General features: G+C 58.7%; 203 protein-coding genes, 3 tRNA genes and 2 pseudogenes (2 of these 208 running past the window's edge). 112 read left to right on the forward strand and 96 right to left on the reverse strand.

Features of this window, described 5'->3' with window-relative positions; translation table 11 throughout:
* Window positions 1-1,834, forward strand: the 3' portion of a protein-coding gene (locus tag MMW58_RS04750) for a LuxR C-terminal-related transcriptional regulator (protein ID WP_241722814.1). It extends 908 nt beyond the left edge of the window; 1,834 of the gene's 2,742 nt are visible here — the last part of the coding sequence; the start codon falls outside the window, past its left edge; the stop codon is at window positions 1,832-1,834.
* Window positions 1,835-1,891: 57 nt separating this feature from the next.
* Here the strand turns inward: MMW58_RS04750 and MMW58_RS04755 are convergent, their stop codons facing one another.
* Genes MMW58_RS04755 through MMW58_RS04770 form a run of 4 tightly spaced genes read right to left on the reverse strand, consistent with a single transcriptional unit; the run spans window position 1,892 to window position 6,612 of the window.
* Complete coding sequence (locus MMW58_RS04755) at window positions 1,892-3,358, reverse strand: MdtP family multidrug efflux transporter outer membrane subunit (RefSeq protein WP_241722815.1); 1,467 nt, start codon at window positions 3,356-3,358, stop codon at window positions 1,892-1,894.
* Entirely contained in the window at window positions 3,355-5,295 is a 1,941-nt protein-coding gene (locus tag MMW58_RS04760; protein WP_241722816.1) for an FUSC family protein, read from the reverse strand. Before MMW58_RS04760 ends, MMW58_RS04755 begins: the two co-directional genes overlap by 4 nt.
* A 9-nt stretch (window positions 5,296-5,304) precedes the next feature.
* Entirely contained in the window at window positions 5,305-6,333 is a 1,029-nt protein-coding gene (mdtN, locus tag MMW58_RS04765) for a multidrug transporter subunit MdtN (protein ID WP_115191934.1), read from the reverse strand.
* Between the two features lie 6 nt (window positions 6,334-6,339).
* On the reverse strand, window positions 6,340-6,612 hold the full coding sequence (locus MMW58_RS04770) for a YtcA family lipoprotein (protein WP_133600515.1): 273 nt from the start codon (window positions 6,610-6,612) through the stop codon (window positions 6,340-6,342).
* A gap of 272 nt (window positions 6,613-6,884) precedes the next feature.
* On the opposite strand from MMW58_RS04770, the gene yjdI reads away from it, so the two are divergent.
* Window positions 6,885-7,115, forward strand: a complete 231-nt coding sequence (gene yjdI / locus MMW58_RS04775; protein ID WP_041147123.1) for a 4Fe-4S mono-cluster protein YjdI — start codon at window positions 6,885-6,887, stop codon at window positions 7,113-7,115.
* Between the two features lie 11 nt (window positions 7,116-7,126).
* Entirely contained in the window at window positions 7,127-7,399 is a 273-nt protein-coding gene (locus tag MMW58_RS04780) for a GNAT family N-acetyltransferase (protein ID WP_041147122.1), read from the forward strand.
* A 197-nt stretch (window positions 7,400-7,596) separates the two neighbouring features.
* Here MMW58_RS04780 and MMW58_RS04785 read toward each other — a convergent pair whose 3' ends face one another.
* Window positions 7,597-8,835 carry an MFS transporter gene (locus MMW58_RS04785; protein WP_159236255.1) on the reverse strand — a complete coding sequence of 413 codons (1,239 nt, stop codon included), beginning with the start codon at window positions 8,833-8,835 and terminating at the stop codon, window positions 7,597-7,599.
* A gap of 187 nt (window positions 8,836-9,022) precedes the next feature.
* The gene (locus MMW58_RS04790) at window positions 9,023-9,964 is read right to left on the reverse strand and encodes a LysR family transcriptional regulator (RefSeq protein WP_241723687.1); all 942 of its coding nucleotides are present in this window, start codon (window positions 9,962-9,964) and stop codon (window positions 9,023-9,025) included.
* 160 nt (window positions 9,965-10,124) lie between these two features.
* On the opposite strand from MMW58_RS04790, the gene MMW58_RS04795 reads away from it, so the two are divergent.
* Window positions 10,125-11,150, forward strand: coding sequence for an alcohol dehydrogenase catalytic domain-containing protein (locus tag MMW58_RS04795; RefSeq protein ID WP_241722817.1), 1,026 nt, complete (start codon window positions 10,125-10,127; stop codon window positions 11,148-11,150).
* Between the two features lie 227 nt (window positions 11,151-11,377).
* Window positions 11,378-11,815 carry an L-alanine exporter AlaE gene (gene alaE, locus MMW58_RS04800; protein ID WP_241722818.1) on the forward strand — a complete coding sequence of 146 codons (438 nt, stop codon included), beginning with the start codon at window positions 11,378-11,380 and terminating at the stop codon, window positions 11,813-11,815.
* A 24-nt stretch (window positions 11,816-11,839) separates the two neighbouring features.
* Here the strand turns inward: alaE and MMW58_RS04805 are convergent, their stop codons facing one another.
* Complete coding sequence (locus MMW58_RS04805) at window positions 11,840-12,649, reverse strand: SDR family NAD(P)-dependent oxidoreductase (protein ID WP_241722819.1); 810 nt, start codon at window positions 12,647-12,649, stop codon at window positions 11,840-11,842.
* A gap of 31 nt (window positions 12,650-12,680) precedes the next feature.
* On the opposite strand from MMW58_RS04805, the gene MMW58_RS04810 reads away from it, so the two are divergent.
* The 7 genes from MMW58_RS04810 (at window position 12,681) to MMW58_RS04840 (ending at window position 18,182) form a co-directional block, all read left to right on the forward strand.
* Window positions 12,681-13,085 carry a winged helix-turn-helix transcriptional regulator gene (locus MMW58_RS04810; RefSeq protein WP_241722820.1) on the forward strand — a complete coding sequence of 135 codons (405 nt, stop codon included), beginning with the start codon at window positions 12,681-12,683 and terminating at the stop codon, window positions 13,083-13,085.
* 613 nt (window positions 13,086-13,698) lie between these two features.
* Complete coding sequence (locus MMW58_RS04815) at window positions 13,699-14,517, forward strand: transporter substrate-binding domain-containing protein (protein ID WP_241722821.1); 819 nt, start codon at window positions 13,699-13,701, stop codon at window positions 14,515-14,517.
* 28 nt (window positions 14,518-14,545) lie between these two features.
* Window positions 14,546-15,241, forward strand: coding sequence for an amino acid ABC transporter permease (locus tag MMW58_RS04820; RefSeq protein ID WP_241722822.1), 696 nt, complete (start codon window positions 14,546-14,548; stop codon window positions 15,239-15,241).
* A 3-nt stretch (window positions 15,242-15,244) separates the two neighbouring features.
* The gene (locus tag MMW58_RS04825) at window positions 15,245-15,898 is read left to right on the forward strand and encodes an amino acid ABC transporter permease (protein WP_241722823.1); all 654 of its coding nucleotides are present in this window, start codon (window positions 15,245-15,247) and stop codon (window positions 15,896-15,898) included.
* Window positions 15,899-15,921: 23 nt separating this feature from the next.
* Window positions 15,922-16,653: an amino acid ABC transporter ATP-binding protein gene (locus MMW58_RS04830; protein ID WP_241722824.1), complete on the forward strand. Its 732-nt coding sequence runs from the start codon at window positions 15,922-15,924 to the stop codon at window positions 16,651-16,653.
* Between the two features lie 80 nt (window positions 16,654-16,733).
* Window positions 16,734-17,777, forward strand: coding sequence for a pyridoxal-phosphate dependent enzyme (locus tag MMW58_RS04835; protein WP_241722825.1), 1,044 nt, complete (start codon window positions 16,734-16,736; stop codon window positions 17,775-17,777).
* A gap of 57 nt (window positions 17,778-17,834) precedes the next feature.
* Entirely contained in the window at window positions 17,835-18,182 is a 348-nt protein-coding gene (locus tag MMW58_RS04840) for a RidA family protein (protein ID WP_241722826.1), read from the forward strand.
* 301 nt (window positions 18,183-18,483) lie between these two features.
* Here MMW58_RS04840 and MMW58_RS04845 read toward each other — a convergent pair whose 3' ends face one another.
* The 4 genes from MMW58_RS04845 to MMW58_RS04860 form a co-directional block, all read right to left on the reverse strand.
* Window positions 18,484-19,254, reverse strand: a complete 771-nt coding sequence (locus tag MMW58_RS04845) for an IclR family transcriptional regulator (protein ID WP_241722827.1) — start codon at window positions 19,252-19,254, stop codon at window positions 18,484-18,486.
* A gap of 540 nt (window positions 19,255-19,794) precedes the next feature.
* On the reverse strand, window positions 19,795-20,721 hold the full coding sequence (locus MMW58_RS04850) for an SDR family NAD(P)-dependent oxidoreductase (RefSeq protein WP_241722828.1): 927 nt from the start codon (window positions 20,719-20,721) through the stop codon (window positions 19,795-19,797).
* A 48-nt stretch (window positions 20,722-20,769) separates the two neighbouring features.
* A complete protein-coding gene (locus tag MMW58_RS04855; RefSeq protein ID WP_241722829.1) occupies window positions 20,770-21,690 on the reverse strand; it encodes an NADP-dependent oxidoreductase in 921 nt (306 codons plus the stop codon).
* 23 nt (window positions 21,691-21,713) lie between these two features.
* Complete coding sequence (locus MMW58_RS04860) at window positions 21,714-22,160, reverse strand: ester cyclase (RefSeq protein ID WP_241722830.1); 447 nt, start codon at window positions 22,158-22,160, stop codon at window positions 21,714-21,716.
* Between the two features lie 112 nt (window positions 22,161-22,272).
* On the opposite strand from MMW58_RS04860, the gene MMW58_RS04865 reads away from it, so the two are divergent.
* A complete protein-coding gene (locus tag MMW58_RS04865) occupies window positions 22,273-23,184 on the forward strand; it encodes a LysR family transcriptional regulator (protein WP_076945877.1) in 912 nt (303 codons plus the stop codon).
* A gap of 316 nt (window positions 23,185-23,500) precedes the next feature.
* Here MMW58_RS04865 and MMW58_RS04870 read toward each other — a convergent pair whose 3' ends face one another.
* Window positions 23,501-24,385: a LysR family transcriptional regulator gene (locus MMW58_RS04870; protein WP_076945878.1), complete on the reverse strand. Its 885-nt coding sequence runs from the start codon at window positions 24,383-24,385 to the stop codon at window positions 23,501-23,503.
* Between the two features lie 159 nt (window positions 24,386-24,544).
* Here MMW58_RS04870 and attM point away from each other — a divergent pair, with 159 nt between their 5' ends.
* The gene (gene attM / locus MMW58_RS04875; RefSeq protein ID WP_166646216.1) at window positions 24,545-25,339 is read left to right on the forward strand and encodes an AttM family quorum-quenching N-acyl homoserine lactonase; all 795 of its coding nucleotides are present in this window, start codon (window positions 24,545-24,547) and stop codon (window positions 25,337-25,339) included.
* A 310-nt stretch (window positions 25,340-25,649) separates the two neighbouring features.
* On the opposite strand, the gene MMW58_RS04880 is transcribed toward attM, so the two are convergent.
* The 5 genes from MMW58_RS04880 to MMW58_RS04900 form a co-directional block, all read right to left on the reverse strand.
* Window positions 25,650-26,054: a nuclear transport factor 2 family protein gene (locus MMW58_RS04880; protein ID WP_241722831.1), complete on the reverse strand. Its 405-nt coding sequence runs from the start codon at window positions 26,052-26,054 to the stop codon at window positions 25,650-25,652.
* Window positions 26,055-26,211: 157 nt separating this feature from the next.
* Complete coding sequence (locus tag MMW58_RS04885) at window positions 26,212-26,757, reverse strand: GNAT family N-acetyltransferase (protein ID WP_133600504.1); 546 nt, start codon at window positions 26,755-26,757, stop codon at window positions 26,212-26,214.
* Window positions 26,758-26,954: 197 nt separating this feature from the next.
* Window positions 26,955-28,688, reverse strand: a complete 1,734-nt coding sequence (locus tag MMW58_RS04890; protein ID WP_133600503.1) for an ABC transporter ATP-binding protein — start codon at window positions 28,686-28,688, stop codon at window positions 26,955-26,957.
* Between the two features lie 254 nt (window positions 28,689-28,942).
* Entirely contained in the window at window positions 28,943-29,290 is a 348-nt protein-coding gene (bamE, locus tag MMW58_RS04895) for an outer membrane protein assembly factor BamE domain-containing protein (protein WP_241722832.1), read from the reverse strand.
* Between the two features lie 16 nt (window positions 29,291-29,306).
* Entirely contained in the window at window positions 29,307-29,828 is a 522-nt protein-coding gene (locus MMW58_RS04900; protein WP_241722833.1) for a hypothetical protein, read from the reverse strand.
* Window positions 29,829-30,537: 709 nt separating this feature from the next.
* On the opposite strand from MMW58_RS04900, the gene MMW58_RS04905 reads away from it, so the two are divergent.
* Window positions 30,538-31,098 (forward strand): hypothetical protein, encoded by a 561-nt coding sequence (locus tag MMW58_RS04905; protein WP_241722834.1) that lies wholly within the window; start codon window positions 30,538-30,540, stop codon window positions 31,096-31,098.
* A 619-nt stretch (window positions 31,099-31,717) separates the two neighbouring features.
* Window positions 31,718-32,179 (forward strand): SymE family type I addiction module toxin, encoded by a 462-nt coding sequence (locus tag MMW58_RS04910; RefSeq protein WP_241722835.1) that lies wholly within the window; start codon window positions 31,718-31,720, stop codon window positions 32,177-32,179.
* A gap of 291 nt (window positions 32,180-32,470) precedes the next feature.
* On the opposite strand, the gene MMW58_RS04915 is transcribed toward MMW58_RS04910, so the two are convergent.
* From MMW58_RS04915 to fimE, 12 genes are all read right to left on the reverse strand, one after another.
* Window positions 32,471-40,816, reverse strand: a complete 8,346-nt coding sequence (locus MMW58_RS04915; RefSeq protein WP_241722836.1) for a hemagglutinin repeat-containing protein — start codon at window positions 40,814-40,816, stop codon at window positions 32,471-32,473.
* Window positions 40,809-41,357 carry a toxin-activating lysine-acyltransferase gene (locus MMW58_RS04920; RefSeq protein ID WP_159236242.1) on the reverse strand — a complete coding sequence of 183 codons (549 nt, stop codon included), beginning with the start codon at window positions 41,355-41,357 and terminating at the stop codon, window positions 40,809-40,811. The genes MMW58_RS04915 and MMW58_RS04920 overlap by 8 nt, the downstream gene beginning before the upstream one ends.
* Complete coding sequence (locus MMW58_RS04925) at window positions 41,357-43,036, reverse strand: ShlB/FhaC/HecB family hemolysin secretion/activation protein (protein ID WP_241722837.1); 1,680 nt, start codon at window positions 43,034-43,036, stop codon at window positions 41,357-41,359. Before MMW58_RS04925 ends, MMW58_RS04920 begins: the two co-directional genes overlap by 1 nt.
* Before the next feature lie 177 nt (window positions 43,037-43,213).
* Entirely contained in the window at window positions 43,214-44,698 is a 1,485-nt protein-coding gene (locus tag MMW58_RS04930; RefSeq protein WP_371822973.1) for an EAL domain-containing protein, read from the reverse strand.
* On the reverse strand, window positions 44,685-45,590 hold the full coding sequence (locus MMW58_RS04935) for a fimbrial protein (RefSeq protein ID WP_159236240.1): 906 nt from the start codon (window positions 45,588-45,590) through the stop codon (window positions 44,685-44,687). Before MMW58_RS04935 ends, MMW58_RS04930 begins: the two co-directional genes overlap by 14 nt.
* Window positions 45,591-45,607: 17 nt before the next feature.
* Complete coding sequence (fimG, locus tag MMW58_RS04940) at window positions 45,608-46,111, reverse strand: type 1 fimbrial minor subunit FimG (RefSeq protein ID WP_241722838.1); 504 nt, start codon at window positions 46,109-46,111, stop codon at window positions 45,608-45,610.
* Window positions 46,112-46,123: 12 nt separating this feature from the next.
* Entirely contained in the window at window positions 46,124-46,651 is a 528-nt protein-coding gene (gene fimF, locus MMW58_RS04945; RefSeq protein ID WP_241723689.1) for a type 1 fimbrial adaptor subunit FimF, read from the reverse strand.
* Window positions 46,652-46,664: 13 nt separating this feature from the next.
* Window positions 46,665-49,301 (reverse strand): fimbrial biogenesis usher protein, encoded by a 2,637-nt coding sequence (locus tag MMW58_RS04950; RefSeq protein ID WP_241722839.1) that lies wholly within the window; start codon window positions 49,299-49,301, stop codon window positions 46,665-46,667.
* Between the two features lie 74 nt (window positions 49,302-49,375).
* Window positions 49,376-50,101, reverse strand: coding sequence for a fimbria/pilus periplasmic chaperone (locus MMW58_RS04955; RefSeq protein WP_072051852.1), 726 nt, complete (start codon window positions 50,099-50,101; stop codon window positions 49,376-49,378).
* 35 nt (window positions 50,102-50,136) lie between these two features.
* Complete coding sequence (gene fimI, locus MMW58_RS04960; protein WP_045857310.1) at window positions 50,137-50,676, reverse strand: type 1 fimbrial minor subunit FimI; 540 nt, start codon at window positions 50,674-50,676, stop codon at window positions 50,137-50,139.
* 70 nt (window positions 50,677-50,746) lie between these two features.
* The gene (gene fimA, locus MMW58_RS04965; protein ID WP_045857312.1) at window positions 50,747-51,295 is read right to left on the reverse strand and encodes a type 1 fimbrial major subunit FimA; all 549 of its coding nucleotides are present in this window, start codon (window positions 51,293-51,295) and stop codon (window positions 50,747-50,749) included.
* Window positions 51,296-51,792: 497 nt separating this feature from the next.
* Entirely contained in the window at window positions 51,793-52,389 is a 597-nt protein-coding gene (gene fimE, locus MMW58_RS04970; protein ID WP_133600493.1) for a type 1 fimbria switch DNA invertase FimE, read from the reverse strand.
* A gap of 179 nt (window positions 52,390-52,568) precedes the next feature.
* Between fimE and MMW58_RS04975 the strand changes: the two genes are divergently transcribed.
* Window positions 52,569-52,754 (forward strand): hypothetical protein, encoded by a 186-nt coding sequence (locus MMW58_RS04975; protein ID WP_241722840.1) that lies wholly within the window; start codon window positions 52,569-52,571, stop codon window positions 52,752-52,754.
* Between the two features lie 284 nt (window positions 52,755-53,038).
* Here the strand turns inward: MMW58_RS04975 and MMW58_RS04980 are convergent, their stop codons facing one another.
* Both MMW58_RS04980 and MMW58_RS04985 read right to left on the reverse strand, forming a co-directional pair.
* On the reverse strand, window positions 53,039-53,644 hold the full coding sequence (locus MMW58_RS04980; protein WP_133600491.1) for a tyrosine-type DNA invertase: 606 nt from the start codon (window positions 53,642-53,644) through the stop codon (window positions 53,039-53,041).
* A 937-nt stretch (window positions 53,645-54,581) separates the two neighbouring features.
* Window positions 54,582-55,193 carry a LysE family translocator gene (locus tag MMW58_RS04985; protein ID WP_133600490.1) on the reverse strand — a complete coding sequence of 204 codons (612 nt, stop codon included), beginning with the start codon at window positions 55,191-55,193 and terminating at the stop codon, window positions 54,582-54,584.
* 151 nt (window positions 55,194-55,344) lie between these two features.
* Here MMW58_RS04985 and MMW58_RS04990 point away from each other — a divergent pair, with 151 nt between their 5' ends.
* Entirely contained in the window at window positions 55,345-55,818 is a 474-nt protein-coding gene (locus MMW58_RS04990) for an Lrp/AsnC family transcriptional regulator (RefSeq protein ID WP_166646211.1), read from the forward strand.
* Between the two features lie 90 nt (window positions 55,819-55,908).
* Here MMW58_RS04990 and MMW58_RS04995 read toward each other — a convergent pair whose 3' ends face one another.
* The 12 genes from MMW58_RS04995 to MMW58_RS05050 form a co-directional block, all read right to left on the reverse strand.
* Window positions 55,909-56,154 (reverse strand): hypothetical protein, encoded by a 246-nt coding sequence (locus tag MMW58_RS04995; RefSeq protein WP_076945902.1) that lies wholly within the window; start codon window positions 56,152-56,154, stop codon window positions 55,909-55,911.
* Between the two features lie 199 nt (window positions 56,155-56,353).
* Window positions 56,354-57,619 (reverse strand): MFS transporter, encoded by a 1,266-nt coding sequence (locus tag MMW58_RS05000; protein WP_123708712.1) that lies wholly within the window; start codon window positions 57,617-57,619, stop codon window positions 56,354-56,356.
* Between the two features lie 123 nt (window positions 57,620-57,742).
* Entirely contained in the window at window positions 57,743-58,249 is a 507-nt protein-coding gene (locus MMW58_RS05005) for a flavin reductase (RefSeq protein WP_159236232.1), read from the reverse strand.
* Between the two features lie 11 nt (window positions 58,250-58,260).
* Complete coding sequence (locus MMW58_RS05010; RefSeq protein WP_241722841.1) at window positions 58,261-59,229, reverse strand: PDR/VanB family oxidoreductase; 969 nt, start codon at window positions 59,227-59,229, stop codon at window positions 58,261-58,263.
* A gap of 24 nt (window positions 59,230-59,253) precedes the next feature.
* Window positions 59,254-59,994 carry an SDR family NAD(P)-dependent oxidoreductase gene (locus MMW58_RS05015; RefSeq protein WP_241722842.1) on the reverse strand — a complete coding sequence of 247 codons (741 nt, stop codon included), beginning with the start codon at window positions 59,992-59,994 and terminating at the stop codon, window positions 59,254-59,256.
* Window positions 59,995-60,001: 7 nt separating this feature from the next.
* A complete protein-coding gene (locus tag MMW58_RS05020) occupies window positions 60,002-60,481 on the reverse strand; it encodes an aromatic-ring-hydroxylating dioxygenase subunit beta (RefSeq protein ID WP_041147086.1) in 480 nt (159 codons plus the stop codon).
* A complete protein-coding gene (locus tag MMW58_RS05025) occupies window positions 60,478-61,785 on the reverse strand; it encodes an aromatic ring-hydroxylating oxygenase subunit alpha (RefSeq protein ID WP_371823007.1) in 1,308 nt (435 codons plus the stop codon). The genes MMW58_RS05020 and MMW58_RS05025 overlap by 4 nt, the downstream gene beginning before the upstream one ends.
* A gap of 23 nt (window positions 61,786-61,808) precedes the next feature.
* Window positions 61,809-62,336, reverse strand: coding sequence for a nuclear transport factor 2 family protein (locus MMW58_RS05030; protein WP_159236230.1), 528 nt, complete (start codon window positions 62,334-62,336; stop codon window positions 61,809-61,811).
* A 3-nt stretch (window positions 62,337-62,339) separates the two neighbouring features.
* On the reverse strand, window positions 62,340-62,684 hold the full coding sequence (locus tag MMW58_RS05035; RefSeq protein WP_241722844.1) for an IacB protein: 345 nt from the start codon (window positions 62,682-62,684) through the stop codon (window positions 62,340-62,342).
* Window positions 62,685-62,703: 19 nt separating this feature from the next.
* Entirely contained in the window at window positions 62,704-63,870 is a 1,167-nt protein-coding gene (locus MMW58_RS05040) for an acyl-CoA dehydrogenase family protein (protein ID WP_115191962.1), read from the reverse strand.
* A gap of 131 nt (window positions 63,871-64,001) precedes the next feature.
* Window positions 64,002-65,147: an amidase gene (locus MMW58_RS05045; RefSeq protein ID WP_133600483.1), complete on the reverse strand. Its 1,146-nt coding sequence runs from the start codon at window positions 65,145-65,147 to the stop codon at window positions 64,002-64,004.
* A gap of 359 nt (window positions 65,148-65,506) precedes the next feature.
* Complete coding sequence (locus tag MMW58_RS05050) at window positions 65,507-65,977, reverse strand: MarR family winged helix-turn-helix transcriptional regulator (protein WP_045857930.1); 471 nt, start codon at window positions 65,975-65,977, stop codon at window positions 65,507-65,509.
* Between the two features lie 156 nt (window positions 65,978-66,133).
* On the opposite strand from MMW58_RS05050, the gene MMW58_RS05055 reads away from it, so the two are divergent.
* On the forward strand, window positions 66,134-67,090 hold the full coding sequence (locus MMW58_RS05055) for a nickel/cobalt transporter (RefSeq protein WP_241723690.1): 957 nt from the start codon (window positions 66,134-66,136) through the stop codon (window positions 67,088-67,090).
* On the opposite strand, the gene MMW58_RS05060 is transcribed toward MMW58_RS05055, so the two are convergent.
* On the reverse strand, window positions 67,087-67,593 hold the full coding sequence (locus tag MMW58_RS05060; RefSeq protein WP_115191966.1) for a MarR family winged helix-turn-helix transcriptional regulator: 507 nt from the start codon (window positions 67,591-67,593) through the stop codon (window positions 67,087-67,089). The two genes, MMW58_RS05055 and MMW58_RS05060, sit on opposite strands and share 4 nt — an antisense overlap.
* An 81-nt stretch (window positions 67,594-67,674) precedes the next feature.
* Between MMW58_RS05060 and MMW58_RS05065 the strand changes: the two genes are divergently transcribed.
* Window positions 67,675-68,547, forward strand: coding sequence for an EamA family transporter (locus tag MMW58_RS05065; RefSeq protein ID WP_241722845.1), 873 nt, complete (start codon window positions 67,675-67,677; stop codon window positions 68,545-68,547).
* Window positions 68,548-68,642: 95 nt separating this feature from the next.
* Here the strand turns inward: MMW58_RS05065 and MMW58_RS05070 are convergent, their stop codons facing one another.
* On the reverse strand, window positions 68,643-68,855 hold the full coding sequence (locus MMW58_RS05070) for a YdgH/BhsA/McbA-like domain containing protein (protein ID WP_015585822.1): 213 nt from the start codon (window positions 68,853-68,855) through the stop codon (window positions 68,643-68,645).
* 385 nt (window positions 68,856-69,240) lie between these two features.
* Here MMW58_RS05070 and MMW58_RS05075 point away from each other — a divergent pair, with 385 nt between their 5' ends.
* The 8 genes from MMW58_RS05075 to MMW58_RS05110 all read left to right on the forward strand — a co-directional run bounded on the left by MMW58_RS05075 (window position 69,241) and on the right by MMW58_RS05110 (window position 76,710).
* On the forward strand, window positions 69,241-69,567 hold the full coding sequence (locus tag MMW58_RS05075; RefSeq protein ID WP_133600480.1) for an antibiotic biosynthesis monooxygenase family protein: 327 nt from the start codon (window positions 69,241-69,243) through the stop codon (window positions 69,565-69,567).
* Window positions 69,560-69,949 carry an amino acid-binding protein gene (locus tag MMW58_RS05080; protein ID WP_241722846.1) on the forward strand — a complete coding sequence of 130 codons (390 nt, stop codon included), beginning with the start codon at window positions 69,560-69,562 and terminating at the stop codon, window positions 69,947-69,949. Before MMW58_RS05075 ends, MMW58_RS05080 begins: the two co-directional genes overlap by 8 nt.
* A gap of 6 nt (window positions 69,950-69,955) precedes the next feature.
* A complete protein-coding gene (locus tag MMW58_RS05085) occupies window positions 69,956-70,657 on the forward strand; it encodes an ArsR/SmtB family transcription factor (RefSeq protein WP_241722847.1) in 702 nt (233 codons plus the stop codon).
* Window positions 70,658-71,156: 499 nt separating this feature from the next.
* Window positions 71,157-71,765, forward strand: coding sequence for a fimbrial protein (locus MMW58_RS05090; protein WP_076945914.1), 609 nt, complete (start codon window positions 71,157-71,159; stop codon window positions 71,763-71,765).
* Window positions 71,766-71,859: 94 nt separating this feature from the next.
* Window positions 71,860-72,561 (forward strand): fimbrial biogenesis chaperone, encoded by a 702-nt coding sequence (locus MMW58_RS05095; protein WP_041147074.1) that lies wholly within the window; start codon window positions 71,860-71,862, stop codon window positions 72,559-72,561.
* An 11-nt stretch (window positions 72,562-72,572) separates the two neighbouring features.
* Window positions 72,573-75,059 carry a fimbria/pilus outer membrane usher protein gene (locus tag MMW58_RS05100; protein WP_159236224.1) on the forward strand — a complete coding sequence of 829 codons (2,487 nt, stop codon included), beginning with the start codon at window positions 72,573-72,575 and terminating at the stop codon, window positions 75,057-75,059.
* On the forward strand, window positions 75,050-76,045 hold the full coding sequence (locus MMW58_RS05105; protein ID WP_133600477.1) for a fimbrial protein: 996 nt from the start codon (window positions 75,050-75,052) through the stop codon (window positions 76,043-76,045). The genes MMW58_RS05100 and MMW58_RS05105 overlap by 10 nt, the downstream gene beginning before the upstream one ends.
* A gap of 68 nt (window positions 76,046-76,113) precedes the next feature.
* Window positions 76,114-76,710, forward strand: a complete 597-nt coding sequence (locus MMW58_RS05110) for a fimbrial protein (RefSeq protein WP_227544463.1) — start codon at window positions 76,114-76,116, stop codon at window positions 76,708-76,710.
* A gap of 89 nt (window positions 76,711-76,799) precedes the next feature.
* On the opposite strand, the gene mrkJ is transcribed toward MMW58_RS05110, so the two are convergent.
* From mrkJ to MMW58_RS05140, 6 genes are all read right to left on the reverse strand, one after another.
* Window positions 76,800-77,516, reverse strand: a complete 717-nt coding sequence (gene mrkJ / locus MMW58_RS05115) for a cyclic-di-GMP phosphodiesterase MrkJ (protein ID WP_133600476.1) — start codon at window positions 77,514-77,516, stop codon at window positions 76,800-76,802.
* A gap of 158 nt (window positions 77,517-77,674) precedes the next feature.
* Window positions 77,675-78,259 (reverse strand): LuxR C-terminal-related transcriptional regulator, encoded by a 585-nt coding sequence (locus MMW58_RS05120; protein ID WP_241722848.1) that lies wholly within the window; start codon window positions 78,257-78,259, stop codon window positions 77,675-77,677.
* A 4-nt stretch (window positions 78,260-78,263) separates the two neighbouring features.
* The gene (locus tag MMW58_RS05125) at window positions 78,264-78,968 is read right to left on the reverse strand and encodes a flagellar brake protein (protein WP_133600474.1); all 705 of its coding nucleotides are present in this window, start codon (window positions 78,966-78,968) and stop codon (window positions 78,264-78,266) included.
* Between the two features lie 407 nt (window positions 78,969-79,375).
* Complete coding sequence (locus MMW58_RS05130; protein WP_159236220.1) at window positions 79,376-80,242, reverse strand: aldo/keto reductase family oxidoreductase; 867 nt, start codon at window positions 80,240-80,242, stop codon at window positions 79,376-79,378.
* A gap of 117 nt (window positions 80,243-80,359) precedes the next feature.
* Window positions 80,360-81,589 (reverse strand): amino acid permease, encoded by a 1,230-nt coding sequence (locus MMW58_RS05135; RefSeq protein ID WP_241722849.1) that lies wholly within the window; start codon window positions 81,587-81,589, stop codon window positions 80,360-80,362.
* Between the two features lie 135 nt (window positions 81,590-81,724).
* Window positions 81,725-82,186: a multidrug/biocide efflux PACE transporter gene (locus MMW58_RS05140; protein WP_133600471.1), complete on the reverse strand. Its 462-nt coding sequence runs from the start codon at window positions 82,184-82,186 to the stop codon at window positions 81,725-81,727.
* A gap of 140 nt (window positions 82,187-82,326) precedes the next feature.
* On the opposite strand from MMW58_RS05140, the gene MMW58_RS05145 reads away from it, so the two are divergent.
* From MMW58_RS05145 to MMW58_RS05155, 3 genes are all read left to right on the forward strand, one after another.
* Window positions 82,327-83,196: a LysR family transcriptional regulator gene (locus tag MMW58_RS05145; protein WP_133600470.1), complete on the forward strand. Its 870-nt coding sequence runs from the start codon at window positions 82,327-82,329 to the stop codon at window positions 83,194-83,196.
* 116 nt (window positions 83,197-83,312) lie between these two features.
* Window positions 83,313-84,491: an acetyl-CoA C-acetyltransferase gene (locus MMW58_RS05150; RefSeq protein WP_133600469.1), complete on the forward strand. Its 1,179-nt coding sequence runs from the start codon at window positions 83,313-83,315 to the stop codon at window positions 84,489-84,491.
* Window positions 84,492-84,746: 255 nt separating this feature from the next.
* On the forward strand, window positions 84,747-85,442 hold the full coding sequence (locus MMW58_RS05155; protein ID WP_123708688.1) for an oligogalacturonate-specific porin KdgM family protein: 696 nt from the start codon (window positions 84,747-84,749) through the stop codon (window positions 85,440-85,442).
* A 213-nt stretch (window positions 85,443-85,655) separates the two neighbouring features.
* On the opposite strand, the gene MMW58_RS05160 is transcribed toward MMW58_RS05155, so the two are convergent.
* A complete protein-coding gene (locus MMW58_RS05160; protein ID WP_241722850.1) occupies window positions 85,656-86,831 on the reverse strand; it encodes an oligogalacturonate lyase family protein in 1,176 nt (391 codons plus the stop codon).
* 546 nt (window positions 86,832-87,377) lie between these two features.
* Here MMW58_RS05160 and kduD point away from each other — a divergent pair.
* Window positions 87,378-88,139 (forward strand): 2-dehydro-3-deoxy-D-gluconate 5-dehydrogenase KduD, encoded by a 762-nt coding sequence (gene kduD / locus MMW58_RS05165; RefSeq protein WP_045857388.1) that lies wholly within the window; start codon window positions 87,378-87,380, stop codon window positions 88,137-88,139.
* Window positions 88,140-88,446: 307 nt separating this feature from the next.
* Entirely contained in the window at window positions 88,447-89,865 is a 1,419-nt protein-coding gene (gene araE / locus MMW58_RS05170; RefSeq protein ID WP_045857390.1) for an arabinose-proton symporter AraE, read from the forward strand.
* Here araE and MMW58_RS05175 read toward each other — a convergent pair whose 3' ends face one another.
* Window positions 89,866-90,861 carry a LacI family DNA-binding transcriptional regulator gene (locus MMW58_RS05175; protein WP_159236216.1) on the reverse strand — a complete coding sequence of 332 codons (996 nt, stop codon included), beginning with the start codon at window positions 90,859-90,861 and terminating at the stop codon, window positions 89,866-89,868.
* Between the two features lie 245 nt (window positions 90,862-91,106).
* Here MMW58_RS05175 and MMW58_RS05180 point away from each other — a divergent pair, with 245 nt between their 5' ends.
* The 3 genes from MMW58_RS05180 to MMW58_RS05190 all read left to right on the forward strand — a co-directional run bounded on the left by MMW58_RS05180 (window position 91,107) and on the right by MMW58_RS05190 (window position 95,395).
* Window positions 91,107-92,348, forward strand: a complete 1,242-nt coding sequence (locus MMW58_RS05180) for an MFS transporter (RefSeq protein WP_045857395.1) — start codon at window positions 91,107-91,109, stop codon at window positions 92,346-92,348.
* 18 nt (window positions 92,349-92,366) lie between these two features.
* Window positions 92,367-93,800 carry a glycoside hydrolase family 32 protein gene (locus tag MMW58_RS05185; protein ID WP_241722851.1) on the forward strand — a complete coding sequence of 478 codons (1,434 nt, stop codon included), beginning with the start codon at window positions 92,367-92,369 and terminating at the stop codon, window positions 93,798-93,800.
* Between the two features lie 251 nt (window positions 93,801-94,051).
* Window positions 94,052-95,395, forward strand: coding sequence for a carbohydrate porin (locus tag MMW58_RS05190; protein WP_241722852.1), 1,344 nt, complete (start codon window positions 94,052-94,054; stop codon window positions 95,393-95,395).
* Between the two features lie 112 nt (window positions 95,396-95,507).
* On the opposite strand, the gene MMW58_RS05195 is transcribed toward MMW58_RS05190, so the two are convergent.
* The 5 genes from MMW58_RS05195 to MMW58_RS05215 form a co-directional block, all read right to left on the reverse strand.
* Window positions 95,508-96,794, reverse strand: a complete 1,287-nt coding sequence (locus MMW58_RS05195; protein WP_041147054.1) for an ABC transporter substrate-binding protein — start codon at window positions 96,792-96,794, stop codon at window positions 95,508-95,510.
* Between the two features lie 16 nt (window positions 96,795-96,810).
* Entirely contained in the window at window positions 96,811-97,938 is a 1,128-nt protein-coding gene (locus tag MMW58_RS05200; RefSeq protein WP_241722853.1) for an ABC transporter ATP-binding protein, read from the reverse strand.
* 12 nt (window positions 97,939-97,950) lie between these two features.
* Window positions 97,951-98,853 (reverse strand): carbohydrate ABC transporter permease, encoded by a 903-nt coding sequence (locus MMW58_RS05205; RefSeq protein WP_045857405.1) that lies wholly within the window; start codon window positions 98,851-98,853, stop codon window positions 97,951-97,953.
* Window positions 98,846-99,736 (reverse strand): carbohydrate ABC transporter permease, encoded by an 891-nt coding sequence (locus MMW58_RS05210; RefSeq protein WP_041147051.1) that lies wholly within the window; start codon window positions 99,734-99,736, stop codon window positions 98,846-98,848. The genes MMW58_RS05205 and MMW58_RS05210 overlap by 8 nt, the downstream gene beginning before the upstream one ends.
* A gap of 532 nt (window positions 99,737-100,268) precedes the next feature.
* Window positions 100,269-100,595 carry a cupin domain-containing protein gene (locus MMW58_RS05215; RefSeq protein ID WP_133600461.1) on the reverse strand — a complete coding sequence of 109 codons (327 nt, stop codon included), beginning with the start codon at window positions 100,593-100,595 and terminating at the stop codon, window positions 100,269-100,271.
* Window positions 100,596-100,742: 147 nt separating this feature from the next.
* Between MMW58_RS05215 and MMW58_RS05220 the strand changes: the two are divergent.
* Window positions 100,743-100,838 (forward strand): annotated as a pseudogene (locus tag MMW58_RS05220) (aspartate/glutamate racemase); the annotation flags it as partial.
* Here MMW58_RS05220 and MMW58_RS05225 read toward each other — a convergent pair.
* On the reverse strand, window positions 100,825-101,751 hold the full coding sequence (locus tag MMW58_RS05225; protein WP_133600579.1) for a LysR family transcriptional regulator: 927 nt from the start codon (window positions 101,749-101,751) through the stop codon (window positions 100,825-100,827). The pseudogene MMW58_RS05220 and the gene MMW58_RS05225 overlap by 14 nt on opposite strands.
* A gap of 134 nt (window positions 101,752-101,885) precedes the next feature.
* Between MMW58_RS05225 and lysA the strand changes: the two genes are divergently transcribed.
* Window positions 101,886-103,148: a diaminopimelate decarboxylase gene (gene lysA / locus MMW58_RS05230; RefSeq protein ID WP_241722854.1), complete on the forward strand. Its 1,263-nt coding sequence runs from the start codon at window positions 101,886-101,888 to the stop codon at window positions 103,146-103,148.
* A gap of 1 nt (window position 103,149) precedes the next feature.
* Here lysA and MMW58_RS05235 read toward each other — a convergent pair whose 3' ends face one another.
* Window positions 103,150-104,148, reverse strand: coding sequence for a LacI family DNA-binding transcriptional regulator (locus tag MMW58_RS05235; protein WP_166646214.1), 999 nt, complete (start codon window positions 104,146-104,148; stop codon window positions 103,150-103,152).
* A 312-nt stretch (window positions 104,149-104,460) separates the two neighbouring features.
* Between MMW58_RS05235 and MMW58_RS05240 the strand changes: the two genes are divergently transcribed.
* The 4 genes from MMW58_RS05240 (at window position 104,461) to MMW58_RS05255 (ending at window position 108,550) form a co-directional block, all read left to right on the forward strand.
* Entirely contained in the window at window positions 104,461-105,798 is a 1,338-nt protein-coding gene (locus tag MMW58_RS05240) for a PTS sugar transporter subunit IIC (protein WP_133600458.1), read from the forward strand.
* A gap of 7 nt (window positions 105,799-105,805) precedes the next feature.
* Complete coding sequence (locus MMW58_RS05245; protein WP_241723691.1) at window positions 105,806-107,233, forward strand: glycoside hydrolase family 1 protein; 1,428 nt, start codon at window positions 105,806-105,808, stop codon at window positions 107,231-107,233.
* A 67-nt stretch (window positions 107,234-107,300) separates the two neighbouring features.
* Window positions 107,301-108,074, forward strand: coding sequence for a GntR family transcriptional regulator (locus MMW58_RS05250; protein WP_041147044.1), 774 nt, complete (start codon window positions 107,301-107,303; stop codon window positions 108,072-108,074).
* The gene (locus tag MMW58_RS05255; protein WP_241722855.1) at window positions 108,071-108,550 is read left to right on the forward strand and encodes a GNAT family N-acetyltransferase; all 480 of its coding nucleotides are present in this window, start codon (window positions 108,071-108,073) and stop codon (window positions 108,548-108,550) included. The genes MMW58_RS05250 and MMW58_RS05255 overlap by 4 nt, the downstream gene beginning before the upstream one ends.
* Here MMW58_RS05255 and galR read toward each other — a convergent pair.
* Window positions 108,511-109,527, reverse strand: coding sequence for an HTH-type transcriptional regulator GalR (galR, locus tag MMW58_RS05260; RefSeq protein WP_041147042.1), 1,017 nt, complete (start codon window positions 109,525-109,527; stop codon window positions 108,511-108,513). The two genes, MMW58_RS05255 and galR, sit on opposite strands and share 40 nt — an antisense overlap.
* Window positions 109,528-110,297: 770 nt before the next feature.
* On the opposite strand from galR, the gene aas reads away from it, so the two are divergent.
* Window positions 110,298-112,457 (forward strand): bifunctional acyl-ACP--phospholipid O-acyltransferase/long-chain-fatty-acid--ACP ligase, encoded by a 2,160-nt coding sequence (gene aas / locus MMW58_RS05265; protein ID WP_133600454.1) that lies wholly within the window; start codon window positions 110,298-110,300, stop codon window positions 112,455-112,457.
* The gene (gene lplT / locus MMW58_RS05270) at window positions 112,450-113,643 is read left to right on the forward strand and encodes a lysophospholipid transporter LplT (protein ID WP_241722856.1); all 1,194 of its coding nucleotides are present in this window, start codon (window positions 112,450-112,452) and stop codon (window positions 113,641-113,643) included. Before aas ends, lplT begins: the two co-directional genes overlap by 8 nt.
* Before the next feature lie 58 nt (window positions 113,644-113,701).
* On the opposite strand, the gene MMW58_RS05275 is transcribed toward lplT, so the two are convergent.
* The 5 genes and pseudogenes from MMW58_RS05275 to MMW58_RS30275 all read right to left on the reverse strand — a co-directional run.
* The gene (locus MMW58_RS05275; protein ID WP_045857422.1) at window positions 113,702-114,742 is read right to left on the reverse strand and encodes an NADP(H)-dependent aldo-keto reductase; all 1,041 of its coding nucleotides are present in this window, start codon (window positions 114,740-114,742) and stop codon (window positions 113,702-113,704) included.
* A gap of 233 nt (window positions 114,743-114,975) precedes the next feature.
* Complete coding sequence (locus MMW58_RS05280) at window positions 114,976-115,194, reverse strand: YgdI/YgdR family lipoprotein (RefSeq protein WP_004867116.1); 219 nt, start codon at window positions 115,192-115,194, stop codon at window positions 114,976-114,978.
* A 125-nt stretch (window positions 115,195-115,319) separates the two neighbouring features.
* Window positions 115,320-116,033, reverse strand: a complete 714-nt coding sequence (locus tag MMW58_RS05285; protein ID WP_041147038.1) for a TerC family protein — start codon at window positions 116,031-116,033, stop codon at window positions 115,320-115,322.
* 63 nt (window positions 116,034-116,096) lie between these two features.
* Complete coding sequence (gene mutH / locus MMW58_RS05290; RefSeq protein WP_045857426.1) at window positions 116,097-116,792, reverse strand: DNA mismatch repair endonuclease MutH; 696 nt, start codon at window positions 116,790-116,792, stop codon at window positions 116,097-116,099.
* An 88-nt stretch (window positions 116,793-116,880) separates the two neighbouring features.
* Window positions 116,881-117,021: pseudogene (locus MMW58_RS30275) on the reverse strand (hypothetical protein); the annotation flags it as partial.
* 453 nt (window positions 117,022-117,474) lie between these two features.
* Here MMW58_RS30275 and rppH point away from each other — a divergent pair.
* The 12 genes from rppH (at window position 117,475) to recD (ending at window position 136,000) form a co-directional block, all read left to right on the forward strand.
* Complete coding sequence (gene rppH / locus MMW58_RS05300; protein ID WP_041147036.1) at window positions 117,475-118,005, forward strand: RNA pyrophosphohydrolase; 531 nt, start codon at window positions 117,475-117,477, stop codon at window positions 118,003-118,005.
* 12 nt (window positions 118,006-118,017) lie between these two features.
* Window positions 118,018-120,264: a phosphoenolpyruvate--protein phosphotransferase gene (ptsP, locus tag MMW58_RS05305; protein ID WP_045857431.1), complete on the forward strand. Its 2,247-nt coding sequence runs from the start codon at window positions 118,018-118,020 to the stop codon at window positions 120,262-120,264.
* Window positions 120,265-120,504: 240 nt separating this feature from the next.
* Window positions 120,505-121,380: a prolipoprotein diacylglyceryl transferase gene (gene lgt / locus MMW58_RS05310; RefSeq protein ID WP_076945951.1), complete on the forward strand. Its 876-nt coding sequence runs from the start codon at window positions 120,505-120,507 to the stop codon at window positions 121,378-121,380.
* 6 nt (window positions 121,381-121,386) lie between these two features.
* Window positions 121,387-122,181 (forward strand): thymidylate synthase, encoded by a 795-nt coding sequence (gene thyA, locus MMW58_RS05315; protein ID WP_095098874.1) that lies wholly within the window; start codon window positions 121,387-121,389, stop codon window positions 122,179-122,181.
* Between the two features lie 311 nt (window positions 122,182-122,492).
* On the forward strand, window positions 122,493-122,960 hold the full coding sequence (locus MMW58_RS05320) for a prepilin peptidase-dependent protein (protein ID WP_241722857.1): 468 nt from the start codon (window positions 122,493-122,495) through the stop codon (window positions 122,958-122,960).
* On the forward strand, window positions 122,951-123,514 hold the full coding sequence (locus MMW58_RS05325) for a prepilin peptidase-dependent protein (protein WP_241722858.1): 564 nt from the start codon (window positions 122,951-122,953) through the stop codon (window positions 123,512-123,514). Before MMW58_RS05320 ends, MMW58_RS05325 begins: the two co-directional genes overlap by 10 nt.
* Window positions 123,511-123,918 (forward strand): DUF2509 family protein, encoded by a 408-nt coding sequence (locus MMW58_RS05330; protein ID WP_133600448.1) that lies wholly within the window; start codon window positions 123,511-123,513, stop codon window positions 123,916-123,918. Before MMW58_RS05325 ends, MMW58_RS05330 begins: the two co-directional genes overlap by 4 nt.
* The gene (locus MMW58_RS05335) at window positions 123,903-124,226 is read left to right on the forward strand and encodes a prepilin-type N-terminal cleavage/methylation domain-containing protein (RefSeq protein WP_133600447.1); all 324 of its coding nucleotides are present in this window, start codon (window positions 123,903-123,905) and stop codon (window positions 124,224-124,226) included. Before MMW58_RS05330 ends, MMW58_RS05335 begins: the two co-directional genes overlap by 16 nt.
* A gap of 12 nt (window positions 124,227-124,238) precedes the next feature.
* Window positions 124,239-127,610, forward strand: coding sequence for an exodeoxyribonuclease V subunit gamma (gene recC / locus MMW58_RS05340; RefSeq protein WP_241722859.1), 3,372 nt, complete (start codon window positions 124,239-124,241; stop codon window positions 127,608-127,610).
* Between the two features lie 127 nt (window positions 127,611-127,737).
* The gene (ptrA, locus tag MMW58_RS05345) at window positions 127,738-130,623 is read left to right on the forward strand and encodes a pitrilysin (protein WP_133600445.1); all 2,886 of its coding nucleotides are present in this window, start codon (window positions 127,738-127,740) and stop codon (window positions 130,621-130,623) included.
* Entirely contained in the window at window positions 130,620-134,165 is a 3,546-nt protein-coding gene (gene recB, locus MMW58_RS05350; protein WP_241722860.1) for an exodeoxyribonuclease V subunit beta, read from the forward strand. The genes ptrA and recB overlap by 4 nt, the downstream gene beginning before the upstream one ends.
* Complete coding sequence (gene recD / locus MMW58_RS05355; protein WP_241722861.1) at window positions 134,162-136,000, forward strand: exodeoxyribonuclease V subunit alpha; 1,839 nt, start codon at window positions 134,162-134,164, stop codon at window positions 135,998-136,000. Before recB ends, recD begins: the two co-directional genes overlap by 4 nt.
* A 69-nt stretch (window positions 136,001-136,069) precedes the next feature.
* On the opposite strand, the gene argA is transcribed toward recD, so the two are convergent.
* Window positions 136,070-137,401 carry an amino-acid N-acetyltransferase gene (argA, locus tag MMW58_RS05360; protein WP_041147023.1) on the reverse strand — a complete coding sequence of 444 codons (1,332 nt, stop codon included), beginning with the start codon at window positions 137,399-137,401 and terminating at the stop codon, window positions 136,070-136,072.
* A 229-nt stretch (window positions 137,402-137,630) separates the two neighbouring features.
* Here argA and amiC point away from each other — a divergent pair, with 229 nt between their 5' ends.
* The 6 genes from amiC to cobS all read left to right on the forward strand — a co-directional run bounded on the left by amiC (window position 137,631) and on the right by cobS (window position 144,134).
* A complete protein-coding gene (gene amiC / locus MMW58_RS05365) occupies window positions 137,631-138,884 on the forward strand; it encodes an N-acetylmuramoyl-L-alanine amidase AmiC (RefSeq protein WP_241722862.1) in 1,254 nt (417 codons plus the stop codon).
* Between the two features lie 15 nt (window positions 138,885-138,899).
* Window positions 138,900-139,985, forward strand: a complete 1,086-nt coding sequence (gene cobD, locus MMW58_RS05370) for a threonine-phosphate decarboxylase CobD (protein WP_159236203.1) — start codon at window positions 138,900-138,902, stop codon at window positions 139,983-139,985.
* Window positions 139,986-140,318: 333 nt separating this feature from the next.
* Complete coding sequence (gene cbiB / locus MMW58_RS05375) at window positions 140,319-141,278, forward strand: adenosylcobinamide-phosphate synthase CbiB (protein ID WP_133600440.1); 960 nt, start codon at window positions 140,319-140,321, stop codon at window positions 141,276-141,278.
* A gap of 53 nt (window positions 141,279-141,331) precedes the next feature.
* Entirely contained in the window at window positions 141,332-142,855 is a 1,524-nt protein-coding gene (locus MMW58_RS05380) for a cobyric acid synthase (RefSeq protein WP_159236201.1), read from the forward strand.
* Window positions 142,849-143,394 carry a bifunctional adenosylcobinamide kinase/adenosylcobinamide-phosphate guanylyltransferase gene (gene cobU, locus MMW58_RS05385; RefSeq protein WP_133600438.1) on the forward strand — a complete coding sequence of 182 codons (546 nt, stop codon included), beginning with the start codon at window positions 142,849-142,851 and terminating at the stop codon, window positions 143,392-143,394. Before MMW58_RS05380 ends, cobU begins: the two co-directional genes overlap by 7 nt.
* Window positions 143,391-144,134, forward strand: coding sequence for an adenosylcobinamide-GDP ribazoletransferase (cobS, locus tag MMW58_RS05390; protein ID WP_241722863.1), 744 nt, complete (start codon window positions 143,391-143,393; stop codon window positions 144,132-144,134). The genes cobU and cobS overlap by 4 nt, the downstream gene beginning before the upstream one ends.
* A 165-nt stretch (window positions 144,135-144,299) precedes the next feature.
* On the opposite strand, the gene MMW58_RS05395 is transcribed toward cobS, so the two are convergent.
* From MMW58_RS05395 to MMW58_RS05405, 3 genes are all read right to left on the reverse strand, one after another.
* A tRNA-Met gene (locus MMW58_RS05395) sits at window positions 144,300-144,376 on the reverse strand.
* 45 nt (window positions 144,377-144,421) lie between these two features.
* Window positions 144,422-144,498 (reverse strand) — tRNA-Met (locus MMW58_RS05400).
* Window positions 144,499-144,546: 48 nt separating this feature from the next.
* A tRNA-Met gene (locus MMW58_RS05405) sits at window positions 144,547-144,623 on the reverse strand.
* Window positions 144,624-144,837: 214 nt separating this feature from the next.
* On the opposite strand from MMW58_RS05405, the gene mltA reads away from it, so the two are divergent.
* Window positions 144,838-145,935: a murein transglycosylase A gene (mltA, locus tag MMW58_RS05410; protein WP_041147016.1), complete on the forward strand. Its 1,098-nt coding sequence runs from the start codon at window positions 144,838-144,840 to the stop codon at window positions 145,933-145,935.
* A gap of 68 nt (window positions 145,936-146,003) precedes the next feature.
* Window positions 146,004-146,810, forward strand: a complete 807-nt coding sequence (gene tcdA / locus MMW58_RS05415) for a tRNA cyclic N6-threonylcarbamoyladenosine(37) synthase TcdA (protein ID WP_133600437.1) — start codon at window positions 146,004-146,006, stop codon at window positions 146,808-146,810.
* 19 nt (window positions 146,811-146,829) lie between these two features.
* On the opposite strand, the gene csdE is transcribed toward tcdA, so the two are convergent.
* Together csdE and csdA are read right to left on the reverse strand one after the other, a co-directional pair.
* Complete coding sequence (gene csdE, locus MMW58_RS05420; RefSeq protein WP_241722864.1) at window positions 146,830-147,270, reverse strand: cysteine desulfurase sulfur acceptor subunit CsdE; 441 nt, start codon at window positions 147,268-147,270, stop codon at window positions 146,830-146,832.
* Window positions 147,270-148,475, reverse strand: coding sequence for a cysteine desulfurase CsdA (gene csdA / locus MMW58_RS05425; RefSeq protein WP_133600435.1), 1,206 nt, complete (start codon window positions 148,473-148,475; stop codon window positions 147,270-147,272). The genes csdE and csdA overlap by 1 nt, the downstream gene beginning before the upstream one ends.
* 434 nt (window positions 148,476-148,909) lie before the next feature.
* On the opposite strand from csdA, the gene gcvA reads away from it, so the two are divergent.
* From gcvA to rlmM, 3 genes are read left to right on the forward strand one after another with little or no spacing between them, the layout of a single operon-like run.
* Complete coding sequence (gcvA, locus tag MMW58_RS05430) at window positions 148,910-149,827, forward strand: glycine cleavage system transcriptional regulator GcvA (protein ID WP_041147012.1); 918 nt, start codon at window positions 148,910-148,912, stop codon at window positions 149,825-149,827.
* Between the two features lie 19 nt (window positions 149,828-149,846).
* Window positions 149,847-150,242, forward strand: a complete 396-nt coding sequence (locus MMW58_RS05435) for a DUF423 domain-containing protein (RefSeq protein WP_041147011.1) — start codon at window positions 149,847-149,849, stop codon at window positions 150,240-150,242.
* A complete protein-coding gene (gene rlmM / locus MMW58_RS05440) occupies window positions 150,235-151,335 on the forward strand; it encodes a 23S rRNA (cytidine(2498)-2'-O)-methyltransferase RlmM (RefSeq protein ID WP_159236196.1) in 1,101 nt (366 codons plus the stop codon). Before MMW58_RS05435 ends, rlmM begins: the two co-directional genes overlap by 8 nt.
* Window positions 151,336-151,398: 63 nt before the next feature.
* Here rlmM and fucR read toward each other — a convergent pair whose 3' ends face one another.
* From fucR to fucP, 5 genes are read right to left on the reverse strand one after another with little or no spacing between them, the layout of a single operon-like run.
* The gene (gene fucR, locus MMW58_RS05445; protein WP_041147009.1) at window positions 151,399-152,115 is read right to left on the reverse strand and encodes an L-fucose operon activator; all 717 of its coding nucleotides are present in this window, start codon (window positions 152,113-152,115) and stop codon (window positions 151,399-151,401) included.
* 58 nt (window positions 152,116-152,173) lie between these two features.
* Complete coding sequence (fucU, locus tag MMW58_RS05450) at window positions 152,174-152,596, reverse strand: L-fucose mutarotase (protein WP_095098716.1); 423 nt, start codon at window positions 152,594-152,596, stop codon at window positions 152,174-152,176.
* A gap of 1 nt (window position 152,597) precedes the next feature.
* A complete protein-coding gene (fucK, locus tag MMW58_RS05455) occupies window positions 152,598-154,016 on the reverse strand; it encodes an L-fuculokinase (RefSeq protein ID WP_241723692.1) in 1,419 nt (472 codons plus the stop codon).
* Window positions 154,017-154,068: 52 nt separating this feature from the next.
* Window positions 154,069-155,844, reverse strand: a complete 1,776-nt coding sequence (gene fucI / locus MMW58_RS05460) for an L-fucose isomerase (protein WP_133600433.1) — start codon at window positions 155,842-155,844, stop codon at window positions 154,069-154,071.
* A 30-nt stretch (window positions 155,845-155,874) separates the two neighbouring features.
* Window positions 155,875-157,185: an L-fucose:H+ symporter permease gene (gene fucP / locus MMW58_RS05465; protein WP_133600432.1), complete on the reverse strand. Its 1,311-nt coding sequence runs from the start codon at window positions 157,183-157,185 to the stop codon at window positions 155,875-155,877.
* 566 nt (window positions 157,186-157,751) lie between these two features.
* Between fucP and fucA the strand changes: the two genes are divergently transcribed.
* Together fucA and fucO are read left to right on the forward strand one after the other, a co-directional pair.
* Window positions 157,752-158,399, forward strand: a complete 648-nt coding sequence (fucA, locus tag MMW58_RS05470) for an L-fuculose-phosphate aldolase (RefSeq protein WP_041147004.1) — start codon at window positions 157,752-157,754, stop codon at window positions 158,397-158,399.
* A gap of 27 nt (window positions 158,400-158,426) precedes the next feature.
* Entirely contained in the window at window positions 158,427-159,575 is a 1,149-nt protein-coding gene (gene fucO / locus MMW58_RS05475; RefSeq protein WP_241722865.1) for a lactaldehyde reductase, read from the forward strand.
* Window positions 159,576-159,674: 99 nt separating this feature from the next.
* Here the strand turns inward: fucO and xni are convergent, their stop codons facing one another.
* Window positions 159,675-160,430, reverse strand: coding sequence for a flap endonuclease Xni (gene xni / locus MMW58_RS05480; protein WP_241722866.1), 756 nt, complete (start codon window positions 160,428-160,430; stop codon window positions 159,675-159,677).
* Between the two features lie 156 nt (window positions 160,431-160,586).
* On the reverse strand, window positions 160,587-162,530 hold the full coding sequence (locus tag MMW58_RS05485; RefSeq protein ID WP_241722867.1) for a sigma-54-dependent Fis family transcriptional regulator: 1,944 nt from the start codon (window positions 162,528-162,530) through the stop codon (window positions 160,587-160,589).
* Window positions 162,531-162,801: 271 nt separating this feature from the next.
* On the opposite strand from MMW58_RS05485, the gene ssuD reads away from it, so the two are divergent.
* The 8 genes from ssuD to MMW58_RS05525 all read left to right on the forward strand — a co-directional run bounded on the left by ssuD (window position 162,802) and on the right by MMW58_RS05525 (window position 172,273).
* A complete protein-coding gene (gene ssuD / locus MMW58_RS05490) occupies window positions 162,802-163,974 on the forward strand; it encodes an FMNH2-dependent alkanesulfonate monooxygenase (RefSeq protein ID WP_241722868.1) in 1,173 nt (390 codons plus the stop codon).
* A 44-nt stretch (window positions 163,975-164,018) separates the two neighbouring features.
* Entirely contained in the window at window positions 164,019-165,413 is a 1,395-nt protein-coding gene (locus MMW58_RS05495) for an FAD/NAD(P)-binding protein (protein ID WP_241722869.1), read from the forward strand.
* A 40-nt stretch (window positions 165,414-165,453) separates the two neighbouring features.
* Window positions 165,454-166,860: an LLM class flavin-dependent oxidoreductase gene (locus MMW58_RS05500; RefSeq protein WP_241722870.1), complete on the forward strand. Its 1,407-nt coding sequence runs from the start codon at window positions 165,454-165,456 to the stop codon at window positions 166,858-166,860.
* Entirely contained in the window at window positions 166,857-167,876 is a 1,020-nt protein-coding gene (locus tag MMW58_RS05505; RefSeq protein ID WP_095098684.1) for a methionine ABC transporter ATP-binding protein, read from the forward strand. The genes MMW58_RS05500 and MMW58_RS05505 overlap by 4 nt, the downstream gene beginning before the upstream one ends.
* The gene (locus MMW58_RS05510) at window positions 167,873-168,571 is read left to right on the forward strand and encodes a methionine ABC transporter permease (RefSeq protein ID WP_241722871.1); all 699 of its coding nucleotides are present in this window, start codon (window positions 167,873-167,875) and stop codon (window positions 168,569-168,571) included. Before MMW58_RS05505 ends, MMW58_RS05510 begins: the two co-directional genes overlap by 4 nt.
* On the forward strand, window positions 168,568-169,446 hold the full coding sequence (locus MMW58_RS05515) for a MetQ/NlpA family ABC transporter substrate-binding protein (protein ID WP_241722872.1): 879 nt from the start codon (window positions 168,568-168,570) through the stop codon (window positions 169,444-169,446). The genes MMW58_RS05510 and MMW58_RS05515 overlap by 4 nt, the downstream gene beginning before the upstream one ends.
* 171 nt (window positions 169,447-169,617) lie before the next feature.
* Entirely contained in the window at window positions 169,618-171,039 is a 1,422-nt protein-coding gene (locus tag MMW58_RS05520) for an MFS transporter (protein ID WP_133600422.1), read from the forward strand.
* Window positions 171,040-171,049: 10 nt separating this feature from the next.
* Window positions 171,050-172,273 carry an acyl-CoA dehydrogenase family protein gene (locus tag MMW58_RS05525; protein ID WP_159236299.1) on the forward strand — a complete coding sequence of 408 codons (1,224 nt, stop codon included), beginning with the start codon at window positions 171,050-171,052 and terminating at the stop codon, window positions 172,271-172,273.
* A gap of 37 nt (window positions 172,274-172,310) precedes the next feature.
* On the opposite strand, the gene MMW58_RS05530 is transcribed toward MMW58_RS05525, so the two are convergent.
* From MMW58_RS05530 to queF, 5 genes are all read right to left on the reverse strand, one after another.
* Window positions 172,311-173,249 (reverse strand): sulfonate ABC transporter substrate-binding protein, encoded by a 939-nt coding sequence (locus MMW58_RS05530; protein WP_241722873.1) that lies wholly within the window; start codon window positions 173,247-173,249, stop codon window positions 172,311-172,313.
* Window positions 173,250-173,404: 155 nt separating this feature from the next.
* Window positions 173,405-174,772 (reverse strand): L-serine ammonia-lyase, encoded by a 1,368-nt coding sequence (locus MMW58_RS05535; RefSeq protein ID WP_241722874.1) that lies wholly within the window; start codon window positions 174,770-174,772, stop codon window positions 173,405-173,407.
* Between the two features lie 57 nt (window positions 174,773-174,829).
* Window positions 174,830-176,119, reverse strand: a complete 1,290-nt coding sequence (locus MMW58_RS05540) for an HAAAP family serine/threonine permease (protein ID WP_133600420.1) — start codon at window positions 176,117-176,119, stop codon at window positions 174,830-174,832.
* A gap of 616 nt (window positions 176,120-176,735) precedes the next feature.
* Window positions 176,736-178,103 (reverse strand): nucleotide 5'-monophosphate nucleosidase PpnN, encoded by a 1,368-nt coding sequence (ppnN, locus tag MMW58_RS05545; RefSeq protein ID WP_133600419.1) that lies wholly within the window; start codon window positions 178,101-178,103, stop codon window positions 176,736-176,738.
* A gap of 114 nt (window positions 178,104-178,217) precedes the next feature.
* Entirely contained in the window at window positions 178,218-179,063 is an 846-nt protein-coding gene (gene queF, locus MMW58_RS05550) for an NADPH-dependent 7-cyano-7-deazaguanine reductase QueF (protein WP_159236185.1), read from the reverse strand.
* Window positions 179,064-179,131: 68 nt separating this feature from the next.
* On the opposite strand from queF, the gene syd reads away from it, so the two are divergent.
* From syd to MMW58_RS05590, 8 genes are all read left to right on the forward strand, one after another.
* A complete protein-coding gene (syd, locus tag MMW58_RS05555; protein WP_133600417.1) occupies window positions 179,132-179,677 on the forward strand; it encodes a SecY-interacting protein in 546 nt (181 codons plus the stop codon).
* Window positions 179,678-180,308: 631 nt separating this feature from the next.
* The gene (locus tag MMW58_RS05560) at window positions 180,309-180,638 is read left to right on the forward strand and encodes a YqcC family protein (RefSeq protein ID WP_133600416.1); all 330 of its coding nucleotides are present in this window, start codon (window positions 180,309-180,311) and stop codon (window positions 180,636-180,638) included.
* Window positions 180,638-181,432, forward strand: a complete 795-nt coding sequence (gene truC, locus MMW58_RS05565; protein ID WP_045857518.1) for a tRNA pseudouridine(65) synthase TruC — start codon at window positions 180,638-180,640, stop codon at window positions 181,430-181,432. Before MMW58_RS05560 ends, truC begins: the two co-directional genes overlap by 1 nt.
* A 2-nt stretch (window positions 181,433-181,434) precedes the next feature.
* Entirely contained in the window at window positions 181,435-181,878 is a 444-nt protein-coding gene (locus MMW58_RS05570; protein WP_159236182.1) for a flavodoxin, read from the forward strand.
* Window positions 181,879-182,352: 474 nt separating this feature from the next.
* Window positions 182,353-183,705, forward strand: a complete 1,353-nt coding sequence (gene gudP / locus MMW58_RS05575; RefSeq protein WP_241722875.1) for a galactarate/glucarate/glycerate transporter GudP — start codon at window positions 182,353-182,355, stop codon at window positions 183,703-183,705.
* 2 nt (window positions 183,706-183,707) lie between these two features.
* Window positions 183,708-185,048, forward strand: coding sequence for a glucarate dehydratase family protein (locus MMW58_RS05580; protein WP_241722876.1), 1,341 nt, complete (start codon window positions 183,708-183,710; stop codon window positions 185,046-185,048).
* 18 nt (window positions 185,049-185,066) lie between these two features.
* Window positions 185,067-186,407 (forward strand): glucarate dehydratase, encoded by a 1,341-nt coding sequence (gudD, locus tag MMW58_RS05585; RefSeq protein ID WP_133600412.1) that lies wholly within the window; start codon window positions 185,067-185,069, stop codon window positions 186,405-186,407.
* A 70-nt stretch (window positions 186,408-186,477) separates the two neighbouring features.
* On the forward strand, window positions 186,478-187,617 hold the full coding sequence (locus MMW58_RS05590) for a glycerate kinase (RefSeq protein ID WP_241722877.1): 1,140 nt from the start codon (window positions 186,478-186,480) through the stop codon (window positions 187,615-187,617).
* A gap of 50 nt (window positions 187,618-187,667) precedes the next feature.
* Here the strand turns inward: MMW58_RS05590 and barA are convergent, their stop codons facing one another.
* A complete protein-coding gene (gene barA, locus MMW58_RS05595; RefSeq protein ID WP_241722878.1) occupies window positions 187,668-190,421 on the reverse strand; it encodes a two-component sensor histidine kinase BarA in 2,754 nt (917 codons plus the stop codon).
* 57 nt (window positions 190,422-190,478) lie between these two features.
* On the opposite strand from barA, the gene rlmD reads away from it, so the two are divergent.
* The 5 genes from rlmD to eno all read left to right on the forward strand — a co-directional run bounded on the left by rlmD (window position 190,479) and on the right by eno (window position 198,363).
* Window positions 190,479-191,819: a 23S rRNA (uracil(1939)-C(5))-methyltransferase RlmD gene (gene rlmD / locus MMW58_RS05600; protein ID WP_241722879.1), complete on the forward strand. Its 1,341-nt coding sequence runs from the start codon at window positions 190,479-190,481 to the stop codon at window positions 191,817-191,819.
* Between the two features lie 130 nt (window positions 191,820-191,949).
* On the forward strand, window positions 191,950-194,187 hold the full coding sequence (gene relA, locus MMW58_RS05605; RefSeq protein WP_133600408.1) for a GTP diphosphokinase: 2,238 nt from the start codon (window positions 191,950-191,952) through the stop codon (window positions 194,185-194,187).
* Between the two features lie 143 nt (window positions 194,188-194,330).
* A complete protein-coding gene (mazG, locus tag MMW58_RS05610) occupies window positions 194,331-195,122 on the forward strand; it encodes a nucleoside triphosphate pyrophosphohydrolase (RefSeq protein WP_045857532.1) in 792 nt (263 codons plus the stop codon).
* A gap of 224 nt (window positions 195,123-195,346) precedes the next feature.
* Window positions 195,347-196,984, forward strand: coding sequence for a glutamine hydrolyzing CTP synthase (pyrG, locus tag MMW58_RS05615; protein ID WP_041146974.1), 1,638 nt, complete (start codon window positions 195,347-195,349; stop codon window positions 196,982-196,984).
* Between the two features lie 80 nt (window positions 196,985-197,064).
* The gene (gene eno / locus MMW58_RS05620; protein WP_041146973.1) at window positions 197,065-198,363 is read left to right on the forward strand and encodes a phosphopyruvate hydratase; all 1,299 of its coding nucleotides are present in this window, start codon (window positions 197,065-197,067) and stop codon (window positions 198,361-198,363) included.
* 67 nt (window positions 198,364-198,430) lie between these two features.
* Here the strand turns inward: eno and MMW58_RS05625 are convergent, their stop codons facing one another.
* Window positions 198,431-199,540, reverse strand: coding sequence for an SDR family oxidoreductase (locus tag MMW58_RS05625; RefSeq protein ID WP_241722880.1), 1,110 nt, complete (start codon window positions 199,538-199,540; stop codon window positions 198,431-198,433).
* A gap of 481 nt (window positions 199,541-200,021) precedes the next feature.
* Here MMW58_RS05625 and queE point away from each other — a divergent pair, with 481 nt between their 5' ends.
* Window positions 200,022-200,693, forward strand: a complete 672-nt coding sequence (gene queE, locus MMW58_RS05630) for a 7-carboxy-7-deazaguanine synthase QueE (RefSeq protein WP_041147731.1) — start codon at window positions 200,022-200,024, stop codon at window positions 200,691-200,693.
* Between the two features lie 38 nt (window positions 200,694-200,731).
* Here queE and MMW58_RS05635 read toward each other — a convergent pair whose 3' ends face one another.
* Window positions 200,732-202,210, reverse strand: a complete 1,479-nt coding sequence (locus MMW58_RS05635) for an FGGY-family carbohydrate kinase (protein WP_241722881.1) — start codon at window positions 202,208-202,210, stop codon at window positions 200,732-200,734.
* 25 nt (window positions 202,211-202,235) lie between these two features.
* A complete protein-coding gene (locus MMW58_RS05640) occupies window positions 202,236-203,534 on the reverse strand; it encodes an MFS transporter (protein ID WP_241722882.1) in 1,299 nt (432 codons plus the stop codon).
* 318 nt (window positions 203,535-203,852) lie between these two features.
* Between MMW58_RS05640 and MMW58_RS05645 the strand changes: the two genes are divergently transcribed.
* From MMW58_RS05645 to MMW58_RS05665, 5 genes are all read left to right on the forward strand, one after another.
* The gene (locus MMW58_RS05645; RefSeq protein WP_241722883.1) at window positions 203,853-204,638 is read left to right on the forward strand and encodes an SDR family oxidoreductase; all 786 of its coding nucleotides are present in this window, start codon (window positions 203,853-203,855) and stop codon (window positions 204,636-204,638) included.
* A 193-nt stretch (window positions 204,639-204,831) separates the two neighbouring features.
* A complete protein-coding gene (locus tag MMW58_RS05650) occupies window positions 204,832-206,286 on the forward strand; it encodes an FAD-binding oxidoreductase (RefSeq protein ID WP_133600403.1) in 1,455 nt (484 codons plus the stop codon).
* 111 nt (window positions 206,287-206,397) lie between these two features.
* Window positions 206,398-207,810, forward strand: a complete 1,413-nt coding sequence (locus tag MMW58_RS05655; RefSeq protein ID WP_241722884.1) for an MFS transporter — start codon at window positions 206,398-206,400, stop codon at window positions 207,808-207,810.
* Window positions 207,788-208,570, forward strand: coding sequence for an adenine nucleotide alpha hydrolase family protein (locus tag MMW58_RS05660; protein ID WP_241722885.1), 783 nt, complete (start codon window positions 207,788-207,790; stop codon window positions 208,568-208,570). Before MMW58_RS05655 ends, MMW58_RS05660 begins: the two co-directional genes overlap by 23 nt.
* On the forward strand, window positions 208,567-209,421 hold the full coding sequence (locus MMW58_RS05665; protein WP_241722886.1) for an electron transfer flavoprotein subunit alpha/FixB family protein: 855 nt from the start codon (window positions 208,567-208,569) through the stop codon (window positions 209,419-209,421). Before MMW58_RS05660 ends, MMW58_RS05665 begins: the two co-directional genes overlap by 4 nt.
* On the opposite strand, the gene MMW58_RS05670 is transcribed toward MMW58_RS05665, so the two are convergent.
* The 4 genes from MMW58_RS05670 to queD all read right to left on the reverse strand — a co-directional run bounded on the left by MMW58_RS05670 (window position 209,418) and on the right by queD (window position 212,045).
* On the reverse strand, window positions 209,418-209,993 hold the full coding sequence (locus tag MMW58_RS05670; RefSeq protein ID WP_041146964.1) for a glycerol-3-phosphate responsive antiterminator: 576 nt from the start codon (window positions 209,991-209,993) through the stop codon (window positions 209,418-209,420). The genes MMW58_RS05665 and MMW58_RS05670 overlap by 4 nt on opposite strands.
* An 86-nt stretch (window positions 209,994-210,079) precedes the next feature.
* Entirely contained in the window at window positions 210,080-210,340 is a 261-nt protein-coding gene (locus MMW58_RS05675) for a ferredoxin family protein (RefSeq protein WP_133600399.1), read from the reverse strand.
* The gene (locus MMW58_RS05680; protein ID WP_241722887.1) at window positions 210,331-211,602 is read right to left on the reverse strand and encodes an FAD-dependent oxidoreductase; all 1,272 of its coding nucleotides are present in this window, start codon (window positions 211,600-211,602) and stop codon (window positions 210,331-210,333) included. The genes MMW58_RS05675 and MMW58_RS05680 overlap by 10 nt, the downstream gene beginning before the upstream one ends.
* An 80-nt stretch (window positions 211,603-211,682) precedes the next feature.
* Entirely contained in the window at window positions 211,683-212,045 is a 363-nt protein-coding gene (queD, locus tag MMW58_RS05685; RefSeq protein WP_133600397.1) for a 6-carboxytetrahydropterin synthase QueD, read from the reverse strand.
* Window positions 212,046-212,364: 319 nt separating this feature from the next.
* Between queD and cysJ the strand changes: the two genes are divergently transcribed.
* The 3 genes from cysJ (at window position 212,365) to cysH (ending at window position 216,689) form a co-directional block, all read left to right on the forward strand.
* On the forward strand, window positions 212,365-214,164 hold the full coding sequence (cysJ, locus tag MMW58_RS05690) for an NADPH-dependent assimilatory sulfite reductase flavoprotein subunit (protein WP_241722888.1): 1,800 nt from the start codon (window positions 212,365-212,367) through the stop codon (window positions 214,162-214,164).
* Window positions 214,164-215,876: an assimilatory sulfite reductase (NADPH) hemoprotein subunit gene (cysI, locus tag MMW58_RS05695; protein WP_241722889.1), complete on the forward strand. Its 1,713-nt coding sequence runs from the start codon at window positions 214,164-214,166 to the stop codon at window positions 215,874-215,876. The genes cysJ and cysI overlap by 1 nt, the downstream gene beginning before the upstream one ends.
* A 78-nt stretch (window positions 215,877-215,954) precedes the next feature.
* The gene (gene cysH, locus MMW58_RS05700) at window positions 215,955-216,689 is read left to right on the forward strand and encodes a phosphoadenosine phosphosulfate reductase (protein WP_095098579.1); all 735 of its coding nucleotides are present in this window, start codon (window positions 215,955-215,957) and stop codon (window positions 216,687-216,689) included.
* Between the two features lie 114 nt (window positions 216,690-216,803).
* On the opposite strand, the gene MMW58_RS05705 is transcribed toward cysH, so the two are convergent.
* Complete coding sequence (locus MMW58_RS05705) at window positions 216,804-217,847, reverse strand: aminopeptidase (RefSeq protein WP_241722890.1); 1,044 nt, start codon at window positions 217,845-217,847, stop codon at window positions 216,804-216,806.
* A gap of 247 nt (window positions 217,848-218,094) precedes the next feature.
* Here MMW58_RS05705 and cysG point away from each other — a divergent pair, with 247 nt between their 5' ends.
* From cysG to MMW58_RS05760, 11 genes are all read left to right on the forward strand, one after another.
* The gene (cysG, locus tag MMW58_RS05710) at window positions 218,095-219,501 is read left to right on the forward strand and encodes a siroheme synthase CysG (RefSeq protein ID WP_241723693.1); all 1,407 of its coding nucleotides are present in this window, start codon (window positions 218,095-218,097) and stop codon (window positions 219,499-219,501) included.
* Between the two features lie 32 nt (window positions 219,502-219,533).
* Window positions 219,534-220,442: a sulfate adenylyltransferase subunit CysD gene (gene cysD / locus MMW58_RS05715; RefSeq protein ID WP_041146949.1), complete on the forward strand. Its 909-nt coding sequence runs from the start codon at window positions 219,534-219,536 to the stop codon at window positions 220,440-220,442.
* Window positions 220,443-220,451: 9 nt separating this feature from the next.
* Window positions 220,452-221,879, forward strand: coding sequence for a sulfate adenylyltransferase subunit CysN (gene cysN / locus MMW58_RS05720; protein ID WP_159236160.1), 1,428 nt, complete (start codon window positions 220,452-220,454; stop codon window positions 221,877-221,879).
* Complete coding sequence (cysC, locus tag MMW58_RS05725; RefSeq protein WP_133600386.1) at window positions 221,879-222,484, forward strand: adenylyl-sulfate kinase; 606 nt, start codon at window positions 221,879-221,881, stop codon at window positions 222,482-222,484. The genes cysN and cysC overlap by 1 nt, the downstream gene beginning before the upstream one ends.
* A 48-nt stretch (window positions 222,485-222,532) precedes the next feature.
* Entirely contained in the window at window positions 222,533-222,859 is a 327-nt protein-coding gene (locus MMW58_RS05730; protein WP_041146946.1) for a DUF3561 family protein, read from the forward strand.
* Window positions 222,860-222,999: 140 nt separating this feature from the next.
* A complete protein-coding gene (gene ftsB, locus MMW58_RS05735) occupies window positions 223,000-223,311 on the forward strand; it encodes a cell division protein FtsB (protein WP_045857570.1) in 312 nt (103 codons plus the stop codon).
* Between the two features lie 19 nt (window positions 223,312-223,330).
* Window positions 223,331-224,041: a 2-C-methyl-D-erythritol 4-phosphate cytidylyltransferase gene (ispD, locus tag MMW58_RS05740; protein ID WP_115192025.1), complete on the forward strand. Its 711-nt coding sequence runs from the start codon at window positions 223,331-223,333 to the stop codon at window positions 224,039-224,041.
* On the forward strand, window positions 224,041-224,520 hold the full coding sequence (ispF, locus tag MMW58_RS05745; RefSeq protein WP_041146943.1) for a 2-C-methyl-D-erythritol 2,4-cyclodiphosphate synthase: 480 nt from the start codon (window positions 224,041-224,043) through the stop codon (window positions 224,518-224,520). The genes ispD and ispF overlap by 1 nt, the downstream gene beginning before the upstream one ends.
* Window positions 224,517-225,566, forward strand: coding sequence for a tRNA pseudouridine(13) synthase TruD (gene truD / locus MMW58_RS05750; protein WP_133600385.1), 1,050 nt, complete (start codon window positions 224,517-224,519; stop codon window positions 225,564-225,566). Before ispF ends, truD begins: the two co-directional genes overlap by 4 nt.
* Window positions 225,547-226,308, forward strand: coding sequence for a 5'/3'-nucleotidase SurE (gene surE / locus MMW58_RS05755; protein WP_041146941.1), 762 nt, complete (start codon window positions 225,547-225,549; stop codon window positions 226,306-226,308). Before truD ends, surE begins: the two co-directional genes overlap by 20 nt.
* The gene (locus MMW58_RS05760; protein WP_041146940.1) at window positions 226,302-226,928 is read left to right on the forward strand and encodes a protein-L-isoaspartate(D-aspartate) O-methyltransferase; all 627 of its coding nucleotides are present in this window, start codon (window positions 226,302-226,304) and stop codon (window positions 226,926-226,928) included. The genes surE and MMW58_RS05760 overlap by 7 nt, the downstream gene beginning before the upstream one ends.
* 102 nt (window positions 226,929-227,030) lie before the next feature.
* Here MMW58_RS05760 and MMW58_RS05765 read toward each other — a convergent pair whose 3' ends face one another.
* Window positions 227,031-227,162 carry a peptidase gene (locus tag MMW58_RS05765; protein WP_241723694.1) on the reverse strand — a complete coding sequence of 44 codons (132 nt, stop codon included), beginning with the start codon at window positions 227,160-227,162 and terminating at the stop codon, window positions 227,031-227,033.
* On the opposite strand from MMW58_RS05765, the gene nlpD reads away from it, so the two are divergent.
* Window positions 227,104-228,180 carry a murein hydrolase activator NlpD gene (gene nlpD, locus MMW58_RS05770; protein ID WP_241723695.1) on the forward strand — a complete coding sequence of 359 codons (1,077 nt, stop codon included), beginning with the start codon at window positions 227,104-227,106 and terminating at the stop codon, window positions 228,178-228,180. The two genes, MMW58_RS05765 and nlpD, sit on opposite strands and share 59 nt — an antisense overlap.
* Window positions 228,181-228,332: 152 nt before the next feature.
* Complete coding sequence (gene rpoS, locus MMW58_RS05775) at window positions 228,333-229,325, forward strand: RNA polymerase sigma factor RpoS (protein ID WP_004866938.1); 993 nt, start codon at window positions 228,333-228,335, stop codon at window positions 229,323-229,325.
* Window positions 229,326-229,390: 65 nt separating this feature from the next.
* On the opposite strand, the gene MMW58_RS05780 is transcribed toward rpoS, so the two are convergent.
* Window positions 229,391-229,768, reverse strand: a complete 378-nt coding sequence (locus MMW58_RS05780) for a DUF4440 domain-containing protein (RefSeq protein WP_133600381.1) — start codon at window positions 229,766-229,768, stop codon at window positions 229,391-229,393.
* On the reverse strand, window positions 229,765-230,686 hold the 3' portion of the coding sequence (locus tag MMW58_RS05785; protein WP_241722891.1) for an MFS transporter. It continues 293 nt past the right edge of the window; the window shows 922 of its 1,215 coding nt (coding positions 294-1,215); its start codon lies off the right edge, out of view; it ends in the stop codon at window positions 229,765-229,767. Before MMW58_RS05785 ends, MMW58_RS05780 begins: the two co-directional genes overlap by 4 nt.

Genomic DNA, 230,686 nt, shown 5'->3' on the forward strand with positions numbered 1-230,686 from the left:
GCTTAACCGCCTGCATCCGGCGCTGTGCGACGCCGTCACCGGCAAAGCTAACGGCGAGGCGATGCTGGCATGGATTGCGCAGCGCAACCTGTTTCTTTCCGCCCTCGACGAGGGCGGGCTGTGGTTTCGCTACCATCCGCTGATGCGCGACGCGCTGCTCTCTCGCCTGCAGCACGGCGGCGAGGGGGATATTCGCCGGCTGCACGAGCGCGCCGGCGCCTGGTTTGCCGGGCAGCAGCTGTGGGCGGAGGCGATCCGCCACGCCCTCGCCGCTGGTAAGGGCGGCGCCGGGCACGCGGAGGCCGGGGCGCAGTCGCTGGCGGAAGAGGGGGACATCGACACGATGGTGCGCTGGATCCGCTACCTGCCGGCGGATCCCGACCCTTCGCGGATCGATCTGCAGATTAACCTCGCCTGGGCGCTGGCGCACCGCTTTCGCTTTCAGGATGCCCGCCAGTTGCTGGACGCGCTCGAAACCCTGGCTGCGGCCAGCGGCGAAGCATTAGCCCACAGCTCGTGGGTCAAGCTGCGGGTGGTGCGGGCGATTTGCGAAGCCTTTGCCGAGAATATCCCGCAGAGCATTGCCATCGTCGAGCCGCTGCTGCGGGAGGTGCCCTGCGGCGACGTATGGGTCGATGGCCTGGTGTGCAACATTCTCAGCTACTGTCATCTCGCCAGCTCCCGGCCGCAGCAGGCCCTCGACGTGCAGCAGCGGGTATCGGGTACGCGCGAGGCCAGCCGCAACCTGTTCGTCGGCGTATACCGGGCCTTCGTCATGGCCCAGGGCTACCTGCGCCAGGGCAACCTGGCGGAGGCCGGGCGTCAGGCCAGCCGGGCGCTGGAGGCTGCGGAACGGCAGACCGGCGCCCGCTCCAGCAGCGGCGCGACGCTGGCACCGATCCTCGCCGAAATAGCCTGGGAGCAGGGGGAAACGCAGCGCATTGACGCGCTGCTGACGCTGCGTCTGGAGACCATCGATGATTTTTGCCCGCCGGACGGCTTTAGCCGCTGCTACATCGTGCTGGCGAGGCGGGCGCGCCTCGAGGCCCGCCCGGAGGACGCGGAGTCCCTGCTGCTGCACGCCGAAGGCCTGGCGGTCCAGCGCGGCTGGCTGCGGGCGCAGGCGCCGCTGCTGGCCGAGCGCCTCAGCCAACTGCTGCAGGACGGCGACACCTCCGCCGCCGAAGCGCTGCTCTCCCGGCTGCAGGCGCTAGCCAGCGACGCGGACAAAAGCGACGTGGCGCACGCCTCCCTGGCCCTAAGCCACAGCCGGGTGCTGATGGCGAAAGGGGAGGCGACGGCGGCGGCGCAGCGGCTCGATACGCTGGCGGCCGAGCAGGAGCGCTGCGGGGAGTGGCTGTTCGCCGTGCGCCTGCGGCTGCTGCAGGCCCGGGCCCTGTGGCAGGCGAATGCCCTGGAGCAGGCCGTGGCGGTCGGCGTTCCGGCGCTGCGGCGGGCAATACGCCAGAAGCTGCTGCGCAGCCTGCTGGACGGCGGCCCGGATCTGGCGTCGTTGCTGCAGCTGATCGCTAAACGCGGCGCGGCGGGGGCGGAGTTCAGCGCCGACCTGACGCAGCTGCTGGCGCAGTTTGCCGCCGCCGGGATCCCGCTCAGCGCCGGACGCGCCGCGCCGCCGGACGTACGCCTAACCGAGCGGGAGCGGCAAACCCTGCGCCTGATTGCCGAGGGCTACTCGAATAAGGGGATGGCGCGGGAGCTGGGGATTTCGGCGGAGACCGTCAAATGGCACCTCAAGCAGCTGTACGAAAAGCTGCAGGTCAGCGGCCGCATCCAGGCGCTCAACCAGGCGCGCGAGTGGCGGCTGCTAAGCTAGGCGCGCCGTCACTTCTGCGGGGCCGGGTTCGCCGCCCCGCCTTTATTGCTTCTGGTATTACTTCTCGCCAACTTCAGCCAGCGGGCTGCGATAGTCGCCGCCCAGCGCCTTGATCAGCGTAACGTCGGTGCTCAGGCGCTGGGCCTGGATATCCAGCAGCATCAGCCGCTGGGCGATGGCCGGCCGACGCGCTTCCTGGGCGGCGTAGTAGCTGATCAGCCCGCGCTGATAGTGCGCGCTGGCGCTGTGGGTAGTGGCCATGGCGGCGGTCACCTTCAGCTGCTGGAGCGCCACCTGCTGGTTGAGATCGTTGAGCTGGCTGGAGCTTATCGCCACGTCGCGAACGGCGTCGAGCACGGCCTGGTTGTACTGCTTGATCAGGATATTGCTGGCGGTGCGCACCGAGCGCAAGTTGGCGTTCAGGCGGCCGCCGTCGAAGATCGGCAGGTAGAGGCCGGGCAGCAGGTTAATCTGCTGGAACGATGATTTAAACAGATCCCCGACGCTCAGCGCGTTATATCCCCAGAAGGCCTTGATATCGAAGTGCGGGTAGAACGCCGCCTTCGCCGCATCGACCTGGCTTAGCGAGGCGGTGACGTAGCCGCGCAGCGCCTGCAGGTCCGGGCGGCGGGCCAGCAGCTCGAAGGAGAGCGAATCGGGAAGCGTCTCCTGCAGCGTCGGCAGCGGCACCGGGTGGATCTCCGGCATGCTGCGGGCGTCGGCGCCGATCAGCGCGCGCAGGGTTTCGCGATACTGGGTCAGGGTGCCTTTAGCGGTAATCGTCTGCTGCTGCGCCGCCAGCAGCTCGGCCTGGGCGTTGGCGATATCGACGCTATCCTCCACGCCCCGACGGGTGCGGTGCTCGTGCGCCTGCACCGACAGGCGGGCAATCTCTTCCAGCTGGTCGAGCAGCGCAATTTTCTGGAAGGTGGCCTGCATCGCGAAGTACAGCTGCGCCACGCTGCTGGCAAGATCCAGCTCGATACCGGCGGTTTCCGCCTGGCGCGCGTTCTTCTCGCCGATGGCCGCCGCGACGTGGGCGCGGTCGGCGCCCCAGAGATCGATATTCAGCGTGGCACCGACGCCTACCGTATTCAGGGTGTACCAGGGACCGTTTTTATCGACCGGCAGAGAGTAGGAGTAGGGCCAGGTGAACTGCTTATTGGTCACCCGCAGGCGGTTTTGCGCCGCTACCGCGGTGGCCTGCACGCCCATTGCCGACTGCGCCAGCTCTACCGTTGACTGCGATTGCGAAATGCGCAGCCGGGCGGCCTGCATGGTCGGGGAGTTTTGCAGGGCGCGGTTCACCAGCATGTTGAGCTGGGCGTCGTCATAGCCTTCCCACCATCTGGCCGTCGGCCAGCCGCTGTTCGCCAGATGAATCACCTGCGCGAGCTCCGCCTGCTGCGGGTTGACGATCCTGACTTGAGAAGGATCGTCCTGAATCAGCGCGCACCCGGCGAGCAGGAGGAAAGCGAGGGGTGAGTAGCGCAGGTAGCGTGCTGCGGTGTCCATTTTTCTCATGACTTATCTGCCTGTCGCGGAAGATCTGAAGGTGCGGACGACCACGTCGGTAACGTCGTCAGTAGCGTCGCCAGCGGCGGACCAAAGGGGTTGTTCGGATCCGGATGCAGCCCGCGGGGCGTCTCCGGCGCGGCCTGCTGGCGCTCGATATCCTCGGCGTAGGCCTGAAGCTGCGCGGCGCTGCGCGGGAGAAAATCATCCCCCGGCGCGGCGTACAGCCGGTAGCCTTCGCTTAAGCGCACGATCTCCTGGGCCTGGAGCCAGGTCGCTTTGACCGGCCAGGTTTTGGCCTCCGGATGCGGGTGGGCCCAGGCGTTGAGCGGCTCGGCCGCCACCCGATGCATCAGGGTTTCGGCGCCGTTCAGGGAGTGGAACAGGGGCACCAGCTTGACCTCATCATCCCCGGCGCGCAGGTAGCCGGCGATCTGCCGGTAGAGCCGCGCGAGGCGAGATTTTAGCTGCACGGCTTCGCTATCCGGCCACAGGTAGAGGTGGACGATCGAAGAGACCAGCACCCCGAGCAGGATGCCGATAACCCGATCGCGCAGCTCGGTGAGATTGGCCAGCGGCCCAAACCAGTTGAGGAAGGCCAGCGAAAAGGTAAAGCCAATCTGGATCCCGGCGTAGGCGATGCGCTCCGAGCCGGCGGCAATCCACGCCGACAGCGCCATCACCGGGAGAGTCATCCCCAGCAGCCCGACGATGGATTCGGTATGCGGCTGAACGTAGACGATCATCAGCAGCGCCAGCAGGGTGGCGAGCAGGGCGCCGCCGATGCGCAGCCAGGTCTTCTGCAGGGTCGCCCCTAGCCCCGGCTGGGCGACAATCACGCAGCTCAGCATAATAGTATGAATGCCCTGCCAGTCGGCGGCGGTATAGAAAACGTAGCACAGCAGGGTCGCCAGCAGCGTTTTGAGGGCGAAGTGCAGGTAGGCCGGATTGCTCCAGGCATCGGGCAGCAGCAGCGGGGCCTTTTCCTCTTCCCCGGCCGGCAGCGCAACCGCTTCGCCGCGGGCCAGCTTGTCCAGGGTGGCGGCCATCTCCTGGAGGATCACGCCGTTGGCGCTATCCCGGGCGACGATCTCCGGCCGCGCGGGCAGGGTGTCGGCGCGCAGGTTATCCGCCAATGCCGAGAGCGTGGCGGAGAGCTGCTGGCGCTCCGCGGGATGGTCATCTCCCGGCTGAAGTAGTGCGGCAAGGTGATAGCAATGAAGCGCGGCGGCCATCAGCGATTGCCACCCCTGCGGGTCGGCGGCAATTTCCGGACTGGAGCGGGTGGCCTGCTTACAGAGCGAGTTTAGCTGGGCAAAGTTTTCGGCGATCTCTTTAAACGTCGGCTGGTTTTTCAGCGGCCCCGGCTGAACGAGGAGCTGCGCAACCTGGCGCAGCAGGACGACGATCCGCGCCTTGAGCTGGTAGCCGGGAAACGCCTGCTGAAAACAGGCGTTCACCAGCAGGGTGACCACGATGGCGGTGTTAATGACCACCCACAGCCACAGCAGCAGGCGCACCAGGATCTCGCTCTGGCTGGTCATCGACGGGAAGGTTTGCGCGTAGATCACCACCAGCGCCACCACGAAGAAGGCCAGCCCCAGCTTGCCCAGCACCCGCATCAGGTAGATCGCGCCGAAAAACAGCAGCACTGAGGCCACCAGGCGGATCAGCGGATAATCATAGGTCCATTTGATGATCAGCAGCACGCAGCCCAGCGCCACGCTGACGGTGATAAAAAACACCACGCTCACCAGCTTGATCATCAGCACGTTGGGCTGGCTGACGTAAAACACCACGATCAGCGCGACGGCCAGAAAGGGGATCTGCAGCGTCATAAACAGGACGATCAGCACCGCGCAGCTCAGCGTCAGGCGCAGGGTATAGTTGGCCCGGCCCGGCACATCGCGGAGTTCCCGGTTCAGGAACGACCAGAAGTTCTGCATGCCGTCCCCTTACTGCGGCTGCAGCACGGCGCTGGCGGAGGCGCCCATGCGGAACAGTTCAGGGTCGGGATCTTTGACGGCGATCTTCACCGGGAAGCGCTGGGAAACGTGGACCCAGTTGATGCTCTTCTGGATGATCGGCAGGCCTTCAATCACGCTCCCGCCTTCGGGCAGCACCCCGGAGCCCACGGAATCCACCACCCCGGAGAAGGTTCTGTCGTGGTTGGTCATCACGGTAACCCGCGCCGGAACCCCCGGACGGACGTTTTTAAGATCGGTTTCGCGGAAGTTGGCGATCACGTACCAGCGGTCGTCATCCATTAGGGTAAACACCGGCTTGAGCGCCGAGGCGTACTGGCCGACGGTGGTTTTCAGCGCCACCACCACGCCGTTGAAGGGGGCGTGGACTTCGGTGAATTCAAGATGCAGCTCCGCCAGCGCAATCTGCGCCAGGATCCCCGCCCGCTGGGCAACCATCGCGTCTACGCCGGAGACGGCGGCGGAGGCCTGCTTCGCCTGCAGCAGCGTCGCCTGCAGCTCGGCGCGGGCGGCCTTTTCCGCGGTTCTTGCCTGGTCGAGATCTTCCTGCGAGGCAAAGCCCTGCGGCACCAGCGGCTCGAGGCGGGTGCGGGAAGAGGTGGTCTGCTTAACCAGCGCCCTGGCGCGTTCGACGGCGGCGGCCACCGACTGGGCGTTGTACTCCTGGGCCTTAACCGTGCGCTGGGTCAGCATGATTTGCGCATCCAGCGTCGTCAGCCGGGCTTTGGCGTCGTCGAGCATCGCCTGGTAGGGGCGCGGATCGATGCGGAACAGCAGATCGCCTTTTTTCACCCGCTGGTTGTCGCGGATCGGCATCTCGACGATCCGCCCGCTCACCTCCGGCACCACGTCAATGGTGTCGGTATAGACGTAGGCGTCGTTGGTGGCCGGCGAGGTCTGGAGCTGCCAGATAACCACAATAAGCGCCACGATCGCGGCGAGGACGAGGGCCAGCAGGGGCCACTTTTTCCGTAATACGCTTGGGCTGGAGTTTGTCATAGCGGCTTAGTTAACGAAGAAGAGGAACCACAGGATCGTGGCGAACAGGAACATCAGCGCCAGGTAGCTGAAGACCAGCGGCGAAAATCGCGGCTGCCAGCCCCGGCGAACGATCAGGATATGGCAGGGAATGAGTAAAAATACGCCGCCCAATAAACAGAAGAACCAGCCGGGAAATGCGGCGCCTAATACCGGGATCGCCGGTGATAAAGAGCAGCCGGAAATTAAAGGCGCGGTTAATAATAGTGCCGGCGGAGCCAGCTTCGCTATACGATTCAAGGGAGGATACCTGCGCGCTCATATCATTGTGAAATGAGTTTAATCGGCCTGAAGGGTAATTAAAAGCCGCCCGGCAGACTAAAAGCCTATATTCCTGGCGCCGGTTGAGCTTAGGTTTTACATAGTGGATGAATATAAACGCATTTATTTTGCATCAACCGCGGTAGCGGCCGAGAAAATAGGGGCAAAGGGTTTCTGCCGCTGCCCGTAGTCAGCGCCTCCCGCCAGGACTATGCTTAGGGTCTGAACAATAAAAACAATGGGGCAATGTCATGGATAAGGAACTACTGGACGCGGGGTTTCGCGCCTACAGGGGAGAGAAAATCGATGTCTACTTCAATACGGAAATCTGCCAGCACTCGGGGAATTGCGTACGCGGTAGCGCGAAGCTCTTCAATCTGAAACGTAAGCCGTGGATCGTGCCGGACGAGGTGGATGCCGCCACGGTCGTGCGCGTCATCGATACCTGCCCGAGCGGCGCCCTGAAGTATCGCCAAAAATAAGTGAGGACGTGATGGAAATACTGGAAGGCCACAACAAGTTTTACGTCAATGACGCCGAGGGCAATCAGGTCGCCGAAATTGTCTTTGTCCCCACCGGGGAGCATCTCAGCATTATTGAACATACCGACGTCGACGAGAGCCTGAAAGGGCAGGGCGTGGGTAAAAAGCTGGTGGCGAAGGTGGTGGAAAAAATGCGCGGCGAGCAGCGTAAAATTATCCCGCTATGTCCGTTTGCTAAACACGAGTTTGATAATACCCGCGAATACGATGATATCCGCGCCTGATATAAATGCGCCGGCTTTCGCCGGCGCTAAATTTTAGGGGATAACCGCAGACGCGCTTGCCGCATCCGGGATCTCTTTTCTGGCGCTTATTTCGTTGAGAAAGAGCTTAGCCAGAATTTTTTGCCGCGGCCGCGCGTCAATATTATTTCGGCTGCCTGTTTCCGGCTGTGCGCATAAAGTACCTCGCATCTTTGCTATCAGCGGGTGCCTTCATTTTCCAGCTTCTGCCGTTTGCGCAGATGCGGGAAAATGGTCATCCATATCGCCACCACCACCAGCGTGCCGATCCCGCCGAGCGCCGCGGCCGGTACCGCGCCCATCCACGCCGCCAGCAGGCCGGACTCAAACTCGCCGAGCTGGTTCGAGGTATTGATGAAGATGGCGTTCACCGCGTTCACCCGGCCGCGCATATCATCCGGCGTATCGAGCTGCACCAGCGCGCCGCGAATGACCATGCTCACCATATCGAATCCGCCGAGCGCGGCCAGCGCCAGCAGGGAGAGCCACAGCTTCGTCGAGAGCGCAAACAGCAGCGTCGCCAGGCCAAAGCCGGCCACCGAGGCGAACATGATCAGGCCCACGTTCTTCTCCAGCTTGTTGCGGCTGAGCCAGACGCCCACCAGCAGCGCGCCGACCGATGGCGCACCGCGCAGCATCCCCAGGCCCCAGGGGCCGGTGTGCAGAATATCCTGGGCGAAGATCGGCAGCAGCGCCGTCGCCCCGCCGAGGAGCACGGCAAACAGATCGAGCGAGATCACGCCCAGGACGTCTTTTCTCTCGCGGATAAAATGGACGCCGGCAAACAGGTTCTTGAGGTTCATCGGCAGGCGGGTTTGCGGCGGCCGCTCGTAGCGCAGCCGGCTCACCAGCACAATCGAGAACAGATAGAACAGGGCGGAGACGCCGTAGACCACTTCCGGACCGGCGACGTACAGCAGGCCGCCCAGGGTTGGGCCGATAATCACCGCCGCCTGTCCCCCGACGGAGCTGGCCGCCATCGCGCGGGCGAGGATCGGCGGCGGCACCAGCGCCGGCAGCATCGAGGTGATCGCCGGCCACTCCAGCGCTTTTGCCACTGAGATTAAGAAGACCAGCCCCCAAATCTCAATTTTGTCCGCCCAGTGCAGCAGCGTCAGCGCCACCAGCCCGAGCAGCGCCGCCCATTCGATGAATTGGCCTAGCAGCACGATGCGCCGGCGATCGAACTGATCCGCGAGGTGTCCGGCGGGCAGGGCCAGCAGCACTGAAGGGAGGAACTGCATCAGGCCGATCATCCCCAGCGCCATCGCGCTGTGGGTGATGGCGTAAATTTGCCAGCTAACGGCAACCGAAAACATCTGAAAGCCAAACGATGAACAGGTGCGCGCCAGCCAAAAGGTGACGAACGACCCGTGCCGCAGGAGAGAATCGTCCGCTGCGGATACCTGTGAACCCATAGTCTTATCCCATTCAAAGCCAATATTCCGGCCAGCATCTTTGTACCGGCCTGGTGAGGCGCCCGTAACGGGGGCTTCTTATCTTTTTTTGCACATTGCAGAGTGCGACATCCTGGCCGTTCGGGCAGTGGCGAGGCGTGCGCTGAGCATGCGATTAATTATCTTAAATGGGATTAAGTATGCGCGTCTAAGTATTCGCCGTCTTGCCCGGCGGCTCGGGCCTGGCGCGCCGGGTCAGCTCATCGATCAGCGCTCGCAGGGCGGGTGAAACGTGACGATGGCCGGAATAGTAGAGGCAGAGCCCGGGATACGCCGGACACCACTCCTCTAAAACCCGTTCAAGACGGCCGTCGCGCAATGCCTCCATGGCAAGGTGATCGGGTACAAAGGCGATCCCGATTCCATCGATCGCCGCCTCCACCATTATCGGCTGATCGCTCAACGTCAGCGGCCCCGTGACGTTAATCTTTTCAATGAATCCTTTATGTTCAAACTCCCAGCGATAGATCGCCCCGCTGTCAAAGCGAAAGCGTATGCAATCGTGGTGATAAAGATCCTGCGGAACGGCGGGGCGCCCGCGGCGCTTGAAATAATCGGGCGAGGCGATTGCGGCGAAGCGGACCGGCCCCATAAGCGAAATCGCCACCATATCCTTTGGCACCGCCTCGGCCAGGCGGATGCCGACATCGAAACCGTCGGCAACGATATCGCTGAGCCTGCCGTCGCTAACGATATCGAGGTGAATGCCGGGATAGCGCGCCAGAAAGCCGGCCAGGATGGGCTTCAGGACCAGGCGAATGGCGCCCTCGCTGGCGTTAATCCGCACCGTTCCAGCGGGCGTCTGGTCATGTGCATCGAGTTCCTGCAGCGCATCTCCAATCGCATCCATTGCCGGACGCAATTTGGCAACCAGGCGCTCTCCCGCCTCGGTCAGAGAGACGCTGCGCGTGGTCCGGTGAAAAAGCCGGACGTTCAGCCGCTTTTCAAGGACCTTGATCGAATGGCTGATTGCCGACGGCGTCATGTTCAGCTGGATCGCCGCCGCACGAAAGCTGCGGTTAACCGCGACGGCCAGAAAAGCGGTAAAGGCTGAAAAATCAGCGCCCTTCAATTGGTGAATGTCTTTCATCATCACATCAAAAATTGCGTGGATTGTTTTGATAATCCACGAACCATAGACTCGAAATAGCAGGAACTCAACATGCTTCGCTAACTTTGCGTTTCCCATTGACGGTAACCGCGCACCCGCCTGCTTCCCTCATTACGACAAGTGAAATAAGGATAACCAAATGAAAATGAAAGCGATTGTTATGACCGGTGCCAACCGACCGTGGGAAGTCCAGGAGCTCCCTGTTCCTAAGGTTGAGCCCGGGCAGGTGCTGGTAAAAGTGCATGCTTCAGGCATGTGCTACACCGACGTGTGGGCGACACAGGGGTATGGGGGCGACATTTACCCGCAAACGCCGGGTCATGAAGTTGTCGGGGAGGTTGTCGAAGTTGGGGCCGGGGTCCACACGCGCGTGGTGGGGGATCGCGTGGGAACCACCTGGGTGCAATCGTCCTGCGGCCGCTGTCCATACTGTCGTGAGAACCGGCCGTTGACGGGCCAGACGGCGATGAACTGCGTTCAGCCGCGTACCACCGGCTTTGCCGCGCAGGGAGGCCACGCGGAGTATATTACGATTGCGGCTGAAGGAACCGTGCTTCTGCCCGACGGGCTGGATTACGTTGATGCGGCGCCCATGATGTGCGCGGGCTATACCACCTGGAGCGGTTTACGCGATGCCGCGCCGCAGCCCCGTGAGAAGGTGGCGATTGTCGGCATCGGCGGGCTGGGGCATGTCGCGCTGCAGCTCTCCCGCGCCTGCGGGTTTGAAACTATTGCCGTTACCCATTCAGCGGATAAGCATGCGCTGGCCCGCCAGCTGGGGGCCGACCATGTGGTGGCGAATGGCAAAGCGCTGCGGGAAATGGGCGGCGCGGACGTGCTGCTGGTCACTACCAACCACTTCAACGCGGCTGAGGATGCGCTCACCGGGCTGCGGGCCGACGGCAGGGTGGTGCTTTGCGGGCTTGATTTTAACCGCCCGTTCTCGATCTCCTCCGAAGGCGTGCCGTTTCATATGATGCGCCAGCGCGTCATCGGCTCAACGCACGGCGGGCAGCACTATCTGAGTGAAGTGCTCGATCTGGCGGCACAAGGCAAAGTGAAGCCGATCGTGGAGACATTTTTGCTGGATCAGGCTGCGGAAGCCTACGAGCGCCTGGCCTCCGGCAAGATGCGCTTCCGGGGCGTCTTTACGCCCGCGCGGTAATAGGGGAGGAGCTGAAAAGGGGGCATTATTGCCCCCGCGGGCGGCCGCTCCGGGGCCGAGGTAGGGGAAACCTGTAAGGGGAATGGGGTAAGCGGGGCAGCGGATAGCAGGGCGGGTCACGGATTATGCCCGTATGCTATAGTTTTAGGCTTCTCGGTGAATGAGAAGGCGTTTAATCACTCCACCACGACAGGAAACGTAATTTGCCTCAACCCCCGGAACGGTCGATGCGTCGGACCGCATTTATTGCAGATACCGCAGCGCTGATCCTCTTCTTCACGACAACCGGCATTATTAACGAACGCGTGATAGCCGGTATGACCTGGGAACAGGTTCTCCACGCCCGCCTGCTGGGAGCGGCGCTGATGATTCCGGTCGCAAGGCCCTACGGCATCTGGCGGGATTGGCTGATGCGGCGTGCCGGCCCCGGTCGGGTGTCTCAGCTGCTCTGGGACAGCGCGGCCCTGGTCAGTTTTCAGGTGCCGATCTATGCGCTGATTATTGCCTTCAGCGGCGCCTCGGGAAGCGGGCTGGTGCGGGGTACTCTCGGCGCCGCGCTGATGATGCTTTGCCTGGGGCGGCCCTACGGCGCGTTTCTTAACTGGGTGCGTAAGTTATTCGGCCTGCCTCCCGGAGGCAGCAAGCCGATGTCGTTGAACAGCTGAGCGGGGCTGTGACCCGCGGTACCTTTAGAGTCCGGGCCACATGCCGCCATCAAGTCTTAAATTCGTTCCGGTAATGTAGCTTGCCCGGGGGCTGGCAAGAAATGTGACAGCATCGGCTATTTCCTCAAGCGTTCCCACGCGGCCTATCGGAACCTGGGCGAACATGGGAAGCACCGAGCGTTCAACTTCTTCCCATCGCGCATCGTCAGACAGGCCGACATTCTTAGCCGTTTGCCGGAAGGCTTTGTCCAGGCTGGGGCTATGAATGGTGCCGGGTGAAACGGTATTCACCGTGATGCCTTCTTGCGCAACCGCCTTTGACAGGGATGAGGTCATGGCAAGCATTCCGGCCTTCGCCGCAGCATAATCTGGCCGCTTGTCCGGCGGCATCAGCGCCGCCATGCTCGAAATATTAATGACTCTTCCCCACGCCTGAGCGCGCATCCCCGGAAGAAAATGGTTGATGACCCGCAGGGCGGAGAGGACGTTTTTATCATATCCCTCAGCCCATGTTTGCGGGCGGGTTGACGTCCACTCTTCAGTGGGTCCGGAACCACCGGCGTTGTTGACCAGAATATCTACCGTCTTCGGGAAGGAATTTACCCGATCGAAAAGAAGCCTGACATCGTCGTCACTCGTCAAATCACCGCTGACAAAGTAGGCCTGCCCGCCCTGATTTTTAATATCGTTCGCGACGCTTTCCGCTTTTGACCGATCGCGGCCGTGTATAATGACGGTAGCCCCTTCACCGACAAGCGCTCTGGCGATAGCCTCACCGATACCTTTGCTGCTGCCCGTTACCAGCGCGGTTTTACCTTTAAGCTTCAGGTCCATAGCTTTTCTCCTGTAACCCTATTGCAGCCCATTGGAAGACAAACCGATGAACGAATCAATTAGGCACCTAAAAGTGCCTGTAGAGTATGAAGAAAGAGAACGCTGTCTGGGGCCAGAGGGCTCCGTTGCCCACGTGACTCAGGTGGTTAAATTAATTTCCGCAAAATGGACGCTGCCGATCTTCTTCAGGCTCTGCGCCGAGCCCGGAATGCGCCACTCGCAGTTCTTAAAAAGCATGCCTGAAATATCCCATAAGGTGCTGACTCAGCATCTGCGCAAGCTGGAAAGCGACGGGCTCATCTTCAGGACCGATTTTGGCGAACAGCCCCCGCGCGTTGAATATGGCGTGACCGCTGCGGGGATGGCTCTACTGCCGGTGCTGATTTCGATGAGAGAGTTTTCGCGGCATTATCTTGAAAAGACGGACAATGTTTAGCGGGAAGGGGCGACTCAATCAGGTGCGTTGGCACGACATACCCGACGTATTCGTGCACACGATCGGTTTTTCTGCCCGGTTGGGATATGACGCCACCATTATCTACCCGGACGTTGTGAAACTCGGCCGCAATATAAACGTCGGGCATGTGCCGGATAGTTTTAAAAACGACGGGCTAATAGCGTTCAGGATAGCTAAGCCTGCGGAGCGCGTCTGTTACAAGAGCCCTCAGAGACCACCTTACCTATTGTAATTAATATTTATTTTAAGAATATTCTGACGCGGTTCTTTCCCGCAGAAAATCCCCTGCAATATATATTGATATAAGTTTTTCTCTTCCGCTGATACTCACGACTGTTTAGTCAGAAAGAATAAATGCACCAGCATTTTTTATGGAAATGGCCGTAAAAGATATTATCTTTGCACTATATATCAGGCTTATGTCGTTGTAATTAAGCCTATAAAATAAGAATTTATAGCGAGTTAATCTAGTATAAGGTTTTCATATCTATTCTGTGACGGCAACGACTTGTAGGGGGAGAGCAGTTTCTATACATTGTCCGATATACAGACTAACATGTCTGTATATCGGACAACTGTCGGGGAAAACAAAATGTTTAAATTCTTGAAAGCAGGGGTACTCGCTCTTGCCAGCGTGGGTCTGATCGCGTTGTTGTCAGGTCCGGCAATGGCGCAGGAATCATCGAAGCTGGATAAGGTGATCTCTAGTAAATCGTTGAGAGTAGGGATAATTCTCAGCCTACCTCCCTTTGGTATGAAGAATGCGGAAGGTGAGCCCGAAGGATTTGACGTCGATGTGGCGAAGCTGGCCGCCCAAAAGCTGGGGGTTAAACTCGAAATTGTCGATACCACCGCTTCCGACCGTATTCCAAACTTACGCACCGACAAGGTGGATATGGTTATTGGCCAATTTACGCGCAACTCGGAAAGAGCCAAGGTTGTCAGTTTTAGCGACCCTTATATTACTGCGGTCGTAATGGCCATTGCTGTACCGAAAGACAGCACCGTAAGCGGCGCGAAAGATCTCAGCGGCAAGCGTGTCGCGGTTATTAAGGGCACCACGCAGGATGCCGTTTTTACTGCCACCGTCCCCAACGCCGATATTCAACGTTTTGACAGCTCGGCGGCCGCTCTTCTGGCGCTTAAACAAGGGCAGGTTGATGCAATGATTGAAGATGGTAACTTCCTTAATTACCAGGCGAAAATGGATGGTAAAATTAAGGTCGTTATTGATTCTGCCTTTAAAAACCTCGTTGATTATAACAGCATTGGCGTCAAGCGCGGGGATCCGGACTGGTTAGCCTGGGTCAATACGTTTGTCTTTGAATTAAATACCAGCGGTAAAGGCCATGAGCTTTACCGGAAATGGTTTAATTCAGATATGCCAGCTCCACTTAATCCTCAGATTTAATACCTGCGTCTGATAAAGGCTCGGCGAAATGCCCTGCCTTTTTATGGAGGAATATCCAGTGTTTTTAGATTGGGGATCGATAACAGGTTTTTATAACTTGTTGCTACAGGGAGCATGGTTAACCCTGGTGATAACGTGTCTTGCATTTTTGCTGGCTATTGTTGTCGGTATCATTATTGCCGCAGGCAGAACGAGTACCGTTGCATCCGTGCGTTGGTTAGCCACCCTGTATGTGGAAGTTATACGTAATACTCCCGTGCTGCTGCAGATATTTATTGTTTTTTATGGCCTGTCCGGTCTTGGGCTACGTCTGCCGCCAATGGTTGCCGGTACGCTGGGGTTGGGCCTGAATGTGGGGGCCTATCTTGGCGAGATTTTTCGGGCAGGGGTCAGTGCAGTTCCTAAGGGCCATCGTGAAGCCGCTATCGCGCTGGCTTTGTCTCCCGGACAAACCTTGGCCAGGGTTGTCGCCCCGGTAGCGCTGCGGGCCATTTTCCCCGCGCTATCAAACATGTTTATTACTACCATCCTTGGTTCTTCATTACTTTCTGTTATTGCGGTTCCTGAGCTAACAGGGCAAACCAACGAGATAAGCGCGAATACTTTTCTGACTATTGAGGTTTATTCGTTTTCTACCGTGATTTATCTGGTACTAACGCTGGGGAGTTCGTTGGGATTACTGCTGCTCTCTCGCTGGTTGTTCCCAAAAAGATCGAGGGGTTAAATCATGGACTTTTCTTCTATATGGCTTTCTAAGTGGCTGCTGCTGGAAAGTTTTGAAACCACGCTTTTTCTTTCAGCGATCGCGATTGCCGTTGGCACACTTATTGGTACCTGCGTAAGCGTATTGCGGGCGCTCAATATCACTATTATCAATTTTTTCTTGCGCATATATATTGAGGTATTCCGCGGTACCCCGCTGTTGATGCAGCTTTTCTTCGTTTACTTCGGCTTGCCGATGCTGGGGATTCAGGTTGATAAGTTCTGGGCAGCATTCTGCGCCATATCGCTTTATACCGGCGCATATGTTGCCGAAGTTATGCGCTCTGGCATTGAGGCCGTACCCAAAGGCCAAATCGAAGCCGCTTCCGCGCTGGGGCTAAGCTTTGGGCAACGACTCTGGTACGTCGTCTGTCCGCAGGGTTTGCGGATAGCGCTGCCACCGCTGGTCGGCGTCTATGTTTCAGTAATAAAGGATACGTCGCTCGCAACCGTAATTGGTTATAACGAACTGATGCGTCGGGCAATGGAGCTATTACTCCAGTATGGTCGGCCACTCGAAGTCCTTATTACCGTTGGTTTCCTGTATTTCATCATCTGTTTCCCCATTTCTAAATTCAGCGAATGGCTTGAACGCCGACTTTCACGCTTCGGTGTGTAAATAGCGTATCTGAGGATTAGTCCATGTCACTTTTGACAATGAAGAATGTTTATAAACGTTTTGGCTCACTGAGCGTACTGAACGGAATCAACATGACCGTTGAAGCTGGACAGGTTTTGGCGATCGTCGGCCCCAGTGGTTCGGGAAAGAGCACGTTGCTTCGCGTGATCAACGGGCTGGAGTCTTTTGAATCCGGTGACATTACCGTTGATGGCATCTCAATGGCCAACAAAAAAGGATTACGCGATATACGCAAGCATGTCGGTATGGTGTTTCAGCAGTTCAACCTTTTTTCCCATCTTACCGTCGGTGGCAACGTCATGTTAGCGCAGAAACTGGCGCTCAAGCGTTCATCGAAAGAGGCGGAAGTCCGGGGAAGAGAGCTGCTGGCCAAAGTGGGCCTCGAACAAAAATGGGATGCTTACCCAAGCCAGCTTTCCGGAGGGCAGCAGCAAAGGGTTGCTATAGCCCGCGCGCTGGCCATGGACCCCCGAATTATGCTTTTTGATGAAGCAACATCTGCGCTCGATCCGGAGCTGGTTGGCGAAGTGTTAGGCGTTATGCGATCTCTGGCGGAAACGGGTATGACCATGCTGGTTGTCACGCACGAAATGAACTTTGCGCGGGACGTTGCCGATCGCGTGGTATTTATGGAAGAAGGTTGCATCCTGGCCGACGGCTCGCCTGACGATATCTTGCTTCGTCCGCAGGATGCGCGTATTCAACAATTTATGCGTCGTTTGTCGGAGCGTTAATCATGCTGGCTATCTGTGTTGACTGTGGAACTGCATCGGATGAGAGCGTGGGGTACTGCGGCTGCGGTGGCGTACGTATCGTGGCTGAATCTTTCCCTTATGAAGAAGCCAATACGTCACGCTGGCCCCAATCGGCGTTGATCTCCAGCCGAATTCCTGGCCTGAATAACGTTTTCTTTAAATACGAAAATGGTCCTTTAACGGGGTCATTCAAAGATCGGATCATGCGACTGGCCGTTGCTAATGCGCGCCTCACGCAGGCCAAAGGCGTGGTTGTGCCTTCAAGCGGTAATGCCGCGCTGGCGGCAGCGGCAGCGGGCGCAGGCGCTGGATTGCCGGTCTATGCCGTTGTCCCGAAAGGAACCGCGCCCGAGCGAATCACGCCAGTCGCAGCACGAGGTGCTGTGATTATCGAGGCAGGTAACGACCCCAGTGAAGCCTACAGGGCGGCGGATATTATCGCGGCAGAGTTTAACCTCTATCGTTTGTATTCGACTTTCGCCGCTCCTGTGGCTGAATGGGCCTGTCGTCCGATTGGCATCGAAGCGTCACGTCAGCTGGGAGCCGGCATCAATACCGTTGTTGCACCAATAAGCGCAGGGCCTGTATTGGTGGGGACCGGCCATGGGGTTGCCCAGCAAACCGGGAAATTGCCCGCTCTCGTTGCCGTTCAGGCACAAGGCTGTTGCCCGATAGTGCAGGCGTTCGACGAGCACAGAACGGAAGTGACGCCCTGGACAACCAGCGTGGATACTTCGGCTGTAGCCATTGCTGACAGGCTGAATGGATATCCTCAGGATGGTACATACACACTGCGCCTGCTGAGGGAATCCGGAGGCCTGGCGGCGGCCGTATCGGATGACGAGATGATGGCAGCACGGCAGGCGCTGCTGCAGTTCGATGGCATCGATGTCGAGCTGTCGTCAGCAGCCGGTGTCGCCTGGCTAATGCGCGCTCAGCTACGAACTTCTGAGCCTGTTCTGTGCATACTGACCGCTTCAGGTTTTAAACATACCTATCGTGGCGATATTTCCCGTGCGGAAATAACACCTGAACGCCAGGATATGGCTAAACATATTTGTGAATTTGTTTCGCAGCACGCTATCAGAGCGCGACTTGTTTGACGTCCGTTGCTAATTATTCAGTTTATCCGATTATATTTAATTGAAAGGAGTCCATTTATGGCCAAACGTTTAGTGGTAGGTTCCCGGATGAGTCAGGCCGTTGTTCATGGTGGGTTTGTCTATATTGCAGGCCAGACTGCGGATAATCGCAAAGCGTCCCTGGAAGAGCAGACATGTCAGGTACTTGATAAAATTGAAGCGCTAATGAAAGAGGCCGGGGGAAGTAAGTCAACGCTGATGAGCGTGGAGGTTTTCTTGCCAAATATAGTTGATTTTGATGCCATGAATAAGATTTATGATGCATGGATCGATCCGGCAAATCCGCCCTCCCGCGCCTGTATTGAAGCCCGACTTGCCGATTCTGACTTAAAAGTAGAGATGTCTGCCGTCGGTTTCATAGAATAAATCTGGCGAGAGCAGACGGCCGCAAAAAAGGTTATATTCGTAGGCGTTATCGCGCTGGTTTTCTGGCTTCGGCTGAATGCTCCAGAAATGCTGCATGCAATATTATGGGCGCTATTGATTATTTCCAGAGGATGGAGAGTATTGCTTTAGCCAAAAAATAAGTTTCTCAACGCTGCTCACAGACACAACGCAGGATGCATATGTGTCTGTGGTGCTACGCTCGTATTCCCGGAGGGCAATAAAGGGGCGTGGATCGGTATTTTTATATTGATAGTTAACCGATCTATTCATCATCCTGTTATCAGAATTGCCCCGTGCCGAGCCTTACAGAAATTGTACGGCTGCTGGCTTTCAGTAGCTCAATAAGTTCTTTTTTACGGTCATCATCCGTATTGACAGGTAATACAAAACAGACGGTTGCGACGGGTTGTCCCGATGTCTGGTGAAGAATGGGGGCCGCTACGCAGCAGGTTAGTTCATCCGTGAGCGCAGAGGTAATCGCATAGCCCTGGTCGTGCGCGGTTTGAATATCTTGCATAAAATCCGAGATGGGAATGATTTTCCCCGTGGGTAACTGAAAATCATCAGCCGGTATAAAGTTCATCACCTGCTCTTCGCTCATATTACCCAAAAGCACACGTCCTGATGCTGTCCAGGGAATTGGCACCAGAATCCCCGTTTCAGAGCTTATCCGGAAAAGACGGCTGCCCGGCTGCATATGTGCCACGGTATATTTGTTGCCAAATAACATGCAAAGCTGGGTCGTTTCTCCGGTTGTTTCCGCCAGACGAATAACCTCGTCTCGTCCGCTTCGCAGCAATGGCTGGGAAGCCAGATAGGCATCGGCATAAAAATACACCGCACTGCCAAAGAATACGCGTCCCTGATTATCTATGCTCTCCAGAATGCCGGCCTCGGTCAGCCGGCTGACAATCTCATAGAGCGTCGAGCGAGGAGCATTTAATTTACGTGCGATATCGCCGATGGCTGCGGGTTGCCTCGTTGTCCGGAAAAACTCCAGCACATCAACGACACGATCGATACCACGGGCTCTTACATTTCCGTTCTTCATGCGAATCCTTATCGCGAAACCGCTAATCTTACCCCGATATGGGCGCGAATGTTCTGGAGGTTATCGTGCTTTTGCCGCGGTATAGCCTGGTGGTGACGGTGTTTATAAGCAGGCCAACGGCGGCGTCAAGCGTAACGAATTCCAATATACCAGAATTGTGTACGCACTGACTAGCGCCGTGCCCGGAGGAAAAACGCCTGTTTTAGGAACGCAGAAAAAGAAAGGTATTAATGCGGTTATGGCAATAAATTCATTATATTGTTAGCTAGTGTGCATTAATTCTGACTAATTATTAGCATGGTTCTCTTCTGGCGCAGGTGGCGATAAAAATATGGGGTCTGTGGTGCGCGGTATAGCAGCGCTATCATTGTAACGATGCCGGAAGTATGGAGGCTGCCCTCAACGGGCCGGCCACTGGCCTGGATAAAGCTGTCGGTATTTTCCTCCAGAGAAAGATAAGAAGCTTTGCCAACTATGGGGCCGGGCCAGGGGACAGTTCTCACAATCATAATCGAGCCTCAGATATTGGTTTGTGGGTTATTAAACTGCGCCTGATGGCGCGGGTGGAGTCAAATCTTCTAGCCCCATTTGACGCAGGAAAGCCGCCTGCTTCTCGTGGTAAACAGCATCCACCGCTTCCGTACCTTTACGCTGGCCATCAATAACCGCGCGGAATGGACGTTGGCCGCGGGGGAGAGCCAGCACATCGACAGCGGCTTGACCTACCGCCGAGACATTCAATGCTCCTCCGTTGGCCGCATCAATCGCACTAAGCCGATCGCCCAGGCTCGCTATTCGATTCGGCAAATCTTTATACTGCTGCTCGATTGAGAGGTATTCGGGGGCATTGGAATGCTCGAAATGCTCGGTTCCCGACGTAAACGCACCCGGAACCAGGATGACGCTCTCAATGCCCATGGGGCGCACCTCCATACCCATGATCTCGGCTATCGCATCACCCGCAACTTTGCTGGCAATATAGGGGCCAAGGAAAGGTTCATGCAGGCGGGTAGTCGTACTACCCACGTACATCAGAAGACCGTATCCTTGCCGGCGCATTGCCGGTAAAACTGCGCGATTAACGCGCAGCCAGGAGAGGGCGTTAGTGTCGATAATACGCGCAAACTGTTGTACCGAGAACGCCTCGGCAATACCGGTCATCAACATCCCGGCATTGTTTACCACCACGTCGATTCGCCCTTTCCTTGCGAGAATTTGGTTGACCGCCGCCTGACAGGCAACCTCGGACAGAACGTCAAGCTCAACCACATCCAGTGAAAGGTTCTCCTCTTGCGCAAGTTCCAATAGCGCATCGGCACGTTCGCGATTCTTTTGCCGAATCTCACGCATGCTGGCGTAAACCTGATGACCTGCACGTGCAAGCGACAGGGCAATCGCGCGACCGATGCCAGAGCCGGCACCAGTCACCAGCACGACCTGCTGCGAGTTTTCTATTTCTTGTGTCATGGGGTAGCTCCTGCCTGGGTAATATCGAATGTCCGGGGGAGTTCGGGTTTAGCTGCGCGTCCTGATTAACACTTTCCCGCGCACGTGGCCTGTCGCTACTTTTTCCAGCGCAGCCCGAGCGTCTTCCAGCGGGAAAATCGTATCGGTCACAATCTGGAGATGGCCGGCCTGAAACTGATTGCTCGCTTCCGGAAGATAGGGCGTGGCGCTGGTGAAAAACACGGACTCGCCTGCCATCCCGTCTCTGCCTTGAATGTCGAACGCCACTAAGCTCACGATACGGCCGCCTTGACGCAGTACCGACCATGATTTTTCAAGCGTCTCTCCGCCTAAGGTGTCGAGGACAAGATCGATGTCGCGCAATGACGAGAAGTCTTGCGTGCGGTAGTCGATGACTTCGTCCGCTCCCAGGCTTTTCACCAGCTCGACGTTTGCACCCGAGGCGGTGCCGATCGCGTATGCGCCGGCCAGATGTGCTTGCTGAATTGCCATGCTGCCCACGCCACCCGCTGCGGCATGGATCAGCACGCGCTGTCCACGCTGCAGGCGGCCAACATCAAAGAGCGCCTGACGGGCCGTACCGAACGCGGTCGGGAGAGCGGCCGCCTGCTCGAAGCTCATGGCCGCTGGCATGATGCACAGGTCGGCAGCAGTCATGACAATGTGCTGCGCAATTGCGCCGCCGGAATCAGGCATGCTGCGACCAAACACGCGATTTCCCGGCTGCAGATGCGTGACCCGTGCACCGATGGCTTCGATGACGCCGCTAAAATCGGTGCCTGGTACGTAGGGAAAATCGATCGGGAAAACCTGTTGCAGGTAGCCTGCAATAATTTTTACGTCCAGCGGATTGATGCCTGTCGCCTCAATGCGAACCATAACCTCATCCGGCTGCAGATCGCGTACGCGTGCTTCGCCGATGCTGACGACATCCGGGCCGCCAAAACGCTTTATTAACGCTGCTTTCATGATGAACCTCGTCTTCAATACGATCAGGATTGAGTCGGGAACTGGCCGAGCTGAATGAACAGGCCGAACCAGTCCTCCATATGCCAGGTGGTGGTGACACGACCGTCGCTCAGCGTGTGAAATTCATGCAGTCGAAAACTTATCTTCTTGCCAGTCGGGGCGATGCCGAAAAATTCTCCCTGATGCGTACCGCCGATCTCTGCACGCACGCCGATCCGGCCGGGCACCTGAATCATGTCGTGGATGGCAATATGTACATCGGGAAAAGCCTCGCCGAAGCTGCGGATGATCGGCTTGATGCCTTCCGGCCCAGGGCCTTGATTCGGCGCAAGCGGGATGTCGTCCCACTGCGGCGCCAGTACGGTATCAACCAGGTCGGGATTCTTTTCGCTGAAGGCGCGATAGAGCGTTTCTACGGCCAGGCGCTCAATGCGCAGGCGTTCGGTGAGTTCAGGACTCTCTGTATTCATGGGTCACCTTGGTTGGGTTGCGGTTACGTGCGATTGCTTAAGAGTGACGAGAGTATCTGCTCGATGATAAAATCCGTCTAACAAATAAACGGTATAATGGATTATTTGATTTATGGATTTTCATGGCATTGATTTGAATCTGCTCGCCGCCTTTGACGCGCTGATGAGCGAATGTAATGTGACGCGAGCCGCCACCCGGGTTGGGGTGAGTCAACCAGCCATGAGCGCAGCCCTGTCCAGGCTACGAAAGCTGTTAGGCGATCCGTTGTTTTTGCGCAGCGCCGAAGGCCTGCTGCCGACGCCGCGCGCGCGCGAGTTGGCCGAGCCCATTTCGCAGGCATTGCGGCAGCTCGAAGCCACTCTGGTCAGGAAGCCGGATTTCGTTCCGGCGGAAGCAAAGCTGACGGTCAACCTGGGTCTGCCAGACTATCCGGCGTTCGTGGTGCTGCCCGCATTGTTAGAGGCGCTCGCAGAACAGGCGCCCGGTATTTCGGTCAATGTGCATGCCTTTAACGACCGTGACCATGCGGTGGACCTGCTCGATGCCGGAGCGATCGATGCTGCCATTGGCGTGCCGCCTACGCATTCCGATGGCCGCATCCTGACGCGGCCGATCCTGCGTGACGAATTCGTCACCATCATCGCAAGTAAGCATCCCGCAGCAAGACGCGGTATGAATATGAAGACCTATTTGTCACTTCCCCATGCGCTCGCCTCGCCGGAGGGTCAGCGACATGGTCTCGTGGATCAGGCACTGGCCCAGCTGGGCCAGCGGCGCACGCTCGCGCTAACGCTTCCTCACATGTTCGCCCTACCGGCCATCGTGGCCCGCACCGGTATGACGGCAACCGTCATGAAGCGGGTCGCGCTTCAATCTCCGGCTGGAAGACAGCTGGCCTTTTTCCCGCCGCCGGTTGCTTTGCCCGAGATCGTTTTTCATCTGATCTGGCATCGTCGAAGCGATGGCCACCAGGCGCAGAAGTGGCTGCGGACGCTGATCGAATCCATCGCGTTGGCGCTGTAGCTACCCGGCCAGTATTCGAGTTCGGACGGTAGCGTCAGCCTGCCATCGCCGCCATAAACACCAGAGAGGGTTTATGCATTTGCCTGTGCGTCAGCCAGGGCAGGAGGCCGTTTGGCATCGACAATGCTCCTGCTCTGCCACGCATAGAGTTTGCCGGGTTCATATTTTGAATATTTATTAGTAGGTTAGTCATGGATGAGGCAATGACTTTTTGTGGCAAATATGACGCAGGAGGGAAGGGGACTGAAGCCGTTGATGATCTGAGTTGAACGTAATATGACGGTCACCTATGCGCCAGAAGCGGACGTTATTCGTATCACATCAACTCAAGCAGAGACTCTCTGAGATAACCCTCCAGCAGAGATGCGCAAATTCGCGTTTCATATGACATCATGCCCGCCGGTGGATGGAGCAACCAGGCACTAAAAGGCGGGATCTGGTAGTGGTTTAAAAGGGGGATTAGCGCGCCCTTTTCAATTTCGTTTATGCAAACCGGAAATTGCAAAACACCAATGGCGTGTCCAGCTAATAAATAGGAGAGGACACTTCGCCAGTGCGTGGACTGAAATTTAACGTTGACGGGAACATTAATGAGTTGGGTTTCAGAGGTGAGCAATGGAATGCGATGACTGGCAAATACGCCAGAAACAGCGGCAAATGGATAATCAGCCAGCGCATCTGGAGAGTGCGGATAACCCATTTTAGCCAGCAAAGCAGGGGAGGCCAGTAACACTCTGCGTACGCTACCAAGTGGACGTGCGACAAAAAATCCTTCTGAGACCTCTCCTAGCCTCAATGATAAATCCACACCCTCAGTGACAGGATCGATGACACGGTCGTTAAAAATGACATCGACCTGCAGCCCCGGATGTTCGTTCTGAAGCTGTAACAGTGCAGGCATCAGTAAGCTTTCACCGGCAGAATAAGGCGCCGCAATACGGATTTTGCCTTGCAGCCCCTGATTTTCTTCATTCACAGAAAGAGCGTGCTCTGCCGCCTGAATCGCCGCTTTGCTTCTCTCATAAAACAAATTACCGCTCTGCGTCAGAGACATGCTCCGCGTGTTGCGCCTTAGCAAACGCGTACCAAGATGTGCTTCCAGTTTTTCTATTCTTTCACTGACGGCGGGTTGGCCAATGCCGAGATCGCGGGCTGCAGCCGACATGCTGCCCCGTTCAACCACCCTGATGAATATGCGCATTGCTGAGAAGAGATCCATTTAGCGATTATATTGGTTTTACCGATAAAAGTAATTCGATACAGGCATCTACTGTTCTTCTGCGAGATGATGAAAACTCAACGCTCAAATAAGAGTTAAGCAAAATATGAATCTATTTTGTTGATTTATTAGTGGAAGATAATTATGTCAGATATCAAACTTTTCATGTTCCAGTCAGGAACGCAGCATTGTAAATATCACCATATTCGGATGAATCAGGGAGTGGGAGAGAGTTATGAAATTCCGGTCCCTTGGTTCCTTCTGACACATTCGGATGGTTTTACCCTGATTGACGGTGGTCTGGCTGTCGAAGGATTGAAAGACCCCTGTGCCTATTGGGGAAGTGCTATAGAGCAGTTTAAACCGGTGATGTCAGAAGAGCAGGGCTGCCTGGAACAGCTTAAAAGGATTGGCGTCGCCCCAGAAGATATCCGCTACGTGGTACTGTCCCATTTGCACTCTGATCATACCGGCGCGATTGGTCGTTTCCCACATGCCACTCATGTGGTTCAGAGGCGAGAGTATGAATATGCCTTTGCTCCTGACTGGTTTACATCTGGAGCTTATTGCCGATTCGATTACGATCATCCTGAACTCAACTGGCTTTTTCTAAACGGGTTGTCTGAGGATAACTATGACCTTTACGGTGATGGCACGTTACAGTGCATTTTCACGCCAGGGCATTCACCCGGGCATCAATCTTTTCTTATCAGATTACCCAGCGGTACAAATTTTACGCTAGCGATTGACGCGGCTTACACCTTAGATCATTACCATGAGAGGGCGCTCCCTGGCCTGATGACGTCAGCCACTGATGTCGCTCAGTCTGTCCAAAAGCTACGCCAGCTTACCGAGCGATATAACGCGATATTAATACCCGGTCATGACCCTGAAGAATGGGAAAAAATCAGGCTTGCTCCAGCCTGGTACAGTTGAATCATTGCTCATTCATTCTTTAAAAACGGACCGATCGGAATGGCAAAACGTGACCTACTCTCCGTTTACTAACAGACGGCAATGCTAGCAATATCCGAGGCAACTCAATTTCCAACTTCCGCTCCTCGCTCTCAACTGACCAACAGCACTCACATCCGCTTCGTACCCGGAGCGGATGTGAGCAGCTATAATTGAACAAGGGTCAGGCCAGTATTGAATGCGGTATTAAGTCAGCGAACTCTCAATAACGAAAAAGTTCGCTGCACGCTCGTTGGAATGGGTGTCTGAACGGAACAAGGATATCTACAAATCAAAGACAGGCTTCGGAAACTGCGTAGCTATCCTCGAACATGCGAAAACGGGTAATAAGACCATCTTCAATGTGCATATCGAGTACAAACTCGGTTTCAATCAGCTTGTTCGTTTTTTTAACGCGTGATGCAAGCTCACCGATAGCCACTACATGCTTATCTTTGATAAGGATATCTTTGATTTCAAAATGTTCTGATGAAATCTGTGAGCGGATTTGCGCATAGAATTCTGCTACACCCTTTCTGCCGTGTTTGCGGCCAATCCAGGGGACTACCTGAGTATTCCCGGCGACCAGCCAGTCGACATTTTCACTAACCAATTCAGCTATTTCATTCACATCTTCTGCGGTGGCTATACGATGAAAAAAAGTTTCCGTTACTGCCTGCGGTGTTTGAATTGTCATAGCTTGCTAATCTCAGTCATCGTCGTTAAGGGGCTTTAGATTAATTGATTGTCTTAAAAATCACCTTATCCTGCAGTGCCGCTAAGTGATGTAATTGAGAGCAATTGGCAAGTGACTTATTCTTATAGCTGCATTCACAATACGGTCTGTCAGTTTATCAACCTGGCATGCTTTTACTTATATGCCAGTCATCAAAAAGAAGAGCATATAGCATGCTGGGAGGGGCGTCTTTGACATCATCTATATCTCTGATGTAGCTCAGGCCTGCCTTTTGCAGAACCTTTTGCGACGCCAGATGGTTTGCTCTTACAACAGCATTAACTTCTGCAAGTTTAATTACCTCAAACCCATACCTTACGGCATATTCAGCAAACTCCGTCGCCAGTCCTTTTCCCCATGCTTCAGTTGCAAACCGATACCCCAGATTATTGAACGGCTTATCGGCATAGCTGAGGATACTCAGCCCACCGAAGCCAATGATATCTTCAGGGCTGTCGAGAAGGGATATTGCCCAGTTACCAAAACCATTGGCGACCCAATGGTCTATCCATCGATGCAAAACCGCCTGCGCATGTTGAATATCTGGATAAGGTCCAGCCGGATTGAATTGGTTCGTGGCAGGGTCGCCATATATCCTGAATAGATCGGCTACATCTGATGCAACTACCGGTCTAAGACGTAAACGCCTGGTTTCAAGCTGCAAACTTACCTCCAGATTGCTGATTTCAACGTATTGGCTTCGATGGCGCCGCAGGTTGATTTAGGCACACTTCGGCTGCGAAGCCATCGCCTTGCTCGATTTCCGGTATGTCCGCCATACGCCAGGGGATAATAATGTTAGCTTTGGCGGAGTGACATCTGCAGCAACGTACAAAGTACCCGCGTACGACTCCCGTAGAATTAAACCGCCTGAGCCATCACCGATTTAAACTGCGCATGCCACATGTCGTAAAATTTTCCTCGTTGGCTCATTAGCGCGGTGAAGTCGCCATTTTCGATGACCTTTCCGGCAGACATCACGATAATCCGGTCGAATTCTTTGATGTTACCGAGCCTGTGCGTCACGGCGAGGACCGTCGTGTTGAGGGCGAGAATGTCATTAAATAGCCGATGCTCGGTTTCGGGATCGAGCGACGAAGAGAACTCATCAAAAATAAACAAACTGGCCTTTCGGTATAGTGCTCGCGCAATCGCCAGTCGTTGCCACTGCCCCGTGGAGAGCTCATCGCCGCCGAACTGCTTGCCCAGCCGGGTGTGCTGGTCATACGGGAACCCTACCTGTTTCAGCAATTCATCAACCGCGGGTGATGGGGTCTCAGCGTCGTAATGATTCAGGGCAATATTTTCGCCCACCGTGAACTCATATTTTCCGTAATCCTGGAACACGGTGGCGATCTGATTCCGATAGCTTTCAATATCCAGCCTGTCGATCGGCACGCCTGACACCGACACCGCCCCTTCACTGAAGGCGTACATGCGCAGAATCATTTTAACCAGCGTTGTTTTACCGCTGCCGTTATCGCCGAGAATGGCGACCTTCTCGCCGGGGGCAATTTCAAGGTTAACCCCATTCAGGGCGGGATGATTACGCCCCTCATACTGAAACCGGAGGTTTTGAATGCTGAGTGCAAAGGGCGTTTCGGCGGGTAGGGTAAGATGGCCGTTTTTCACCGGTTCGATCTTATCCGTCATAAACGAATGATAGTGAGTGAAAAAACTGCTCATGCTGACGAGATTTGAACCATAGTTGGCTATCTCGTCGAGGTGCGATTTCATCATCACAATAGACTGGAACACCATCACCAGCGCGCCCACGGCAATATCGCTGGTGCGCAAGTTGCTTAAAAACAGCGTTACTCCGCCGAACAGCATCGCCAGGCTCAGCACCATGGCTGGCACGGGCGCGATGAGCGCGCGGATGCGCTGTTTGTGCATCCGTGAGTAGGTATGGCGGGCAGATACGTTAAATTTATTCAGCAGATATTTTCCAAGGCCGTACAGCCGGATCTCCTGCAAAAAACTCTTGTCCATGCTAACGCCATATACGTAGCGCATCGCAATCGCATCTTTAGAGGTGAGGAATAAGTCCCGCACGTATCTCTGCTGAATACGTATATTGATAACGATCATCGGTATGGCGGAGAGCGCGCAAATCGCCGCTCCTGCTCCTGAATAGTTGAGCAGAACCAGCAGCAAACTGCCGGCCATGATGATTGCCCGGATGACGTAAATGATACAGATGATGAAATTAAGCGGCCGGTAGGCGGCTTCTTTTTTCAAATATTCCAGCTGCTCGTAACGCGCCTTGTTATCAAACAGGCTCAGGGAAAAGGAGTCATTCATGCGGCGCATGATCTTAGCGCTGAAGTAATTGGTTGAAATCTCCGTGACATCCCCCTGAACAAGATTGACCAGGGGCTGCATCAGCTGCATGCCAAGGAGCGAGACACACCAAACTGCGACGTTCAGCATCAGCTCGCCGTCGGTGGTTTGCGCTGCATGCAGCGTATTGATGATCTGGCCGGTCATAAAGACGTTGAGGGCCGGTATCAGTCCCTGAAGCAATACAACGGCGATGAGCGCGGTAATACGAAGGGGACATGAAGCAAAGACGTACCTGATAGCCAGCAGCACTGACGACCTCCCTTGTTGCAGCAGCCATGGATCGTGCGATGTGCGGATAATAATAGATGAGAATGGATGTCAATTGCATTAATGAGTTTGTTGGGCGGGGAAATGGGGTGCGAACAAGCACCTCTATCTCTCACCCGTAGCAGAAGCCATACGCCTCACTTGTGTCTATCCATGCCTGAAATAAATGCGCCGGTGAACACCGGCGCATTTATTTCAGGCTGATGAAGCAGTATCGCGTACCCCACAAACCGGGGTCAGTTTGCGCGATATTGGCTACTGACTAACGTCTTGTCGTCGTTAAATTTTAAAGTCAATGTTACCTCTTTGTCATAGTTTACCGGGGCAATGACATAGAGTGCCTTACCAGTGGTTTTAGAATGATAAACCCAGTCATTTTTAACGTTATAGTCCTCAGGTAGCGTCGGGCGGCCGAGCAGCAGCAGGACATCTCTTTTTGTCGTTTTACCGGGTATTAAGTTTTTACTCAGCTCTTTTTCTGAGAGTTTTTGTACACTCCCTTCATGCGTTCTGTCTATATGGCCGATACAACCTGAAATCAGCAGGGTTAAACATAAGGTCAATAAAGTGGTTATTTTATTCATTTATTCCCTTTGTCGATTATTCAGAATAAGTATAATTCGGATATTTTTCGACAGAGTCATCTACATAAATATTATTTTCAGCATCATATTTTAGATGGGTCGCATAAAGTACGCAGTAGCCACTTTTATCGCTTGTGGATAGTTTAAACTCGTACGTTTCTCCTTTCTGCGGAATAAAGGCGTAACCAACATCGCGGCATCCGTACAAAAATCTGAAGCCCACCCGGGTCGGGGTATTGGCATACACGGTTGTATCATAATATGTTTCTTTATATCTTGCGCTATCGCTTGAGGCTTTCGGGAAACCAAGGTCGTGAGTCGGTCGCAATATTACGATGCTTGTGTCATCAACCGCCCCTGGCTTTTTACCGTGCTGGCTGATGGTAAACCCGGGAGGGTTACCAATTAACCGAATTTTAGCAATATTGGTTTCCGATTCGGGTGGTGGCGTATAGGGCACCTTCCCCCAGTAGGATGCACATCCTGATAATAAGCCGGAACCTATAATAATAATGAATGAGTTGAGTGCTGCTTTCATAATAATCCTTTTATTAAAAATGAATCCTGGCGGCAATGATGCCGACACTTTCCATCGTCGCCTGTTGCTGATGGCGACCTGCTTCGCCTGCTAACAGCGGGAAAAACGATGGTTCATAACAAGAACCTAAGTCAGAAGCCGCTATCGCGGGAAAATAATGCCACCGCTGTACGATAAACCGTTGGCTACCGGGCTCGTAGTCTATCAAAAAATGACGGATTTATTATATTTTTCTTATTTATTAGTGGGTTGTTAGGGTTTCATGTAATGGGGATCCGTAATAGGATTCAAAAGGGAGAGAGGGGGGAAAGACCCCAACGAGTAGTTTTATGCCTTGTAGCAGCACAAATGAGCTTCGCGACTGGTGATGATCTCAGTTGTAAATATCCCGCTAAACCAGAGCATGCACTTTAGGGTATCTTTCGACAAACTAATCATGGCGTTGTAAGGCTAGCTTCGGCTTTTCGCTCGAAGCGGGCTCAGCACACTGCTCTGGCAGCTAAGTATCAGGAGCGGGCATTTCACACTTCTGCTTATGCGGCCAAAATCGGTATGCCATTACTCTTTATAGAATTATATCAATAGATAAGATAAAATTAAGACTAATTGGCGTGTCATTCGATTACATCGACTCACCGTTCAGTTAATGATGGACTCGGAAATTATAACTGCCAGGTTCATGTAAACAATACAGGTAAGGGATTATCAGATGCCATCTCGATACACATTCAACGATCTGCTCGGTTTACTTGTTTTTTCCCGGAAATATCACTTTATCCACGATGATCTGGACCGTCTGATCATTGCATGGGCTGAAGACCAAATCACTGTAGGAAATCATTCGGAGACTCTTTTAATTCTTGCATCTCTGGGGCTTGATAACCAACCTGAGCGGACCGAGGTTGAATTATATATGTCACGGTACATGGCAGAGCAGCGGATAGATCTACCACCGCTAAAAGAGGCTGCATTTGTCTGGATTAAGCTGTTTGTACGTCAACTTTCCCAGTGTGTATCCATTCATGATGCAGAACAGAAAATGTATTTTCTGGTGTGTCATTGGTTTGAACTTGACGTAAAGATTTTCACTGCGGTGGTCGATACTCTGAAATCGCTTTACTGGCATCTCTTTGATGAATGGGAGGGACCTGGCACAAGCGAAGCAGCAAGGATGGATGAGTCAGAATTCTTTGAGCTGATTCATCGTACGATCCTGCCTTATTCCCGTAAAATTGAGAACCCAGATTGGCTGGTGCTGCTCGTTCGATAATTATTCTCAGCATCCGTAAAAGAGTTCTTTCTGTGTGAATAATGATATCTACTTTGGATTCCTTTTCGCATTCTACTTAAGTATATCCAGTAAAAACATCATCGTTAACTCCAGGAGCCTGGAGACAAAAGTTAGCCTAACTGAATAACTGTGGCCTGCTCCCCGTAGATTAAGATACTACAATGTAAGTAATGTCTTGCGAACTTCTGCTTTTCGCTCATTGCTGCCCTTTAGTGTTGCCGTTCATCTCGTTGCCTGGACTCTGACTCGCCCCTGTGTCCAGGGTAAGGAAGGAGGTATTTGGCAGCCCGTCATTCTTGACGGAAAGCAGGGGATAGATACCATCAATACCGCTACTGATTGCAGAAAAACTGTGTGTCCTTATTAATAATGCAACGTACATGAAGTTATATTATTTCCTGAATCCACTTCGCAATAATCAAAACTGTCCATGTAATATATACTGTGTTTTTATTCAGTGCGATATAATGAAGGCAGAAAAATTTCGCTTGTCATAACGGAAGGATGGAATAGGTAGAAATATTATTAAAGAGCGCGGTAAGGAGGTGGTGGAACACCTTCTTACCGCTGACCACAGACAACTATCAAGGAGTTGAATATGGCTGAGCAGAATTTTAAGCCAGAAAGTGCTATTGCCAAAATAGATTCTGATGAATCAGAAACCAGTAGCGAAAATTGCGAGCTGCTACGTAAAAAATCCATTAAGCACTTGCAGAATAGATCCACTACGGAGTCATCACAACCGCTTAGCCGCACGGAGTTTTATGACCGTATGCGGCATGACTATATCCCGCTCCAGGGTGACTGGCTTTCGCAGGCCGGATTTACGCCGAGTATGCCGGTAAAAATCAGAGTAATGCCAGATTGCATTGTGATCACCGCCCAGAACAGCCGAGAGCTGTTCGGCTGTGCCGAAGGGTTAAGCGCGGCTCATTTCAGCAAGAAGAAAATGGACTTGTGGATCAAGACGTTCCCCGGTGCGCTTAACGATACCGGTGACCTGCCGGTCATCCGGCGGGAGAAGCCCCGCTATGATTGCCTGAAGCGAAGCCGTGACTGAATTTTAAAGTAAAATCCCGGCTCGGCGGCCGGGATTTTTGTGAGGATCAGTCCGGATCTGAAGGAGGCTTTTTACGAGAGTTAAATTTATCTATCAGATTAAAAACTATTGTGGCCAGTGTAATCGCAGAGCCAGCTATACACCCAAACACAACTATCCTTTCCACATGGTAAACAGGAAAAAAGAAGTATCCTTTTGTTAGATAAATAAATAATGCCCCCCCACCTATAAGCAAGAAGCCAAATACAATGCAAAAGACACATGAATATATGAATAACTTAATATAAGGAATCATTCCTTTATCTCCTTTTGCCTTTCGGAAGAAGGCTGGCTGCCATTTACTGCATCTTTTACATATCCACCCAAAATTTCACTACCGAAGGAACCTGTCGCATCAAATATAAAACCAGGGATTTCTTTTCCTGATACTGAACTCACAAACCCTGGAGCTAACTCACCAAACTTCCCGCCGGCCCAGGAACCTATAGCGGCCCCTCCAATAGAACCAACATCCGGACCATCGGTAAAGAAAGCACCTCCTGCAGCAATTCCGACATTTTGTCCGACAGTTCTTCCTGGTGCGAGCATACCTGTAATGCCTGCACTGACACTGCCCTTCCAGTCCCAGTTTTTGTTTTCATTGCCCGGTTGACTCAGGTCGAACCACTGGTAGCTTCCGTTGGCTATCTCTGCAATAACTCCGCCACCTACAACTTTACCAACCGACGCCGCAGGCCCTAAATACGCGGCTCCCGCAATCAGTACCCCATCCTTATAGCCATCCACAATCACTTTTGTGATGTTAGCACCTTCAGGCAGGTCACCTTTAGCCAGTTTATCCAGTCCAGCCTGTGTCTGCTCCGGCGTCAGGTTTTTATCTACTGCATATTGATTCCAGGAAGCTGCTGCAGCGCCATAGTCATTCAGCCCGGATGGCAGGCTGAACATATCATTGTTCTCTGATGTGTTCTTACCAGCCTGGCCGCCTGCCACTGCACCGCTTGTATCTCCCCCGGCGAGCCCGCCCGCCAGACCGCTTGCCAGCGTGCTTAGCGCAGACACCGTTTGTTTTTGTGTTTCGCTCAGTTTGCTGAAATCATCTGTACCATATAGCGCTTTCGCTATCACTGATGTTCCGATAGCCGCCGTTGCGGCACCCGCAGCGCCTGCTGCTGCACTGTTTCCCTGTAATTCAGCCGCAACCCCGGCCATGACGGCATGAGCCATTACCCGGCTGGTTTCATTCGGTGAGTATTGCTTAATAACCTCCGCCACATACGGCGCCGCGCCGCCGGCCAGTGCCGCCTTCAGGTCGCTGCCCGCCAGGCCCTGCACGGCGGCGGTCGCCGCCTGAATCGCCTGCTGGACGCTGCTGCCGGTTCCCCATTGCTGCTGCGCAGCCTTATAGCCGTCGGTGGCGGCCAGCTGAGCGTTATATTGCTCCCAGGCCTCCTTGCTGGCGCCTTTTTCCGGCTCGTTGATCTTGTCCTTCGCCAGCTCGGCCTTGCCTGCGTTGATGGCGTTAATCTGTCCCTCGGTGCGCGCAATATCCGCCACCTGGTTGCCAATCTCGCCGATCAGCTGGGTCTGCTGCAGGCGCTGCTGCTCCTTCTCCTTATCAAATATCGGCGACAGGGTCTGGTTGGCATGCTCCACGTCGCGGCTGAGGTTCGCCACGTCCTGCTGTTGTTTATCCTTATCCCGTACGATGATGTCGCCATCGCTCACCGCCGCGTGGGTGGTGCTGCTGTCGTGGCCTTCGTTGTTCCCGCCGGTCAGCAAGCCGTTGGCCATGTTCCCCGCAAACTGGCTGCCGATGCTGCCGCCGCTGCTGAACCCGACGCTCTGGTGCTCGGTTTTAAAATCGGCGCGGTTGTCGATATCGCCCCAGCCCAGCGTGCCGGTGTCGAGGCGGTTTTTATCTGCGGTGGCAGTGCTGCCAATCACCGCGCCATCCAGCTGCGTATGCTCGCCGACGGTGATGTCATAGCCGCCTTTGCCGGCAAAGATGCCCGTCTGCTCCACCACGGAATCGTAGTTGCTGTGCATCTTGTCCTTGCTGAGGTTGACGCTGGCGGAGCCGCTCATGGAGCCGAAGGTGAAGCTGCCCCCGGCGCTGGCGTTCTGCTGTCTGGAGTCGTAGCGGTCGCTGTCCTGCTCAGAGGTGAGGGTCAGGTTGCGGCCGATATCGGCGATAACCGTGTCGCCGCTGATCTGGGCACCGGTGAGGGAGGTGTCGCGTCCGCTGTTGAGGATGAGATTATTGCCAGCATCGACGGTGGTTTCGCTGTGGGTGGTGCCGTTGCCGCTTTCGCTGCCTTTGCCCTTGTTGACGCTGGCGGAGACGCTGATCCCCCAGCCGCCTGATCCGACCCCAATCCCGACGCCGACCGTGCCGCCTTTGCTTTCGTTTTTGCCTTCAAGCAGCGAGGTGTTTTCAGCAGAGATCAGGTTCAGGTCGCGGCTGGCGGAGAGGGCCACGTCGTTGCCTGCCTTCAGCTGGCTGCCGACCGCGTTCAGGTCGCCTTCGCGGGCGGTGATGCTGAGGTCGCGCCCCGCCGTCAGGCTGCTGCCCTGGGCGGTGGTCTGCTCGCTGCGCTGGGTTGATTTCGACGACTGGCTGCCGTAAGAGAGGCTGACGCCAACGGTATTGTTGTTGGCCGGATCGTTGCCCTGCGCCGCATCCAGACGGGCGGCCTGGCCGGCCTGCACGCCGGAGAGGGCCGCCTTCACCCCCTGCAGGGCCTGCAGGCGGCTGCTGCCCGCAGATTTGGCGTCCTGGGTGGCCTGCACCACGCTGTTGAGGGCGCTGCCCGCCGCGCCGGAGAGGGCCAGGGTCAGGCCGGAGGTTTTCTGTTCGACCACGTGGGTCTGCTGACTCTGGTTTTCGGCGGCGGTAATGGCGACGTTTTTGCCGCTCAGGGCCATGTCCTGACCGGCGATCAGATCGGCGCCGTTGACCGTCAGGCTGTCGCCCGCGCGCAGGGTCAGGTCGCCGTTCACGCTGCCGACGGTGCTTCCCGCCCGGGTAACATCCGCCCCGGTATCGGTGGTTTTAACGCTTTGGGTGCCGTAGCTGAAGCCGATCCCGCCGGAGCTCATCAGCCCTGATTTTTTCTCCTGCTTCAGGTGCTGCTCGCTGTTGTACTCATCCTGGGTATCGATCCGCAGGTCGTTGCCCGCCCGCAGGGCCACGTCGCCGCTGCCGGCCACGCTGCTGCCGCGCACGGTGAGGTCGTTGCCGGCGGTGATGCTGACGCTGTCGCCGTTCAGCTCGCTGCCCTGGGCCGTCTGCCGCGACACGCTGTCCTCGGTGCGGGTGGTGGTTTTGGACAGCCAGCCGCTGCTGCCGGTGACCTTGTGGCGCTCGTCCAGCGTCTGGCTGTTTTCGCCCGCCGCGAGGGTGAGGTTATTACCCGCCCCGAGGTTCAGCGCCGCGCCGGAGGAGAGGAGGGCGCCGCGGGCGCTGAGGTCGTTTCCGGCGCTGAGGGTGACGCTGCCTTTGCCGGTCACTTCGCTGCCGGTGCTGCTGCTCTGGCTCTGGCTGAGGGCGTTGTTGGCATCCCACACCAGATTATCGTGCCAGGCGGTGGTGACGTCGTTGAGCTGGATATCGCGCCCGGCGACCAGCTGGACTTCGCCGCGTTCGCCGCTGGCGACCACCTGCGCGCCGCTGAGGGTGATATCGCGGCCGGAGTGCAGCGTCAGCCTGCCGTCATCACCCTGAACGTAAATGCCGGAGACGCTGTCGAGGGTGGTGCGGCTGAAGCGGTTATCGCCGCTGACGCTCCGGGCGTCGGCGAGGGTGGTGGTGGCGTTGATGTCCCGTCCGGCCACCGCCTGCAGGCTGCTGTCGCCCTGTATGATGCCGCCGATGTTATTGATATCGTTGCGGGCGCTCAGGCGCACGTCGTCGCCGGTCAGGGTGCCCGCCCGGTTGGTGATATTGTCGGCGTCAAGCTGCAGGACGCGGCGGCCGTTAAGGGTGCCGCTGTTGAAGAGGTCGCCGTTGAGCCTGATGCTGACGTTATTCCCGGCGAGCAGCGCGCCGGAGCCGTCGATGTCGCCCGGTTTCACTTTGGCGTAGACCTGCGGCACCAGCACGCTCTGCAGCGAGCCGTCCGGCATCTTCACCGTGGTGTTCACCAGCCAGACGATATCCCCGGTCAGCAGCGCCATCTGCTCGGGGGTCAGCGCCACGCCGCTCTTCAGCGCGTACTGCTTCCCGAAGGTAATGCCCTGATCCATCAAGGCTTTAAACTGCTCTTCGTCGCTGGTGTAGCCGTCAAGGTAGCGCTGGCCGGTCAGGGCGATCACCTGCTCGCGGATCAGCCGCTGCTCGTAGTAGCCGTCTCCCAGCCGTTTCAGCGTCGTGTCGCCGTTGCCGGCCAGCGCCTGCTGCATGTAGTCGCTGCCGAGCCACTGCTTCTGGTTGGTGAAGCGCGGATCGGTCTCCACCAGATACGGCACGTCGGCGGCCGGGTTGACCGTAAACAAGCTGTTATCCGGCAGGGTGGTGTTCGGGCCGACGATGCGAATCGCCCCTTCCGCGGGCGTGACCTCAAACTGCTGGCCCGCCGGAGGCGTGACCGGCTCGCCGGGCGAAACGGTGTGCTGACCGGCGACGGCGCCCGCCACGCCGATCGCCGCCGCCGTGCCCTGCGGGGTCAGCGGCGCGAGGGTGAGCGGCGTGCCCTCGACGCTGCCGCCGCTGATAAGCTGCCCCGGCTTCAGGGAAATGCTCTGAATTTCGCTCGGCGGCGTCCAGGCGGTACGGTCGCGGCCCTGCTCGTCGCCCCCTTTGTGGCGAATGCGGTAGTAGTGGGTGGCGGTACCGACGTCGGTGGTCCGCCGCTCGCCCGTTACGTCGTCATTTTTCACCTCCCGCAGGCCGGCGATCGCCAGGGTGCCGCCGGCGATGACCTGGCTCTTATCGTTCAGCAGGCGGTCGCCGGTGAGCGTTATATTGCCGCCGGCGAGGATCTTCGCCGGGTCGGATTCGAGGATCCGCGTCTCTTCCACCGTGCGGGTATAGTCGAACTGGTTGAAGCTATCGTTATTGCTGCCGGTGTCGTCCGGAGTATTCAGATTGCGCAGGCCGTCGGCGGAGTTACCGTCGACAAATACGCCGTCGTCCGCGGCGTTCCAGCGGTTGGGGGAGCCGGTGTGCTGATATTCGGTTACCTGCTCCTGAGCAACGGTGACGATCCCGGTGGTGAAGCGATCGTTGATGTTGTTGATCTGTCCGGCAGCGATCGCCATATCCCCGGCGGATTCGATCGTCGCGCTGTGGTTATCGATCGTTCCCGCCCGGCCGATCGCGGCGCCGTTATCCCCCAGCGCGCCGCCAATCAGCAGATCGCCGCCGCTGTAGATCAGCCCGTGATCCCGGTTATTCAGGGTCTGCACCCCGAGGTCGACGCGCTCGCGCCCGGCAAGGGTCGCCGCCGTGCCGTTTTCCGCCAGGTTGTTGAAGGTGACGGCATTGACGCCAACGGCGTTGCCGTAGATGCGCCCGCTGCCGCTGTTGGTGAGGGTTCCGGCGTTAATCCGCGTATAGCCGCCGTCGATCAGCCCGGTGTTGAACAGCATGTCGCTGACGTTAAGCGTGTTTTGCCCGGCGTTAATTTCGCCGCTGGCCTCGTTGTTCAGGTTGCGGCCGGTGAGATCGAGCCTGCTGCCCGCCAGCAGCTTACCGCCGTTGGTGATATCCCCCGCGGAGATAAGCGTGAAGCTGCCGTTGGCCACCATCGTCCCGCTGTTAGTCAGCGACTGGCGGCTGTTCAGGGACATGTCGCCGAGCGACAGCAGCTGGCCGCCGCCGTCGAGGCTTTCCGCGTCGATGCGCAGCATCTCGCCGGCTTTCACCGTGCCGTCCTGGTTAAGCAGCGCCAGTCCGTCGCCGCGGATATCCACCGTTCCGGAGGCCGCCAGCCCGCCCTGGCGGTTGTCTAGCTCGCCGTCGTTGCGTACCGTCAGCGATTTATCGGCCAGGATCATCCCGCTCTGGTTATCGATCGTCTCGGTAGCGAGGGCGATGTTCTGCGCCTCCAGCCCCTGATTGTCGCCGAGGGTATTGTGGTTGATAAGCCTGGCGGCCGTGAGCGTTAGCGTCGCGCCGCTGCGCATCAGCCCGGAAATATTGTCCACGATACCGCGGGCGCTATCGATCAGCAGGTCGCCGACGCTCTGGATCTCTCCCCCGCCGTTGTGCAGGTGCCGGCTGCGCAGGGTGGCGGCTGCGCTGCTGATGATGCTGCCGCTGCGGTTGCTGATATCGTCGGCGGCGAGCGTCAGGCCCTCGCCGCTCTGGATCAAGCCGCCGCTATCGTTGACCAGCTGCCCACCGCTAACGCTCAGCGTCCGCTGCGCCGCCAGCTGGCCGCCCTGGTTGTCCAGCCGGTCGGCGTGGAGCAGGGCATCCGCGTTGCTGAACAGGGTGCCCTGGCGGTTGTCGAGGCTGGTGACGCCAACGTCGAGCGCGCCGCCCGCGCCGACGATCCCCCGGGCGTTGTCCAGCGTGCCGCCGCGCAGCGTCATCGCGCCCAGCGCCTTCAGGCTGCCCTCGTGGTTCAGGAAGGAGCCGAAGCTGGCGTTCAGGGCCTGCTCCGCGGCGAACTGACCGGCACGGTTATCAACAGCGCCCCCTTTGAAGGTGAGCGTCCCGCCGCTGGCGAGGTAGCCGGACTGGTTATTGAGCGCGCCGCTATAAATAGCCAGCGCGCTGTGCGAATACAGCGATCCGGACTGGTTGTTGAAGGTGCCGTCGGCGAGCGCCAGCGTGGCCCGGTCGGCGACGATAACGCCCTGCTGGTTATCCAGCCCGGCGGCGCTGATGGTCTGGGTTTTGGCCGCTTCGATGCGGCCATTATTGTTGCCGATCGCCCGCGCGCTGCGGATCTCGCCGCTGCCGGTGGCGGCGGAGATCAGCCCTTCGCTATTGTTGAGATCCCCGGCGTCGATCCGGGTATTTCCCGCCGCGGCGAGGGTGCCTTTACGGTTATCCAGGGTTGTCCGGGTCTGCGCCGTCAGGCTGCCGCCCTGCGCCGCCAGCACTTTCCCGCCCTGGTTATCGACGGCGCGCGCCGCGAGCTGAATATCGCCGTTGGCGGCAATTTCACCTTCCCGGTTATCGATATCGCCCGGCAGATTCACCGCCAGGGCGCCGCCGCCGGTCTGCACCAGCTTGCCTTTGTGGTTCGAAAGATGCTGCGCGGAGAGGGTTATTGCGTTGGCGCTGAGCGTGCCGCCGTCGTTGTTGAGCGTTTGGCCGCTGCGCAGGGTCAGATCCCGGGCGTTGACCCCGGCGTTTTGCGTCAGCAGGTGGCCCGCGCCGCTGTCCAGCTCGACCCGCTGGCCCTGGGTCTGGCTGCCGCTGATGTCCACCCCCTGGCCGCTGGCGCGCAGGTTCCCGCCGGCCAGCGTCTGGCCGTGGACGCTCAGCTGGCCGTCGGCGTGCAGCCGCAGGTCGCCGCTCTCCGCCAGCTTGCCGTCATTTTGTACTCCGGCGGCCAGCACGCTGCCGCGGCTGCCGGTGAGGCTGGCCGCCTGAATGTCCACGTTCTGGCCGGCGGTCAGCGCGCCGCCGTTGCTGAACTCGCCGGCGGTGCGGACGGTGGCGTTTTCGCTGGCGCGCAGCGTGCCGCTGTTTTCAATGCGGCCGTCGGCGGTCAGGTTCACGCTCCCGGCCTGGGCGCCGATGGCCCCGGCGTTGCGCACCCCGACGCCGCTCTCGGTGCCGACCATGCGGATTTTACCCGCGTACATGCCGCCGAGGCTGGCGACATCCACCGCCAGCTGCGGGCGGGTTGCCGGATCGTCGCCGGTTTTTTCGATGCGCTGGTGGGCGGCATCCACCCGGTTGCGCCCGGTGGTGACCCGCAGATCTTTGGCCCACAGCCCGGCGTTAACCTTTACCGAACGGGCGATAATATCGGTGTAATCGGCCCCCGAGCTCTCCATCCCGGCGCCTTCGATGGTCACTTCGCCGCGTTCGACCTGATAGCCGGTGAGATTGCCGTTGTTAATCTGCGCCTGGCCGGTTGTCAGGGTGGCGCGGTTGGCGTTGATAAAGCCGCAGCCGTTACAGGTAATGCCGGACGGGTTGGCGATCACCACCTGGGCCTTTTTCCCGGCCACTTCTATCATCCCGTTTAGCCGGCTGGGGTCGCGCGAATTCACCTCGTTCAGAATGACCTTCGCTTCGCCTTTCGCCAGCCAGGGGTTCCCCGCCACCATGCCGCCCAGCTGGGTCTGCACGTTTTTATGCGAGTTATTGAGGATCGCCCCCTGCTGGTTGACGTCGAACTGGCTGTAGGTGTTGCGCGATACCCCGGCGGGCGACGGGGTCTGAATATTGACCTGCGGCGTGCCGTTGGCGCTCGGCATCACCGTCGGCTGCTGGTTTTTCGGCGCGCCGGCGTCGGCGACAATATTGGCCTGTGCCGGGTGAATCACCCCCATCGCCAGCCACAGGCTGAAGCTGATGGCGCTGATTTTACCGTGTAGCCGGCGCGGAAGGCTGCCCGGCGCGGAAGAACGTGCGGAGCCGGCGCGGCCGGAGCGGGCGATGTCCGCCACCACCATCAGCATGCCGCGCGCTTTGTTGAACACAATACGGTAGAGGTTCTTATTCATGGTTTAGTCCTTTAAACGCTTCCGGCAGGTTGACGGCGAGCGGGTGGGTCAGCCGCCAGAGCCTGGCCTGTTCGCGGCTGACGCGGCGGCCGTGGAACATCACCACCCGCTTGCCGCGCTGCTCGCCGCGGTGATAGAGCGCGCGAACGCAGTGGTCGGCAAAGACCTCCTGGCGCATCAGGGCGTTCATGGCGGCGGTATGGCCGAACGGCGCGATCCAGTCGCAAAACCACATCCGGTCGCCGCTGTCCCAGTCCGCCTCGCGCATCTCAATCGCCGGACGGGTGAGGTAGCGGGCTTCCGATTCCCGGTTAAGCCACGCCCAGCTGAGAAAAAACACCGGCCGCTCGTTTTGGATAACCAGCACATACTGACGGCGCTTGATAATCGGCAGCAGCAGGGTGGGCAGGGCGTGCAGCGGGGCGTCGCGGTGCATCGGCGAATGCATCCATAGCCAGACGCTGGCCCCCAGCACTTCGGCCTCGTTGTCGGTACCGCCGAAGATCAGCGGCGCCTTAATCTCGTATTGTCCAGTGCGCATCACCAGCTCCAGTTCAGGTTGAAGCCAAGAGTGACGGCGCTGGTGTGGAACCCATCCGGCTTCGAGAATGTCGTTCCGGCGAACAGGTCATAGCCGGTATTGAAGGCGCTGCCGCGAAGGCCGATAACGCCGCCCGCCAGGTGCTGGCCGATAAGGTAATCAGCGCTATAGCCGCCGACTTCACCGTAGTCCGCGCCGAGATAGAGCTCCTGGCTCTCCAGCGGGGTGCGCCAGGCCAGATCGTTGCGGATGTACCAGCCGTGGCTGGCGCTAAGGGTGCGCTCGCCGTCGAATCCGCGTACCGTCCAGCGGTTGCCAATAGCGAACTGATCCTGCGGCGTCAGCGGGGTGTTGCTGATCTGGCGTAGATACTGCACGTTGTAGCGGAAATTCTGGCTCCCGAGGGTAAAGGGCAGGTCGAGCTGGGCGTTGAGCTGGGTGATTTTGCTCAGCGCGGTGGCATCGCCGACGTACTCTTCCGGCGCGGGGCGTGCGCCAAACCAGCGGGTGCCGCGCTGGTAGCTGGCGCCGAGATCGAGGGTGGCCTGGCCGATATAGTGGCGATGCTGCAGCCCCACGCGCCAGGCTGCCGTCTGGCGACGCTGGACGCCGACTTCGGTATCGTCGATGAAGTTGCGGGTTTCGCGGGCCAGCACGTCGTAGGTGAAGGTCGTTTTCTGCGTCCCGCTGCGGTGCAGAACCCGGCTGAGCTGCACGTCGAGATTTTTACTTTTGCCGCTGTAGCGATAGTCGCCGTTCAGCCCGGCCACCGTCTGGTGATAGTCGTAGTCGCTGCCGGTGACCCCCAGCATCCAGTAGCCGTAGGGCACGGAGTAGTGGGCAATGTAGTTGCGGCTGCTCTTGCCGCCGCTATCGTCCAGATCGTGGCTGGCGGAGAGGTAGAGCAAGTCGCTGAGCGAGAAGGGGTTATCCAGCGACAGCGTTACGCCGCCCTGATAGCGACCGGTGGCTTCGGTGCCCGAGTCGTCCAGCGAGAGCCCCAGACGCCACATCTTCGCCTGCTTACGCGTAATGACGATATCGCTCTCGCCGGGATTGTCGCCGGGGACAATTTCCATACTCGCCTCGACGGTAGGCAGACGCTGGAGATTTTCCAGCCCCTGTTCGATATCGCGCAGGTCGAGCAAATTGCCCTCATGGGCCGGAAAGGCGCTATACAGCCGGATATAGTCGTCGCTCTGCGGCGTCAGCCGCACGTGGCGCACGTAGCCCGGCACAATAGCCAGCTTCAGGGTGCCACTTTTCAAATCCTGGGAGGGCGCCAGCACACGGGTGGTGATCCAGCCGCCGTCGACCAGCCGGTTTTGCAGGGTGCTCATCAGCAGGTTAATCCCTTTCCCTCCGAGACAGCGCCCCTGCGCCTGGTCGGCGATGCGCTGCAGCGGCAGCCAGCGGGGGAGCGCCTGCTGGCCGCTCAGCGCCACGCGGTGGATGGGAAAGCAGGGCGTTTCCGGCGGGAAGGGAATGCGGCCGAAGCCGGAAGCGGGCTCGGAGAGGCGCACGTCGGGCGTCGGCGGGGTCAGCTGCTGCTCCAGCGCCTTCTGACGCTGCTGCTGAATGATAAACTGATCGTCCGGGCCTGCGGCGCGGGCCGGCAGGAGAAAAAACAGGCCTATCGCTGAGGCGATCGCCCGGCAAAGAATGGCTTTGCGGTTCATTGGCATCCTTGCAATGTGAAAATGGACAAAATGTGAGTTTGTGTAAAATTGTTCAATTTTTGTCAAGGAAAGGGAACCTGGCATATTCCGAAAAAAGCGTGCGTCCCCGTTGAGACGCAGAGGGGAAAAGAGAGGGAGATTGACATAAACTGCCGTGTTTTCAGCAGGAAGCGCGTTCTATCCGGCCGCGGGTGCGGCGCAGCGTCCCGGCGAAAAGCGTTGAATAATATCCTCGAGGTTTTCGCGACTGACCGGGGGCGAGATCAGATAGCCCTGAAACCTGTCGATCCCCAGCGCCTTCAGCATATTCAGCTTTTCCAGGCTATCCACCCCCTCGGCAACGCAGCGGCTTCCGGTCAGTTGGCAGTAGTAGATCAGGCTTTTTACCAGCGCCAGCGCGTGGGCGTCGTGCTGGAAATCATTCACGATGCTCATGTCCAGCTTGTACTCGCTAAAGCGCACCGCGCGGACCGGAAACATCACGCTGCTTTGTGAAAAGCAGTCGTCGAGCATAATGCGAAAGCCCTGCTGCTGTAATTTCACGATATTGCTGCCGATCTTCCCCTGGCGGTTGAGATCGACGGTTTCGGCAAATTCCAGTACCAGCCTCTCCGCCCAGCATGGTTCAAGCAGCTGCTGGCGGGCCGCCTCCATCATCCGCATGAGGTTGTCATGCCCGGCGATAAGCGGCGGGACGTTCACCGAGAAGTAGTACTCCCCGCGATGCTGGTTGATCCCCTGAACCGCTTCCCGCAGCGCAAAGGCCGTCAGCAGCAGCCAGGCATATTCCGCGCGCACCAGCGGCAGAAACTCGCCGGGCAGCAGCACGCTGCCGCTGCGCCGCCAGCGCGACAGCACCTCGATACCCTTGAGCATCAGCCTGCCATCGGTAATGGGCTGGAATACCGGAAACACCTGTCGACAGTGGATCGCGTGCACGAACTCGCGCTCAAACGCCGAAAGCGTGGCGAAAGCCTGCGCTTTGTGCCCTTTTGCCTGGCCTCCGGGGAAGCGGGTGGCCAGATGCGGATGATGTTCCACCATCTTTTTTAGTCCTGACAGTCTCTGGTTATAGAGGGTTTTATGGCTCACGCCCCGCAGCTCGGCCTGGCGAGTGATGCTGTATCCGCGCAGCCAGTCCAGCGCGGCGTTGAACTCGGGCTTGCTCAGGCCCGTCGGGGGAATGCCGCGCGCGGCCGCCTCCTCACAGGCCAGCGTCTCCAGCGAAGGGTAGTCCGGCGCAGGCTGGCCCAGCAGCGAGGCCAGCTGCCGGCAGGGCAGGTCGGAGGCGACGGTTTTGACGGCGGCAAGGCGGCGGCGGTTGCCTACCAGGTGCAGGAGCGTTTGCCACAGCCAGCCGGCGGGGCTGCGGCTGAGGATCAGCACCGGCAGCGCGTCGGCGCTGCGGTCGAGCAGCAGCGCCGCCTGGCGCAGGGTGAACAGCAGCCAGAAGGGGTCGTCGGGCAGAAACACCACGATCCGCCGGAAGGTCGCCGGGTCGGGCAGCGACGGCGCGTCATGGGCCTGAGGGGATAAAAACGTCGGCCGCCGCCCGCCCGCGCCGATCAGCGAAGAGAGCCCCTCCGCCGCCATCGAACAGGGCGAGAGTATGCACTCCCCCGCCGGGGCGGGCGGCGGGACCGGCGCCCTACTGGTAGACAAACGTCACCCCAATAATCGACTGCACGTTGCCGGCGGTGACCTGTCCGCTGGTGCGCGCGTACTCGGCCGTCAGCCCAAGGCTCACCGGCGACGTGCCGACCGTGCCCAGCGATACCGGGCTGTTGGCGGACACCGCCGTACCGCCGCGGGTCAGCTGCACGCCGATCCCCTGCGCCGGCGAGGCGGAGGCGGTATTGGTGAAAATGGCGTTGCCGGAGCCGGTGGTGGTGCCCGACAGGTAGTAGCCCAGCGTCTGGTTCTGCGCGCAGTGCACCGTCAGCGGCACCGCCATCGAGCCGGGATAGTCCGGCAGGGTCACCGTCACGTCGCGGGCGGAGACGTCGCAGCCGCCGGTCGGCACCACCACGTCGTTATTGGCATAAATGTTCCAGACGAACTGGTAGGAATCGCTGTTGTAGTTGTTGGTCTGATGGAGGATCAGCACGGCGATCAGCGAGCCGGAGGTAATGGCGATCCCGCCGGCGGTGCTGACCGGCGTCAGGTAGAGCACGGTTGGCCACGGCTTATCGGTGGTCGAGTCGTAAATCACCCGCGAGGTTTCCGTGGTGGTCGGGAACGGATAGGAGCTGCCGTTGTACTTTACGGTACCGGAGAAGCTCGACAGCACGCCGCCGTAGGCGGAGCCGCGCTGCAGGGTCACGTAGTCGGTGATGGTCTGCGGATAGTCGTTATGGCAGAAAATCTGCGTCGAGAGGTCGACCACCAGGTTTTGCCCGACGCTCACCGCGGGAGAGAGATTCACGTAGACGTTGGCGCTGCCGCCGCCGATGGGGATCGTTTGTCCGCTGGCGGTTTTACAGGCGAAGGACCAGGCGTTGATCGACCAGCCCATCATCGCCAGCGCGGCCAGCAGGGTGACTATTTTTTTCATAAACGTACTCTCCTGATTCAGGCGTAGGTGTAGGTGACGTTAATCACCGCCTGAATGGTTCCCTGGGTGGCGCCGCCGTTCACCGTCAGCGCCCTGACCTGCAGCGGGAAACGGGCGGACTGGGTGGCGTCATCGACCTGCACCGATTGAGTGGCGCCGTTGTTCAGCGTGGTGCCGCCGCTGTCCTGCAGCTCGAGCTGGATATTGCCGGCGGTGCCCTGGTTTTTGTAATAGCCGGTGCCGTCCGCGGTGCCGCTGAAGGTGGCGACCACCCGCGAGGTGCCAATCGGGCAGTTGCTTAAATCGAGCGCCATGCTGTGCCACGCCGAAGCGGCCCCAGCCGAGACCAGGCTGAAGGTGTAGAGATCGCCGAGTTCGACGGTGGCGTTGGTGGTCGACACCGTGCACGGTTTGGCCACCACCTTGCCGTTCACGGTGATGGTGACGTCGGCGGCCTGTAGCGAGGAGGCGGCCATGAGCAGCGCGCCGGCTACCAGCCAGCCTGGGGGAGTCCATTTCATCTCAGCCTCCGGTTACTGAAATTCCAGCGTAAAGGTCGCTGTGGCGTTAACGTGCCCGGCGGTGACCGGGACCTGGGTCGCCATCAGGCGGGCGTAAAAGTTCAGAATATTGGTCTGCCCCGGGGTCAGGGTGGTCCAGGCTATCGCCGAGGAGGCGGCATTCAGCGGCAGCATCGCCTGCTGCGTATCGAGGATCTGCACCCCCATCCCCGCCGCGGCCGACGCGCCGCTGTCCAGCTTTAACAGGCCGGTGTTGAGGCTATCCGCCACCCCGGTGAAGCCCACCTTTACCGCGGTAACCGAACTGCCGCAGGGCGACAGGACGATGCGAAACGGCACCGCGGGCGTGGTGGCGCCGACGGTATGAAACTGTTTGGCGGCGTTATCCAGCAGGTCGACGGTAAAATCCTTTGATTCTCCCGCCACCGCGCAGGCGTTATCCCGCACGTAGCCGCTGATGGAGATGGTGCTGTCGGCGGCGCACGCGTTGGCGACGGCAAGCGACAGCACGGCCAGCAGCAAATAGAGCGATTTTGTCATCATGATCCTTTCCTTAGCGGCACACCGCGGAGAGCTGGCTAAGCGACTGCTGCTGGCTCTCCGGCGGCAGGCGATACTCGGCCACGCAGCCGGCATCCGGCCCGTCTCCCCACTTCACCTGCACCCGGCCAGCCAGCGGCATCCCGCTCAGGTAGACCTGGCCGTTATCGGCGACAATGCTGCCGCTCTGATTGCTCGCCGAGGTCACCATGGCGCCGAACGGCACCGGCTTGCCGTTGCGGGTGAGGGTCATCAGCAATTTCATCCCGACGTGGGCCTTAAAGTCGGCGCGCACGATCGCGCCATGGGTGGGCACCACGCTGACCACGGCGTCGTCAAGATCGACGTTGTCGGCGAGGGTGTTGGTATCCAGCGCCACCCGGTTCTCCCGGTACTCGGTGGCGTAAGGCAGCACCGCGTAGCCGCGCCAGTCGGTGCGCACGCCGGTCTGATTCTCCACCTTCACCTTCTCCGCTCCGGGCGCTTTGATAAGCACCACCGTGTCGTTCAGCGGCTGGCTTAAGGTCACGCCGTTGGCGTGGGCCAGCACGCCGCCGCTGACGCCGTAGTAGAGCTGCTTAAAGCCGTCGCTGCGGCTGTAGCCGATGTTGGCGTTGCCGTAGCCGCCGCGGTAGTTCAGGGCGGTATAGCCCGTGCCGCCGCTGCTGCCAGCGCCGCCTCCGGCGTAGCCGGTCTGCACGCTGTAGCTGAGGTTGTTATCCTCCAGCAGCGTGCCGTAGAGCCCGGCGAGGTTGGTCATCCGGCCGTCGAGGTCGTGCGACATGCTGTAGCTGGCGCTGGCGTGGCGCCACGCTGATTTGCTGTCCGATCGCAGCCAGTGGCTGAACGGAATGTTGACGTTGACCGCCAGCATCTGGTCGCGCCCCTGCTGCCAGGCGTTTTTGGTCAGGCTGTAGCTCAGCGTCCAGTTGATATCGTCCACCGCGGCGTTGAGCCCGGCCTGCAGCTGCTGGTCCGCCTTGCCGGTTGACCAGTAGGTCTGATGGCTGCCGCTCATATAGAGCGTGGCGGTGCGCCCCAGCTGCTGGGTGACGCTGGCCTGCACCCGCCCGCGCTTGCTGTAGGCAAGGTTGTAGTAGTCGGTGAATTTGGGCTTCACCTGGATAACGCCGTCCTGGGTCTCGACGTCGTAGCCGCTCATCCGGCTATAGGTGGTATCGGCAAAGCTGTAGTAGCCCCGCGTGGAGTAGCGGTAGCCGACCAGCTGAATATTGGTGCCGATTTCGTTAAGCGATTTGTTATAGAGAAAACGCAGCGACTGCCCCTGATGGTTGCTGTCGTCCGGCAGGGTGGCGTTTGCCTGAGTCACGTCCAGCGACACGGCGCCGAACTCGCCCATGTTTTTGCCGACGCCGAGGTTAAAGGCGCGGTAGCGGTCGGCCAGCTGGGAGCCGCCGTACAGCGTCCAGCCCGCCGGCAGGCCGTGGAGCAGCGTTCCCTGGAAGAATTTCGGCTTCTCCTGCTGGTCGTTGCCGCTGCGGTATTCCCCCGCCGTCAGGGCGAAGCGCGAATGGCCCTCGCGCTGCAGCACCGGCACCGTTGACCACGGCACGGTGAAGACCTGGCGGGTGCCGTCGGTCTCTTTGATGGTGACCTGCAGATCGCCGCCGTTACCTGCGGCATAGAGATCGTTGATGGTGAACGGCCCCGGCGGCACCGTGCTTTGATAAATTTCGTAGCCGTTTTGCCTGATCGAGACCTGCGCCGTTCCCCGGGCAATCCCGTGAATGACCGGGGCGAAGCCTTTCTGGCTGTCCGGCAGCATATTGTCGTCAGAGGCCAGCTGGGCGCCGCGGAAGTTGATGCCGTCGAACACGTCGCCGTTGGTGTAGCTGTCGCCGAGCGTCAGGCGCGAGCGCAGGGGGGTAATGTCCCGCTCCAGCCAGCTGTTGACGTGCTGCCACTTATTTTCGTTGCTCGATGAACCGCCGCCGCTGCTGTAGCTCCAGGTGGTGTTATCGCGCAGGCGCCAGGCGCCGAGGTTGAGGCCGCTTTGTAGATTAAGGTAGGCATAGTTGCTGCTGCCGCCAATATCGTTGTGCACGTTGTTGCCGGTGAAGTTGTAGTTCAGCAGCCCGGCGTTAATTCCGTCATCCCAGAGCTCAGGGGGAATATAGCCGCGCGCGCGGTTGCCCATAAAGGCCTGGGGAACGGTCAGGTACAGGCGCTGCTGGCCGACGTCGAAGCGGCTGGTGGACTCTTTGATCATGGCGGCGAGGGGGACGCAGGCGTCGGCGTCCAGCGCCTCCATTCCCGCCACGGCGGGCGTGTTAACGCCCATGCTCGCCAGCTGCCCACGGGTCAGGCAGGGCGCGAGGCGATGATCCTCCTCCCCGGCCTTAAAGGTCACGTCGCGGGTGGTCATAAAGCCGTTGTTCAGGTAGATATCGACCCGATAGGTGCCGGGCGGCACCTCCTGTCCCTTCTCGAAGTTCGAGAGGTCCGCCACCGCCGCCGGATCGTCGGCTAAAAAACGCGGGTTAAAATAGAGCTCCGCCCGCGCGGAAAAGGCCAGGGTGGCCAGCGCAAGCAGCAGCGGGAACTGCACCTGCGGCCCCGAAAAACGCGGGGCATGACGCCGGGTGCGGGGAGAAACCAAACGGTTCGGTCCATATTTCAGATGTGACATAATCCCTCCGGTCCGAAGTCGCCCGGCTGTCAGTTCTTATTATATTTCAGGGGATAACGCTGGTTTCCCCGTAGCTATTGCGCGACGCCCTTCATCCGCGGGGTCAGCGCGCCGTAGTCGTTAATCGTCCGCCAGGAGATCTCGCTGCCGGCGCCCGGCGGTAGCTTCACCGAGGCTTCGCCCATTGGCGGAACCAGCGCGTTTTCCAGCACCCGGGTTCCGGCGTTGAGTTCGGTCACCGTCAGGTAGTAGGGAGTAGGGTTAATCAGCGTGAGGGTGTTCGCGCTGCGGCGAAAGCGCAGCTTCTCCGTCGCCTGGTCCGGCGAGAGCGCCAGCTTAGCCGGGCGATAGTAGAGCTTGATGCGGCTGATAATCGCCAGCTGCAGGGTATTGTCGCTGAGCTTCGATTTATCCATCGACGGGATCGCCTTAACGTTCATCCAGAACAGGCTTTCGCGATCCTGCGGCAGCTGATTGTTGGTGGCGTCAATGATCCGCAGGGTGTTCTCTTTTTTACCCTGCATGGCGAACAGCGGCGGGGTGATCACAAACCGTCCGTCCTTCTGACCGTCGGCATTTTCTACCCACGACTGAATCAGATAGGTGCTGTTGTCATCGTTATTGGTTACCGCCAGCTGGACCTGCTTTTGCCCGGCAGGATAGATAACCCGGGTGGCTCCCAGCGCCACGCCCGCATCGGCGGCGGTGCTAAACCCGGCGGTGGCGATCATCAACAATCCCGCCACCAGGCTTTGCGTCATCCCCAGTCTCTTTCTCACGTTTTCCCCTTTTATACTCACCGTTGATTCCCGTATCCGGTATGCCTGCTGGCTGGTTACTGATAGGTCAAAGCAAACCAGGCCTGAGCGTTCGCGGCTCCGCCGGTCACCTGACGTCCGGTCGCCCGATATTTGGCGACAAAATGTAGCGTGGTTGGTCCGGTATACAGCCGTGACCAGGCCGCCGGTGGGCTATTGAGCGGGATCGGATGGTCCTCGCCGTCAAACAGCGCCACGCCGACGCCGGTTGCGATGCCGGGGCCTTCGCCCACCGAGAGCACGTCCGGATTTTTGCCGTCAGCAACGCCGTGAAAGGTCACTCCCACCCGCTGGCTGACCGCGGTGCTGCAATCCTGCAGATGGATAGCGAAAGGAACGGGGTTAGTATCTTCGCCAACTGAATGAAACCGATTGCTGCTGATTTGCCCCATCTCGACCGTTAGCTGACGATCTCCCGCTTCCACGCGGCAGGATTCGGCGATGATCACGCCCTGGAAACGCATGCTGCCGCCGGGCAGGGTGACGTTCCACTGGTTACCGGCCAGCGCCAGCGGCGGCAGCAAAACGATCAGCAGACCTGATTTCATTCCTTGCATCGTGATTACCCCAGTCCTGTATGGATAACGGGCCATCCTGGCCCGACGAGCATCCGTGCCTGATGGTGAATTACTCGTACTGAACTTTGAAGGTCGCGTCGGCGTTAGCGGTACCGGCAGTTGCTGCGCCGGTCGCGTAGTAGCGAGCCTGGAACGGAATGATGTTGGTGCCATCGTTCAGCGTGGTGGCAGCACCGAAGGTTGCGCCGTCGAGCGCCAGCGCGGTGCCGGTGCTGTCGAGGATCTGGACGCCAACGTTAGTTGCGCCGCCGGCTGCAGAGTTTTGCAGCGCCAGTACGGTGGTGTTGGTGCTATCGACCGCGGTGCCGGAGAAGGCCACGGAGGCTTTAGTCGCAACGGTCGTATCGCAGTCGTCCAGCTGGATGTTGAAACCAACGGCGGAGCTGGTGCTGCCCGCGGTAGCGAGCTTGGCTGAACGCACCTGGCCCAGCTGTACGGTTTGATCGATAGAGCCGGCGTCTACTGCACAGGCTGCGTTGACCACTTCCCCTTTAAAATGCACTGTCCCGCCGTTTACCGTGGTGGTATCGGCCAAAGCCGCCGCGGAGCTCAGGGACAGGGCTGACAGAACAACGATTGCCAGTGTTTTGATTTTCATGTTGTTTTCCTTTAAACAATGTCGATATTACGAACCGAAATTGGCAGTCTTTGTGCCTTCCAGGCATTCCATATGTCAGCCGAATGGTCCGACTGCCGGCTGTGCTCAGTTTTTGCCCCAACGATGAGTCAATTGGGGCCATTTTGACTCGTTGGGTTAAAGTGCTGAAATGCGGGGTGTTAAGGCGTAATATTGAACTTAAAGTTCTTTAGTTATATTTTTTTTTGGTTTTTTATGCTGGATTTTTATTTTTAGTAGCGTAAACGGAGTGGCTGAGTCAGCGGAGAGGACAAGGCGAGGTTACGAATCGGATGGAAATGAAAGTAAATAAATGTCGGAGTAAAAAGTGATTTTTAATCAATTAGATATTTATTATTTTTGGAAATATATGCACTTGCCAGTTGCAAAAGATTACAAAACATTTTTATGATATAAACAGTTTGGCCCCAATTGACCTGTTCATTCACGAAATTTATCTTATTTATCAAAGTAATAATTTATTTATCCTGCTCAGGGATATTTTTATCCAGCAAATTATTTCTTTCCCATAGTCCGGCAAAACGCGCCGCGTTGCTGGCGGTATAGCGTACCGTATGGCGAATATTGCGATGTCCCAGATAATCCTGAATCAAACGCGTATCTGTCCCTCTTTCGGCGAGCTCGTAGCCGCAGGCGTGGCGCAGCATATGCGGATGGGTGTGGGTGGCGGTTCCGGCCTCTTCGCCGGCGCTGCGGATAATACGATACGCCTGCTGGCGCGAGAGCTGGGTGCCGCGGCGGGAGATAAAAATAGCGTCGGTGCTTTGCGCGGCCTTCCAGCCGGCGCGGACCCGGGTCCAGCGCTCAATGGCCTCCAGCTCGTCAAAGCGCAGCGGGTGGACGGTGGAAAATCCGTTCTTCAGCCGGCGGACGTTGATGCGCCCCTCGCTGAGGTCAAGATCGCGGTAGTGCAGGTTGAGTAATTCACTGATGCGCATGCCGTGGCGAAACGCCAGCAGGATAAGACAATAATCACGTTCGCCGGTGGGCCCGTGGCGAACGGCCAGCATCATAGCCTGAACTTCTTTGCCGGTAAGAAAACGACGTCGATTCACAATACATTGCTCCTGTATTTTATTTACACCAAGGCCTCAGCCTGAAAAAACGTTCAGGCTGATGAAAAAATAATCCACGATGTTAAAACCGTATTATATGAAGGTATTTAAGTTCAAATAGGCGATCACATTACATTTACACATAGCGAAAATAGCGCCACGCGATAATTCTTATTTTTATGGATTTTATTCAATACCACAATAGCGTCCCCGGCAATCGTTGCCAGGTTCATAAAATCAAACGGGAAAAAGCTATGGCTGGCGATATTATAGATGAAAAAATAATGCGCAAGCGTTTAAAACGCGTGCGCCAGGCTATTTTATTTTCCCGCGTAGCCCCCGCCAGCGCCCGCGCAATGTCCTGAGTTTCCGGGCTCTTCGGGGCCAGCGTAGCGAATAAACTCAGCGACTATCGCGCCGGCGCGGCGGTGGTTTCGCGCCGCTGGAATCCAACGGATGGCAATAATTTCGCCCGGTTATAAATAGCCAATGGATATCCGGAATATATCCAGGGATATCGCGATTTGCTTGTTTATTGCTGAAATAAGAACTTGCGGGAACATTAATCGCAATTAACGCATGGTTAATCTTTATTAATGTTTCCCGCGGCGGCGGCGCACAACAACGCCCTCCGTGGCGTTGGCTGAGATTACTGGATAAGGCTAACGCGCTGCTTCTCTTTGGCGTTGTCCCAGATACCGTAAAAACGCCCGGCGTTACTGGCGGTGTACCAGACGGTATGGCGGATATTACGATGTCCGAGATAGTCCTGGATTAATCGCGTATCGATTCCCATGTTGGCTAACGCAAATCCACAGGAGTGGCGGAGCATGTGCGGATGTATTTCCAGCGACAGTCCGGCATGGTCTCCGGATGACGAAATAATTTGGTAAAACTGCTGGCGCGAAAGGGGATTACCTTTACGTGACAAAAATAGCCATTCGCTGTCGCTATCGGGATAGCTGCTACGGATCTCCAGCCAGTTTTTTAATGCCTGAATCTCTTTATTCAGTAACGGGTGGGTAGTAGAAAATCCTTTTTTCAGACGATGAATATAAATACATTTTGAACGGAGGTCGATATCGGATATTTGCAGACGGCATATTTCACTGGCGCGCAGGCCGTGAATAAAACACAATAAGGTCAGGCAGTAGTTACGCGCGGCGTGCGCTCCCGTATTGGCTGCTTTCAACAGCGACTCTATTTCGGCTTGAGTCAGGAAGTTCCTTTTTTTGATATCGGTATTGTTTTTCATTATCATCCCTTTTAATTGCAGGCATACATTACGTTCTGGCCATCGTCAGCAGGCCAGGTTTTACATCCGACTGTAATGTTTAATCGTTAATTTTACCTTTCGCTGTACTTTTAGGGCGCAGGGAAAGTATTCCAGCATATATTTCTGCCGGGTCAGGTCATTACGTTTGAGATAATGAATGAAGCAAAAAGTATCTCCGCGTTCGGGGCGCGATGGCTTCATAAAGAGTGACGGATGGTGTTTTTATCTCTTTGAAAAAATACGTTTTTCCTGGTGGTTTCAGCGTCCGCTTCATCCTGCTTTTCTCCTGATTATGCGCGCCATAAATATAGAGGCATAGGCTATGGGCCCGGGGCTCTCCTGACTCATAGTACTGTAATAATTAAACTCCCGGCGGGCGTGCCATCATTCCATGACGGAGAGTTCAGGCTGCGTACCGCAGATGAATATTGCGTAAATGTTCCGCAGCTTGCGAAGAACGATATCCGCGCCGGATAGCATTGACTGCATCACTACAACAGCGCCTAAACCATACTGCAAATTTCAGGTGGAGAATAGTAATAATAAGTAAAGCGATATGTGTGACACCGGCGGTCAATTATTTACGCCGGTGAGGAGGAAACTCCCCCGGCGTTGCTGAGCCAGTCGCTCATCTTGTTTACGGTTTGTTTGGAATTTTTTGGAGTTATCTGGAGTGGTTTGGGCCCGCTGTTTTACGCCTGAATAAGCGAGCTGGTTTTATCGGGTTTTTGCGGTGACGATTATTCACGCCTGAAACGCGTTTTTTTGATCCGTTTCGCCGGGTATTTCATGATGCGAGAAGCACCCCGGGAGGCTGGCGGAAATAGCGCTGGCCGCTGCGCGATAAATTTACGCCGCGGCCTCAGGGATTAAACGCTCGGGGCAATATTGCTCCTTTTCCACCCGCGCAGAACGATTATTTTAGCTGCTCGTAGAATAAGATCAGGGCAATTATCACCATGATCATGCCGGAAATGACGCTGACTCTTTGTGCCGCCTGGGGGCGAGCGCCTAATACCGTTTTCGAGCCGTAGCCGACCAGCAAATAGATAACCGTGCAGGTTATCAGGTGCAGGCAGCCCAGCGCCGACATCTGCATTGCCACCGACCAGCTGCCGTGCGGATCGGTAAACTGCGGCAGCAGGGCGAGGAACAAAAGAAAGACTTTTGGATTCAGGCCGCTAATGCAAAGGCCTTTTATTGCCCAGCCCTGCCAGCTATCCGTCCGCCGCTCGGCGGCCGACGGCGCCGACGGATGGCGTAAAATGCCGATACCGAGCCACAGCAGATAGCCCGCACCCAGCAGCGTGATGGCCGACAGCGCCAGCGGATGCCCGGCGATCAGCACCCCAACCCCGGCGACCACCACGAGGGTGGCCAGCAGATGCCCGGACATCAGTCCGGCCACGGCAGGAACCACCCGTCGCCCGTCGATCCCGGCGCTGATGGCGTAGGCCCAGTCGGCTCCCGGCGTGACGATCAGCAGAAAAGAGACCAGCCAGAAGCTCGCGATAAAACTCATTTCCATAGCGGGCTCTCCCCACCGTGGTTGGATCCATTGTGCATGGCGATTGCGCTCAAACTCTTGCGAAAAGTTACCCGCAAGAATATCGGGAATGATGCGCAATGAGCTTTCAATGTTATGCTTAAAACTCCCTTTAAAAGTGAAAATCTTCCAAATGGACAGCATAGATCGAAAAATTCTTGCCGAGCTGCAGGCCGACGGCCGGCTCTCGATAACTGAACTGGCGGAGCGGGTCAATCTCAGCCTCTCGCCGTGCCATCGGCGGCTGCGCGCGCTGGAGCAGGACGGGACCATCGCCGGCTATCGCGCCAGCCTCGATCCGGTAAAAATGGGCTTTAACTTTACGGCGATCGTCTTTGCCACCTTAAAAGAGGGGGACAGGCGAGCGGTGAGCGCCTTTGAAGAGGCGGTCGAAGAGATCCCGCAGATCGTGCTGGCGCAGCGCCTGTTCGGCGATCCGGATTATTTGATGCACGTGGTGACCCGCGATCTGCCGGCGTTTCAGAAACTGTATGATGACAAGCTCTCCGCGATGCCCGGCGTTCAGCACCTGCGATCGACCCTGGTGATGAAAACCGTGGTGCAGGATCGTCCTTTTCCGCTGGAGAGCCTGAACTCGTCGCGATAGCGCCGTTGCAGCCGCGATGAGTCAGAGGAGAGGGGGATGCTGCGAAGAGATCAACGGGCGCGCGGTTGCGCCCGTCGGGCGGGGCTTAGCCTACCACTTCTCGTTGCGCGCATCGTGGCGGCCGTCGCGACGGTTCTCGCGCTTATCCTGGCGGCAGCCGGCGTTGCTTTTGTTGTCGTCTCTTACGCACTGCTGTTTGGTCTCTCGCCCGTCCTGGCGCGAGTCCTGGCGGATATCGCGCGCGTCCTGGCGGTTATCGCTGCGGTAGGTTGCGTGGGCGGAGAGCGCGGGCAGCAGCAGCGCGGCGGTGACCAGAGAGAGAATGATTTTTTTCATAAACTAGCCTTTCAAATAAAAAAACAAACCGACATATGAATAATATTTAACCGCTATTGTGGCCGGGGAATATTTTTTCGCTGTCGTAAAAAGTGCTTTATTATCAAATGGTTTGTTTAAAATTAAATTTGAACGGACCCTCAGGGGGCGAAGGTGGCGTCAACGGCCGCTAAGCCTGTGACGCCGAACGAGAATTTCGCTATGCCGTCTGCTGCTGGCGGCGCGCGCCGGGCTGGCGGATGCTCATCAGGGCCAGCAGCGCCAGCAGGGCAAAGGTGAGCAGCATCAGAGCGATCGGCACGTAGCTGTCCCACGTCATCAGGAAGGCGACCGCCAGCATCGGGCTAATGCCGCCGGAGATCACCGCGCCGATTTCATGGCCCAGCGCCAGGCCGGTATAGCGCACCTCCACCGGAAAGAGCTCCACCATCATGCACGGCTGGGCGGCGATCATCGCCCCGTGGCAGACCGGCAGCGCCAGCAGCATCGCCAGCAGGATCGCCGGGAAGCTGTGCATTTGCAGCAGCCAGAAGAAGGGGAAGGCCACCAGCGCCATCCCGATCACGCCGGCATAGTAGACTTTTTTGCGCCCGATGCGGTCCGACAGCCAGCCCCAGCCGAGGATGGTGGCGATCTCCACCGCCATGGCGATGGTGACGGCGGCAATGGTCTGGCTGGTATCGATGCCGATATGTTTGCAGTAGACCACCGAGAAGGTGAAAAAGATGTAGACCGCGCCGTTCTCCGCCAGCCGCAGGCCGATGGCCTGTAAAATGGCTTTCGGGTGATGCTTAAAGGCGGCCAGCACCGGCAGAGGCTGCTCCGCCGGCTGCGCTTTACGGGCAACGAACTCGGCGTTTTCCTCGATGTTGCGCCGGATATAGACCCCAACGAGGAAAATAAACAGGCTCAGCAGGAACGGAATACGCCATGCCCAGGCCAGCACGTCCTCCTGGGGCAGCAGCTGTACCAGGTAGAAGGCGAGGGAAGAGAGCACAAAGCCGCCGGAAACCCCCACCTGGCTCCAGGCGGTGTAGTAGCCCTTCTGGCTTTCCGGCGCGTTCTCGCTCAGCATCAGCACGCCGCCGCCCCATTCCCCACCGGAAGCCACGCCCTGCACGAAGCGCAGGCTGATCAGGGCAATCGGCGCCAGAATGCCGATATGCTCGTAGGTTGGCAGCAGGCCGATCAGAAAGGTGCTCGCGCCCATCAGCGTCAGGGTGATAATCAGGGTCATTTTTCGGCTGTACTTATCGCCCAGATGCCCGAAGGCGATGCCGCCCAGCGGTCGGGCGATAAAGCCGATGGCAAAGCCGGATAGCGCCAGAAACGCGCCGAGCAAAGGATCGTCGGTTGCCGGAAAGAACAGCGGGCCGAAAACCAGCGCCGCCGCCGTACCGTAGAGAAAGAAATCGTACCACTCCAGTGAGTTACCGAGAAAAGAGCCAATAATCAGTTTGCGCATTGATTGCGGCTTGCCTGGCGTCATATCGTTCGCAGCTCCGGACATTGCGTGAACTCCACTACAGGTGAAAGTGAGCGCCAACGAGCGGGCGCCGGGTAAACGTCGCGATGGGCTTTTTTTTAGTTATGGTGCAGCCTGGCTGAGGGCCTCGGCGCTAAGGGTATGAAATCGGCGGTTAAACCACACCAGGCCGTCGCCGGGCTGGTCCTGGCGAATCTGCCGGACCTCGCAGTAAAACACGCTGTGGCTGCCGACCTCATGGCTGGCGCTAATCGCGCAGTCGACGCTGGCGACGGCGGAGGCCAGCGCCGGCGAGCCGGTTTCCAGCGCCAGCCACTGCTCGTGCTGAAAACGCTCCTCCGAACGCAGCTGGCTGTTGGCGAAGATTGCGGAAAGCGCCTGGTGCCGTGCGGAGAGCACGTTGACGCACAGAACGCCGTTCTCTTTGAATTTGCTATGGGCGAAGGAGGAGCGGTTCATGCACACCAGCAGGGTGGGCGGAGAATCGGTGACGCTGCAGACGGCGGAGGCGGTAAAGCCAAAGCGTCCCGCCGGGCCGTCGGTGGTGATAATGGTAATAGCGCTGCCCAGCTGCGCCATGGCGTTACGGAAATCAGATGTCAGGTTCATAGCGGTATCCGTTATTTCAGTTTGACGTATTCGAAGCCTTCGATAACCAGACGCGGGCTTTTGGCCCGCGAGCAGCACAGCAGGATCTGGTCATTATCTTCGCGTTCTTCAGCGGTTAAATACTCGTCGCGGTGATCCGGCACGCCGCCGCAGACGTTGGCGAGGCAGGTGCCGCAGACCCCCTGCTCGCAGGAGACTTTGACCTTAATCCCCGCCTCTTGCAGGGCGGCGACGATGGTCTGCTCCTCGGCGACGCTGACGGTGAGGCCCAGCTCCGGCACCTCGACCTCAAAGCGCTCGCCGCCGGTTTCGACTTCGCGGTTGAAATACTCCTGATGCAGCTGCCCGGCGCTAAACCCGCAGCCCCGCGCGGCATCGGCTATCCACGTCATAAAGCCTTCCGGACCGCAGACGTAGAGGTGTCCCGCCCGATGGTGCCCGGCCAGCACCTCGACGGGACGCACCTTGTGCCCCTCATCGCTGATATGTAGCCGGACGTGGGCGCTGAAATGGCAGTCCGCCAGCTCGTGCAGAAACGCCATGCTCTCCCGGCTGTGGCCGCAGTAGTGGATCTCAAAGGATTTCCCGGCGCGGAACAGCGTATCCGCCATCGCCAGCATGGGGGTGATGCCGATCCCGCCGCCGATCAGCAGGCTGTGTTCGGCCTCCATATCGAGCGCAAACAGGTTGCGCGGCGGGCTAATGGCCACCGTCTCACCCACCGCCAGCCGATGGGCGGCCAGCGACCCGCCGCGCGATGCCCGATCCTTGAGGATCCCCAGGCGGTACTGCTGCGGGTGATGGGCGCTGCCGCACAGCGAGTACTGACGCACCACCCCGTCGCCGAGGTGAAGGTCGATATGCGCCCCGGCGCTAAACGACGGCAGGGCGGCCCCGTCGACGGAGGCCAGCGTCAGCACCGCGACGTCGGTGCCCTGCATTTCGCGTTCTGCGACGCGGACGATCAGTGTTTCAGCCATCTGTCTTCTCCCCCCTCGCGGGGCCTAGCGCATGTAAATGCCGCCGTTGATGTCCCAGGTCGCCCCGGTAATAAAGGTGGCGGACGGGGCCGCCAGCAGCTCGACCGCGCGGGCCACCAGCAGCGGATCGCCGAGGCGCTTCATCGGGATCATCTCCAGCAGCGCCGGCATTTTGTCGGCCCCTACCGCGGCGTGCACCGAGGGGAGATCCAGCGGGCCGGGAGCGATGGCATTAACGCTAACCCCGTCGGCGCTCAGGGCGCGGGCGAAGACTTTGGTCAGGGTCAAAATGCCGCCCTTCGAGGCCGCGTAGTGGGCGCCGGAGGCGGTGCCGCCGTTTTGCCCGGCGAGGGAGGCGAGGTTGATAATGCTGCCCCTTTTGCGCTGGCTAAAGTAGCGGCCGAGGATCTGGCAGCCGAGGAAGGTGCCGCGCAGGTTGGTGCTTGTCACCCTGTCGAACTCCTCCACCGAGATCTCCATGATCGGCGTGGTTAGGGTGAGCGCGGCGTTATTCACCAGCACGTCCAGTTCGCCAAAGCGAGTGCCAATCTGCTCCAGCGCGGCGCTGAACTGCGCGGGCTGGCGAATATCCAGCGCCAGCGGCAGCAGACGCTCTTCGCCGCTGTCAATCTCCTGCGCGCTAACGCGCGCGGCCTCGAGGCTGAGATCCGCCATGGCGACCTGATAGCCCTGCTGCCACAGGTGGCGGCTGATGATCTGGCCGAGGCCGCTGGCGGCGCCGGTCACGAGTACGCTTCGTTTCATAGGGACCTCACAGGATGTAGCCAATGCTGTGCAGGAAGTCGTCACCGTTAATCAGGCGGACCACCTTTTGCGCGATCAGGAACGTCTCGCCCTGCGGCTTAAGGACGTAGCTCAGGTCGGCAACATAGTGCTGTTCGTTGCCTTTGCGGTATTCATAGAGGAACTGGGCGCAGCGGATCTCCACGCGCTCCTCGTCGGCGGATAGCAGACGATGGCGGCCGGTCATGCGGACGGTGCGCGCCCGCGGCGTGGTGGAGATAGACTCCCCGCTGTACAGGCGGTTCACGCGCTTTTCGCGCATGGCCTGGTTGTCGTAGGCGTAGTTCAGGGTGTTGGCAAAGTCGGTAGCCTGCTGGTCGACGGGAATGATATACATCCCCTGCGGCTGCCAAAGCGTCAGCCACTCGCGGAATTCGCCCTGGTCGAGGAGGTCCGCTTCGAGATTAATAAAGTGAACGGCGGCGTTGAGGATCGGCTGTGGGTTCATTTTTGCCCCCTGTTCTCTGCGGTCATGTGGCGTTTCCACTGCTGATAGGCGGCACGCATGCCGGTTTCGGCGCTGACGTCGCCGCGCAGGCCGTCGGCGGTGCGGGTTTCTCCCGGCAGGCCGCGGTTAAGCATGATCCACAGATCGCCGCCGGCGCCGCCGCCGCGCTGCACGCGTTCCCAGGCTTCGGAGTCATCCGGCGTGCCGAAGCCCATCGGTCCCTGGAAGTGCTCATGCATCCGCAGGCGGGCCTGGTTAGCGATAGCCGGGCCGCCCTTCATGGTCAGCACCACGTGGTGAATTTCAGTTTCTTCAACCGACAGCGGCTGCAGCACGCGGAAGAAGGCCATTGAGCAGGCGACGTTGGGGAACAGGTTGAGGTTGAAGCCGCTGCCGCCGACCGCGCGGACGATCCGCCGGACCTGCTGCTCTTCATGCCCCTCGTCGCGCAGCCCCTGCGCCAGCTCGAGGAAGCGCTCGGGGATCGGCGCCTCGAGATTTTCGTCGAGATCGATAAGCTCAGGGATCATCACCATCACGCTGTGGCCGTTGCCGAGATCCTCGACGAAACCTTTGCCATCGACGAAGTTGAGCATCTCTTCCGTTTGCTTATCGACCGAGCTGAGGAACGACTTGTGCACGATGGGGAAGTGGTAGCCGTCGGTGGTGTTTTCCAGCTGGATTTTCCAGTTGCCCGGAAAGCGGAAGCGGTGGGCGGTGGTAGCCTGCAGCGGGTAGCCGGCGCCCTGTTTCATAAACAGATCCATCCACTTCATCGCCGGGCCGAGGAAGTCGGTCAGCGGCTCTATCTGCTGGTTGAAGCTGGCGAAGATCATGCCGGCGTAGCTCTCCGTGCGCAGGCGGACCATCCCAAGCTGGTCCTTTTCGAGGGTGTCGCCGTAGCTTTCCGGATGCGGAACGCCGCGCAGGGCACCGTCCAGACCGTAGCCCCAGCCGTGGTACGGGCAGGTAAAGCCGTTGGTTTTGCCGCTGCGGTGTTCGCAGACGGTGGCGGCGCGGTGGCGGCAGCGGTTAAGCAGGACGTTAATCCCGCCTTTGCGATCGCGCACCACGATAACCGGCTGGGTGCCGACCATGGCGGACTTAAAGCTTCCCGCGTCGGGGACTTCGCTTTCATGGGCCACCCACACCCAGGTGCGGTTAAAGATCTTTTCAATCTCGAGGGCAAAGATGTCGCTGGAGGTGTACAGCGAGGTATGCACGCGGTCTGACTGCACCAGCGCGCCCAGCGCGGCCGGGCAGTCACCGGGCAGGAGGTTCTTAACAGGGATCGTTTCGGGTATCGACATTGCTCAATCTCCAGGCGTTATTGTTGTGCTTCTCTGGCGGGTACGGGCAGATCGGCGGGCGAGTGCCAGCCGTCAACCGGGCGGCTGAACAGGTTTCGGGTGGTGAAATGCGCGATCAGCCAGCGCCCATCCGTTTTTTTAAAGCGAATCACCAGCTCGGCGCTGTTTAAATGCGAGCCGCCGGCGCGAAAGGTGGAAGCCTGCAGCATTTTCCAGCGTCCGCTGGCGCTATTCTCGGCGTCAATATCGATATATTCCGCGGTCAGGTAGTGGACGTTAATTGCGAAGTGGGAGGGCTCGCTAATATAGCGCGCCATCATTTCGGCTATTTCCTGACGTCCGCAATAGCGCCCCAGCTTGCTTTGATATAAATCGCCAACGCCTTCCCAAACCGCCTCTTCGCTAAATAAGTCGGCGATCTGCCTGGCAATATCCGGATGGCTCAGGTCATCGCATAAATGCATATATTGACTGATGAGTTTGCGGATTTGGTCGGCGGCTTCGAGCTTATTCAGCCGCTGCAGCAGGGTATTTATATTATTCATCGGCTAGGCCTGGATAATCAGTTCTCGCCCGGTACGGGCTTCGACTTTGCAATATTTCCACAGCCGGTCCGGGCCGCCGCCGACCTGCACGCTGCGAAACAGATTGCAGGCGGCGCTAACGGCCTCGAAATCCCGCGCGTCGGCCAGCACGTAGGTGGTCCACGGCCAGCCGGTTGAGGGCCCGACCATCGTCCGGTCATCATCCATATTGCCGATAACCGTGACGCCGTCGACGTTGGCGATGCCGTTCATCATTTCGCCGAAGGCGGCCCATACCTGCTTGCCCACCTCCGGGGTTGCGTCAAAAAAGTTCTGGTTTACGCCGATGCAGAATAAAACGCGGATCATGGTGAGTCTCCTTATAGGGTTACAGGTAGCCGGGCAGCGGCGGGTGGCCGAAGAACATGTTGCCGGCATTGATATAGGTCAGCTCGCCCATAAAGGCGTGCTGGGTGATGACCATCGAGTCGCGGGCGTAGCGCTGCAGCGGGCTGCGCATGGCGATCCCCGGCATCCCGGCCAGCTTCAGCGCGCGGGTGGTGACCGAGGAGGAGACGCGGGTAATATGCGTGGAGGAGAGGCGCAGCGCGTTGATGGCCGCTTCGCCGGGCTCATCGCCGCGCAGGATGGCCTGCCAGACGTCGTCAATGGCGTCGTAGAACCAGCAGCGCGCCGAGCGCAGCTCCGCCTCGCAGTGGGCGATTTCCATCTGCGCAAACTGGCGGTCGGCGAGGCAGGGCGCGCCGGTAACCGAGCTTTGCCGCTCGGCGATGGCGTAGACTTCGCTCAGCGCGGCGCGGGCGATCCCCAGCGCGACGACGGACAGCACCTGGGTGGCCAGCGACAGCACCGGGTAGCGGTACAGCGCCCCGTCGAGATTGAGCGCGCCGCCGCGGATAAAGGTCCACTCCGCCGGGACAAAGGCGTCGCTGAGGATCACGTCATGGCTGCCGGTGCCCGCCAGGCCGACGCTATTCCACACCGGGTCGATGGTGAAGCGGTCCGCGGGCAGCACCGCAATGCGCGGCAGCGGGCGGGCCGACCCGTCGTCCGGAAGGATGCCGACGCCAATCAGCTCCGCCCCGGTACAGCCGCTGGCGAAGCTCCAGCGGCCGCTGACGCGAAAGCCGTCGTCGAGGGTGGCGGCCTTCTGCGGTGGAAAAATGCCGCCGGCAAAGACCACGTCCGGGCCGCGGCGGTAGATCTCATCGAGGGTAGCGAGCGGCAGGCCGCCGAGATAAAACGGGTTCATGCCGAAGCTGGCGACCCAGCCGGCGGAGCCGTCGGCGGTGGCGATGGTTTCCACCAGCTGGCAGAATTCCGCCGGCGATATTTCGTCGCCGCCGTAGCGTTTTGGCACCAGCGCGCGGTAAACGCCAATCTTTTTAAAGCGCGAAATAATATCGTGGGAGATATATTTCTGCTGTTCAAATTCCTCGCTGCGCTTTTTTAAATCGCCGAGAAGTTCGCTTAATTCACTATTCGTGGCGTGCAGCGTCTTTTCCGCACGTGATATTGCAGATGAATGTAACATGCGACTTTGCCTCTTCCAGTTAAAGAGAATAAACTTTTATATCCGCCGTTATTCGGCTATCCCCGCCGCTGGCTGAATAAGCTCCGGGGATCCTTTTGGACTATTATTATATTTTGCCTGGGGTCTGAATTTTATTTCAGTTTTGCCAGCAGCGATTCGGCAAAGCTGAGTAAAGCGAACTCTCTATTTTTCCCGCCGACTATCTGCAGGGCGACAGGGCGCTGGCCTATTTCGCCAACCGGCAGGGTCAGCGCCGGATGGCCGCTTAAATTAAACGGGCGCACCAGCCGGGTCAGGTTGACCACCCTGAGCGGATCGGCCGCCTCTTGCAGGGTGGGCGGCAGCGCCGGCAGGGTCGGCAGTAAGATAAACGGCGTCCTGGCCAGCTGCGCGTCGACGGCGCGGGTGAACGCCGCCCGCACCTGCTCGGCCGCCTGCCGCTGAGCCGGGCTAATATCCGCCCCGGCGCGGATGCGCAGCGCAACGTCCGCCGCCAGCTCCGGGGCATCAACGATGGCGTGAAACGCCTGCCAGTTTTCCTGGCTGATGATCGTCAGCCCGGCCTCGTGCGCCTCGCTGAATCCCGCCAGGGTCACCGCCGACGGCGCTACGCCCGCCTGCGCCAGACGCGCGAGGATCAGCCGGTCAATCTCCGCGCTGGCGAGGCCGGAGATAAAGCCGGCCTCGCCGCGCCGTGCCGGGAACTGCGCCGCCGTTTCCCCCAGCGCCTTCTCAAGAGCCGAACGCAGGGTGGCGACCTCCCGGGCGAAGAAGCCGACGCAGTCCAGCGAGCTGTGGGCAGGGATAACCCCTTCGCGGCTCACGCGTCCCCACGTTGGCTTCAGGCCGACCACGCCGCAGCAGGCGGCGGGCATCCGCACCGAGCCGCCGGTGTCGGTGCCGAGAGCAAAATCGACCTCGCCTGCGGCGACCACGGTGGCCGATCCGCTGGACGACCCGCCGGGGATCAGCGCCGGGTAGTGCGGGTTAAGCGGTGTCCCGCTCCACGCATTAATGCCGGTAACGCCAAAAGCCAGCTCGTGGAGCGTGGTTTTGCCCAGCAGGCGACAGCCGTTCTCCAGCAGCCGCTGAATCACCGCGGCGTGCCTGCTCGCCGGCAGGGCGGCCTGCATCACCGGGCTGCCGGCGCGGGTTGGGTGGCCGGCGATATCAAGCGTATCTTTGGCCGCAAACGTCAGCTCCCCGGCGCCCAGCGTAAAGCGAGAGATAAACCCGGAACGAGATTCGGTAATACCCGTGCAATGTTGCTTAGCCATGGTTCACGTTCCCGTTTAGCGATAACCTGAAATGCGTCGGCTGTATGAAAAATACACCGCGCTGGACCTGAGGTAATCTTGTCATTAAAACTTGAAACTTCAAGTAATTTGTAACGTACTTTTCACATCGTTTTTAGCTATAAGAACATTGTATAAACAAAAAATATTTTTTAATACATTGATTTTTATTGGAATTAAATTGCGGTTATATTTTATTCTCTTGATGCGGGTCACAAAATAAAGCGCAAAATATAAGTTAAAAAAATGATAAAAAAGCGTGCGAAAAACGAGGGGTAAGGCGGGCAGGCGATAATAGCCATTGGCTTAGAGTGGTTATTGTCGCCGCGTCGGAAAGGGAATTAATCGTCGAGGTTGTGCAGAAGCAGGGAGAGCACGTGGTTCATTTTCTTCTCCTGCGCCGGGGTAATCCCTTTGAACGCTTTGGTGAAGACCTTTTTGCTCAGGATCTGCGCCTGCGCCACCTTGGCCTCGCCGGCGGGGGTGAGCTCCGCTTCGGTGACGCGCCCGTCGCTGGCGCTGACGTGGGTGGTCAGCAGACCATCGTCGCGCAGGCGGCCGACAATTTTGGTGACGGTGGGCATTTTGCTGACGGCGTATTCAGTGATGCGGGAGATGCTGGCCCGGTGGTACTGATGAACCAGCATCAGCACCCGAAAGCGCGAGAGGTCGATGTCGATTTTTTTTAATTCGACTTCCATCTGCTGGGTATACTTTGCATAGACGTTGACCACCCAGAAGAAGGGAAACTCTTCTTTATGGAAGCGGCTTTCGTGGCTGTCTGGTCGCTCGGAAGCGGTATTGTGTTCCACAAGCATCTCCTTGCCTGACGACGATATATTGGGGCAGATGTTATGCGTATTTAGCGGGTATTGCAAAACGCAATATCCCCGTTATTCAGCGCGCTGGCGGAGGAAGAGCCTCTCCCGCCGGGCGGAAAATTCAGATTCACTCGATGGCGAAAAATGATGACAACTCGCATTCTCGCGCGCGACTGGCGCCTGCTGGCGCTGGGTCTGCCCGCGCTGGCGTTACTGTGGTGCGGCTGGGGGCTCCATGCGCACTGGGGCGCGTTTATTCAGTGGTGCCTGGCAACGCAAATCACGCTCCACCGCTATCTGGTGATGTATCTTTTGCAGCTCAACAACCACCAGTACAGCGGCGGCGTATGGCTGCTCGGCGGGGCGTTCCTCTACGGCGTGCTGCATGCCGTGGGGCCGGGGCACGGAAAATTTATCGTGACCACCTATCTCAGCACCAATAAGGAGAGCCTGCTGGCGGCGCGGGTGGTGCCGTTTCTCGGCAGCCTGATGCAGGGCGCATGCGCCATCCTGTTCGTGTTTATTCTGGCGATAGGGCTCAATCTTGCCTCCGGCGATCTCAGCACCAGCCGCTGGTACGTTGAAAAAATCAGCGCGCTGATGGTCGGTGCCTTCGGCGTATTTATTATCTATCAAACGCTTAAAAGCCTGCGGCCGCGAAAGATAGCGATCGGTTCGCTGACGCCATTGCATGACCATAGCCCAAACTGCGGCTGCGGCCACCACGGCGTCGGGCGCGGGCTGGCGCAGGTGGACTGGAAAACCCGGCTCGGGGTGGTGCTGGCCATCGGCGCGAGGCCCTGCAGCGGGGCGATTATGATCCTGCTGTTTGCCAACGCCCTGGGGATCGTCAGCTGGGGAATTGCCGCGGTGATGGCCATGTCGCTGGGGACGGCTCTGTCGATCCTCGGCCTGTCGCTGGCGGTGCGCTACGCCCGCGAACGGGCGGTCGGCCTGTTTGCCGGCAGCGGCGGGCGCCTCAGGCTGCTGGTTCCGGCGGTGAAGATTGCCGGCGGCATCATCCTGATTCTGTTTGCCTGCGTGCTGTTCCTGACGGTGATCCCGATCAGCGCCAACGGCGACTATATCGCCGCCGGCTGCTAGTCCTCTTCCAGCAGGCGCATCAGCCCCGCCAGCGCGTCGTTCAGCCGCTGGCGCTGCTCCGCAGTGAGTCCCGCCAGCAGCTGGCGTTCGTTCTCGACGTGCGTTTCAACCGCGCGATCGATGCGTTCTCGCCCTTCCGGGGTCAGGGCCACCAGCATGCTCCGCGCATCCTGCGGATTCGCCAGCCGGCATATGAACCCCCGTTTCTCCAGCGCCTTCAGGCGGTGGGTCATGGTGCCGGAGGTGATCATCAGCGTCGAAAAAAGCTGGGTCGGCGAGAGGGTAAACGGCTCTCCCGCCCGGCGCAGGGTCGCCAGCATGTCAAATTCCCAGCGCACCAGATCGTGGCGGATAAACGCCGCCTCGACGCGCGGTTCCAGCAGCATGGCGCAGCGCTTCAGGCGGCCAATCGGCCCCATCGGGCTACAGTCAAGATCGGGACGCTCCCGCTTCCACTGTTCAAGAATGCGGTCTACGGCGTCTGTTTGCGGTGATTTGTCCATTTGTGCCTGGTTACCTTGATATCAAGATATCTATCGATACATACTTGGCTGACTAATTTACCTTGATGTGAAGATAAAATCATGACCTTTCTCTCGCGTTCGCCCATTTTTGACCTGCTGTTGACTGCCCTGGCCCCGGCCATCTGGGGGACGACCTATATTGTGACCTCGCAGCTATTGCCGGCGGACAGGCCGTTTATCGCGGCGCTGCTGCGGGTGCTTCCGGCGGGGATCGCCCTGTTAATCTGGTGCCGCCGCTTTCCTCTGCGCAGCGAGTGGTGGAAGCTGGTGGTCACCGGGATCCTCAATATTGGCGCCTTCCAGGCGCTGCTGTTTATTGCCGCCTATCGCTTGCCCGGCGGGCTGGCGGCGGTGATCGGCGCCATTCAGCCGCTGCTGGTGATGCTGCTGGCCTGGTCCGTGGACAGGCAGCGATCGCCGTGGATGGCGGTTGCCTCGGCCTGTACCGGCGTTATCGGCATGGCGCTGCTGCTGCTCTCGCCGCAGACGGTGCTGGATCCGCTGGGCATCGGCGCGGCGTTTTTAGGGGCGGTCAGCATGGCGCTGGGAACCTGGCTCTCCCGACGCTGGGCGATATCGCTGCCGGTGGTGGCGCTGACGGGCTGGCAGCTGCTGATTGGCGGTGTGGTGCTGGCGCCGATTGCGCTGCTGGTCGATCCTCCTTTACAGCAGGTGACCCTGACCCAGGCGGCGGGCTATCTGTGGCTATGCGTTGCGGGGGCGATGCTGGCGTACGGTCTGTGGTTCCGCGGGATTAGCCGCCTCTCGCCGGTGGCGGTCTCGGCGCTGAGCCTGCTCAGCCCGGTGACCGCGGTGCTGCTGGGCTGGATTATTCTCGGGCAGAAGATTCAGGGGCTGGCGCTGGTGGGGCTGGTCGTGGTGCTGCTCAGCGTGCTGTCTATTCAGCGCGCGCTAACAAAAAAGGCCCCATAAAGGGGCCCGACATTGCTGCATGGTTATTGCGCGGCGGGAGCCAAACGGGCCGCCTTCAGGCGGCCGGTCCGGCAGCTCCCTCTGCAACCATTCTCTTATTTGGACAGCTCGGCGGTCATATGAACCTGGTTACCGGTGTAGGCTTCGGTAATGTGGTAAGACGCGCCCTGATCTTTAGCGATGGTGGCGATTTTCGCTTCCGCGCTGTCCAGAGTATCTGCGGTCACGCTGACCGGGTGCTGAGCGAAGCTAGCAAAAGAAACCAGGGACAGCATACCGGCGGCGGCAAGTAATTTTACGTTTTTCATGGTGTTTTTCCTTTTAACTTTACAGGTGGAAAGCGCTGCGCTTTCGATGGGTTTATAATAAGCCTGCTAACTATAACGCGCGTTGCAAAAAGTGCGATTTAGATCACACTTTTGTGCCATTAAGATGACGATCGGGTGACGTTTCAATGTCGATTAATCAATAAAAACAGCTTGTTGGCGAAGATGGCTGAGATTTATTGCTGCGGAAAAAAAGACGCCGACGGCGCGGAGATTTTTTTTCCTGAGGGCTTTGGCTATTGTTTTGGTGAATGTATTGGCTGTTTTTTAACCAATTCGGCGCGGGCAATACTTCGTCCGTTGACGAAGCATCTGCGGGGCGGGGGGCATAGAGTGGCGGCACCGCTGAATAAATAAGGATGACACAATGATTGCCGTACTCTTTGAAGCCGAGGTGGCGCCGGAAGGCCAGGCGCGCTATCTGGCGCTGGCGGCGGAGCTTAAGCCGCTGCTCAGCACCATCGATGGTTTTATCAGCATTGAGCGTTTTCAGAGCCTGACGACGCCGGGGAAGATCCTGTCGCTTTCCTGGTGGCGCGACGAGCAGGCGGTGCTGGCGTGGAAAAATAACCTCGCCCACCGGGAGGCTCAGCGGGAGGGAAAAGAGAGTATCTTTGCCGACTATCAGATTCGCATTACCCGGCTGATGCGCGAATACGGCGCGGAAAGAGGCGAGGATCGCGGTCATGTATGATATTTATGTGATTCTGCCCAATCGGCCGGGCGCGCTGGCGCTGCTGGGGCAGACCCTCGGCAACGGCGGCGTGGGCCTGGAGGGCGGCGGCGTTTTCACCGTCGACGACCGGTGCCACGCCCATTTTTTGGTGGCCGACGGCGAGCGCGCCAGAGCGGCGCTGGAGCAGGCCGGGATCCCGGTGGCGGCGGTCACTCAGCCGCTTATTCGCCGCCTCAAGCAGGAACAGCCCGGAGAGCTGGGCGCCATCGCCCGCGCGCTGGCCGCGCAGGGGGTCAATATTTTGACCCAGTACAGCGACCATGCGAATCGCCTGATTCTGGTTACCGATAATTTCCCGCTGGCGCAGGAGGCGACGCGCCGCTGGGCCACTCACGCGTGAGGCCATATGCTCAAACCTGCCGCAGTTATTACCGATGATGGGTCGTTGGCCGTCGCCGTGGCGGCCATCGCTTCCGCCATGGCCGACAGTTCGCGGGTGAAAATGCTCTGCGCCCTGATGGACGGCCGGGCCTGGACGGCGACGGAGCTGGCTACGGCGGCGGACATTTCCGCCTCTACCGCCAGCGCGCACCTGAGCCGCCTGGTGAACGGCCGGCTGCTGGTATACCTGGCGCAGGGGCGGCACCGCTACTACCGGCTGGCGGGGGCGGACGTCGCCGGCCTGGTGGAGAATATGATGACCATGGCCGGGAAGGGCGCGCTGACGCTAACCACCCGAACGCCGGTTAATTTACGCCACGCAAGGACCTGCTACGATCATCTCGCCGGCGAGCTGGCGGTGGCCATTTATCAATTTTTACTGCGCGAGGCCTGGATTACGCCCGACGGTTCGGCGGTAACGCCTGCGGGGGAAGCACACTTTTGCCGTCTGGGGATTGCCTTAACCGGCGATGGCCGACGCAAAGCGTGCTGCGCCTGCCTGGACTGGAGCGAAAGGCGCTTTCACGCCGGGGGGATCGTCGGCGCCGCACTCCTGCAGCATGGTCAGCAGCAGGGCTGGTTTGTGCTGACGCCGGGCTTTCGCGAGGTTTCCGTCAGCGCGGAAGGAAAGCGCGCCCTGGCCCGGCACTTCCAGCTGCCGCTGTAGGACCGCAGGGCGTCGGGCCCGGCCGCCAGCCCAAATCGGCGGCTGAACGTTTTTTATTGGACTGCCCGGCGCTATTCCCGTGACCTTATCCTCGCTATTATTCAGATTGTTCCCGATGGTCATCAAATAGCAATATTTGTCATGATATTTACCTCCACAGATATATCCCTTGCGCCTTATCCCTTCTGAAGTAAATAACTTAATTATCGTTTGTGGTTATTGTTTGACAATAATTGATAGGCGATAGCTATCGTCAGCGTGATGTAACAAGTTATAAGCAAATGTATATTTATCAGCGAAAAATAGCATTCTTTGACGCCGACAGCATTATCGAATTCATTATTTGAATTCGCGTCCTGACGCCTTAAATATTGCGGCTTCCGGTCAGTCGAAGTTTCTATTCACAGTTGCAGCGGTGGGCATCGCATAACGCTTCTTATCGTCTGCAGATTTACTGTTGGTTTATTGATACAAAACTCACTCTGACAAGGAAATGGCAATGAAAAAGGTTCTTCTCTCTGCAGCAATGGCAACGGCATTTTTCGGTATGGCAGCGGCAAATGCGGCTGATACCACTGTTGGTGGTGGCCAGGTTAATTTCTTCGGTAAAGTTACCGACGTATCTTGTACTGTTTCCGTAAACGGTCAGGGCAGCGATGCTAACGTTTACCTCTCTCCGGTAACCTTAACTGAAGTGAAAGCGGCGGGTGCAGACACCTACCTGAAACCGAAATCTTTCACCATTGACGTATCTGATTGCCAGGCTGCCGACGGCACCAAACAAGACGACGTGTCTAAACTGGGCGTGAACTGGACCGGCGGTAACCTGCTGGCTGGCGCTGCTGGCAAACAGGTTGGCTACCTGGCTAACACCGAAGCTGCCGGTGCACAAAACATCCAGCTGGTTCTGTCTACAGACGATGCCACTACTCTGAACAACAAAATCATCCCGGGCGACAGCACTCAGCCTAAAGCAACTGGCGATGCTTCTGCCGTTCAGGATGGCGCGCGCTTCACCTACTTCGTTGGCTATGCTACCAGCACCCCGGCTACCGTAACTACCGGCGTGGTTAACAGCTACGCGACTTACGAAATTACCTACCAGTAATTATCGTCTGAAAATAAACCGCCTTAATTGAGGCGGTTATATGCATTGATAAAGCGGCAGCCGCTGCCGCTTATTTTTCCCGTCTGAGGTCAGCATGAAGCGTATTGCCCTTTGTTTCTGTTTCATTTTTAGTTTTGCGGCCCACGCCAATAATATTATTGTTAACGGCACCCGCTTTATTTATCCCGGAAATGAAAAAGAAATAACGGTACAGCTTTCGAATACCGCCGATCGCCCGGCGCTGGCGCAGGCCTGGCTGGATAACGGCAACGCCGACGCCACGCCGGATACGATTACTACGCCATTTATTATTACTCCGCCAATATCCCGCGTGGATGCTAAAAGCGGGCAGACCTTACGTATTAAGCTTGGCAGCAGCGCCGGGCTTGCCAAAGATAAAGAGACGCTGTGGTGGCTTAATCTGCTGGAAATACCGCCGGTAGAGGCTAATCAAAAAAATGAAGGACAGAATATCCTGCAGCTGGCGATTCGTTCGCGCTTTAAGTTTATCTACCGCCCGACCGGACTGGGCAATCGCGACGCTGCGCCGGAGAAATTAGCGCTTTCGGCCAGCGGCAGCAGCCTGTCGGTCAGCAACCCTACGCCATTTTATCTCACCGTAAGCCGTATTTCCCGCGACGGCGGCAAGGCCCTGAACGGCAAAACGGTGATGCTCGCTCCACAGTCCAGTCAGACCGTAGCCCTCTCTTCTGCCGTGAGCAGAGGCGAGACCCTGACGATTAATAACATCAATGACTATGGCGCAGATGTGGCAGTGAAAGTAGCCGTTAAATAAGGGACACTATCATGAAGCAGAGGACCATCTGCCCGGGAAGGTTAAGTTCGGCGATCGCTATGGCGCTGCTCTGCTTTCCGCCATTTTCCAGCGGACAGGAAAGCCCGGGAACGGTATACCAGTTTAACGACGGTTTTATCGTTGGCAGCCGAGAAAAGGTCGATCTGTCACGCTTCTCCGCCAGCGCCATCTCTGAGGGCACCTATTCCCTCGACGTCTATACCAACAGCGAGTGGAAAGGGCGCTACGAGCTGCAGGTCACCCGCGATAAAGACGGCAACATGGGGATCTGCTACACCAAAGAGATGCTTGAACGCTACGGCATTGCCGCGGAAAAGCTCAACCCCCAGCTGGGGAAGCAGGAAGGCTACTGCGGGCGTCTGAAAGAGTGGCGTAACGAAGAAAACGTTAAAGACAACCTGATTCAGTCCTCCCTGCGGCTGGAAATTTCCGTGCCGCAAATCTACGAAGATCAGCGCCTGAAAAACTATGTCAGCCCGGAGTTCTGGGATAAAGGCATTGCGGCGCTGAACCTCGGCTGGATGGCCAACACCTGGACCAGCCACACCTCGGGGAATAACGGCTCCGATAACAGCAGCGCCTATCTGGGGCTTAACGCCGGTCTCTCCTGGGACGGCTGGCTGCTCAAGCACGTCGGTAACCTGAACTGGCAGCAGCAGCAGGGCAAAGCGCACTGGAACAGCAACCAGACCTATCTCCAGCGGCCGATCCCGCAGATCAACTCGATCGTCAGCGGCGGGCAGATTTTTACCAACGGCGAATTCTTCGACACCATTGGCCTGCGCGGGGTCAACCTGGCGACCGATGACAACATGTTCCCTGACGGAATGCGCTCCTACGCGCCGGAAATTCGCGGCGTGGCGCAGAGCAACGCCCTGGTAACGGTGCGTCAGGGCAGCAACATTATCTATCAGACCTCGGTACCGCCGGGCCCGTTTACCCTGCAGGACGTCTACCCCTCCGGCTACGGTAACGACCTTGAAGTTTCGGTCAAAGAGGCCGACGGTTCGGTGCAGGTGTTTAGCGTTCCCTATGCCTCGGTGGCGCAGCTGCTGCGTCCGGGGATGACCCGCTATGCGCTGTCGGCCGGTAAGGTCGATGACAGCGGGCTGCGGAATAAGCCGATGCTCTACCAGGCGACCTGGCAGCACGGCCTGAATAACGTTTTTACCGGCTATACCGGCGTCACGGGCTTTGACGATTACCAGGCGTTCCTGCTGGGGACCGGGATGAATACCGGCATCGGCGCGCTGTCGTTAGATATCACCCAGTCCCGGCTGAAGAGCGACACCCTCGACGAGAGCGGCCAGAGCTACCGCGCCACCTTTAACCGCATGTTTACCGATACCCAGACCAGCATCGTGCTGGCGGCCTATCGCTACTCCACCAAAGGCTACTACAACCTGAACGACGCGCTGTACGCCGTCGACCAGGAGAAGAACCGCAACAGCAGCTACACCCTGTGGCGGCAGAAAAACGGCATGACCTTCACCGTTAACCAGAACCTGCCGGACGGCTGGGGCGGCTTTTATCTCAGCGGCCGGATCTCCGATTACTGGAACCGTTCGGGTACCGAGAAGCAGTATCAGCTCAGCTACAACAATATGTTCGGCCGCCTCTCGTGGTCCGCCAGCGCGCAGCGCGTTTATACGCCGGACAGCTCCGGCCACAATCGCGACGATCGCATCTCGCTTAACTTCAGCTATCCGCTGTGGTTTGGCGAGAACCGCACCGCCAACCTGACGTCGAATACCTCGTTTAATAACTCGCGCTTTAGCAGTTCGCAGATCGGCATCAACGGTTCGCTGGATAGCGAGAACAACCTCAACTACGGCGTCTCGACCACCACCGCCACCGGCGGCCAGCACGATGTCGCGCTGAACGGAAGCTATCGCACGCCGTGGACCACGCTGAACGGCAGCTATAGCCAGGGCGAGGGGTATCGCCAGAGCGGCCTCGGCGCCAGCGGGACGCTGATCGCCCATCGCCACGGCGTGGTGTTCTCGCCGGAAAGCGGCAGCACGATGGCGCTTATCGAAGCGAAAGATGCCGCAGGCGCGATGCTGCCTGGCTCGCCGGGTACCCGCGTCGACGGCAACGGCTACGCCATCCTGCCGTATCTGCGCCCGTACCGGATTAACTCCATCGAGATCGATCCGAAGGGCAGCCATGACGATATCGCCTTCGATCGTACCGTGGCCCAGGTGGTGCCGTGGGAAGGCAGCGTCGTGAAGGTGTCGTTTGGCACCACGGTGCAGAACAACGTGACGATTATGGCACGCCAGGCGAATAGCCAGCCGCTGCCGTTCGCGGCCAGCATTTTCGACCCAAGCGGCAAAGAGATTGGCGTTGTCGGCCAGGGCAGCATGATGTTTATCAGTGACGCCAGCGTTCAGCACGCGACCGTTAAGTGGAGCGGCGGACAGTGCACGGTGGAACTGGGCAAGGCAAAATCAAAGGAAAGGGTATGTCGCTGAGTAAACAACTGACGCTTTTTATTGGCCTGATGGCGCTGGGGACCACCTCCGCCTGGGCCGCCTGCTCGCGGCTGTCGCAGCCGACGGTGAACCTGGATATGGTCGTCGGCAGGGTTGTGGTTCCACCCGATCTGCCGGTGGGCTCGGTGATTGTCTCCCGGGACTGGACGATGAGCGCGCCGGGCGGGGCCAGCTACAGCTGTACGGCCGGCACCAACCGCTTTGCGGCGAAGATCGTCTCTACCGGTTCGACCGATCTGGGGAATAAGGTCTACTCCACCAACGTGCCCGGTATCGGCATGCGCTTTAGCCGCGGCGGCGCGACGGTGAACATCACCTATCCCGACGTTTTCTCATCCACCATCAACCGGACCACCAACTACTCGCTGGAAGGCTCCCGCTTTACGCTGGAGATTATTAAAACCGCCGCGACTACCGGCAGCGGTACTCTGGCGGCGGGGAAATATACCTCCTACGACTGGGAGCGGGGCAACAACCCGATTCTGGAAACCTACCTCAGCGCCAATGCGATTACCGTGGTCTCGCCGTCCTGTACGGTACTCAGCGGTAAGAATATGAACGTTGACGTCGGGACCATTAAGCGCAGCGATCTGAACGGCGTCGGCACTTACGCCGGCGGCAAAAATTTTAATATTGAGCTTCAGTGCAGCGGCGGGCTAAGCACCACCGGCTATGCCAATATTGAAGCCTCTTTCTCCGGTACCCTTGCGACCGGCACGCCCCTCACCCGTGGCGCGTTGCTGAATGAAAAAGCGGGCAGCGCGATGGCCAAAGGGATTGGGATTCAGGTGCTGAAAGGCGGCGTACCGGTTGAGTTCAATAAGAATTACAACGTCGGGACCTTAAGTAACCAGGAAACGCGCTACATCACGATACCTTTCCTTGCGCGTTTTTATCAGTACGCGGCGGCCACCAGCACCGGCGAGGTTGAGTCTCACATGATCTTTAACCTGACGTACGATTAATTCGGGAGGCGGGTATGAAGGAAAATGGATATAAGAACGGCGGCAAACGACTTGCCGGCCTGCTGGCGATGAGCGGCCTTCTTGTTGCCTCTTCCGCCGCGGGTTTTATGACCAACTACGATAACGGGCGCGTGGATTTTGCCGGCCGGGTAACGGATATCTCCTGCAGCGTGGCGCTTAACGGCGGCCATAATGCCGGCAGCGGCAGCGTCTGGCTGGCACCGGTGAGCCTGGCGGAGGTGCACGATCGCGGGGCCGGGGCCTTTATGAAAGCGCAGCCTTTTACCCTGGAGCTGTCGAACTGCCAGCTGCGCCATGACGGCGGCGCGGCGGACCAAAGCGAAGTCCGTTCGGTGAACGTTCGCTGGATCGACGGATTTATGGTCAATACCGTCAACAATGAAAATGCGGGCTATCTGGCGAATACGCTGCCGGACGGCGCGCGTAACATCTATCTGGCGCTGTCGACCAATGACAACAATACGCTGGATAAGAGCAATAAAATTGTCCCTGCAGACCCGCTGCAAAACCGGGTGCAGATTAAAGAAAAAGCGGTAGATGGCGGCGTATTTACCTATTATATCGGTTACGTCTCGCCGGCGCCGGAAAAAGCCACCTCCGGCCCGATGACCAGCTGGGCAACCTGGGAGCTGGTATATAATTAAGGGCCTGCGCGACGGGAAGCAAAAGCGCACTTTTCGCTAAGTTAATGACCTTGTGAAAACGAAAAAAATGCCGGCGAGCCCGGCATTTTTTAAATCACTTTATCTTCTTCGACCAGCTGTTCAATGCTGACTTCTTTCCAGTAGTGGCCCTGAATGGCGAACCACGACATTCCCTGCAACCACTTTTTATGCGCCTCGCTCTCAACGCCTTCGATAATAACGTTATGGTTATTATGGGAAAGGAATGTCACCAGCGCATCCATTAGCGGGCGTCCGGACTCTTTTTTCATTAAGTGCCAGAAAAAGTTTTTATCAATTTTTACATAATCGAAATGATATCCGCGAATGGCGTTAATGCCCGCATTGCCCGCGCCAAAATCATCCAGCCAGAGGGTGCTGGTTTGCGTACTTTGCCAGGCGCTAAGTGCATTATTAAGCAGGTTATTGGAATTTTCCGTCACTTCAAAATGCACGCAGCCGAGGCGCTCGATATAGGCATCGATCTGCGGCTGGCGTATTATGCTGAGGATATGGTCGTCAACGTTGATGGTGGCAGAGATATTATTTTTAATAAACCATGCCTTATGCTTCTCAATCAGCGCCAGCTGCTCCATGAAAATACTTTCGCGCAGCGTTTTGTTGGCGTGGCGGAAGAAAAATTCGGGCGCCACGGGAATATGATCGAAGCGGCTCAGGCATTCAACGGCAACCAGCTGGTCCTGCGGCGAGAACATTTTCTGAAAAACATAACGAACAGAGATATCGCCACGTGATAAATTGTGATCTGAAAATATATTAGCGTTCATTTTCTCGTGTCGGAAATTTAGCAAGCGTGCACTGCAGGGTAGGATTATTATAAGTGACCTTCATGCCGTTGTGAATTTTTATTAAAAGCAAGTGACCAATTGATGACAGTATTTTGATTGGTCACTCGCTTTTTTTCAGAACCGGGTAAAAAAATCCTCTAGCACTGATACATGTTGACTATTTTTTTATTCATAATCCGCGAACTGCCCATGCCGAGCTTCTTCATGATGTGAATTCGATGGCTGTGTACCGTTTTATGGTCAATGTTAAGCACCGCGGCGATTCGCTTGTTGTTATAGCTGGCCATAATCAGCTCCAGCACCTGAATCTCTCTGACCGAGAGCTTTTTTTGCGTTAACAGAAACCGGTAATCCGTGGCGGAGGTCGGCACTTTTGTGATGTCGTAGAAATCGCTAAGTGATGATTTTTCAGTTAAAATTATCAGATTCTCCAGGAAGATAAGCTCCCGACACAGCCCGGCGATATCGCTCCTGACGATCAGCACCAGCCGGACGCAGCGCGCCAGGCAGAAGCGCAGTTTGTTAAGTAGATGCACCGTGTCAGCAGCAGAAATATCCTTATGAATGACGTTGAAAATAACGATTTTAGCCTGAGGGAGCGCCTCCCCCTGCATGATATTCTGATAGCTTGAGGTGGTAATGTTTTTATCGTTATCAATCATGTAACGCTGTATTGATTGACCGATGAGGTTATCATCGGTGTATAGCAATATACTCTCCAAGGGCTCAGACTCTCTTTTTTCTTTTCGCTTCCAGAATCAAATCAAGCATCATTTTCTCAATTTTTCTCTTATCATCGTGGTGCCGGAACTTAAATTGACAAGAAACCTGATGATAGCTTTCCCCCTGTTCGTCATCCTCATCGAGGGTCACCAACACGACGTTTTTAACCACCAGATCGACGGTGATTTCCCCATATTCGGCGGCTGATATAATCGAATTTTTGAGGATTGAATTGTGGGTGAGAAATTTAAGATTCGGGTTTTTGGCCATCAACGCGCAGCCGCCATCTGAAATGTCTTTAATTTCAAACATGTAATTCTCACCATTCTTATGGCGGCCATGACAAAAAAAATCATGCTTATGCTGTAGTCGAAACCGCGGGTCGCGCCGCCTTTGGACCACCTGAATACATTCAGGCAAGGTAAATGAGACTTTATTACTTTTAGCGCTGCCGCTCCCCGAATGTTTCTTTAGCGTTGAACAGAACTCTATCTTCCCTGAATCGCTATGCAGAACAAATTTGAACTTGTGCCCCGGAGGGATCCTGCTGTGGGTGACGATGTGAAATTCTGAAAAATCAACACGCGCCAGCTGCGTAATGAAGTTTTTGTTATTATAGAAAATCTCTATCTCAGACTGCTTTCTGAGTTCCTCCCTGAAAATAGCAATGATCTCATACTTACTGGTCTTTATTGTTCCCTCTGTCATGTGAAGTCCTTGTTAATTTTTATATTGTGTGTGTGGATTTTTTTTTATAGCAATGACAACATTCTGATTGTGTTAATCAGATGTTTTAATGAGCGTTTGATGTTATTAGCTATCTTTTGGGCTAAATTGATTTGTATAAACGTCGAATTGGCAGTTGTTTTTCCTGTAATTAAGAGTTCAAAACATGAAGATAGATACAAACGAGCGCGGCCTCCAATAAGGAGGCCGGTCTAAATAGTATAAAATGATGCTTTGTATAGGGTTACTTGCGAAAGGACGGCTGGGGCAAATACCCATTTGTGGGATCTATAGTGCCAGCAGCGTTGAGTTAATTCCAGGCAAATATTAGCGGCAGAATCCCCCCCTGTCGCCATGCGCTTAGACGCGCCGGGGAGAGGGGGAGCGGCTCAGACTTTGAGGTTATCTAAGGTGCTGAGCGCAGAGGCGGGAAGAGTTAAGGTGGCGGCGGCAAGGTTTTCTTCAAGATGCTGGAGCGATGAGGTCCCGGGGATAAGCAGGATATTGGCTGAACGCTGCAGCAGCCAGGCGAGGGCGACCTGCATTGGCGTCGCCGCAAGTTCGGCGGCAATATCGTTCAGCTCCTGCGCCTGAAGCGGCGTAAAGCCCCCAAGCGGGAAGAAGGGAACGTAGGCAATATTCTGCGCGGCCAGCGCGTCAATGAGCTCGTCGTCCTGGCGATTGGCGACGTTATATTGGTTCTGCACGCAGGCAACCGGCGTCATCTTTTGCGCGTCAGCGACCTGCGTGGCGGTAACATTACTGAGCCCAATGTGGCGGATTAGCCCTCGCTCCTTTAGCTCAAGCAGCGTCGTTAGCGGGCCCTCCAGCGATCCTTCGGCCGGGCCGTGGGGGCTCAGCATGCTGCGCAGGTTGACGACCTCCAGCACGTCGAGATTGAGGTTGCGCAGATTATCCTCAACCGCCTGGGTCAACTCCGCCGGCGACATGGCCGGGAGCCAGTTCCCTTTTTCATCGCGGCGGGCGCTGACTTTAGTCACGATACAGAGATCGTCAGAATAGGGATGCAGCGCCTTGCGGATCAGCTGGTTGGTGATATGCGGACCGTAAAAATCCGAGGTATCGATATGGTTGACCCCCGCGTCCACCGCCGCCTGCAGTACGCGAACGGCGTTTTCAGGATCGGCTGGCGGACCGAATACGCCGGGGCCTGCCAGCTGCATTGCCCCGTATCCCAGGCGATAAACCTGACGGTCGCCTAAGGTGCCGGTTCCGGATAGCCGTACGTTGGACATGGAAACTCCCCCTGATAATGTGCAAGTTCTAAGTGTAAACCGGTCAGGGGATTTGCAGCGGCGGGAATATTAGCAGAACGTGCGGCAACGGCGGTGGCCGTTGCCGCAGGGGGAGGATTAGCTAAAGAACATCACCGACACGCACAGCAGGCCGACGATCAGGGTGATGAAATTACCCGGCGATCGGTACGGCTTGAGGGCTGGGATGATGTACGTCGATAGGGTCGGCATGATGAACAGGATCATGGCGATCAGCGGTCCGCTGATGGCGTATATCATCGAGATGGCGTTGGGGTTAATAAAGCACACCGCGAAGGTCAGCGCCGAAACCAGCAGGATCGACATCGCGCGGTTAAAGGCGCGGCTTTTGCGAATTCCCATCTGCCCCAGCGAGGTTTTCACGATTTCGCTGGCGCCCTCAATCACCCCGAAGTAGGTCCCGAGGAAGGATTTTGACATCGCCACTACCGCCACGACGATCCCGGTTACCGCCAGCCAGGCCGGGGAGCCGGGCATCATCGACAGCGCGGAGAGGATGGTGACGCCTTCATCACGCGCGCTTTCAATATAGGTAGCCGGTATCGCCAGCAGGCAGCTAACGACAAAAAACAGCACGCTGGCGCAGATGATGGTGTAGGCCACTTTCATGATTTTTTTGCATTTACCCATCGCCTGCTCGCCGTATTTCTCCTGCTGGTCGATAGCAAAAGTTGAAATAATCGGCGTATGGCTAAAAGCGAAAACCATCACGGGTATTGAGATCCAGACCTGGTGGAGCGTATGCGAGTTCAGCTGCATCTGGCTGGTGAGGTGCTCGGGCTGCCAGTCGCCAATCAGGTAGATAGAGAGGAACAGGAAGCAGGCGATCAGCGGGAACACCAGAAAACCCATTACCTTGATGGTGATGTGACGACCCATCAGGAAGATCAGGTTCAGCACCAGCACCACGGCGAGGCTGAGCAGCGCGCGGACGCCGGCGGTGATCGGCATATGTCGCGCCAGCTGTTCGGCGAGAGAGTTGGTGATCGCCACGGCGTAAATCAGGACCACCACGAAAAAGGCGAGGAAGTAGAGTCCGGTGATCAGATTCCCGACCTTCTTGCCGTAATAGTGGTTGACCGCGCCGGTGATGCCAGCGCCGGGCGCAACCTTAGCGGAGAGGATAAACTGGCTCAGCGCCCTGTGAGGCCAGTAGGTTAACGGCCATGCGACCAGCGCGGTGATGAGCAGAACAACGGCGCCGGCGGACCCTAGCTGGATCGGCAAAAACAGAGTGCCAGCGCCTACGGCAGTGCCATATAAGGCAAAACTCCAGAGAGTTTCTTCTTTAGACCAAATTTTAGACATTGTGTGAATTTATCAACCGTAAAACCAAAAAAAAGGAGTGTAATTTACCACATCTGCGTTTTGGTCGTGGCGATAGTTTTAGATGGCGGGCAGCAGCGAGGATCGCCGGGAACTTCCCCGGCGCTCCGCCTGCGTTTAGCTACGCGTAGGGATCTGCGTTTGACGGTACCTCAGTACCCGCACGCGCAGCGTATCCCAGGCCCAGTTGAACAGCATGGTGTAGGGCAGGAAGAACAGCATAAAGCCGATTTCCAGCATAAACGCCTGCATCAGCGAGACGCCGAGGAGCAGCGCGACGGCGGTGACGCCGATAATGATAAATCCGCTCTCAAAACCGATGGCGTGCAGGGCGCGAACCTTCAGGGTTCTTATCACGCGGGAAACCGGCCAGATACGGTCAAAGAGCGCGTTATAAATCAGGTTCCAGACCATCGCCAGGCTGGCGAGCAGAATGCTCAGGCCGCCCATTTCGACCACCGAGCGCTGCATCAGCCATGCCGCGGTGGGGGCGAGGATCAGCGTGGCGAGGCCCTCAAAGCTGACCGCGTGAATAATACGTTCCGTCAGCGACTTACGCTGCAGGTTGCTCTGTTGCATGGTGTTTACCTCCGGGTAAAGCCGTCGTTCACAGCCGTTTATTAGCGATGCAGGCTGAACGCGTTGTCAGAAATTACTCCGCATTTTATGGATAAATATGATAAACAAAAGATAGTATCCATCGATAAAGTAGATAGTTCATGCGCTATTCTCCCGAAGCTCTTACCGCGTTTGTCGAAGCCGTGGCCTGCGGCTCGTTTTCTGCCGCCGCGCGCCGCCTGCGCAAAAGCCAGTCCACCGTCAGCACCGCTATCTCAAACCTCGAAGCCGACCTCGGGGTGACGCTGTTCGATCGTACCGCCCGCCAGCCGGTGCTGACGCCGCAGGGCGAGCAGGTGCTGGGCTACGTGAAGGCGATTCTGGCGGCAAGCGACCGGCTCGATGAGCTGGCTATTTCTCTCTCCGGCGAAACGGAGGCCCGGCTCACCTTTGTGCTCTCCGATACGCTGCATCCCGATGTCCTTGAAGATCTGCTGGAGCAGTTCGACCGCCGCTTTCCGCATACCGAATTTGAGTGCCTGATCGGCGAGGATGAGGACGTTGTCGACCTGCTGCAAAAGGAGCGCGCGCAGGTGGGGCTGATTGAGGCCAGGGATAGCTATCCTCCGGAAATCGGCTGTACGCGCCTGCCGCTACAGACCGCGATGGCGATTTACGTGGCGCCCCGGCATCCGCTGGCGGCGCAGGAGAGGGTCGTCTGGGATGAGCTGCACAGCTGGCGCGAGCTGCGGCTGAGCACCTATCTGGAAAGCAGGGCCGACCCTGCTCAGGGACAGGTGTGGTCGGCACCCAACTATCTGCTGCTGCTCAGCATGGCGGTGCAGGGGCTGGGCTGGTGCATTTTGCCCTGCGCGCTGGTTGAGGAGTTTGCCGGCGTCGGAACGCTGGTACCGCTCGACATTGCGGGCTGGCCGCGGATGATATCCGTAGATTTATTATGGAATAAGCGGGCGCCGCCGGGAGAGGCGGGGAGCTGGCTGCGCCAGCATTTGCAGCGCCAGGGGCAGTAAAATCGCCGCAAATCTTTGTGATTTACCTCACTTTTTTTAAACATTTGCGAAATTTTTTGATAACAATTCTCTACTATGTTGTTGTTTCTTTGCACAGAGGCAGGCAGAGGTAGAGGATGAAAGATGTCGTGATCGTCGGCGCGCTGCGGACGCCTATTGGCTGCTTCCAGGGGACGCTATCGCGCCACTCGGCGGTGGAGCTGGGGAGTCTGGTGGTTAAGGCTTTGGTCGAGCGCGCCGGAATCGATCCCCACGCTATTGATGAAGTGATCCTCGGGCAGGTTTTAACCGCCGGCACCGGGCAGAACCCTGCGCGCCAGTCGGCGATCCGCGGCGGGCTGCCGAACACCGTTTCGGCGATCACCATTAACGACGTCTGCGGTTCCGGGCTGAAGGCGCTGCATCTCGCTACGCAGGCTATTCAGTGCGGCGAGGCGGACGTGGTGATTGCCGGCGGCCAGGAGAATATGAGCCGCGCGCCGCACGTGTTGACCGACAGCCGCACCGGGGCCCAGCTGGGAAACAGCCAGCTGATCGACAGCCTGGTTCACGACGGCCTGTGGGACGCGTTCAATGATTACCATATGGGCGTGACGGCGGAAAACCTGGCGCGGGAGTACGGCATCAGCCGCGAGCTGCAGGACGCCTGGGCGCTGAGCTCGCAGCACAAGGCGCGGCGGGCGATCGACTCCGGCCGCTTTCGCGACGAGATTGTCCCGGTAATGACCGAGCAGAACGGCGCGCCGCGGCGGGTGGATACCGATGAGCAGCCGCGGGTTGACGCCAGCGCCGAAGGCCTGGCCTGTCTGCCGCCGACCTTCGACCGCCTGGGTTCGGTGACCGCGGGCAATGCCTCAACCATTAATGACGGCGCGGCGGCGGTGATGATGATGAGCGAGACGAAGGCGCTGGAGCTTGGCCTGCCGATCCTCGCGCGGATCCGCGCGTTCGCAAGCGTTGGCGTCGATCCGGCGCTAATGGGAATTGCGCCGGTACATGCGACCCGCCGCTGTCTGGAAAGAGCGGGCTGGCGGCTGGACGAGGTTGACCTTATTGAAGCCAACGAGGCGTTTGCCGCGCAGGCTATTTCGGTGGGCAGGGTGCTGGAGTGGGACGAGCGGCGGGTCAACGTCAACGGCGGCGCCATTGCCCTCGGCCACCCTATCGGCGCCTCCGGCTGCCGCATTTTAGTTTCGCTGGTCCATGAAATGATCAAACGGGACGCCCGTAAAGGGCTGGCCACGCTGTGCATCGGCGGCGGCCAGGGCGTCGCGCTGGCGGTGGAACGAGAGTAGCGGCCAAAAAAGCGTTTCCCCTTCTTAGCCTCCTGTCATCAGGGGGCTTTTTTATTTGTGCTAAGCATGATTTCCGCGATAGATCTCAGCAAAAAGGGCGAATAACGGCCCTATTTGTTGAGCTTTGTCACGTCTTTATGTGCCATGTTTTTTGAAACAAATAATTACGATCTCGATCACTAAAACATCATCTCTTAAAAAATAAAATGCAGTTTCATAAAATAGAAACATAATTTTAATTTTGAGGGGTACCCTATGTTTGCACGATCTCTGGCCCTTGCTGCTCTCTGCGCCGCGTCTTTTTCTGCTTCGGCCGTCACGGTGGATTTGCGTCATGAATTCATCGACGGCGGTAAAACCGATAAAACCAACGCCGACCGCGTCTCCGTGTCGCACCGGTTCGCCAACGGCTTTGGTTTCTCCGTCGAGGCAAAGTGGAAGTCAGGAGGGGATAACACCGATCAGCCTTATTCAGACTTTGTGGGCAACGGGCATGAAGAAACCATCAGCTGGCAGTGGAAGGCGAACAAGAATTTCTCCGTCACGCCGGGCTTCAATATTGAAAGTAACGACAGCCGCTCAATCTATAAGCCGAACCTGCGCGTGCAGTACAGCTTCGATAACGGTTTCTACGTTGCTGCCCGCTACCGTTACGACTACACCCGCTACCCGGCAAGCGCGGGCAAAGAGGACGATAAAGTTAACCGCGGCGATGCGTGGGCGGGCTTCGTGCTGGGCGACTGGCGTACCGAGCTGAACTACGTTTATGCCCGCAGTAGCGAAGGCGTAAACCGTAATGACAATAAACCCTACTCCCAGGAATATAACGTCAAGCTGGCCTATAAGCTGGATAAGAACTGGGCGCCCTACGGCGAGGTGGGTAACGTTGGCGTTAACGACCGCAGCGACCGCCAGACCCGCTTCCGCGTAGGCGTGGCGTACACCTTCTGATATAAACAACAGCCTCATCGTTTACCCCGGCGCAGTTAGCCGGGGTTTTGCCGTTAATCAGCCGCCATCCTCCGTTGATTATGACGCGCGAGGGCGTACTCTTCGCTGCTCCCGAGCGCCTGAATGTGGCCGGCTGCGGGCCAAAAAAAAGCCCTCCAAAAGGAGGGCAAGGCCAGTTACAGAAGTACTCAATCAAACTCAGGTTACAACAGGTTATGCCTGCAGCATCTCGCGCTGCTCGGGGATCTTCGCGATATAGATAGCCGGTTTACCGTCCTTATCGGAGCTAAACAGGATCGCGCTATCGTCCGGCGTAAAGGAGGGGTGCGGATGGGTCACCTGGCGGCTGTTGGCGATGGTTGCCCACGACGTATCGTGGCGCGCAACGCGGAAGAAGGCTCGCTTCGCCACGTCGAAAACGTACAGATAGGGGTCGTTATCGATGGTATAGCCGCTGGTATCCTTCACGTCTACCGGGGTGCCGGAACCGTCGCCCACCAGCAGCGTGCCGTCAAAATTACTCATCAGATGCGAACAGGCGGGCATCTGCATCAGCGCTTCGTTCATGCCGCTATCCGGGTTAAAGCGGTAAACGGTGCGTCCCTGCTGGCCCTTCAGGTAGGAGACGTACATCAGCGCCGAGCCGTCCGGCACCCAGAACTCGTGGGTGCAGCTTTCGCCCTCGGCATGCTCTTTGACTTTACGTACGCTGCTGCCGTCTTCATTCACCATCCACATGCGGGCATCAACCAGATCGTGCGGGCCTTCGTGGCAGAAGGCGACGGTGTTGTCATCAAACGGCCGATAAATAGGATGGCCCAGCCAGTTTTTCTCTTCATGGATGGTGCGGCTTTCACCGGTTTGCAAATCGACGCCCAGCAGGCGGCAGCGCGGGCCCTTATGGAAGAAGTCGTGGAAGGTCTGCCAGTCGTTGAGCGGCGTCCAGTCGCTTTTGGCGATCTCAATGCCGACCAGCTTGCTGCAGTCGCTGTTAGCGACCCAGGTTCCGTAGCCCACCCACTCGTCGGCAACGCGATAGACTTCGCGCTCCTGCAGGGTGGTGAGGTTAACTTCCAGCAGCGTGCGGTCGTTTTTAACGTAATAGAGGGAGGTATCGTCCGGCGAGAGGAAGCCGCCGAAGGTGTTGTCGCCGGCTCCTTCGGTGAGCTGGACGGCTTCGGCCGCGGCGATATCCAGCAGGTAGTAGTTCCAGTGCCCGTCGAATTCACCGGCGAACAGCAGGTGGCTACCGTCGTTGAAAAAGCATTTCTGATAGAAATAGTTACGATGGCAGGTCACTTCCGGAGGGGTTAAGCGGGTGACCTCTGCCCCGGTATCGGGATCGCGGCTGACTTCATAGTTGAGTTTTACCCGCATGCCTTTAGCCATGATGTGCTCCTTTTCCTTCCTGCGCTGCCGCCTCCCTGAGGGGCGTGTGAGCAGATGAGTTTGATTTAAAAGATAGGTGTTAATTTATCAAAACATCGTTTCATTATTTGTGATGGCGAGCGCAGTTCGCAATAACTTCCTGCTCTGGATCGCACTTTTTTGCCTCCAGGCAGCGGCATGAGGAGGGAACTTTGTTTTTATGCCGACTTTCTGCGATCTGATGATGATTTTCTAAGTTTCTATAATGCTTTGTATTTAAATGAATTTCATTCTTTATTGTTTCAGGTCGGGTCAGCGCTTCGTGATCTGATTTGCATTTTTACCATTTGCTTCGCTAAAAATTGAAACGATGTTTTAATAATAATTGAAAATGACCTTGCCCGGAGATAAGATGGGTCCACTTGCAAAACGGAACTCTGTTTTATTTTTATGATGGGCCAGCCCCAGAGAGTTCTTCTAACCATAATGGCCAGCGCAAACAGCCGGTCGAACCTATAGAACCTCGCCTGTGTAGTACGGGCTATCTGAAAGATAAAGGAACCAGGTATGATACTCGATACATTCTCTCTCCAGGGTAAAGTGGCCGTTGTGACCGGATGTGACACCGGGCTGGGCCAGGGCATGGCGGTAGGGCTGGCGGAAGCGGGCTGCGATATTGTCGGTATCAATATCGTTGAGCCAACGGAGACGATTGAGCGCGTCACCGCGCTGGGCCGTCGTTTTCTCAGCCTGACCGCCGACCTGCGCCAGATTGAGGGGATCCCGCAGCTGCTGGAGCGCGCCGTCGCTGAATTTGGCCATATCGATATTCTGGTCAACAACGCCGGCCTGATCCGCCGTCAGGATGCCCTTGAGTTCAGCGAAAAGGACTGGGATGACGTGATGGATCTGAATATCAAGAGCGTGTTCTTTATGTCTCAGGCGGCAGCGAAGCACTTCATTGCCCAGGGCAACGGCGGCAAAATCATCAACATTGCCTCCATGCTCTCTTTCCAGGGCGGTATTCGCGTGCCTTCCTACACCGCCTCAAAAAGCGGCGTGATGGGCGTGACCCGCCTGCTGGCGAACGAGTGGGCGCAGCACAACATCAACGTTAACGCTATCGCGCCGGGCTATATGGCGACCAACAATACCCAGCAGCTGCGCGCCGACGAGCAGCGCAGTGCCGAAATTCTTGAGCGTATTCCGGCGGGCCGCTGGGGTTTGCCGAGCGATTTGATGGGGCCGGTGGTGTTCCTCTCCTCCAGCGCGTCCGACTACATCAACGGCTATACCGTGGCGGTGGACGGCGGCTGGCTGGCGCGCTAATTTCCCGCTTTGCCGAATAAAAAACCTGCCACAGACGGCAGGTTTTTTTATGAGTGAACATTAATTGTCCATATCGATAAATGAAAATAATCCATATCAATTGGTTATAGAGTGGCGATTAATCGCATGAATATTGGGTTTTTATCTGCGGGTGATAAGTTTTCGCATCGCTATGAAAGTTGAATGTCCATCACAAAACGATGGCTAGTAGCTAATTAGTCCATATCTTTGGCATCTCCACCCTGACACATTGTCCCGCCGATCCCGTACTTTCTCATCACGTCTTACTATGTTCTGGCAGGGAAAAATGACCTCAATTAATAATGACTCTACGTTAATGCCGCGTACGCAGCGCGATACCCGGCGCATGAACCAGTTTGTCTCCATTGCCGCCGCGGTGGCCGGGCTCCTGTTTGGCCTCGATATCGGGGTGATTGCCGGGGCGTTGCCCTTTATTACCGATCATTTTGCCTTATCCAGCCGCCTGCAGGAGTGGGTGGTGAGCAGCATGATGCTGGGCGCCGCCGTCGGCGCGTTGTTCAACGGCTGGCTCTCTTTCCGCCTCGGGCGTAAATACAGCCTGATGGTCGGGGCGATACTGTTTGTTGCCGGATCCATCGGCTCCGCCTTTGCCAACAGCGTGGAGGTCCTGCTGCTGGCGAGGGTTCTCCTTGGCGTTGCCGTCGGGATCGCCTCCTACACCGCGCCGCTTTATCTCTCTGAAATGGCAAGTGAAAATGTCCGCGGTAAGATGATAAGCATGTATCAGCTGATGGTGACGCTGGGTATCGTGATGGCGTTTTTATCCGATACGGCGTTTAGCTACAGCGGCAACTGGCGCGCCATGCTGGGAGTGCTGGCGCTGCCTGCGGTCCTGCTGATTATTCTGGTCGTGTTCCTGCCCAACAGCCCGCGCTGGCTGGCGGAGAAGGGGCGGCACGTCGAGGCGGAAGAGGTGCTGCGCATGCTGCGCGATACCTCGGAAAAAGCCCGGGACGAGCTCAATGAAATTCGCGAAAGCCTGAAGCTCAAGCAGGGCGGCTGGGCGCTGTTTAAGATCAACCGCAACGTCCGTCGGGCGGTGTTCCTCGGCATGCTGCTGCAGGCGATGCAGCAGTTCACCGGGATGAATATCATCATGTACTACGCGCCGCGTATTTTTAAAATGGCGGGCTTCACCACCACCGAGCAGCAGATGATGGCGACCCTCGTCGTCGGCCTGACCTTTATGTTTGCCACCTTTATTGCGGTGTTTACCGTGGATAAAGCCGGGCGTAAACCGGCGCTGAAAATCGGCTTTAGCGTGATGGCGCTGGGCACGCTGGTGCTCGGCTACTGCCTGATGCAGTTTGATAACGGCACCGCCTCCAGCGGCCTGTCCTGGCTTTCCGTCGGCATGACCATGATGTGTATTGCCGGCTACGCGATGAGCGCCGCCCCGGTGGTGTGGATCCTGTGCTCGGAAATTCAGCCGCTGAAGTGCCGCGACTTCGGCATCACCTGTTCCACCACCACCAACTGGGTGTCGAATATGATTATCGGCGCGACCTTCCTGACGCTGCTCGACGCGATCGGCGCCGCCGGCACCTTCTGGCTCTATACCGCGCTCAACGTCGCCTTTATCGGGGTGACCTTCTGGCTGATCCCGGAAACCAAAAACGTCACCCTTGAGCACATCGAGCGCAACCTGATGTCCGGCAAGAAGCTGCGCGATATTGGCAACTGATTACAGCGACTCCCTCGGCAGCCAGGGGCTGGCAACCCGCACCGTATCCCGATGGCTGTCGCCGTTAATAATATGCAGGGCGCTCAGGCGCCCTATTTCATAATGCGGAAGCTGCACCGTTGAGAGCGGCGGTAAAAACAGATCGCCAATGCCGACCATATTATCGTAACCGACCACCGCCACGTCCTGCGGAATGCGCAGGCCCTGCGCCAGCAGCGTCTGATAAACCATAAAAGCGATGCGATCGTTACCGCAAATCACCGAGTCGAACTGCGGCTTACCCGCGCGAATGTTTGCCAGCAGCATCGCCGGGATGTCGCGATAGTGCTCATCGCCATACTCCATATAGCCGTGTTCGAGCGTATGCGGATCGAGACCCGCTTCCCGACAGGCGCGCTCCAGCCCCTGGCGCCGGCGCACGGTCGCCAGATGCTTCGCCGGCAGATGCAGGCACAGCGGACGGCGATAGCCTGCCGCCAGCAGGGCCTGCACCGCCGCATACTGACCCTGCTCGTCGTCCGGAATATAGCTGGCCACCGGGTCGTGGAGGCTTTCGCAGTTGGCCAGCACGCAGGGGAGGGTCAGCAGCTTGGCCGGGAGCGGCACCTGGCGCAGCCCCATGGTGGTGTAGATAATCCCGTCCGGCCGGTGGGAGAGCAGCAGGTCGACGATGGTGTCCGGGCTATCGTCGGAGAACATGTTGACCACGAAGCTGTTCCAGCCGTGCGCCCGCGCGGTTTCTTCGATTGAGAGCGTAATTTCCACCGAGAAGGGGGTGGTGACGGTATCCAGCGCCAGAACTCCGATGGTGTTTGGCGTGGCGTGGGCGCCGCGTATTTTTTTGGCGGAGAGATCGGGGACGTAGTTGGTCTGTTCAATGGCGGCCTGAACGCGAGCCAGAGTCTCTGGCTTCAGGCGCTCCGGGCTATTCAGCGCCCGTGAGACCGTCATCAGAGAGACGTTTGCCAGTTTTGCCACATCTTTCAAGGATGCCATATTTACTACTCCAACGCTGTCGCCAGGCAACAGGCTATATAACTAAGTCGCTGATGTAAAAGGATCATGTGCGATATTCTATCGCAGGATGCGCCGCAGCGATGGCGAGGAATATTTGATCGCGATCGCATCTCTATTATGTTAACGTTAACTTATGTGATTAACATCATGTATCTCAGCAAAAGGGCATGAGTTTTAGGTTTTGTTAACGTTACCATCTGCGCATTACTCCAACAGAGAACGTCATGATGAAAGCACATCACTCTCACAGCTATCCGATACTCAGCGCCTTACTGTTCTTCTTTTTCGTGACCTGGTCTTCGTCCGGCTCTTTGCTCTCTATCTGGCTCCATCAGGAGGTCGGCCTGAAGGCGGGGGATACCGGCATCATCTACGCGGTTCTCTCCGTTTCAGCGCTGTTTGCCCAAATTTGCTACGGCTTTATTCAGGATAAGCTCGGCCTGCGTAAAAACCTGCTCTGGTATATCACCGCGCTGCTGATCCTCTCCGGGCCGGCCTATCTGCTGTTTGGCTACCTGCTGGGCATTAACATTTTTCTCGGCAGTATTTTTGGCGGGATCTACATCGGCCTGACCTTCAACGGCGGTATCGGCGTGCTCGAGTCCTACACCGAGCGCGTGGCGCGCCAGAGCCAGTTTGAGTTCGGCAAAGCGCGGATGTGGGGATCGCTGGGCTGGGCGGTGGCGACCTTTTTTGCCGGCCTGCTGTTTAACATCAACCCGAAGCTGAACTTTGCCGTCGCCAGCTGCTCCGGCCTGGTATTCTTCGTCCTGCTGGCGCGGCTGCGGGTCTCCTCTGCGCCGCAGGCGATGGAGGAAGCGGTGGCGGGCGGCAAGGTGACGCTGGAGGACGCGCTGCGTCTGCTCACCCTGCGCCGCTTCTGGGCGCTGGTGTTTTTCGTCGTCGGCACCTGTATTTACGGCGTCTACGACCAGCAGTTCCCGGTCTACTTCTCCTCGCAGTTCGCCACCCTGCAGGAGGGCAACGCCATGTACGGCTACCTGAACTCTTTCCAGGTGTTTCTTGAGGCGGCGGGGATGTTCTGCGCGCCCTGGCTGGTTAACCGCATTGGCGCGAAAAATGGCCTGATTTTCGCCGGTATGGTGATGGCGCTGCGGATGGTGGCCTCCGGGCTGGTAGAGGGGCCGCTGCTCATCTCTATCACCAAGCTGCTGCACGCGGTGGAGCTGCCGATCCTGCTGGTATCTATCTTTAAATACAACAGCTTAAACTTTGATAAGCGCCTCTCATCGACGCTCTATCTGGTGGGCTTTGCCTGCACCAGCTCGGTTATTGCTACCGTGCTGTCGCCGCTGGCGGGCTATAGCTACGAGATATACGGCTTTGCCCGGTCCTATTTGATTATGGGCCTGCTGGTGTTCTTCACCACCTTTATCTCCATCTTCTTGCTGCGCTCGGCTAAGTCACCATCCGACCCGCTGATGCCGCAACCTTCCGTTATTTGAATGACAAGAGTGAAGACTATGACCTACTCAATTAGCAACGCCGAACAGGAACTGCAGGCGAAAAGCGATGCGCTGAACCTGCGCTGGTACCCGCGCTACCATCTTGCCGCCCGCGCGGGCTGGATCAACGATCCTAACGGCCTGGTGTGGTTCGACGGCTGGTATCACGCCTTTTACCAGCACCATCCCTACTCGACGCAGTGGGGGCCGATGCACTGGGGTCATGCGCGCAGTAAAGATTTGGTGCACTGGGAGCATCTGCCGGTGGCGCTGGCGCCGGAAGGCTCGGAGGATAAGGACGGCTGCTTCTCCGGCTCCGCGGTGGTCGACGGCGATACGCTGGCGCTGATTTATACCGGGCATAAATTCCACGGTGACCCGAACGATGAGGCCAACCTGTATCAGGTGCAGTGCCTGGCGACCAGCCGCGACGGCATCCACTTTGAGCGCCAGGGGGTCGTCCTCGATACCCCGCCGGGGCTGCACCATTTCCGCGATCCTAAGGTGTGGCGCGAGGGCGATAGCTGGTACATGATCGTCGGCGCGCGCCTCGGCGACGTCGGCCAGGTGCGCCTCTACCGTTCGGCCGACCTGCGCCAGTGGCAGGACGCGGGCGTGCTTGATGAGGCGGAAAAAGAGATGGGCTATATGTGGGAGTGCCCGGACTTTTTTGCCCTCAACGACAGGCGCGTGCTGATGTTTTCTCCGCAGGGCATGGCGGCGCAGGGCTATCAGAATCGGAACCTGTTCCAAAGTGGCTATCTGCTCGGCGACTGGCAGCCGGGCGGCACCTTTGTGCGCGAAGGCGAGTTTGTGGAGATGGACAGCGGGCATGATTTTTATGCGCCGCAGAGCTTCCTGACGCCGGACGGTCGGCGGATCGTTATCGGCTGGCTGGATATGTGGGAGTCGCCGCTGCCGGAGCAGCAGGACGGCTGGGCGGGGATGCTCTCGCTGCCGCGCGAGCTGAGCCTGAGCGCCGACAGCCGGCTGCAGATGCGTCCGGCGAAAGAGGTCGAAAGCCTGCGCGGAGCGTGGTTCCCGTGGCCGGTAAGCACCTTGAAAAATCAGCAGACCATGCTGGTGGAAAACTGCGAGGCGATGGAGGTTATCCTGCACTGGGATAGCGCCAGCTGCAGCGCTGAGCAGTATGGCCTCAGCTTCGGCGACGGCCTGCGGGTCTACGTTGACGCGCAGATGCAGCGCCTGGTGCTGGAGCGTCACTATCCGCAGCATGGCCTGTGCGGCGCGCGCAGCGTGCCGTTAACCGCCGGGGCGCCGCTCAGGCTACGGATATTTTTCGACAGCTCTTCCGTCGAGGTCTTCGTTAACGAGGGCGAAGCCTGCCTCAGCAGCCGTATTTATCCGGATGCCGCTCGCCGTGAATTAACCTTATTTGCGTGGAGCGGATCGGCCAGCTTATCTGAGGCCGGGGCCTGGCAGCTCGAATAATATCGTTACCGTTTTATTATGCCGTTAATAACCCGTCTGCGACGATGGGCGGGTTATTATTGTCATCATCGTCGTGCTTTACCTGTATACCCGTCATACTTCAGGCTGCATACGCGCTGGCTGCACTCTCACCCTGGTCACTTACTTTAGTAAGCGCCTGGGAACTCGCTCTCTTGCCGCCTTGATGCCGCTCGAATTATTTAGGGTATAAATAAAGATTTCATTTAATTAAATAATAAAAGGGTTTACCGATGAATAAAATCTGGGTCGGGTGCTTTCTGACGTCTTTATTTACCCCTCTGGCTAATGCGCAGGAACCATTAACACTCGAAGAACGGCTGGCGCAAATGGAGCAGCGACTGCAGGAGACCGAGCAGCGGGCAACCAGCGCCGAGGCGGAGATTCGGGCGCTAAAGCGTCAGGAGACGCCGGCGGTAGCGGCCAGCAACGCGGCGGCTAAACCCGCGCTGCAGGTCAATGATTATGGCGAATTAAAGTTTTATGGCGACGTTGAGTTTAATATGGATGGCGCCAGCCGTACCGGTAGCCTGACCTCGGTGAGGACCACTGCGAATAAAAGCTGGGCGCCGGGGGAAAAAGAGCGCTGGGATATTAACGGACGTATTCTTCTCGGCTTTGATGGCCTGCGGAAAGGGGCCGATGGCAAGTATGCCGGCTTCAGCGTACAGCCGCTGGCGGATATTAATGGCAAGATGAATCTGGACGATGCGGCCTTTTTCTTTGGCCAGCAGGATGACTGGAAAATTAAAATTGGGCGCTTTGAAGCCTACGATATGTTCCCGCTAAATCAGGATACCTTTATTGAATATTCCGGCAATACGGCGAACGATCTTTACAGCGACGGCTACGGCTATATCTATATGATGAAAGAGGGGCGCGGACGCAGCAGCAGCGGCGGCAACTTCCTGCTGAGCAAAAATCTCGGCAGCTGGTACTTCGAGGTGAATACGCTGGTGGAGGACGGCAGCACGCTCTTCGTCGATCGCAACTATCACGGCAACGCGCTGGATAACCAGAAAAACGTCGCCTACGTGCGTCCGGTAGTGGCGTGGCAATCCGGCGCGTGGTCGGTGGCGGCGGCGATGGAGAGTAACCTCGTCAATAATGCCTACGGCTATCAGGACCCGCGCGGCCGCTGGGTCGACCAGTCGAGCCGTACCGGCTACGGCATGACCATGAGCTGGAACACGCTGAAGGCCGACCCGCAGGATGGCGCGGTGGTGAATCTGAGTACCGCCTATCTCGACGCCACGGATGAGCAGGACTTCAGCGCCGGCATCAACGCGCTATGGCATCGCGTGGAGCTGGGCTATATCTATGCGCATAACAAAATCGACCAGTTTAATCTGGCGGGCGTGAGCGCAGAATGCGACAACGAGTGCGCGGTACTCGCCCCGGGGCGCTATGACATCCACACGCTGCACGCCTCGTGGCTGCTGCCGAATATCATGGATATGGCGAATTTTAACATTTACCTCGGCGCCTACGCCTCGTGGCTGGATTCATCGGCGGAGAAAAGCGCGGGATCGGACGAACGCTACGGCGCTCGCGTGCGCTTCAAATACTTCTTCTGAGGGGAAAAAGCCGCCGGTCCCGGCATCCCGCGGGGCGGTTTGCCTTTCATGACGGGCTGGTGGCAAAAAATCCCCCGCAGCGGGAGCCGCGGGGAGGTTTGGCAGGGCTGAATTAGCGCATGGCGCGCTTGAGAATGCGGTCCGACTGACGCTGGAAGTCCGCCGCCGTCTCTTCTACGGATTTCTGCCCGTAATCGATGTACTGCAGGGAGGTGCCGAACTGGGCTACGATCTGCGGGTCGTCGAAGTAGGGCGACACGGAGAGTTTCGCCGGCAGGGACTGCGCCAGCTTCAGCCCGGAAACCGCCGGATCGTCGGCCTTGATCGTGCCGTCTTCGGTCAGGTACTGCACCGCCACCTTACTCAGCGGCACGCCGCGCTCGAGTCCTAAGGTATCGACCCCGGCTTTGCTGTTCAGCAGGAAGTTAATCACCTTCGCCGCCGCTTCCGGGTTTTTCGTTGATTTACCGATCGAGAGCATCTGCGCGGGCTTAAAGAACAGGCCGGCGTCGGTGGCGCCCGGCAGCATCGGGTATTCCCCCAGCTCCAGCTTCGCCGGCGGCTTCAGGTTGTCGGAGTATTTGTTGATGGTGGAGTTCCACATGTAGGTCCCCGCCCACTCGCCCTGGATCCACGGCTTCATCTCGTACATATTGCTTTTGCCAAACGAGGCGTAGTATTTGGTGTCCGGCATGACGTGGCTGTCGATAAGCTTTTTATACATCTGGAAAAACTCGACCCACTGCTCTTTGCTGTAGGAGAATTTCTTGGTTTTATCGTCGATAGCCGGCTGGTTGTACTTCTGAATCATATAGGAGTTCAGCAGCGCCAGGGTGTCCTGGTGCTCCAGCACCACCGGGTAGTACTGCTTGCCGAGCTTGCTTTCAAAGGCTTTGCCCGCCGCCATCAGCTCATCCCAGGTTTTTGGGTAGGCAACGCCGGCTTTTTTCCAGGTTTCGTCGTTAAAGTAGAACACGCGGGCGGTCACGGAAATGGGAATGCCGTTGAGCTTGCCGTTCACGGTGGTGGACTGCAGCTCCTTCGCGTCAAACTGGCTGAGATCGATGACGTCCTTCATCTTATTCAGGTCGTAAAAGCCGTCGCCGTTTTTCGAGAAAATAGGCAGCCAGTTCCAGTTGGTCTGCATCACGTCAGGCTCGGTGCCGCCGGCGATTTGCGTGGTCAGGCGCGAGAGGTGGCCGTCCCAGCCGGTGTATTCCGCTTTGACGTTAATATCCGGGTTCTGCTTATGAAATTCTTCCAGCGCTTTCAGGGTCACCTGATGGCGGCCGTTGCCGCCCCACCAGGACATGCGCAGGTCGACATCCTGTGCCAGAGAAGGTAGCGCGGTCAGGCCCAGAGTGGCGGAGATTGCGGCGCTTAAGAGCACTTTTTTCATTTTAATACTCCAGTGATTACAGAGAGATGTTCTGTTCGGTCGCCGCATCAAAGAGGTGGCATTTGTTGAGATCGAACTGGTAATAGACCTTACGATGCAGCCCTTTTTCGATCATCGGCCTCGCTTCGTCGGAAGGGACGCGGGCGGTCAGCTCATAATCGGCAACCTTCATATAGACAAAGAACTCGTGGCCCATATTTTCCACGCGCACCATCTCACCGGAACCGCAGCCTTCGGCGAACGGCTGGTCTGAGATAGAGACGAACTCCGGGCGCACGCCGTAGAACAGCGGCTGGTCCTTATAGCCTTCGGCTTTGCTCTGCAGGGTATCGTTGAGGGGCAGCAGATCGTCACCGACGTGCATATGCAGGCGGCCGTCGCGCTCAACCAGCTTGCAGGGACGGATGTTCATCTCCGGCGCGCCGATAAAGCCCGCGACAAACATATTTTTTGGCTTGTGGTACAGATTGTCCGGGGTATCAACCTGCATGATGTGGCCCAGCTTCATCACGCAGATACGGTCGCCCATGGTCATGGCTTCGGTCTGATCGTGGGTGACGTAGACGGTGGTCGCCGGTTTGCCGGATTTCTTCAGCTGCTTGTGCAGATCGGAGATACGAATACGCATCGAGGCGCGCAGCTTGGCGTCGAGGTTAGAGAGCGGCTCATCGAACAGAAATACGTCCGGTTTCTTAACGATCGCCCGGCCAACCGCCACGCGCTGGGCCTGGCCGCCGGAGAGCTGGCGCGGCAGGCGGTCGAGCAGCTCTTCCAGCTCGAGGATTTTTGCCGCTTCGTTAACCTGGCTTTCAATCTGATCCTTTGGCAGCTTGCTCAGCTTGAGGCCAAAGGCGAGGTTTTCGCGCACCGTCATATGCGGATAGAGCGCGTAGTTCTGGAACACCATCGCAATCCCGCGCGCTTTTGGCGCGAGGTTGTTAACGATTTTCTCCCCGATGCGCACTTCGCCGCCGCTGATGGTTTCGAGACCCGCCAGCATGCGCAGGGTGGTGGATTTGGCGCAGCCGGATGGCCCGACAATCACCATAAACTCCCCGTCAGCGATTTTCAGGTCGATAGCATGTACCGCTTTGAAGCCGTTGGAGTAGACCTTTTCCAGTTTTTTGAAAATAACTTCAGCCATGATATTTCCCTCTTAACCTTTAATTCCGCTGCTGGTGACGCCCTGTACGAAGTAGCGTTGAGCCAGGAAGAATACGATGATGGATGGCAGAATGGAGATGCTCGCCATTGCCAGAATTTCGTTCCACGGAGCGCCTTCCGTGACGTCGATGGACATTTTCAGCGCCAGCGCGATCGGATACTTATCGACGCTATAGACGTAAATCAGCGGACCAATAAAGTCGTTCATTGACCACATAAACTGGAACAGCGCGACCGAGATAATCGCCGGTTTTAAAATCGGCACCACCACGTACCACAGCACCTGGAAGGAGTTGCAGCCGTCAATCTGCGCCGCCTCTTCCATATCGCGCGGCACGCCGCGCAGGAACTGAATCAGCATGAAGACGAAGAACCCCTGGGTGGCGAAGGCCAGCGGCAGGTACAGCGGCAGATAGCTGTTCAGCATCCCCATTTCGCGGAACATCAGGTACTGCGGGATGAGCAGTACGGTGCTCGGCAGCAGCATGGTGGTGATGAGGGTGGCGAACCAGAATTTCTTCCACGGGATCTCGAAGCGGGCAAAGCCGTAGGCCACGATGGTGGAGGAGATAATGGTCAGGATCACCTTCGGAATCACGTACTTGAAGGTATTCAGCATGTAGTGGCCGAAGTTGTATTCCGTCCCGGTCTTCCAGCCGTTGATAAACCCGTCCCAGGTCGCGTGAGCGGGCCACAGGCTGAGGGTGGTGAAGATCTCGTGGTTTGGTTTGAACGACGCCGAGAACATCCACACCAGCGGATAGAGCATCAGCAGGCCAACGAACAGCAGGATCACATAGCGGATGCTGGCGTTCATTTTTTCCCGCCGCAGCGTTCTGGCAACCTCGCGCTCTGCGATGTCCCGGGCCGCGGAAATTTGTTGGATATCAGCCATTTTTGCCTCCCTTATCGGCGGAGTAGAACACCCAATATTTCGAAGACTTAAAGGCAATGGCGGCAAACACCGCGACGACCAGGAACAGCACCCATGCCAGAGCCGCGCCGTAGCCCATATCGAAGTACTTAAAGGCGGTGTCGTAGATATAGAGTGAGAACAGATAGGTGGAGTAGGTTGGGCCGCCGCCGGTTATCACGTACGGTCCGGTAAACTCCTGGAATGCCTGGGTGGTTTGCATAATGAAGTTGAAGAAGATCACTGGCGTAATCAGCGGCACCGTCACCTTCATAAACATCTGCCACTTCGAGGCGCCGTCGATCATCGCCGCTTCGTACTGCGATTGCGGAACGTTCTGCAGCGCCGCGAGGAAAATCACCATTGCCGAACCGAACTGCCAGACGCGCAGCAGGGTCACCGACATCAGCGCCAGCGACGGCTCGCCGAGCCAGTTAACCGGGTCGAAGCCCAGCACGCCGATAAAGCTGTTCAGCAGGCCGTCGATAGCGAACAGCGCGCGCCACAGTACGGCGATGGCGACGGAGCTGCCGAGAATCGACGGAATGTAATAGGCGGTACGGAAGAAACCGATGCCGCGTAGCTTAAAGTTGAGAACAAACGCGATGCCCAGCGCAAAGGCCAGCTTCAGCGGAATGGTTAAAAAGACATAGGCGAAGGTGACGCCCATGGACTTCCAGAAGAGAGAATCTTCGGTCAGCATGTAGCGATAGTTTTCAATGCCGTTAAATACCGGCGGACTCATCAAGTCGTACTCAGTGAAACTGAGGAAGAAAGATGAAACAAAGGGAAAGGCGGTAAAGATTATCAGCCCGATGATATAGGGCGATATCCATGCCAATCCCAGCAGCTTGTTTTCATTCATACATACCTACCTGGCTTACGAGTTTGTAAAACGGATTCGGTTTATACCCGGTGTACTTCACGCTGTGTGCGCTATCCGCGCTGAAAAGCAGCCGGAAAAGTTAATCTGTTGCTGGTATCTGTGCTGGCGCTTCCTTCCTTGTTGAACCCTGTTTTTGTCATGGTTTGTCACCCGCAGCTCCCTGCTGAGCGTGCACCGGTTCGGCTTTGCTATGCCCGGCGCCTTTAATTTTATAAAACGCCGTTTTAAATTTATTTTATTGCGATTTATTACAGAGTCATTCGATTCATAGTGGAAATGTGATCGGAGTCGAAACGATGTTTCAAAAAATGAGATGGCGGGCGTTTTGTAAGGCTGGTAAGGGCTGGGGAGAGGTGCCGGAAAGGTGATCTGGCGCAGATGTGCGGTATTTTATTGCCCGGCTAATGATTGCCTTTGTACATATTTTTTAACAAATAATAATGGACGTGTGGGGGCGCGGTGGCAGGAGAGGGGGGCATGCCCGCTCTTCCGCTACCGCGCCCGGGGAAGATTAGTTTTGCAGAAAATCCTGACGAACGGGCGTAAAGGTATCCAGCAGGGTTCCCGCCTTCAGGCACACGCAGCCGTGCATAATATGCGGCTGCTTGTAGAGCGTGTCGCCGGCGCTGACCACGCGTTTCTCATCACCGATGGTGAATTCGAACTCACCTGAAAGCACGTAGGTCAGCTGCTCGTGGGGGTGGTTATGCATCGGACCAATGGCGCCGACGTCAAAGTTAACCTCAACCGCCATCATTTTGCCGCCGTGCGCCAGAATGCGTCGGGTCACGCCGTTGCCCAGATCGTCGAGCGTGGTCTCTTTATGAAAAATAAACATCCGCGGGTCCTGTTGTTAAGTGAAACAATGTTTCATTTAATTTATCGCACAATTTTCTAAAAAGAAACGATCGGCGAGAGAAGTGGAAAGCCGATCACAAGTTTGCTTCACCGGGGGAAACCATAAAAGGAGCGAATAATGAAAACGATTGGCCTGCTGGTGCCCGTAGAAAGCAGCCCGCTGCCGGTATTTGATACCGCGGCCATTCACGCCGCGGACGCGGTGGAGTTTATGCTTTCTTAAGCACCCTATCGAGCGGGCGCTGGATCTGCGCCAGGCTGTGCTGCAAGTGGTGAATAAAGGCGTCGACCAGCGCCGAACCGGGGCGGTGCAGCGGGCGGATCATGCTGACGGTAAAGGGCACATCGATGCTGAAGCGGCGCACCGCGACGCCGCTTTCGGCATAGTCGAGGGCGGTGAGCGGATTAACCACCGAGATGCCGACGCCCGCGCGCACCATCGCGCAAATCGACGCGGCGCTGTGCGTTTCGACCACCATTCGCCGCTTGACCTGATGTTCAAGGAACAGGGCGTCAAGCAGCTGGCGATAGCTGTCGGTCCGCGACAGGCTGATGTAGTTTTCAGCGTGGAAATCGGCGGGAGTCAGAACCTGCTTCGCGGCGAGCGGATGGTCCTGCGGCAGGACGCAGACCTCATTCAGCGTCAGCAGCGGCGTGCGCTCGGTGCCGGCGGGCGTATGCAGGGTTTCGGTCAGGCCAAGATCGTGGCGCTGGGCGGAGAGCCACTCCTCCAGCAGGGGCGACTCCTGGGGAACAATCTGCAGGCTGACCTCCGGGTAGCGCGCCAGAAACGGCTGCAGCAGCAGCGGTAAAAAGGACTGGGAAAATACCGGCAGGCACACCACCGACAGCTCGCCCTGGCGAAACTCGCGCAGGCTTTCCGCCGCGCTGACGATCCTGTCCAGCCCGTACCACGACCGCTGCACCTCTTCAAACAGCCGCAGCCCCTGGACCGTGGGCTGCAAGCGGCCGCGAGCGCGCTCAAAAAGCTTCAGTCCCAGCACCTTTTCAAAGCGCGCCAGCTCCCGGCTGACCGTCGGCTGGGAAGTATGCAGCATGCGGGCGGCCTCGGTCAGATTACCGGTGGTCATCACCGCGTGGAAGATTTCGATATGACGCAAATTGACGGCGGGCATGGCAGCTCTCGGGTGGCATCAGGTGTCCATATCATTTTTGCATAGACTCACGATAAAACGATATTTTTTATTCCCTTCGGGCTATGGCGTAATCATAAAAAACACGCACAACGCAGACAACGCCGGAGTTCACCATGCCACGCTCGCTTTACGCCACCGATACCGACCTGACCGCAGATAACCTGCTGCGCCTGCCCGCCGAGTTTGGCTGCCCGGTATGGGTCTACGACGCGCAGATTATTCGCCGCCAGATTGCCCAGCTCAGCAAGTTTGACGTGGTGCGCTTTGCGCAGAAGGCGTGTTCGAATATTCATATCCTGCGCCTGATGCGCGAGCAGGGCGTGAAGGTGGATTCCGTCTCCCTCGGCGAGATTGAGCGCGCGCTGGCGGCGGGCTACGATCCGCAGCAGCATCCGGAAGATATTGTCTTTACCGCCGATCTGATCGACGACGCAACGCTGGAGCGGGTGAAGGAGCTGCAGATCCCGGTGAACGCCGGATCGGTGGATATGCTGAGCCAGCTGGGCGAAGTCTCGCCGGGCCATCGCGTGTGGCTGCGGGTCAATCCGGGGTTCGGTCACGGCCATAGCCAGAAAACCAACACCGGCGGCGAAAACAGCAAGCACGGTATCTGGTATAGCCACCTGCCGGCGGCGCTGGAGGTGATGCGTCGCTATCAGCTGCAGCTGGTGGGGATTCACATGCACATTGGCTCAGGGGTGGATTATGCTCACCTCGAGCAGGTGTGCGGCGCGATGGTGCGCCAGGTGATCGAGTTTGGTCAGGATCTGCAGGCGATCTCCGCCGGCGGCGGCCTGTCGATCCCGTATCGCGAAGGCGAAGAGGCGATCGATACCGATCACTATTACGGCCTGTGGAACGCCGCCCGCGAGCAGGTGGCGAAGCATCTTGGCCATCCGGTGAAGCTGGAGATCGAGCCGGGTCGCTTCCTGGTGGCGGAATCCGGCGTGCTGGTCTCCCAGGTGCGCAGCGTGAAGGAGATGGGCAGCCGTCACTTTGTGCTGATTGACGCCGGTTTTAACGACCTGATGCGTCCGTCGATGTACGGCAGCTACCACCACATCAGCGCCCTGGCGGCGGACGGCCGCGATCTTAGCGCGGCGCCGATGATTGAAACCGTGGTCGCCGGACCGCTGTGCGAATCCGGGGATGTCTTTACCCAGCAGGAAGGGGGGAAGGTGGAAACGCGCCTGCTGCCTGACGTGGCGCCGGGCGATTACCTGGTGCTGCACGATACCGGCGCCTACGGTGCGTCGATGTCCTCAAACTACAACAGCCGACCGCTGCTGCCGGAAGTGCTGTTCGATAACGGCAGCGCGCGGCTGATTCGCCGCCGCCAGACCATTCAGGAGCTGCTGGTCTTAGAGCAAATCTGATCTAAAACCAGGGACCCGTCGTGACCGACTCGCGCAGCACCAGCGTGCCGGTAAACGGCGGGATCGTTTCGATCGGCTGATGGTTGGCAAGCTTGATCGCCTGATCGATGGCGGTGGTGATCATATTGTCGATGGGCAGATAGACCGTCGACAGGCCCGGCTCCAGCCACTTCGCGCTGGGGGCGTCATCAAAACCAAATAGCGAAACGTCCTGCGGGATCCGCAGCCCGGCCTGATGCAGCGCTTTTGAGGCGCCGAGCGCCATATCGTCGTTGCAGGAAAAAAGCGCGCTGAACGGCGTTTTTTCCTCCAGCAGCTCCCGGCACAGCTCGTAGCCGCGGGTCATCGTCGAATCGCCGTATTTTACTCTTCCCTCATCCCACGCAATGCCATTTTTTTTCAGCGCCTTACGGTAGCCCTGCAGGCGGGCCTTGCCCGTTGGCGTGTGCATGGGGACCGTCAGGCAGGCGATCTCGCGGTGGCCCTGGGCAATCAGATAGTTCACCGCCTGGAATGCGGCATCCTCCTGCTCGAAGAAAACGCAGCGCTCGCGCGCGAGGCTGACGTCGCGGTTAATCACCACCAGCGGCATCTCGATGGAGTCGATAAGCGACATGATCTTCTTTTCGCTCATATGACGGGTATAGAGGATGATGGCGTCGCACTGGCGATCGGCAAGCATCTGCACCGCTTCTTCTTCGCGCTCCGGCGCATCGTGGCCGTCGGTGACAATCAGCTGCTTTCCCCAGGCTTCGGTCTGGCGCGAGGCCTGCTGCAGCAGACGGCCAAAGTAGAAGCCGTCGAAGGTGGAAACCACCAGTCCGATGCTGTTACTCGTGCGGTTGGCCAGCGAACGGGCGAGAAAGTTCGGCCGATACCCCAGCTCCTCCATCGCTTTGAATACCTGCTGACGGGTACTCTCTTTTACCTGACCTGTGCCGTTCAACACGCGGGAAACCGTCGCTTTAGAGACGCCTGCGCGAATTGAGACATCCAGCATTGTAGCCATTCATCGATTCCTGATATCACGTGGTGTTTTGCAGTTTATCACAGACATTCAGGGGGATATGACCTCTACGCCGCGCAAAGAACTATCGGGATCACGCTTTTTGCAGGAACTGCGCTGCGGTGAAAGCGATGCCGCTAATGCGGTATGCCAATATGGCAAGGCTATAAAATTTGGAATGCCAAATCGGGCGTTGAGATCTCAATCACAGAACTTTTTGCCGCCAGTGACTATTTTTTGGTATGCCAAAAGGTGTTCGGCTGTACACCTGGCGCGCAAAAAGCCCTTAAACCTGAGGTATCCTCTATGGCATTGCAGGAAAAACTGATCGACTCACTGGGGAGTTTCGCCACGAAATTCAACAGCTACCGCTACATCATGGCGATAAAATCCGCCTTTATTACCCTGATGCCGGTGATCATCGTTGGCGCCTTTTCGGTGCTGATCTCAAATATGGTGCTGGATCCGAAGAACGGACTGGCCAGCTTTCAGTCGCTGTCGTTTCTCGCCGCGCTCAAGCCGATTACCAGCGCGATAAACTATGCGACCCTCAACTTCCTCAATATTGGCGCCGTTTTTCTGATCGGCATCGAGCTGGGGCGCATTAACGGTATCAAGAGCCTGTTCCCCGGCCTGCTGGCGGTCATTTGCTTTATCTGCGTCACCCCAACCACCGTCGAGATGATGGTTGACGGCCAGATGCACGTGGTCAAAGACGTGCTGCTGCGCCAGTTCTCGGACACCCGCAGCCTGTTCCTCGGCATGTTTATCGCCATTCTGTCGGTCGAGATTTACTGCTGGCTGGAGACGCGCAAGGGGCTGAAGATAAAGATGCCGGATACCGTGCCGCCGAACGTGGCGGCGTCGTTTTCGGCGCTGATCCCGGCGATTTTTACCACCACCGCCATCGCCACCTTTGGCTTTATTTTCCATCAGCTGACCGGCATGTATCTGTATGACGCGGTCTACCTGGTGGTGCAGCAGCCGCTGGAGCGCGTGGTGCAAAGCCTGCCGGGGATCCTGCTGCTGATGTTCGTCGCCCAGCTGTTCTGGGTTATCGGTATTCACGGCAATCAGATGATCAAACCGATCCGCGAGCCGCTGCTGCTGGGGGCGATTACCGTCAATATGAGCGCCTTTGAGCAGGGAAAAGAGGTGCCGAACATCATCACCATGCCGTTCTGGGACGTCTATATGAGCATCGGCGGCTCGGGGCTGACCATCGGCCTGCTGATTGCGGTAATGATCGCCAGCAAGCGTAAAGAGATGAAAGAGATCGCCAAGCTGTCGATCGGCCCGGGGCTGTTCAATATTAACGAACCGGTGATTTTCGGTATGCCGATCATGCTCAATCCGATCCTCGCGATCCCCTTTATCATCACGCCGCTGGTGACCGGCAGCATCGGCTACTTCGCCACCGCGGCCGGATTTGCCGGAAAAGCGGTGGTGATGGTGCCCTGGACCACGCCGCCGCTGATTAACGCCTGGCTCTCTACCGCCGGTTCGATGGGGGCGGTGGTGACCCAGCTGGTTTGTATCATCACCGCGGTACTGATTTACCTGCCGTTTGTGAAGATTGCCTCCCGCCGTCTGGAAACCGCGCAGCGGCAGGCGGAAAACGCGCAAATAACCGATAACGCCTGAGGATATGATGAGTACAAAAAGGATTGCGATTCCCGACGATTTTATCCTTGGCGCGGCGGCCTCCGCCTGGCAGACCGAGGGCTGGAGCGGCAAGAAAGAGGGGCAGGACTCCTGGCCCGATCTCTGGTACAAACGCGACCGCCACGTCTGGCATAACGGCTACGGCCCGGCGGTGGCCACCGATTTTATCAACCGCTTTCGCGAGGACGTCCAGCTGATGAAGCTGGCGGGGCTGACCCACTACCGCACCTCAATCAACTGGTCGCGCTTTCTGACCGACTATGAAAACGTCACGGTTGATGAGGAGTATGCGGCCTACTATGACCAGCTGTTCGACGAGCTGCTGGCGAACGGCATCGAGCCGATGATCTGCCTTGAACACTACGAGCTGCCGGGCTACCTGCTGGAGCAGTACGGCGGCTGGGCGGCCAAAAAGGTCGTCGAGCTGTTCGTCCGCTACGCGGAGAAGGTGTTCGCCCGCTATCACCACAAGGTCACGCGCTGGTTTACCTTCAATGAACCGATTGTCGTGCAAACCCGCGTCTACCTTGACGCGCTGCGCTGGCCCTACGAGCAGAATACCGGCACGTGGATGCAGTGGAACCACCATAAGGTGCTGGCGACGGCGAAGGTGGTCAGGCTGTTTCGCGACAAGGGCTATCGCGGAACGGTAGGCTGCATTCTGAACCCGGAAGTGACCTACCCGCGCTCAGCGGCGGCTCACGACGTGCGCGCCGCCGAAGTTTACGATCTGTTCTATAACCGCATCTTCCTCGACCCGCTGGTCCACGGCGAATACCCGCCAGCGCTGTTTGCGCTGCTGGCGCAGCACGACGTCTCCTGGGACTACAGCGCCGAAGAGCTGGCGATTATCCGCGACAATACCGTGGATGAGCTGGGCATTAACCTCTACTACCCGCACCGGGTGAAGGCGCCGTCGCGCGCCTGGCACCCGCAGACGCCGTTCCATCCGACCTGGTATTACGAACCCTTCGAGCTGCCCGGGCGGCGAATGAACGCCTCCCGCGGCTGGGAAATCTATCCGCGTATCGTTTTTGATATGGCGATGCGGATTAAAAATGATTACCGCAATATTCCGTGGTTTATCGCCGAAAGCGGCATGGGCGTCGAAAACGAAGGCCAGTTTCGCAACGGCGAAGGCACCATTGTCGATGAGTACCGCATTCGCTTTATCAGCGAGCATCTCTGGCAGACGCTGCTCGCGCGGGAGGCGGGTGCCAACTGTCACGGCTACATGCTGTGGGCGTTTACCGACAACGTGTCGCCGATGAACGCCTTTAAAAATCGCTACGGGCTGATTGAAATCGATCTGCAGAACGGCCGGGCGCGGCGACCAAAGGCTTCCGCCGGCTGGTTTCGCACGCTGCGCGAAAGCCGCGAGCTGACGCTGGATATCGACGATGAGTTGCGCTAGCCCGGCGTAAATTTTGCTAAGATAGCGCCGATATGGATTCACTCGCAGATAAGGCACAGGTGATATTGTGGAGAAGGCTATCATTCCGCCGGAAAAGAAACCCTACCAGGAAATTGGCGATGATTTGCGCGCCCAGATTGCGCAGGGGCGTTATCCCATCGGGTCGCGGCTGCCGCCGGAACGCAATATCGCCGAAACCTACGGCGTCAGCCGCACCATCGTCCGCGAAGCCCTGCTGATGCTGGAGCTGCAGGGCACGGTCGATATTCGCCAGGGCTCGGGGGTTTACGTGATGCGCATTCCCCACGAGGATGATAGCGAGGAAGAGCAGATGCTGAGCAGCGACGTCGGTCCGTTTGAGATCCTGCAGGCCCGCCAGCTGCTGGAGAGCAACATTGCCGCCTTTGCGGCGAAAATGGCGACGCGCGCCGATATCGACAACCTTAAGCGCATTATCGAGCAGGAGCAGCGGGCGATTGCCGGCAACGACGCCTCTCAGGATAACGCGCGGATGTTTCACCTGGTGCTGGCCGGGGCGACGCAAAACCAGATGCTGCTGGCAACGGTGGAGCGTATCTGGCTGCAGATGGACAGCAGCCCGCTCTGGCAGCAGTTTAACGCGCATATCGCCAGCCGCGCCTATCGCCTGAAGTGGCTCGGTGAACGGCAGGCGATTCTCGCCGCGCTGCGCCGTCGCGACGTGATGGGCGCCTGGCAGGCGATGTGGCAGCACCTGGAAAATGTTAAAAACAGCCTGCTGGAGCTGTCGGACGAAGACGCACCGGACTTCGACGGCTACCTGTTTGAGTCGGTGCCGATTTTTCAGGGAAAGCCGGTATGACCATCCTGCCTCTTTACGCCGCGCCGCAGCACGCGCCGCAGGTAGCGGAGTGGCTGTGGCAGGCCTTTGGCGGCGAGACGCTGCCGCGGGCGTTTTTTGCCAGCATCGTCGCCCACAGCCAGACGCCGGGGGCGCTGCCGCTGACCTTTATTGCCGTTGAGGGCGAGCTTCTGCTGGGAACGGTGGGGCTCTGGCGCTGCGATCTGATCAGCCGTCAGGACCTGTTTCCGTGGATGGCGGCGCTGTACGTCGCCGAAGCGGCGCGCGGGCAGGGGCTGGCGGGAAAACTACAGCGGCACGTTATCGACTATGCCCGCCTGAGCGGCTATCCGCAGCTGCATCTCTACTCCGCCTGCCGGGATTTTTACGAGCGCTTCGGCTGGCGCTATATCGGCGAGGGCCTCGATTATCCGGCCACCGCCGTGCACCTCTACCGCTACGACCTGTCGTTATCCGACGGGGCGATCACCGAGTGACGGCGAACCAGCGTCGGGCTGAACAGGTGGGTGATTTCCGGAGGCGGGAGCCTGTCCGCCAGCGCTAGCGCCAGTTCCGCCGCCTGGGTTGCCATGGTGACAATCGGGTAGCGCACCGTGGTCAGCCGCGGGCGAACGTAGCGGGATATCAGCACGTCATCAAAGCCAATCAGCGAAATCTCACGCGGCACGTCGATGCCGTTATCGTTCAGCACCCCCATCGCGCCTGCGGCCATTGAGTCGTTGTAGCTGGCAACGGCGGTAAAATTCCTGCCGCGTCCCAGCAGTTCGGTCATCGCCTGTTCGCCGCCGCTTTCATCCGGCTCGGCAAACGTCACCAGCCGATCGTTAATGGCAATGCCGCTCTCTTTGAGCGCGTCGTAGTAGCCCTGCAGACGATCTTCGGCATCTGAAATCGCATGGTTGGAGCACAGATAGCCGATACGGGTATGGCCCTGCTGGATCAGATGGCGGGTCGCCAGCCAGGCGCCGTAGCGGTCGTCCAGCGCCACGCAGCGCTGCTCGAAGCCGGACAATATGCGGTTGATAAGCACCATGCCGGGAATTTGCTTCATCAGCCCGGCGAGTTCGTCATCGGGGATCATTTTTGCGTGCACCACCAGCGCCGCGCAGCGGTGGCGGATGAGCTGTTCAATCGCCTGGCGCTCTTTTTGGATGCTGTGGTAGCCGTTGCCAATCAGCAAAAAGTTGCCGGTATTGTAGGCGACCTGCTCGACGGCTTTGACCATGGCGCCGAAAAAGGGGTCGGATACGTCGCCCACCACCAGGCCGACGGTTTCCGTTGACTGCTGCGCCAGCGCGCGGGCGTTGGCGTTCGGGTGGTAGTTCAGCGCTTCCATCGCCGTGCTGACCGACTGGCGGGAAGCCTCGCTGGCTTTCGGGGAGTTGTTGATAACGCGGGATACGGTAGCGACGGACACTCCAGCGAGTCGGGCTACATCCTTAATTGTCGCCATACCTGACCTTTTATAGGGTAAGCGTTTACATTGAGGTTATGTTACGGGAAAGCTCGGCAGATTCAAGGATAAGGACTAACGGGTTAACGCAAATGTGATGCAGGTTTGCCTTGCTGATGACAAAGTTACACACAGCCGGCGCGGCGAATGAAACGGCAGGAGGTAAATTCACACCTTTGGTTACACTTTGCGATTAGCTGTTGCGAATGTTCGCTGGTTTCTCCGTTCACTGCGTTGATATTCTGCTTGTCCCAGAGGTATTGATAGGTGGAGTCGACTTCACGTTGACCACTTTAATTACACCAGCCTGCGCAGATGCGCAGGTTTTTTTTTGCCCGCGGCAAACCGGCGCCGGCAGGCGGGCGTCAGCGGGGCGTTATTCATTCGATCTGTTCCGAGGCGTGTTCCGTCCACGGCTGTTCCGTACGCCCCGATGATGTTCTCTGCGGCCAGCCCGTCCTCAAACATCGGCAGTTTTCGCGCCTCTATCCGCCGCTGTTACAGTTAGCGAAAATGGTAATAACTGGTTGCACTTAGGCTCATTCCCTTGCGTTTTACCGCTGGCGTCGCGGGGCCAAAAAAACGGACAATCAGGATCCCAGAGGTATTGATAGGTGAGTTTCTTAAGTACGCTTTTCGTACTGATTATCTTGCACCGGCCTGCGCAGATGCGCAGGTTTTTTTTATCCTGAAAATTCTCCCCCACACTGCTTTCAACCGCCTTCTCGTGTAACCTTCAATGACTTAATAACCGGTCAGATGGAGTTGTTATGCTTTTGGCATTTTTCAGGCTGCTGTTCAAAGGAATGTACCGGGTCAGGTTGACCGGTGACACGCAGGCTCTGCATGGCAAAAAGGTCCTCATTACCCCGAACCACGTCTCCTTCCTTGACGGGGTCCTGCTGGCGCTGTTTCTTCCCGTTCGCCCGGTCTTTGCGGTGTACTCCTCCATCAGCCAGCGCTGGTTTATGCGCGCGCTGTCGCCGATTATCGACTTTGTTCCCCTCGACCCGACCAAACCGATGTCGATTAAGCACCTCGTGCGCCTGATCGAGCAGGGGCGGCCGGTGGTTATCTTCCCGGAAGGGCGCATCTCGGTGAGCGGATCGCTGATGAAAATCTACGATGGGGCCGCGTTCGTTGCCGCGAAGTCGCAGGCCACCATTGTTCCGCTGCGTATCGAAGGCGCCGAGCTGACGCCGTTCAGCCGCCTGAAAGGGCTGGTCAGACGCCGCCCGTTCCCGCGCATCCGCCTCCACCTGCTGCCGCCGACGCATCTGCCGATGCCGGAAGCGCCGCGGGCCCGCGATCGCCGCAAAATTGCCGGCGAAATGCTGCATCAGATAATGATGGAAGCGCGGATGGCGGTGCGTCCGCGGGAAACGCTGTATGAGTCTCTGCTGGCGGCGCAGGACCGTTTCGGCGCGCGGAAAAACTGCGTCGAAGATATTAACTTCCAGCCGGATACCTACCGCAAGCTGCTGACCAAAACGCTGTTTGTCGCGCGAATTCTGGAAAAATACAGCGCGCAGGGCGAAAAAATCGGCCTGATGCTGCCGAACGCCGGGATCAGCGCGGCGGTGATTTTTGGCGCGATTGCGCGCGGGCGTATTCCGGCGATGATGAACTATACCGCCGGGGTAAAAGGTCTGAGCAGCGCGATTACCGCCGCTGAAATCAAAACCGTGTTCACCTCCCGCACCTTCCTCGATAAGGGCAAGCTCTGGCACCTGCCGGAGCAGCTGACCCAGGTGCGCTGGGTATTTCTTGAGGATTTAAAAGGCGACGTCACCGCCGCCGATAAGCTGTGGATCTTCAGCCATCTGCTGATGCCGAAGCTGGCGCAGGTCAGACAGCAGCCGGAAGATGCGGCGATCGTGCTCTTCACCTCCGGTTCGGAAGGCCACCCGAAGGGCGTGGTGCATAGCCACAAGAGCATCCTTGCCAACGTCGAGCAGATTAAAACCATCGCCGATTTTACCGCCAACGACCGCTTTATGTCGGCGCTGCCGCTGTTCCACTCCTTTGGCCTGACGGTCGGCCTGTTCACGCCGCTGTTTACCGGAGCGGAAGTGTTCCTCTACCCGAGCCCGCTGCACTACCGCGTGGTGCCGGAGCTGGTGTATGACCGCAACTGCACGGTGCTGTTCGGCACCTCAACGTTCCTCGGGAACTATGCTCGCTTTGCCAACCCCTATGATTTTTATCGTCTACGCTACGTGGTAGCCGGAGCGGAAAAACTTCAGGACAGTACTAAGCAGCTGTGGCAGGACAAATTTGGCCTGCGCATCCTCGAAGGCTATGGCGTAACCGAGTGCGCGCCGGTGGTGTCGATTAACGTCCCGATGGCGGCGAAGGTGGGCACCGTTGGGCGGATCCTGCCGGGAATGGACGCGCGCCTGCTGGCGATGCCGGGCATTGAACAGGGCGGTCGTCTGCAGCTGAAAGGGCCGAACATTATGAACGGCTATCTGCGGGTGGAAAACCCGGGCGTGCTGGAAGCGCCTGGGGCGGAAAACCAGCATGGCGAAATAGAGAGCGGCTGGTACGACACCGGGGATATCGTCGCCTTTGACGAGCAGGGATACGTGCGTATTCAGGGGCGCGCGAAGCGCTTTGCTAAAATTGCCGGCGAGATGGTGTCGCTGGAGATGGTGGAGCAGATGGCGCTGGCGGTCTCCCCCGAGCGGATGCACGGGACGGCCATCAGGCAGGATGCCAGCAAAGGCGAGGCCTTAGTGCTTTTCACCACCGATAATGAACTGAATCGCGAAAAGCTGCTGCGCTACGCCCGTGAGCACGGCGTGCCGGAGCTGGCGGTTCCGCGCGACATTCGCTGGCTGAAGCAGCTGCCGGTTCTCGGCAGCGGCAAGCCGGACTTTGTCACCCTTAAAAGTATGGTTGAAGAGACGGAACATTCTGATGAGTGAGTCAGTACACACTAACAGTTCGCTGTACTCGAAGGGGATGGTGGCGGTTATCTGCGCCCAGTTTTTGTCGGCATTTGGCGATAACGCGCTGCTGTTTGCGACCCTCGCGCTGATGAAGCAGAAGTTCTACCCGGAGTGGAGTCAGCCGGTGATGCAGATGCTGTTTGTGGGCGCTTACATTCTCTTTGCGCCATTTGTCGGGCAGTTTGCCGACAGCTTCGCCAAGGGGCGGGTGATGATGGTCGCCAACGGCATGAAGCTGGTTGGCGCCGGCTGTATCTGCTTTGGCGTAAATCCGTTTCTCGGCTACACCCTGGTCGGGATCGGCGCGGCCGCCTACTCCCCGGCGAAATACGGTATTCTCGGCGAGCTGACCACCGGCGATAAGCTGGTGAAGGCCAACGGCCTGATGGAGTCCTCAACCATCGCCGCGATCCTGCTGGGCTCGATGGCGGGCGGTATCCTCGCGGACTGGCACGTGCTGGCGGCGCTGGCCCTCTGCGCGCTGGTCTACGGCGGCGCGGTGGTGGCGAACCTGTGGATCCCTAAGCTGCCGGCGGCCCGTCCCGGACAATCCTGGCGCTTTACGCCGATGACCCACAGCTTCTTCAGCGCCTGTAAAACGCTGTGGCGCAACGGGGAGACGCGCTTTTCGCTGGTGGGAACCAGCCTGTTCTGGGGCGCCGGCGTAACGCTGCGCTTCCTGCTGGTGCTGTGGGTACCGGTGGCGCTGGGGATTTCTAATAACGCTATGCCAACCTATCTGAATGCGATGGTGGCGGTGGGGATCGTGCTGGGCGCGGGCGCGGCGGCTAAGCTGGTGACGCTGCAAACGGTCTCCCGCTGCATGCCTGCCGGGATTCTGATTGGCGTCGCGGTGATCTTCTTTACCCTTCAGCATGCGCTTCTGCCGGCGTTTGGCCTGCTGCTGCTGCTCGGCGTGTTTGGCGGCTTCTTTATCGTGCCGCTTAACGCCCTGCTGCAGGAGCGTGGGAAGCATACCGTCGGTGCGGGCAACGCGATAGCGGTGCAGAACCTCGGCGAAAACGTCGCCATGCTGCTGATGCTGGGATTCTACTCGATGGCGGTCAAGGCGGGCATACCGGTGGTTGGCATCGGGGTGGTCTTTGGTGCGGTGTTCGCGCTGGCTATCGCCGCCCTGTGGCTTTGGGGACGGCGGCGCTAGCGAGTCCTGCGCTTAGACGGGCTACGGCGTTGTCCCTGCCGTAGCCCGGAGAGGCCGCTTACGGCGCCGGATAGGTATAAACCCGGTGCACCGCTTCAATCTCCGCCAGCACCTCTTCGCTGAGCTCAAGATGCAGGCTTTCAACGTTGGTCTTCAGCTGTTCCAGCGAAGTGGCGCCGAGCAGCGTGCTGGCGACAAACGGCTGGCGGCGCACGAAGGCCAGCGCCATTTGGGCCGGATCGAGGTTATGCCGTTTTGCGATATCGACGTATGCCGCGACCGCCAGCTGCGTCTGCTCGCCGCTGTAGCGCGTAAAGCGGCTGAACAGCGTGTTGCGCGCCCCGGCCGGCTTCGCGCCGTTGAGATACTTCCCGGTCAGCGTACCGAACGCCAGGCAGGAGTAAGCCAGCAGCTCCACGCCTTCATACTGACTCACTTCCGACAGCGCAACCTCATAGCTGCGGTTCACCAGGCTATACGGGTTCTGGATGGTAACGATGCGCGGCAGGTCGTGCTTATCCGCAAGGTGTAGATAGCGCATCACGCCAAACGCCGTCTCGTTGGAGACGCCGATGTAGCGGATTTTTCCGGCGCGCTGGAATTCGGTTAGCGCTTCCAGGGTGTCCAGCAGGGTGACCACCGGCGCGGAGTCGGTCCAGGTGTAGCCCAGCTTGCCGAAGCAGTTGGTCGGGCGCTGCGGCCAGTGAACCTGGTAGAGATCGAGATAATCGGTCTGCAGACGCTTCAGGCTATCGTGCAGCGCGTCGCGGATATTTTTGCGATCCAGGACGTGGTTCGGGCGGATGCTGCTGTCGTTGTTACGCGCAGGGCCGCTGACTTTGGAGGCGATAACCAGCTTTTCGCGGCTGCCATGTTTCGCCAGCCAGTTGCCGACGTAGGTTTCCGTCAGCCCCTGAGTTTCCGGGCGCGGCGGGACGGGATACATTTCAGCAACGTCAATCAGGTTGATGCCCTGGCTGACAGCGTAGTCGAGCTGTTGGTGAGCGTCGGCCTCGCTATTCTGTTCACCAAAGGTCATAGTGCCCAGCCCCAGCGTGCTGATTTCGAGAGAACTGTGTGGGATACGGTGATACTGCATAGCCGGCTTCCTTTTTTATCGACAAGGTCAGGCTTTCCCCGACAAAGGAGTATCAAAATGGCAGAGGGGAGGAAAAAGAGGAAGTAAAAAGATCAAAAAAGCCGGGCTGGTGGGGTCCGCAGGCTGCTGCAGCGGACGTATCAGGTTTACCCGACTCTTTTCTCAATACCGTGATTTGTTGCAGAGGACGCGTTGCCAGGCGATTGCCGGCAGACGGTTAGCCGCGGCAATCTTTAGCGCTTAATAATTTGTGAAACGTCGTCACGATTGATCTGCATTTTATTACCCTGCTGATCTTCGTAGCTGATTAGACCGGTATCGTCGTCAACCGCCGGCTTGCCGTCGGTCAAAATCATGCGTCCGTCTTTTGTCGCCATAACGTAATCGCTGCTGCAACCTGAAACCGAGAAGGCCAGTCCTACGGCGGAAATCAACACTGCCCATTTTTTCATCGTTAACACCTCTACTTGATGGTCGCACCTCACACCAGTGTATTAATAGCCTGATTTGTGAGACATAAAAAGCAGTAAAGTCTTAAAAAAGATTGCAGCCCAGGTTTGGGCTGCATTTTTGCGGGCTACAGCGGATTTTTTTTATTACGCAGCAGGTTGAGGCTTTCGACGGCAATCGAGAAGAACATCGCAAAGTAGATGTAGCCTTTCGGGATATGGATACCGAAGCTTTCGAGCATCAGGGTGAAGCCAACCAGAATCAAAAACGCCAGCGCCAGCATTTTCACCGACGGATGGCGGTCAACAAAGTCGCCAATCGAGCGGGCGGCAAACATCATCACCAGCACCGCGATAACCACCGCGGCCATCATGATGAACAGATGGTCCGAGAGCCCAACGGCGGTGATCACCGAATCGAGGCTGAAAATGATATCCAGCAGCATAATCTGCACGATGGCGCCCATAAACGAGTGGACGTTGGTCTTCGGCCCTTCCTCTTCGCCCTCGATCGATTCGTGGATCTCTTTGCTGGCCTTCCAGATAAGGAACAGCCCGCCGAGCAGCAGGATCAGATCGCGGAAGGAGATATCGTGGCCGAACGCGCTAAATAGCGGGTTGGTCAGCTTAACGACCCAGGCGATGGAGGCCAGTAGCCCAAGACGCATCAGCATTGCGCCCATCAACCCGATGCGTCGCGCGTGGGCGCGCTGGGCGGTGGGCAGTTTGGCAACAACCAGAGAGAGAAAAATAATATTATCGATCCCGAGTACGATTTCCAGCAGCGTCAGCGTACCCAGCGCCAGCCAGGCGTTAGGATCGGTTATCCATGCAAATAACATTGTTCAAAGTCCTGCAAAAAAGAAAGTCGCAATTATATGCAACCCGGAGGGCAGAACAAAAAATTAATCGTGGGTAAGCAGAAAATGACGGGCCAGCAGGGCGGCGGTAAAGTTTTTCTTCAGGTAGAAACCGCGTGGCAGGGTGAGGATCGGTTCGCCGTGCGCGCCGATAGCCTCGGTTAAGGCTTTACTGTTGGCGGCTTTCGGGCGCAGCTGCAGCACTTCGCCGTGGCGGGCGGTAATGCGTTCGACCTGGCCCAGCACGATCAGATCCATTAACTCTTCCCAGTCCATCCGCAGCTGACGATCCTCCTCTTCGCTGGGGGTCCAAAGCAGCGGCGCCCCGACCCGACGCTGGGCGAGCGGGATCGCGCGATCGCCCTCTACCGGCACCCACAGCACGCGCTTGAGCTTATGGCGAACGTGGCTGCTCTCCCAGGTGACGCCGCTGTTGCCGGTGAGCGGAGCGACGCAGACAAAGGTGGTTTCCAGCGGCCGTCCCTGAGCGTCTACGGGGATCGTTTTCAGCTCGACGCCCAGCGCGGCGAAATCCTGCTCGGGCTTACTTCCGGCGCTGGCGCCCAGCCAAATCTCCAGCAGGATGCCCGTCCAGCCTTTATCGCGCTTCAGATCGCGCGGAATCGGAATCCCCGCCAGCGCGGCCAGCTCGCCCAGCGAATAGCCGGCCAGCCGCTGGGCCTGGGCTAAAAGCTGCTGTTGAGTTTGCGGCGGTGCAAGCAGGGGCGAAAGGGCTGGCATAAGATGAAACCTCTGGTTAAAAAATAAGCGCTATTTTTGTGCGTTGTGGATAGAGTTTACCTTTTCCTGGGTAAGTATGACAATTTGATGATTCATATGACTTTTTTTTTACTTTTTTGCCGTTAAAAAAATTACCGCGGCGGGTTTTCCAGAACTGGTCACTGGCAATGAACAGGATCTTACACCATGTTATCCACAGAAAAGTGGGATAACTGGGGAAAAGCCTCACTACTGTTTCCATTTACAGCCTTGACGTGCGACGAAAATCGAATTTTTAGACAAAATATGCCCGATGAGCTCGCGTAATCTGTGGATAAAACCGACATTGTTCGATCTTTCATCAGTTCCAGGATCGCATGTGTGATGATCATCACGTTATGCTGTAATTTATGAAAATAATGCATTATAACTTAATGAATATAATGCCATTATTAAATATGTCTACGGGTAAGCGCTTCGGACTACTCCGGGTTTTCCCTGGGTAATTCCATACTTCTTCACAACTCTATCCACAGAAAAAGTGAATAAAATAGCGCTGAGATAGCTAACGCTGTTTATAACTCTGCTGATAACTGTGAGTTATTCAAATGTTATTCGTGAGCCCTGTGGCAACAGAGTGGTTTACCGTTTCCGGCGAGTGTGAAACAATCGTTCACATTGAAGATTATTTTGAGGTAGTCCGGTGATTGATGACGATGGCTACCGCCCAAATGTCGGTATTGTAATCTGTAATCGCCAGGGCCAGGTTATGTGGGCCAGGCGCTATGGCCAGCACTCGTGGCAGTTCCCGCAAGGGGGCATTAATCCAGGAGAATCAGCCGAGCAGGCAATGTATCGGGAATTGTTTGAAGAGGTTGGGCTAAGTCGTAAAGATGTCCGCATTCTGGCCTCTACCCGTAACTGGTTGCGTTACAAATTGCCTAAACGTTTGGTGCGTTGGGATACGAAGCCGGTTTGTATCGGCCAGAAACAGAAGTGGTTTCTTCTGCAGTTGATCGGCAGCGATGCGGAAGTCAATATGCAAACCAGCAGCACGCCCGAGTTCGACGGCTGGCGCTGGGTAAGCTACTGGTATCCGGTTCGTCAGGTGGTATCGTTTAAGCGCGACGTTTACCGCCGGGTGATGAAAGAGTTCGCCAGCGTCACCATGTCGCTGGCCGAAACCGCACCTAAGCCGCAAAGCGCGCCTGCATATCGACGTAAAAGAGGTTAAGCCACGCACATTATGCTCACTCGGTTACGAGAAATCGTCGAGAAGGTCGCGAGTGCGCCGCGTTTAAACGAGGCGCTGGATATCCTGGTCACGGATATCTGTAAAGCGATGGAAACGGAAGTCTGCTCGGTTTATCTGGCCGACCACGACAGACGCTGCTATTACCTGATGGCGACTCGCGGGCTGAAAAAACCTCGCGGGCGCACCGTTGCGCTCGCTTTTGACGAAGGCCTCGTCGGCCTCGTCGGGCGCCTTGCGGAGCCCATCAACCTTGCCGATGCGCATAAACACCCCAGCTTTAAATACATTCCGGCCGTAAAAGAGGACCGCTTCCGCGCTTTTCTTGGCGTGCCGATTATCCAGCGCCGGCAGCTGCTGGGCGTGCTGGTGGTGCAGCAGCGCGAGCTGCGTCAGTTTGATGAAAGCGAGGAGTCCTTCCTCGTAACCCTGGCGACGCAAATGGCCGCCATTCTCTCCCAGTCGCAGCTGACCGCGCTATTTGGCCAGTATCGCCAGACGCGGATCCGCGCGCTGCCCGCCTCATCGGGGGTGGCAATCGCCGAAGGCTGGATGGACGTCAGCCTGCCGCTGATGGAGCAGGTGTACGAAGCCTCGACGCTGGACACCGCTTCCGAACGCGAGCGCCTGACCGGCGCGCTGGAAGAGGCGGCCAGCGAGTTTCGTCGCTACAGCAAGCGCTACGCCGCCGGGGCGCAAAAAGAGACGTCGGCTATCTTCGACCTCTATTCCCACCTGCTCTCCGACGCGCGCCTGCGCCGCGAACTCTTTGCGGAAGTCGACAAAGGGGCCGTCGCCGAATGGGCGGTGAAAAAAATTATCGAGAAGTTCGCCGAGCAGTTTGCGGCGCTCAGCGACGGCTATCTTAAAGAGCGGGCCGGCGATCTGCGCACGCTCGGCCAGCGGCTGCTGTTTCATCTTGACGACACCACCCAGGGGCCAAACACCTGGCCGGAGCGCATCGTTCTGGTTGCCGACGAGCTCTCGGCGACGACGCTGGCGGAGGTCCCTCAGGACAGGCTGGTAGGCGTTGTCGTGCGCGACGGGGCGGCAAACTCACATGCCGCCATCATGGTGCGCGCGCTGGGGATCCCGACGGTGATGGGGGCCGATATTCAGCCTTCACTGCTGCATGGTCGCACTCTGGTGGTGGACGGCTACCGCGGCGAGCTGCTGGTCGACCCGGAGCCGGCGCTGCTAAAAGAGTATCAGCGCCTGATCAGCGAAGAGAACGAGCTCAGCCGCCTGGCGGAAGACGATCTTGAGCGCGCCTCAGAGCTGAAAAGCGGCGAGCGGGTGAAGGTCATGCTGAACGCCGGCCTGAGCCTCGGCCATGAAGAGAAACTCGGCGGCTTTATTGACGGTATCGGCCTGTACCGCACCGAAATTCCCTTTATGCTGCAGAGCGGCTTTCCGTCAGAAGAGGAGCAGGTTGCCCAGTATCAGGGCATGCTGCAGATGTTTAACGAGAAGCCGGTTACGCTGCGCACCCTCGACATCGGCGCCGACAAGCAGCTGCCCTATATGCCGATCAGCGAAGAGAATCCGTGCCTCGGCTGGCGCGGGATCCGCATCACGCTCGATCAGCCGGAGATCTTCCTTATTCAGGTGCGGGCGATGCTGCGCGCGAATGCCGCCACCGGCAACCTCAGCATTTTGCTGCCGATGATCACCAGCCTCGATGAGGTCGACGAGGCGCGCCGTTTGATCGACCGCGCCAGCCGCGAAGTTGAAGAGATGATTGGCTACGCCATTCCGCGCCCGCGCATCGGCGTGATGCTGGAAGTGCCGTCGATGGTCTTCATGCTGGCGCAGCTCGCCAGCCGCGTCGATTTTATCTCCGTCGGCACCAATGACCTGACGCAGTACATCCTCGCCGTCGATCGCAACAATACCCGGGTGGCGAATATGTACGACAGCCTGCATCCTGCGGTGCTGCGGGCGCTGGCGATGATTGCCCGCGACGCCGAACGTTTCGGCATCGACCTGCGGCTTTGTGGCGAAATGGCCGGAGATCCAATGTGCGTCACCATTCTGATTGGCCTTGGCTATCGCCACCTGTCGATGAACGGCCGGTCGGTAGCAAGGGTCAAATACCTGCTGCGCCGCATTGACATCGAAGAGGCCCAGGAGCTTTCACGGCGTAGCCTGGAGGCGCAGATGACGACGGAGGTTCGCCATCAGGTGGCGGCCTTTATGGAGCGTCGAGGGCTGGGCGGCCTGATCCGCGGCGGCCGCTAGTTCTGCCATAGCGCCTGCGCCGCTGTTCGGCCATTCCCGGCCCGAAGGGGCGCCGCGCGCCGCCTGCCGGGAATGCTCCGCCGCTTATTCGCATTCGTATACATATCTTTTACATGCCCGGCGCGGATCGCGCCTGGCGCTTATGCTATCATTCGCAACCTTTGGAGCGCCCGTTTTCTGCGAGTGCGCAAGATCACCGCTGTCCACTTCCAGCGGAATAACAAGTCTTTATGGTGACAGATGAATAGTGGCTACCTGCATTTTCCGGAGTTTGATCCGGTAATATTTTCCGTTGGGCCAGTCGCCCTTCACTGGTACGGCATGATGTACCTGGTCGGGTTTGTTTTTGCGATGTGGTTAGCCACCCGTCGGGCCAATCGTCCTGGCAGCGGCTGGACTAAAAACGAAGTTGAAAACCTGCTGTATGCCGGGTTCCTCGGGGTCTTCCTCGGCGGGCGTATTGGCTACGTCCTGTTCTACAACCTGCCGGTGTTTTTGCAGGATCCGCTCTATCTGTTCCGGGTCTGGGACGGCGGGATGTCGTTCCACGGCGGCCTGATCGGGGTGATTCTGGTGATGATCATCTTCGCCAAACGCACTAAGCGCACCTTCTTCCAGGTTGCTGATTTCATTGCGCCGCTGATCCCGTTTGGCCTCGGCGCCGGTCGTCTGGGCAACTTCATTAACGGCGAGCTGTGGGGCCGCGTCGATCCGAGCTTCCACTACACGATGATCTTCCCCGGCTCGCGGGCGGAAGATATGGCGCTGCTGCCTTCGCACCCGGAGTGGCAATCGCTGTTCGACACCTACGGAGCCCTGCCGCGACACGCCTCGCAGCTGTACGAGCTGGCGCTGGAAGGTATCGTGCTGTTCCTGATCCTGAACCTGTTTATCCGCAAACCGCGCCCGACCGGCTCGGTCTCAGGCCTGTTCCTGATCGGCTACGGTCTGTTCCGTATCATCGTTGAATTCTTCCGCCAGCCGGATCAGCAGTTCACCGGCGAATGGGTCCAGTACATCAGCATGGGGCAGATTCTTTCGATTCCAATGGTGCTTGCGGGTATCATTATGATGGTCTGGGCGTACCGCCGTCGTCCGCAGCAACAAACTTCTTGAGGAACCATGAAACAGTATCTTGATTTGATGCAGAAAGTGCTCGCCGAGGGCACGCAAAAAAATGACCGCACCGGTACCGGCACGATTTCCATTTTCGGCCATCAGATGCGTTTTAACCTGCAGGAAGGATTCCCGCTGGTGACGACCAAGCGCTGTCATTTACGCTCCATCATCCATGAACTGCTGTGGTTCCTGCAGGGTGACACCAACGTGGCCTATCTGCACGAAAACAACGTCACCATCTGGGATGAATGGGCGGATGAAAATGGCGATCTGGGGCCGGTATACGGCAAACAGTGGCGCTCCTGGCCTGCGCCGGACGGCCGCCATATCGACCAGATTAGCACCGTGATGGAACAGCTGAAAAACGACCCGGACTCGCGCCGAATCATCGTTTCGGCGTGGAACGTCGGCGAACTGGATAAAATGGCGCTGGCGCCGTGCCACGCGTTCTTCCAGTTCTACGTCGCGGACGGCAAGCTCTCCTGTCAGCTCTATCAGCGCTCCTGCGACGTGTTCCTCGGCCTGCCGTTCAACATCGCCAGCTACGCGCTGCTGGTGCATATGGTGGCGCAGCAGTGTGACCTGGAAGTGGGTGATTTTGTCTGGACCGGTGGGGATACGCACCTCTACAGCAACCACCTTGAGCAGACCGATCTGCAGCTGAGCCGCGAGCCGCGTCCGCTGCCGAAGCTGGTGATTAAGCGCAAACCGGCGTCGATTTTTGACTACCGCTTTGAAGACTTTGACATCGAAGGCTACGATCCGCACCCGGGAATTAAAGCGCCGGTGGCAATTTAATTCTGCGGCTATCTCGCGGTAAGCCGGGCCGACGCCCGGCGCATCCATGCCGGTCAGTTACCCCTGACCGGCATTTTTTTTGCCCTCGGCCGCGATAATCAAGGCTGAGCGGAGCGGCTCTTAACTGTCCGCTATGACGCGCGTTGCGTTCCTGATTTCTCGGGGCGGCCGTCGCCGCTGAACGCCGCTTTTGCTCGCCTGCTTCCTGATTTTCTGCAACCTCCTGCAAATATCCCGATACGCTTCGACGCGCTGCGCTAACCGCGGATTTGCCTCTCGTACCCGAGGCGGATCATACCCATACTCGCTCTATGAACAGACAACGTGGCTATACCCTGATTGAAACCCTGGCGACGCTGGCGCTGGTGATGATTCTCGGCGCCAGCGGGACGTTCGGCTGGAAGAGCTGGCAGCAGCAGCAGCGCCTGTGGCAAACCGCCGTTCAGGTCCGCGACTATCTGGTGCTGCTGCGCGATGACGCCAACTGGCACAACCGCGATCGGCTGCTGAGCGTTGGGCAGGCGGAGCTGGGCTGGTGCCTGAGCGCCACTGATACCCCGGCCGACTGCGAGGCGCAGGGGCCCTTTACGCTGCGCCCGCAGTGGCCAGAAGTCTCGCTGGCTAACATCACGCCGGGCCTGGGTTTTTACGGCCTGCGCAACAGCGCCTGGGCCGGGCATATCCGTCTGCAAAGCGCCGGCGATGGCTGGAATATCATTGTCTCTAACTGGGGGCGCATCCGCCTTTGTCGCGGGATGGAGACGGCATCATGTCTGTAGGCGCGCGAGGATTCTCGCTGCCGGAGACGCTGATTGCGATGGCCATTGGCTCCGTTTTGCTCCTCGGAACCGCGCGCTTTCTGCCCGCGCTGCAGCGGCAGGTGCTGAAGCAGACGCAGCAGCAGGCCCTCGATAACGAGCTCTGGCAGCGGCTGTACGCGGTCGCGAAGCACCTGCAGCGCGCCGGCTACTGTCGCGGCAGCTGCGTTGGGCAGCCGCTGCAGATTGCCGGCAGCGGCGATTGCGTCATTGTCCGCTGGGACAGCGCGAGCGACGGCGTCTGGAATACCTCGCCGGAGGCGATGTCCGATGCCACGGGGTTTCGGTTACGCAATGGCGCGCTCGAAACGCGGCGCGGCGCGACCAGCTGCGGCGAGCAAGGCTGGGAGCGCATGACCAACCCCAGCGCCATCGAGGTGACCCGCTTTCAGGTTAAGCGCCTCGATATTACCGGCTTCGCCCCGGAGCTTAGCATCGTGCTGGCCGCGCGTTCGGCGCGGGATCCCCGCATCGCGGCGCAGGCGGAATACAGCGTAACGGGGTACAACCTGTGAACCGCCAGCGCGGGCTTTCTTCGCTGCTGATGGTGCTGCTCCTGCTGGCGCTGGGCAGTCTGCTGCTGCAGGGGCTCAACCAGCAGCAGCGCTCGCTGCTGGCGCAAACCGCCGGCGAAACCCGGGCGCTGCGCGATACCGCTGGCGCGCATTCGGCCCTGCAGTGGGGGAAAACGCTAACCTGGTCAGCGCAGGAGGCGCAGGCGTGTCGACGGTCGGGCGCCGAAGGCTGGCACGTCTGTCTGCGGGTATTTAGCGATGCGTCGGCGCTGCTGATCGCCGCCAGCGGCCGCGTGCTGCTGTGGCAGTCTGGCCGGGTGGAACAGGGAAGCGTGCGCTTCTCGCCCCACGGCTGGAGCGATTTTTGCCCGCTGAAGGAGCTGAGCCTATGTCAGATACCCTGAACCGCCAGCGGGGCTTTAGCCTGCCGGAAACGATCCTCGCAACGGCGCTGCTGGTGATGGTTATTACCGCCCTTAGCGGCTACCAGCGGGGGCTGGCCGGCGGCTTTATTCAGCTAAACCAGTATCGCCAGCTGTGGCGAGACGCGTGGCGCTATGGGCAGCTCAAGCCGCCAGAATCCCCGGCAGGCGGGAGCGTCACCCGCCTGCAGACATCGACAGCAAGATGTGTCAGCATCAGGGTAACGATCACCATGCCGCTGGAAAAGCGGGTACAGATGACCCGGCTGCACTGCCCGGTCAGCCAGTAGTCAGGAGCGAATATGTTAAGGGTGTACCACTCAAACCGTCTGGACGTACTTGAAGCGCTGATGGAGTTTATCGTCGAGCGCCAGCGTCTGGACGACCCTTTCAAGCCGGAGATGGTGCTGGTGCAAAGTACCGGCATGGCGCAATGGCTGCAGATGACGCTGGCAAAACGCTTCGGTATTGCCGCCAACATCGAGTTTCCTCTCCCGGCGAGCTTTATCTGGGATATGTTTGTGCGCGTGCTCTCCGATATCCCCGGCGAAAGCGCGTTTAGCAAACAGAGCATGAGCTGGAAGCTGATGACCCTGCTGCCGCAGCGCCTGGATGACGACGCCTTCACCCTGCTGCGCCACTACCTCAGCGACGACAGCGACAAGCGTAAGCTATTTCAGCTGGCCGCCAGGGTGGCGGATCTCTACGACCAGTATCTGGTCTATCGTCCGGAATGGCTGATGCGCTGGGAAGCCGACGAGCGCGTTGACGGCCTAGGAGACGCCCAGCAGTGGCAGGCGCCGCTGTGGAAAGCGTTAGTCGAGCATACCGCCGAGCTGGGGCAGCAGCAGTGGCACCGCGCCAACCTGTATCAGCGGTTTATCAGCGCGCTTGAGGCCGCGGATGAGCCGCCGGCCGGGCTGCCGTCGCGGGTCTTTATATGCGGCATCTCGGCGCTGCCGCCGGTCTACCTGCAGGCGCTGCAGGCGCTCGGCAAACACGTTGATGTTTATGTCCTTTTCACCAACCCGTGCCGCTACTACTGGGGGGATATCAAAGATCCCGCTTTTCTGGCTAAGCTGATGTCGCGCCAGCGCCGTCACCATCGCGAGCCGCGAGAGCTGCCGCTATTTCGCGATGCAGAGCAGGCTCCTGGCTTGTTTAACGACGACGGCGAGCAGGATGTCGGCAACCCGCTGCTGGCCTCCTGGGGCAAGCTGGGACGGGACTACATCTACCTGCTGGCCGGCCTGGAGCGTTATGAAGAGCTGGACGCATTCGTGGATATCGCCCCGGATAACCTGCTGCATAACCTGCAGTCTGACATCCTCGAGCTGCGCAACGCGGCGGTGGCCGGGCGTACGGCGCAAGAGTTTGCCCATAGCCGCAGCAAGCGCATGCTGGCCCCGAACGATCGCAGCCTCAGCATCCACGTTTGCCATAGCCCGCAGCGCGAGGTGGAAGTGCTGCATGACCGGCTGCTGGCGATGCTGGAGGAGAACCCCGACCTCACGCCGCGCGACATTATCGTGATGGTGGCGGATATCGACAGCTACAGCCCCTACATACAGGCGGTGTTCGGTGCCGCCAGCGGCGAGCGCTGGCTGCCGTGGGCCATCTCGGACCGCCGCGCCCGCGAATCGCACCCGGCGCTGCAGGCCTTCATTACGCTCCTTTCCCTGCCCGACAGCCGCTTTGCCAGCGAAGACGTGCTGGCTCTGCTGGATGTTCCGGTGCTGGCGGCACGATTTAATATTGATGAAGAAGGGCTGCGCTACCTGCGTCAGTGGGTCAACGAATCCGGCGTGCGCTGGGGCATGGATGACGATAACGTGCGCGAGCTGGATCTCCCCGCCACCGGGCAGCACACCTGGCGCTTTGGCCTGACGCGGATGCTGCTGGGCTACGCGATGGACAGCAGCCAGGGCGAATGGCAGTCGGTGCTGCCGTACGATGAGTCCAGCGGGCTGATTGCCGAACTGGTGGGCAACCTGGCGTCGCTGCTGATGCAGCTCAACCTCTGGCGGCGCGGCCTGGCGCAGGAGCGCCCGCTGGCGGAGTGGCTGCCGGTTTGTCGCGATCTGCTCGACGACTTCTTCCTGCCCGATAGCGAAACGGAAGCCGCGCTGGCGCTGATTGAACAGCAGTGGCAGGCGGCGATCGGCGAAGGCGTCCAGGCGCAGTATGCGCAGACGGTGCCGCTCTCTTTACTGCGCGATGAGCTGGCGCAGCGCCTCGATCAGCAGCGCATCAGCCAGCGTTTCCTCGCCGGGCCGGTCAACATCTGTACCCTGATGCCAATGCGCTCTATTCCGTTCAAAGTCGTCTGTCTGCTGGGGATGAATGACGGCGTTTATCCCCGCGCCCTGGCGCCGCTAGGCTTTGACTTAATGAGCCAGAAGCCGCAGCGCGGCGACCGCAGCCGCCGCGATGATGACCGCTACCTGTTCCTGGAAGCGCTGATGTCGGCCGAGCAGAAGCTCTATATCAGCTATATCGGCCGTTCAATCCAGGACAACAGCGAACGCTATTCGTCGGTGCTGGTACAGGAGCTGGCGGATTATATCGGCCAGAGCCACTGCCTGGCGGGCGATGAGGAGCTGGACTGCGACGCCAGCGAGCGGCGGGTCAAAGCGCATATTACCCATCTGCATAGCCGCATGCCCTTCGATACGGCCAACTTCCGCGACGACGAAGATCAAAGCTACGCCCGGGAGTGGCTGGCCGCCGCCAGCCAGCAGGGGGAGGCGCACGGCGACTTTATCCAGCCGCTGCCGGCGGCGGAAATCGAAAGCCTGCCGTTTGAGCAGCTGCTGCGCTTCTGGCAGCACCCGGTTCGCGCCTTCTTCCAGCAGCGGCTGCGGGTCAACTTCCGCTCCGAGGAGAGCGAGATCCCGGACGATGAGCCGTTCACCCTCGAAGGGCTGAGCCGCTACCAGCTCAACCAGCAGCTGCTGAATACGCTCATTGAACAGCAGGATGCCTCGGTGATGTACCGCCGCTTCCGCGCGGCGGGCGAGCTGCCCTACGGCGCCTTCGGCGAACTGGCCTGGGAGACCCAGCGCCAGGAGATGCAGAATCTCGCGGAACGGGTGATCGCCAGCCGCCAGCCGGGACAAAGCATGGAAATCGATCTGCAATGTAACGGCGTCAACATTACCGGATGGCTGCAGCAGGTACAATCTGACGGTCTGCTGCGCTGGCGGCCTTCGCTGCTCAGCGTGGCGCAGGGAATGCAACTTTGGCTGGAGCACCTTGTCTACTGTGCTGGCGGCGGAACCGGCACCAGCCGTCTGCTGGTGCGCAAGGAAGGCGAATGGCGTTTCCCGCCGCTGGCGCAGGAGCAGGCGAAGGCCTATCTTGATGAGCTGGTTGACGGCTATCTGCAGGGCATGTCAAAACCGCTGCTGCTGCTACCTGAAAGCGCGGGGGCATGGCTAAAAGCCTGTTATGACGCTGAAAAGGATGTCATGTTAATGGATGACGAGACGCAGCAAAAAGCGCGCAGCAAGTTTGTGCAGGCGTACGAAGGCAATATGGTGATTAGCGGTGAGGGTAGCGATGTCTGGTACCAGCGCCTGTGGCGCACCCTTGAGCCTGCGTACTATGACGAAATCATTGCTCAGGCGCAGCGTTATCTGTTGCCGGTATTTCGTTTCCATCAGTCCGAATAAAATTGTAATAGTATAAAAATTGCGCAGGTGACGGCTCTTCAATTATCATGCGCAACGAATCACGGACTGATGTTTTATCAACGCTGGCTCTGTACAGCGAAAAGTTTGTTAATGATGAGGTCCGTGAATGCCCCGTAGTTTATGGTTCAAGGTTATTGTAGTGCTGGCTGCCCTTTGGGCGCCGTTAAGTCAGGCAGATAGCGGATGGCAGCCCGTTCAGGAAACCATCCGCAAAAGCGAAAAAGATCCGCGTCAGTATCAGGCGATTCACCTCGATAACGGCATGATCGTTCTGCTGGTCTCCGATCCGCAGGCGGTAAAATCACTCTCGGCGCTGGTGGTGCCGGTGGGATCGCTGCAGGACCCGGAAGCGCATCAGGGCCTGGCGCACTTCCTCGAGCACATGACGTTAATGGGCTCGAAGAACTATCCGCAGCCCGACAGCCTCGCAGAGTTCCTGAAAATGCACGGCGGCAGCCACAACGCCAGCACCGCGCCGTATCGCACCGCCTTCTATCTGGAAGTCGAGAACGACGCGCTGGATGGGGCGGTCGATCGCCTCGCGGATGCCATTGCCTCTCCGCTGCTGGATAAAAAATATGCCGATCGTGAGCGTAATGCGGTCAACGCCGAGCTGACCATGGCGCGGACCCGTGACGGGATGCGCATGGCTCAGGTGAGCGCCGAAACCATAAACCCGGCGCATCCGGCGGCGCATTTTTCCGGCGGTAACCTTGAAACGCTGAGCGACAAGCCGGGAAAACCGGTGCTTGATGCGCTGCATACCTTCCGCGACAGCTGGTACTCCGCTAACCTGATGAAGGCGGTCATTTACAGCAATAAGCCGCTGCCGGAGCTGGCGAGCATTGCCGCCAAAACCTACGGCCGGGTGCCGAATCATAATATCGACCGGCCGGTAATTACCGTTCCGGTGGTGACCGATGCGCAAAAGGGCATCATCATCCACTACGTGCCGGCGATGCCTCGCAAGGTGCTGCGCGTTGAATTCCGTATCGATAACAACAGCGAGCAGTTCCGCAGCAAGACCGACGAGCTGGTGACCTATATGATCGGCAACCGCAGTCCGGGGACATTATCTGACTGGCTGCAGCAGCAGGGGCTGGTGGAAGGTATCCGCGCGGACTCCGATCCGGTTGTGAACGGCAACAGCGGGGTGCTGGCCATTTCCGCAACCCTGACCGATAAGGGCCTGGCGCATCGCGACGAGGTTGCTGCGGCCATCTTCAGCTACCTCAACCTGCTGCGTACCCAGGGCATCGATAAGCGCTATTTCGACGAGCTGGCGCATGTCCTGGCGCTCGACTTCCGCTATCCCTCAATCAACCGCGATATGGACTACGTTGAATGGCTGGCGGACACCATGATCCGCGTGCCGGTTGAGCATACTCTCGACGTGGTGAACATTGCCGATCGCTACGATCCGCAGGCGATTAAAGACCGCCTGGCGATGATGACCCCGCAAAACGCGCGCGTGTGGTACATCAGCCCGCAGGAGCCGCATAATAAAACGGCCTATTTCGTCAATGCGCCGTATCAGGTCGATAAAATCAGCCCGCAGACCTTCGCCGACTGGCAGCAGAAAGCCAGCGCGATTGACCTTAAGCTGCCGACGCTGAACCCCTATATTCCTGACGATTTTACGCTGATCAAAAGCGATAAAGCCTATCCGCACCCGCAGCTGATCGTCGATGAGCCGACCCTGCGGGTGGTCTACGCCCCGAGCCAGTACTTCGCCAGCGAGCCTAAGGCCGACGTGTCGCTGGTGCTGCGTAATCCGCAGGCCATGGACAGTGCCCGCAGCCAGGTGATGTTTGCGCTGAATGACTACCTGGCGGGGATTGCCCTCGACCAGCTCAGCAACCAGGCCGCGGTGGGAGGCATCACTTTCTCTACCGGCGCCAACAACGGGCTGATGGTCAACGCCAACGGCTACACCCAGCGGCTGCCGCAGCTGTTCACCGCGCTGCTGGACGGCTACTTCAGCTACGCCCCGACCGAGGAGCAGCTGGAACAGGCGAAATCCTGGTACGCGCAGATGATGGACTCGGCGGATAAAGGCAAAGCGTACGATCAGGCGATTATGCCGGCCCAGATGGTGTCGCAGGTGCCTTACTTCCAGCGTGAAGAGCGCCGGGCGCTGCTGCCGTCAATCACCCTCAAAGAGGTTCTGGCCTACCGTGACAACCTGAAAGCGAAAGGGCGTCCGGAGCTGCTGGTGATTGGCAACCTGACCGCCGGGCAATCCACCGATATGGCTCGCCAGATCCAGCAACAGCTGGGGTCAGACGGCAACGAATGGTGCCGGAATAAAGACGTGCTGGTGAACAGCAGGCAGCTGGCTATTTTTGAAAAAACCGGCAGCAGCACCGACTCGGCGCTGGCTGCGGTCTTTGCGCCGCCCAATATCGATGAGTACAGCAGCTCCGCCGCCAGCTCCCTACTGGGCCAAATTATCCAGCCGTGGTTCTATAACCAGCTGCGTACTGAAGAACAGCTGGGCTATGCGGTGTTCGCGTTTTCGATGAACGTCGGTCGCCAGTGGGGCGTTGGCTTCCTGCTGCAAAGCAGCGATAAGCAGCCCGCCTTCCTGTGGCAGCGTTTCCAGGCCTTCTTCCCGACGGCGGAGGCAAAGCTGAGGGCGATGACCCCGGAAGAGTTTGCGCAAATTCAGCAGGCGACGATTGCCCAGATGATGCAGGCGCCGCAAACGCTGGGCGGTGAAGCCTCGCAGCTGAGCAAAGATTTCGATCGCGGTAATATGCGCTTCGATTCACGTGATAAAGTAGTGGCTCAGATTAAACTGCTGACGCCGCAAAAGCTTGCCGACTTCTTCCATCAGACGGTGGTGGATCCGCAGGGCATGGCGATATTATCCCAGGTATCCGGTAGCCAGAATGGTAAAACGGATTACGCCCTGCCGCAGGGCGGCAAAGTCTGGGAAAACGTCAGCGCATTGCAGAAATCCTTACCCCTGATGCGAGAGAATGAATGACCGAAACCGCCGAGCCTCTTGACCCCCTGCGCTTGCCCCTGACGGGCGAGCGCCTGATAGAAGCCTCTGCGGGCACCGGAAAAACCTTTACCATCGCGGCGCTGTACCTCCGGCTGCTGCTGGGGCTGGGCGGAGAATCCGCCTTTCCGCGGCCGGTGAGCGTGGAGGAGCTGCTGGTGGTTACCTTCACCGAGGCGGCGACCGAGGAGCTGCGCGGCCGTATCCGCAGCAACATCCACGGGCTGCGCATCGCCTGCCTGCGCGAAACGGCCTCCGACCCTCTCTACGCCGCGCTGCTGGCGGAAATCCCGGACAAAAACCAGGCCGCACAAACGCTGATGCTGGCGGAGCGGCAGATGGACGAAGCGGCGGTGTTCACCATCCACGGCTTCTGCCAGCGCATGCTCAGCCTCAACGCGTTTGAGTCCGGCATGCTCTTTGAACAGCAGCTGATCGAGGACGAATCCCGGCTCCGCTATCAGGCCTGCGCCGATTTCTGGCGCCGCCACTGCTACCCGCTCCCGCGCGAAATAGCCGCGGTTATCCACGAAGCCTGGAAAGGCCCGCGCGACCTGCTGAAATCCCTCGACCGCTGGCTGCAGGGCGAAGCCCCGCAGCTTAAATCCCCGCCAGCGCAGGAGGAGACGCTGGCCGAACGCCATCAGCAAATCATCGAACGCATTGACGCGGTGAAGCGGCAGTGGCGGGAGCAGGTGGGCGAGATTGAAAGCGTGCTGGAAAACTCCGGCCTCGACCGGCGCAAATTCAACCGCGGTAACCAGGGGAAGTGGATAGAGAAAGTCAGCCTCTGGGCGCAGGAAGAGACCCTGAGCTACCGGCTGCCGGAGGCGCTGGAGAAATTCTCCCAGCCGTTCCTTCACGAACGTACCAAAGCGGATGGCGAACCGCCGGTTCACCCGCTGTTTAGCGCGATTGAGGCGCTGCTCTCTGCGCCGCTGACCCTGACGGATCTGGTGATCGCCCGGGCAATGGTGGAGATCCGCGAAGCGGTGGCGCGGGAAAAACGTCGCCGCGGCGAGCTCGGTTTTGATGACATGCTCAGCCGCCTCGACGATGCGCTACGCAGCGAAAGCGGCGAAGCGCTGGCCAGCGCGATCCGGCAGCGTTTTCCGGTAGCGATGATCGATGAGTTCCAGGATACCGACCCGCAGCAGTACCGCATTTTTCGCCGCATCTGGCGGCGGCAGCCGGAGACGGCGCTGCTGCTTATCGGCGACCCCAAACAGGCCATTTACGCCTTTCGCGGCGCGGATATCTTTACCTATATGAAGGCGCGCGGCGACGTTGCCGCGCACTACACGCTGGATACCAACTGGCGCTCCGCTCCGGGAATGGTGGAGAGCGTCAATCGCCTGTTCAGCCTCAGCGATAATCCGTTTATGTTCCGCGAAATCCCGTTCCTGCCGGTAAAGCCGGCGCCGAAAAACCAGCATCTGCGCTTCACCGTTGACGACGATGCGGTTCCGGCTATGAACATCTGGCTGATGCCGGGCGAAGCGGTGGGCGCGGGGGATTATCAAGCCTTTATGGCCCAGCTCTGCGCTGCGCAGATCCGCGACTGGCTTAGCGCCGGCCAGCAGGGGCGGGCGCTGCTGTGGCGCGACGATCGCGCCCGGCCGGTGCAGGCTTCCGATATCACGGTGCTGGTGCGTAATCGCCAGGAGGCATCGCTGATCCGCGATGCGCTACAGGCGCTGGCCATTCCGTCGGTCTATCTCTCCAACCGCGATAGCGTATTTGAAACGCCGGAAGCGCAGGAGCTGCTGTGGGTACTCCAGGCGGCGCTGGCGCCCGAACGTGAAAACACGCTGCGCAGCGCGCTGGCGACCTCGATTTTCGGCCTGAACGCCCTCGATATTGAAAACCTCAACAAGGATGAGCGCGCGTGGGATGCGCTGGTGGAAGAGTTTAGCGACTACCGCCACATCTGGCGTCAGCGCGGGGTGATGCCGATGCTAAGAGCGCTGATGACCGCCCGACATATTGCCGAAAACCTGCTGGTGACGAGCGGCGGCGAGCGGCGCTTAACCGATATCCTGCATATCAGTGAACTGCTGCAGGAAGCGGCCAACCAGCTGGAGAGCGAGCATGCGTTAGTGCGTTGGCTGACGCAGCGCATCGCCGAGCCGGACAGCAATGCCTCCAGCCAGCAGATGCGCCTGGAAAGCGACAAGCATCTGGTGCAGATCGTCACCGTACATAAATCGAAAGGGCTGGAATACCCGCTGGTGTGGCTGCCGTTTATCGCCCGCTTCCGCAAGCAGGATCAGGCGTTTTATCACGATCGCGACTCCTTTGCGGCGGTGCTCGACCTTGAGCAGAATGAGGGGAGCCTCGAGCTGGCGGAGGCGGAGCGTCTGGCGGAAGATTTACGCCTGCTGTACGTGGCCCTGACGCGAGCGGTCTGGCACTGCAGTCTCGGCGTGGCGCCGCTCAGCACCCGACGCAGCGACAAGCCGGGCGACAGCGATTTTCACCACAGCGCCCTGGGGCGCCTTCTGCAGGGAGGCGAAGCGATGGACGCCGCGGGGCTGACGGCCCGCCTGCAGGCGTTCTGCTGCGCGGATATTGCGCTGCAAACCCCCGGCGTTGCCGATCGGCAGCCCTGGCAGGCGCCGCAGGAGGCGCTGCCGCCGCTGTCGGCGCGGATGCTGGGACGTTCGATCGTTGATGACTGGCGGGTCACCAGCTACTCCGGGCTACAGCAGCATGGCCACAGCCCGGCGCAGGATTTACTGCCCCGTCTTGACGTTGACGCCGCCGGCGTGGGGGAGGTGGCGGAGGAGCCGCAGCTCACCCCGCATCAGTTCCCGCGTGGGGCGTCGCCGGGGACATTTTTGCACGGCCTGTTTGAAGACCTCGACTTTACCCAACCGGTCCCCGCCGACTGGATGGCGGAAAAGCTGCGGTCCGGCGGATTTGCCGAGCACTGGACGCCGGTGCTGACCCAATGGCTGGATGATGTGCTGCGCACGCCGCTACCGGGCGCCGATATCGCGCTGAATCAGCTCGCGGCGGCGGACAAGCAGGTTGAGATGGCGTTTTATTTACCCATTGAGGCCCCGCTGGACGCGCGGCGCCTGGATGCGCTGGCTCGCCGCTACGACCCGCTTTCGGCGCAGTGCCCGGAGCTTGATTTCCGTCAGGTTCGCGGAATGCTGAAAGGGTTTATTGACCTCGTGTTTCGGCATAACGGCCGCTACTACCTGCTGGATTACAAATCCAACTGGCTGGGGGACGATCGCGAAGCCTACACCCGGCAGGCAATGGCGCAGGCGATGTGCACGCACCGCTATGATTTACAGTACCAGCTCTACGGCCTGGCGCTGCACCGCTATTTACGCCATCGCGTTGCTGACTACGACTATGAGCGCCATTTTGGTGGCGTCATTTATCTCTTTTTACGCGGAATGGACGGGCAGGACGGAGGGCAGGGGATATTTACCACGCGCCCTGAGCGTCCGCTGATTGACGGCCTGGACGCCCTGTTTGCCGGCGAAGTTCAGGAGATCGCTTCATGACCATGGATGAGCTGCTGCTTGAGGCAGCAAACCAGCGTTTATTACGTCCGCTTGACGTCCAGTTTGCGCTGATGGTCGCCCGGGATGCACACCCGGCGGTGAAGCTGGCGGCGGCGGTGCTGAGCCGCGACGCCGGCGAAGGGCACGTTTGCCTGCCGCTCTCGCGCCTTGCCGCTGACGACGTGCTGAGCGGAAAGGTCGCCGCTCTGCGCGAGCAGCTGCTGGCGAAGGCCGGCGCGCCTGATGACTGGTCGGCGCTGCTGCTCTCTTCAGCGGCGGTGAGCCGCGGGGAGCGTCCGACGCCAATGATCCTCTGCGGCGAACGGCTTTACCTTAACCGCATGTGGCGCAACGAGCTGACCGTCGCGCGCTTTTTTAACGAAGCCAATCAGGTGCTGAGCGTGGATGAAACGCGCCTGGCGTCGACGCTGGATGCGCTCTTCCCCGCCGGGGACGATATTGACTGGCAGAAGGTGGCGGCGGCGGTGGCGCTGACCCGGCGGATTTCGGTTATTTCCGGCGGTCCAGGCACCGGTAAAACGACTACCGTCGCCAGGCTGCTGGCGGCGTTGATCCAGACGACGGATACGCCCCGCTGCCGCATCCGCCTGGCGGCGCCCACCGGCAAAGCCGCGGCGCGCCTGACCGAGTCGCTGGGCAGCGCGCTGCGCCAGCTGCCGCTGACGGATGAGCAGAAGGCGCTGCTGCCGACGGAGGCCAGCACCCTGCACCGCCTGCTGGGCGCGCAGCCGGGCAGCCAGCGTATGCGCTATCACGCCGGCAACCCGCTGCACCTCGACGTGCTGGTGGTGGATGAAGCTTCGATGATTGACCTGCCGATGATGGCTCGCCTGATTGACGCCCTGCCGGCGCACGGTCGGGTGATTTTTCTCGGCGACCGCGATCAGCTGGCGTCGGTGGAGGCCGGTGCGGTGCTGGGGGATATTTGCGCCTGGGTGAGTGCGGGCTATACCGCCGAGCGCGCGGCGCAGCTAAAGCGGCTGACCGGCCTGCCGGTGCCTGCCGGCGAGGGCGAGGCGGCGGGCGCTCTGCGCGACAGCCTGTGCCTGCTGCAAAAAAGCTATCGTTTTGGCAGCCACTCCGGCATCGGTAGCCTGGCCCGGGCGGTGAACGCCGGCGATCGGCACGGGGTCAAGACGACCCTGCGCCAGCCGTTCGACGACATCGTGCTGCGCCCGCTAAGCACCACCGAGGAGTATGAGGCGATGCTGACGCAGGCGCAGGCCGGCTACGATCGCTATCTCCGGCTGCTGCGTGAGCGGGCGGATCCGGAGGCGGCGATCGCCGCTTTCGGCGAGTTCCGGCTACTGTGCGCCCTGCGCGAGGGGCCCTACGGCATCAGCGGGCTGAACGAACAGCTGGAGCTGATGCTCAATCGTAAGCGGGCTATTGCGCTGCCGCGGCATTCGCGCTGGTATGAAGGCCGGCCGGTGATGATCTCGCGCAACGATAGCGCGCTGGGGCTGTTTAACGGGGATATTGGCATTGCGCTGGAAAGGGGAGACGGGCTTCGCGTCTGGTTCCCGATGCCGGATGGCAGCATTAAGTCGGTGCAGCCCAGCCGCCTGCCGGATCACGATACCGCCTGGGCGATGACGGTGCATAAATCCCAGGGCTCGGAGTTTGACCACGCGGCCCTGATTTTGCCTTCCCGCAGCGTGCCGCTGGTGACGCGTGAGCTGGTGTATACCGCGATAACCCGCGCCAAACGGCAGCTGTCGATTTACGCCGATGAGCAGGTGCTGACTCAGGCTATCGCGGCGCGCACCGAACGGCGCAGCGGGCTGGCGGACATCTTCGCCAGCGGCGGGTAGCCTCGGCGTTCAAGCCGCTTCCCCTTTGCCAGCCTGCGCTACGCCTGGCCGGCGAAGGGGAGCGCTCGCTCAGCCAAGGTCGGCCATCATCACCTTGGAGCGGCGCTGATAGTTGTACATCTCTTTCTTACTTTCCGGCAGCAGGTCGATATCCACCGGCGTAAAGCCGCGCTCCTGGAACCAGTGAATGCTGCGGGTGGTCAGCACGAACAGTTTGCTTAGCCCCATCTGTTTTGCCTGGGTCGCGATGCGGTTCAGCAGGACTTCCCCGCGCGATGAGCTGCGGTAGTCCGGATGGACCGCCACGCAGGCCATTTCACCGATTTTCTCTTCCGGGAACGGATAGAGCGCGGCGCAGGCAATTGTCGTGTTATCGCGCTGAATGATGGTGAATTTATCTATTTCCATCTCCAGCTGCTCGCGGGAGCGGCGCACCAGAATTCCCTGCTGCTCCAGCGGGCTTATCAGCTCAAGAATACCGCCAATATCGTTGATGGTGGCGCGGCGGATCTGCTCGGCGCTCTCCATGACGATCTGGGTCCCGATACCGTCGCGTGAGAACAGCTCTTGCAGCAGAGCGCCATCTTCCTGGTAGCTGATCAGGTGGCAGCGACGCACGCCGCTGCGGCAGGCTTTCACCGCGCCGCGCAGGAAACGCACGGTACCGGAGTTGTAGTCCTCTTCCGCTTCCAGCTCTTCAACCCGCGCCTGGGCTTCGTTCGGGAACAGCTCGGGAACGATCTCGCCCTCCTGGCTGTATACCCCTTGCGAAGAGCAGAAGCCGATCATTTTTTCCGCTTTCAGCTTGATGGCCAGCTGGGTGGCAATCTCTTCGGAAGTCAGGTTAAAGCTTTCGCCGGTGACCGATACCGCAACCGGGCCCATCAGCACGATGGCGCCGTTATCAAGCTGGCGGTGGATCGCTTCTTCATCGATACGACGAATGCGCCCGCTGTGGCAATAATCGACGCCATCATCAACGCCAAGCGGTTGGGCAATAATGAAATTGCCGCTCACGACGTTGATGTGGGCGCCCTGCAGCGGGGTGTTGTTGAGGCTCATCGACAGGCGCGCGGTAATTTCCAGCTGCAGCATGCCGGCGGCCTGTTTAACCAGTTCGAGGGTTTTGGCGTCAGTCACGCGCGTTTGCTTATGGTAAAGCGGCTCGTGATGATGCTCGGCCAGGTTGGCGTCTATCTGAGGACGCGCCCCATAGACCACCACCAGGCGAATGCCCAGGCTATGTAACAGCCCAATGTCATTGACTATGCTGGAGAAATTTTCATGCTCGATGGCTTCGCCGCCCAGCATGATGACAAAGGTTTTTCCCCGATGGGCGTTAATATAGGGAACTGAATGGCGGAATCCTTCTACCAGTTCGGTGCGACGTTCCTTCACCATGACCACAACCCTCAATGCATGATTATTCGTAATAAGTGTATTTTTATTCTGTTTTGCGCGTAAACGCAAGCCAAAATTTGTCACGAATATGCGAAAGAACTGTGACTTAACGCGTGCTACCAAAGATTGTTTACCCTTTTATTGATGACAGGTTATACGGCTTTCGTTAAAGTTTCTGGTCAATCTGTTTGTTTTGGATACGAATGCGTTTTTATTGCTTGGGAGTGGCATGCCGGGATACAAGTCAGGATTAAGCCGTCGCCGTTTTTTACAGGGGGCGAGCGCGATGTGGTTAATGAGCGTCAGTCCGGTTGGTTTAGCTGCCGTTGCACAGGTCGTCGCGGTGCGCGTCTGGCCGTCGTCAACCTATACGCGCGTGACGGTGGAATCCAACCATGTGCTGAAATATCGGCAGTTTGCGTTGAGCAATCCGGAGCGGCTGGTGGTCGATCTGGAAGGGGTTAACCTTAATTCCGTGCTGAAGGGCATGGGAACCAGCATTCGCGACGACGATCCCTATATTAAGTCCGCCCGCGTCGGCCAGTTCGATCCGCAGACGGTGCGCATGGTGTTTGAGCTCAAGCAGGACGTGAAACCGCAGCTCTTTGCCCTCGCGCCGGTTGCCGGCTTTAAAGAGCGTCTGGTGATGGATCTCTATCCGTCTACGGCGACCGACGTGCAGGATCCGCTGCTGGCGCTGCTGGAGGATTACAATAAGGGCGATCTCGATCGTCAGGTGCCGCCGGCAGAAAGCGGGCCGAAGCCGGGTAAGGCCGGACGCGACAGGCCGATTGTGATTATGCTCGACCCGGGACACGGCGGGGAAGACTCCGGTGCGGTTGGCAAATACCACACCCGCGAGAAAGACGTGGTGCTGCAGATCGCCCGTCGGCTGCGGGCGCTGATCGAAAAAGAGGGGAATATGAAGGCCTATATGACCCGCAATGAAGATGTCTTTATTCCCCTGAAGGTGCGCGTCGCCAAGGCGCAAAAGCAGCGTGCCGACCTGTTCGTCTCGATTCATGCCGATGCCTTTACCAGCCGCCAGCCGCGCGGCTCGTCGGTATTTGCGCTCTCAACCAAAGGCGCTACCAGCACCGCGGCTAAATACCTGGCGCAAACCCAGAACGCCTCCGACCTGGTGGGGGGCGTCAGCAAGAGCGGCGACCGCTACGTCGACCATACGATGTTCGACATGGTGCAGTCGCTGACCATCTCCGATAGCCTGAAGTTTGGCAAAGCGGTGCTGCAAAAAATGGGCAGGGTTAACGATCTGCATAAGAACCAGGTCGAGCAGGCGGGCTTCGCGGTGCTGAAGGCGCCGGATATTCCGTCGATCCTGGTCGAAACCGCGTTTATCAGCAACGTGGCGGAGGAGCGGAAGCTGAAAACGGCGGCCTTCCAGCAGCAGGTTGCCGAGTCGATACTGGCGGGGATTAAGGCCTACTTCGCCGATGGCGCAACCCTGGCAAGGCTCGGCTGATAAAAGGAGCGGAAGATGGCCCTGTTAAAGAGCGCCCACGGCGGCAATACGCGGGAGGCGGCGGCGCTGCTGGGCGTTCAGCCCGCGCAGCTGCTCGATTTTAGCGCCAATATTAATCCGCTGGGCATGCCTGAAAGCCTCAAACGCGCCCTGATCGCTAATCTTGACCGCGCGGAGCGCTATCCCGACGTGGACTATCAGCAGCTGCACGAGGCCCTGGCGGAACATCACCATATTCCCGCCTCGTGGATCGTGGCGGGGAATGGCGAAACCGAATCTATTTTCACCGTCGTAAGCGGCCTGAAGCCGCGTCAGGCGATGATTGTGGTGCCCGGTTTTGCCGAATATCGCCGCGCGCTGAGCGCGGTGGATTGTGCGATCCGCGAGTTCGCGCTGCGTGAAGAGGACGGCTGGCAGCTGACCGAGGCCCTTCTCACGGCCCTGACGCCGGACCTCGACTGCCTGTTCCTCTGTACGCCCAACAACCCAACCGGACTGCTGCCGGAGAGCCAGCTGCTGGCGGCGATTGCCGCGCGCTGCAAGGCGCTAGACATCGCGCTGATCCTCGATGAGGCCTTTATCGATTTCATTCCCGACCAGCCGGGGTTTATTCCTCTGCTGCGCGATAACCCACATATTTGGGTACTGCGCTCGCTGACCAAGTTCTATGCCATCCCCGGCCTGCGGCTGGGCTATCTGGTCAACGGCGATGAACGCGCCGTCGCCAGGATGCGCGAGCGGCAGATGCCGTGGTCAATAAACGCGTTTGCCGCGCTGGCAGGGGAAATTATTCTGCAGGATAGCGCCTACCAGCAGAAGACCTGGCGCTGGCTGGCGGAAGAAGGCCGACGTTTTTACCAGCAGCTCCGCCAGCTTCCCGGCCTGACGGTCTATCCGGGCCAGGCAAACTATCTGTTTCTGCGCGCCGATATACCGGGTATCGACCTGCAGTATGCCCTGCTGCAGCAGCATATTTTGATTCGCAGCTGCGCCAACTACCCCGGCCTCGGGGCGGGCTATTTCCGCGTGGCGATCCGCAGCGCGGAAGAGAATCAGCGGCTGCTTGCGGCGCTGGCGAAGATCCTGCCCGTCGGCGTCTGACTTCGCAAGCCGCCGGCGCATCGGTGTGGCATAATGCCGTTCCTTATTGCGCGAACGGCAGAGCTTCAGGATGCTTTCGCGATATCAACCAACGGGTGCCAGCGACGGGAGCCAAAATTCCCCGCCGCTGCGATGCTGACGCTAAGCCAGAAATTCTCCTGTTGGTTATCACCAACAACCTCGGTGGTAAGTAGGGTGCTCAGAGGCGTACCGGCGAAAGCATACCGCTGCTGCACCTTTGCCCTCCGACCACCCTGAACAGGAACCGGGTATGGCGGCAAGACTCCATTCATCTATTCCCGTACGCCGGCAGGCATCTTCGAGGCCCGCGCGATGACGCTACTTGCCTGGTGCGTTGCCTGGCTCCTCGATCTCATCATCGGCGACCCCCCGCGCTGGCCCCACCCGGTACGCTGGATTGGCCATCTCATTACCGCCACGCAACGCGTCGTCAGGCGCTACTGCCGCAGCGACAGGACGCTACGCATCGGCGGAGGGCTGATGTGGCTGGCGGTGGTAGGGCTGACGTGGGGCGTTTCCTGGGGCGTACTGACGCTGGCGGAAAGCATCCATCCCTGGCTTGGCTGGGTGATTGAGGTGTGGATGATTTTTACGCTGCTGGCCGGCCGCTGCCTGGCGACCTCCGCCCGCGACGTTGAGCGTCCGCTGCGCGAGGGTGACCTGGCGCAGAGCCGCGAGAAGCTCTCGTGGATCGTCGGGCGGGACACGTCTCAGCTCCAGCCGGAGCAGATTAACCGCGCGGTGGTGGAGACGGTGGCGGAGAACACCGTCGACGGCATTATTGCCCCGCTCTTCTTCCTGCTGATCGGCGGCGCGCCGCTGGCTATGGCCTACAAAGCCGTGAATACCCTCGATTCAATGGTGGGCTACAAGCACGAAAAGTATCGCGCCATTGGCATGGTCAGCGCCCGCCTTGACGATGTCGCCAACCTTATTCCCGCTCGTCTGAGCTGGCTGCTGCTGAGTATGGCGGCCTTCTTATGCCGCAACGATGGTCCCAGAGCGGTACGTATCGGCTGGCGCGATCGCTATAACCACAGCAGCCCCAACTGCGGATGGTCAGAAGCCAGCGTGGCCGGCGCGCTGGGGATTCGGCTGGGCGGTCCAAACAACTATTTTGGCCAGCGGGTAGAAAAGCCGTGGATTGGCGACGACGTGCGCGATATTTCAGTCGACGACATCCCCCGCACGATCCGGCTGATGTGGGTGGCATCAACCCTGGCGCTGGCGCTGTTTATGCTGGCGCGCTATCTGCTGGCCGGCGCGGCGTAAAGCGAAAGGTGAGTGTTAATGCGAAGGCGACAGAACGCGATAAAGGAGGCCTTATGACGCGGGCAATCATGTTGCAAGGTACGGCATCCGACGTGGGAAAAAGCGTGCTGGTGGCGGGACTGTGCAGAATTTTTTACCAGGACGGCCTGCGCACGGCGCCGTTTAAATCACAGAACATGGCGCTGAACTCGGGCATCACCGCCGATGGCAAAGAGATGGGACGGGCGCAGATCTTTCAGGCCGAAGCGGCGGGCATCGCGCCGGACGTGCGCATGAACCCGATACTGTTAAAGCCGACCAGCGATCTCAACGCGCAGGTGGTGCTGATGGGAAAAGTGGCGACCCATATGGACGCGGTGAGCTACCACGAGTACAAGCCGCGCCTGCGCGAGCAGATCCTTGAGGTTTACCGCAGCCTGGCGCAGGAGTATGACGTGCTGGTACTGGAGGGCGCCGGCAGCCCGGCGGAGATCAACCTGCGCGATCGCGATATCGTCAACATGGGCATGGCGGAGATGGCGCAGTGTCCGGTGATCCTCGTTGCCGACATCGACAGGGGCGGCGTGTTTGCCGCCATCTACGGGACGCTGGCGCTGCTTGAGGAGCAGGAGCGCGCCAGGGTGAAAGGGGTGATCATCAATAAGTTCCGCGGCGATGTGGCGCTGCTGTACTCGGGCATCGAACAGATTGAAGCTTTGACCGGCGTTCCGGTGCTGGGCGTGCTGCCGTGGCTGGAGGTCGATCTGGAAGATGAAGATAGCGTGGCGCTGCAGAAGGGAAAATACCTGAGCACCGCGCAGCGGGAGATTGAGATTGCGGTGGTTCAGCTGCCGCATACGTCCAACTTCACCGATTTCAACGCGCTGGCGGCGCAGCCGGACGTCCGCGTGCGCTACGTCCGTCATCCCCAGGATCTGACGACGAGTGACCTGGTGATCCTGCCCGGCAGCAAAAATACGCTGGGCGATCTGCAGTGGCTGCGCGAAAGCGGGATGGAGCAGGGCGTGCTGCAGGCGCATCAGCAGGGGATCCCGGTGCTGGGGATTTGCGGCGGCTACCAGATGCTTGGTGAGACCATCTTCGATGACGTGGAGTCCGGGCTGGGCATGTTACCCGGCCTGGGGCTGCTCAATACCGTGACGCAGTTTGCCCGCCATAAAACCACGACGCTGGTTGAGGCGACGATGGCGGCCGCGCTTCCGGGCTGGCTGGCGGGCGCCTCCGCGCTGCGCGTGCGCGGCTACGAAATTCATATGGGCGAAACGACCCGGCAAGGCGACTGCCGGCCGCTGCTGCAGCTGGAAAAAGAGGGGCGGCCGGTGGCGGACGGGGCGATGACGGACGACGGGCTGGCGTTTGGTACCTACCTGCACGGCCTGTTCGACAGCGATGAGTTCACCCGCGCGCTGGTCAACGGCCTGCGTCTGCGCAAAGGTCTGGCGGCGCTGGATAGCACCCTCCACTACGCGCAGTACAAATCGCAGCAGTTCGATATTCTGGCGGATGCAATGCGTCAACATATTGATATTGAAAAAATTTACCACATTATGCAGCAGCATCAGGAGCCATCATGCTGATTCTGGTCACCGGCGGCGCGCGCAGCGGGAAAAGCCGTCACGCCGAAGCGCTGATCGCCGGCTCAGCGCAGGTTTTGTATCTCGCCACCTCGCAGATTTTTGATGAGGAGATGGCCGCAAGGATCCAGCATCACCGCGATAGCCGACCGGCGCACTGGCGCACCGTCGAGCGCTGGCAGCATCTTGATAAGCTGATTACCCCGCACGGCGATCCCAACGAAGCTATTTTGCTGGAGTGTATCACCACCATGGTGACCAATCTGCTGTTTGCCTGCGGCGGCGACAGCGATCCCGATGGCTGGGATTATGCGGCCATGGAGCGGACGATCGACGACGAGATCCATTCGCTGATCGCCGCCTGCCAGCGCTCCGCGGCGAAGATCGTGGTGGTCACCAACGAAGTGGGAATGGGGATTGTCCCCGAGAATCGCCTTGCGCGGCATTTTCGCGATATCGCCGGTCGGGTTAACCAGCGCCTGGCGGCGGCTGCAGATGAGGTCTGGCTGGTGGTATCAGGTATTGGAGTCAAAATAAAATGATCAAACTATTCTGGGCAACGCTCTCTTTTCTCAGCCGTTTACCGGTACCGGAGTGCTGGTCGCAGGGGCTGGATATTGACCGCTACGTTCGCGGCATTGTCACCTTTCCCGTGGTCGGCGCGCTGCTGGGCTTGCTGAGCGGCCTGGTATTTCTCGCCGTGCAGGCGTGGTGCGGCATCCCGCTGGCGGCGCTGTTTGCCGTACTGGCGCTGGCGCTGCTCACCGGCGGCTTCCACCTCGACGGACTGGCCGATACCTGCGACGGGGTGTTTTCCGCCCGCCGTCGTGAACGGATGCTGGAGATTATGCGCGACAGCCGGCTGGGAACCCACGGCGGGCTGGCGCTGATTTTTGTGCTGCTGGCGAAGGTGCTGGTGGTCAGCGAGCTGGCGCTGCGTGGCACGCCGATGCTGGCGGCGCTGGCGGCAGCCTGCGCGGCAGGGCGGGGAGCCAGCGTGCTGCTGATGTACCGCCAGCGCTATGCGCGGGAAGAGGGGCTGGGCAACGTGTTCATCGGCAAGGTGAGCGGGCGACAAACCTGCGTAACCCTGGGGCTCGCGGTTATTCTCGCGGCGGTGCTGCTGCCTGGCATGAGCGGAGTGGCGGCGCTGGCGGTCAGCGCAGCGGCGATTTTCATTCTCGGCCAGCTCTTAAAGCGCACCCTCGGTGGGCAAACCGGCGATACGCTGGGGGCGGCTATTGAGCTCGGCGAGCTGGTCTTCCTGCTGGCGCTGCTGTGAGCCGCGCTGCGCCATGGCTGCACGCGGCGATGGCGCAGCTGGCAATGAGGCCGGATCTGAGTATTGGCGCGAAGAAAGGTCGTTCGGGGCCGTGAACCGGCGGGCTGAAGCTATCGTGCAGGAAGCGCAGAAACAAAAAAACACCCGGAAGGGTGTTTATTGTGTTGGTTGCGGGGGCCGGATTTGAACCGACGACCTTCGGGTTATGAGCCCGACGAGCTACCAGGCTGCTCCACCCCGCGTCCGTTTTTACTCTTCATCGAGTAAACTTTGCATCAGATTTTAATTGGTTGCGGGGGCCGGATTTGAACCGACGACCTTCGGGTTATGAGCCCGACGAGCTACCAGGCTGCTCCACCCCGCGTCCGTCTTTACTCTTCCATCGAGTAAAGCTTACTTCTCTGATTTTAATTGGTTGCGGGGGCCGGATTTGAACCGACGACCTTCGGGTTATGAGCCCGACGAGCTACCAGGCTGCTCCACCCCGCGTCCGTGGATGCGCACTATACTCTGCTAACGTTTTGATGCAACCCTTTTTCAGCTAAATCGATAATTTTGTAATGAATGGTGTAGAAAGAACCGTTTTTAGCGCGTTTTTTAGCCGATTTTGTATTTGTGCTGCTTTAGCGCATTTCAATAGCCCTGGCGGTTTGTTATCTTCCCTCATCACGAACCGGTACTAAGCGGCAAAAGAAGAGATACCATGAAAGGATGTTGGGCAAAGTATGTGGCAACCGGAGCAATACTGGCGATGCTCGCCGGCTGCTCCTCGAAACCGACCGATCGCGGTCAGCAGTATAATGAAGGAAAGCTCACCCAGCCGTTTTCACTGGTTAACCAGCCTGATGCGGTCGGCACGCCGATTAACGCGGGCGACTTCTCCGAACAGGTCAGGCAGATCCGCAGCGCCTCTCCGCGCCTCTATAATAGCCAGAGCAACGTCTATAACTCCCTGCAGCAGTGGCTAAGCGCCGGCGGCGATACCCGCACGCTGAGCCAGTACGGGATTGACGCCTGGCAGATGCAGGGCGCCGATAGCTACGGCAACGTGCAGTTTACCGGCTACTACACCCCGGTGGTGCAGGCGCGCCACACCCGCCAGGGTGAGTTCCAGTATCCTATTTACCGCATGCCGCCGAAGCGCGGCAAGCTTCCGTCCCGCGCCAGCATCTACGCCGGCGGGCTGAGCGACAGCTATATTCTGGCTTACAGTAATTCGCTGATGGACAACTTCATTATGGATGTCCAGGGCAGCGGCTATATCGATTTTGGCGACGGCTCGCCGCTGAACTTCTTCAGCTATGCCGGGAAGAACGGCTGGTCGTATCGCAGCATCGGCAAGGTGCTTATCGATCGCGGTGAAGTGAAGAGAGAAGATATGTCGATGCAGGCGATCCGCGAATGGGGCGAAACCCATAGCGAAGCCGAAGTGCGCGCGCTGCTCGAAGAGAACCCGTCCTTTGTCTTCTTTAAACCGCAATCCTTCGCCCCGGTGAAAGGCGCCAGCGCGGTGCCGCTGATTGGCCGCGCGTCGGTCGCCTCTGACCGCAGCATTATCCCGCCGGGAACCACCCTGCTGGCGGAAGTCCCGCTGCTGGATAATAAAGGCAAGTTTAACGGTCAGTACGAGCTGCGCCTGATGGTTGCGCTGGATGTCGGCGGCGCGATTAAAGGCCAGCACTTCGATATCTATCAGGGTATCGGCGCGGATGCCGGGCATCGCGCGGGCTGGTATAACCATTATGGCCGCGTTTGGGTGCTGAAAAACGCCCCAGGCACGGGCAACGTCTTTAGCGGCTAACGCTCCTTTCTCCGCTTCCCCGACGGCACGCGCGCGTCGGGGAAGCGGCTATTTTATTCTGAGGTTATATGTCTGTTGTAATTAGCGACGCCTGGCGCCAGCGTTTTGGCGGGACGGCGCGTTTGTATGGTGAAAAAGCGCTGCAGTGTTTTGCCGATGCGCACGTCTGCGTCGTGGGCATCGGCGGCGTCGGCTCCTGGGCTGCAGAAGCGCTGGCAAGAACCGGGATTGGCGCCATTACCCTTATCGATATGGACGACGTCTGCGTCACCAACACCAACCGGCAGATTCATGCCCTGGGCGGCAACGTCGGGCTGGCGAAAGCCGAGGTGATGGCGGAGCGTATCCGGCTGATTAACCCTGAATGTCAGGTGACGGTGATTGACGATTTCGTGACGCCGGAGAACGTGGCCGAATATATGGGCGCGGGCTTCAGCTACGTGATTGACGCTATCGATAGCGTGCGGCCGAAGGCGGCGTTAATTGCGTACTGCCGTCGCTATAAGGTGCCGCTGGTGACCACCGGCGGCGCGGGCGGGCAAATTGACCCGACGCAGATTCAGGTGGCTGACCTGGCGAAAACCATCCAGGACCCGCTGGCGGCGAAGCTGCGCGAGCGCCTGAAGGGCCAGTTCGGGGTGGTCAAAAACAGTAAGGGCAAGCTCGGCATCGACTGCGTGTTCTCGACCGAGGCGCTGGTTTATCCCCAGGCTGACGGCAGCGTATGCGCGATGAAAAGCAGCGCGGAAGGCCCCAAACGGATGGACTGCGCGTCGGGCTTTGGCGCGGCAACGATGGTTACCGCCACCTTTGGCTTTGTCGCCGTATCCCATGCGCTGAAGAAGATGCTGGCGAAAGCCGGGCGTCAGGGCTAAGCGCCGTTCTTATTGCAGGTTAAGCCTCGCGGGCCGCGGCGAGCACCGCTGCGCCCAGCGCGGCGAGGCCCTGGCCGCGAGAGGCGCTCAGCTGCGCGCGCAGCCCCAGCTCGTCGAACAGCGCCAGCGGATCGTGGTCCAGCAGCTCGGCGGCGCTTTTCCCCTCAACGGCGGTCAGCAGCACGGCCAGCAGGCCGCGAACGATCCGCCCCTCGCTGTCGCCGAAGAAATGCAGCCGACCGTCGCGCAGGGTATGCCCCAGCCAGACGCGGTTTTCACAGCCGGCAATCTCCGTCGTGCGGGCTTTCGCCTCGTCCGCCAGCGGCGGCAGCTTTTTGCCTAACAGGATCAGCTGGCGGTACTTATCTTCCCACTGGTTCAGCGGTGCGAAGGTTTGCCGCAGCATCGCTTCAGTGATGGCGGTGCCAAACGGATGGTTCTGCGGGTTGGGAGTCGTCATTAGTCCACCAAAATTTCCAGAGCGCGGTCAACGGCATGCACCAGCGCGTAAACGTCATCCTGGGTATTATAAGGCGCAAACGAGGCGCGCAGGGTGCCGCTGACGCCAAGCGCCGCCAGCAGCGGCTGGGCGCAGTGCTGCCCGGCGCGAAGCGCGATGCCGGACTCCGCCAGCAGCGTCACCATATCGCCGTGGTGAACGCCGGCGAAATCAAACGCCAGCAGGCTTGAGCTTTGGCTGCGGAAGGAGCGGAAGCCCGGACGTTTCGCCAGCTCATCTTCAGCCAGCGTCGCCAGGCTGCGGCTCCAGCTTTCAGCCTGGGCGATATCGGTCTCCTGCAGCCACTCCAGCGTCGCGCTCAGGCCAATGACCCCGGCGACGTTTGGCGTGCCAGCCTCCAGCCGATAGGGGACGGGCTGGGTTTTAAACCCGTCGAAGGTGACTTCGGTAATCATTTTACCGCCGCCGAGCCACGGCGACATGGCGTTCAGCAGTTCGCTTTTACCGTACAGCGCGCCAATCCCCGTCGGGCCGTACAGCTTATGGCCTGAGAAGGCGTAAAAGTCGATATCCAGATTCTGGACGTCGGCCGGGAAATGCACCGCGCCCTGGGCGCCGTCGACCATCACCACCATTCCGGCTTCATGCGCGAGGCGGATCGCCAGCGCCAGGTCCGGGCAGCCGCCGGTTACGTTCGACATCTGGCCAATGGCCAGCACCCGGCTACGCGGCGTAATAAGAGAGGGAAGGCTCGCGACGTCAGGCAGGCGATCGGCGCCGATGGGCAGCTTCACCACCCGGGCGCCGGTCTGCTCCGCCACCATCAGCCAGGGAACCAGATTGGCGTGATGCTCCGCTTCGCTGACGATGATTTCGTCGCCGGGCCGCAGGCGCGGGCGAACGTAGCTTTGCGCCACCATGTTAATGGCCTCGGTGGTGCCGCGGGTCCAGACGATATCTTTGCCCGAAGGCGCGTTTAGCAGCGCCGCGACGCGCTCGCGGGCGTCTTCATAACGTTCGGTCAGACGCCGGGCGGCGGCAAACTGGCTGCGGTGCACGTTGCCGGCGCTGAGGCGATAGAACCGATCGCTGGCCTCGATGGTGGCCAGCGGCTTTAGCGCCGTCGCCGCGCTGTCAAGGTAAACGCCGGCATCGGCCAGAGCCGGAAACTGCGCGCGAAACTGAGCGGGATTGAATGCGTTCATGGAGCTCCTCGTTGCAATCCGACGATCGTCGCGCAATTTATCCGTCAGGGCAAGGCTGACAAGCACCGGATAAGGAAGAGAGGGGAAATTCAGGGCAAAAAAAAGCACCGCGCGTTGCGGTGCTACATTAAATCACTATGGACAGACAGGGTAAATGTACAGGAAGTGAAAAGGGGGTAGCTTAGCCACCATGGTCCGCAAAGACAGACCAATTGCAAACACAACAACACAACATCACAACCGTAAGCCAAAAGCTTGTTGGAACACGCATTCCAAAAAAAGCTCTTCGTTCCGGCTCAGGAAGTGCGGCCACTATAGGTATTTGCTGGTAGAACCTCAACGGACAAATTATAATGGCTCAGATAAAAAAAACTAATAGGTTAAACGTTGTTTCCTGTTTGTTAAATTGCCTTAACATCTAAGCCAGAATAACCATGTCAAAGCGATTACCACCTCTGAATGCATTACGTGTTTTTGATGCAGCCGCACGTCATTTAAGCTTCACTCGCGCAGCCGATGAGCTTTTTGTGACCCAGGCCGCAGTAAGTCACCAAATCAAGTCACTAGAGGACTTTCTTGGGCTGAAGTTGTTTCGGCGGCGCAATCGATCGCTGCTGCTGACGGAAGAGGGCCAGAGCTATTTTCAGGATATTAAAGATATTTTTTCGCAGCTGACGGAGGCGACGCGTAAACTGCAGGCGCGAAGCGCAAAAGGGGCGTTAACGGTCAGCCTGTTGCCCAGTTTTGCGATTCAGTGGCTGGTCCCGCGCCTTTCAAGCTTTAACTCAGCTTATCCGGGAATCGACGTCAGAATCCAGGCGGTGGACCGTCAGGAGGACAAGCTGGCGGATGACGTTGACGTGGCGATTTTCTACGGCCGCGGCAACTGGCCGGGGCTGCGCGTCGAAAAACTGTACGCCGAGTATCTGCTGCCGGTGTGCTCGCCGGTGCTGCTGACCGGTGACAAAGCGTTGAAAACGCCTGCGGATCTGGCGCAACATACGCTATTGCACGATGCTTCCCGTCGCGACTGGCAAACTTATACCCGCCAGCTGGGTCTAAGCCATATTAACGTCCAGCAGGGGCCGATTTTCAGCCACAGCGCAATGGTGCTGCAGGCGGCCATTCACGGACAGGGGGTCGCGCTCGCCAATAACGTGATGTCCCAGTCCGAAATTGAAGCCGGCCGCCTGGTCTGTCCGTTTAATGATGTTCTGGTCAGTAAAAATGCCTTTTATCTGGTTTGTCATGACAGTCAGGCTGAACTGGGTAAAATAGCCGCCTTCCGGCAGTGGATACTGGCGAAAGCGGCAAGTGAACAAGAAAAATTTCGCTTTCGTTACGAACAATAAATGATTGTAGGGTAATAACATGACCAGCCGTTTTATGCTGATATTCGCCGCGATAAGCGGTTTTATCTTTGTTGCTCTGGGCGCCTTCGGCGCGCACGTGTTAAGCCGGTCGCTGGGCGTTGCGGAAATGGGCTGGATCCATACCGGCCTTGAGTACCAGGCCTTCCATACGCTGGCCATTTTTGGCCTGGCGGTGGCGATGCAGCGCCGCATCAGCATCTGGTTTTACTGGAGCAGCGTCTTTATGGCGCTGGGTACCGTTTTGTTCAGCGGCAGCCTTTACTGCCTGGCGCTGTCGCATTTACGCCTGTGGGCGTTCGTTACGCCGGTGGGAGGCGTCAGCTTCCTCGCCGGCTGGGTTTTAATGTTAATTGGTGCAATTCGTCTGAAACGTAAGGGCGTTGTTCATGAATAAGGTTGTCCTCTATTGTCGCCCCGGGTTTGAGAAGGAGTGCGCAGCAGAAATTACCGATAAGGCATCCCGCCTTGAGGTGTTTGGTTTTGCCCGCGTTAAAGATAACGCCGGGTACGTGGTTTTTGAATGCTATCAGATGGAAGATGGCGACAAGCTGGCGCGCGAGCTGCCGTTCAGCTCGCTGGTTTTTGCTCGCCAGATGTTTGTGGTGGGCGAGCTGCTGCGCGACCTGCCGCCGGAAGATCGCATCACGCCGATTGTCGGCATGCTGCAGGGCGTGGTGGAGAAGGGCGGCGACCTGCGGGTGGAAGTGGCCGATACCAATGAAAGCAAAGAGCTGATGAAGTTCTGCCGTAAGTTTACGGTTCCGCTGCGCGCGGCCCTGCGTGAAGCGGGCGTGCTGACCAGCTACGAAACCACGAAGCGTCCGGTGGTGCACGTGTTCTTTATCGCCCCGGGCTGCTGCTATACCGGCTACTCCTACTCCAACAACAACTCTCCGTTCTATATGGGGATCCCGCGGCTTAAATTCCCTGCCGATGCGCCGAGCCGCTCTACGCTGAAGCTGGAGGAGGCGTTCCACGTCTTTATCCCGGCTGATGAGTGGGACGAGCGCCTGGGCAACGGCATGTATGCGGTGGATCTTGGCGCCTGTCCCGGCGGCTGGACCTATCAGCTGGTGAAGCGCAACATGTGGGTTTCGTCGGTCGATAACGGCCCGATGGCGCAGAGCCTGATGGATACCGGACAGGTGACCTGGCTGCGCGAAGACGGCTTCCGCTACCGTCCGACCCGTAACAACATCTCGTGGATGGTGTGCGACATGGTGGAAAAGCCGGCTAAGGTCGCGGCGCTGATGGCGCAGTGGCTGGTCAACGGCTGGTGCCGCGAGACTATTTTCAACCTGAAGCTGCCGATGAAAAAGCGCTATGAAGAGCTGTCGCGCAATCTGGCCTACATCCAGGAGCAGCTGGATGAGCACGGCATTAACGCGCAGATTCAGGCGCGCCAGCTGTATCACGATCGTGAAGAAGTGACCGTTCATATTCGCCGCCTGTGGGCTGCGGTTGGCGGTCGTCGCGACGAACGCTAATTTGGCGTCGTATCCCGGGTAGCGGCACCGCTATCCGGGCTCTCTTCTCCCTTCTCCTGCCGGCTATTTCGCCGCGATTGGCTCATCAGAAATGATGTGCGTCACGTCATCGAGATGGCCAATGCTGGCCTCGCCCGAGCGATTAAACTTACTCTTATCGATCAGCAGTAAAGACTGCGCCGCGCGCTTGAGCAACAGGGATTTGAACTCGGCGTTAACCGTATTTGAATCCCAAAGCGCGCCGTTGCTATCGATGCCTTCGCAGGAAAAAACGAACAGATCGATCTCCAGGGACCTGAGCTGCGGGATAAGCGAAGCGCTCACGTAGCAGCCGTATTTACGCTGCAGGGTGCCGCCGGAGCAGGTGAGCTGGATGTGCTCGCGCTTGCTGAGCTCCTGGCAGATGGGCTGGCTGTTGGTAAACACGTGAAGGTTGACGTCGGGGAGCTGACGGGCCAGATACCAGCAGGTGGAGCTGGCATCGAGGGCGATAACCATCCCTTCTTCTATCCAGGCAAGGGCCTCGCGGGCGATATCGGCTTTGTGGGCATAGTGGCTTTTGAGGCGGATATGAAACGGATCGCCGCTGTCCTGGCTCTGTCGGTGGATGATCTTGACGCGTCCGTGGTTACGCAGCACTTTGCCCTGCGACTGCAGTTCGCTGAGGTCGCGACGAATCGTCTCTTTACTGACCGCGAGCTGCAGCGATAGGGCTTCAGTCGTCAGGCTGCTATGGTTGATCAGCAGGTCTATGATCGCCTGCTGGCGTGCCGCTTTCATTTTCTCTCACCCTGTCAGTCAATAAACGCCCGCATCAGGCGGGCGCTCCGGCATGAGATTACGGCGTTACTCCTTTTTTTAAAAGAATATTCCCGTACTTGGCGCGCTCCCCTGTGATAACGATCGCAAAGGCTTTTTGCGCCCGCTCGTAGAACGCAAAGCGATCGATGCGGGTGATTTCCGGACAGGGCGACTCCCGGGAGAGCGCATCGCGATAGCGTTGCTCAACGCCGGGATCGAGCGCGTCGCCCGCTACCGCCGCCATCATCACCAGCGGCGGCGCGTAGCCGTCGAGTTCAAACAGCGGCGCGATCGCCTGCAGGAGGTCGCTGACCTGCAGGCCGTCGGCGCGAATGACCTGCGGCCCCATACTGTGGGCCGGGAAGTGGGCGTCGGAAAAAATAATTTCATCCCCGTGGCCCATCTCGGCCAGGATCTTCAGCAGCTCGGGGGAGATGAGTGGCGAGATCGTTTTTAGCATGTCATACCTCATCTATCAGTTCAGGTTCGGTTTGTGGATAAAAGTAGCGGTACCGGTAGCGCACTTCGGCTCTGGCCTGCTCCGGGCTGGCAAACTCGCCGGCGCCAAACCAGCCGTACATCGCCGCGCCGGCAACGGTGGTTTCCGCGTCATCGAGGACCTTAACCGGCATATCGAGCGCGTTGGCTTTAATTTGATTCCACAGCGCGTTGCGGCTGCCGCCGCCCACCAGCAGGAGCTCGCGGGCCTTAAAACCGCCGATTTTCTCCAGGGTGCGCAGGTGGCTCTGCAGCTGGGCGGTTAAGCCCTCCAGCGCGGCGCGATAAAAATGGCCGCGGGTGGTATTCAGCGTTACGCCCTGCCAGCCCGCGTCCCGGCAGGCCAGCAGATCGCAGCGCATCTTCACGCCTTCGGCGCCGGCGGGAATGAGGCGCGCTTCCTCAATCAGCGTTTGCCACGGCGTCTCCGGCGTCCACAGCAGCTGGCGCACCCACTCCAGCACGCCGGACGCCAGCCACTGCATCCCGGGGTTGGTCAGTCCGGGCCGGCTGTCCAGCTCGCAGGTTGAGCCGGGGTACTGACTCAGCAGCGGGGTATTAACCTCGGCGCTGCGCACCATCAGAATTTCCCAGGTGCCGGAGGAGAGCACCGGTTCGTCCTGCTGCGCACCGGCGCCAAACAGCGCAAACTGCGTATCGTGCCCGGCGGAGAATACCGGTATCCCCGCGGGGAGCTGCAGCAGCGCGGCGGCATCGGGCTGGAGGGTGCCGATCTTCTCTCCCGCTTCCACCAGCGTAGGGAACAGCCGGCGCGGGATCCCCGCGGCCTGCAGGATCTCGGGGCTAAACTCCCGCCGGTGAATATCCAGCATCTGGCCGGTACCCGCCATAGTGATATCGGTGGTGAATTCGCCGGTTAAGCGGTGGTTGATAAGCGATGAGATAAACAGCCAGGCATGCGCCTTTTCCAGCAGCTGCGGGTGGTTCTCTTTCAGCCACACCAGCTTATATAAGGTATTGAAGCTGAAGGCCCCGACGCCGGAGATTTCCTGCAGCCGCTGCGCCGGCATTATTCGACCGATGTCGTGCATCACCGCTGCGGTGCGCGGGCATTTCCAGCTGATCGTCGGGTAGAGCAGGGCGCCGCGCTCATCGACCAGCGCGCCGTCCACGCCAAAGGTGGTGACCGTAATACCGCGAATGCGGCAGGCGGCGAGCTCCGCCGCGAGCGTCTGACAGCAGCTGGCGAAGCGCTGCAGGATCGCTTCCAGAGACCACTGGTGCCACGCGCCGTTTTCCGCAGCGGCATCGCTGGCGTTGGGGGTCGATGCGCGGGCGACAATCTTCCCCTGCCGATCGACAGCGATGGCCCGGACGTTGGTTGCCCCGCAGTCGAGGACCAGAATAACCTCTTGTTTCATCATTGCTCCTGAAACAAAAAAAGCCCTTTCGCGATGAAAGGGCGGAAACGTATTAACGTTTGTACAGCGGGCCATAGTTCTGGCAGGCGCGGTAGTCCTGACCTTCAGTATCCATACCGTGCGCAGACCAGGTTGAAGGGCGATAGATTTTCGCCTCTTCCACGTTATGCATGCAGACCGGAATACGCAGCATGGAGGCGAGGGTGATAAAGTCCGCGCCGACGTGGCCAATGGTCAGCACGCCGTGGTTTGCCCCCCAGTTCGCCATCACCGAATAGACATCGGAGAACGGGCCCTTGCCGGTCAGACGCGGCGCAAACCAGGTGGTTGGCCAGGTGGAGTTGGTGCGAGCGTCCAGCTGGTCGTGCATCTCTTTCGGCAGCTCGACGCTCCAGCCTTCGGCGATTTGCAGGACCGGCCCGAGGCCTTTAATGATGTTCACCCGGGTCATGGTAAAGGGGACGCCGCCTTCGGTGAGGAAGCGCGAGGAGAAGCCGCCGCCGCGGAAATACTCGTGGATCGCCGGGCACCACTCGGTGGCCGCGAGGCAGGCGTCGGCCTCCTGCTGCGAGATTTCCCAGTGCGGTTTCATGGTCGGATTGCCCTCGGCATCGCGCTGTTTACAGGAGCCGTCCAGCGCCGCGGAACCGGAGTTGATCAGGTGGATAATGCCGTGTTCCGCCAGCCCGGTAAGCGGCTGGCCCGTCACCCGTTCGACCGCATCCGGCGACCAGTAGGTCCGGACGTCGGCAAATACCTGGGCGGTGCCGGTGAGCTGATGGCCCAGCAGCATTGCCACCCCGTTAAGGCTGTCATTTTCGGTCGCGACAACCAGCGGCTCGCGCACCCCGTTCCAGTCAAACGAGCTGTTCAGCAGCGCCTCGGCGGTATCGCCGTTCGGGTATTGATCGGTCCAGTGGCGCTGGCCCTGAAAACCGGCGGCAATGGCGTTATAGCCCAGCGACTCTTCTACCAGACCCTTCTCCGCCAGCTTCGCGTTGCCCTGCATCATGTCGCGGATACAGATCGCCATCAGCAGGCTCTCTTTCAGGACCGCCCGGCTCTGCTCGGCATTGCGTTTGTACTGCCGGGCGTTCTGGTCCTCGCCGTAGCGGAAGTTTTTATCCGCCCACGCAAGCGCCATTTCCAGCTCCACCTCATCATAGATTTTCTGGTCGATGCGCCGACGCAGCTCGGTCATATCGACCGCCTGCACCTTCATGCCTAGCCAGGATTCGAAGAAGTTATGATCGACGATGGAGCCGGCAATCCCCATGGATACGCCGCCGACGGAGAGATAGCTTTTGCCCTTCATGGCGGCAACCGCCAGCCCGGCGCGGGCGAAGCGCAGCAGCTTTTCTTCGACGTCCGCTGGGATCGAGCTGTCGTCCGCGTCCTGAACGTCGTGACCATAGATCGAGAAGGCCGGAATACCTTTCTGGCTGTGGGCGGCCAGCGCGGCGGCGAGATAGACCGCTCCCGGGCGCTCGGTGCCGTTAAAGCCCCAGATGGCTTTCGGGCGCATCGGGTCCATATCGATGGTTTCGCTGCCGTAGCACCAGCAGGGGGTGACGGTAATGGTCACGCCGACGTTGTGGCGGCTAAATTTCTCTTCGCAGGCCGCCGACTCCGCCATACCGGCGATGCAGGTATCCGCAATGACGCACTCGATCTGCGCGCCGCAGGCGTGGCGAAGCTTCTCGCCGATCAGCGCGGCGGTGGCCTGCGCCATATTCATGGTTTGCTCTTCCAGCGATTCGCGTACGCCCATGCGACGTCCGTCAATGACCGGGCGAATGCCTATTTTCGGTAAGCTGATTTTTTTCATTCCAGACTCCTCACGTTATGCGGAAAATGTTCAGTTTGTTGCCGTTTGTGAACGGAAACGGGCAAAAATAAAGATGATGGCGAAGCACAGCGTCGGGACCAGTTCGGCGGTCGGAATATTGCCCGCCGCATCGCTGACAAATCCCATTACCGGCGTGACGATCCCGCCGCCGATAATGGTCATGACGATAAACGACGAACCGTATTTGGTGTCCTGCCCCAGATTTTTGATCCCCAGAGAGAAAATGGTCGGGTACTGAATCGACATAAACGCGCTGCACAGGGTTAGCGCCAGCAGGCCGATATGCCCGCCGCTGAGCGCGGAAATCAGGCACAGCGCCATCGACAGCAGGGCGTAGGCGGCGAGCACTTTATGCGGGGCAAAGCGGCTGATGAGCCAGGTGCCGCTAAAGCGGCCGATGAAGAAGCAGACCATAGTGCCGGTCAGGTAGTTCGCGGCGAAGCCGGGCGTCATGCCGGGGATCTCTTCGATAGCATAGCGAATCAAATAGCTCCAGCAGGCCGTTTGCGCGCCAACGTAGCAGAACTGCGCCAGAACCGCCCAGCGCCAGTGGCGAATGCGCACCAGCCTGGCGAAGGAGGCGGTCAAAGAGCTCTGTTCGCTATCAACGTGGTCGTCGCTTTGCAGAGAAGGAAATTTTGTCAGCGCGATCAGTACGGCAACCAGCAGCACGATTGCCACGATAATCATGTACGGCGTCTGAACCGATAGCACCAGGCTGTGCTTATAGGCGCTGAGCTGATCGGGCGCCATTTTATCGAGCACTTCCTGCGATTGATGCGGCACGTTAGACAAAATAAGACTTTGCCCAAAGACGACGGCAATAATGGCGCCAAAGGAGTTAAAAGTTTGCGCCAGGTTGAGGCGGAAATGCCCGCCGCTTTCCGGGCCAAGGACCGTAACGAAAGGGTTGGCGGCGGTTTCAAGACATCCCAGGCCGGCGGCAATAATAAAAAGACCAATCAGAAATAAAGTGTAATTCATTATTTCCGCTGCCGGCCAGAATAGGGCCGCGCCGAGAGCGTAGAGAAATAGCCCGGTAATTATTCCGGCCTTATAGCTGAGCTTTTTCATCAGGATCCCGGCGGGGACCGGAATGACGAAATAGCCGAAATAAAAGGCTGATTGAATCAGCCCGGCCTGAAAGTTGGTTAAGGTAAAAGCCTGCTGGAACTGCGGCAGTAAAATATCATTTAAGTTATTGGCAACGGCCCACAGGAAAAATAGTGAGCACAGCAGGGCGAATGGAATTATATAGCGCTTACTCTGTCCGACATCTATCGCACGAAAACTCTGCGTTTGTATTGTTGTGTTTCCCATAGCATCCTCATCAGTTCAGAAGCGTGTCCAGCATCTTTAGCATGCGGCTGGTCACTCTCTCCAGCCGGTAAAGTAAGGTGAGTTCCGGTTAAGCGGCGGTGAATAAAATGCTCTCGTGAATGAACTCATGAACTCATTTTCAAATAAACAACGTCTTTTAATATGATGGCGGTCACATTTGGCCCGGAGACAATGGCTTTATGTGATTGGCATCACTTTAATTTATCTAAAACAATGACCGTTTGAGATTATTTAATTTAAAAGCCACAGCGGCGCTGCCCGATTTAATTTATTGCGGCGCAAACGGGCAATTGTTAAAGACAGAGAGAAATGCCCGTTTAAAAAAAGAAAAATAATAACGGGCAGTTTTCTTTGGGGAAAATAATCGGTTCTTTATTTATTCGCGGGGATTAATTGATGGCGGTCACATAATACGCTGATGGCAATTCCATTCTGGTTATTCAATATGATGATGGTAAGCAAATATCCGATTAATTCGACAGAGCCGGGATGATGTTACGTGAGGATTCTGTTGGTCCGTTTTGAAACGCTGAGAGAGGTAAATAATGGAACGAAATACGCTGGCGCGGCAGATTATTGATACCTGCCTGGAAATGACCCGGCTGGGGCTGAATCAGGGGACCGCAGGCAACGTGAGCGTGCGCTATGAAGGCGGCATGCTGATTACGCCGACGGGCATCCCCTACGAAAAGCTCACCGAATCCCACATCGTCTGGATTGACGCCAGCGGCCAGCATGAGCAGGGCAAGCTGCCGTCAAGCGAGTGGCGCTTTCATATGGCGGCCTACCAGACCCGCCCCGACGCGCAGGCGGTGGTGCATAACCACGCGGTTCACTGTACCGCGGTGTCGATCCTTAACCGGCCCATCCCGGCGATCCACTACATGATTGCCGCCGCCGGCGGCAACTCCATCCCCTGCGCACCCTACGCCACCTTCGGCACGCGCGAGCTCTCTGAATACGTGGCCGTCGCGCTAAAAAACCGCAAGGCGACCCTGCTGCAGCATCACGGGCTGATTGCCTGTGAAGAGAATCTGGAAAAAGCGCTGTGGCTGGCGCATGAGGTGGAGGTGCTGGCCCAGCTGTACCTCAGCACGCTGGCGATTATCGATCCGGTGCCGGTACTGGATGACGAAGCGATAGCCATCGTGCTGGAAAAATTCAAAACCTATGGGCTACGTATCGAAGAGTGATCCCGCACGACAAACAGGAGACGGGCAATGGCGAACAGAATGATTTTGAACGAAACGGCGTGGTTTGGCCGAGGGGCGATAGCGGCATTATCCGACGAAGTGAAGCGTCGCGGCTATCGTAAGGCGCTGATTGTCACCGATAAGACGCTGGTTCAGTGCGGCGCGGTTAGCCGGGTGACGGAGAGCATGGATGCCGCCGGCCTGGCGTGGGAGATCTTTTCCGCCGTGATCCCCAACCCGACGATTGCGGTGGTGCAGGAGGGGCTGCGCGTCTTCAGGCAGAGCGGGGCGGACTACCTGATCGCCATCGGCGGCGGCTCGCCGCAGGATACCTGTAAGGCGGTGGGGATCATCAGCGCTAACCCCGAATTTGCCGACGTGCGTAGCCTGGAAGGGCTGTCGCCAACCCGCGCGCCGAGCGTGCCGATAATGGCTATTCCGACCACCGCCGGAACCGCGGCGGAGGTGACGATCAACTACGTGATCACCGATGAGGAAAAGCGGCGTAAATTTGTCTGCGTCGATCCGCACGATATTCCCCAGGTGGCGTTTATTGATGCCGACATGATGGACGGGATGCCGCCGGCGCTGAAGGCCGCCACCGGCGCTGACGCGCTGACCCACGCCATTGAGGGCTACACGACGCGGGCGGCCTGGGCGTTAACCGACGCCCTGCACCTGAAGGCGATAGAGATTATCGCCGGCGCGCTGCGCGGCTCGGTGGCGGGCGAGAGCCGGTCCGGCGAGGCGATGGCGCTGGGGCAGTATATTGCCGGAATGGGTTTTTCCAACGTCGGCCTCGGGCTGGTGCACGGCATGGCGCATCCTTTAGGCGCGTTTTACAACACGCCGCACGGCGTGGCCAACGCCATTCTGCTGCCTCACGTGATGCGCTACAACGCCGCCTACTGTGGAGGCAAGTTTGCCGATATCGCCCGGGCGATGGGCGAGAAAGTTGAAGGCAGAAGCGAAGAGGAGGTACGCCAGGCGGCGGTAGAGGCGGTGTGTAAGCTCAATCGCGACGTGGGGATCCCGCCGCATCTGCGCGATGTCGGGGTGCGTAAAGAGGATATTCCGGCGCTGGCGCAGGCGGCGCTGGATGACGTTTGCACCGGAGGTAACCCGCGGGAAGCCAGCCTGGCGGAGATTATCGAGCTCTACCATAGCGCCTGGTAAACGCTGCCGCTGCCGGAGTGTCAAGGGCGATGCTGGCTATCGCCCTTTCCGGCTAAACGGCGGCTATACCAGCTATACCGACTATGCCAGCGACACCGACTACGCCGTCAGCCGCAGCTGCTGCAGATTGCCGTCGAGCTGTAAATCGGTCTGCAGGCGGGCGATTTCACGACAGGTGAACGCCATCTCTTTATGCTCTTCCAGCTTCTTGCGCCACTTCTCCGCGACCTCGTCGAGACGGGCGTAAATCCCCTCCAGATCGGTAAACTCGGTTAACAGCTGGACGGCGCTTTTGGGGCCGATACCCGCCACGCCCGGTACCTTCGAGCTGCTAATGCCCGCCAGCCCCCAGTAATCAGGCAGCTGCTGCGGGGTCACGCCAAACTCGTTGGCAATAAAAGGGGCGTCCAGCCAGCGCTTCTGGAAGTAGTCGCGGATGCGAACCGTGGGCGAAAGCAGCTGGCAGTAGCCTTTATCGGTGGAGACGATGGTGGCCTGGTGCCCGGCCTGGGCGACCTTCATCGCCAGGGTGGCGGCGAGATCGTCGGCTTCGCTGCCCGCCAGGGCCCAGCAGCGTATTCCGCGCTGCTCAAACGCCGCGCGGATCGCGGGCATTTCGGCCTCCAGCGTCTCCGGCATCGGCGCGCGGCCGGCCTTATATTCCGCCAGGCGCTGGTGCCGCCAGCTGTGGGCGCGATCTTCATCATCAAATACCGCCACCGCGTGCGTTGGCTGACTATGGACGATCAGCTGCTCCAGCGCGTGCAGGCAGGTGTCAACGCAGGGTGAACCCTGCACCGCGTGAATGCGGCGAATCAGATTGAGCGCGTCGACGATTAACAGATGAACGGCCACAGGTCTCTCCTTATCATTTATGCCGGCAGATGAGCGGTCCGCCGGCCTGGTCGGGCGCCGTGCCCGAGCCGTGTTCTCATAAATGTAAGGGTATCATTGCCGTGCGGAGGAGGCTATCGGCACGGGGATAATCGGGAACGCGCCTCGTAAAGCGGCCTAATCCGCGTGCAGCAGCAGGCCCAGGTCGCTATGGGCCGCTTCCCCGTACCAAACGGCTTCGCGCACGGAAACCGGTTTGCTGATAAGTCCGAGGGCATAAAAGCGGTCGGCGATGGTCTGCTGGGCGCGGATGACCTTCAGATCCATCATCCGCGGGCGATGGCTGCGCCGCGCGAGGGCGAGGGCCAGCGAATCGACGTTAATGCCTAATTCGGCGGCAAGCAGCCCGGCGGCCTCTTCGCGCCGGCTATCGATAAACTGCCCGGTTTGCGTCAGCTCGTGCAGCAGACGCTGCATGATGTCGCCGTTGTGATTGACGTAATCGCGGCGCGAAAGATAGAACTGATGGTTGTGCACCCGCCCCTCGCCGCTGGCGACCACCCGCAGCTCCCCGGTATGTTCGGCGTCGCTGAGCAGCGGGTCCCACATCATCCACGCGTCTACCGCCAGATAATCGCTGGCGGTGAGAGGGTACTTCGGCGGGATGTAGACCACCTTCACGTCGTTGAGGCCCAGCCCGGCCTCTTCCAGAATCTGCAGCAGCAGCCAGTGCACGTTTGAGCCCTTATTCAGCGCAATACGCTTGCCGCGCAGATCGCCGAGCGTGCGGATCTCGCTATGCTGCGGCACCACCATCGCCACGCTTTGCGGCGCCGGCGGCTCCCACGCGACGTACACCAGCTCGGCGCTGCTGGCCTGGGCAAAGACCGGCGGCGCTTCGCCGGTGGTGCCGAAATCGATCTCATTGCAGGCGAGGGCGTGCAGCAGCTGCGGCCCGGCCGGAAACTCGCTCCACAGCACGCTGACGCCGAGGCTGGAGAAGGCGCTTTCGAGGCTCTGTCGGGCCTTTAAAATGCCGAGGTTGCCGAAGCGCTGATAGCCGATGCGCAGCTCGCGGTCGACGGGCGCGGTTTCGGCCAGCCGGCGCGACGCCGACTCTACCCGGCGGCGGCTCTTAATCACGCCAATATTGGCCAGCTGCGTACGCAGGGTGTGGCGGCTTATCCCCAGCAGGGCGGCGGCCTGGCTTTGATTGTCGTCGCAGTGGGCCATAGCGCCGCGGATCAGCGCGCCGGTCATGCGCTCCCACAGCGCGTCGCCGGGCTGGGCGAGCTGCTGGTGGATAAAGTCGTCCAGCTCAAGATCCGTTGCCGTCAGCGGCGCGGCGTGCAGCGTGGTCAGGCGCAGCTGGGCCGGCGTAATCTCCTCTTCCCTGCTGAGCAGGACCGCGTTATGCAGCGTGTTTTCAAGCTCGCGGATATTGCCGGGCCACGGGTAGTCCATCAGCCGGTCCAGCGCCTCCGGCGCCAGATAGCGGGTCGGGCGTCCCAGCCGGCGGGCGTAGAGCGACAGGAAATGGTTGGCCAGCAGGGGAATATCCTGGCGGCGCTGGCGCAGCGGCGGCAGCGGGACGATGGCGATATTCAGGCGGTAGTAGAGGTCTTCACGGAAGCGGCGTTCGCGGATCGCCTGCGCCAAATCCACGTGGGTAGCGGCAATCACCCGCACGTTGACTTTAATCGCCTTGCGCGAGCCGACGCGGGTAATCTCGCGCTCCTGCAGCACGCGCAGCAGCTTCACCTGCAGCGGCAGGCTTAATTCGCCAATCTCATCGAGCAGCAGCGTGCCGCCCTCGGCGGCCTCAAACCAGCCGGGATGGCTCTGCACCGCGCCGGTAAACGCCCCTTTCTCGTGACCGAAGAGCTCCGCCTCCGCCAGGCTCTCGGTGAGCGCGCCGCAGTTTACGGCGAGAAAAGGCTGCTGGCGGCGGCTGCTGTGGTGATGCAGGTAGCGGGCGACCACCTCTTTACCGGTGCCGGTTTCACCGACGATCAGCACGGTGGCCTCGGTGGGCGCCAGTTTATCCAACAGGTTCTGAAAGGCCTTTGATGCCGGGTCGATCAGCACCGGGGTATCGGCCGGGGGGTCAGGATTGAGCATGGTAGTCCTCCGCTAAATAACGCCTTGAACTTATCCTCTGTCGGCGGCGATAAACACGGGCAAACCCTGTGGTTTTGTTGCAAAAGCGGCAGCATCGTCCCATCCGCTGACGCATTTGCAACAGCCAGGCGGGAACTGTATTTCATTAATCATTTGATTTTATTGACTTAAATTTCATTGTCGCATTGGCACGATTATCGCTAACACTCATATAACCAAATTTAAACAACTCTTCGATGAATATCGAATATGGTTATATAGGGAATGGATAATGACGCAGAAAGCTAGCGATAAGATCAACGTGTTTTGGTTCTTACCCACCCACGGCGACGGCCGCTATCTGGGCACCACCGAAGGCGGACGCCCCGTTGATTTAGCGTATTTACAGCAGGTTGCGCTGGCCGCCGACAGCCTCGGCTACTACGGCGTGCTGATCCCCACCGGTAAAAGCTGCGAAGACTCCTGGCTGGTCGCCGCGGCGCTGGCGCCGTTAACCCGCCGCCTGCGCTATCTGGTGGCGGTACGCCCGGGGCTGCAGCCGCCGACGCTGGCGGCGCGCATGGCGGCGACCCTTGACCGCCTGTCGGAGGGCCGGCTGCTGATCAACGTGGTCACCGGCGGCGATCCGGTAGAGAACAAGGGCGACGGAATTTTCCTCGACCATAGCCAGCGCTATCAGGTGACCCGCGAGTTTCTGGACGTTTACTCGCGCCTGCTGAAAGGCGAGAAGGTGGATTATCACGGCGAGCATATTCAGGTTGAAGGGGCGGAAGTGCTCTTTCCGCCGGTGCAGGAAAACGGCCCGCCGCTCTACTTCGGCGGCTCTTCGGAGGAGGCCATTGACGTCGCCGCTGAGCAAATCGATAGCTATCTGACCTGGGGCGAGCCGCCGGAGCTGGTGGCGGAGAAGCTGGCCATCGTGCGCGAGCGCGCCGCCGCCCGCGGCCGCACCCTGGAGTACGGCATTCGCCTGCACGTCATCGTCCGCGAAACGGAAGAAGAGGCGTGGGCCGCCGCTGACCGCCTGATTGCCCATCTGGATGATGACACCATCGCCCAGGCGCAGAAGATCTTTGCCCGCATGGATTCCGCAGGCCAGGCGCGAATGAGCGCCCTGCATAACGGCTCCCGCGACAACCTGCGCATCGCCCCAAACCTGTGGGCGGGCGTTGGCCTCGTGCGCGGCGGGGCGGGTACGGCGCTGGTCGGCAGCCCGCAGCAGGTCGCGGACCGCATTCGCGAATATCAGGCCCTCGGCATCACCAACTTTATCTTCTCCGGCTACCCGCATCTCGAAGAGGCCCACCGCTTTGCCGACCTGGTCATGCCGCTGCTGCCGCTTGCCGGCAGCGCCCAGCCCAAAGCGCGCAGCGTGAATACCGGCCCGTTTGGCGAAACCATCGGCGGCGATAAGCGGCCGGTTAAACAGGTCAGCGCCAGCTGAGCGGGAGGTGGATATGCATTTCTGCCTCCAGAGGGGGATTGCCGATGAGCGCTGAACCGCAGGTGGTCATTATCGGCGGCGGGTTCAGCGGCGCCGCCGTGGCGATTGAGCTGCTGCGCCTGGCCCCGCACGGGCTGCGGGTGACGCTGCTGGAGCCGCGCGCCGTGCCCGGCGCGGGGGTGGCCTACTCCACCGCCGAGCCCTCCCATCGCATCAACGTCCCCGCCGCGCGGATGCAGCTGGCGGGCGAGGAGGAGGGCGCTTTCGACCGCTGGTATCGCGGCCAGCCGGCGTTCGCCGACGACCCGCAGGCGCGGCGCGAGGACGGGGCGCTCTACCCGCAGCGCGGCCAGTTTGGCCGCTACGTCAGCCAGCGTTTTGCCGATGCGCTGCGGGCGAGCGACGGACGGCTGGTGCACCTGCGGGAAGAGGCGTTGAGCTATGGCCCGCGCGGCGTCACTACCGCCGGCGGCCGGCTGCTGAAAAGCGATCTGCTGATCCTCGCGGTGAGCCATCCGCCGCCGGCGCTGCCGCGCCTGGCGGTCCCGTTTCGAGACCATCCGGCGCTGATTGCCAACCCGTGGCGTGCGGACGCGCTTGCCGACGTGGCGCCGGATGCGCGGGTGGCGGTGATGGGCACCGGGCTGACCATGGCCGACACCATCGCCACCCTGGCGCGGCTCGGGCATCGCGGCCCGGTGACGGCATTTTCGCGCCACGGCCTGCTGCCCCGCGGGAACATCAGCGGCGCCGCCGAGCCGTGGCCCGGCGACTATCGCCAGGGCACGCTGCGCCAGCGGCTGCGGCGGGTGCGGGAAGATATCCGTCACGCCGCCGAACAGGGCCAGCCCTGGCAGGTGGTGCTGGACGCGGTGCGTAACCAGGGGCAGAGCATCTGGCAGGGGCTGAGCCTGGCCGACCGCCAGCGCTTTCTGCGCCACCTGCGCAGCTACTGGGATGTGCATCGCTACCGCATCGCCCCGCAGGTCGCCGATGTGCTTAGCCAGCGGCAGCGCGACGGCAGCCTGAAGGTGCAGGCGGCAAGGCTGACGGCGCTGGAGGGCGATGCCGGCCGGCTGACCCTGACCCTGAGTCCGCGCCACGGCGAGCCGCAATCGCTGACCGTCGATCGCCTGATTCTGACCACCGGCCCCGCGCACGGCGGCCTGATCGACAGCCAGCCGCTGCTGCGCGACCTGGCGCGGGAGGGGCTGATCCGCGCCGACGCGCTGGGGCTCGGGCTCGACGTCGATTCGCGCTCCCGGGCGATTGGCCGCGAGGGCGCGGTGACGCCAAAGGTACTGATTTCCGGCCCGGCGGCCCGCGGACGTTTTGGCGAGCTGATGGGTCTGCCGCAGGTCGCCGACCATGCCGCCGCGGTCGCCGCCGAAGCGCTGGCGACGCTGGGGATCGAGAGTTCTTTCGTTATTCATGATTAAGCGTGCGCCCCTCGATCGGGACGCACCGTGGAGAAGTGCTATGTCATCACAACGCGAAATTCGTCTTAATGCTTTTGATATGAACTGCGTCGGCCACCAGTCGCCGGGGCTGTGGACCCATCCGCGCGATCGCTCATGGCAGTACAAGGATCTGGACTACTGGGTTGACCTCGCGCGTCTGCTGGAGCGCGGTAAGTTCGACGGCCTGTTTATTGCCGACGTGCTGGGCATCTACGACGTGCTGAACGGCAACGGCGATGCCGCCATTCGCCAGGCGACGCAGGTGCCGGTGAACGATCCGCTGGCGCTGATTACCCCGATGGCGCTGGTGACGGAGCACCTCGGCTTTGGCCTGACCGCATCGCTGTCGTTTGAGCATCCGTATCCGTTTGCCCGCCGCCTGTCGACCCTTGACCATCTGACCAAAGGCCGGGTGGGCTGGAATATCGTGACCTCATACCTGGAAAGCGGGGCGCGCAACATTGGTCATCAGGCGCAGACCGATCACGATGCGCGCTACGACTACGCCGACGAGTATCTCGACGTGGTCTATAAGCTGCTGGAAGGCAGCTGGGAAGACGGGGCGGTGCTGCGCGATCGCGAACGGGGGATCTTCAGCGATCCGCAGAAAATCCATCCGATCAACCACCAGGGCAACTTCTTCTCGGTTCCGGGGATCCACCTCTGCGAACCCTCGCCGCAGCGCACTCCGGTCCTCTATCAGGCCGGGGCGTCGAGCCGCGGGAAGCAGTTTGCCGCCGGGCACGCCGAGTGCGTGTTTGTCGCCGCGCCGTCAAAAACGCTGCTTAAAAAGACCGTGGCCGACATTCGCCGCCGCGCCGCGGAGGCCGGACGCGATCCGCGCAGCATCCTGATTTTTAACCTGCAAACGGTGATCGTCGGCGAAACCGACCGCGAGGCGCAGGCCAAATGGCAGGAGTATAAATCCTACGTCAGCTACGAGGGGGCGCTGGCGCTGATCTCCGGCTGGACCGGGATCGACTTCGGCCAGTACCAGCCGGATCAGGTGCTGAAATATCTGCATACCAACGCCATTCAGTCGGCGGTCGAGGCCTTTTCCACCGCCGATCCGGACCGTCAGTGGACGGTGCAGGCGCTGGCCGACTGGGTGGGGATTGGCGGCTTCGGCCCGCTGATCGTCGGCAGCGCGGAAACCGTGGCCGACGAGCTGCAGTCGTGGGTCGAGGAGACCGATGTCGATGGTTTTAACCTTGCCTACGCCGTCACCCACGAAACCTTCCGCGATGTGGTGGATCTGCTTATTCCCGAGCTGCAAAAGCGCGGCGTCTTCAAGCAGGAGTACCGCGAAGGCACGCTGCGCGAAAAACTGTTCGGCGCCGGGCCGCGCCTGGTGGCCCCGCATCCGGGGGCCAGCTACCGGCGCGGCGTGCGCATCGACGCCGGGGCGGGGGAGAAGGTGACATGATTGAGATAGACGACCTGCATAAAAGCTACCGCACGGCGGGGGGGCGGGTCAGCGAGGTGCTGAAAGGGCTGTCGCTGCGGGTGCCGACCGGCTCCATCACCGCGGTGGTGGGGCCAAGCGGCGCGGGTAAATCGACCCTTGCGCGCTGCATCAGCCTGCTGGAGCGCCCCGACAGCGGCAGCATCCGGGTTAACGGCAACGACCTGTCGCTGCTCAGCGGCGAGGCGCTGCGCCGCGAGCGGCGGGCGATCGGCACCGTTTTCCAGTCCTCGGCGCTGCTGAACCGCAAAACGGCCTGGCAAAATATCGCCCTGCCGCTGGAGTACCTCGGGGTGGTGGAGCGGGATGTTAAAGCCCGGGTCGGCGAACTGCTGGAAAGCGTCGGCCTGAGCGATAAAGCGGACGCCTGGCCGGCCCAGCTCTCCGGCGGCCAGCGCCAGCGCATCGGCATCGCCCGCGCCCTGGCGCTGCGTCCTTCGGTGCTGCTGGCGGACGAGGCCACCTCCGGGCTGGACCCGCAGGCCACCGCCGCGGTGCTCAATTTGCTTAAACGCCTGCGCGATGAGTATCGCCTGGCGATCGTGCTGATTACCCACGAGATGGACGCGGTACGCGCGGCGGCGGATGCGGTCGCTGAAATTCGCGACGGCGCGATCCTTCAGTTCGGCGAGGTGAAAGAGCTGCTGGCGCGCCCGGATTCTCTGCTGGGCCAGCAGCTGCTGCCGCTCTCTCCGGTGGCGGCCCATAGCGATCTGCTGCTGCGCCTGAGCTACCGCTGGGATGTGCCGGTGGCCACCGACTGGATCAGCCGCCTGAGCCAGCAGTTTGCGCTGCAGATCGACCTGCTCGGCGGCCACGTTGAGGTGATCAACGGCCGGCTGGCGGGGCGGCTGCAGGCGGGGGTGCGCTTTCAGGGCGAGCGTCTGTCGGCGGCGCGGATGCTGGCGCTGCTGGCGCAGCTTGGTATCGCGGCGGAGGTGCTTGACGGCGCGCCGGAACTCAAGGAGGCGGTATGAAACCTTCGGTAATCAGCCAGGATACCCCCTGGAGCGAGATCCATACGCTGCTGCTGCCCGCCTACGGCGAAACCTGGCTGATGGTGGCTATTGTGATGCTGTTTGTGGTGACCCTCAGCGGAGCGGTCGGCGTGGTGCTATTCAACGCTTCGTCGCGGGGCCTGTTCCCGCACGCCGCGCTGTACCGGGTGCTGAACTGGGTGGTGAATATGGGGCGCTCCCTGCCGTTTCTGGTGCTGATGGCGGCGATTATTCCCTTCACCTTCTGGCTCACCGGGACAACGATCGGTATTCCTGCCGCCGTGGTGCCGATGATCGCCGCCGGAGTGCCGTTTTTCGGCCGGCTGGTGGAAAACGCGCTGCGCGAGCTGCCGGCGGAGGTCACCGCCGTGGGGATCGTCTGCGGCGGCTCGCGCTGGCAGATTATCCGCAGCGCCCAGCTGAGCGAAGCCCTGCCCGCGCTGGTGGCGGCGGTGACGCTCAACCTGGTGTCGATGATCGAATATTCCGCCATTGCCGGCACCATCGGCGCGGGAGGGATCGGCTATCTGGCGGTGGTGTACGGCTACCAGCGCTTCGACAATCACATCATGATCGCCACCATTATCGCGCTGATCGCCACTATCCAGCTGATTCAATTTTTCGGTGACCGTCTGGTCAACAAACTTCGCCACACGCAGGGGATCTCTTCATGACAACAGAACAGTTTGAGTTACGTAAGGCCCGCCGCTGGCCGTGGCTGGCGGCGCTGGTAGTGATTGTGGCGCTGGCCGTCGCCTTCTGGTGGTGGCGGGGAGAGGCCCGGTCGCAGCAGGTGGTGTTCGGCACCACCCTGAAAATTCACTATGAACCGGCGATGGCCGGTGAACAGCGGATCATTGAGTACATCGGCGAGCATATTGCGCCGGATTACGGCCTGAAGCTGGAGGCGGTGGGGGTGCAGGATCCGGTGCAGGCGGATCGCGCGGTGGCGCAGGGGGAGTACGCCGGAACCATCTATCAGCATCAGTGGTGGCTGAAGCAGGTGGTGGACGCTAACGGCTTCGCGCTTTCCACCACGGTGCCGGTGTTCCAGTGGGCCTTTGGCATTTACTCCGATCGCTATAAATCGGTTAAGGATCTGCCGAGCGGGGCGACGATCGTGGTGCCGGATGATGGCGCCAACCAGGGGCAGGCGCTGTGGCTGCTGCAGCGTATCGGCCTGATTACGCTCGACCCGGCGGTGGAGCCGCGCACGGCGAAGCTGAAGAATATCGTCGGTAACCCGCATCAGTTTAATTTCAAAGAGCTGGATCTGTTAACCATGCCGCGGGCGCTCAATTCGGTGGATGCGGCAATCGGCTATGTCTCGCAGTTTGATGCCGGAAAAGTATCGCGTGACAGAGGCATTTTATTCCCGCCGGCGCCGCGCACCTTCGCTTCGCAATTGGTCATCGGGACGCCTTATTTATCGCAGGAGAATATCGTCAAATTAAAACAGGCGTTTTCCGACCCGCGGATCCAGAGCTGGCTGAAAACCACCGACGATCCGCTGGTGAAAGACGTGCTGGTGCCGGTTTCCGCCGAATAATCTGTGCCGCTGAGCGATCTCGCAGGACGGGCGAAAGCTCGTCCTGATTTTGCCGTTTTATTCAATTAACTTATTGAATATATTGATTTTTATATGCGTATTTGTTGGTTCCACTTTATCAGCGGTCGGCCTATAACTGCGATCGTCTGCACAACATAATAAGGTGAAAACATGAGTACGCTGTCTGTTGATAATCCCGGTGTGGCCTCCGCGCCGGTGAGTAGCGTCGGGGACGTGGCGCGGCTAATTAATTCGGGCAAGGATCGGGCTAAATATGCGCGGATGATTGTCTTCCTCGCTCTCGGCGGCGTCTTCCTTGACGCCTATGATTTAACCACGCTCTCCTACGGTATCGACGACGTGGTGCGTGAATTCCAGCTCTCGCCGCTGCTGACCGGCCTGGTCACCTCATCCATTATGGTCGGCACCATTTTTGGCAACCTGATCGGCGGCTGGCTGACGGATAAATATGGCCGCTATTCGGTGTTTATGGCCGATATGCTGTTTTTTGTCGTCTCGGCTATTGCCGCGGGGCTGGCGCCCAACGTCTGGGTGCTGATCGGCGCCCGTTTCCTGATGGGCATCGGCGTCGGTATCGATCTGCCGGTCGCCATGTCCTACCTCGCTGAATTCTCCCGTTTTACCGGCAAAGGCAACAAGGCCTCGCGCCTCGCCGCCTGGTGCCCGATGTGGTACGCCGCCTCGACGGTCTGTTTTCTGATTATCTTCGGCCTCTATTTTCTGCTGCCAAAGGAGCATCTCGACTGGCTGTGGCGCGCCTCGCTGCTGTTTGGCGCGGTTCCGGCGCTGCTGATTATCGCCGTGCGCAGAAAATTTATGAATGAATCGCCGCTGTGGGCGGCAAACCAGGGAGACCTGGCCTCGGCGGTGCGCATTCTGCGCGACTCTTACGGCATTGCCGCCCATGAAGCGCCGGCTGAACGCCCCGCGCCGCCGCCGAAGGTGAGCTTCCGCGTGCTGTTTGAAAAGCCGTACCGCGAGCGCACCATCGTTGCCGGGGTGATGAATATCTGTATCTCCTTTGAGTACACCGCCATCGCCTTTTTCCTGCCGTCGATCCTCGCGCAGTTTCTCGGGGCCGGCGTGTTTGAAACCATCTCCGCTTCGCTGGGGCTGAACGCGCTATTTGCCTTTACCGGCGGTCTGCTGGGAATGCATCTGGCGTGGAAATATCCGTCGCGCCACGTGGCGATTGCCGGCTTCGCGCTGCAGTTTATCGCCCTGATTGTGCTTGCTCTGGTGGGCCAGCCGCAGGCCACCGTCGGCGTGGTGCTGGCGATTGCGATGCTTGGGCTGTGGCTGTTTGCCGAGGGCTTTGGCCCCGGCGCGCAGCTGATGATCTATCCGGCGCTCTCCTATCCAACCTCGATTCGCGCCACCGGCGTCGGCTTCAGCCGGGCGCTCTCCGGGATCGGCAGCGCGCTGGCGCTGTTCGTGCTGCCGCTGCTGCAGGCCTCCCTCGGCACGCAAATGTTCTGGGTGGTATCGCTGGCCGCCCTGATTCCGATCTTCTTCCTGCTTGCGGTTCGCCACGAGCCGACGCGTCACGACATTGACGACAGCCACCATTAAGGAACAGATGATGACACTACTTTCTACCGGTACCGATTACGAACAGCTGGCGGCGGCCTTTCGGCCGATTTTCTCACGCATTGCGCAAGGGGCGGCCAGCCGCGAGCAGCAGCGTATTCTGCCCGAGGAGCCGATTCGCTGGCTGAAGGAGGCGGGATTCGGCACGCTGCGCATTCCGCGGGAAAAGGGCGGCTGGGGCGCGTCGTTGCCGCAGCTGATTGCCCTGCTGATTGAGCTGGCCGAGGCTGATTCAAACCTGCCGCAGGCGCTGCGCGCTCATTTTGCCTTTGTTGAGGACCGTCTGAATCAGCCCGATTCTGCGCAGCGCGATCGCTGGTTCCAGCGTTTTCGCGACGGGGAGCTGGTGGGCAGCGGCTGGACCGAAACGGGGGCGGTGAAGCTTGGGGAGGTGAATACTCAGGTGACGCCGGACGAGCGCGGCTGGCGGCTCAGCGGCGAGAAGTTTTACAGCACCGGGACGCTGTACGCCGACTGGATTGACGTCTTTGCCCGCCGCAGCGACAACGGCGGCGACGTGATAGCGCTGGTCAGTACCAGGCAAAGCGGGGTGGAGCGAGAGGACGACTGGGACGGCTTTGGCCAGCGTCTGACCGGCAGCGGCACCACCCGCTTCCGGCAGGCGCAGGTTGAGCAGGAACATGTCTACGATTTTGCCGAGCGCTTTCGCTACCAGACCGCCTTCTATCAGCATATCTTACTGGCGACGCTGGCGGGTATCGGCCTTGCGGTAGAACGCGATGCCGCCGAAGGGGTGAAAAAACGCTCCCGTATGTACAGCCACGGCAATGCCGCCGTGCCGCGCGACGATCCTCAGGTGCTGCAGGTGGTCGGGCAAATCAGCAGCTGGGCGTGGGCGACCCGCGCGGCGGTGCTGCAGGCGGCGGAGTCTTTACAGCAGGCCTATATCGTTCACGCCAGCGGCGACGAGGCGCTGATTGAGCAGCGTAATCGTCTGGCGGAGGTTGAAGCGGCGCAGGCGCAGGTGATTGCCAGCGACTGGATACCGCGCGCGGCGACCGAGCTGTTTAACGCCCTCGGCGCGTCGGACACCCGGGTAGGCAAAGCGCTCGATCGCCACTGGCGCAACGCGCGCACGGTGGCGTCGCATAATCCGGTTATCTATAAAGCGCGCAATATCGGCAACTGGCTGGTCAACGGCGAAGCGCCGACCTTTATCTGGCAGATAGGCAACGGCGAGAAAACGCAGGGGTAAGGAGGGAGGCGACGGGGAAAACCGTCGCCGTTAATCACTATTTATCCTGCGACCAGGTGGCGCTGCGCACGTCCACTTTGACCGGCAGCAGGCCAACGCGGGTGAAGGTATCCGCCAGCGCCTGCTGTTCGTTATAGACCGCAGGCGTCATGCGTTCGGCGCCGTAGGGCAGGCGGGCGAGCGCTTTCAGCCAGATAGCCTTATCCAGCACGGTTGAGGTCGCCAAAATCCCGGCGGCGTCGTCCTGATGAGCGTTAGCCCAGTCGCTGAGCTGGCGTAACTCATCCACCACCTGTTTTGCCGTATCCGGGTGGTTTTCGGCAAATTTGCGGCTGGCGAGATAGAAGGTGTAGTGCGGCACCAGCCCTTCAGCGTTGCGGATCTGCCGCGCCCTGGCGTTGGTTTCGACTTCGGCAAGGTACGGGTCCCAGATAACCCAGGCATCAATGGCGCCGCGCTGGAAGGCGGCGCGGGCATCGGCCGGAGGCAGATAGACCGGCGTGATATCTTTATAGCTCAGTCCGGCTTTTTCCAGCGCGGCCACCAGCAGGTAGTTGACGTCAGAGCCTTTATTCAGCCCCACGCGCTTGCCTTTCAGGTCGGCCACGTTGTGGAGCGTCGAGTTTTCCGGCACCACGATGGCTTCGGTTTTGGGGTTCGCCGGGGAGTGGGCGAGATAAACCAGATCCGCCCGCGCCGCCTGAGCGAATGCCGGCGGAGCGTCGCCGGTGGCCGCCAGGTCGATGCTGCCGACGTTTAGCCCTTCCAGCATCTGCGGACCGGCAGGAAACTCTATCCAGCGCACGGCGATGCCCTGTTTTTTGAAGGTCTCATCGAGGGTTCCGCGATATTTCAGCAGGGCGAAAATATTGGCTTTTTGATAGCCGATGTTAACGGTTTCCGGCGCCTGTGCCAGCGCGGAAGCAGAGAGGCCGAGCACCAGCGGCAGCAGGGCCAGATGGAACCTTTTGGACATGATTTGTTCTCCTGTAGCGGTTAACCGTAAGGTAACAAATTGCCCTTATAACCAATAAATAACTAAATCTTAGTCTATATAACAAAAGTGGCGGTTGGCGCGGCGGGGAGTGCGGGAGAGTGCCCGGCAGGCGCGGCTGCCGGGCTGGAGAGGGCTTAATCGCAGGTCACGATTTTCATCGCCAGGCCACCGCGCGACGTTTCACGGTACTTGGCGTTCATATCCTTGCCGGTTTCGTACATCGTCTCGATAACCTTATCGAGGCACACGCGCGGTTCGCTGGTGCGGCGCAGCGCCATCCGGGCGGCGTTGACGGCCTTCACCGAGGCGATGGCGTTACGCTCGATGCACGGCACCTGAACCTGGCCGGCAACCGGGTCGCAGGTCAGGCCCAGGTTGTGCTCCATACCGATTTCCGCGGCGATGCACACCTGGCCCGGGCTGCCGCCCAGCAGCTCGGTTAAGCCGGCCGCCGCCATCGAACAGGCCACGCCGACCTCGCCCTGGCAGCCCACTTCGGCGCCGGAAATCGAGGCGTTCATCTTATACAGCGAGCCAATTGCGCTGGTCACCAGCAGGTAGCGCGCCAGCGAGTTGGCGTTGACCTTGCGGATAAACTTATCGTAGTAGGCCAGTACCGCCGGCACGATCCCGCAGGCGCCGTTGGTCGGCGCGGTGACCACGCGGCCGCCGGCGGCGTTCTCTTCGTTCACCGCCAGGGCGAACATATTAATCCAGTCAACGACCGCCATCGGATCGCTGTTGGTATTGTCCTGGCTGACCAGCATCCGGCGTAACGCGGCGGCGCGGCGCGGGACCCGCAGCTTGCCCGGCAGAACCCCTTCGGTGCTGATGCCGCGCTCAATACCGCCGCTCATCACGTCCCAGACGGCGGCAAAGTGCTGCTCCAGCTCTTCTTTGCTGTGCAGCGCCAGCTCGTTTTGCATCATCAGGCCGGAAAGCGAGAGCCCGCTTTCGCGGCAGTGCCGCTGTAAATCAGCCGCATTTTGGTAGGGATAAGGCACGGCAACCGGCGCGTCGTTGCTCTGGCCGAAGTGCTGTTCGTCGACGATAAAACCGCCGCCGATGGAGTAGTAGGTCTGGCTATAGAGTACCTTGTCGCCGCCGAGGGCGGTAATGCGCATGCCGTTTTCATGCAGCGACAGGTTGTCGGCATGGAAATTCATGCAGCGGTCAACCGGGAAGTCGACCTCCCGCTGGCCGTTTGCCAGCATCAGGCGCCCGTGGGTGTTGACGTCCTGAATAAACGCCGGAATGGCGTCAATGTCGACGCTATCGGGCATGTTGCCCGCCAGACCCATAATAATCGCAATGTCGGTATGGTGGCCTTTGCCGGTCAGGGAAAGGGAGCCGTATACGTCGACGATGACGGTGGTGACGTCGGCAAGCAGCCCGCGTGCGATAAGGTCGTCGGTGAATTGTTTGCCCGCTTTCATTGGCCCCACGGTGTGGGAGCTGGAAGGGCCAATGCCGATTTTAAAGATATCGAATACGCTGATCATGATGCACATCCAGAGCTGTCGGAAAGCGCGCCGCCGGCAGGCGGCGCGAGGGGGAGATTAGCTGAACAGGGAGTAGAAAATAGCGGAGATAGCAATCAGGCCCATAAGCACCACGAAGACGTTGCTGACGTGGCCGCTGTATTTGCGCATCGCCGGGACTTTCTGAATCGCGTACATCGGCATCAGGAACAGAATCATCGCGATAATCGGGCCGCCGAGGGTTTCGATCATGCCGAGAATGCTCGGGTTCAGCGTCGCCACAATCCAGGTGGTGACCAGCATGAACAGCGCGGTGATTTTGTTCAGCTTATTGATTTCGATGGATTTACCTTTGCCGCGCAGGGATTTAATCACCATGCCGTTAAAGCCTTCACGGGCGCCAAGATAGTGGCCGAGGAAGGATTTGGTGATGGCAATCATCGCAATGATCGGCGCCATCCAGGCAATCAGCGGGGCGTTAAAGTGGTTCGCCAGGTAAGAGAGAATCGAGATGTTCTGATCTTTTGCCGCCGCCAGGTCCGTCGGGGAGAGGCTCAGCACGCAGCTGAAGACGAAGAACATAACGGTAATCACCATCATGATGTGCGCGCGGGCGAGGATGCTGGAGCATTTTTTCTCAGCGCCCTGGCCGTACTCTTCACGCTTCGCCACGGCGAAGGAGGAGATGATCGGTGAGTGGTTAAAGGAGAAGACCATGACCGGAATCGCCAGCCACAGGGTCATCCACAGGCCGTTGCCGGTAGAAGTTGCGCTGCTCAGGGAGAGGGTTTCCAGCGCCGCGCCGTTCCACTCTGGGATTAGATACAGCGCCAGAATCATCAGGGCGACCACGAACGGGAACACCAGTACGCTCATCGCTTTCACAATCATCTGCTCGCCGAAGCGCACGATGGTCATCATGCCGACGATCAGGATCAGCGAGAGAATCGCGCGCGGCGGCGGCGTCATCTGCAGCTGGTGCAGCATAAAGCTCTCGACGGTATTGGTAATCGCAACGCTATACACCAGCAGAATCGGGTAGATAGCGAAGAAGTAGAGCAGGGTAATCAGCTTACCTGCGCCCACGCCAAAGTGTTCTTCTACGACTTCGGTGATGTCTTCCCCCGGATTCTTACCGGAAAGCACAAAACGGGTCATTCCGCGGTGGGCAAAGAACGTCATCGGGAAAGCCAGAATAGCCATGATGATCAGCGGGATCAGACCGCCGACGCCGGCGTTGATCGGCAGGAACAGAACGCCTGCGCCGATAGCCGTGCCGTACAGGCCCAGCATCCACATGGTATCGGTTTTGCGCCATCCGCTGCGGGTTTCGCCCGAAACGATAGTGCTGGTTTGCGTGGTTTCCATCTGTATCTCCTGGAGGAAGCAACAAAAAATAATAAATAAAATCAATTAAGTAATATTAAATTCGTTTGTTTACGGTTTTTTCGTGATTTTCTCCGTAACAAGTGGGGCGGAAAGATACATTCATATTGGAAATCTATCAGTGATCGCGATCTCAATTGCAATAATCCACTTTCAGGGTGGGTATTTTTAGTCCAACAGTCTGTTTCTGATGTTCAGCCAGATATTTGTGGCGCGAAGGCTATCATTCGCAGCATATGCGATAAAAGCATGGCGGCGTAATAACGAGGTTTTTGCTGTAAAAATGGGATGTTCTCGATGTTTTAGCTCTCAAATATCTTTTTTGTGGTGATATTTGTTGCTGTTTTTGGAAAGGCAAACGATTGGCTTTGCAAAAAGCTACAAAACATTCACAAAGAAAATAGATTTCTGACAGGGCGCGCGGCGAAGTCGGTGGGTAGGCAGATTATCGTGCTGGAGAACGGGAGAACGGGAGAACGGGAGAACGGGAGAACGGGAGAACGGGAGCGGAGGGGCGCTGGGATACAGGAAAACGGGAGTGCGGGTTGGATTACCCGGGCAGGGCGTTAGCCGCCGCCCGGGAGGGTCAGAACAGGGTTCAGGAGCCTATTTCATAGCAAGGGATGTAGGCGCTGCCGCCCGGCAGCTTCATGCGGTGCTGGGCGACAAAGCCCTGCAGCAGATCGTCCATCCGGCGCATGATCTCCGCATCGCCGTGCAGCTTATAAGGGCCGAATTTTTCAATCGCCTGGATGCCGACCTCTTTGACGTTCCCGGCGACGATCCCGGAGAAGGCGCGGCGCAGATCCGCAGCCAGCACCTCTACCGGCTGGTCCGGGTAGAGCTTGAGGTTGGCCATGTTTTCGTGCGTCGGATCGAACGGCATCTGCAGGTCCGGCGAAATACGAATCGACCAGTTAAAGCTGTAGGCGTCGTCGGTTTCCCGGCGGCTCTCTTTGACCAGCGGCATCGCTTTCTTCAGCTGACGCGCCACTTCGCTGGCGTCGTCAATGATAATCTTGTAGTGGCGACGCGCCGATTCGCCCATGGTGTGGACGATGAACTCATCCAGCACGCGGAAATAGTTCTCGCTCTCTTTTGGTCCGGTGAGGATCAGCGGCAGCACCTGCGCCTTGTTGTCCGGGTGCATCAGAATTCCCAGCAGATAGAGCAGCTCTTCCGCCGTACCCACCCCGCCCGGGAAGATAATGATACCGTGGGCGATGCGCACGAAGGCCTCAAGACGCTTTTCGATATCCGGCATGATGATCAGCTCGTTCACCAGCGGGTTCGGCGGCTCGGCGGCAATAATCGAAGGTTCGGTCATGCCGATAAAGCGGCTGTCTTTGTAGCGCTGCTGGGCATGGCCAACCGCGGCGCCTTTCATCGGTGCTTCCATCGCGCCAGGGCCGCAGCCGGTGCAGATATTCAGCTCGCGCAGGCCGAGCTGGGTCCCGACGCGGCGGGCGTAGAGATATTCGGTCTCATTAATCGAGTGGCCGCCCCAGCAGACGATCATATTGGGCGCTTCGCCGACGTGCAGGGCGCGGGCGTTACGCAGAATCGAGAATACCAGGTTGGTGATATGCACCGAACTTTCGAGGTCGAGGTTCGGCAGACGAACGGTATTATGAATCTGCCCGTAAACGAACAGGATGTCGCGCAGCACGGCAAACAGGTTGGCCTGCAGGGAACGGATAATACGCCCGTCAACGAACGCCTCTTCCGGCGGGTTGATCAGTTCCAGCTTCACGCCGCGTTCGCGACGCAGCACGTTAATATCGAAGTTTTCAAAACGAGACAGCAGCTCTTTGCTGTTATCGGTCAGGCTCCCCGAGTTGAGCACGGCAAGCGAACAGTTACGAAAGAGTTGATACAGGTCGCTGCTGGCGGTGCGTTTAAGCATATCCACTTCCAGCTGTGACAGCATATCCATTGAACCAAGCGGGCTAACATGTGTAATCAAGTGAACTCCTTAACAGGACGATTATCGTCTTCCTGTGATTACAATAGCCCTGCCTGCGGCGTTTTCACAACCTTGCGTACGCGTGAAGGCACGCAAAGTTGTGAAAATTCTTTGCTACTGGCGCGCCAGACGAGCGATAGCCGGAACAAAGTCCGCGTTGCTGCGCCACGGGTTGATGTCGAGGCCGCCGCGGCGGGTGTAGCGGGCGTAGACGGAGAGCGACTGCGGCCGGCAGAAGCGCAGGAGGTCGTTGAAGATCCGCTCGACGCACTGCTCGTGAAACTCGTTGTGATGACGGAACGAGACCAGGTAGCGCAGCAGCTTTTCGCGATCGATTTTTGGCCCGCGATACTGGATTTGCACCGAGCCCCAGTCCGGCTGGTGGGTGATCAGGCAGTTCGATTTCAGCAGATGGCTCACCAGCGTCTCTTCGACGATTTGGTCGCCGGCGGCGTCCAGCAGGTAGTCGGTGCTGAATTCATAGTTATCAACTTCGATATCCTGATCGTCGATGCAGGTGCCGTGCAGATGGGCCACCGGCTGGCCTTCGAGTTCGTCGAGTCGATAGAGCGCAACCGTCACCTCACCCTGCGCGCAGGCGCTAAGGTCGCGCGTCAGGGTCGCCTGCACCTCCTGCCAGTCGGCAAAGCGGGTCTGGTTGAAGCTGTTGAGATAGAGCTTAAAGCTCTTCGACTCCACCAGGTTCACGCTGGTATCGCTCAGCTCGACGTGGCCCACCGCCACCTGCGGCAGACCTTTTGCGTTCAGCCAGGAGAGCTCGTACAGCGTCCAGATATCGCCGCCGTGGAAGGGCAGGCTATCGGCGTGCAGGCCCAGCGGATCGCGGTTCAGGCTGCGCGGCACGCCCTGCAGCAGGGATGCGTCGTAGGTATCACGGTAATCGGTTGATTTACCGAGCGTCAGGCCAGCGAGGGCCTGATGATTCTCATAAGAAGACATGTTTCACCATAGTAAAGCGGGTACACTATTCGCTAAGTGTATCCTGGCTAACGTGAAGAGAGAAACCGGTGGACAATCAGACCGCAGAAGCGCTGCAAGCATTTACCCAACGTTATTGCGACGCCTGGCAGCAGCAGCGCGCAAGCCTGCCGCGCAGCGAAGAGCTTTACGGCATCCCGTCGCCCTGCATCAGCGCGACGGACGGCGACGCCGTTTTCTGGCAGCCGCAGCCCTTTTCTCTCCCCGCCAATATCAGCGCGGTTGAAAGGGCCTTCGATATTGTGGTACAACCGCCGGCTCATAGTTTTTATACCACCCAGTTTGCCGGCGATATGCAGGCGCGCTTTGCCGGTGAAACGATGACCCTGCTGCAGGCCTGGAGCCCGGATGACTTCCAGCGCATGCAGGAAAATCTGATTGGCCATCTGGTGGTGCAAAAACGCCTGAAGCTGTCGCCGACGCTGTTTATCGCCACGCTGGACAGCGAGCTGGACGTTATCTCCGTTTGTAACGTCAGCGGTGAAGTCCTCAAAGAGACTCTCGGCACGCGCAGGCGTACGACCCTTTCTGCCTCCCTGGCGAGTTTTCTTAACCAGCTCGATCCGGTTCTGTAATCCATTATGCCTGCCCGTTTGTGAGAGATCTCTTACAAGACCTGTAAGAGATCGTCATCATTTAAGTCATTTTTCAACTATTTAATTTTTAAAAAATCATTTTAATTCAGTTAATTAGGTTTTGTATCGTCTTTTTTAGTGGTGACTAATCTTAAGAGATTGTCGTATGAAGGGTTGTAAGACGAGGCGGAATCAGTGATCCTATGTACGTCGACAGGAAGTCGCGAAATGAAGTGAACATCAGGATGATGACGCTTCTGCAGGACCCGCCGGGAAGGCGTAGCAAGGACAGGCTTCAGGATGAAGCACAGGATAACGCAGGATGGCGTAAAGGACACCTCCAGGATGGAGAACGTGAGCCGCTCATGATGAACGGTGGATCAGGAAGATCGGGATAGACTTAAGGACAGGTAATTTCACATCGGGGTGGTGTGAAAGCAGGACGCACTGGTTTATGGATGAACATGGTCAGGAGACCTCAGGAAAAGTTTTCACGGACGAGCAGGGAGCACCAATGTAGCCGGATTGCTGCGAAACGAACCGGGAGCACTGTTTATACAGTGCTCCCTTTTTTTATTTCTCTTCTGAATTTGCTATTCTGCGCCGGTTTACAACACATCGAGGTTTCCCCATGACTCTTCACCTCAGCGTGCGCGAGCGCCTGCACGCGATTGAAGCGCTGCTGCGCGAAACGCAGTACTGGCAGGAAAGCGCGCCGCAAAGCAGCGCCTTTGCCAGCGACAGCCCGTTCTGCATGGATACCATGGAGCCGCTGGAGTGGCTGCAGTGGGTGCTGATCCCGCGTATGCATCAGCTGCTGGACGCTGAGCAGCCGCTGCCGCAGAGTTTTGCCGTCGCCCCTTATTATGAGATGGCCCTTGATGCCGCCCACCCGCTGCGCGATCGCGTGCTGGCGGAGCTGCTGCTGCTGGATACCCTTTTTGCGAGCGACGACGCCTGATGCTGGAAATTATTTATCAGGATGAGTGGCTGGTGGCGGTCAATAAGCCCTCCGGCTGGCTGGTCCACCGCAGCTGGCTGGATCGCGATGAGAAAGTGGTGGTCATGCAAACGGTGCGCGATCAGATTGGCCAGCACGTCTTTACCGCCCATCGGCTCGACAGACCGACCTCCGGCGTGCTGCTGATGGGGCTATCAAGCGAGGCGGGAAGGCGGCTGTCGCAGCAGTTTGAGCAGCACCAGATGCAAAAACGCTACCACGCCATTGCCCGCGGCTGGCTCACCGAAGAGGCGCTGCTCGATTATCCGCTGGTTGAAGAGCTGGATAAAATAGCCGATAAGTTCGCGCGCGAAGATAAAGGCCCGCAGCCGGCGGTGACCCACTATCGGGGCCTGGCGACGGTAGAGATGCCGGTCGCCACCGGACGCTATCCGACGACGCGCTATAGCCTGGTTGAGCTGGAGCCTAAAACGGGACGTAAGCATCAGCTGCGCCGCCATCTGTCACACCTGCGCCACCCGATTATCGGCGACAGCAAGCACGGCGATCTGCGCCAGAACCGCAGCGCGGTGGAAAACTTTGCCTGCGACCGCCTGATGCTGCACGCCAGCCAGCTCTCGTTAACCCATCCGTTTACCGGCGAGCCGCTGGTCATTCGCGCCAGCCTGGACGACGTGTGGATGCGGGCGCTGTCGCAGTTTGGCTGGCGAGGCCTTCTGCCGCTAAATGAAAGGGTTGAGTTTGCAGACGACAGCGGTCAGGATGAACGGATTGAGGTCAATCCAGGGAGATAAAGATGGCAGAAGTCGGGATTTTTGTCGGTACGATGTACGGTAACGCGCTGCTGGTCGCTGAAGAAGCTGAAGCCATTTTGAGCGGCCTTGGCCACAAGGCGAAGGTGTTCGAAGACCCGGAGGTTCAGGACTGGGAACCCTACAGCGGCAAATACGTTCTGGTCGTGACGTCAACGACCGGACAGGGCGATCTGCCGGATAGCATCGTCCCGCTGTACGAAGGCATTAAGGATATGTACCAGCCGCACCTGCGCTACGGAATCATTGCGCTCGGCGACAGCACCTACGCTAACTTCTGCGGCGGCGGCAAGACCTTTGATGCGCTGCTGCAGGAGCAGGGCGCAAAGCGCGTCGGCGACATGCTGACGATCGACGCCAGCGAAGACCCGGAGCCTGAAGGCGTGTCCAACCCGTGGGTTGAACAGTGGGCGACCCTGCTCGAATAGGCGGGTGAAAAGTGACGCTCTCTCCCTACGCAGAGGGCGTCCCTTCTGAAGGCCAGCGCCGGATAAACGCCCAACGGGATCGTACCCGCGCTCGCCCGGCAGGGGTTCAGGCATCTGCCTAAAAACCACTCGCCGAAAGCGGTTTTTTCCGCCTGTTTTCACCGGGTCAAGAGAGACATTTCACACTCCTGCCGTTTGCACCGTCGCCGGCAGCGCTAACCGGCGGTTGCTTTTCATTTCCGTGAACTACCCCCCATCTGATTAGGCATAAGCCATAAATCGATTTCAGCACGTCCCGCAAAGCTGTGTATGTGCACGGTGAGCCGGCCATGTCCTCTTTTTATACTTTTCCTGCCAGTTTGAAAAAGCAAAATGCCAGATAAAACGAAAACACTAACACGTCATTCTGATTACCCTACAGGTTGTGCTGTTCAGAATGAACGTAGCTAATTGCTATGATTCAGGAGTGCAACAATGAGTACATTAAGTCAGGCGGCGAGCGGCGCGGAAAAACGCACCAACGCCCGCTACTGGATAGTGGTGATGCTGTTTATCGTCACCTCTTTTAACTACGGCGACCGCGCGACGCTGTCGATTGCCGGCTCGGAAATGGCCAAAGATATTGGCCTCGACGCGGTGGGCATGGGCTACGTTTTCTCAGCGTTCTCATGGGCCTACGTGATTGGTCAGATCCCAGGCGGTTGGCTGCTCGATCGCTTTGGTTCAAAACGGGTCTATTTTTGGTCGATCTTCATTTGGTCGATGTTTACCCTCCTGCAGGGCTTCGTCGATATCTTTAGCGGTTTTGGCATCATCGTCGCGCTGTTTACCCTGCGATTCCTCGTCGGCTTAGCGGAAGCGCCATCCTTCCCCGGCAACAGCCGCATCGTCGCGGCCTGGTTCCCGGCGCAGGAGAGGGGCACCGCGGTCTCTATTTTTAACTCCGCCCAGTACTTTGCCACCGTTATCTTCGCGCCGATCATGGGCTGGCTGACCCACGAAGTCGGCTGGTCGCACGTCTTCTTCTTTATGGGAGGACTGGGGATTGTGATTAGCTTCGTGTGGCTGAAAGTGATCCACGAGCCGAATCAGCACCCGGGCGTCAACAAGAAAGAGCTGGAGTACATTGCCGAAGGAGGCGCGCTGATCAATATGGATCAGAAGAAAAGCGCGCAGAAAGTTCCATTCAGTGAAAAATGGGGACAGATCAAACAGCTGATCGGATCGCGGATGATGGTCGGGATCTACATTGGCCAGTACTGCATTAACGCGCTGACCTACTTCTTTATCACCTGGTTCCCGGTTTACCTGGTGCAGGCGCGCGGTATGTCGATTCTGAAAGCCGGGTTTGTCGCCTCCGTTCCGGCCATCTGCGGTTTTGTCGGCGGCGTGCTGGGCGGCATTATCTCCGACTGGCTGATGCGCCGCACCGGCTCGCTGAATATTGCCCGCAAAACCCCCATCGTGCTCGGCATGCTGCTGTCGATGGTGATGGTGTTCTGTAACTACGTTAACGCGGAATGGATGATTATCGGCTTTATGGCGATGGCCTTCTTCGGCAAGGGCATCGGCGCGCTGGGCTGGGCGGTGATGGCGGATACCGCCCCGAAAGAGATAAGCGGTCTCTCCGGCGGTCTGTTCAACATGTTCGGCAATATCTCCGGTATCGTCACGCCGATTGCCATCGGCTACATCGTCGGGACGACGGGCTCGTTCAACGGGGCGCTGATTTATGTCGGGATACATGCGCTGGTGGCGGTGCTGAGCTACCTGGTGCTGGTGGGGGATATTAAACGCATAGAACTGAAACCTGTAGGGGAGCGCTAACGATGAATACTCAATCGACTCCGATCGTCACCGACATGAAGGTGATCCCGGTTGCCGGGCATGACAGTATGCTGCTGAATATTGGCGGCGCGCACGGCGCCTGGTTTACCCGCAATATTGTGGTACTCACCGACAGCGCGGGCAACACCGGTATCGGCGAGGCCCCCGGCGGCGAGGTTATCTATCAGACGCTGGTAGACGCTATTCCGCAGGTGCTGGGGCAGGAAATTGCGCGCCTGAACAAGGTGGTTCAGCAGGTGCATAAAGGCAATCAGGCTGCGGATTTCGACACGTTCGGTAAAGGCGCCTGGACCTTCGAACTGCGGGTTAACGCGGTGGCGGCGCTGGAGGCTGCGCTGCTGGATCTGCTGGGCAAAGCGCTGAATGTTCCGGTGTGCGAACTGCTGGGGCCGGGCAAACAGCGCGACGCGGTCACCGTTCTGGGCTATCTCTTCTATATCGGCGATCGCAATAAAACGGATCTGCCGTACCTGGAGACCACCCCTGGCCAGCACGACTGGTACCACCTGCGGCATCAGGAGGCGCTGAGCGGCGAAGCGGTGGTCCGCCTCGCCGAAGCCGCTCAGGATCGCTACGGCTTTAAAGATTTCAAGCTTAAGGGCGGCGTGCTGCCGGGCGAGCAGGAGATTGACACCGCTCGCGCGCTGAAAAAACGCTTCCCGGATGCGCGTATTACCGTCGATCCGAACGGCGCCTGGCTGCTTGATGAAGCCATTGAACTCTGCAAAGGCCTGCAGGACGTGCTGACCTACGCCGAAGATCCCTGCGGCGCCGAACAGGGATTTTCCGGTCGCGAAGTGATGGCGGAATTCCGCCGCGCCACCGGGCTGCCGGTAGCAACCAATATGATTGCCACTAACTGGCGTGAAATGGGGCACGCGGTGATGCTCAACGCGGTGGATATCCCGCTCGCCGATCCGCACTTCTGGACCTTGTCCGGCGCGGTGCGGGTCGCGCAGCTGTGCGATGACTGGGGGCTGACGTGGGGCTGCCACTCAAATAACCACTTCGATATTTCACTGGCCATGTTTACCCACGTCGGTGCGGCGGCGCCGGGCAATCCGACCGCCATCGATACCCACTGGATTTGGCAGGAGGGCGACTGCCGCCTGACCAAAAATCCGCTGCAGATTGAAAACGGCAGGATTGCCGTACCGGACGCGCCGGGTCTGGGCGTCGAACTGGACTGGGAGCAGGTGCAAAAGGCGCACGAGGCCTATAAGAGGCTGCCCGGAGGGGCGCGTAATGACGCCGCCCCAATGCAGTACCTGATCCCAGGTTGGAAATTTGACCGCAAACGTCCCGTTTTCGGCCGCGATTAATTAGAAAAGGATTCAATCATGACGACGCAATTCTCAACGCCGGTAGTCACTTCTATGCAGGTTATCCCGGTGGCCGGTCACGACAGCATGCTGATGAACCTCAGCGGCGCGCACGCGCCGTACTTCACCCGCAATATCGTGATTATTAAAGATAACTCGGGTCACACCGGGGTGGGCGAAATTCCTGGCGGAGAGAAAATTCGCCAGACCCTGGAGGATGCCGCGGCGCTGGTTGTCGGCAAAACGCTCGGCGAATACAAAAACGTGCTGGGCGCCGTTCGCCAGCAGTTTGCCGACCGCGATGCCGGCGGCCGCGGTTTGCAAACCTTTGACCTGCGTACCACTATTCATGTAGTGACCGGGATTGAAGCGGCGCTGCTGGATCTGCTTGGGCAGCACCTTGGGGTGAACGTGGCTTCGCTGCTGGGCGACGGGCAGCAGCGCAGCGAAGTGGAAATGCTTGGCTATCTGTTCTTCGTCGGCAACCGCCAGGCCACGCCGCTGGCCTACCAGAGCCAGACGGATGAGAAGTGCGACTGGTACCGGCTGCGCCACGAAGAGGCCATGACCCCGGACGCCGTCGTGCGCCTGGCGGAAGCGGCCTACGAAAAGTATGGCTTCAACGATTTCAAACTCAAAGGCGGCGTGCTGGCCGGCGAGGAGGAGGCCGAGTCCATCGTCGCGCTGGCGAAGCGCTTCCCGCAGGCGCGGGTGACGCTTGACCCGAACGGCGCCTGGCTGCTCGACGAAGCCATCGCCATTGGTAAACAGCTGAAAGGGGTGCTGGCCTACGCGGAAGATCCGTGCGGGGCCGAGCAGGGCTACTCCGGCCGTGAGGTGATGGCTGAATTCCGCCGCGCGACCGGTCTGCCGACGGCGACCAATATGATTGCCACCGACTGGCGGCAGATGGGACACACCCTGTCGCTGCAGTCGGTTGATATCCCGCTGGCCGATCCGCACTTCTGGACCATGCAGGGATCGGTGCGCGTTGCCCAGATGTGCCATGAGTTTGGCCTGACCTGGGGTTCGCACTCCAATAACCATTTTGATATCTCGCTGGCGATGTTCACCCACGTCGCGGCGGCGGCGCCGGGCAGGATCACCGCCATTGATACCCACTGGATCTGGCAGGAAGGGAACCAGCGTTTGACCCGACAACCTTTTGAGATCAAAGGTGGTATGGTGCAGGTACCCTCGACGCCAGGCCTTGGCGTAGAGCTCGACATGGACCGCGTTATGCTGGCCAATGAGCTGTATAAAAAGCACGGCCTGGGCGCTCGCGACGATGCGATGGCGATGCAGTACCTGATCCCAGAGTGGACGTTTAATAACAAGCGCCCGTGCATGGTGCGCTAAGGACAAACCGGCTCCTGCGGGGGCCGGTCGCTTTTTGCTATCTGGCTTGTGTTCATGTTAAGGACAGCTTATGAAAATAGTCATTGCACCAGATTCATACAAGGAGAGCCTGAGCGCGCTGGACGTAGCGACCGCGATAGAGCAGGGGTTCAGGGAGATTTATCCCGATGCAGAATACCTCAAGCTACCGGTCGCCGACGGCGGGGAGGGGACCGTCGAAGCGATGGTCGCCGCCACTCAGGGGCATCTGGTGCGGGCTGTCGTCACCGGCCCTCTCGGCGAGCCGGTGAACGCTTTTTACGGCCTTTCCGGCGACGAACGCTGCGCCTATATCGAAATGGCGGCGGCCAGCGGCCTGGAAAGCGTACCGCCGGCGCGCCGCAATCCGCTGCTCACCACCAGCTGGGGGACCGGGGAGCTGATCCGCCACGCGCTGGATAGCGGCGTGAAGCAAATTATTATCGGTATCGGCGGCAGCGCCACTAACGACGGCGGCGCCGGGATGGTGCAGGCGCTGGGCGCAAAGCTGCTGACAAAAGATAACCGGCAGATATCGGCCGGCGGCGCGGCGCTGGAGCAGCTGGCGAAGATTGACCTCAGCGAGCTGGATCAACGGCTGGTGGATTGCCGCATCGAGGTGGCCTGCGACGTGACCAACCCGCTCACCGGCCCGGAAGGCGCGACGGCGGTATTTGGCCCGCAGAAAGGGGCGACGGAGGAGATGATCGCCCGCCTCGATCGCGCGCTGACGCATTTCGCACAAATTATTCATCGCGATCTCGGCATTGATGTCCTGCACCTTGAGGGCGGCGGTGCGGCGGGCGGAATGGGCGCCGCGCTCTACGCGTTTTGCGGGGCGAAGCTGCGCCCGGGGATTGAGATTGTGACCGACGCCCTGCACCTCGCTGAGCGGGTGGCGGACGCTGACCTGGTTATCACCGGCGAAGGGCGCATTGACAGCCAGACTATCCACGGCAAGGTGCCGGTTGGGGTGGCTAAGGTGGCAAAAAGCTACAACATCCCGGTGATTGGCATTGCCGGTAGCCTGACTGCGGACGTGGGCGTTGTACATCAGCACGGGCTGGATGCGGTTTTCAGCGTGCTCTATTCGGTCTGCACCCTCGAAGAGGCGCTGGAAAATGCCGCCGATAACGTGCGCATGACGGCGCGCAACGTGGCGGCGATACTGAAAATGGGGCAAAAGCTGTAGCCGCGCTCTGCGGGCCCGGGCCGCTGCCCGGGCCCGCAGAGCTGCCGGGGCTAGATGCCCATTAGCTTGCAGGCTTCCCGCGTGACGTTATCCATCTCATCCAGCAGTTCCAGAAGCTCGGGCTCCAGATCTTCGGCGGCGGTTCCCGCGCGCAGCTGGCTCTCGATAGTCTGACACAGCTTCTTCAGCCGCGGCACGCCGCTGTAGCTGCAGCTTCCGTGAAGCTTATGAATTAAATCCAGCAGCCCTTCCGGCTCCTCGCCCACCAGCTGCTCTTCAACCTTGTTACGCACCTCTGGCATAAAGGCGATCAGCATCTGCAGCATCTCCCGCGCCAGGTCCGGCTTCATCGCCGCCTGCCGCAGCGCCAGCTGCCAGCTGAGGGTAACGTTATGATCGACCGGGGGTTCAACCACTTCGGCCGCCAGCGGGGTGGCGGCGTGCATCCCCGGCTGATAGCGCAGCAGCAGGCTGTGCAGCTTGTCCTCTTCAATCGGTTTTGCCAGGTAATCGTTCATGCCGGCGCTCAGCAGCTTCTCTTTCTGTCCCTCCAGGGCGTGGGCCGTGACCGCGATGACCGGCGTTTGCTGATGGTGAGGGAGGTGGCGGATGAGCTCGCAGGCGCGAATGCCGTCCATGTCCGGCATCTGAATATCCATCAGCACCAGATCCAGCTGCATCTGCTTGGCCAGTTCAACGGAGCGCTGGCCGCTCTCGCAGAGCGTAACGTTCTGGACCAGGTCTTCCAGCAGCACGCCGATAAGCTTCAGGTTGGCCGGATTATCGTCAACCGCCATCACCGTCATCGGCAGCTTGCTGCTGTCCGTATGCGTCAGCATCACCGCGGGCTGTGTCCGACAGGAGGCCGTCAGCGCAGGCAGGAGCCGGGTTGAGGTCAGCGGTTTAAGCAGGCAGGCGGCCACGCCCTCGCGCTTCAGCGCTTCGGCGTTGATCTGCGCGTGGCAGGGGAGCGCGAGAAGTAAATTATCGGCCATCGAACAGGCTTTGGTGAGCTTATCCTTTTGCTGGTTAAGGTCGCGCATGGAAACCGGAATGCCGGCCAGCAGAATATCGTAATGCGCCTCCGGCAGAGCGGAAAACGTCGGGCTATATACCACTTCCAGCGGCGTATTGGCCAGCAGCTCCATCGTGCACTGGGCCGCCGCGGCGTTGGCTTCGATATAGGCCAGCGTTTTCCCCCGCAGGCAGTCGGTCAGCGGGCTGTCGGGAATGGCGTTCGGGTTAAGGTCGAGGCTGATATGGAACCAGAAGGTCGAGCCGCGATTAGGCTGGCTGTGGAAGGAGATATCGCCCCCCATCTCCTTCACCAGCCGCTGGGTAATGACCAGCCCCAGCCCGGTGCCGCCGTGGCGGCGAGAAATGCTGGCATCGGCCTGGCGGAAAGCCTGGAACAGCCGCGACTGGTCGCGCTCCGGAATGCCGATCCCGGTATCGTGAATTTGGATCTCGATCTGCACCCGGGAGTTGCTGATGGCGCGCTGCTCCACCAGCACGTCGATATTCCCGTGCTCGGTGAACTTGATGGCGTTGCCCACCAGGTTGGTGATGATCTGCTGCAGGCGCAGCGGGTCGCCGATAATATTATCCGGCACGTCATTTTTGATATTGAGCGTCAGCTCCAGCCCTTTATCGTGCGCCGAGTGCGCCAGCAGGGTCACCACCTCATCCAGCGCATTGCGCAGCAGGAACGGGATGCTCTCGAGAATAAGCTTCCCGGCCTCCAGTTTGGAGAAGTCGAGCACGTCGTTGATGATCGCCAGCAGGTTGTTGGCGGAGCGCTCGATAGTGGTCAGATGATCGCGCTGGGTGGTGTTTAAATCGGTTTTCAGCGTCAGGCGGGTAAAGCCAATCACGCCGTTCAGCGGCGTACGCAGCTCGTGGGACATATTGGCGAGGAACTCTGACTTGATACGCGCGGCTTCCTGAGCGCGTTTTTTCGCCAGATCCAGCTCCACGTTTTGGATCTCCATCTGCTCGAGGGTTTCGCGCAGATCGGACGTCGCCTGATCGATATTGTGCTGCATCTCTTCATGGTAGGCCGCCAGCGACATCGCCATGGAGTTGATGCCGTTCTTCAGCATATCCAGCTCGCCGAGCATAAAACCTTCGACGCGGCTATCCAGCTGCCCGCGGCGAATGCGGTCAACGGTATTCACCATATTGCGGATCGGCCCGGTGACGTCCCGCATCAGCCGCCAGCCGAAAATCAGCGCAATCCCGATACAAAACAGCATCATCACGCTGGAGATAAAAATCTCTTTGTACTGCTGCAGGCGTACCGATTTCAGATCCAGCTCGAGGGCCACGTAGCCCAGCATATTGCCGGGCATTTTGGCATCGGTCACCGGCGACTCATCGGGCGAATAGCTCTCCGAGATGATAGGGGTACGCAAAATCATCACGTCGCCTTTGCGGGTCACGCTGAGCTGGCGGGGGAACTTTGCCCCTTTTTCCAGCCGCAGCTCGCTGGGGTTAAGCTGAAAATTGGACGTCACAAAGAGCTTATTTTGCGAATCATAGATCGAAATTGCGCGCACAATATCCGAGTGGCGGCGGTGCAGGACGCTTATCAGCTGCCCGATAGATTCGCGGTTTTGCAGATTCATGCCATATTCACTGGAGACCGCCAGCGGCTCGATAATACTGGCTCCGGCGTCTTCCAGCTGCCGCTGCAGGTCGTGATAGCGATGCGCGACGAAGAAAATACTGAGCAGCAAACCAATAAGTACGGTGGGTGCCAGAATAAGAATCATCATGCGAGCACGTAGGCTGTAGTTGGTCATGCGGTTCCGTTATGGGAGAATAAGAGTCAGTATATTTGATTGAGACAAATCTCTACGATGGCGCAATTCTACTCTGCAAAACGGCGTGTGACGACGCGCCAGATCATAACCGTTACAGTCAATGACCTCGATCCCTTTGGTCAGGGCGTTGCGCGTCACCAGGGAAAAGCGCTGTTTGTTCGCGGCCTGCTGCCGCAGGAGCAGGCCGAGGTCGTGCTGGTTGACGAGAAAAAACAGTACGCGCACGCCACGGTAAAACGCCGCCTCAACGACAGCCCGCAGCGCCAGACGCCGCGCTGCCCGCATTTTGGCGTCTGCGGCGGCTGCCAGCAGCAGCATGCCAGCGTTGAGCTGCAGCAGCAAAGCAAACGCGCCGCGCTCGGTCGCCTGATGAAACGCGATGTCGATGAGATTATAGCCGCTTCGCCGTGGGGCTATCGTCGACGCGCGCGCCTGAGCTTGAATTATCAGCCAAAGACCCAACAATTACGCATGGGCTTTCGCCAGGCCAGCTCCAGCGACGTTGTCGAAGTGGTGCGGTGCCCCGTTTTGGTGCCCACTCTTGAGGCGTTGCTGCCGGCGGTACGCGAATGTCTGAGCAGCCTGAAATCCGTGCGCCAGCTGGGCCACGTTGAGCTGGTGCAGGCCGATAACGGGCCGCTGATGGTATTGCGTCACACCGCAGCGCTGCCCGCCGGCGATAAAGAAAAACTGGAACGATTTTCGCAATCTCACGGTCTTTCCCTGTACCTCGCGCCGCAAAGCGAGATACTTGAACATATTAGCGGCGAAGCGCCATGGTATACGTCAGACGGACTACGCTTAGTGTTCAGTCCGCGCGACTTTATTCAGGTTAACGATGGCGTTAATCAGCTGATGGTGCGCACGGCCCTCGAGTGGCTGGATATTCAGCCGCAGGACCGGGTGCTGGATCTGTTCTGCGGAATGGGCAATTTTACCCTACCGCTGGCGCAGCGCGCCGCGCAGGTTGTGGGCGTTGAGGGCGTACCCGCTCTGGTGGAAAAGGGGCGCGAGAACGCCGCGCTTAACCATCTGCATAACGTCACATTCTTCCATGAGAATCTGGAAGAGGACGTCACGCGCCAGGCCTGGGCGAAGCGCGGCTTTGATAAAATCCTGCTCGACCCGGCAAGAGCCGGCGCGGCGGGCGTGATGCAGCATATTATAAAACTGGCCCCGCAGCGCGTAGTCTATGTCTCCTGCAACCCGGCGACGCTGGCGCGCGATAGCGAACTGCTTTTAGCGGCGGGGTATGAAATCCAACGCCTGGCGATGCTGGATATGTTCCCGCATACCGGGCATCTGGAATCAATGGTGCTGTTTGAGCACAAGCTTGCACAAAATCATACGAATCGCATCGAGGCGGCAGTAGAGTAAATCCTCAGCGGCCCGCTTAGCCCAGAAACTGAGGTGAGCGACAGGCGCCGACGCGACACGATTTGCAGGATGACGTGTAAAAGTTGAGGCTTGCCGACTTCGGCAGGCCAGGTCCCTTAAGGAGAGGACAATGGTTGCGGTAAGAAGTGCACATCTAAATAAAGCTGGTGAATTTGACCCGAATAAATGGATCGCGAGTCTGGGAATTTCCAGCCAGCAATCGTGTGAACGCTTAGCCGAAACCTGGGACTATTGTCGCGAGCAAACGCAGGGGCATCCGCGTGCGGATATCCTGCTATGGCGCGGCGTGGAGATGGTAGAAATCCTCTCCACATTGAGCATGGATATCGATACGCTGCGGGCGGCGATGCTGTTCCCGCTGGCGGACGGTGAGGTCGTCAGCGAAGAGGTGATGCAGGAGAGCGTCGGTAAATCGGTGGTGACCCTGATCCACGGCGTACGCGATATGGCGGCCATCCGCCAGCTCAAGGCCACCCATACCGACTCCGTCTCCTCAGAACAGGTGGACAACATTCGCCGCATGCTGCTGGCGATGGTCGACGATTTCCGCTGCGTGGTTATCAAGCTCGCCGAACGTATCGCCCACCTGCGGGAAGTCAAAGACGAGCCTGAAGATGAGCGTGTGCTGGCGGCAAAAGAGTGCACCAATATCTACGCCCCGCTGGCCAACCGCTTAGGTATCGGCCAGCTGAAGTGGGAGCTGGAGGATTACTGCTTCCGCTACCTGCATCCGGACGAATATAAGCGCATTGCGAAGCTGCTGCACGAGCGGCGAATCGACCGCGAACACTACATTGACGAATTCGTCGGCCACCTGCGCTCAGAAATGAAAACGGAAGGCGTTAAGGCCGAAGTGTACGGCCGGCCGAAGCATATCTACAGCATCTGGCGCAAAATGCAGAAAAAACATCTCACCTTTGATGAGCTGTTTGACGTGCGGGCGGTGCGTATTGTCGCCGAGCGCCTGCAGGACTGCTACGCCGCGTTGGGGATAGTCCACACCCACTATCGTCATCTGCCGGATGAGTTCGATGACTACGTCGCTAACCCAAAACCGAACGGCTACCAGTCTATTCATACCGTGGTGCTCGGTCCCGGCGGCAAAACGGTAGAAATTCAAATTCGTACTCGCCAGATGCATGAGGATGCCGAGCTGGGCGTCGCCGCACACTGGAAGTACAAAGAGGGCGCCGGCGCGGCGGTGGGCGGCGGCCGCGGTTACGAAGATCGTATCGCCTGGCTGCGTAAGCTGATCGCCTGGCAGGAAGAGATGGCGGATTCTGGCGAAATGCTGGATGAAGTGCGTAGCCAGGTCTTTGACGACCGGGTTTACGTCTTTACGCCGAAAGGCGACGTCGTCGATTTACCCGCCGGCTCGACGCCGCTCGATTTCGCCTACCACATCCACAGCGACGTCGGGCATCGCTGCATCGGGGCGAAAATCAGCGGACGCATTGTGCCGTTTACCTATCAGCTGCAGATGGGCGATCAGATTGAAATCATCACCCAGAAGCAGCCCAATCCAAGCCGCGACTGGCTGAATCCGAACCTCGGCTACGTTACCACCAGCCGCGGGCGCTCGAAAATTCACGCCTGGTTCCGCAAGCAGGATCGCGACAAAAACATTATTGCCGGGCGGCAGATCCTTGACGATGAGCTTGAGCATCTCGGCATCACCCTCAAGGATGCAGAAAAGCATCTGCTGCCGCGCTACAACTTCAACGAGCTGGATGAGCTGCTGGCGGCCATCGGCGGCGGCGATATTCGCCTTAACCAGATGGTCAACTTCCTGCAGGCGCAGTTCAATAAGCCGAGCGCGGCCGAGCAGGATGCGGCGGCGCTGAAGCAGCTGCAGCAGAAGAGCTGGGCGCCGCAGAATCGCAGCAAAGACAACGGTCGGGTGGTTGTGGAAGGCGTCGGCAACCTGATGCACCACATCGCACGCTGCTGTCAGCCGATCCCCGGCGATGAGATCGTCGGCTTTATCACCCAGGGGCGCGGGATCTCGGTGCACCGGGCGGACTGCGATCAGTTGGCGGAGCTGCAGTCGCACGCGCCGGAGCGGATCGTTGATGCGGTCTGGGGAGAGAGCTATTCGGCGGGCTACTCGCTGGTGGTGCGGGTGGTCGCCAACGATCGTAGCGGGCTGCTGCGCGATATCACCACCATCCTCGCCAACGAGAAGGTCAACGTGCTGGGCGTTGCCAGCCGCAGCGATACCAAACAGCAGCTGGCCACCATCGATATGAATATCGAAATCTATAACCTGCAGGTGCTGGGCCGCGTGCTCGGCAAGCTGAATCAGGTGCCGGACGTTATTGATGCCCGCCGTCTGCACGGCGGCTAATTTCTCTCCCTTTCATCACCAACCTCTCCCGGCAGGGAGAGGTTGCCTCTGGCTCGGCCCCGGCGCTGCCGGCATCGGGCTGCGGCTCTCTGACTAAACGGGGTGGGTGAGGGGAAATACGCGTAATTTTGCAAGGAATCACCATGACTCAAATCGACCGCCTGCTCGGCATTATGCAACGCCTGCGCGACCCGGAAACCGGCTGCCCGTGGGACAAAGAGCAGACCTTTGCCACCATTGCCCCCTATACCCTCGAAGAAACCTACGAAGTGCTGGACGCTATCGCCCGCGAAGATTTTGACGATCTGCGCGGCGAGCTGGGCGACCTGCTGTTCCAGGTGGTGTTCTACGCCCAGATGGCGCAGGAAGAGGGGCGCTTTGCCTTTGACGACGTTTGCGCGGCTATCAGCGACAAGCTGGAGCGCCGCCATCCGCATATCTTCGGCGATGCCAGCGCCGGTACCAGCAGCGAAGTGCTGGCGCGCTGGGAAGAGATAAAAAGCGCCGAGCGGGCGGAAAAATCCCAACACTCCGCGCTGGATGATATTCCGCACAGCCTGCCGGCGCTGATGCGCGCGCATAAAATACAGAAGCGCTGCTCGGGAGTGGGCTTTGACTGGACCTCGCTCGGCCCGGTGCTGGACAAGGTGCACGAGGAGATCGATGAGGTGATGCACGAAGTGCAGCAGGCGGTGGTAGATGAAGCTAAACTGGAGGAGGAAGTCGGCGACCTGCTGTTTGCGACGGTGAATTTATCCCGTCATTTAGGCGTCAAAGCTGAGGTTGCGCTGCAAAAAGCCAACCTGAAATTTGAGCGTCGCTTCCGCGAAGTTGAGCGCATTGTGAGCGCGCGCGGGCTGGAGATGACCGGCGTGGACCTCGATACCATGGAAGAAGTGTGGCAAGAGGTAAAGCGGCAGGAAACTGATCTCTAACGAGTTTTCGTGATCAAGCGCTATTTGTGTGATTTTTTAAATGACAAGCGCTTGATTTGCGTCAAAAACATTTACCCAAAAGGGGCTATTTTCTCACTCCCTATGTTTGTCATGACCTGGAAAGGAGACGGAGTAATGAAAGTTTGTGGCGCTCGTCGTGTTCGGGTATACTACTTTCCCGTCCTGGTTATTCCATCGTTTCACCCTAACTTCTCAGGTTCAGCATGACAACGAACTATATTTTTGTGACCGGCGGGGTCGTATCCTCTCTGGGTAAAGGCATTGCCGCAGCATCCCTCGCAGCTATTCTCGAGGCCCGTGGGCTTAACGTGACCATGATGAAACTGGATCCGTACATCAACGTCGATCCGGGTACCATGAGTCCTATCCAACACGGGGAAGTGTTCGTTACTGAAGACGGCGCTGAAACCGACCTGGACCTGGGCCATTACGAGCGTTTCATCCGCACCAAAATGAGTCGCCGCAATAACTTCACTACGGGTCGTATTTACTCCGACGTCCTGCGCAAAGAGCGCCGTGGTGATTACCTGGGCGCAACCGTACAGGTTATTCCGCACATTACGAATGCGATTAAAGAGCGCGTGCTTGCCGGTGGTGAAGGTCACGACGTGGTGCTGGTTGAAATCGGCGGTACCGTCGGTGATATCGAATCCCTGCCGTTCCTCGAAGCTATCCGTCAGATGGCGGTAGAAATTGGCCGCGAGCATACCCTGTTTATGCATTTGACCCTGGTGCCGTACATGGCAGCAGCCGGTGAAGTCAAAACCAAACCGACTCAGCACTCCGTAAAAGAGCTGCTTTCTATCGGTATTCAGCCAGATATCCTGATCTGCCGCTCCGATCGGGCGGTCCCGGCGAACGAACGTGCTAAAATTGCATTGTTCTGTAACGTCCCGGAAAAGGCCGTTATTTCTCTGAAAGATGTCGATTCCATTTATAAAATTCCGGGCCTGTTGAAATCTCAGGGCCTGGACGATTATATTTGTAAACGATTCAGCTTGAACTGTCCGGAAGCAAACCTGGCCGAATGGGAACAGGTTATCTACGAAGAAGCTAACCCGGCAGGCGAAGTCACCATCGGTATGGTCGGTAAGTACATTGAGCTGCCGGATGCCTACAAATCGGTGATTGAAGCGCTGAAACACGGCGGTCTGAAAAATCGCGTGACCGTTAACATCAAGCTGATTGATTCGCAGGATGTGGAAACGCGCGGCGTCGAAATTCTGAAGAATTTAGATGCTATCCTGATCCCGGGCGGCTTCGGCTACCGCGGCGTTGAAGGTAAGATTGCCACCGCGCGCTTTGCGCGTGAAAACAATATTCCATATCTGGGTATCTGCCTGGGTATGCAGGTTGCGCTGATTGAGTTCGCGCGCAACGTAGCGGGGATGGAGAACGCCAACTCCACGGAATTTGTGCCAGACTGTAAGTTCCCGGTTGTGGCGCTGATTACCGAATGGCGTGATGAAGAAGGCAACGTCGAAGTTCGTACCGAGAGAAGCGATCTCGGTGGCACCATGCGCCTGGGCGCGCAGCAGTGCCAGCTGGACGAAGATAGCCTGGTACGCCAGCTGTACGGCGAGCCGACAATCACCGAGCGCCATCGTCACCGTTATGAAGTCAACAACATGTTGTTGAAACCTATTGAAAATGCGGGCCTGCGCGTTGCGGGCCGTTCCGGGGACGATCAGTTGGTCGAGATCATCGAGGTGCCGAACCATCCGTGGTTTGTTGCCTGCCAGTTCCACCCGGAGTTTACTTCTACGCCGCGTGATGGTCATCCGCTGTTCGCTGGTTTTGTGAAAGCGGCAAGCGAGTACCAGAAGCGTCAGGCGAAGTAAAAGAGTTAGAACGGCAATGCACCCATCCGGGTGCATTGTTTGTCTGGAGTTTTAGTTTAACTTGTACTGAGGAAAATCTAATGTCCAAAATCGTTAAAGTCATCGGTCGTGAAATCATCGACTCCCGTGGTAACCCGACTGTTGAAGCCGAAGTACACCTGGAAGGTGGTTTCGTTGGTATGGCAGCAGCTCCGTCAGGTGCTTCTACTGGTTCCCGCGAAGCGCTGGAACTGCGCGATGGCGACAAATCCCGTTTCATGGGCAAAGGCGTACTGAAAGCTGTTGGCGCGGTTAACGGCCCGATCGCTCAGGCAATCCTTGGCAAAGACGCCAAAGACCAGGCTGGCATCGACAAGATCATGATCGATCTGGACGGTACTGAAAACAAATCTAACTTCGGTGCGAACGCAATCCTGGCCGTGTCCCTGGCGAACGCCAAGGCAGCAGCAGCTGCTAAAGGTCAGCCGCTGTTCGAACACATTGCTGAGCTGAACGGTACTCCGGGCAAATACTCCATGCCGGTTCCGATGATGAACATCATCAACGGCGGCGAGCACGCGGACAACAACGTCGACATCCAGGAATTTATGATTCAGCCGGTTGGCGCTAAATCCCTGAAAGAAGCCGTACGTATGGGTTCTGAAGTGTTCCATAACCTGGCTAAAGTTCTGAAAGCTAAAGGCATGAACACTGCAGTGGGTGACGAAGGCGGCTACGCGCCGAACCTGGGCTCTAACGCTGAAGCTCTGGCAGTTATCGCTGAAGCGGTTAAAGCTGCTGGCTACGAGCTGGGCACCGACATCACTCTGGCGATGGACTGCGCGGCTTCTGAATTCTACAAAGACGGTAAATACGTTCTGGCCGGCGAAGGCAACAAAGCGTTCACCTCTGAAGAGTTCACTCACTTCCTGGAAGACCTGACCAAACAGTACCCGATCGTCTCTATCGAAGACGGTCTGGACGAATCTGACTGGGACGGCTTTGCATACCAGACTAAAGTTCTGGGCGACAAAATCCAGCTGGTTGGTGACGATCTGTTCGTAACCAACACCAAGATCCTGAAAGAAGGTATCGACAAAGGCATCGTTAACTCCATCCTGATCAAATTCAACCAGATCGGTTCTCTGACCGAAACTCTGGCTGCGATCAAAATGGCGAAAGACGCTGGCTACACTGCCGTTATCTCTCACCGTTCAGGCGAAACTGAAGATGCTACCATCGCTGACCTGGCTGTTGGTACCGCTGCAGGCCAGATCAAAACCGGTTCTATGAGCCGTTCTGATCGCGTTGCTAAATACAACCAGCTGATTCGTATCGAAGAAGCACTGGGCGAAAAAGCACCGTACAACGGTCGTAAAGAGATCAAAGGTCAGGCATAAGCCGGTCTTTATCTGATATAAAAATGCCAGTCTGCGGACTGGCATTTTTTTGTCCGCAGACCGGCGATTATTTAAAGTCGACGGCCATCTGCTGCGGAATAGAAAGCCCGCGGGTCGTTTGCACGCAGCGGTCAATGTAATCGGTAAAGCGCGGCGGTTTAGGCATCCCCATACTCAGCAGCTTATCGTTACTGAAGCGGACGTTAAGCGTGGCGAACGCGCCGTACAGGCGCATGGCTTTGAGCATCAGGCGCTCATTGCACGGACCAAAGATATCTTTTAGCTCACGGCGCATCTTAACCAGCGTTTCGTAGCTCACCTGGGCATAGCTATCGCCAACCGGCAGACGCTCCAGCGCTGAGGCCATCGCGCTGTCAATCTCGGCAAACCTGACGCTATTTTCTTCCCCCGCCGAGATATGCACCACTTCTCCACGAGCCAGCGGGCTGTCGAGCAGCATCAGCAGCGCGTCGGCACAGTAATCAACGGGAATAACGTCAATTCTGTCCTCCATCGAACACATGAACTTTTGCAGCATCAGGCCCATGCTGAATACCCAGAAGATGCTGCTGGAGGGCTGGCAGCCGTGATGGGTATGGCCGACGACGATAGAAGGGCGGGCGATAGTCAGCGGAAGCGTCGGGCACGCCTGCTGCATCAGCCGCTCGATGGTCGATTTAGAATGCGTGTACTCGACAAGATGTTCGGCGCGCTCGCGGAATTCGGCGCTTTCCGCAACCAGAGAATCAGGTTCCGGCGAGCACGACATTGCCGTGCCAACGTGCAGGAAGCGCTGCAGCCCGGAGACCTCGGCCATGCGTTGGGCAAAGCGGAGCGTCCCCTCAACGTTGACTTTCCAGATCAGCGGATTGTTGCCGAACGAGGCGACGGCGGCGCAGTTGAGCACGTGGGTGACGCCGTCGAGGCGCGGATCGGCAAGGAATTCTTCAGGATTCGCCAAATCACCCAGCAGGATGTGCCGGGCGCTCAGCGTCGCCAGCGCCTCCTCGGCGATATTGAATTTACGCAGATTGTCTTTAACCCGGGCAAGCGCTGCTTCACCATTATTGGCACGAACTAAAAGCAGCAGATTAACCTCGTTTTTTTGATTGAGGATATTCTCTAAAACTGCTCCACCCAGAAATCCGGTAACGCCTGTTATTAATAATGTCTTCATGAATACAGTCTCATCATGGTTAGTGAAGTGGATTCTAGGCGGGCTAAACTAAACGGTGGGTAAATGGCAAATGGGCCATTTAGGCCAATCCTTAAGACGGTATTAAGGTTATGAACGGGCGCGGATTGGATTCGACATCAGGCTATTTATAAAGATTCGATCTTTCATGTATCAGTTTGTACATTGCTGATTTTGTTTGTTATTTTATTTATTATTCAGGTTTTTATATTTTTCATTAATGTCATAATTAAAATTTTTTGTTACATCAAAGACGGGGATCTAAAAAATAAAATGAATTATTACCGGGCGGCGGATAGATTTATAAACTGGCGGCGTGAAGAGGAACAATAGCCGCGGTTTGACCCTCCGATGTCTGGCCTGCGGGCCGAGGGGAGTGAAGCGCGCGCCATCGCAGCTGAGGACAAGACCTGGGCGTGCAAATCTGCGATAATGATCGTTTAGAACCTAAACAGAGATGATTATGCAGTACCCGATTAACGAGATGTTCCAGACCTTGCAAGGCGAGGGTTACTTTACCGGCGTGCCCGCCATTTTTATTCGCCTGCAGGGATGCCCGGTTGGTTGCGCCTGGTGCGATACCAAACATACCTGGGACAAACTTGCCGATCGGGAAGTGTCGCTGTTTAGCATTCTGGCGAAAACCAAAGAGAGCGACAAATGGGGCCCGGCCAGCGGCGAAGATCTGCTGGCGATCATTGGCCGTCAGGGGTGGACCGCTCGTCACGTGGTGATCACCGGCGGTGAGCCCTGCATCCACGATCTCACCCCGCTGACGACCCTGCTTGAGCATAACGGCTTCAGCTGTCAGATTGAAACCAGCGGTACCCATGAGGTGCGCTGCAGCCCGCGGGCCTGGGTGACGGTTTCCCCTAAGGTCAACATGCGTGGCGGTTACGACGTGCTGTCGCAGGCGCTGCTGCGGGCGGATGAAATCAAACATCCGGTGGGGCGCGTGCGCGATATCGAAGCGCTGGATGAACTGCTGGAAACGCTCACCGACGACAAGCCGCGGATTATTGCTCTGCAGCCCATCAGCCAAAAAGAGGATGCGACGCGTCTCTGTATCGAGACCTGCATCGCCCGCAACTGGCGGCTGTCGATGCAAACGCACAAGTATCTGAATATTGCCTGATCAATCGCCGGGTAGCTACGTACTACCCGGCGCGTCCGTTACGCGTTCGACCAGCTTTGAATCGCGTCAACGTTTTCCAGGCTACCGTGGGTGACCGCATACGACTTTTTCAAAATCGTATCCGTATACGTGGTTAACTCCCTGAAGATCCCCTTATTTAATGCCTCATACCGGCTGGCATTCTTCTCTATCGGCATAAAGGTATCTTTTACCCGCACCATATTTGCCACCGCTGCCGCGTAGGAGGGGTACAAACCCAATCCCACCGCGGCGTTGATTGCCGCCCCGAGGCTGGCACAGCCGTTAATCGCGTTGCGCCTGGCCGGCAGGTTAAATACGTCGGCGAAGATCTGCATAAAGAGGTCGCTGTTCGAACCGCCGCCGGTAATGATGATATGTTTAGCGAAGTGGTTAATTTCATTGCACATATTGTCGTAGTTATTTTTCAGCGTCAGCGCAACGCTCTCCAGAATGGAGCGATAAATCCACGCGTAATCCATGCTGGAATCGAAACCGATCATGATCCCGCGCTTATAGGGCTCCCAGGGGTTCGTTAACCAGTCCAGTACGGTCATTAAACCGTTGCAGCCCGGCGGCACCGCTGCGGCCTTTTTATTTAACAGATCTTCCGGCGATAGGCCCTGGGCCCCGGCGTCCTTAATCAAAGATTCGCCCAGCATGTCCCGCAGCCAGCTCACCGTCCACATTCCTTTGCGAATACCGTACCCCTCATAGAGCAGCGTCTCGGGAATGGAGGACATAATCGGCCAGTAGGCGACGGGATCTTTCGGCAGCGCTTTACCGTTCATCATCAGGGCGATATAGGTGCCCAATGAGATAACCGCCGTTTCATCATCCAGCAGCCCTGCGCCGAGCGCCTCAACCGGCTTATCGCTGGTGGTGCAGATAACGGGCAATCCTGCCGGGAAGCCGGTTGCGCGGGCCGCCTGGCCGGTGAGATGACCCAGAATCGTGCCGGGCATCTGCACGTCGAATAGCATCCGGCGCGGAATATTAAACTGCTTAACGACCTCGTCGTTGTCGCTCCACCCCCAGGTTTTATAATCCACCGGCCACTGACCAAAGTAGTTGGCGATATTGTCCTTAAACTCGCCGGTTAAGCGGTGCGATAGATAGCCGGAAAATGAGGTGACCCAGGCCACGTCGGGATTTGTGTGCTCATAAGGCCGGGTGACGCGGGCGTCCTGCCAGCTAATCAGCGGTTCCGCGGGCGTACCGTCGGCTTTAAGGAGCGCGCGGCAGCAGCGGATGGAGCCGAGACCGATGCCGACGATATCCTCTTTCTCGCCGGTAAACCGGCTCATCAGATCCTTCCCGGCGAGGCAAAGCGAGGTCCACAAATCATCATCAGGATGCTCCGCCGTATCGGCGTCCGGGGTGTGCATGGGCTGCAGCAGGCCCTTTCCCTCGCACACCACGTTTCCCTGCAGGTCGTACATCACGACCTTGGTACTCTGGCTCCCGCCATCGATTCCAATGATGTATTTCTTCGACATTATTATTCTCCTTTAATTTTCACCCTCACTCGCCGGCAGTCTCTGCGGCAAGCGATGCCTCGCGTGCTGTCGCGGCGTCGGTGCGGCGTATTTTTCGAAACAGCAAAAAGGTAAAGAGGATCACCATACACAGCGCGGCCAGGCCCATCAGCCACATATTGCGGTAGGCGTCTGCGGCGGGGAGAGTGTCCTGCCAGTGGCCGACGATCGGATAGACAAAAACGTCGGGCAGGAAGCCGATGACCGAGCAGATACCGACGGTTGTTCCCATAATATAGCCCGGGGTCCTCGCTTCGCCGGGGCAGGCCCAATAGAGCCCGCGCGAAGCGTAGCAGGTGAAGCCCAGCAGCAGAATCAGGCCGATCCCCATTGCGACGGACTGCGGATTTGAATTGGTGGCTAACAGCGCTATAAGCGCCAGAACCCCCACGACCGACAGCAGCTGAATGACGCGGGTCGGGGATTTGACTCTGCTGTAGGTGGTAATAATGCCGCCCAGCGGGCCGCAAATCGCGCGGAAGATTTTGTTGATGACGATCCCCATATAGCTCGCGGCTACCAGCGACATACCGTACATTTCCGTCAGGTAGTTGGTGGAGTAGCTGAGGATGGCGTAGATGGTAAAGACGCCAAAGATGACCATGCTGCAGTACCAGGTGGTGCTGATGCGCAGGACCGCGAGGATATCGCTTAGCTGAAACGCTTTTTTCTCTTCCTGCGCCGCGCCGCCGCGCTGAGGCGCGTCGCTGACGAAGAACCAGCACAATATCCCCAGCAGGATGTAAACCACGCTGTAAATCAGGATAACGACCTTCAGGCTGTTGCTATCGTCGGGCGCGAAGCGGGAAAATGCCCACATGGTAAACACCGCCAGCGACATAACGCCAACGCCGCGCAGACCCTCCATCCAGCCCATGATTTTCCCCTGCTCGCTATGATCGCCGAGCAGCGAGGCGGCCTTAATTGAAACGGACCACAGCATCAGAATGGTGGTGATGGCAAAGGCGACCTGAATACAAAGCATGGCCCACAGCGGCGGATAGGTTGCCATTATTAAACCGAGCAGGCCGGTCACGATCATCGCTGAAGTAATCATTTTGCGGTGCGAGAATTTATCGGCAATAACCCCACTGGGAGCATAGAGAATAATGGCGGTAATACCAAAGGTGCTCATAATTAAGCCGATTTCGGTATTGCTAAATCCCATGAATTTTGCCATTGGGATTTGATAGATATAGCGTAAATAGGCAAGGTCAAAGCTGACTCCGCCGCTAAAGCTAATAATGGCAAGCGTTATCCAACGGCGATATGAATTCTGTTGCATATCGTGATCTCATTTTGAATAGACGAAAAAAAGAGAAAAGTAAACCGCCTTTGCAGGTGGATTACTTTTCTCTGGTCTCTAGTAATTGCGATTAGGAATAACATGCCGGCGTGGGCTTTAGTGTGAGAATAATCACGCTTCGTAGTTTTACGCATAATTTATGCGTGAAATATTTATCTGTGATTGCGATCACATTAGGTGTCCGGACGCTGTGCTAAAAATTTAGCTCAGTTACCAGAGACAATGAGAAAGGTAGCTTCCCTCTCGTGGGGGAAGTTACCTTTCTTTTTTTTTGCCTAAAGGAATTTGGAGTCAACTATGTCAATCGAATCTCTTAACGCGTTCTCAATGGATTTCTTCTCTCTGAAAGGTAAAACGGCAATTGTCACCGGCGGCAATAGCGGGCTGGGTCAGGCCTTTGCCATGGCGCTGGCGAAAGCCGGCGCGAATCTGTTTATCCCAAGCGTCGTCAAGGACAACGGAGAGACAAAAGAAATCATTGAAAAACAGGGCGTTGAAGTTGAGTTTATGCTGGTGGATATTACCGCCAAAGGCGCGCCGCAGCGGATCGTCGCCGCCTGCTGTGAGCGCTTCGGCACGGTGGATATCCTGGTCAACAATGCCGGAATTTGTAAGCTGAATAAGGTGCTGGACTTCGGGCGGGCGGACTGGGATCCGATGATCGATGTTAACCTGACGGCGCCGTTCGAGCTCAGCCACGAAGCGGCAAAAATTATGATCCCGCAAAACAGCGGCAAAATTATTAATATCTGCTCGTTATTTTCTTACCTCGGCGGTCAGTGGTCACCGGCTTATTCGGCAACTAAGCACGCGCTTGCCGGTTTCACTAAAGCATATTGCGACGAGCTAGGTCAGTATAATATTCAGGTCAACGGCATCGCCCCTGGCTATTATGCTACCGATATTACGCTGGCTACCCGCAGCAATCCGGAAACCAATCAGCGCGTGCTGGACCATATTCCGGCAAACCGCTGGGGTGATACTCAGGATCTCATGGGGGCAGCCGTATTTTTAGCCAGTCAGGCATCCAATTATGTTAACGGCCATCTGCTGGTGGTCGATGGCGGTTATCTGGTGCGTTAATTTTCAATCGGTGGTTTCTGTATTTTTATTTATTGTCTTACGTAATATTACTCAATATGCATCGAGGCTGAAATAAAACAATTCCCCGTAAACATCGCACCCGATGTCATTGGGGTTTATGCCGGCCGTTAATAAAGAAGCAGCTTGCGTGATGCCGCGTCTATTCCGAATTAATTATCAGGAAGGTATTACTATGTCTTTATCCCGTGAAGCGATTGTTGACCAGTTAAAAGAAATCGTCGGTTCCGATCGCGTGATCACCGATGAAACCGTTTTAAAGCGCAACAGTATTGACCGCTTTCGTAAATATGCCGATATCCACGGCGTCTTTACGCTGCCGCTGCCCGCCGCGGTCGTCAAGCTAGGCTCCACCGAACAGGTTTCAAGCGTGCTGTCCTTTATGAACCAGCATAAGATCAACGGGGTTCCGCGTACCGGCGCCTCGGCGACCGAAGGCGGCCTCGAAACCGTCGTGGAAAATTCCGTGGTGCTGGACGGCGCCGGGATGAACCAAATCCTGAACATTGATATCGAAAATATGCAGGCAACCGCGCAGTGCGGCGTGCCGCTGGAAATTCTCGAAAACGCGCTGCGGGCAAAAGGCTACACCACCGGGCACTCGCCGCAGTCCAAGCCGCTGGCGCAGATGGGGGGTCTGGTGGCAACCCGCAGCATCGGCCAGTTTTCCACGCTCTACGGGGCGATCGAAGATATGGTGGTCGGGCTGGAGGCCGTGCTGCCCGACGGCACCGTCACCCGCATCAAAAACGTTCCGCGCCGCGCCGCCGGGCCGGATATTCGCCATATCATCATCGGCAACGAAGGTGCGCTGTGCTATATCACCGAAGTGACGGTGAAAATCTTCAGGTTCACGCCGGAAAATAACCTGTTCTACGGCTACGTGCTGGACGATATGAAGGTGGGCTTCAGCATCCTGCGCGAGGTCATGGTGGAAGGCTATCGTCCGTCGATCGCCCGCCTGTACGATGCCGAGGATGGCACCCAGCACTTTACCCATTTTGCCGATGGCAAATGCGTGCTGATCTTTATGGCCGAAGGCAATCCGCTGATAGCGAAAGCCACCGGCGAAGGGATTGCGCAGGTCGTTGCGCGCTATCCGCAGTGCCGGCGTGTAGACAGCAAGCTGATTGAAACCTGGTTTAACCATCTCAACTGGGGCCCGGAAAAGGTGGCCGCCGAACGCGTGCAGATCCTCAAAACCGGCAACATGGGCTTTACCACCGAGGTATCGGGCTGCTGGAGCTGCATCAATGAGATCTACGAAAGCGTTCTCAACCGCATCCGCACCGAGTTCCCGCACGCCGACGACATCACCATGCTGGGCGGCCACTCTTCTCATAGCTATATGAACGGCACCAACATGTACTTCGTCTACGACTACAACGTGGTGGACTGCAAGCCGGAGGAGGAGATTGATAAGTACCACAACCCGCTCAACAAGATCATTTGCGAAGAGACCATTCGCCTCGGCGGCTCGATGGTGCATCACCACGGGATTGGTAAACACCGCGTTCACTGGAGCAAGCTGGAGCACGGCAGCGCGTGGCCGCTGCTGGAAGGGCTGAAGAAGCAGTTTGATCCAAACGGTATCATGAATACCGGGACGATTTACCCGATTGAAAAATAAGAGCGATAGCCAAAATAATTCGGCTCGCCTGCGGGTCCTTAAAGCGCCCATCCCCTGGAGCAACGATTGCGATGTGACAGGAGAAAGCAAACGCAGCAGGCGGCTTGAAGTATGAGGGCTATATACGGCTTCTCAACCGGGAAGCCGTTTTTGCCGGACCATGAAGGGGGAGAAATGAACGCTTCACCGGTGCGAATGGACGACCTGCCGCTTAACGGCTTTCACTGCCGTATTGCCGCACTAACCTTTGGCGCGCATCTGGTTGACGGCTACGTCCTCGGCGTCATCGGTTACGCCATTATCCAGCTGACTCCCGCCATGCGCCTGACGCCTTTTATGGCCGGGATGATCGGCGGGGCGGCGCTGCTTGGCCTGTTTATCGGCAGCCTGATCCTCGGGTGGGTCTCGGATCATATTGGCCGGCAGAAGATTTTCAACCTCAGCTTTGTCCTGATTACCGTCGCCTCTTTTCTACAGTTTTTTGCCACCACGCCTGAACAGCTCATTGGCCTGCGGATCCTCATAGGCATTGGCCTGGGCGGGGATTACTCCGTGGGCCATACGCTGCTCGCCGAATTCGCGCCGCGCCGACATAGAGGCATTCTGCTCGGCGCGTTTAGCGTGGTGTGGACCATCGGTTACGTTCTGGCAAGCCTCGCCGGGCACCATTTTATTAGCGAAAACCCGGAGGCCTGGCGCTGGCTGCTGGCCTCGTCCGCGCTGCCGGCCCTGCTCATCACGCTGCTGCGCTGGGGGACGCCGGAGTCTCCGCGCTGGCTGTTGCGCCAGGGCCGCTTCGCCGAGGCCCATGCCGTGGTGCGCCGCTGTTTCGGCCCGCACGTGCTGCTCGGCGATGAGGTGGTGGCGGCAACCAATAAACGCATCGGAACGCTATTTTCACCGCGCTACTGGCGGCGAACGGCGTTTAACAGCATCTTCTTCGTCTGCCTGGTGATCCCGTGGTTCGTTATCTATACCTGGCTGCCCACCATCGCGGAAACCATCGGTCTTGAAGATGCGCTCACCGCCAGCCTGCTGCTGAATGCGCTGCTGATCGTTGGCGCGCTGCTGGGCCTGGTATTAACCCATCTGCTGGCCCACCGTCATTTTCTGCTCGGCAGCTTTCTGCTGCTGGCGGCGACGCTAATCGTTATGGCCTGCCTGCCGGCGGGCAGCCACTGGACGCTGCTGCTTTTTATCTTATTCAGCACCACGATTTCGGCGGTCAGCAACCTGGTGGGGATTTTACCGGCGGAAAGCTTTCCGACGGATATCCGCTCGCTGGGCGTTGGCTTCGCAACCGCCATGAGCCGGCTTGGCGCCGCCATCAGCACCGGCCTGCTGCCCTGGACCCTGGCGCAGTGGGGGATGACGGTTACCCTTTTGCTATTGGCCGGCGTACTGCTGATCGGCTTTGTGGTGACCTGGCTGTGGGCCCCGGAAACCAAAGCGCTGCCGCTGGCCGCTGCCGGAAGCGGCGATAAAAGACAAGGAGGAGCGAATGAACGTTCTGTTGGCGTTTAAGCCGGAGCCGGACGCCGGCATGCTGGCGGAAAAGGACTGGCAGGCCGCCGCGCTGGATACCCGCGGGCCGGATGTTTCACTATTGCGCAGCGCCATCGGCGCCGATGAGCAGGCCGCCGCCGCGCTGCTGCTGGCTCAGCGCAATGCGGGCTGCGAGATGACCCTGAGCGCATTAAGCATTGGCGACGAGCGCGCGCTGCACTGGCTGCGCTACTTTGCCGCGCTGGGCTTTGATCAGCGGGTGCTGCTGGAGACGGCAGCGGATCTGCGCTTTGCGCCCTCGTTTATCGCCGGACAGATTGCCGGCTGGCAGCGCAGCCGCGGCGGGGAGCTGATCGTGACCGGCTGTCAGAGCAGCGAGGGGCAAAATGGCCAGACGCCGTTTCTGCTGGCGGAAATGCTCGGCTGGCCCTGTTTCACCCAGGTTGAACGCTTTACGCTCGAACCGCCTTTTGTCGTTGTCGAGCAGCGCACGGACGCCGGCATCCGCCGCTGCCGGGTGCGGCTACCGGCGGTGATTGCCGTCAGGCAGTGCGGCGAAGTGGCGCTCCCGGTACCCGGCATGCGCCAGCGCCTGGCGGCGGCAAAGGCGGACATCGTGCGCCAGGCGGCGACCGCTGAGGCGACGCCTGACGTTCAGTGCCTGCGCCTGATGCGCCCGGCTCCGCGGCGCGCGGCCGTTATCGTTGAAGGCGCGACGGCGCAGGAGAAAGCCAGGACGCTGTGGGAGAACTATTTATGCCAGAGGATGCGGCCATGAAGATGGCGATAGTGATGGCGGCCGGCGACAGCGCCGCGATAGGCGGGTGGCTGGCGGCAAACGATCTTGCTGCGGCGGATCTCGAGCGCTGGACGCCAGACGCCGGGGCGGAGGTTGCCGGGCAGCTTCTGGATGCGCTGGTCGCTCAGTGGCGGCAGACGCCGGTGGATATAGTGCTGTTCCCGGCGGGCGCGCTGGCCGATGAGCTGGCCACGCGGCTGGCCTGGCGCCTGCGGGGATGCAGCGTGTGCCAGGTGCAATCGCTGAACGCGGCGGAAGGCTGGGTGACGAAGCCTCATTGGGGCAACGCGCTGACGGCCACGCTGGAGGTGAGCACCCGGCCGCTGTGCCTCTCCCTGGTGCGCCAGCCCGGGGGGAAGGCGGACGGGGATTTCCCTTGCGGCCTGCCGGAGCGCCGTATCGTCTCCGCGGCGCAGCCCGAGTGGCTGACGGAGATTGAGCGCGTAGAGCGCGCGGGCGCGCACCCTTTAGCCACGGCGGAGCGGGTGCTGGTTGTCGGGCAGGGCGGAGAGGAGGCCGATGCGGGAAGCATCGCGGCGCTTGCGCAAAAACTGGGCGCGGAAGCGGGCTACAGCCGCGCGCGGGTGATGAACGGCGGTCATGACGCCGATCGCCTGGTGGGGATATCCGGCCATCTTCTGGCCCCGGATATCTGCATTGTGGCGGGCGCATCGGGGGCGGCGGCGCTGATGGCGGGAGTGCGCGACAGCCGGTTTATCGTGGCGATTAATCATGACGCCAGCGCGCCGGTATTTTCTCAAGCGGACGTCGGCATCGTGGATGACTGGCTACCGGTGCTTGAAGCACTGGCAGCCAGCGCGCACGATTAATTAAGCTGTTTCGCTAATTTCCAGACGCCGGTGTTGGTGGTCGACAGGGCCGCCACGCCGGCTTTCATCGCATTACGCGCATCCTCTTCGTCGCAGACCAGGCCGCCGGCAATCAGCGGCTGGTGAATCTTCTCCGTCACCCATCCCAGCACTTTTGGCATACAGCCCGGCAGGATTTCAATACAGTCCGGGTTGGACTGCGCCACCTGCTTGTCGATATTGTGAAAGGAAATGGAGTCGACGATAAACAGGCGATGAATGCAGAAAAAGCCTTCCGCCCTGGCCGCTTTTAGCATCGGCGCTTTGGTACTGATGATGCCGTCCGCTTCGGTCACCAGCTTCAAAAACTGAATCACCACCTCTTTATTCGACGCCCCCTCCAGCAGGTCTACATGAATAAATGCGTATTTCCCGGCGTTTTTGATTTTCTTTACGATGTTGCTGATGGTGCAGATATTGCCGTACAGCACGGAAATAAACTGGCACTCGGAATCGATGGCTAACTGCAGGCTGGCGTTATCTTTGACGGCCGCGATGACCGGATTTTGTCGTAGCAGGTGTAACAGAGGCATGGTGTGTCCTTCGTATTTTTCTCGTCATCATTCAGGCTGCGAATGCGCTAGCCTTCCTGCAGCCTGAATTATTTAGCGCCGTTTTATTAGCCAAAACGGAATGTAATACCAAATCCAGAGTCAGGATAGCGCCATTCTTTCAGCGTTGCCTCATCGCATAATAGCCGGCAGGTGCCGCACTCCAGGCATCCCCGGTAGTCGACCTGCACGCCGCCTTCCGCCGTTCGCGAAAAAAGCCCGGCGGGACAGGAGGCAATGAGCCGTTCGACGACTTCCCGGTCGGGCGCAGCCGTCGGGACAATATGCGGGTCGGCGGCGGGGCGCCAGACGTTACGTGCTACAGACATCGTAAGCTCCGGACAAGATCGCCTGCCAGATGACGCAGGCCGTGACGGCGAAGATGACGCCAGACTATCTGACGCAGCGGCGGGACGGGGCCTTCGCCCTGCTGCCAGAGTTCGCGGGAGATATCGTCCATCAGCGCGGGCCAGCGGCGATACCAGCCGGGGCGCTGCAGCAGCGCGGGAACGTGCCGGTAACGCTGGAGCACCTCCCACAGCAGGCTGCGCTCGATCTCCTGATGGTATTGCGCAAACAGATTTTGCGGCGCGTCGTGCCGGCAGGCGTGGATTAACGTTTGCGCCGCCGCCTGGGCGCCGATTAAGGCCATGTCCATTCCGCGCACGGTGAAGCCGGTATTGACGCAGGTGCGCAGCGCGTCGCCGACCAGCAGCCAGCCATCCCCGGCATACCGCGCCGGCATGCCGTGCAGGCCGCCTTCAGGTACCAGATGCGCGCCGTATTCCAGCGTTTCGCTGCCCTGCAGCAGAGGGCGCAGGGCCGGGTGCGATTTAAGCCGGTCCAGCAGCCCGGAGGCAGGCGTCGCCCCTTTTCCCAGCGAGGAGAGCGGGCAGACGATACCGAATGAGAGCGTCTCCTGATTGGTATAAAGGAACGCGCCGCCGGGTAAATCGCCGCAGACTCCGCCGGTGAATATCATGGCGGAGCCCTCGTTGCCCTCGAGGCGGAAACGATCTTCCAGCGTCTTGCGCTCCATCGCCAGCACCGCTTTGATCCCCAGCGCCATGGCGGTTGGGGACGGGCGCGGGAGTAAACCGTGACGCTCCGCCAGCTCGCTGTTGGCCCCTTCCGCCAGCACCACGTAGCGAGCGCGCAGCGTTTCGTTGTCGCAAATGACCCCGCAAACCCGGCCGTTTTCACGATGCAGCGCCGTGACCGTCGTACCGGTAATGCACTGGACGCCTTCGCCTTCGGCCTGGCTAACCAGCCACGGATCGAAACGGGCGCGCAGTAAACTCCAGGAGTCGCCGCCGGGCTGCAGGCTGGAATAGGTTGTGGCGCCATAGTCGGTCAGCAGGGTCAGGTTTTCCTGGGTGATACGGCGTTCAAGCGGGGCGGATTGTTGAAAATGAGGGAGAAGTTCGGCGAGAGCGCGGCAATACAGGCGCCCGCCGGAGAGATTTTTGCTGCCGGGAAGTTCGCCGCGTTCGAGCAGCAGGACCGAAAGTCCTGCCCGCGCGCAGCGTAGAGCACAGGCGGTGCCGGCTATCCCTGCACCGATGATAATAATATCAAAATCGTCAGCCATATTGCGCCCCAGATACCGAGAACGTCTAGGCTAACATGGCGTTATCTAAGGAATATTGACCATCGACACAAAGGCTTTAATCACTCGCCGCGATAGATGCAGCCCGCCGTGCAGGTCTCTTTAATCATCACCGCGCTCAGCAGCGGTACAACGGGCTTAACCTGTTGCCAAATCCAGCGCGACAGCACTTCGCTGGTCGGGTTTTCCAGCCCTGGAATATCGTTCAGATAGTAGTGATCCAGGCGATCGTAGGTCGGCTTAAAGGCGGCCTTCAGCTCGGAAAAATCCATGATCCAACCCGTATGCGGATCGACTTCGCCGGTAATCTCCAGACGCACCATAAAAGAGTGACCGTGCAGGCGACCGCACTTATGACCTTCCGGTACGTGGGGCAGGCGGTGGGCGGCTTCGAAGATAAAATCTTTAAACAGGGTGGTGGACATCTTTTACTCTCAATAAGACAAAAAAACCGCCGTAGGGTACCGGAAAGCACATTTTTTAGCATTAACTAAAACGGCCCTGAGCGGAAAATCGCCACATTCACCGAACTGGCGCATATTATCTCTTTATATTTCATGTGGTTATTTAATCGATTTTGTTGTTAATAACTATAGGTAAAACAGGTTAGTCCATTTGGTTATTTGTTATTTCCATCCCTTATTTAATTGTTACTATCTGCGCCGTTAACCTTACATTCTCTTCTGTTTTTGCCGCGCTGACAGGGTGCGAATAACAGCTTTGCTTACTGGAACATAACGACGCATGACGACACAGGTCCCACCTTCCAATTTGCTCCCGCTCAACCCGGAGCAAATGGCGCGCCTGCAGGCGGCCACGACAGACTTCACTCCGACCCAGCTTGCCTGGGTTTCCGGCTATTTTTGGGGCGTGCTGAATCAGCATCCCGGCGCGGTGGCTGCCGCTCCGGCCCCGGCTGCGGAAGTCCCGAGCATTACGCTGCTTTCCGCCTCGCAAACCGGCAACGCCCGCCGCGTGGCAGAAGCGCTGCGTGACGACCTTCAGGCAGCGCAGCTGAACGTCAAGCTGGTTAACGCAGGCGACTATAAATTCAAACAAATAGCCTCCGAAAAACTGCTGATCGTCGTGACCTCAACCCAGGGCGAAGGTGAGCCGCCGGAAGAAGCCGTCGCGCTGCATAAATTCCTGCTCTCGAAAAAAGCGCCGAAGCTCGAAGGCACCGCCTTTGCGGTCTTTGGCCTGGGCGATACCTCCTACGAATTCTTCTGCCAGTCGGGTAAAGACTTCGACAGCAGGCTGGCCGAGCTGGGCGGGGAGCGCCTGCTCGATCGCGTTGACTCCGACGTTGAATATCAGGGCGCCGCGGCGGAATGGCGCACCCGCGTGGTCGAGGTGCTGAAAGCCCGCGCCCCGGCGGCGACGCCGGCTCAGCTGGCGACAAGCGGCGCGGTCAATGACATTCACACCAGCCCCTATACCAAAGAAGCGCCGCTGACCGCGACGCTTTCGGTAAACCAAAAAATTACCGGTCGCGATTCGGGAAAAGACGTGCGCCACGTTGAAATCGATCTTGGCGACTCCGGCCTGCGCTATCAGCCCGGCGATGCGCTGGGCGTCTGGTATCAGAACGATCCGGCGCTGGTCAACGAGCTGGCCGAACTGCTGTGGCTGAAGGGCGACGAGCCGGTTAGCGTAGACGGCAAGACGCTGCCGCTGGCCGAAGCGCTGACGTGGCACTTTGAGCTGACGGTGAACACCGCCAACATCGTGGAGAACTATGCCACCCTAACGCGCAGCGAAACGCTGCTGCCGCTGGTGGGCGATAAAGCGCAGCTGCAGCACTACGCCGCTACCACGCCGATCGTCGATATGGTGCGCTTCTCTCCGGCGCAGCTGGATGCCCAGGCGCTGATTGACCTGCTGCGCCCGCTCACGCCGCGCCTGTACTCGATTGCCTCGTCGCAGGCGGAAACGGAAAACGAAGTTCACGTGACCGTCGGCGTTGTGCGCTATGAGATCGAAGGCCGCGCGCGCGCCGGCGGCGCTTCCAGCTTCCTTGCCGATCGCGTGGAAGAAGATGGCGAAGTCCGCGTCTTTATCGAACACAATGATAACTTCCGCCTGCCTGCTAATCCGCAGACGCCGGTCATCATGATTGGCCCGGGTACCGGCATTGCGCCATTCCGCGCATTTATGCAGCAGCGCGCGGCGGAAGGCGCCGAGGGCAAGAACTGGCTGTTCTTCGGCAACCCGCACTTTACGGAAGATTTCCTTTACCAGGTTGAATGGCAAAGCTACGTCAAAGAGGGCGTACTGAGCCGCATCGATCTGGCCTGGTCCCGCGATCAACAACAAAAAGTCTACGTTCAGGACAAGCTGCGCGAGCAGGGGGCCGAACTGTGGCGCTGGATTAATGACGGCGCCCATATTTATGTCTGCGGCGACGCCAATCGCATGGCGAAAGACGTTGAGCGGACGCTGCTGGAAGTGATTGCCGAATTTGGCGCGATGGACGCCGAAGCGGCGGACGAATTTTTAAGTGAGCTGCGCGTTGAGCGCCGTTATCAGCGAGATGTCTACTAATGAGCGAAAAACATCCAGGACCGCTGGTGGTCGAAGGTAAACTGACCGACGCCGAGCGTATGAAGGTAGAGAGCAACTACCTGCGCGGCACCATCGCAGAAGACTTAAACGACCCCCTCACCGGCGGCTTTAGGGGCGATAACTTCCTGCTGATCCGCTTTCACGGCATGTATCAGCAGGATGACCGCGACATCCGCGCCGAACGCGCGGCGCAGAAGCTGGAGCCGCGTCACGCGATGCTGCTCCGCTGCCGCCTGCCGGGCGGGGTGATCACCACCAAACAGTGGCAGGCGATTGATAAGTTTGCCGCCGATAACACCATCTACGGCAGCATTCGTCTGACCAACCGTCAGACCTTCCAGTTCCACGGCATTCTGAAGAAGAACGTCAAGCCGGTGCACCAGATGCTGCACTCGGTGGGGCTGGACGCGCTGGCGACGGCCAACGATATGAACCGTAACGTGCTGTGCACCTCTAACCCGAACGAGTCTCAGCTGCATGCTGAAGCCTACGAGTGGGCGAAAAAGATCTCCGAGCACCTGCTGCCGCGCACCCGCGCCTACGCCGAGATCTGGCTCGATCAGAAGAAGGTGGCCACCACCGACGAAGAGCCGATCCTTGGCCAGACCTATCTGCCGCGTAAGTTCAAAACCACCGTGGTTATTCCGCCGCAGAACGATATCGATCTGCACGCCAACGACATGAACTTCGTGGCGATTGCCGAAAACGGCAAGCTGGTGGGCTTTAACCTGCTGGTGGGCGGCGGTCTGTCCATTGAGCACGGCAACAAGAAAACCTACGCGCGCACCGCCAGCGAATTCGGCTACCTGCCGCTTGAGCACACTTTGGCCGTGGCGGAAGCGGTGGTCACGACCCAGCGCGACTGGGGCAACCGTACCGACCGCAAAAATGCAAAAACGAAATACACCCTGGAACGCGTCGGCGTTGAGACCTTTAAAGCCGAAGTTGAGCGCCGCGCCGGCATTAAGTTTGAGCCGATCCGCGCCTACGAGTTTACCGGTCGCGGCGATCGGATTGGCTGGGTGAAAGGTATCGACAATAACTGGTACCTGACGCTGTTTATTGAAAACGGCCGTATCCTTGATTATCCGGGGCGTCCGCTGAAAACGGGTCTGCTGAAGATTGCTAAGATCCATAAAGGCGAGTTCCGTATTACGGCGAACCAAAACCTGATTATTGCCGGCGTGCCGGAAGATCAGAAGGCGAAGATCGAGAAGCTGGCTCGCGACCACGGGCTGATGAATAGCGTCACCCCGCAGCGTGAAAACTCGATGGCCTGCGTCTCTTTCCCGACCTGCCCGCTGGCGATGGCCGAAGCAGAGCGCTTCCTGCCGTCATTTATTGATAAGGTGGACGGCGTGATGAGCAAGTACGGCGTGGGCGAGGAGCATATCGTCACCCGCGTGACCGGCTGCCCGAACGGCTGCGGCCGCGCCCTGCTGGCGGAGGTTGGCCTGATCGGTAAAGCGCCGGGCCGTTACAACCTGCACCTTGGCGGCAACCGCAGCGGAACGCGCATTCCGCGCATGTATCGCGAAAATATTACCGAGTCGGAAATTCTCGATTCGATAGACGAACTGGTCGGGCGCTGGGCGAAAGAGCGCGAAGCGGGTGAAGGCTTCGGCGACTTTACGGTGCGTGCGGGTATCGTGCGCCCGGTGCTCGATCCAGCCCGTGATTTCTGGGAATAAAGGTCTTTATCCACGCCTGACTATCCCCTCTCCGTTGACGGGAAGGGGATAAGGTGAAGGGAAAATAACGAGGTAACTATGTCCGTACTCGATCTCAACGCGCTAAATGAACTGCCGAAAGTTGAACGCGTACTGCAGCTGGCAGAAACCAACGCGCAGCTGGAGAAGCTCAGCGCCGAAGAACGCGTGGCGTGGGCGCTGGAAAACCTGCCCGGCGACTACGCGCTCTCCTCAAGCTTTGGTATTCAGGCGGCGGTTAGCCTGCATCTGGTTAACCAGATCCGTCCGGATATTCCGGTGATCCTTACCGATACCGGCTACCTGTTCCCGGAAACCTATCAGTTTATTGATGAGCTTACCGATAAGCTGCAGCTGAATCTGAAGGTTTATCGGGCGCAGACCAGCCCGGCCTGGCAGGAAGCCCGCTACGGCAAGCTGTGGGAGCAGGGCGTTGAGGGCATTGAGAAATACAATGACATCAACAAGGTTGAGCCGATGAACCGCGCCCTGCAGGAGCTGAACACCCGTACCTGGTTTGCCGGCCTGCGCCGCGAACAGTCCGGTAGCCGGGCAACGCTGCCGGTGCTGGCGATTCAGCGCGGGGTATTTAAGGTGCTGCCGATTATCGACTGGGATAACCGCACCGTTTATCAGTACCTGCAGAAGCACGGCCTGAAATACCATCCGCTGTGGGATCAGGGTTACCTTTCAGTGGGGGATACCCACACTACCCGCAAATGGGAGCCGGGGATGGCGGAAGAAGAGACGCGCTTCTTCGGCCTGAAGCGCGAGTGCGGACTGCACGAGGGTTAGGTCTCGATCGCCTTTGTTTTAAAGACGTTTGCTTTAAACACACTGAGTTTTAAAAAAAGCCCTCGTGCTTCACGCTGAGGGCTTTTTCGTGCAACCCGCAGCAGCAAGCGCCAGCTAGCCGCGCTTATCGGCCTTCGCCAGCTCTTTCACCAGCGGCAGCATCACCTTGATGACGTCGCGGCTGCGCCGCTCGATGCGGCCGGGGAGCGCTTTGTCGATATGCTGCTGATTATCCAGCTGCACGTTGTGCCAGCTTGAGCCGTCAGGGAAGGCGGGGGATTTTGCACGCTGCTGGAAGCCATCTTTCTTACCGAGCGACCAGTTGGTAGCCTCCACCGACAGCACCGGGATCCCGGCGCTATCAAAAACGCTGGCGTCGTTACAGCAGCCGGTGCCCTGCGGATAGTCGCGGTTCAGCCCCGGGTTGCTGAAGGCGGCAACGCCTTTGCTACGCGCGATGGCCAGCGCCCGGTCGCGGGTCAGCTTGCGAATCGCCGCCGGCGTGCTGCGGCCGCTATTAAAATAGAGCTTGTCGCCGACCACCAGATTATCGAGGTTGATCACCAGCAGGGTGTTTTTCTTCTCCGCATCGCTCATCCGCTGCAGCAGATTCTGCGCCCCGAGGCGCCCCTCCTCTTCACCGCTGGACGCGATAAAGCGAATGCCGTAGTGGGTAGGCACGTTCTTGAGACGCTCGGCCAGCTCCAGCATCACGCCAAGGCCAAGGGCGTTGTCGTCGATCCCCTGCAGGGTCAGGCCGCCGAGGTTCTTTTCCACGTCGCTATCGCTCATCGGGGCGTAGGTATCAAGGTGCGCCATGATGATGATCTGCTGGCGCGCCTTGCCCTCGTGGGCGGCAATCACCGTGCTGCCGGTGACGTTTTGCCAGTTCTGCCGCTGGTTTTTGGTGGTGTAGATATAGCGGGTATGAAAGCTGCGAATATCGCTCTGGTAGCCCATCTGCGCGAACTGCTGACGCAGGTAGTCCGCCGACAGCATCTCTGCTGGCGATCCGGTCATTCTTCCGGGGAAAACGGTGGCGATATGGCGAGCCTGCGTATTGGCGGTTTCGCCCATAGCGCTATAAGCCGGGGCGGAGAAGACAAAACCTGCGCCAAGCGCCAGTGGAAGCAGGCGGCGGCACAACGCGGAAAACATATGAGGGTCCTTACGGGAACATAACAATTTGACCCGCTTAGTATGAAACTGTGACCGAGGTTAAACAATTTCATTTGCTCTTAAATAGCGGAAAAGTCGCATGTTAAGCACTTTTTGATCTTAGCTTTCCCAGGTCGTTATTCCTTTGAGTAACAACTCATTCCATTTCGTAATTTCATTTGCTCTAAGTGGCACCCTATAGTCGCACTATGACTGATTGTAAGTGAGCTGTTGCATCGTGGACTATTTGCCCTTATTTGCCGAATTAAAAGCGCGGCCGGTGCTGGTTATCGGCGGCGGTGAGATTGCCGCGCGCAAGATAATGTTTCTGCGTCGGGCGGGGGCGAAGGTGCAGGTTGTGGCCGCTGCGCTGTCCGATGAGCTTGCTGAACAGGTCGAACGCCAGGAGATCGCGTGGCGCGCGCAGGAGTTTCAGGAACAGCAGATCGACGACGTTTTCCTGGTGATTGCCGCCACCGAAGACGACGCGCTGAACCAGCGGGTTTCCGCCGCGGCGAACGCCCGCTTTCGCCTGGTTAACGTGGTGGATAACCAGTCGCTTTGCTCGGTGGTCTTCCCCTCCATTGTCGATCGCTCCCCGCTGCTGGTGGCGATCTTTTCCGGCGGATCGGCGCCGGTACTGTCGCGGCTGATCCGCGAAAAAATTGAAGCCCTGCTGCCGACCAACCTCGGACGCGTTGCCGAAGCGGCAAGCTACTGGCGGCATCATATTAAAACGCATCTCACCACCACCGCGGCGCGACGTCGTTTCTGGGAGCGCGTTTTCAACGGCCGCTTTGCCAGCCTGATGATTGCCGGAAATAAAGCCGCTGCGGATAAGGCGCTGGAGGATGAGCTTCATCAGCCGGAAAAGCGGTCGGGTGAAATCATCCTTGTCGGTGCCGGGCCGGGTGATGCCGGACTCCTTACCCTGCGCGGTCTGCAGGCGGTGCAGCGGGCGGACGTGGTGTTTTACGACCATCTGGTGACGCCGGAGATCCGCGAGCTGGTACGCCGTGATGCGGAGATGATCTGCGTCGGTAAACGCGCCGGAGAGTATTCAGTACCGCAGCATGAGACGAATCGGATGCTGGTCGAGGCGGCGAAAGAGGGCAAAACGGTGGTGCGCCTGAAGGGCGGCGATCCGTTTATTTTCGGCCGCGGCGGCGAGGAGCTGCAGGCGGCAGAGGCGGCGGGGATCTCCTTTCAGGTTGTTCCCGGCGTGACCGCAGCGGCGGGCGCGACGGCGTACGCCGGGATCCCGCTGACCCACCGCGATTACGCGCAGAGCGTGACCTTCGTCACCGGCCACTACAAGGCGGATAGCGCGGCGCTCGACTGGGCGCTGCTGGCGCAGAGCCGGCAAACGCTGGCTATCTACATGGGCACGATGAAGGCGGCAGAAATTAGCGCGCAGCTGATCGCGCACGGACGCGACAGAAACACGCCGGTGGCGGTTATCTCCCGCGGCACGCGCGCCGATCAGCAAACGACGACCGGCACGTTAGAACAACTGGAACACCTGGCGAAAGATGCCCCAATGCCGGCACTGCTGGTGGTGGGTGAAGTGGTGCAGCTCCATCAGCAGCTCGCCTGGTTTCAACACACAACGAACGCAGAGGGCTTTGACTCTTCTGTGGTCAATCTGGCTTAGGCCCGGTGCAACAGGCCTTATAAGGAACGGTAATGGACCAAAAACGACTCACTCACCTGCGACAACTGGAGGCGGAAAGCATCCATATCATTCGCGAGGTGGCCGCCGAATTCTCCAATCCGGTGATGATGTACTCCATCGGTAAAGATTCCAGCGTGATGCTGCACCTGGCGCGTAAAGCGTTTTATCCGGGAACCCTGCCGTTCCCGCTGCTGCACGTGGATACCGGCTGGAAATTCCGTGAGATGTACGAGTTCCGTGACCGTACCGCGAAGGCCTACGGCTGCGAGCTGCTGGTGCACAAAAACCCGGAAGGGGTGGCGATGGGCATTAACCCGTTTGTCCACGGCAGCGCCAAGCATACCGATATCATGAAGACCGAAGGCCTCAAGCAGGCGCTGAACAAATACGGCTTCGACGCCGCGTTCGGCGGCGCCCGCCGCGATGAAGAGAAGTCTCGCGCCAAAGAGCGCATCTACTCGTTCCGCGACCGCTTCCACCGCTGGGATCCGAAAAACCAGCGCCCTGAACTGTGGCACAACTACAACGGCCAGATTAACAAAGGCGAAAGCATCCGCGTGTTCCCGCTCTCTAACTGGACCGAGCTGGATATCTGGCAGTACATCTATCTGGAAAATATCGAAATCGTGCCGCTGTACCTGGCGGCAGAGCGCCCGGTTCTCGAGCGTGACGGCATGCTGATGATGATCGATGACGACCGCATCGACCTGCAGCCGGGCGAGGTTATCAAACAGCAGATGGTGCGTTTTCGTACCCTCGGCTGCTGGCCGCTGACCGGCGCGGTGGAGTCCAACGCGCAAACGCTGCCGGAAATTATTGAAGAGATGCTGGTCTCCACGACCAGCGAACGTCAGGGTCGCATGATTGACCGCGACCAGGCAGGCTCGATGGAGCTGAAGAAACGTCAGGGGTATTTCTAAGGAGCCGCCATGAATACGACAATTGCACAACAAATTGCTGATGAAGGCGGCGTTGAAGCCTACCTGCACGCGCAGCAGAATAAAAGCCTGCTGCGTTTCCTGACCTGCGGCAGCGTTGATGACGGCAAAAGCACGCTGATTGGCCGCCTGCTGCACGATACCCGCCAGATCTATGAAGATCAGCTCTCATCGCTGCACAACGATAGCAAGCGTCACGGAACCCAGGGCGAGAAGCTGGATCTGGCCCTGCTGGTGGATGGCCTGCAGGCGGAACGCGAGCAGGGCATCACCATCGACGTGGCCTACCGCTATTTCTCTACCGAAAAGCGCAAGTTTATTATTGCCGATACGCCGGGGCACGAGCAGTACACCCGCAATATGGCGACCGGCGCCTCGACCTGCGATCTGGCGATCCTGCTGATTGACGCGCGCAAAGGCGTGCTGGATCAGACCCGTCGTCACAGCTTTATTTCGACGCTGCTGGGGATTAAAAACCTGGTGGTGGCGGTGAATAAAATGGACCTCGTGGCGTTCAGCGAAGAGCGATTCAATCAGATTCGCGAAGAGTATCTGACCTTTGCCGAACAGCTGCCTGGCGACCTCGATATTCGCTTCGTGCCGCTTTCCGCGCTGGAAGGGGATAACGTTGCCAGCCAGAGCGACAAGATGGGCTGGTACAGCGGCCCGACGCTGCTGGAAGTGCTGGAAACCGTAGAGATCCATCGTCAGGTCGAAAGCCAGCCGCTGCGTTTCCCGGTGCAGTTTGTTAACCGTCCAAACCTCGATTTCCGCGGCTTCTCCGGCACCGTAGCCTCCGGCACCGTGGCGGTCGGCCAGCGTCTGAAGGTGCTGCCTTCGGGCGTGGAATCCAGCGTGGCGCGCATCGTGACCTTTGACGGCGACCTGCTGGAAGCCGGCGCCGGGGAAGCGATCACCATCGTGCTGAAGGATGAGATTGATATCAGCCGCGGCGACCTGCTGGTCGATGCGCAGGTATCCCTGCCGGCCGTGCAGAGCGCCAGCATTGACGTGGTGTGGATGGCTGAACAGGCGCTCTCTCCGGGCCAGAGCTTTGATATCAAAATTGCCGGCAAGAAAACCCGCGCCCGCGTGGACGGCATTCGCTACCAGGTTGATATTAACAATCTGACCCAGCGGGAAGTGGAATCGCTGCCGCTTAACGGCATCGGCCTCGTGGATTTGACCTTTGACGAGCCGCTGGTGCTGGACAAATACCAGAACAACCCGGTGACCGGGGGGCTTATTTTTATCGACCGCCTGTCGAACGTGACCGTCGGCGCCGGCATGGTGCGCGAACCGCAGGAGCACGCTCAGGCGTCCGCTTCGTCGTTCAGCGCGTTCGAGCTGGAGCTCAACCAGCTTATCCGTAAGCATTTCCCGCACTGGGACGCTCGCGATCTGCTGGGAGGCAAGTAATGGCGCAGCATGACGAAAACGTCGTCTGGCACGCCCATCCGGTCACTCAGCAGCAGCGCGAGCAGCGCCACGGCCATCGCGGCGTGGTGCTGTGGTTTACCGGGCTCTCCGGTTCCGGTAAATCGACCGTTGCCGGCGCGCTGGAGGAGGCGCTCCAGCAAGCCGGCGTCAGCACCTATCTGCTGGACGGCGATAACGTTCGCCACGGCCTGTGCAGCGATTTGGGCTTTAGCGACGACGATCGCAAAGAGAACATCCGCCGCGTGGGTGAAGTGGCTAAGCTGATGGTTGAGGCCGGACTGGTGGTCCTGACGGCCTTTATCTCCCCGCACCGCGCCGAACGGCAGACGGTGCGCGAGCGGCTGGGGGAAGGGCGCTTTATCGAAGTGTTCGTCGATACGCCGCTGGCCATCTGCGAGGCGCGAGATCCGAAAGGGCTGTACAAGAAGGCGCGCGCCGGCGAATTACGCAATTTCACCGGGATTGACTCCGTGTATGAAGCGCCGGAAAAGGCGGAAATTCATCTGGATGGTGAACAATTGGTAACAAATTTGGTGCACCAACTATTAGACCTGCTCAGACAGCGAGATATTATCAGATCCTGAAACGGTGGCGGCACTGAGATGCTGGTCGCCCGGTGAACAGGATTCGATATGCGTAATACCCAGAACCTCAGTATGATTCGTTCAGAACCACCTCCGGTGGCGAATGACGAGACCACCTGGTCTTTGTCAGGCGCCGCCGTGGGATTTATCTCATGGCTGCTGGCGCTGGGTATCCCCTTTCTCATCTATGGCAGCAATACGCTGTTTTTTCTTCTCTACACCTGGCCGTTCTTCCTTGCACTGATGCCGGTTGCCGTGGTGGTCGGTATTGCGCTGCATTCGTTGTTGAATGGCAAACTCCTCTACAGCTCATGCGCGACGATTTTAACCATCGGACTGATGTTCGGCCTGCTGTTCCTCTGGCTGCTGGGATAGTCTTTTTGGCGTATGAATCAAGCCTGGGTATCGACGACAAAAATGTGGTACAGTCCCCGCGTTACGCGGCATCGTCCGCGCGTCGGAGTAAAACGCTCGGGCGAGTTATCGGATGATGATGCCGTTTTTCAGGGGGCAGGATGGGTAAATTAACGCTGCTATTATTGGCTTTGCTGGTCTGGCTACAGTACTCGCTGTGGTTCGGTAAAAATGGTCTGCATGACTATAGTCGGGTTAATGACGATGTCTCCGCTCAGCAGGACACTAACGGTAAACTAAAAGCGCGCAACGATCAGCTGTTTGCGGAAATCGATGACCTCAACGGCGGTCAGGAAGCTATCGAAGAACGCGCGCGCAACGAGCTAAGTATGACCCGCCCGGGTGAAACGTTTTATCGTCTGGTCCCGGATGCGTCTAAGCGCAATCAGGGTTCGGCGCAGAATAATCGATAAATAAGCCCAGGATTACGACATGGCAGCCACTTTTCCGGGCGTTTGCGCCGTGGTGCCGGCGGCCGGTTTTGGCCGTCGTATGCAAACGGAATGCCCGAAACAATATCTCTCAATCGGTAACAAAACGATTCTCGAACACGCGGTCGCCGCGCTGCTGACCAACGCCTGCGTCCAGCGCGTGGTGATTGCCGTCAGCCCCGGCGATGTCCGCTTTAGCCAGCTGCCGCTGGCCTCCCATCCGCAGATTACCGTCGTTGACGGCGGCAGCGAACGCGCCGACTCCGTGCTTGCTGGCCTGCAGGCGCTGCCCGATGCGCAGTGGGTGCTGGTGCATGACGCCGCGCGCCCGTGCCTGCATCAGGACGATCTCACCCGCCTGCTGGCGCTGCGCGAAACCAGCCGCGTTGGCGGCATCCTGGCGGCACCGGTCCGCGATACCATGAAGCGCGCTGAACCCGGCAAGGTCGCCATTGCCCATACCGTCGATCGCAACGACCTGTGGCATGCGCTGACGCCGCAGTTTTTCCCGCGTGAATTACTCTTTAACTGCCTGACGCGTGCGCTCAACGAAGGCGCAACCATCACCGACGAAGCGTCGGCGCTGGAGTACTGCGGCTTCCATCCCGAACTGGTAGCCGGACGCGCTGATAATATTAAAGTGACGCGCCCGGAAGACCTGGCGCTGGCAGAATTTTACCTTACCCGTTCCCGACACCAGGAGAAGGCTTAATGCGAATTGGACATGGTTTTGACGTACACGCTTTTGGCGGTGAAGGCCCAATCATTATTGGCGGGGTGCGCGTTCCTTACGAGAAGGGGCTGCTGGCCCACTCCGATGGCGACGTTGCGCTGCATGCGCTGACCGATGCCCTGCTGGGCGCGGCGGCGCTGGGGGACATCGGTAAGCTGTTCCCGGACACCGATCCTGCCTTCAAAGGCGCCGACAGCCGCGCGCTGCTGCGCGAAGCCTGGCGCCGGATTCAGGCGAAAGGCTATACCCTCGGCAACGTTGACGTCACCATCATTGCCCAGGCGCCGAAAATGCTGCCGCATATTCCGCAGATGCGCGTTTTCATCGCCGAAGATCTTGGCTGCCATATGGACGACGTCAACGTGAAGGCGACGACCACCGAAAAGCTCGGCTTTACCGGGCGCGGCGAAGGCATTGCCTGTGAAGCGGTGGCGCTGCTGCGTAAGGCGGCGCAATGATCGCCTTCAACGAACTCACCTGGCTGCACGGAAAACCGCAGGGGCAGGGGCTGCTGAAAGCCAGCCCGGAAGACTTCGTGGTGGTAGAAGACCTCGGCTTTGAGCCCGACGGCGAAGGCGAGCACGTGCTGGTGCGGATCCTCAAAAAGGAGTGCAACACGCGCTTTGTCGCGGACGCGCTGGCAAAATTCCTTAAAATCCATGCCCGGGAAGTCAGCTTTGCCGGGCAGAAGGACAAGCACGCGGTAACCGAACAGTGGCTCTGCGCCCGGGTGCCGGGTAAAGAGATGCCCGACCTCAGCAAGTTTCAGCTCGAGGGCTGCCAGGTGCTGGAGTACGCGCGCCATAAGCGCAAGCTGCGCCTTGGGGCGCTGAAGGGCAATCAGTTCACCCTGATCCTGCGCGAAGTTAGCCACCGCGATGATGTCGAGCAGCGCCTGCAGGCCATCGCCGGCGGCGGCGTGCCGAACTATTTTGGTGCCCAGCGCTTTGGGATTGGCGGCAGCAACCTGCTGGGCGCGCTGCGCTGGGCGGAGAGCGGAGCCCCGGTGCGCGATCGAAATAAACGCAGTTTTTGGCTCTCGGCGGCGCGTAGCGGCTTGTTTAATCAGCAGGTCAGTATTAGATTAAAAAAAACAGAATTTAATCAGGTTGTTGATGGCGATGCGCTACAATTAGCGGGGCGCGGCAGCTGGTTTGTCGCTGCGCCTGAAGAGCTGGCGGAACTGCAGGGGCGGGTTAATAACCGCGAGCTGCTGATTACCGCTGCGCTGCCGGGTAGCGGCGACTGGGGCAGCCAACGCGATGCGCTGGCCGCCGAGCAGGCGGCGGTGGCCGAAGAGACGCAGCTTCAGGCGCTGCTGGTGCGTGAAAAAGTAGAGGCGGCACGCCGGGCGATGCTGCTCTATCCGCAGCAGATGCGCTGGAACTGGTGGGATGACGTCACCGTTGAACTGCGTTTCTGGCTGCCAGCGGGCAGCTTCGCCACCAGCGTGGTAAGGGAACTTATCAATACAACGGGTGACTATGCGAATATTGCTGAGTAACGATGACGGGATTCATGCGCCGGGCATTCAGACCCTGGCGAAGGCCTTACGGGAATTCGCTGAGGTCCAGGTTGTCGCACCCGATCGTAACCGCAGCGGCGCATCGAACTCCCTGACGCTGGAGTCTTCACTACGTACCTTCACCTTTGACAATGGCGATATCGCCGTCCAGATGGGCACGCCCACGGACTGCGTCTATCTCGGCGTTAACGCCCTGATGCGCCCTCGTCCGGATATCGTGGTCTCCGGTATTAACGCCGGGCCGAATCTTGGCGATGACGTTATCTACTCCGGTACCGTTGCCGCGGCGATGGAGGGTCGTCACCTTGGCTTTCCGGCGCTGGCCGTTTCGCTAAACGGCCATCAGCATTACGCCACCGCGGCGGCCATCACCTGCACCATTCTGCGCGCGCTCAGCCGCGAGCCGCTGCGCACCGGGCGCATTCTCAATATCAACGTCCCCGATCTGCCCCTTGAGCAGATTAAAGGCATCCGCGTGACCCGCTGCGGCAGCCGCCATCCGGCCGATCAGGTTATCCCGCAAAAAGATCCGCGCGGCAATACCCTGTACTGGATTGGCCCGCCGGGCGAGAAGCACGATGCCGGGCCCGATACCGACTTTGCGGCGGTAGATGAAGGCTACGTTTCGGTGACGCCGCTGCACGTTGATTTAACCGCCCACCAGGCCCATGAAGTGGTCACCGACTGGCTCGATCGCGTCGGAGTAGACAGCCAATGGTAAGCAAACGTGTTGAAAGCCTGCTGAATCAGCTCCGCACTCAGGGCATCGTTGACGAGCGCGTGCTCGAAGCGATTTCGCTGGTACCGCGGGAAAAGTTTGTCGATGAGGCCTTCGAACATAAGGCGTGGGAAAACACCGCGCTGCCGATTGGCCAGGGGCAAACCATTTCGCAGCCCTACATGGTGGCGCGGATGACGGAGCTTCTGACGCTGACGCCGGAGTCGCGGGTGCTGGAAATTGGCACCGGCTCGGGCTATCAGACGGCGATCCTGGCGCAGCTGGTGCATCACGTCTGTTCGGTCGAGCGAATTAAGAGCCTGCAGTGGCAGGCGAGGCGTCGCCTTAAACAACTTGATTTACATAATGTTTCAACCCGTCACGGCGATGGATGGCAGGGTTGGAAGGCGCGAGCACCTTTTGATGCGATTATCGTCACCGCCGCGCCGCCGGAAATTCCGCCGGCCCTGCTGGCGCAGCTGGATGAAGGTGGCGTGCTGGTTTTACCGGTAGGTGAAGAGCATCAGTTTCTGAAACGGATCCGTCGTCGCGGCAATGAGTTTGTCATTGATACCGTCGAAGCCGTTCGCTTCGTTCCCCTGGTACAAGGGGAGCTGGCGTGAGACCCGGATTATTCCAGGTTTTTTTTGCCTGATTTTAGGCGTAGGGTGGACACATTTTCAGTGTCCTGGCCGGGCGTTTCCCGGTAAGCAAGATATTGGTAGTTAACCTATTCCTGGGGGATAAATGAGCGCGGGAAGCCCAAAATTTACCTTAAGCCGTATTGCGGCACTATCGCTGGTTTCACTCTGGCTGGCAGGCTGTTCGAATACGAATAATCCGCCTGCGCCGGTCAGTTCGGCGGGAGGAGCCTCCTCCTCCGGAACCAGCTCCGGGATGCTGATTACCCCGCCGGCGAAAACGGGCGTTACCGCCGTGCCTCAGGTGCAGCCGGTTCAGAGCCAGCCGACCCAAATTCAGCCGATGGCCCAGCAGCCGGTAGCCCAGCAGCCGGTGCAGACCATGAACGGCAAGATCGTTTATAACCGCAAATATGGCGATATTCCGAAAGGCAGCTATACCGGCGGCAGCAGCTACACCGTCAAACGCGGCGACACGCTGTTCTATATTGCCTGGGTGACCGGCAACGATTTCCGCGACCTTGCTGAGCGCAATAATATCCCGGCACCGTACGGCCTGAACGTCGGCCAGACGCTGCAGGTCGGCAACTCCGCGGGCCAGCCAATCACCGGCGATAACGCCGTTGCTCAGGCCAGCGCTCGGGCCAGCGGAGGTGCGACGGCGGCCGCACATCCTGCACAAAAATCAACCGCAGTGGTTGCGTCACAACCAACTATTACGTATTCTGAATCCTCAGGTGAACAGAATGCTAATAAGATGTTGCCGAACAATAAGCCAGCAACGACGGTCGTTGCGCCGGTTACGGCTCCAGCTATTAGCAGCAACCAACCGACTGCAAGCAGCACGTCAACCAGTTCGCCGATCTCTTCATGGCGCTGGCCGACTGATGGCAAGGTTATCGAGAACTTTAGCGGCGCCGAGGGCGGTAATAAAGGCATCGACATTGCAGGCAGTAAAGGACAGGCTATCGTCGCGACCGCTGATGGACGCGTCGTCTATGCCGGTAACGCACTGCGCGGTTACGGTAATCTTATTATCATCAAACACAACGATGATTACCTGAGTGCCTACGCTCATAACGATACCATGCTGGTCCGGGAGCAACAGGAAATTAAAGCGGGGCAGAAAATCGCTACCATGGGTAGCACCGGAACCAGCTCGACAAGATTACATTTTGAAATTCGTTACAAGGGGAAATCCGTCAACCCGCTGCAGTATTTACCGCAGCGATAATTTGGCGAAGTACGCATAAGCATAACGTCAGTTAAAAGGCGCCGGGGCGGTGAACGCCGCTCTGCATTGGGGCTAAAAAGCTGTCCTGGCGACGTTTGAATGATATTTAGCGAAGGTGCTTTGCTCAGGGATCACGGGTAGGAGCCATCTTTATGAGTCAGAATACGCTGAAAGTTCATGATTTAAATGAAGACGCGGAATTTGATGAGAACGGAGTTGAGGTTTTCGACGAGAAAGCCTTAGTAGAAGAGGAACCCAGTGATAGCGATCTGGCCGAGGAGGATCTCCTGTCGCAAGGCGCAACGCAACGCGTGCTTGATGCGACACAGCTCTATCTTGGTGAGATTGGTTATTCCCCGCTGCTGACGGCTGAAGAAGAGGTCTACTTCGCCCGACGCGCGTTGCGTGGTGATGTCGCTTCACGCCGCCGGATGATAGAAAGTAACCTGCGTCTGGTGGTAAAAATTGCCCGTCGTTATAGCAATCGTGGTCTGGCGCTGCTGGATCTGATTGAAGAGGGCAACCTGGGGCTGATCCGCGCGGTTGAAAAGTTTGACCCGGAACGTGGGTTCCGTTTTTCAACTTATGCAACCTGGTGGATTCGTCAAACGATTGAACGGGCGATTATGAACCAAACCCGTACCATTCGTTTACCTATCCATATTGTGAAAGAGCTGAACGTTTATCTGCGTACCGCGCGCGAGTTGTCCCATAAGCTGGACCACGAGCCGAGTGCGGAAGAGATTGCCGAGCAGCTGGATAAGCCGGTTGATGACGTTAGCCGTATGCTGCGTCTGAACGAGCGCATCACCTCGGTGGATACGCCGCTGGGCGGTGATTCGGAAAAAGCGCTGCTGGATATTCTGGCCGATGAAAAAGATAACGGCCCGGAAGACACCACGCAGGACGATGATATGAAACAAAGCATCGTCAAATGGCTGTTCGAACTGAACGCCAAGCAGCGTGAAGTCCTGGCGCGTCGTTTTGGCCTGCTGGGCTATGAAGCCGCTACGCTTGAAGATGTAGGTCGTGAAATTGGCCTGACCCGCGAACGCGTGCGTCAGATCCAGGTTGAAGGCCTGCGCCGCCTGCGGGAAATCCTGCAGGGTCAGGGGCTGAACATCGAAGCGCTATTCCGCGAATAAGACATTTTTCTTAAAAAAGGCCCGATCCTTCGATTGGGCCTTTTCTTTTTCTGGCCTGCCTTGCTCTACCCCTGCCAGGTCTCCTGCAGGTGGCGCCACAAAATCCGCTCATCCTCCTGCCTGAACACCACCGTTGACCAGCGCACCGTCGGCGCCTGTCCGGGAAGGGTCTGCGTTTCCCGATAGAGAACCGCCGCGCCGTCGTGCCAGCGGGCAAGCTCCGTAAGGCTATCAATGGCGATGGTCAGGCCCGCGCGGCTGCCGCCGGCCTGCTGGAAAAAATCGCTGACCGTTGGCTGGTCCATACGGGCGCCGCCGGTGGTGAGCAGCGTAAAATCCGGGGTAAAACGGGCCATTAACGCCTCCGCGCTTCCTTCCTTGCGGCCTAACCACCTTTCAATAACTACGTGGGCATTAAGAACTTCCTCAAAATATGCGCTCATTTCTTCTCCATTTTGCTATGCAGGCGCAGGATCAGCGCCCGGTTGTCGAATCGCAGGCAGCTCAGCAGGGGGATAAGGGTTACCCCGGCTGCGGTAATAAACACCCCGCGCCACGCCAGCGCGGCGGGGTAGTAGTGGAGCAGGACGCTGAGCAGCGTCGCCAGCAGCGCCGCGCCGGCTAAAAAGCTGAGCTGGCGGTTGATATTCCACAGCGCGCTGGCGTCCGGCAGGTGATGATTGGCGATATTCAAAAAGGCGCTGCTTTGTGCCGTACTGCTGCACAGGCTGCCGCCCGCGCCCATCAGGGTGAAGGCGCTTATCAGGGCGACCGCCGGGGTCTGCGGGCCTACGCCGATCAGCAGCAGGATCCCCGCTGCCTGAAGCAGGCATCCGCTGATAATAAACGGCCGGGGGCCGAAGCGATTGTAGTATCTGCCGGTCAGCGTTATCGCCACAAACGATGCCAGCGACCACGGCAGCATCAGCGATCCGACGGCGGAGGGCGACATGCCGGTGAGGGTCTGCAGGTAAAACAGGCCGACCACGTTGATGCCAATAAACGTGCCGGGGACGCAGAGATAAATCAGCATCGCGAAGCGCAGCAGCGGGTCGGCCAGCAGCGGCAGGTGTAAAAAGCGTCTCGGACGCGTCGCCTTCGCCTCTTTTTCAAGCCAGCAGGCGGCCAGGATAAGCGTCAGAAAGGCGGCGGGCAGGCTGGCAAAGAAAACCCATCGCCAGCTGAAGGTCTGCACCAGCAGCCCGCCAAGCGCCGGAGAGCAGGCGGGAGCCAGCAGCCCGACCAGCATCACCGCGGCGGAGAGCTTTGCCCGCTCGTGGCTCTGAAAGTACTGCCAGGTCATCGCCTGACCAACGGGAATTAATAGCCCGCCGCCCATCCCCTGCAGCGCGCGCCAGAAA

Source organism: Klebsiella sp. HC6 (genome assembly GCF_022605325.1).
Lineage (GTDB): Bacteria > Pseudomonadota > Gammaproteobacteria > Enterobacterales > Enterobacteriaceae > Klebsiella > Klebsiella terrigena.

Coding starts and splice junctions, on each gene's coding strand:
- MMW58_RS05640 (WP_241722882.1), bottom strand. CDS start 203,534: ATGCAACAGAATTCATATCGCCGTTGGATAACGCTTGCCATTATTAGC.
- MMW58_RS04950 (WP_241722839.1), bottom strand. CDS start 49,301: ATGTCACATCTGAAATATGGACCGAACCGTTTGGTTTCTCCCCGCACC.
- ispF (WP_041146943.1), top strand. CDS start 224,041: ATGCGAATTGGACATGGTTTTGACGTACACGCTTTTGGCGGTGAAGGC.
- ssuD (WP_241722868.1), top strand. CDS start 162,802: ATGACGCAGAAAGCTAGCGATAAGATCAACGTGTTTTGGTTCTTACCC.
- MMW58_RS05160 (WP_241722850.1), bottom strand. CDS start 86,831: ATGGCTAAAGGCATGCGGGTAAAACTCAACTATGAAGTCAGCCGCGAT.
- MMW58_RS05010 (WP_241722841.1), bottom strand. CDS start 59,229: ATGGCTGAAACACTGATCGTCCGCGTCGCAGAACGCGAAATGCAGGGC.
- MMW58_RS05655 (WP_241722884.1), top strand. CDS start 206,398: ATGAGGGCTATATACGGCTTCTCAACCGGGAAGCCGTTTTTGCCGGAC.
- MMW58_RS05645 (WP_241722883.1), top strand. CDS start 203,853: ATGTCAATCGAATCTCTTAACGCGTTCTCAATGGATTTCTTCTCTCTG.
- MMW58_RS05650 (WP_133600403.1), top strand. CDS start 204,832: ATGTCTTTATCCCGTGAAGCGATTGTTGACCAGTTAAAAGAAATCGTC.
- gudD (WP_133600412.1), top strand. CDS start 185,067: ATGACGACGCAATTCTCAACGCCGGTAGTCACTTCTATGCAGGTTATC.
- MMW58_RS05005 (WP_159236232.1), bottom strand. CDS start 58,249: ATGAACCTGACATCTGATTTCCGTAACGCCATGGCGCAGCTGGGCAGC.
- aas (WP_133600454.1), top strand. CDS start 110,298: ATGCTTTTGGCATTTTTCAGGCTGCTGTTCAAAGGAATGTACCGGGTC.
- truC (WP_045857518.1), top strand. CDS start 180,638: ATGCTGGAAATTATTTATCAGGATGAGTGGCTGGTGGCGGTCAATAAG.
- argA (WP_041147023.1), bottom strand. CDS start 137,401: ATGGTGAAGGAACGTCGCACCGAACTGGTAGAAGGATTCCGCCATTCA.
- fucP (WP_133600432.1), bottom strand. CDS start 157,185: ATGGGAAACACAACAATACAAACGCAGAGTTTTCGTGCGATAGATGTC.
- MMW58_RS04990 (WP_166646211.1), top strand. CDS start 55,345: ATGGACAGCATAGATCGAAAAATTCTTGCCGAGCTGCAGGCCGACGGC.
- fimA (WP_045857312.1), bottom strand. CDS start 51,295: ATGAAAATCAAAACACTGGCAATCGTTGTTCTGTCAGCCCTGTCCCTG.
- MMW58_RS05485 (WP_241722867.1), bottom strand. CDS start 162,530: ATGCTCAATCCTGACCCCCCGGCCGATACCCCGGTGCTGATCGACCCG.
- MMW58_RS04790 (WP_241723687.1), bottom strand. CDS start 9,964: ATGAAAGACATTCACCAATTGAAGGGCGCTGATTTTTCAGCCTTTACC.
- MMW58_RS05325 (WP_241722858.1), top strand. CDS start 122,951: ATGTCTGTAGGCGCGCGAGGATTCTCGCTGCCGGAGACGCTGATTGCG.
- MMW58_RS05030 (WP_159236230.1), bottom strand. CDS start 62,336: ATGAATAATATAAATACCCTGCTGCAGCGGCTGAATAAGCTCGAAGCC.
- MMW58_RS05255 (WP_241722855.1), top strand. CDS start 108,071: ATGACCATCCTGCCTCTTTACGCCGCGCCGCAGCACGCGCCGCAGGTA.
- recB (WP_241722860.1), top strand. CDS start 130,620: ATGACCGAAACCGCCGAGCCTCTTGACCCCCTGCGCTTGCCCCTGACG.
- MMW58_RS05280 (WP_004867116.1), bottom strand. CDS start 115,194: ATGAAAAAATGGGCAGTGTTGATTTCCGCCGTAGGACTGGCCTTCTCG.
- barA (WP_241722878.1), bottom strand. CDS start 190,421: ATGACCAACTACAGCCTACGTGCTCGCATGATGATTCTTATTCTGGCA.
- MMW58_RS04925 (WP_241722837.1), bottom strand. CDS start 43,036: ATGAACCGCAAAGCCATTCTTTGCCGGGCGATCGCCTCAGCGATAGGC.
- fimG (WP_241722838.1), bottom strand. CDS start 46,111: ATGAAATGGACTCCCCCAGGCTGGCTGGTAGCCGGCGCGCTGCTCATG.
- MMW58_RS04905 (WP_241722834.1), top strand. CDS start 30,538: ATGCCATCTCGATACACATTCAACGATCTGCTCGGTTTACTTGTTTTT.
- MMW58_RS04880 (WP_241722831.1), bottom strand. CDS start 26,054: ATGACAATTCAAACACCGCAGGCAGTAACGGAAACTTTTTTTCATCGT.
- MMW58_RS05335 (WP_133600447.1), top strand. CDS start 123,903: ATGTCAGATACCCTGAACCGCCAGCGGGGCTTTAGCCTGCCGGAAACG.
- MMW58_RS05505 (WP_095098684.1), top strand. CDS start 166,857: ATGATTGAGATAGACGACCTGCATAAAAGCTACCGCACGGCGGGGGGG.
- MMW58_RS05140 (WP_133600471.1), bottom strand. CDS start 82,186: ATGCAACAGAGCAACCTGCAGCGTAAGTCGCTGACGGAACGTATTATT.
- MMW58_RS05500 (WP_241722870.1), top strand. CDS start 165,454: ATGTCATCACAACGCGAAATTCGTCTTAATGCTTTTGATATGAACTGC.
- MMW58_RS05085 (WP_241722847.1), top strand. CDS start 69,956: ATGCTCAAACCTGCCGCAGTTATTACCGATGATGGGTCGTTGGCCGTC.
- gcvA (WP_041147012.1), top strand. CDS start 148,910: ATGTCAAAGCGATTACCACCTCTGAATGCATTACGTGTTTTTGATGCA.
- recD (WP_241722861.1), top strand. CDS start 134,162: ATGACCATGGATGAGCTGCTGCTTGAGGCAGCAAACCAGCGTTTATTA.
- MMW58_RS05570 (WP_159236182.1), top strand. CDS start 181,435: ATGGCAGAAGTCGGGATTTTTGTCGGTACGATGTACGGTAACGCGCTG.
- MMW58_RS05185 (WP_241722851.1), top strand. CDS start 92,367: ATGACCTACTCAATTAGCAACGCCGAACAGGAACTGCAGGCGAAAAGC.
- MMW58_RS05015 (WP_241722842.1), bottom strand. CDS start 59,994: ATGAAACGAAGCGTACTCGTGACCGGCGCCGCCAGCGGCCTCGGCCAG.
- MMW58_RS04860 (WP_241722830.1), bottom strand. CDS start 22,160: ATGAATACAGAGAGTCCTGAACTCACCGAACGCCTGCGCATTGAGCGC.
- MMW58_RS05435 (WP_041147011.1), top strand. CDS start 149,847: ATGACCAGCCGTTTTATGCTGATATTCGCCGCGATAAGCGGTTTTATC.
- csdA (WP_133600435.1), bottom strand. CDS start 148,475: ATGAACGCATTCAATCCCGCTCAGTTTCGCGCGCAGTTTCCGGCTCTG.
- cysJ (WP_241722888.1), top strand. CDS start 212,365: ATGACGACACAGGTCCCACCTTCCAATTTGCTCCCGCTCAACCCGGAG.
- mazG (WP_045857532.1), top strand. CDS start 194,331: ATGACTCAAATCGACCGCCTGCTCGGCATTATGCAACGCCTGCGCGAC.
- rpoS (WP_004866938.1), top strand. CDS start 228,333: ATGAGTCAGAATACGCTGAAAGTTCATGATTTAAATGAAGACGCGGAA.
- tcdA (WP_133600437.1), top strand. CDS start 146,004: ATGTCTGTTGTAATTAGCGACGCCTGGCGCCAGCGTTTTGGCGGGACG.
- csdE (WP_241722864.1), bottom strand. CDS start 147,270: ATGACGACTCCCAACCCGCAGAACCATCCGTTTGGCACCGCCATCACT.
- kduD (WP_045857388.1), top strand. CDS start 87,378: ATGATACTCGATACATTCTCTCTCCAGGGTAAAGTGGCCGTTGTGACC.
- MMW58_RS04845 (WP_241722827.1), bottom strand. CDS start 19,254: ATGAAGAACGGAAATGTAAGAGCCCGTGGTATCGATCGTGTCGTTGAT.
- yjdI (WP_041147123.1), top strand. CDS start 6,885: ATGGATAAGGAACTACTGGACGCGGGGTTTCGCGCCTACAGGGGAGAG.
- MMW58_RS05145 (WP_133600470.1), top strand. CDS start 82,327: ATGCGCTATTCTCCCGAAGCTCTTACCGCGTTTGTCGAAGCCGTGGCC.
- MMW58_RS05520 (WP_133600422.1), top strand. CDS start 169,618: ATGAGTACGCTGTCTGTTGATAATCCCGGTGTGGCCTCCGCGCCGGTG.
- MMW58_RS05020 (WP_041147086.1), bottom strand. CDS start 60,481: ATGAACCCACAGCCGATCCTCAACGCCGCCGTTCACTTTATTAATCTC.
- alaE (WP_241722818.1), top strand. CDS start 11,378: ATGCGTCGGACCGCATTTATTGCAGATACCGCAGCGCTGATCCTCTTC.
- gudP (WP_241722875.1), top strand. CDS start 182,353: ATGAGTACATTAAGTCAGGCGGCGAGCGGCGCGGAAAAACGCACCAAC.
- MMW58_RS05155 (WP_123708688.1), top strand. CDS start 84,747: ATGTTTGCACGATCTCTGGCCCTTGCTGCTCTCTGCGCCGCGTCTTTT.
- MMW58_RS05080 (WP_241722846.1), top strand. CDS start 69,560: ATGTATGATATTTATGTGATTCTGCCCAATCGGCCGGGCGCGCTGGCG.
- bamE (WP_241722832.1), bottom strand. CDS start 29,290: ATGAATAAAATAACCACTTTATTGACCTTATGTTTAACCCTGCTGATT.
- mltA (WP_041147016.1), top strand. CDS start 144,838: ATGAAAGGATGTTGGGCAAAGTATGTGGCAACCGGAGCAATACTGGCG.
- eno (WP_041146973.1), top strand. CDS start 197,065: ATGTCCAAAATCGTTAAAGTCATCGGTCGTGAAATCATCGACTCCCGT.
- fucO (WP_241722865.1), top strand. CDS start 158,427: ATGGCGAACAGAATGATTTTGAACGAAACGGCGTGGTTTGGCCGAGGG.
- amiC (WP_241722862.1), top strand. CDS start 137,631: ATGCCGGGATACAAGTCAGGATTAAGCCGTCGCCGTTTTTTACAGGGG.
- MMW58_RS05210 (WP_041147051.1), bottom strand. CDS start 99,736: ATGAATGAAAACAAGCTGCTGGGATTGGCATGGATATCGCCCTATATC.
- MMW58_RS05285 (WP_041147038.1), bottom strand. CDS start 116,033: ATGTTATTTGCATGGATAACCGATCCTAACGCCTGGCTGGCGCTGGGT.
- MMW58_RS04820 (WP_241722822.1), top strand. CDS start 14,546: ATGCCCTGCCTTTTTATGGAGGAATATCCAGTGTTTTTAGATTGGGGA.
- MMW58_RS04755 (WP_241722815.1), bottom strand. CDS start 3,358: ATGAGAAAAATGGACACCGCAGCACGCTACCTGCGCTACTCACCCCTC.
- ispD (WP_115192025.1), top strand. CDS start 223,331: ATGGCAGCCACTTTTCCGGGCGTTTGCGCCGTGGTGCCGGCGGCCGGT.
- queD (WP_133600397.1), bottom strand. CDS start 212,045: ATGTCCACCACCCTGTTTAAAGATTTTATCTTCGAAGCCGCCCACCGC.
- MMW58_RS05730 (WP_041146946.1), top strand. CDS start 222,533: ATGCGTAATACCCAGAACCTCAGTATGATTCGTTCAGAACCACCTCCG.
- MMW58_RS04995 (WP_076945902.1), bottom strand. CDS start 56,154: ATGAAAAAAATCATTCTCTCTCTGGTCACCGCCGCGCTGCTGCTGCCC.
- MMW58_RS05780 (WP_133600381.1), bottom strand. CDS start 229,768: ATGAGCGCATATTTTGAGGAAGTTCTTAATGCCCACGTAGTTATTGAA.
- cobD (WP_159236203.1), top strand. CDS start 138,900: ATGGCCCTGTTAAAGAGCGCCCACGGCGGCAATACGCGGGAGGCGGCG.
- rlmM (WP_159236196.1), top strand. CDS start 150,235: ATGAATAAGGTTGTCCTCTATTGTCGCCCCGGGTTTGAGAAGGAGTGC.
- MMW58_RS04915 (WP_241722836.1), bottom strand. CDS start 40,816: ATGAATAAGAACCTCTACCGTATTGTGTTCAACAAAGCGCGCGGCATG.
- ptsP (WP_045857431.1), top strand. CDS start 118,018: ATGCTCACTCGGTTACGAGAAATCGTCGAGAAGGTCGCGAGTGCGCCG.
- lplT (WP_241722856.1), top strand. CDS start 112,450: ATGAGTGAGTCAGTACACACTAACAGTTCGCTGTACTCGAAGGGGATG.
- fimI (WP_045857310.1), bottom strand. CDS start 50,676: ATGCAAGGAATGAAATCAGGTCTGCTGATCGTTTTGCTGCCGCCGCTG.
- MMW58_RS05130 (WP_159236220.1), bottom strand. CDS start 80,242: ATGTCCAACGTACGGCTATCCGGAACCGGCACCTTAGGCGACCGTCAG.
- MMW58_RS04825 (WP_241722823.1), top strand. CDS start 15,245: ATGGACTTTTCTTCTATATGGCTTTCTAAGTGGCTGCTGCTGGAAAGT.
- MMW58_RS04760 (WP_241722816.1), bottom strand. CDS start 5,295: ATGCAGAACTTCTGGTCGTTCCTGAACCGGGAACTCCGCGATGTGCCG.
- MMW58_RS05665 (WP_241722886.1), top strand. CDS start 208,567: ATGAAGATGGCGATAGTGATGGCGGCCGGCGACAGCGCCGCGATAGGC.
- fucI (WP_133600433.1), bottom strand. CDS start 155,844: ATGAAAAAAATCAGCTTACCGAAAATAGGCATTCGCCCGGTCATTGAC.
- MMW58_RS05235 (WP_166646214.1), bottom strand. CDS start 104,148: ATGCTGGATGTCTCAATTCGCGCAGGCGTCTCTAAAGCGACGGTTTCC.
- MMW58_RS05070 (WP_015585822.1), bottom strand. CDS start 68,855: ATGAAAAACGTAAAATTACTTGCCGCCGCCGGTATGCTGTCCCTGGTT.
- cbiB (WP_133600440.1), top strand. CDS start 140,319: ATGACGCTACTTGCCTGGTGCGTTGCCTGGCTCCTCGATCTCATCATC.
- MMW58_RS05150 (WP_133600469.1), top strand. CDS start 83,313: ATGAAAGATGTCGTGATCGTCGGCGCGCTGCGGACGCCTATTGGCTGC.
- fucK (WP_241723692.1), bottom strand. CDS start 154,016: ATGAAACAAGAGGTTATTCTGGTCCTCGACTGCGGGGCAACCAACGTC.
- MMW58_RS05135 (WP_241722849.1), bottom strand. CDS start 81,589: ATGTCTAAAATTTGGTCTAAAGAAGAAACTCTCTGGAGTTTTGCCTTA.
- MMW58_RS04785 (WP_159236255.1), bottom strand. CDS start 8,835: ATGGGTTCACAGGTATCCGCAGCGGACGATTCTCTCCTGCGGCACGGG.
- MMW58_RS04900 (WP_241722833.1), bottom strand. CDS start 29,828: ATGAAAGCAGCACTCAACTCATTCATTATTATTATAGGTTCCGGCTTA.
- MMW58_RS04780 (WP_041147122.1), top strand. CDS start 7,127: ATGGAAATACTGGAAGGCCACAACAAGTTTTACGTCAATGACGCCGAG.
- MMW58_RS05670 (WP_041146964.1), bottom strand. CDS start 209,993: ATGCCTCTGTTACACCTGCTACGACAAAATCCGGTCATCGCGGCCGTC.
- MMW58_RS05560 (WP_133600416.1), top strand. CDS start 180,309: ATGACTCTTCACCTCAGCGTGCGCGAGCGCCTGCACGCGATTGAAGCG.
- MMW58_RS05035 (WP_241722844.1), bottom strand. CDS start 62,684: ATGATCCGCGTTTTATTCTGCATCGGCGTAAACCAGAACTTTTTTGAC.
- MMW58_RS04935 (WP_159236240.1), bottom strand. CDS start 45,590: ATGAAAAAAATAGTCACCCTGCTGGCCGCGCTGGCGATGATGGGCTGG.
- ptrA (WP_133600445.1), top strand. CDS start 127,738: ATGCCCCGTAGTTTATGGTTCAAGGTTATTGTAGTGCTGGCTGCCCTT.
- MMW58_RS05075 (WP_133600480.1), top strand. CDS start 69,241: ATGATTGCCGTACTCTTTGAAGCCGAGGTGGCGCCGGAAGGCCAGGCG.
- relA (WP_133600408.1), top strand. CDS start 191,950: ATGGTTGCGGTAAGAAGTGCACATCTAAATAAAGCTGGTGAATTTGAC.
- ftsB (WP_045857570.1), top strand. CDS start 223,000: ATGGGTAAATTAACGCTGCTATTATTGGCTTTGCTGGTCTGGCTACAG.
- MMW58_RS05625 (WP_241722880.1), bottom strand. CDS start 199,540: ATGAAGACATTATTAATAACAGGCGTTACCGGATTTCTGGGTGGAGCA.
- MMW58_RS05635 (WP_241722881.1), bottom strand. CDS start 202,210: ATGTCGAAGAAATACATCATTGGAATCGATGGCGGGAGCCAGAGTACC.
- MMW58_RS05535 (WP_241722874.1), bottom strand. CDS start 174,772: ATGATCAGCGTATTCGATATCTTTAAAATCGGCATTGGCCCTTCCAGC.
- MMW58_RS04920 (WP_159236242.1), bottom strand. CDS start 41,357: ATGCGCACTGGACAATACGAGATTAAGGCGCCGCTGATCTTCGGCGGT.
- MMW58_RS05100 (WP_159236224.1), top strand. CDS start 72,573: ATGAAGCAGAGGACCATCTGCCCGGGAAGGTTAAGTTCGGCGATCGCT.
- MMW58_RS04795 (WP_241722817.1), top strand. CDS start 10,125: ATGAAAATGAAAGCGATTGTTATGACCGGTGCCAACCGACCGTGGGAA.
- fimF (WP_241723689.1), bottom strand. CDS start 46,651: ATGACAAAATCGCTCTATTTGCTGCTGGCCGTGCTGTCGCTTGCCGTC.
- MMW58_RS05760 (WP_041146940.1), top strand. CDS start 226,302: ATGGTAAGCAAACGTGTTGAAAGCCTGCTGAATCAGCTCCGCACTCAG.
- MMW58_RS05055 (WP_241723690.1), top strand. CDS start 66,134: ATGACAACTCGCATTCTCGCGCGCGACTGGCGCCTGCTGGCGCTGGGT.
- MMW58_RS05580 (WP_241722876.1), top strand. CDS start 183,708: ATGAATACTCAATCGACTCCGATCGTCACCGACATGAAGGTGATCCCG.
- MMW58_RS04850 (WP_241722828.1), bottom strand. CDS start 20,721: ATGACACAAGAAATAGAAAACTCGCAGCAGGTCGTGCTGGTGACTGGT.
- fucA (WP_041147004.1), top strand. CDS start 157,752: ATGGAACGAAATACGCTGGCGCGGCAGATTATTGATACCTGCCTGGAA.
- MMW58_RS05540 (WP_133600420.1), bottom strand. CDS start 176,119: ATGGAAACCACGCAAACCAGCACTATCGTTTCGGGCGAAACCCGCAGC.
- MMW58_RS04975 (WP_241722840.1), top strand. CDS start 52,569: ATGGATTTTATTCAATACCACAATAGCGTCCCCGGCAATCGTTGCCAG.
- MMW58_RS05225 (WP_133600579.1), bottom strand. CDS start 101,751: ATGCCCGCCGTCAATTTGCGTCATATCGAAATCTTCCACGCGGTGATG.
- MMW58_RS05380 (WP_159236201.1), top strand. CDS start 141,332: ATGACGCGGGCAATCATGTTGCAAGGTACGGCATCCGACGTGGGAAAA.
- fucU (WP_095098716.1), bottom strand. CDS start 152,596: ATGCTAAAAACGATCTCGCCACTCATCTCCCCCGAGCTGCTGAAGATC.
- MMW58_RS05205 (WP_045857405.1), bottom strand. CDS start 98,853: ATGGCTGATATCCAACAAATTTCCGCGGCCCGGGACATCGCAGAGCGC.
- MMW58_RS04815 (WP_241722821.1), top strand. CDS start 13,699: ATGTTTAAATTCTTGAAAGCAGGGGTACTCGCTCTTGCCAGCGTGGGT.
- MMW58_RS05515 (WP_241722872.1), top strand. CDS start 168,568: ATGACAACAGAACAGTTTGAGTTACGTAAGGCCCGCCGCTGGCCGTGG.
- MMW58_RS05530 (WP_241722873.1), bottom strand. CDS start 173,249: ATGTCCAAAAGGTTCCATCTGGCCCTGCTGCCGCTGGTGCTCGGCCTC.
- MMW58_RS04840 (WP_241722826.1), top strand. CDS start 17,835: ATGGCCAAACGTTTAGTGGTAGGTTCCCGGATGAGTCAGGCCGTTGTT.
- truD (WP_133600385.1), top strand. CDS start 224,517: ATGATCGCCTTCAACGAACTCACCTGGCTGCACGGAAAACCGCAGGGG.
- MMW58_RS05105 (WP_133600477.1), top strand. CDS start 75,050: ATGTCGCTGAGTAAACAACTGACGCTTTTTATTGGCCTGATGGCGCTG.
- mutH (WP_045857426.1), bottom strand. CDS start 116,792: ATGCCAGCCCTTTCGCCCCTGCTTGCACCGCCGCAAACTCAACAGCAG.
- MMW58_RS04910 (WP_241722835.1), top strand. CDS start 31,718: ATGGCTGAGCAGAATTTTAAGCCAGAAAGTGCTATTGCCAAAATAGAT.
- rlmD (WP_241722879.1), top strand. CDS start 190,479: ATGGCGCAATTCTACTCTGCAAAACGGCGTGTGACGACGCGCCAGATC.
- MMW58_RS05040 (WP_115191962.1), bottom strand. CDS start 63,870: ATGTTACATTCATCTGCAATATCACGTGCGGAAAAGACGCTGCACGCC.
- MMW58_RS05095 (WP_041147074.1), top strand. CDS start 71,860: ATGAAGCGTATTGCCCTTTGTTTCTGTTTCATTTTTAGTTTTGCGGCC.
- MMW58_RS05175 (WP_159236216.1), bottom strand. CDS start 90,861: ATGGCATCCTTGAAAGATGTGGCAAAACTGGCAAACGTCTCTCTGATG.
- cobS (WP_241722863.1), top strand. CDS start 143,391: ATGATCAAACTATTCTGGGCAACGCTCTCTTTTCTCAGCCGTTTACCG.
- lgt (WP_076945951.1), top strand. CDS start 120,505: ATGAATAGTGGCTACCTGCATTTTCCGGAGTTTGATCCGGTAATATTT.
- MMW58_RS05060 (WP_115191966.1), bottom strand. CDS start 67,593: ATGGACAAATCACCGCAAACAGACGCCGTAGACCGCATTCTTGAACAG.
- MMW58_RS05195 (WP_041147054.1), bottom strand. CDS start 96,794: ATGAAAAAAGTGCTCTTAAGCGCCGCAATCTCCGCCACTCTGGGCCTG.
- MMW58_RS05275 (WP_045857422.1), bottom strand. CDS start 114,742: ATGCAGTATCACCGTATCCCACACAGTTCTCTCGAAATCAGCACGCTG.
- MMW58_RS05200 (WP_241722853.1), bottom strand. CDS start 97,938: ATGGCTGAAGTTATTTTCAAAAAACTGGAAAAGGTCTACTCCAACGGC.
- queF (WP_159236185.1), bottom strand. CDS start 179,063: ATGTCTTCTTATGAGAATCATCAGGCCCTCGCTGGCCTGACGCTCGGT.
- MMW58_RS04980 (WP_133600491.1), bottom strand. CDS start 53,644: ATGAAAAACAATACCGATATCAAAAAAAGGAACTTCCTGACTCAAGCC.
- araE (WP_045857390.1), top strand. CDS start 88,447: ATGACCTCAATTAATAATGACTCTACGTTAATGCCGCGTACGCAGCGC.
- MMW58_RS05065 (WP_241722845.1), top strand. CDS start 67,675: ATGACCTTTCTCTCGCGTTCGCCCATTTTTGACCTGCTGTTGACTGCC.
- fucR (WP_041147009.1), bottom strand. CDS start 152,115: ATGAAAGCGGCACGCCAGCAGGCGATCATAGACCTGCTGATCAACCAT.
- MMW58_RS05000 (WP_123708712.1), bottom strand. CDS start 57,619: ATGCGCAAACTGATTATTGGCTCTTTTCTCGGTAACTCACTGGAGTGG.
- MMW58_RS05245 (WP_241723691.1), top strand. CDS start 105,806: ATGAGTACAAAAAGGATTGCGATTCCCGACGATTTTATCCTTGGCGCG.
- MMW58_RS05495 (WP_241722869.1), top strand. CDS start 164,019: ATGAGCGCTGAACCGCAGGTGGTCATTATCGGCGGCGGGTTCAGCGGC.
- MMW58_RS05190 (WP_241722852.1), top strand. CDS start 94,052: ATGAATAAAATCTGGGTCGGGTGCTTTCTGACGTCTTTATTTACCCCT.
- recC (WP_241722859.1), top strand. CDS start 124,239: ATGTTAAGGGTGTACCACTCAAACCGTCTGGACGTACTTGAAGCGCTG.
- cobU (WP_133600438.1), top strand. CDS start 142,849: ATGCTGATTCTGGTCACCGGCGGCGCGCGCAGCGGGAAAAGCCGTCAC.
- MMW58_RS05675 (WP_133600399.1), bottom strand. CDS start 210,340: ATGTCTGTAGCACGTAACGTCTGGCGCCCCGCCGCCGACCCGCATATT.
- surE (WP_041146941.1), top strand. CDS start 225,547: ATGCGAATATTGCTGAGTAACGATGACGGGATTCATGCGCCGGGCATT.
- MMW58_RS04830 (WP_241722824.1), top strand. CDS start 15,922: ATGTCACTTTTGACAATGAAGAATGTTTATAAACGTTTTGGCTCACTG.
- MMW58_RS05215 (WP_133600461.1), bottom strand. CDS start 100,595: ATGTTTATTTTTCATAAAGAGACCACGCTCGACGATCTGGGCAACGGC.
- cysC (WP_133600386.1), top strand. CDS start 221,879: ATGGCGCAGCATGACGAAAACGTCGTCTGGCACGCCCATCCGGTCACT.
- cysN (WP_159236160.1), top strand. CDS start 220,452: ATGAATACGACAATTGCACAACAAATTGCTGATGAAGGCGGCGTTGAA.
- MMW58_RS04870 (WP_076945878.1), bottom strand. CDS start 24,385: ATGCGCATATTCATCAGGGTGGTTGAACGGGGCAGCATGTCGGCTGCA.
- mdtN (WP_115191934.1), bottom strand. CDS start 6,333: ATGACAAACTCCAGCCCAAGCGTATTACGGAAAAAGTGGCCCCTGCTG.
- MMW58_RS05320 (WP_241722857.1), top strand. CDS start 122,493: ATGAACAGACAACGTGGCTATACCCTGATTGAAACCCTGGCGACGCTG.
- cysH (WP_095098579.1), top strand. CDS start 215,955: ATGTCCGTACTCGATCTCAACGCGCTAAATGAACTGCCGAAAGTTGAA.
- MMW58_RS05180 (WP_045857395.1), top strand. CDS start 91,107: ATGATGAAAGCACATCACTCTCACAGCTATCCGATACTCAGCGCCTTA.
- mrkJ (WP_133600476.1), bottom strand. CDS start 77,516: ATGAACGCTAATATATTTTCAGATCACAATTTATCACGTGGCGATATC.
- MMW58_RS05660 (WP_241722885.1), top strand. CDS start 207,788: ATGAACGTTCTGTTGGCGTTTAAGCCGGAGCCGGACGCCGGCATGCTG.
- MMW58_RS05045 (WP_133600483.1), bottom strand. CDS start 65,147: ATGGCTAAGCAACATTGCACGGGTATTACCGAATCTCGTTCCGGGTTT.
- MMW58_RS05590 (WP_241722877.1), top strand. CDS start 186,478: ATGAAAATAGTCATTGCACCAGATTCATACAAGGAGAGCCTGAGCGCG.
- MMW58_RS05525 (WP_159236299.1), top strand. CDS start 171,050: ATGACACTACTTTCTACCGGTACCGATTACGAACAGCTGGCGGCGGCC.
- MMW58_RS04855 (WP_241722829.1), bottom strand. CDS start 21,690: ATGAAAGCAGCGTTAATAAAGCGTTTTGGCGGCCCGGATGTCGTCAGC.
- MMW58_RS04865 (WP_076945877.1), top strand. CDS start 22,273: ATGGATTTTCATGGCATTGATTTGAATCTGCTCGCCGCCTTTGACGCG.
- MMW58_RS04985 (WP_133600490.1), bottom strand. CDS start 55,193: ATGGAAATGAGTTTTATCGCGAGCTTCTGGCTGGTCTCTTTTCTGCTG.
- pyrG (WP_041146974.1), top strand. CDS start 195,347: ATGACAACGAACTATATTTTTGTGACCGGCGGGGTCGTATCCTCTCTG.
- lysA (WP_241722854.1), top strand. CDS start 101,886: ATGCCACGCTCGCTTTACGCCACCGATACCGACCTGACCGCAGATAAC.
- MMW58_RS05090 (WP_076945914.1), top strand. CDS start 71,157: ATGAAAAAGGTTCTTCTCTCTGCAGCAATGGCAACGGCATTTTTCGGT.
- MMW58_RS05680 (WP_241722887.1), bottom strand. CDS start 211,602: ATGGCTGACGATTTTGATATTATTATCATCGGTGCAGGGATAGCCGGC.
- MMW58_RS05125 (WP_133600474.1), bottom strand. CDS start 78,968: ATGACAGAGGGAACAATAAAGACCAGTAAGTATGAGATCATTGCTATT.
- cysD (WP_041146949.1), top strand. CDS start 219,534: ATGGACCAAAAACGACTCACTCACCTGCGACAACTGGAGGCGGAAAGC.
- cysI (WP_241722889.1), top strand. CDS start 214,164: ATGAGCGAAAAACATCCAGGACCGCTGGTGGTCGAAGGTAAACTGACC.
- MMW58_RS05240 (WP_133600458.1), top strand. CDS start 104,461: ATGGCATTGCAGGAAAAACTGATCGACTCACTGGGGAGTTTCGCCACG.
- galR (WP_041147042.1), bottom strand. CDS start 109,527: ATGGCGACAATTAAGGATGTAGCCCGACTCGCTGGAGTGTCCGTCGCT.
- MMW58_RS05705 (WP_241722890.1), bottom strand. CDS start 217,847: ATGTTTTCCGCGTTGTGCCGCCGCCTGCTTCCACTGGCGCTTGGCGCA.
- queE (WP_041147731.1), top strand. CDS start 200,022: ATGCAGTACCCGATTAACGAGATGTTCCAGACCTTGCAAGGCGAGGGT.
- MMW58_RS04805 (WP_241722819.1), bottom strand. CDS start 12,649: ATGGACCTGAAGCTTAAAGGTAAAACCGCGCTGGTAACGGGCAGCAGC.
- MMW58_RS05510 (WP_241722871.1), top strand. CDS start 167,873: ATGAAACCTTCGGTAATCAGCCAGGATACCCCCTGGAGCGAGATCCAT.
- MMW58_RS05110 (WP_227544463.1), top strand. CDS start 76,114: ATGAGCGGCCTTCTTGTTGCCTCTTCCGCCGCGGGTTTTATGACCAAC.
- thyA (WP_095098874.1), top strand. CDS start 121,387: ATGAAACAGTATCTTGATTTGATGCAGAAAGTGCTCGCCGAGGGCACG.